This is a genomic window from Microbacterium sp. Soil_C_42 (assembly GCF_057656735.1).
Genome location: NZ_JBDGJU010000001.1, coordinates 170,736 through 342,818 on the forward strand (window position 1 = coordinate 170,736; position 172,083 = coordinate 342,818).

General features: G+C 69.5%; 167 protein-coding genes and 3 tRNA genes (1 of these 170 cut by a window edge). 80 read left to right on the forward strand and 90 right to left on the reverse strand.

Features of this window, described 5'->3' with window-relative positions; all coding sequences use genetic code 11:
- Nucleotides 1–234, reverse strand: partial view of a CitMHS family transporter gene (locus tag AC3A46_RS00745; protein WP_487663342.1) — the beginning only. The gene continues 1,299 nt to the left of window position 1, outside the view; only the first 234 of its 1,533 coding nucleotides appear in the window; its start codon is at nucleotides 232–234; its stop codon lies beyond the left edge, outside the window.
- 181 nt (nucleotides 235–415) lie between these two features.
- Between AC3A46_RS00745 and AC3A46_RS00750 the strand changes: the two genes are divergently transcribed.
- Together AC3A46_RS00750 and AC3A46_RS00755 are read left to right on the forward strand one after the other, a co-directional pair.
- A complete protein-coding gene (locus AC3A46_RS00750) occupies nucleotides 416–2,068 on the forward strand; it encodes a sensor histidine kinase (protein WP_487663343.1) in 1,653 nt (550 codons plus the stop codon).
- The gene (locus tag AC3A46_RS00755; protein ID WP_487663344.1) at nucleotides 2,065–2,721 is read left to right on the forward strand and encodes a response regulator; all 657 of its coding nucleotides are present in this window, start codon (nucleotides 2,065–2,067) and stop codon (nucleotides 2,719–2,721) included. Before AC3A46_RS00750 ends, AC3A46_RS00755 begins: the two co-directional genes overlap by 4 nt.
- Before the next feature lie 13 nt (nucleotides 2,722–2,734).
- Here AC3A46_RS00755 and AC3A46_RS00760 read toward each other — a convergent pair whose 3' ends face one another.
- The 6 genes from AC3A46_RS00760 to AC3A46_RS00785 form a co-directional block, all read right to left on the reverse strand.
- Complete coding sequence (locus AC3A46_RS00760; protein ID WP_487663345.1) at nucleotides 2,735–4,267, reverse strand: ATP-dependent DNA ligase; 1,533 nt, start codon at nucleotides 4,265–4,267, stop codon at nucleotides 2,735–2,737.
- Between the two features lie 42 nt (nucleotides 4,268–4,309).
- Nucleotides 4,310–5,281 carry an epimerase gene (locus AC3A46_RS00765; protein ID WP_487663346.1) on the reverse strand — a complete coding sequence of 324 codons (972 nt, stop codon included), beginning with the start codon at nucleotides 5,279–5,281 and terminating at the stop codon, nucleotides 4,310–4,312.
- Nucleotides 5,278–5,676, reverse strand: a complete 399-nt coding sequence (locus tag AC3A46_RS00770) for a DoxX family protein (protein WP_487663347.1) — start codon at nucleotides 5,674–5,676, stop codon at nucleotides 5,278–5,280. The genes AC3A46_RS00765 and AC3A46_RS00770 overlap by 4 nt, the downstream gene beginning before the upstream one ends.
- On the reverse strand, nucleotides 5,676–6,440 hold the full coding sequence (locus AC3A46_RS00775) for an LLM class flavin-dependent oxidoreductase (protein ID WP_487663348.1): 765 nt from the start codon (nucleotides 6,438–6,440) through the stop codon (nucleotides 5,676–5,678). Before AC3A46_RS00775 ends, AC3A46_RS00770 begins: the two co-directional genes overlap by 1 nt.
- The gene (locus tag AC3A46_RS00780; protein WP_487663349.1) at nucleotides 6,437–7,312 is read right to left on the reverse strand and encodes an LLM class flavin-dependent oxidoreductase; all 876 of its coding nucleotides are present in this window, start codon (nucleotides 7,310–7,312) and stop codon (nucleotides 6,437–6,439) included. The genes AC3A46_RS00775 and AC3A46_RS00780 overlap by 4 nt, the downstream gene beginning before the upstream one ends.
- Before the next feature lie 238 nt (nucleotides 7,313–7,550).
- A complete protein-coding gene (locus tag AC3A46_RS00785) occupies nucleotides 7,551–10,109 on the reverse strand; it encodes an ATP-dependent Clp protease ATP-binding subunit (protein WP_487663350.1) in 2,559 nt (852 codons plus the stop codon).
- A 166-nt stretch (nucleotides 10,110–10,275) separates the two neighbouring features.
- Here AC3A46_RS00785 and AC3A46_RS00790 point away from each other — a divergent pair, with 166 nt between their 5' ends.
- Nucleotides 10,276–10,647 (forward strand): VOC family protein, encoded by a 372-nt coding sequence (locus tag AC3A46_RS00790; protein ID WP_487663351.1) that lies wholly within the window; start codon nucleotides 10,276–10,278, stop codon nucleotides 10,645–10,647.
- A gap of 83 nt (nucleotides 10,648–10,730) precedes the next feature.
- Here AC3A46_RS00790 and AC3A46_RS00795 read toward each other — a convergent pair whose 3' ends face one another.
- Complete coding sequence (locus tag AC3A46_RS00795) at nucleotides 10,731–11,195, reverse strand: DUF3817 domain-containing protein (RefSeq protein ID WP_487663352.1); 465 nt, start codon at nucleotides 11,193–11,195, stop codon at nucleotides 10,731–10,733.
- Between the two features lie 60 nt (nucleotides 11,196–11,255).
- The gene (locus AC3A46_RS00800; protein WP_487663353.1) at nucleotides 11,256–11,675 is read right to left on the reverse strand and encodes a MarR family winged helix-turn-helix transcriptional regulator; all 420 of its coding nucleotides are present in this window, start codon (nucleotides 11,673–11,675) and stop codon (nucleotides 11,256–11,258) included.
- A gap of 90 nt (nucleotides 11,676–11,765) precedes the next feature.
- Between AC3A46_RS00800 and AC3A46_RS00805 the strand changes: the two genes are divergently transcribed.
- The 3 genes from AC3A46_RS00805 (at nucleotide 11,766) to AC3A46_RS00815 (ending at nucleotide 13,886) form a co-directional block, all read left to right on the forward strand.
- Nucleotides 11,766–12,869 carry a class I SAM-dependent methyltransferase gene (locus AC3A46_RS00805; RefSeq protein WP_487663354.1) on the forward strand — a complete coding sequence of 368 codons (1,104 nt, stop codon included), beginning with the start codon at nucleotides 11,766–11,768 and terminating at the stop codon, nucleotides 12,867–12,869.
- Nucleotides 12,870–13,151: 282 nt separating this feature from the next.
- Nucleotides 13,152–13,673, forward strand: a complete 522-nt coding sequence (locus AC3A46_RS00810; protein WP_487663355.1) for a phage tail protein — start codon at nucleotides 13,152–13,154, stop codon at nucleotides 13,671–13,673.
- Nucleotides 13,674–13,886, forward strand: coding sequence for a hypothetical protein (locus AC3A46_RS00815; protein WP_487663356.1), 213 nt, complete (start codon nucleotides 13,674–13,676; stop codon nucleotides 13,884–13,886). It abuts the gene before it with no gap.
- A 257-nt stretch (nucleotides 13,887–14,143) separates the two neighbouring features.
- Here AC3A46_RS00815 and nrdF read toward each other — a convergent pair whose 3' ends face one another.
- Genes nrdF through nrdH form a run of 4 tightly spaced genes read right to left on the reverse strand, consistent with a single transcriptional unit; the run spans nucleotide 14,144 to nucleotide 17,990 of the window.
- Entirely contained in the window at nucleotides 14,144–15,118 is a 975-nt protein-coding gene (gene nrdF, locus AC3A46_RS00820; RefSeq protein WP_045299980.1) for a class 1b ribonucleoside-diphosphate reductase subunit beta, read from the reverse strand.
- Nucleotides 15,119–15,169: 51 nt separating this feature from the next.
- Nucleotides 15,170–17,323, reverse strand: coding sequence for a class 1b ribonucleoside-diphosphate reductase subunit alpha (gene nrdE / locus AC3A46_RS00825; RefSeq protein WP_487663357.1), 2,154 nt, complete (start codon nucleotides 17,321–17,323; stop codon nucleotides 15,170–15,172).
- Nucleotides 17,308–17,754, reverse strand: a complete 447-nt coding sequence (gene nrdI, locus AC3A46_RS00830) for a class Ib ribonucleoside-diphosphate reductase assembly flavoprotein NrdI (protein WP_082497045.1) — start codon at nucleotides 17,752–17,754, stop codon at nucleotides 17,308–17,310. The genes nrdE and nrdI overlap by 16 nt, the downstream gene beginning before the upstream one ends.
- A 2-nt stretch (nucleotides 17,755–17,756) precedes the next feature.
- Nucleotides 17,757–17,990 (reverse strand): glutaredoxin-like protein NrdH, encoded by a 234-nt coding sequence (gene nrdH, locus AC3A46_RS00835; protein ID WP_045299982.1) that lies wholly within the window; start codon nucleotides 17,988–17,990, stop codon nucleotides 17,757–17,759.
- A 404-nt stretch (nucleotides 17,991–18,394) separates the two neighbouring features.
- Between nrdH and AC3A46_RS00840 the strand changes: the two genes are divergently transcribed.
- Nucleotides 18,395–19,603 carry an MFS transporter gene (locus AC3A46_RS00840; protein WP_487663358.1) on the forward strand — a complete coding sequence of 403 codons (1,209 nt, stop codon included), beginning with the start codon at nucleotides 18,395–18,397 and terminating at the stop codon, nucleotides 19,601–19,603.
- Between the two features lie 43 nt (nucleotides 19,604–19,646).
- On the opposite strand, the gene AC3A46_RS00845 is transcribed toward AC3A46_RS00840, so the two are convergent.
- On the reverse strand, nucleotides 19,647–20,051 hold the full coding sequence (locus AC3A46_RS00845) for a pilus assembly protein CpaE (RefSeq protein ID WP_487663359.1): 405 nt from the start codon (nucleotides 20,049–20,051) through the stop codon (nucleotides 19,647–19,649).
- A gap of 67 nt (nucleotides 20,052–20,118) precedes the next feature.
- On the opposite strand from AC3A46_RS00845, the gene AC3A46_RS00850 reads away from it, so the two are divergent.
- The 7 genes from AC3A46_RS00850 (at nucleotide 20,119) to AC3A46_RS00880 (ending at nucleotide 27,725) form a co-directional block, all read left to right on the forward strand.
- Nucleotides 20,119–20,877 carry an alpha/beta fold hydrolase gene (locus AC3A46_RS00850; protein WP_487663360.1) on the forward strand — a complete coding sequence of 253 codons (759 nt, stop codon included), beginning with the start codon at nucleotides 20,119–20,121 and terminating at the stop codon, nucleotides 20,875–20,877.
- A 42-nt stretch (nucleotides 20,878–20,919) separates the two neighbouring features.
- Complete coding sequence (locus tag AC3A46_RS00855; RefSeq protein WP_487663361.1) at nucleotides 20,920–22,092, forward strand: acyl-CoA dehydrogenase family protein; 1,173 nt, start codon at nucleotides 20,920–20,922, stop codon at nucleotides 22,090–22,092.
- A gap of 3 nt (nucleotides 22,093–22,095) precedes the next feature.
- The gene (locus AC3A46_RS00860) at nucleotides 22,096–23,364 is read left to right on the forward strand and encodes a DUF445 domain-containing protein (RefSeq protein ID WP_487663362.1); all 1,269 of its coding nucleotides are present in this window, start codon (nucleotides 22,096–22,098) and stop codon (nucleotides 23,362–23,364) included.
- Between the two features lie 74 nt (nucleotides 23,365–23,438).
- The gene (locus tag AC3A46_RS00865) at nucleotides 23,439–23,789 is read left to right on the forward strand and encodes a gamma-glutamylcyclotransferase family protein (RefSeq protein ID WP_487663363.1); all 351 of its coding nucleotides are present in this window, start codon (nucleotides 23,439–23,441) and stop codon (nucleotides 23,787–23,789) included.
- A gap of 20 nt (nucleotides 23,790–23,809) precedes the next feature.
- Entirely contained in the window at nucleotides 23,810–24,706 is an 897-nt protein-coding gene (locus AC3A46_RS00870; protein WP_487663364.1) for an agmatinase family protein, read from the forward strand.
- Nucleotides 24,703–25,173 carry a SixA phosphatase family protein gene (locus tag AC3A46_RS00875; RefSeq protein WP_487663365.1) on the forward strand — a complete coding sequence of 157 codons (471 nt, stop codon included), beginning with the start codon at nucleotides 24,703–24,705 and terminating at the stop codon, nucleotides 25,171–25,173. The genes AC3A46_RS00870 and AC3A46_RS00875 overlap by 4 nt, the downstream gene beginning before the upstream one ends.
- 173 nt (nucleotides 25,174–25,346) lie before the next feature.
- Nucleotides 25,347–27,725: a LamG-like jellyroll fold domain-containing protein gene (locus AC3A46_RS00880; RefSeq protein WP_487663366.1), complete on the forward strand. Its 2,379-nt coding sequence runs from the start codon at nucleotides 25,347–25,349 to the stop codon at nucleotides 27,723–27,725.
- A gap of 49 nt (nucleotides 27,726–27,774) precedes the next feature.
- On the opposite strand, the gene hutI is transcribed toward AC3A46_RS00880, so the two are convergent.
- The 3 genes from hutI to hutH all read right to left on the reverse strand — a co-directional run bounded on the left by hutI (nucleotide 27,775) and on the right by hutH (nucleotide 32,473).
- Complete coding sequence (gene hutI / locus AC3A46_RS00885; protein ID WP_487663367.1) at nucleotides 27,775–29,040, reverse strand: imidazolonepropionase; 1,266 nt, start codon at nucleotides 29,038–29,040, stop codon at nucleotides 27,775–27,777.
- 12 nt (nucleotides 29,041–29,052) lie between these two features.
- Nucleotides 29,053–30,786, reverse strand: a complete 1,734-nt coding sequence (hutU, locus tag AC3A46_RS00890) for a urocanate hydratase (RefSeq protein WP_487663368.1) — start codon at nucleotides 30,784–30,786, stop codon at nucleotides 29,053–29,055.
- A gap of 85 nt (nucleotides 30,787–30,871) precedes the next feature.
- Nucleotides 30,872–32,473 (reverse strand): histidine ammonia-lyase, encoded by a 1,602-nt coding sequence (gene hutH / locus AC3A46_RS00895; protein ID WP_487663369.1) that lies wholly within the window; start codon nucleotides 32,471–32,473, stop codon nucleotides 30,872–30,874.
- A 61-nt stretch (nucleotides 32,474–32,534) separates the two neighbouring features.
- Here hutH and AC3A46_RS00900 point away from each other — a divergent pair, with 61 nt between their 5' ends.
- On the forward strand, nucleotides 32,535–33,326 hold the full coding sequence (locus AC3A46_RS00900; protein WP_487663370.1) for an IclR family transcriptional regulator: 792 nt from the start codon (nucleotides 32,535–32,537) through the stop codon (nucleotides 33,324–33,326).
- A 9-nt stretch (nucleotides 33,327–33,335) separates the two neighbouring features.
- On the opposite strand, the gene AC3A46_RS00905 is transcribed toward AC3A46_RS00900, so the two are convergent.
- Together AC3A46_RS00905 and AC3A46_RS00910 are read right to left on the reverse strand one after the other, a co-directional pair.
- Nucleotides 33,336–33,812 (reverse strand): YbaK/EbsC family protein, encoded by a 477-nt coding sequence (locus tag AC3A46_RS00905; RefSeq protein WP_487663494.1) that lies wholly within the window; start codon nucleotides 33,810–33,812, stop codon nucleotides 33,336–33,338.
- Nucleotides 33,813–33,827: 15 nt separating this feature from the next.
- Complete coding sequence (locus tag AC3A46_RS00910) at nucleotides 33,828–34,625, reverse strand: methyltransferase domain-containing protein (RefSeq protein ID WP_487663371.1); 798 nt, start codon at nucleotides 34,623–34,625, stop codon at nucleotides 33,828–33,830.
- Nucleotides 34,626–34,817: 192 nt separating this feature from the next.
- On the opposite strand from AC3A46_RS00910, the gene AC3A46_RS00915 reads away from it, so the two are divergent.
- The 3 genes from AC3A46_RS00915 (at nucleotide 34,818) to AC3A46_RS00925 (ending at nucleotide 38,553) form a co-directional block, all read left to right on the forward strand.
- A complete protein-coding gene (locus tag AC3A46_RS00915; protein ID WP_311293135.1) occupies nucleotides 34,818–35,894 on the forward strand; it encodes a Glu/Leu/Phe/Val dehydrogenase family protein in 1,077 nt (358 codons plus the stop codon).
- 175 nt (nucleotides 35,895–36,069) lie between these two features.
- Nucleotides 36,070–37,662 carry an AMP-binding protein gene (locus tag AC3A46_RS00920; protein WP_487663372.1) on the forward strand — a complete coding sequence of 531 codons (1,593 nt, stop codon included), beginning with the start codon at nucleotides 36,070–36,072 and terminating at the stop codon, nucleotides 37,660–37,662.
- Between the two features lie 78 nt (nucleotides 37,663–37,740).
- The gene (locus AC3A46_RS00925; RefSeq protein ID WP_487663373.1) at nucleotides 37,741–38,553 is read left to right on the forward strand and encodes a ZIP family metal transporter; all 813 of its coding nucleotides are present in this window, start codon (nucleotides 37,741–37,743) and stop codon (nucleotides 38,551–38,553) included.
- 137 nt (nucleotides 38,554–38,690) lie between these two features.
- On the opposite strand, the gene AC3A46_RS00930 is transcribed toward AC3A46_RS00925, so the two are convergent.
- Entirely contained in the window at nucleotides 38,691–39,935 is a 1,245-nt protein-coding gene (locus tag AC3A46_RS00930; protein ID WP_487663374.1) for a glutamyl-tRNA reductase, read from the reverse strand.
- Nucleotides 39,936–39,952: 17 nt separating this feature from the next.
- Between AC3A46_RS00930 and hemE the strand changes: the two genes are divergently transcribed.
- From hemE to hemL, 6 genes are all read left to right on the forward strand, one after another.
- On the forward strand, nucleotides 39,953–41,011 hold the full coding sequence (gene hemE / locus AC3A46_RS00935; protein WP_487663375.1) for a uroporphyrinogen decarboxylase: 1,059 nt from the start codon (nucleotides 39,953–39,955) through the stop codon (nucleotides 41,009–41,011).
- Entirely contained in the window at nucleotides 41,004–42,206 is a 1,203-nt protein-coding gene (locus AC3A46_RS00940; protein WP_487663376.1) for a protoporphyrinogen/coproporphyrinogen oxidase, read from the forward strand. The genes hemE and AC3A46_RS00940 overlap by 8 nt, the downstream gene beginning before the upstream one ends.
- Nucleotides 42,207–42,570: 364 nt before the next feature.
- Nucleotides 42,571–43,254, forward strand: coding sequence for a hydrogen peroxide-dependent heme synthase (hemQ, locus tag AC3A46_RS00945; RefSeq protein WP_487663377.1), 684 nt, complete (start codon nucleotides 42,571–42,573; stop codon nucleotides 43,252–43,254).
- On the forward strand, nucleotides 43,251–44,168 hold the full coding sequence (hemC, locus tag AC3A46_RS00950; RefSeq protein ID WP_056369727.1) for a hydroxymethylbilane synthase: 918 nt from the start codon (nucleotides 43,251–43,253) through the stop codon (nucleotides 44,166–44,168). Before hemQ ends, hemC begins: the two co-directional genes overlap by 4 nt.
- Entirely contained in the window at nucleotides 44,165–45,142 is a 978-nt protein-coding gene (gene hemB / locus AC3A46_RS00955; RefSeq protein ID WP_487663378.1) for a porphobilinogen synthase, read from the forward strand. Before hemC ends, hemB begins: the two co-directional genes overlap by 4 nt.
- Entirely contained in the window at nucleotides 45,139–46,473 is a 1,335-nt protein-coding gene (hemL, locus tag AC3A46_RS00960) for a glutamate-1-semialdehyde 2,1-aminomutase (RefSeq protein ID WP_487663379.1), read from the forward strand. Before hemB ends, hemL begins: the two co-directional genes overlap by 4 nt.
- Nucleotides 46,474–46,539: 66 nt before the next feature.
- Here hemL and AC3A46_RS00965 read toward each other — a convergent pair whose 3' ends face one another.
- The 5 genes from AC3A46_RS00965 to galU all read right to left on the reverse strand — a co-directional run bounded on the left by AC3A46_RS00965 (nucleotide 46,540) and on the right by galU (nucleotide 50,793).
- Nucleotides 46,540–47,823 carry a serine hydrolase domain-containing protein gene (locus AC3A46_RS00965; protein WP_487663380.1) on the reverse strand — a complete coding sequence of 428 codons (1,284 nt, stop codon included), beginning with the start codon at nucleotides 47,821–47,823 and terminating at the stop codon, nucleotides 46,540–46,542.
- 181 nt (nucleotides 47,824–48,004) lie between these two features.
- A tRNA-Ala gene (locus AC3A46_RS00970) sits at nucleotides 48,005–48,077 on the reverse strand.
- Between the two features lie 66 nt (nucleotides 48,078–48,143).
- Nucleotides 48,144–49,115: a large exoprotein gene (locus tag AC3A46_RS00975; RefSeq protein ID WP_487663381.1), complete on the reverse strand. Its 972-nt coding sequence runs from the start codon at nucleotides 49,113–49,115 to the stop codon at nucleotides 48,144–48,146.
- Nucleotides 49,116–49,252: 137 nt separating this feature from the next.
- A complete protein-coding gene (locus AC3A46_RS00980) occupies nucleotides 49,253–49,882 on the reverse strand; it encodes a GNAT family N-acetyltransferase (RefSeq protein ID WP_056369721.1) in 630 nt (209 codons plus the stop codon).
- A 23-nt stretch (nucleotides 49,883–49,905) separates the two neighbouring features.
- The gene (gene galU / locus AC3A46_RS00985) at nucleotides 49,906–50,793 is read right to left on the reverse strand and encodes a UTP--glucose-1-phosphate uridylyltransferase GalU (RefSeq protein WP_487663382.1); all 888 of its coding nucleotides are present in this window, start codon (nucleotides 50,791–50,793) and stop codon (nucleotides 49,906–49,908) included.
- Nucleotides 50,794–50,873: 80 nt separating this feature from the next.
- Here galU and AC3A46_RS00990 point away from each other — a divergent pair, with 80 nt between their 5' ends.
- From AC3A46_RS00990 to mscL, 3 genes are read left to right on the forward strand one after another with little or no spacing between them, the layout of a single operon-like run.
- On the forward strand, nucleotides 50,874–51,470 hold the full coding sequence (locus tag AC3A46_RS00990) for a 5-formyltetrahydrofolate cyclo-ligase (RefSeq protein ID WP_487663383.1): 597 nt from the start codon (nucleotides 50,874–50,876) through the stop codon (nucleotides 51,468–51,470).
- A 19-nt stretch (nucleotides 51,471–51,489) separates the two neighbouring features.
- On the forward strand, nucleotides 51,490–51,789 hold the full coding sequence (locus AC3A46_RS00995; protein ID WP_487663384.1) for an FmdB family zinc ribbon protein: 300 nt from the start codon (nucleotides 51,490–51,492) through the stop codon (nucleotides 51,787–51,789).
- A gap of 44 nt (nucleotides 51,790–51,833) precedes the next feature.
- Nucleotides 51,834–52,259, forward strand: a complete 426-nt coding sequence (gene mscL / locus AC3A46_RS01000; protein ID WP_056369712.1) for a large conductance mechanosensitive channel protein MscL — start codon at nucleotides 51,834–51,836, stop codon at nucleotides 52,257–52,259.
- Here the strand turns inward: mscL and AC3A46_RS01005 are convergent.
- Nucleotides 52,253–52,468 (reverse strand): hypothetical protein, encoded by a 216-nt coding sequence (locus AC3A46_RS01005; protein WP_487663385.1) that lies wholly within the window; start codon nucleotides 52,466–52,468, stop codon nucleotides 52,253–52,255. The two genes, mscL and AC3A46_RS01005, sit on opposite strands and share 7 nt — an antisense overlap.
- A complete protein-coding gene (locus AC3A46_RS01010) occupies nucleotides 52,455–56,201 on the reverse strand; it encodes an AAA family ATPase (protein WP_487663495.1) in 3,747 nt (1,248 codons plus the stop codon). Before AC3A46_RS01010 ends, AC3A46_RS01005 begins: the two co-directional genes overlap by 14 nt.
- A gap of 211 nt (nucleotides 56,202–56,412) precedes the next feature.
- Here AC3A46_RS01010 and AC3A46_RS01015 point away from each other — a divergent pair, with 211 nt between their 5' ends.
- The 3 genes from AC3A46_RS01015 to AC3A46_RS01025 all read left to right on the forward strand — a co-directional run bounded on the left by AC3A46_RS01015 (nucleotide 56,413) and on the right by AC3A46_RS01025 (nucleotide 58,651).
- The gene (locus tag AC3A46_RS01015) at nucleotides 56,413–57,009 is read left to right on the forward strand and encodes a methylated-DNA--[protein]-cysteine S-methyltransferase (RefSeq protein ID WP_487663386.1); all 597 of its coding nucleotides are present in this window, start codon (nucleotides 56,413–56,415) and stop codon (nucleotides 57,007–57,009) included.
- A 253-nt stretch (nucleotides 57,010–57,262) separates the two neighbouring features.
- The gene (locus AC3A46_RS01020; protein ID WP_487663496.1) at nucleotides 57,263–58,126 is read left to right on the forward strand and encodes a LuxR C-terminal-related transcriptional regulator; all 864 of its coding nucleotides are present in this window, start codon (nucleotides 57,263–57,265) and stop codon (nucleotides 58,124–58,126) included.
- Nucleotides 58,127–58,297: 171 nt separating this feature from the next.
- Nucleotides 58,298–58,651 (forward strand): histone-like nucleoid-structuring protein Lsr2, encoded by a 354-nt coding sequence (locus AC3A46_RS01025; RefSeq protein ID WP_487663387.1) that lies wholly within the window; start codon nucleotides 58,298–58,300, stop codon nucleotides 58,649–58,651.
- Nucleotides 58,652–58,695: 44 nt separating this feature from the next.
- Here the strand turns inward: AC3A46_RS01025 and pntB are convergent, their stop codons facing one another.
- Both pntB and AC3A46_RS01035 read right to left on the reverse strand, forming a co-directional pair.
- Complete coding sequence (gene pntB, locus AC3A46_RS01030) at nucleotides 58,696–60,111, reverse strand: Re/Si-specific NAD(P)(+) transhydrogenase subunit beta (RefSeq protein WP_487663388.1); 1,416 nt, start codon at nucleotides 60,109–60,111, stop codon at nucleotides 58,696–58,698.
- Nucleotides 60,108–61,655, reverse strand: coding sequence for a Re/Si-specific NAD(P)(+) transhydrogenase subunit alpha (locus tag AC3A46_RS01035; protein WP_487663389.1), 1,548 nt, complete (start codon nucleotides 61,653–61,655; stop codon nucleotides 60,108–60,110). The genes pntB and AC3A46_RS01035 overlap by 4 nt, the downstream gene beginning before the upstream one ends.
- Before the next feature lie 283 nt (nucleotides 61,656–61,938).
- Here AC3A46_RS01035 and AC3A46_RS01040 point away from each other — a divergent pair, with 283 nt between their 5' ends.
- From AC3A46_RS01040 to AC3A46_RS01065, 6 genes are all read left to right on the forward strand, one after another.
- Nucleotides 61,939–62,931 (forward strand): phosphodiester glycosidase family protein, encoded by a 993-nt coding sequence (locus tag AC3A46_RS01040; RefSeq protein ID WP_487663390.1) that lies wholly within the window; start codon nucleotides 61,939–61,941, stop codon nucleotides 62,929–62,931.
- A gap of 4 nt (nucleotides 62,932–62,935) precedes the next feature.
- Nucleotides 62,936–64,090: a glycosyltransferase gene (locus tag AC3A46_RS01045; protein ID WP_487663391.1), complete on the forward strand. Its 1,155-nt coding sequence runs from the start codon at nucleotides 62,936–62,938 to the stop codon at nucleotides 64,088–64,090.
- Nucleotides 64,087–64,710, forward strand: a complete 624-nt coding sequence (locus tag AC3A46_RS01050) for a DUF4956 domain-containing protein (RefSeq protein ID WP_487663392.1) — start codon at nucleotides 64,087–64,089, stop codon at nucleotides 64,708–64,710. Before AC3A46_RS01045 ends, AC3A46_RS01050 begins: the two co-directional genes overlap by 4 nt.
- Nucleotides 64,707–65,564: a polyphosphate polymerase domain-containing protein gene (locus tag AC3A46_RS01055; protein ID WP_487663393.1), complete on the forward strand. Its 858-nt coding sequence runs from the start codon at nucleotides 64,707–64,709 to the stop codon at nucleotides 65,562–65,564. The genes AC3A46_RS01050 and AC3A46_RS01055 overlap by 4 nt, the downstream gene beginning before the upstream one ends.
- Entirely contained in the window at nucleotides 65,516–67,267 is a 1,752-nt protein-coding gene (locus tag AC3A46_RS01060) for a carbohydrate-binding domain-containing protein (protein WP_487663394.1), read from the forward strand. Before AC3A46_RS01055 ends, AC3A46_RS01060 begins: the two co-directional genes overlap by 49 nt.
- Before the next feature lie 152 nt (nucleotides 67,268–67,419).
- On the forward strand, nucleotides 67,420–67,701 hold the full coding sequence (locus AC3A46_RS01065) for a Fe-S cluster assembly protein HesB (protein ID WP_487663395.1): 282 nt from the start codon (nucleotides 67,420–67,422) through the stop codon (nucleotides 67,699–67,701).
- A gap of 68 nt (nucleotides 67,702–67,769) precedes the next feature.
- On the opposite strand, the gene AC3A46_RS01070 is transcribed toward AC3A46_RS01065, so the two are convergent.
- Genes AC3A46_RS01070 through AC3A46_RS01080 form a run of 3 tightly spaced genes read right to left on the reverse strand, consistent with a single transcriptional unit; the run spans nucleotide 67,770 to nucleotide 70,854 of the window.
- Nucleotides 67,770–68,813, reverse strand: a complete 1,044-nt coding sequence (locus AC3A46_RS01070) for a glutathione synthetase (protein ID WP_487663396.1) — start codon at nucleotides 68,811–68,813, stop codon at nucleotides 67,770–67,772.
- A gap of 26 nt (nucleotides 68,814–68,839) precedes the next feature.
- Complete coding sequence (locus tag AC3A46_RS01075) at nucleotides 68,840–70,054, reverse strand: peptidase MATCAP family protein (RefSeq protein ID WP_487663397.1); 1,215 nt, start codon at nucleotides 70,052–70,054, stop codon at nucleotides 68,840–68,842.
- The gene (locus tag AC3A46_RS01080; protein ID WP_487663398.1) at nucleotides 70,051–70,854 is read right to left on the reverse strand and encodes an N-formylglutamate amidohydrolase; all 804 of its coding nucleotides are present in this window, start codon (nucleotides 70,852–70,854) and stop codon (nucleotides 70,051–70,053) included. The genes AC3A46_RS01075 and AC3A46_RS01080 overlap by 4 nt, the downstream gene beginning before the upstream one ends.
- Before the next feature lie 135 nt (nucleotides 70,855–70,989).
- Here AC3A46_RS01080 and AC3A46_RS01085 point away from each other — a divergent pair.
- Nucleotides 70,990–71,061: transfer RNA gene (locus tag AC3A46_RS01085), tRNA-Arg, on the forward strand.
- A 208-nt stretch (nucleotides 71,062–71,269) separates the two neighbouring features.
- On the opposite strand, the gene AC3A46_RS01090 is transcribed toward AC3A46_RS01085, so the two are convergent.
- On the reverse strand, nucleotides 71,270–72,400 hold the full coding sequence (locus AC3A46_RS01090; protein ID WP_487663399.1) for a tyrosine-type recombinase/integrase: 1,131 nt from the start codon (nucleotides 72,398–72,400) through the stop codon (nucleotides 71,270–71,272).
- Between the two features lie 454 nt (nucleotides 72,401–72,854).
- Between AC3A46_RS01090 and AC3A46_RS01095 the strand changes: the two genes are divergently transcribed.
- From AC3A46_RS01095 to AC3A46_RS01110, 4 genes are read left to right on the forward strand one after another with little or no spacing between them, the layout of a single operon-like run.
- Nucleotides 72,855–75,575, forward strand: coding sequence for a DNA methyltransferase (locus AC3A46_RS01095; protein ID WP_487663400.1), 2,721 nt, complete (start codon nucleotides 72,855–72,857; stop codon nucleotides 75,573–75,575).
- Nucleotides 75,572–77,560, forward strand: a complete 1,989-nt coding sequence (locus AC3A46_RS01100; protein ID WP_487663401.1) for a DEAD/DEAH box helicase — start codon at nucleotides 75,572–75,574, stop codon at nucleotides 77,558–77,560. The genes AC3A46_RS01095 and AC3A46_RS01100 overlap by 4 nt, the downstream gene beginning before the upstream one ends.
- Nucleotides 77,557–78,765: a GIY-YIG nuclease family protein gene (locus tag AC3A46_RS01105; protein ID WP_487663402.1), complete on the forward strand. Its 1,209-nt coding sequence runs from the start codon at nucleotides 77,557–77,559 to the stop codon at nucleotides 78,763–78,765. The genes AC3A46_RS01100 and AC3A46_RS01105 overlap by 4 nt, the downstream gene beginning before the upstream one ends.
- Nucleotides 78,755–79,843, forward strand: a complete 1,089-nt coding sequence (locus tag AC3A46_RS01110; RefSeq protein WP_487663403.1) for a hypothetical protein — start codon at nucleotides 78,755–78,757, stop codon at nucleotides 79,841–79,843. The genes AC3A46_RS01105 and AC3A46_RS01110 overlap by 11 nt, the downstream gene beginning before the upstream one ends.
- Before the next feature lie 24 nt (nucleotides 79,844–79,867).
- Here the strand turns inward: AC3A46_RS01110 and AC3A46_RS01115 are convergent, their stop codons facing one another.
- Both AC3A46_RS01115 and AC3A46_RS01120 read right to left on the reverse strand, forming a co-directional pair.
- Nucleotides 79,868–80,323 carry a helix-turn-helix domain-containing protein gene (locus AC3A46_RS01115; RefSeq protein ID WP_487663404.1) on the reverse strand — a complete coding sequence of 152 codons (456 nt, stop codon included), beginning with the start codon at nucleotides 80,321–80,323 and terminating at the stop codon, nucleotides 79,868–79,870.
- Between the two features lie 476 nt (nucleotides 80,324–80,799).
- On the reverse strand, nucleotides 80,800–81,633 hold the full coding sequence (locus AC3A46_RS01120; protein ID WP_487663405.1) for a hypothetical protein: 834 nt from the start codon (nucleotides 81,631–81,633) through the stop codon (nucleotides 80,800–80,802).
- 181 nt (nucleotides 81,634–81,814) lie between these two features.
- Between AC3A46_RS01120 and AC3A46_RS01125 the strand changes: the two genes are divergently transcribed.
- Nucleotides 81,815–81,949, forward strand: a complete 135-nt coding sequence (locus AC3A46_RS01125; protein WP_487663406.1) for a hypothetical protein — start codon at nucleotides 81,815–81,817, stop codon at nucleotides 81,947–81,949.
- A 143-nt stretch (nucleotides 81,950–82,092) separates the two neighbouring features.
- Here the strand turns inward: AC3A46_RS01125 and AC3A46_RS01130 are convergent, their stop codons facing one another.
- Nucleotides 82,093–82,827: a hypothetical protein gene (locus tag AC3A46_RS01130; protein ID WP_487663407.1), complete on the reverse strand. Its 735-nt coding sequence runs from the start codon at nucleotides 82,825–82,827 to the stop codon at nucleotides 82,093–82,095.
- Between the two features lie 733 nt (nucleotides 82,828–83,560).
- On the opposite strand from AC3A46_RS01130, the gene AC3A46_RS01135 reads away from it, so the two are divergent.
- Nucleotides 83,561–86,302 (forward strand): AAA family ATPase, encoded by a 2,742-nt coding sequence (locus AC3A46_RS01135; RefSeq protein WP_487663408.1) that lies wholly within the window; start codon nucleotides 83,561–83,563, stop codon nucleotides 86,300–86,302.
- Nucleotides 86,303–86,871: 569 nt separating this feature from the next.
- Here AC3A46_RS01135 and AC3A46_RS01140 read toward each other — a convergent pair.
- Nucleotides 86,872–87,213, reverse strand: coding sequence for a hypothetical protein (locus AC3A46_RS01140; protein WP_487663409.1), 342 nt, complete (start codon nucleotides 87,211–87,213; stop codon nucleotides 86,872–86,874).
- A gap of 3 nt (nucleotides 87,214–87,216) precedes the next feature.
- Entirely contained in the window at nucleotides 87,217–87,681 is a 465-nt protein-coding gene (locus AC3A46_RS01145; protein ID WP_487663410.1) for a prevent-host-death protein, read from the reverse strand.
- Between the two features lie 150 nt (nucleotides 87,682–87,831).
- Between AC3A46_RS01145 and AC3A46_RS01150 the strand changes: the two genes are divergently transcribed.
- The 4 genes from AC3A46_RS01150 to AC3A46_RS01165 all read left to right on the forward strand — a co-directional run bounded on the left by AC3A46_RS01150 (nucleotide 87,832) and on the right by AC3A46_RS01165 (nucleotide 91,961).
- Nucleotides 87,832–88,440 (forward strand): hypothetical protein, encoded by a 609-nt coding sequence (locus tag AC3A46_RS01150; RefSeq protein WP_487663411.1) that lies wholly within the window; start codon nucleotides 87,832–87,834, stop codon nucleotides 88,438–88,440.
- A gap of 38 nt (nucleotides 88,441–88,478) precedes the next feature.
- On the forward strand, nucleotides 88,479–89,240 hold the full coding sequence (locus AC3A46_RS01155) for a DUF805 domain-containing protein (protein ID WP_487663412.1): 762 nt from the start codon (nucleotides 88,479–88,481) through the stop codon (nucleotides 89,238–89,240).
- A gap of 247 nt (nucleotides 89,241–89,487) precedes the next feature.
- Nucleotides 89,488–90,771, forward strand: a complete 1,284-nt coding sequence (locus tag AC3A46_RS01160; protein WP_487663413.1) for an RES family NAD+ phosphorylase — start codon at nucleotides 89,488–89,490, stop codon at nucleotides 90,769–90,771.
- 383 nt (nucleotides 90,772–91,154) lie between these two features.
- Nucleotides 91,155–91,961: a nuclease-related domain-containing protein gene (locus tag AC3A46_RS01165; protein WP_487663414.1), complete on the forward strand. Its 807-nt coding sequence runs from the start codon at nucleotides 91,155–91,157 to the stop codon at nucleotides 91,959–91,961.
- A 134-nt stretch (nucleotides 91,962–92,095) separates the two neighbouring features.
- Here AC3A46_RS01165 and AC3A46_RS01170 read toward each other — a convergent pair whose 3' ends face one another.
- The 3 genes from AC3A46_RS01170 to AC3A46_RS01180 form a co-directional block, all read right to left on the reverse strand.
- Nucleotides 92,096–92,263: a DNA-binding protein gene (locus AC3A46_RS01170; RefSeq protein ID WP_487663415.1), complete on the reverse strand. Its 168-nt coding sequence runs from the start codon at nucleotides 92,261–92,263 to the stop codon at nucleotides 92,096–92,098.
- Nucleotides 92,264–92,386: 123 nt separating this feature from the next.
- Nucleotides 92,387–93,709 carry a hypothetical protein gene (locus tag AC3A46_RS01175; RefSeq protein WP_487663416.1) on the reverse strand — a complete coding sequence of 441 codons (1,323 nt, stop codon included), beginning with the start codon at nucleotides 93,707–93,709 and terminating at the stop codon, nucleotides 92,387–92,389.
- A gap of 354 nt (nucleotides 93,710–94,063) precedes the next feature.
- Nucleotides 94,064–94,243, reverse strand: coding sequence for a MerR family transcriptional regulator (locus tag AC3A46_RS01180; protein ID WP_487663417.1), 180 nt, complete (start codon nucleotides 94,241–94,243; stop codon nucleotides 94,064–94,066).
- Nucleotides 94,244–94,362: 119 nt separating this feature from the next.
- On the opposite strand from AC3A46_RS01180, the gene AC3A46_RS01185 reads away from it, so the two are divergent.
- On the forward strand, nucleotides 94,363–95,007 hold the full coding sequence (locus AC3A46_RS01185; protein ID WP_487663418.1) for a hypothetical protein: 645 nt from the start codon (nucleotides 94,363–94,365) through the stop codon (nucleotides 95,005–95,007).
- An 872-nt stretch (nucleotides 95,008–95,879) separates the two neighbouring features.
- Here the strand turns inward: AC3A46_RS01185 and AC3A46_RS01190 are convergent.
- On the reverse strand, nucleotides 95,880–96,335 hold the full coding sequence (locus AC3A46_RS01190; RefSeq protein ID WP_487663419.1) for an SRPBCC family protein: 456 nt from the start codon (nucleotides 96,333–96,335) through the stop codon (nucleotides 95,880–95,882).
- Nucleotides 96,336–96,454: 119 nt separating this feature from the next.
- Between AC3A46_RS01190 and AC3A46_RS01195 the strand changes: the two genes are divergently transcribed.
- From AC3A46_RS01195 to AC3A46_RS01210, 4 genes are all read left to right on the forward strand, one after another.
- Nucleotides 96,455–96,661 (forward strand): hypothetical protein, encoded by a 207-nt coding sequence (locus AC3A46_RS01195; protein WP_487663420.1) that lies wholly within the window; start codon nucleotides 96,455–96,457, stop codon nucleotides 96,659–96,661.
- 229 nt (nucleotides 96,662–96,890) lie between these two features.
- Nucleotides 96,891–97,901 carry an acyl-CoA dehydrogenase family protein gene (locus tag AC3A46_RS01200; protein WP_487663421.1) on the forward strand — a complete coding sequence of 337 codons (1,011 nt, stop codon included), beginning with the start codon at nucleotides 96,891–96,893 and terminating at the stop codon, nucleotides 97,899–97,901.
- On the forward strand, nucleotides 97,898–99,280 hold the full coding sequence (locus AC3A46_RS01205; protein ID WP_487663422.1) for a bifunctional PIG-L family deacetylase/class I SAM-dependent methyltransferase: 1,383 nt from the start codon (nucleotides 97,898–97,900) through the stop codon (nucleotides 99,278–99,280). Before AC3A46_RS01200 ends, AC3A46_RS01205 begins: the two co-directional genes overlap by 4 nt.
- Nucleotides 99,277–99,999: a glycosyltransferase gene (locus AC3A46_RS01210; protein WP_487663423.1), complete on the forward strand. Its 723-nt coding sequence runs from the start codon at nucleotides 99,277–99,279 to the stop codon at nucleotides 99,997–99,999. Before AC3A46_RS01205 ends, AC3A46_RS01210 begins: the two co-directional genes overlap by 4 nt.
- Before the next feature lie 57 nt (nucleotides 100,000–100,056).
- Here AC3A46_RS01210 and AC3A46_RS01215 read toward each other — a convergent pair whose 3' ends face one another.
- Entirely contained in the window at nucleotides 100,057–100,911 is an 855-nt protein-coding gene (locus tag AC3A46_RS01215) for an ADP-dependent NAD(P)H-hydrate dehydratase (RefSeq protein WP_487663424.1), read from the reverse strand.
- Nucleotides 100,895–101,626, reverse strand: a complete 732-nt coding sequence (locus tag AC3A46_RS01220; RefSeq protein WP_487663425.1) for a histidine phosphatase family protein — start codon at nucleotides 101,624–101,626, stop codon at nucleotides 100,895–100,897. The genes AC3A46_RS01215 and AC3A46_RS01220 overlap by 17 nt, the downstream gene beginning before the upstream one ends.
- Before the next feature lie 295 nt (nucleotides 101,627–101,921).
- Between AC3A46_RS01220 and AC3A46_RS01225 the strand changes: the two genes are divergently transcribed.
- Together AC3A46_RS01225 and AC3A46_RS01230 are read left to right on the forward strand one after the other, a co-directional pair.
- On the forward strand, nucleotides 101,922–102,917 hold the full coding sequence (locus AC3A46_RS01225) for an NADP-dependent oxidoreductase (protein WP_487663426.1): 996 nt from the start codon (nucleotides 101,922–101,924) through the stop codon (nucleotides 102,915–102,917).
- A 49-nt stretch (nucleotides 102,918–102,966) separates the two neighbouring features.
- On the forward strand, nucleotides 102,967–103,683 hold the full coding sequence (locus AC3A46_RS01230) for an SDR family oxidoreductase (protein WP_487663427.1): 717 nt from the start codon (nucleotides 102,967–102,969) through the stop codon (nucleotides 103,681–103,683).
- Between the two features lie 49 nt (nucleotides 103,684–103,732).
- Here the strand turns inward: AC3A46_RS01230 and AC3A46_RS01235 are convergent, their stop codons facing one another.
- Nucleotides 103,733–104,329 (reverse strand): TetR/AcrR family transcriptional regulator, encoded by a 597-nt coding sequence (locus AC3A46_RS01235; protein ID WP_487663428.1) that lies wholly within the window; start codon nucleotides 104,327–104,329, stop codon nucleotides 103,733–103,735.
- 202 nt (nucleotides 104,330–104,531) lie between these two features.
- Nucleotides 104,532–104,810 (reverse strand): hypothetical protein, encoded by a 279-nt coding sequence (locus tag AC3A46_RS01240; protein ID WP_487663429.1) that lies wholly within the window; start codon nucleotides 104,808–104,810, stop codon nucleotides 104,532–104,534.
- Between the two features lie 249 nt (nucleotides 104,811–105,059).
- Between AC3A46_RS01240 and AC3A46_RS01245 the strand changes: the two genes are divergently transcribed.
- The 5 genes from AC3A46_RS01245 (at nucleotide 105,060) to AC3A46_RS01265 (ending at nucleotide 111,066) form a co-directional block, all read left to right on the forward strand.
- Nucleotides 105,060–106,052, forward strand: coding sequence for a glycosyltransferase family 4 protein (locus AC3A46_RS01245; RefSeq protein WP_487663430.1), 993 nt, complete (start codon nucleotides 105,060–105,062; stop codon nucleotides 106,050–106,052).
- A 173-nt stretch (nucleotides 106,053–106,225) separates the two neighbouring features.
- Nucleotides 106,226–107,356 (forward strand): glycosyltransferase, encoded by a 1,131-nt coding sequence (locus tag AC3A46_RS01250; RefSeq protein WP_487663431.1) that lies wholly within the window; start codon nucleotides 106,226–106,228, stop codon nucleotides 107,354–107,356.
- Nucleotides 107,356–108,369 (forward strand): glycosyltransferase, encoded by a 1,014-nt coding sequence (locus AC3A46_RS01255; RefSeq protein WP_487663432.1) that lies wholly within the window; start codon nucleotides 107,356–107,358, stop codon nucleotides 108,367–108,369. Before AC3A46_RS01250 ends, AC3A46_RS01255 begins: the two co-directional genes overlap by 1 nt.
- Nucleotides 108,366–109,823 carry a glycoside hydrolase family 130 protein gene (locus AC3A46_RS01260; protein ID WP_487663433.1) on the forward strand — a complete coding sequence of 486 codons (1,458 nt, stop codon included), beginning with the start codon at nucleotides 108,366–108,368 and terminating at the stop codon, nucleotides 109,821–109,823. Before AC3A46_RS01255 ends, AC3A46_RS01260 begins: the two co-directional genes overlap by 4 nt.
- 142 nt (nucleotides 109,824–109,965) lie before the next feature.
- Nucleotides 109,966–111,066, forward strand: coding sequence for a fatty acid desaturase family protein (locus tag AC3A46_RS01265; RefSeq protein WP_487663434.1), 1,101 nt, complete (start codon nucleotides 109,966–109,968; stop codon nucleotides 111,064–111,066).
- Between the two features lie 21 nt (nucleotides 111,067–111,087).
- On the opposite strand, the gene AC3A46_RS01270 is transcribed toward AC3A46_RS01265, so the two are convergent.
- Nucleotides 111,088–111,801 carry a GAF and ANTAR domain-containing protein gene (locus AC3A46_RS01270; protein ID WP_487663435.1) on the reverse strand — a complete coding sequence of 238 codons (714 nt, stop codon included), beginning with the start codon at nucleotides 111,799–111,801 and terminating at the stop codon, nucleotides 111,088–111,090.
- A gap of 22 nt (nucleotides 111,802–111,823) precedes the next feature.
- The gene (locus AC3A46_RS01275) at nucleotides 111,824–112,579 is read right to left on the reverse strand and encodes a GAF and ANTAR domain-containing protein (RefSeq protein ID WP_487663436.1); all 756 of its coding nucleotides are present in this window, start codon (nucleotides 112,577–112,579) and stop codon (nucleotides 111,824–111,826) included.
- A gap of 186 nt (nucleotides 112,580–112,765) precedes the next feature.
- Between AC3A46_RS01275 and AC3A46_RS01280 the strand changes: the two genes are divergently transcribed.
- Complete coding sequence (locus AC3A46_RS01280; protein ID WP_487663437.1) at nucleotides 112,766–112,984, forward strand: hypothetical protein; 219 nt, start codon at nucleotides 112,766–112,768, stop codon at nucleotides 112,982–112,984.
- A 95-nt stretch (nucleotides 112,985–113,079) separates the two neighbouring features.
- Here AC3A46_RS01280 and AC3A46_RS01285 read toward each other — a convergent pair whose 3' ends face one another.
- Entirely contained in the window at nucleotides 113,080–113,826 is a 747-nt protein-coding gene (locus AC3A46_RS01285; RefSeq protein WP_487663438.1) for an EAL domain-containing protein, read from the reverse strand.
- A 158-nt stretch (nucleotides 113,827–113,984) separates the two neighbouring features.
- Here AC3A46_RS01285 and AC3A46_RS01290 point away from each other — a divergent pair, with 158 nt between their 5' ends.
- Entirely contained in the window at nucleotides 113,985–114,311 is a 327-nt protein-coding gene (locus AC3A46_RS01290) for a hypothetical protein (protein ID WP_487663439.1), read from the forward strand.
- 527 nt (nucleotides 114,312–114,838) lie between these two features.
- Here the strand turns inward: AC3A46_RS01290 and AC3A46_RS01295 are convergent.
- Both AC3A46_RS01295 and AC3A46_RS01300 read right to left on the reverse strand, forming a co-directional pair.
- Entirely contained in the window at nucleotides 114,839–115,666 is an 828-nt protein-coding gene (locus AC3A46_RS01295; protein ID WP_487663440.1) for a CPBP family intramembrane glutamic endopeptidase, read from the reverse strand.
- A 10-nt stretch (nucleotides 115,667–115,676) separates the two neighbouring features.
- Nucleotides 115,677–116,444 carry a CPBP family intramembrane glutamic endopeptidase gene (locus AC3A46_RS01300; protein WP_487663441.1) on the reverse strand — a complete coding sequence of 256 codons (768 nt, stop codon included), beginning with the start codon at nucleotides 116,442–116,444 and terminating at the stop codon, nucleotides 115,677–115,679.
- 197 nt (nucleotides 116,445–116,641) lie between these two features.
- Between AC3A46_RS01300 and AC3A46_RS01305 the strand changes: the two genes are divergently transcribed.
- Nucleotides 116,642–116,968, forward strand: coding sequence for a hypothetical protein (locus AC3A46_RS01305; RefSeq protein ID WP_487663442.1), 327 nt, complete (start codon nucleotides 116,642–116,644; stop codon nucleotides 116,966–116,968).
- Between the two features lie 54 nt (nucleotides 116,969–117,022).
- On the opposite strand, the gene AC3A46_RS01310 is transcribed toward AC3A46_RS01305, so the two are convergent.
- From AC3A46_RS01310 to AC3A46_RS01325, 4 genes are all read right to left on the reverse strand, one after another.
- On the reverse strand, nucleotides 117,023–120,460 hold the full coding sequence (locus AC3A46_RS01310; protein ID WP_487663443.1) for an error-prone DNA polymerase: 3,438 nt from the start codon (nucleotides 120,458–120,460) through the stop codon (nucleotides 117,023–117,025).
- A 126-nt stretch (nucleotides 120,461–120,586) separates the two neighbouring features.
- Nucleotides 120,587–122,293, reverse strand: a complete 1,707-nt coding sequence (locus tag AC3A46_RS01315; protein WP_487663444.1) for a DNA polymerase Y family protein — start codon at nucleotides 122,291–122,293, stop codon at nucleotides 120,587–120,589.
- A gap of 1 nt (nucleotide 122,294) precedes the next feature.
- Nucleotides 122,295–123,116 (reverse strand): hypothetical protein, encoded by an 822-nt coding sequence (locus AC3A46_RS01320; protein ID WP_487663445.1) that lies wholly within the window; start codon nucleotides 123,114–123,116, stop codon nucleotides 122,295–122,297.
- Between the two features lie 70 nt (nucleotides 123,117–123,186).
- The gene (locus AC3A46_RS01325; protein ID WP_487663446.1) at nucleotides 123,187–124,086 is read right to left on the reverse strand and encodes a DMT family transporter; all 900 of its coding nucleotides are present in this window, start codon (nucleotides 124,084–124,086) and stop codon (nucleotides 123,187–123,189) included.
- 40 nt (nucleotides 124,087–124,126) lie between these two features.
- Between AC3A46_RS01325 and AC3A46_RS01330 the strand changes: the two genes are divergently transcribed.
- Nucleotides 124,127–124,648: a MarR family winged helix-turn-helix transcriptional regulator gene (locus AC3A46_RS01330; protein WP_487663447.1), complete on the forward strand. Its 522-nt coding sequence runs from the start codon at nucleotides 124,127–124,129 to the stop codon at nucleotides 124,646–124,648.
- A gap of 105 nt (nucleotides 124,649–124,753) precedes the next feature.
- A complete protein-coding gene (locus AC3A46_RS01335; protein WP_487663448.1) occupies nucleotides 124,754–125,155 on the forward strand; it encodes a hypothetical protein in 402 nt (133 codons plus the stop codon).
- A 12-nt stretch (nucleotides 125,156–125,167) separates the two neighbouring features.
- Here the strand turns inward: AC3A46_RS01335 and AC3A46_RS01340 are convergent, their stop codons facing one another.
- The 4 genes from AC3A46_RS01340 to AC3A46_RS01355 form a co-directional block, all read right to left on the reverse strand.
- Nucleotides 125,168–125,665: an HNH endonuclease gene (locus AC3A46_RS01340; protein WP_045298202.1), complete on the reverse strand. Its 498-nt coding sequence runs from the start codon at nucleotides 125,663–125,665 to the stop codon at nucleotides 125,168–125,170.
- Nucleotides 125,666–126,030: 365 nt separating this feature from the next.
- Nucleotides 126,031–126,945, reverse strand: coding sequence for a M23 family metallopeptidase (locus tag AC3A46_RS01345; protein WP_487663449.1), 915 nt, complete (start codon nucleotides 126,943–126,945; stop codon nucleotides 126,031–126,033).
- A gap of 314 nt (nucleotides 126,946–127,259) precedes the next feature.
- Complete coding sequence (locus AC3A46_RS01350; RefSeq protein WP_056369572.1) at nucleotides 127,260–127,961, reverse strand: iron-dependent transcriptional repressor DtxR; 702 nt, start codon at nucleotides 127,959–127,961, stop codon at nucleotides 127,260–127,262.
- Nucleotides 127,962–128,287: 326 nt separating this feature from the next.
- Nucleotides 128,288–129,121 (reverse strand): endonuclease domain-containing protein, encoded by an 834-nt coding sequence (locus AC3A46_RS01355; RefSeq protein ID WP_487663450.1) that lies wholly within the window; start codon nucleotides 129,119–129,121, stop codon nucleotides 128,288–128,290.
- Nucleotides 129,122–129,389: 268 nt separating this feature from the next.
- On the opposite strand from AC3A46_RS01355, the gene serC reads away from it, so the two are divergent.
- A complete protein-coding gene (gene serC / locus AC3A46_RS01360; RefSeq protein WP_487663451.1) occupies nucleotides 129,390–130,505 on the forward strand; it encodes a phosphoserine transaminase in 1,116 nt (371 codons plus the stop codon).
- Here the strand turns inward: serC and AC3A46_RS01365 are convergent.
- From AC3A46_RS01365 to AC3A46_RS01375, 3 genes are all read right to left on the reverse strand, one after another.
- A complete protein-coding gene (locus AC3A46_RS01365; RefSeq protein WP_487663452.1) occupies nucleotides 130,481–131,155 on the reverse strand; it encodes a TetR/AcrR family transcriptional regulator in 675 nt (224 codons plus the stop codon). The two genes, serC and AC3A46_RS01365, sit on opposite strands and share 25 nt — an antisense overlap.
- Nucleotides 131,156–131,304: 149 nt before the next feature.
- Nucleotides 131,305–132,228, reverse strand: coding sequence for a DUF3027 domain-containing protein (locus AC3A46_RS01370; protein WP_487663453.1), 924 nt, complete (start codon nucleotides 132,226–132,228; stop codon nucleotides 131,305–131,307).
- Complete coding sequence (locus tag AC3A46_RS01375; RefSeq protein WP_487663454.1) at nucleotides 132,212–132,595, reverse strand: cold-shock protein; 384 nt, start codon at nucleotides 132,593–132,595, stop codon at nucleotides 132,212–132,214. Before AC3A46_RS01375 ends, AC3A46_RS01370 begins: the two co-directional genes overlap by 17 nt.
- Before the next feature lie 196 nt (nucleotides 132,596–132,791).
- On the opposite strand from AC3A46_RS01375, the gene AC3A46_RS01380 reads away from it, so the two are divergent.
- Genes AC3A46_RS01380 through AC3A46_RS01390 form a run of 3 tightly spaced genes read left to right on the forward strand, consistent with a single transcriptional unit; the run spans nucleotide 132,792 to nucleotide 136,489 of the window.
- Nucleotides 132,792–133,055 (forward strand): multidrug ABC transporter ATPase, encoded by a 264-nt coding sequence (locus AC3A46_RS01380; RefSeq protein WP_310243592.1) that lies wholly within the window; start codon nucleotides 132,792–132,794, stop codon nucleotides 133,053–133,055.
- A 5-nt stretch (nucleotides 133,056–133,060) separates the two neighbouring features.
- Nucleotides 133,061–134,788: a helicase-associated domain-containing protein gene (locus tag AC3A46_RS01385; RefSeq protein ID WP_487663455.1), complete on the forward strand. Its 1,728-nt coding sequence runs from the start codon at nucleotides 133,061–133,063 to the stop codon at nucleotides 134,786–134,788.
- Between the two features lie 45 nt (nucleotides 134,789–134,833).
- Nucleotides 134,834–136,489 (forward strand): DNA repair helicase XPB, encoded by a 1,656-nt coding sequence (locus tag AC3A46_RS01390; RefSeq protein ID WP_487663456.1) that lies wholly within the window; start codon nucleotides 134,834–134,836, stop codon nucleotides 136,487–136,489.
- A 57-nt stretch (nucleotides 136,490–136,546) separates the two neighbouring features.
- Here AC3A46_RS01390 and AC3A46_RS01395 read toward each other — a convergent pair whose 3' ends face one another.
- On the reverse strand, nucleotides 136,547–138,358 hold the full coding sequence (locus tag AC3A46_RS01395) for a bifunctional metallophosphatase/5'-nucleotidase (protein WP_056369542.1): 1,812 nt from the start codon (nucleotides 138,356–138,358) through the stop codon (nucleotides 136,547–136,549).
- 203 nt (nucleotides 138,359–138,561) lie between these two features.
- Here AC3A46_RS01395 and AC3A46_RS01400 point away from each other — a divergent pair, with 203 nt between their 5' ends.
- A complete protein-coding gene (locus AC3A46_RS01400) occupies nucleotides 138,562–139,110 on the forward strand; it encodes a TetR/AcrR family transcriptional regulator (protein ID WP_487663457.1) in 549 nt (182 codons plus the stop codon).
- A 16-nt stretch (nucleotides 139,111–139,126) separates the two neighbouring features.
- Here the strand turns inward: AC3A46_RS01400 and AC3A46_RS01405 are convergent, their stop codons facing one another.
- From AC3A46_RS01405 to folE, 5 genes are all read right to left on the reverse strand, one after another.
- Nucleotides 139,127–139,597, reverse strand: a complete 471-nt coding sequence (locus tag AC3A46_RS01405; protein WP_487663458.1) for an SRPBCC family protein — start codon at nucleotides 139,595–139,597, stop codon at nucleotides 139,127–139,129.
- A gap of 81 nt (nucleotides 139,598–139,678) precedes the next feature.
- Nucleotides 139,679–140,386, reverse strand: a complete 708-nt coding sequence (locus AC3A46_RS01410) for a pyrimidine reductase family protein (protein WP_487663459.1) — start codon at nucleotides 140,384–140,386, stop codon at nucleotides 139,679–139,681.
- A complete protein-coding gene (gene folP / locus AC3A46_RS01415; protein ID WP_487663460.1) occupies nucleotides 140,386–141,294 on the reverse strand; it encodes a dihydropteroate synthase in 909 nt (302 codons plus the stop codon). Before folP ends, AC3A46_RS01410 begins: the two co-directional genes overlap by 1 nt.
- On the reverse strand, nucleotides 141,291–142,511 hold the full coding sequence (locus AC3A46_RS01420) for an NAD(P)/FAD-dependent oxidoreductase (RefSeq protein WP_487663461.1): 1,221 nt from the start codon (nucleotides 142,509–142,511) through the stop codon (nucleotides 141,291–141,293). Before AC3A46_RS01420 ends, folP begins: the two co-directional genes overlap by 4 nt.
- Before the next feature lie 28 nt (nucleotides 142,512–142,539).
- Nucleotides 142,540–143,142: a GTP cyclohydrolase I gene (gene folE, locus AC3A46_RS01425; RefSeq protein ID WP_235560224.1), complete on the reverse strand. Its 603-nt coding sequence runs from the start codon at nucleotides 143,140–143,142 to the stop codon at nucleotides 142,540–142,542.
- A 102-nt stretch (nucleotides 143,143–143,244) separates the two neighbouring features.
- Here folE and AC3A46_RS01430 point away from each other — a divergent pair, with 102 nt between their 5' ends.
- The 4 genes from AC3A46_RS01430 to AC3A46_RS01445 all read left to right on the forward strand — a co-directional run bounded on the left by AC3A46_RS01430 (nucleotide 143,245) and on the right by AC3A46_RS01445 (nucleotide 146,919).
- A complete protein-coding gene (locus tag AC3A46_RS01430; RefSeq protein ID WP_487663462.1) occupies nucleotides 143,245–143,937 on the forward strand; it encodes a helix-turn-helix transcriptional regulator in 693 nt (230 codons plus the stop codon).
- A gap of 64 nt (nucleotides 143,938–144,001) precedes the next feature.
- Entirely contained in the window at nucleotides 144,002–144,694 is a 693-nt protein-coding gene (locus tag AC3A46_RS01435) for a response regulator transcription factor (RefSeq protein WP_045298162.1), read from the forward strand.
- A 133-nt stretch (nucleotides 144,695–144,827) separates the two neighbouring features.
- Nucleotides 144,828–146,492: a sensor histidine kinase gene (locus tag AC3A46_RS01440; RefSeq protein WP_487663497.1), complete on the forward strand. Its 1,665-nt coding sequence runs from the start codon at nucleotides 144,828–144,830 to the stop codon at nucleotides 146,490–146,492.
- Between the two features lie 139 nt (nucleotides 146,493–146,631).
- Nucleotides 146,632–146,919 carry a WXG100 family type VII secretion target gene (locus AC3A46_RS01445; RefSeq protein ID WP_487663463.1) on the forward strand — a complete coding sequence of 96 codons (288 nt, stop codon included), beginning with the start codon at nucleotides 146,632–146,634 and terminating at the stop codon, nucleotides 146,917–146,919.
- Nucleotides 146,920–146,998: 79 nt separating this feature from the next.
- On the opposite strand, the gene groL is transcribed toward AC3A46_RS01445, so the two are convergent.
- The 5 genes from groL to AC3A46_RS01470 form a co-directional block, all read right to left on the reverse strand.
- On the reverse strand, nucleotides 146,999–148,618 hold the full coding sequence (gene groL / locus AC3A46_RS01450) for a chaperonin GroEL (RefSeq protein WP_045298156.1): 1,620 nt from the start codon (nucleotides 148,616–148,618) through the stop codon (nucleotides 146,999–147,001).
- Nucleotides 148,619–148,806: 188 nt separating this feature from the next.
- Entirely contained in the window at nucleotides 148,807–149,007 is a 201-nt protein-coding gene (locus AC3A46_RS01455; RefSeq protein WP_045298154.1) for a cold-shock protein, read from the reverse strand.
- Nucleotides 149,008–149,137: 130 nt separating this feature from the next.
- On the reverse strand, nucleotides 149,138–149,707 hold the full coding sequence (locus AC3A46_RS01460) for a LytR C-terminal domain-containing protein (RefSeq protein ID WP_487663464.1): 570 nt from the start codon (nucleotides 149,705–149,707) through the stop codon (nucleotides 149,138–149,140).
- A gap of 66 nt (nucleotides 149,708–149,773) precedes the next feature.
- Nucleotides 149,774–150,022, reverse strand: coding sequence for a DUF3263 domain-containing protein (locus tag AC3A46_RS01465; protein ID WP_045298149.1), 249 nt, complete (start codon nucleotides 150,020–150,022; stop codon nucleotides 149,774–149,776).
- Between the two features lie 9 nt (nucleotides 150,023–150,031).
- Complete coding sequence (locus AC3A46_RS01470; RefSeq protein WP_487663465.1) at nucleotides 150,032–151,051, reverse strand: DUF2332 family protein; 1,020 nt, start codon at nucleotides 151,049–151,051, stop codon at nucleotides 150,032–150,034.
- Nucleotides 151,052–151,252: 201 nt separating this feature from the next.
- On the opposite strand from AC3A46_RS01470, the gene msrB reads away from it, so the two are divergent.
- Nucleotides 151,253–151,663, forward strand: a complete 411-nt coding sequence (gene msrB, locus AC3A46_RS01475; RefSeq protein WP_487663466.1) for a peptide-methionine (R)-S-oxide reductase MsrB — start codon at nucleotides 151,253–151,255, stop codon at nucleotides 151,661–151,663.
- Nucleotides 151,663–152,208: a nitroreductase family protein gene (locus tag AC3A46_RS01480; RefSeq protein ID WP_487663467.1), complete on the forward strand. Its 546-nt coding sequence runs from the start codon at nucleotides 151,663–151,665 to the stop codon at nucleotides 152,206–152,208. The genes msrB and AC3A46_RS01480 overlap by 1 nt, the downstream gene beginning before the upstream one ends.
- A gap of 38 nt (nucleotides 152,209–152,246) precedes the next feature.
- On the opposite strand, the gene pucL is transcribed toward AC3A46_RS01480, so the two are convergent.
- From pucL to AC3A46_RS01535, 11 genes are all read right to left on the reverse strand, one after another.
- Nucleotides 152,247–153,146 (reverse strand): factor-independent urate hydroxylase, encoded by a 900-nt coding sequence (pucL, locus tag AC3A46_RS01485; RefSeq protein ID WP_487663468.1) that lies wholly within the window; start codon nucleotides 153,144–153,146, stop codon nucleotides 152,247–152,249.
- A gap of 1 nt (nucleotide 153,147) precedes the next feature.
- Nucleotides 153,148–153,474: a hydroxyisourate hydrolase gene (gene uraH / locus AC3A46_RS01490; RefSeq protein ID WP_487663469.1), complete on the reverse strand. Its 327-nt coding sequence runs from the start codon at nucleotides 153,472–153,474 to the stop codon at nucleotides 153,148–153,150.
- A complete protein-coding gene (gene uraD, locus AC3A46_RS01495; RefSeq protein WP_487663470.1) occupies nucleotides 153,471–153,968 on the reverse strand; it encodes a 2-oxo-4-hydroxy-4-carboxy-5-ureidoimidazoline decarboxylase in 498 nt (165 codons plus the stop codon). Before uraD ends, uraH begins: the two co-directional genes overlap by 4 nt.
- A 25-nt stretch (nucleotides 153,969–153,993) precedes the next feature.
- The gene (gene bcp / locus AC3A46_RS01500; RefSeq protein WP_487663471.1) at nucleotides 153,994–154,464 is read right to left on the reverse strand and encodes a thioredoxin-dependent thiol peroxidase; all 471 of its coding nucleotides are present in this window, start codon (nucleotides 154,462–154,464) and stop codon (nucleotides 153,994–153,996) included.
- Between the two features lie 41 nt (nucleotides 154,465–154,505).
- Nucleotides 154,506–155,420 (reverse strand): HpcH/HpaI aldolase/citrate lyase family protein, encoded by a 915-nt coding sequence (locus tag AC3A46_RS01505; protein ID WP_310292564.1) that lies wholly within the window; start codon nucleotides 155,418–155,420, stop codon nucleotides 154,506–154,508.
- A 57-nt stretch (nucleotides 155,421–155,477) separates the two neighbouring features.
- Complete coding sequence (gene allB / locus AC3A46_RS01510) at nucleotides 155,478–156,827, reverse strand: allantoinase AllB (RefSeq protein WP_487663472.1); 1,350 nt, start codon at nucleotides 156,825–156,827, stop codon at nucleotides 155,478–155,480.
- Nucleotides 156,828–156,840: 13 nt separating this feature from the next.
- The gene (locus AC3A46_RS01515) at nucleotides 156,841–157,653 is read right to left on the reverse strand and encodes a bifunctional allantoicase/(S)-ureidoglycine aminohydrolase (protein ID WP_487663473.1); all 813 of its coding nucleotides are present in this window, start codon (nucleotides 157,651–157,653) and stop codon (nucleotides 156,841–156,843) included.
- Nucleotides 157,650–158,921, reverse strand: coding sequence for a DUF6986 family protein (locus tag AC3A46_RS01520; RefSeq protein ID WP_487663498.1), 1,272 nt, complete (start codon nucleotides 158,919–158,921; stop codon nucleotides 157,650–157,652). The genes AC3A46_RS01515 and AC3A46_RS01520 overlap by 4 nt, the downstream gene beginning before the upstream one ends.
- A 129-nt stretch (nucleotides 158,922–159,050) precedes the next feature.
- The gene (locus AC3A46_RS01525) at nucleotides 159,051–160,007 is read right to left on the reverse strand and encodes a DMT family transporter (protein ID WP_487663474.1); all 957 of its coding nucleotides are present in this window, start codon (nucleotides 160,005–160,007) and stop codon (nucleotides 159,051–159,053) included.
- Between the two features lie 67 nt (nucleotides 160,008–160,074).
- Nucleotides 160,075–160,150 (reverse strand) — tRNA-Thr (locus AC3A46_RS01530).
- A gap of 38 nt (nucleotides 160,151–160,188) precedes the next feature.
- Entirely contained in the window at nucleotides 160,189–161,136 is a 948-nt protein-coding gene (locus AC3A46_RS01535; RefSeq protein ID WP_487663475.1) for a DsbA family protein, read from the reverse strand.
- Nucleotides 161,137–161,376: 240 nt separating this feature from the next.
- Here AC3A46_RS01535 and AC3A46_RS01540 point away from each other — a divergent pair, with 240 nt between their 5' ends.
- Together AC3A46_RS01540 and AC3A46_RS01545 are read left to right on the forward strand one after the other, a co-directional pair.
- A complete protein-coding gene (locus AC3A46_RS01540) occupies nucleotides 161,377–162,480 on the forward strand; it encodes an ABC transporter ATP-binding protein (protein ID WP_487663476.1) in 1,104 nt (367 codons plus the stop codon).
- Between the two features lie 73 nt (nucleotides 162,481–162,553).
- Entirely contained in the window at nucleotides 162,554–163,861 is a 1,308-nt protein-coding gene (locus tag AC3A46_RS01545; RefSeq protein WP_487663477.1) for a DUF4032 domain-containing protein, read from the forward strand.
- Between the two features lie 75 nt (nucleotides 163,862–163,936).
- On the opposite strand, the gene AC3A46_RS01550 is transcribed toward AC3A46_RS01545, so the two are convergent.
- The 3 genes from AC3A46_RS01550 to cysS form a co-directional block, all read right to left on the reverse strand.
- The gene (locus AC3A46_RS01550; protein ID WP_487663478.1) at nucleotides 163,937–164,578 is read right to left on the reverse strand and encodes an NAD(P)-dependent oxidoreductase; all 642 of its coding nucleotides are present in this window, start codon (nucleotides 164,576–164,578) and stop codon (nucleotides 163,937–163,939) included.
- Nucleotides 164,579–164,675: 97 nt separating this feature from the next.
- Nucleotides 164,676–165,668, reverse strand: a complete 993-nt coding sequence (rlmB, locus tag AC3A46_RS01555) for a 23S rRNA (guanosine(2251)-2'-O)-methyltransferase RlmB (protein ID WP_487663479.1) — start codon at nucleotides 165,666–165,668, stop codon at nucleotides 164,676–164,678.
- Between the two features lie 29 nt (nucleotides 165,669–165,697).
- Nucleotides 165,698–167,143, reverse strand: coding sequence for a cysteine--tRNA ligase (cysS, locus tag AC3A46_RS01560; protein WP_487663480.1), 1,446 nt, complete (start codon nucleotides 167,141–167,143; stop codon nucleotides 165,698–165,700).
- Between the two features lie 95 nt (nucleotides 167,144–167,238).
- Here cysS and AC3A46_RS01565 point away from each other — a divergent pair, with 95 nt between their 5' ends.
- Both AC3A46_RS01565 and AC3A46_RS01570 read left to right on the forward strand, forming a co-directional pair.
- Nucleotides 167,239–168,168 (forward strand): DMT family transporter, encoded by a 930-nt coding sequence (locus AC3A46_RS01565; protein ID WP_487663481.1) that lies wholly within the window; start codon nucleotides 167,239–167,241, stop codon nucleotides 168,166–168,168.
- 58 nt (nucleotides 168,169–168,226) lie between these two features.
- Nucleotides 168,227–168,694 carry a GNAT family N-acetyltransferase gene (locus tag AC3A46_RS01570; protein ID WP_487663482.1) on the forward strand — a complete coding sequence of 156 codons (468 nt, stop codon included), beginning with the start codon at nucleotides 168,227–168,229 and terminating at the stop codon, nucleotides 168,692–168,694.
- Between the two features lie 21 nt (nucleotides 168,695–168,715).
- Here AC3A46_RS01570 and ispD read toward each other — a convergent pair whose 3' ends face one another.
- Together ispD and AC3A46_RS01580 are read right to left on the reverse strand one after the other, a co-directional pair.
- Complete coding sequence (gene ispD, locus AC3A46_RS01575) at nucleotides 168,716–169,918, reverse strand: 2-C-methyl-D-erythritol 4-phosphate cytidylyltransferase (protein ID WP_487663483.1); 1,203 nt, start codon at nucleotides 169,916–169,918, stop codon at nucleotides 168,716–168,718.
- Between the two features lie 106 nt (nucleotides 169,919–170,024).
- A complete protein-coding gene (locus tag AC3A46_RS01580) occupies nucleotides 170,025–170,507 on the reverse strand; it encodes a CarD family transcriptional regulator (protein ID WP_045298114.1) in 483 nt (160 codons plus the stop codon).
- Between the two features lie 145 nt (nucleotides 170,508–170,652).
- Between AC3A46_RS01580 and AC3A46_RS01585 the strand changes: the two genes are divergently transcribed.
- Complete coding sequence (locus AC3A46_RS01585) at nucleotides 170,653–171,120, forward strand: DNA modification methylase (RefSeq protein ID WP_487663484.1); 468 nt, start codon at nucleotides 170,653–170,655, stop codon at nucleotides 171,118–171,120.
- Between the two features lie 63 nt (nucleotides 171,121–171,183).
- On the opposite strand, the gene AC3A46_RS01590 is transcribed toward AC3A46_RS01585, so the two are convergent.
- Nucleotides 171,184–171,867: a response regulator gene (locus AC3A46_RS01590; RefSeq protein WP_487663485.1), complete on the reverse strand. Its 684-nt coding sequence runs from the start codon at nucleotides 171,865–171,867 to the stop codon at nucleotides 171,184–171,186.
- Between the last annotated feature and the right edge of the window lie 216 nt (nucleotides 171,868–172,083).

Below are 172,083 nucleotides of genomic sequence, written 5' to 3' on the forward strand. Positions count from 1 at the left end.
GTCGATGATCATGTCGCCGAGCCCGAGCCCCGCGCCGGCGAACAGGCCGAACACCGTGGGCACGAGGATGAGCGCGACCATCGGCGTGAGCCGCCGCGTCATGATGAGCGCCATGAAGACGAGCACCATCGTGAACCCGAGGGCGACCAGCACCCATTCGGGCGGAACGAAGGCCGTCGCGTAGCCTTCGTCGGCCTCGGCGGCCTGGAGGAGGAACGGTGCTGCCGCGTTCATGTCGACTCCTTCGTCGTGGGGTGCGTCAGGTTTCGCGCACCGTTTCGCGGTGCGTCTGACAGAGATTAGGGTCGAGCGCCGGACAGGCGCGCGTTAAGTCGCATTCCCTCACGTTGTGCGCGTAGCGTGTGTTCTGCGCATTCTGCTCACGCACAGTGCGCGCACACACCCGGGAGGTGGCATGCGCTTCGCGACACGGCTGCTGCTGGTGCAGCTCGCGACGGTCACCGCCGTCGTCGCCGTGTGCGCGCTCGTCTTCGGATGGCTGGGCGTGCGCCAGCTGCGCGCAGAGTCCGAGGCCGCCGCCCTCAACATCGCCCGCACGGTCGCGGAGGACCCCGACGTCAAATCCCTCGTCGCCGGGTTCTCGGCGGATCCGGGAACGCCGGATGCCGGTGACCTTCGTGACGGTCCGCTGCAGCAGATCGCCAGCGATGTGGCCGAACGCACCGACGCGCTGTTCGTGGTCATCACCGACGATCACGGCATCCGTCTCGCCCACCCGAATCAGGACCTGCTCGGCCAGGTGGTCTCGACGCCCTTCGCCGAGGTGCTCGAGGGCAATGAGGTGGTCGACTGGGAGGTCGGCACGCTCGGCGAGTCCGCCCGCGCGAAGGTGCCGATCTACGCCGAAGCCGCAGGCGCTCCGGTGGGCGAGGTCAGCGTCGGCTTCGAGCGTGCGAGCGTGTTCGACGACCTCCCCGCGCTCCTCACGACGATCGGGGTCGCCGCGCTGGGCGGCGTGGCCCTGGCGACGCTGGCGACGCTGCTCCTGCGGCGGCGTTTCGAGCGGCTCACCCTCGGACTCCAGCCCGAGGAGCTCGTGGCCCTCGTGCAGAATCAGGCCGCGGTGCTCGAGGGCGTCGGGGACGGCGTCGTCGCCCTCGATCCCGACGGCGTCGTGCGCGTGTACAATCAGGCGGCGGAACGGATGCTGGGGCTCGACGACCCCGTCGGCCACCGGTTCGACGAGCTGGCGCTGCCGGAAGACGTGCTCCGGGCCGTGCGCGAGGGCGCGACCGCCGTGGAGGCGGTCGTGGGCGACCGCGTGCTGTACCTCGACACGCGCCCGGTGCGCCGCGACGCCCGCGCGCTCGGAGAGATCGTCGTGGTGCGCGACCGCACCGATGTCGAGGCGCTCGCAGGGCGGCTCGAGACCGTCCGCGCCATGACCGAGGCCCTGCGCGTACAGCGGCACGAGTTCGCCAATCGCCTGCACGTCGCATCCGGGCTGATCGACGCAGACCGCGTCGACGAGGCGCGCGCGTTCCTGGGCGACCTCACCGAGCGCGGCGCCGTCGACTTCGCCGTCGCCGGCCTCGAGCGCGTTCCCGACGCGTTCCTCCAGTCCCTTCTGGGCGCGACGGGCGCGGCGGCGCGTGAACGGGGCGTGAGCCTGCGGGTCTCCGACGACACCCTGCTGCTGAGCGAGGTCGCACTCCCGGAGGACGTCGCGGCGATCCTCGGCAACCTGATCGGCAACGCGGTGACCGCGGCGGTGGCCGGCGACGAACCCCGCTGGGTCGAGGTCGCGCTGCTGGGCGACGGCGACGAACTCGTGGTCACAGTCGCCGACTCGGGCCGAGGCATCCGCCCGCTCGGGAGCGACCCGTTCGCCCGCACCGGATCTCGCGAGGCCGATGCGGGTCGCAACGACGCGGTGCACGGACACGGCTACGGCCTGCCGCTCTCTCGCGACCTCGCCCGCCGGCACGGCGGCGACGTGTGGCTCATCGATGCCGGCGGCCACGGTTCGGGTGCCGTGTTCGGGGCGCGACTTCCGGGCGCGCTGCGGAGCGAGACCGCTGTCCGTGGAGAGGAGAAGAACGCATGACTCAGCCCATTCGTGTGCTCGTCGTCGACGACGACTTCCGCGTCGCCGGACTGCACCGCGACGTCGTGGCCTCTCGCACCGGCTTCGCCGCGCTGGAGCCCGTGCATTCGCTCGGGGCCGCGCGCCAGGCCGTACGCGCGCACGCCCCCGACCTGCTGCTCGTGGACGCGTTCCTCCCCGACGGGGACGGAGTCGAGTTCGTCGCGGGCGTCGACGTGGACGCGTTCGTGCTGTCGGCTGCGACGGATGCTGCGACCGTGCGTCGTGCGCTGCGCGCCGGCGCACTCGCCTACCTGACGAAGCCGTTCGAGGCCCGCGTACTGGCGGAGCGCCTCGACCGCTACGCGCGCATGCGGAACCTCCTCGCCACCGACCGCCCGCTCGAGCAGGAGCAGATCGACCGCGCCCTCACGATCCTCCACGGCAGCGCGGAACCTGCCACCGTCGCCCGATCGGCGACGGAACAGCTGATCCTCGCGGGCCTCGGCGACGACGAGGCGTCGGCGGCCGAGGTCGCCGACCGTGTGGGCATCTCGCGTGCGACCGCGCAGCGCCACCTCGCCGCGCTCGCTGCACGCGGCCAGGTCGAGGTGCAGCTGCGCTACGGCACCACGGGAAGACCCGAGCACCGGTACGTCGCTGCCCGGGGATGACGGAGCTCCGCCGTCATCCCCGCAGGAGAGTGCGCAGCGACTCGATCGTGTCGGCCTCGTCGGCGCGCTTGTCAGGGCGATAGCCCTTCACACGGGCGAAGCGCAGAGCGACCCCGCCCGGATACCGCGTCGACCGCTGCACACCGTCGATCGCGATCTCGACCACCGTCTCGGGGCGCACGTGCACCGCGTACGCCGAGCGATGGGTCTCGATGGTCGGGAAGTGCTCGGTCTGCCACCTGAGCGTCGCGTCGGTGAGGCCCTTGAAGGTCTTGCCCACCATCACGAAGCCGCCCGGTTCGCCGAAGAGTCCCTCCGGGTCGCGGGCGCCCAGGTGCAGGTTCGACAGCTGCCCGGTGCGACGGCCCGACCCCCACTCGACGGCCAGCACGACGAGGTCGTAGGTGAGCACCGGCTTGACCTTGAGCCAGCTCTTGCCGCGCCGCCCGGCGGCGTAGGGAGCGTCGAGTGCCTTGACCATGACGCCCTCGTGGCCGGCGGCGAGCGCCTGGCGCGAGAACTCCTCGGCTGTCGCCGGGTCGTCGGTGACGACGCCCGGCATGCGTGCGTCGCCCACGGCTCGATCGAGCAGCAGGAGCCGCGTCGCGAGCGGCTCGTCGATCAGGTCGCGGCCGTCGAGATGGAGGATGTCGAAGAACCACGGCCTCAGCACGGTGGCCGCCGCGTCGTCGCCCATCGACCCGAATCGCGACATCGTGTCTTGGAACGGCCGCGGGCCGCCGTCCTCGTCGAGCGACAGCGTCTCGCCGTCGAGGATCACCCGCTCGGCGGGCAGCGCCTTCACCGCTTCGACGAGCTCGGGCACGCGGTGCGTGATGTCGGCGAGGCTGCGGGTGAAGACGCGCACGTCGTCGCCGTCGCGATGCACCTGGATGCGCGCCCCGTCGAGCTTGTATTCGACGGATGCTGCGGCCCCGAGAGTCTCGAGCGCCTCCGTCGTCGAGCCCGCCGTCGCAGCGAGCATGGGCAGCACGCCGCGCCCCACCTCGAGGCCGACCGCCGCGAGCTCGCCGGCGTCGCCGGTGAGCGCGATGCGCGCCGTCGCGCCCAGGTCGCCGGACAGCATCGCGGCCCGGCGCACGACGGGCGCTTCGCGCTCGGAACCCTTCGCGATCGCGTCGAGGAGCACACCCTCCAGCGCGCCGGTGCGCAGCTCGCCGATCATGACGCGCGCCAGGAAGTCCCATTCGTCGGCTGTGGCGGCCGCGGCGAGCGCATCGAGCTCCGCGCGGCGGGCGAGAACCGAGCCCGCACCATCGGCCCCCGCCAGCCGGCTGAGGGATGCGTCGACATCGAGCACGGTGAGCGTCGGAGTGTCGGCGTGGACGGCATCGAGGCCCATGAGACTGCGCCACCCGACGCCGAGCCGCCCCTGCCGCGGGCTGGCGGTGAGCAAACCGATGGCGGGAGCGATCTCGTCGGGCTGAAGCCCGCGCAGCAACGTGGCGAGGACGCCGATCTTGGCCAAGCGCGACGAGGTCGACGCGACCTCGCCCGTCGCGGTCACCAGCTCGTTCAGCAGCACATCGGCATTCTGGCACCGGCCCCCGACACCTGTCCCGGGCTGCTAGCGCGGGACCGTCCTCAGCGCGGACTCCAGGTCGCGGTGCGCGAACTCGTAACCGGCCGACAGCAGCACCTGGGGCGAGACCCACCGGCTCTTGAGCACGAGCTCCGGCTCGGTCCGCAGCACCGCCATCGCCGGCTCCAGCATGAACCGGTAGGCCGGAAGACCGATCGGCTGCCCGACGACGCGTCGCAGCGTCGCCATGAGCGTCCGGTTGTCGGTCGCCCCGGGAGCCGCGAGGTTGACGGGCCCGTCGATCTCGGGCCGGTCGCGCATGAAGCGCACCGCGCCCACGACGTCGTCGAGGTGGATCCAGCTGAACCGCTGCCGCCCGCGCGACCGATGCCAGGGCGGCCTCCCGTTCCCCGAGGGCCGGGCGCCGATCCCGCGGTACCGGCGGTGCGCCCACCACCAGCCGTCGTACTGCGGGCCGCCGAGGCCGAGCCGCGCGAGCCGCAGGAGCACTCGCGTCGCCGGCCCGTCGCCGATGACGATGGCCATGCGCAGCGCGACGCGGCGCGTCGCCGGCAGGTCGCCCGCGAAGAACTCCTCTTCCCAGTTCCGCGCGACATCGACGGAGAACCCCACCCCGAGCTCACCCTCGGCCTCGGTCTGGGCCCGATCCATCGCGTAGCGATAGATGGTGGCGGTGCTGGCGTTCAGCCACAGCGCAGGCGGCGTCGCAGCATCCGTCACCGCCTCGCGCAGCGTCTTCGTCGTCTCGACCCGCGACCGCAGGATCTCGTCGCGATTCGCGTCGGTATAGCGGCAGTCCACCGACTTTCCGGCGAGGTTCACGAGCACCGCGGCGCCGTCGACGAGTGCACGGATGCCGGCACCGTCGTCCCATGTCGCGTCGGCGTTCGAGCGGCCGATCGTGCGCACGTCGTACCCGTCCTCGGCGAACGCCTTCCCCAGCGCCTGGCCGACGAAGCCCGATGCGCCGGCGAGGACGGCGACCGGCCGGCTCATCGGCTGCTGCCCGGGGTGCCGCTCGTGCTCCACAGGGCCCATCCGATCAGCAGCGGCTGCAGGAGCAGCCGGACGAACCGCGCCCGATCGGTGCGCAGCATGGGCGCCGACCGGCCCGTCCGCCACTGATGGACGTTGCCCGGGAAGACGGCGACGAAGAACGCGGCCACCGCCCAGCCGACGCGGCGGCGCTCGGCGGGAAGCGCCACGAGCGCGCTGCCGAGCATCAGTTCGACGACCCCCGACACGACCACGATCGTGTCTTTGTCGGTGCGCAGCAGCCGCGTCGCCCAATCGGGTACGACGATGCGGTAGCCGCGGCGCCCCCACATGAGGTGAGAGGCGCCCGCGGCGGCCAGCAGCGTCGCGAGCGCCCAGCGGGCGACGACCCGCATCACGCGACGGCCCCGGCGACCGCGTCGACGAAGCGGAGGTGTTCATCGAGACTGCCGGAGGCGGTGATGGCCCGGAGGACCACCTCGTCGGCGGCGGCGCGATAGGCGGCGATCCGATCCCGCAGCGCAGCGGGCCGGATGACGGTCTCTGCCGCCTGTACCCCCAGACGGGCGAAGTTCGCCGAGTAGGCGGGGTAGCCGGCGTAGCGCTGCGCCTCCTCATCGAGCGCCGGGATCGCGTCGGAGTCGGCCGCCGTCCGCACATACAGCGCGACGTGCGCCGTGTGGGCGAGCTCGTGAGCACGCCGCGCCTGGTCCGCCGCGATCTGCGGAGTGAGCCAGCTGAGCAGGAGCCCGTCGGATGCCTCCGCCCCGGTGCGCCGCATCCTCGGGCCGAGGGCGCCGATCACGACACGCGCCTCGGTGCCCGCGCGGAGGGCGGTGGCAGCATCCGCCACCCGATCCACGGCACCGTGGCGCAGTTGCCCGGAGCCGATGCCGAGCACGAGGCGGTCGGCGGGGAGCCTGGCGGCGCGGGCGAGGATGTCGTCGGCCGTGCGACGGTCGATCGGGAGCACCCCCGTGGCCAGCACGAGCCGCTCGGTCGCACCCGCGGCGGCCGCGAGCACGGCCAGCGCGTCGCAGCCCGGGGTGTCGTTGACCCACACGGCGTGCAGTCCCGCGGCCTCTGCCGCCACCGCGACACGCGCACCGACTTCCGCGCCGGCTGCCGCGGCGATCCCGATGGAGAGCGCCGCGCTCATGCGACGTGCGCGCCGGAGAGCCTGGAGACCTCGGCGGCCGCCCGGTAGAACTCGGCGATGTCGCCGCGGGACGAGGGCAGCAGGACCACATCGTCGACGCCCGCATCGAAGAAGCGCTGCGCCCCCGCGGCGACGTCTGCCGGGTCGCCCCACAGCGCGCGCTCGGCGGGATCGGGCTTGTCGCCCACGTCGGCGATCGCCCGCGCCTCGGCATCCGCGCCGAAGGCGGTGACGACGTAGGCCACCACGTCGTGGTCACCGGTGCGACCCGACGCGGCACGCGCCTCGCGGATGGCGGCCGTCGCGATGGCGTACTCCCCCGCCGTGTGCCCGCTGTCGAGCACGGTCCCGTCGCCCACCTCGCCGCTCAGCCGCAGCGTCTTCGGACCCTCTGCCGCCGCGTACACGAGCGGCGGCGCGACCGGCGGATAGTCCAGACGCACGTCGCGGAGGGTGACATAGCGTCCGTCGACGCTCATCTGGTCGCCGGCGAGCAGGCCGCGCAGCGCCGGCACGTACTCGCGCATCAGGGTCAGTGGCGAGGCGACACGCGCTCCGACCTGCCCCATCCAGTCGAGCACGCCGTGGCCGACCCCGGGAAGCAGCCGGCCGGGGAACAGCCGCTCGACCGTGGCGATCTCCATCGCCGTCGTGGCGACATTCCTCAGCGGCATCGGCGCGATCCCGATGCCGATGCGCAGAGCCTCGGTCCAGGCGAGGGCCGCGCCCACCGTGGCGAAGGCGGACTGGCGGAAGCAGTCCTCCCAGATCCACAGCTCCGGCAGTCCCGCGGACTCGGCGGCGAGCACCGCGTCGCGGAACTCGTCAGGGCTGTGCGTGTACGGGTTGAAGATCGCGCCGATGCGGGTCATGCATCCCACTCTGTCAGGCCGTGCCGACACGCGAGAAGCACGCGTCGGCGACGGGAGGCATCCGTGTGCCCACCGCTTCAACAGGTCAACCAGGATTCCACAGGAGATCTCGGCCCGGATCCGCCCCGCGCAGCCGTGGTTGACCAGTCGAAGCGGTGCGATGCTCGCCACACCCCCGCCCCACGCAGCGCGAGAGGCGCGGGGCCTGTCGGCCCTGCGCCTCTCGGATCCTTCGGGATCAGGCCGCGGCGGCGAAGGGAGTCCCCGAGCGCACCGACAGCGCCTCGGCCGAGGCATCCACCGTCACGGTCCCGCCGTCGACGAGGGCGCCCGTGACGAACAGGTCGGCGATGCGGTCGTCGACCTCGCGCTGGATCAGGCGACGCAGCGGCCGGGCGCCGTACTCGGGCTCGTACCCGTTGTCGGCGAGCCACGCCACCGCGGAGTCGGTCACGACGAGCTCGACCTCGCGCTTGGCGAGGCGCACATCGGATGCCTCGAGCAGCAGTCGCACGATGCTCTGCAGCTGCGGCTTCTCGAGCTTGCGGAACAGCACGATCTCGTCGATGCGGTTGAGGAACTCGGGGCGCATCGCCTCGCGCAGCTTGCCGAAGACGCGATCGCGCAGATCCTTCTCGGAACCGAATCCGGTCGACCCTCCCCCGTCGGCGAGGAACCCGATCGCACCGCCGCGCGACGCGAGGAACTCCGAGCCGAGGTTGGAGGTCATGACGACCACCGTGTTGCGGAAGTCGACGGTGCGCCCCTGGCCGTCGGTGAGACGCCCGTCGTCGAGCACCTGCAGCAGCAGGTTGAACACGTCGGGGTGCGCCTTCTCGATCTCGTCGAACAGCACGATCGAGTACGGGTTGCGCCGTACGCGCTCGGTGAGCTGCCCGGCCTCGTCGTAGCCGACGTATCCGGGAGGGGCGCCGACGAGCCGCGACACGGTGTGCCGCTCGCCGAACTCGCTCATGTCGAAGCGGATGACCGCACCCTCGTCGTCGAACAGCGACGCGGCGAGTGCCTTGGCGAGCTCGGTCTTGCCGACGCCGGTCGGGCCGAGGAAGAGGAACGACCCCACCGGGCGACGGGCGTCGCCCATGCCGGTGCGGTTGCGGCGGACCGCCTTGGCGACCGCGGTCACCGCGTCTTCCTGGCCGATCACGCGGTCGTGCAGCTCGTCCTCGAGGGACGCCAGGCGCTCGCGCTCGGTCTCGGTCAGGCGGTTCACCGGGATGCCGGTGGCCCGGCTGATCACCGCGGCGATCTCGGGCTCGTCGACGATCGCGTCGGTCCGCACGGCAGCACCGGCGGCGGTGGCGCGCTCGAGACGCCCCTGCACCTCGGCGATCTGGTCGCGGATCTGCGACGCCTCCTCGTAGTGCTCCGCCGACACCGCGGCGTTCTTGTCTGCCTCGAGCGTCGCCAGACGCTCGAGGAGACCCGACACGTCGACCTTCGAGCCCAGTCGCAGGCGCAGTCGGGCGCCGGCCTGGTCGATGAGATCGATCGCCTTGTCCGGCAGCACGCGCTCGCTCAGGTACCGGTCGCTGAGCTCGACGGCCGCACGCAGCGCCTCGTCGGTGTAGACGATGCCGTGGTGCTCCTCGTAGGCGGGCTTGAGGCCGCGCAGGATGAGCACGGCGTCCTCGATCGAGGGTTCGCCGACGCGCACCGGCTGGAACCGGCGCTCGAGAGCCGGGTCCTTCTCGATGACGCGGTACTCCTTGAGCGTCGTCGCCCCCACGAGGTGCAGCTCGCCGCGCGCGAGGCGGGGCTTGAGGATGTTGCCCGCGTCCATGCCGCCGTCGCCGGCGCCACCGGCGCCGACCACCGTGTGCACCTCGTCGATGAAGACGATCAGCTCGCGCTTGTGCGCGGCGATCTCGTCCATCGTCTTGGTGAGACGCTCCTCGAAGTCGCCGCGGTAGCGGGTGCCCGCGAGCATGGCCGGCAGATCGAGCGCGATCACGCGCTTGCCGAGCAGCTGTTCGGGCACGGAACCGTCGACGATCGCCTGGGCGAGTCCCTCGACGATCGCGGTCTTGCCGACGCCGGCCTCGCCGACCAGCACCGGGTTGTTCTTGGTGCGGCGGCTGAGGATCTCGATCGTCTGCTCGATCTCGTCGGCGCGCCCGATCACCGGGTCGAGTTCGCCCGCGACGGCGCGCGCCGTCAGGTCGGTGCCGTACGTGTCGAGCATGGGGGTGTCGGATGCTGCGTCCTCGGGCCGTACCTCCGTCTGCGTGCTCTCACCCGGCGTCACGGTTTCGCGCGCACCCTGCATGAGCGCCTCGGCCGTCACGCCGGCACGTGCCAGCACCTGGCCGGCGGGCGTGTCCTGCGCGAGCACGAGGGCGAAGAACAGGTGCTCGGGGTCGACATAGGTCGATCCCGACGAGCGGGCGACCTGGAACGCGTGGAACAGTGCGCGCTGCACGGACGAGGTCACGAGGGCCCCGTCGACGTCGGCCGCCGCGGTGGCGGCGGGAAGGCGCTCCTCGGTGGCGCGCGCGATCGCGTCGGCGTCGGCGCCGATGCGCTGCACGGCGTCGCGCGCGGGAGCCTCGGCCACGAGGATGCGCAGGACGTGCAGCGAGTCGAGCTCCTGCTGCCCGCGCTCGAGCGCGTACTTGCCGGCGCGCTGGAGCAGCTCCTGCGTACGGGCCCCGAGGTAGCGGCTCAGGTCGATCGAGCGCTCGGCACGGGCGCGCTCGCCCGCGAGGTAGCGCGCCAGGAACTCGTCGAACGAGCTCGCGTCGTCGCCGGTCTGAGGGGTGAAGTCTTCTGGCATTCCATCTCTCCTGAAACTTGAGCGGAGGAGTATCAAGTTATGAACTTGACACAGGCATTGTCAAGTTCAACCGCACCCGTCCGCGAGTATTCCCGCGCGGCGGATGTCAGACCCCCGGCGTAACGTCTCCTCCACGGGGCCTGCTTCAAAGACGAGAGGGAACACGATGGACTGGAAGATCGAGCTCATCTTCGTGCCGGTGACGGACGTCGACCGCGCGAAGGAGTTCTACGAGAGGATCGGCTGGAACATCGACCACGACCAGACGCCCGTCGAGGGCCTCCGCTTCGTTCAGGCGACCCCACCCGGCTCCGCCTGCTCGATCGCCTTCGGCACCGGTCTCGGCAACACCCTGGAGCCCGGCCATCAGAACACGGTTCAGATCGTCGTGCCGGACGCCGACGAGGCGCTCGCCCACCTGCGGGCGAAGGGCGTCGAGGGGCGCGGTGTCGACGAGCAGGACTGGGGCCGGTTCGTCCAGTTCGACGACCCCGACGGCAACACCTGGACGCTGCAGCAGCTGCCCGACTGGCGCTGAGCCGCGGGGCATCCGCCACCGGTCCACGACACGATGCGGCCACCCCGCTCCCGAGGGAGTGAGGCGGCCGGGGTGGGGTGTGGTCAGTCGCGGCCTCCGGGCGGGCCCAGGATGAGGAGCACGACGAACAGCAGCACGACCGCGAGCGCGATCAGGGCGCCGAGCACCCAGGGCCGCCGCAGGAACCACCGCATCAGCCGGTCGTACCAGGTGGCGTCGCGGGGGTCGTCGGTAGCCTCGAGACGCCAGTCCCCCGCAAGACGACCACTGCGCTGGAGCCACAGCTCCGCCGGGATCGTGGCATACGGGATGACGGCGCTCACGAGCGCGAGCACGGTCGGTCCGACGCGCCAGCGGTTGTTGAGCGCGACGAGGATCACGGTCGCGCCGTACGACAGGAAGATGAAGCCGTGGATGCCGCCGCCGATCGTGACGCCGAGAGCCCAGTCGGTGGTGGCACGGAGGATGAGGCCGGTGATGAGGAGCGTCCACGAGATCGCCTCGAGGATCGCGAGCGCACGGAACAGGGTGTGGGGGTTGCGGAACACACCTTCAGCCTAACTGAAAGCGCTTCAGGCTTTCTGAAGGTTGGCCGAGGATGGCGCGATCTACTCGGGAGCGAGACCGAACGGCTGCTCATGCAGCCCCTCGAGCGCCGTGGCGAGCGCCGGCGCCCCCGCGGCGAGTCCGGCGTCGAGAGCCGCCAGCCGCTGTTCGGCGGCGTGCAGCACCTCGCCGCCCCGGTCGGTCACGCGCAGATCCGATGCCGCGCCCGCGTGCTTCGTCGCATCCGCGACGAGCCCGTCGGCGACGAGGGTCTGCACGGCGGAGTGCGCCGACTGCACGGTGATCTGCGAACGCCGCGCAAGCTCGCTGAACGAGATTCCCGGCGTCGCCTCGATGTGGGCGAGCAGTCCGTACTTCCGCGTGGTCAGCCCGAGATCGCGCAGCTGCGCGCCGAGGTGCGCGTCCCATACGGCGGCCACGGTCAGCAGCGAGATGACGGGACTGAACGCACGGTCGGGCACCGTTGAATGCTAGTCCCGCTGCCTCGGGACGGCACGCATTCGTCCGCAGTTCCCGGAACCGGGCGCCGCCCGTCCAGCTACCGTGGGACGGTGACGTTCTCGCTCGACGACCTGCGCCGGTGGCCCGACGTCGAGGCTCCCGACCTCGTGGCGACGGATGCCGCGGACCGGCTGCTCCTCGACGAGTCCGCCCCCGTCCGAACCGACGCGGGCGACGGCGGGCTCGTGGTGATCGGCGACGGCTACGGTGCGCTCACGCTCGGCGCAGCCTCGGACGGCGGTCGCGCCATCCGTGTCCATCAGGACCCGCTCACGGGCGAGCGCGCGCTCGCGGCCAACGCCGAGCGCTTCGGGCTCCGAGACGCATTCACGTCGCTGCCCCTCTCACCCGCACTCGTGCGCGACGCGCGCGTCGTGCTGCTGCGACTGCCGCGCTCACTCGACGCTCTTCGCGACATCGCTGGGCTGATCGCCGCGCACGCGGCACCCGACGTCGTCGTCTTCGCCGGGGGCCGCGTGAAGCACATGACGCTCGCCATGAACGACGTGCTGCGCGCGAGCTTCACCCGGCTCGACGTCACGCACGCCCGACAGAAGTCGCGCGTGCTCGTCGCGCGCGGACCTCACGACGGCCGCGACCCGGTGCCGTCGCAGGCGACGCACGACGGGATCGTCGTGTGCGCTTTCGGAGGCGCCTTCGCGGGCGCATCGATCGACATCGGCACGAGGCTCTTGCTGGAGCACCTGCCCCCGCTCCCCGACGGGGCGGCCATCGACCTCGCCTGCGGAACCGGAGTGGTGGCGACGGCGCTTGCGCTGCGGCATCCATCCCTCCATGTGCTCGCCTGCGACCAATCGGCAGCGGCGGTCGCCTCCGCTCGGGTCACCGCGGACGCGAACGGCGTCGCCGACCGCGTCGAGGTCGTCCGCGACGACATGCTGGGGGCCCAGCCGGACGCGAGTGCGAGCTTCATCGCGCTGAACCCACCGTTCCACTCGGGTTCGGCGGTGCACGAAGGGATCGCGCCGCGGATGTTCGCCGAGGCCGCCCGCGTGCTGCAGCCGGGCGGTGAGCTCTGGGCGGTGTGGAACTCGGGCCTGCGCTACCGCCCGGCGCTGGAGCGAGCGGTCGGCCCGACGCGGCAGGTCGCGCGGAACACCAAGTTCACCGTGACAGCGTCCACCCGCCGCTGAGGGCTGCTCACCGGCGCCCGGCGTCCGGCCCCTGAGCACCCGCTCCACAGCCTCGACGTCGTGATTCGACTGCAGGGAGACGGATGCTCTCTGTCACCTCTCCGAGGGGAGTTCGTCCCGGCATGCCGGGCTCTTGACAGCCCCCATCGCGAGGGATTGACTCTCGAATCGAGGTCCGGGGCCCCAAGGTCGATGCATCCTCTCCGTAACAGCCATGCCGTCCCAACCGGCCTCCCCCGGGTTCGCCGGGGCGAGCGCCGTCTGAGCCGAAGGAGTCGGGACATGGCACAGTCCAGCGTCAACGCCAGCAGGTTCGACCCGTACAAGAACTTCACGTTCCGCGTGAAGTGGGATGGCACGTACGTCGCGGGCGTCAGCAAGGTGAGCGGCCTCAAACGCACCACGGAGGTCGTGGCGCACCGCGACGGCGGCGACCCGCCCCCGTCGCGCACGTCGCCCGGCCGGGTCGAGTTCGAGGCGATCACCCTCGAGCGCGGTGTCACTCACGACGTCGAGTTCGACCAGTGGGCGAACAAGGTGTCGAACTACGGGTCGGGACTCGGAGCGGAGGTCTCGCTCGAGGACTTCCGCAGAGACCTCATCGTCGAGCGCTACAACGAGGCGGGCCAGCTCCTCATCGCGTACAGGGTGTTCCGTGCGTGGGTATCGGAGTACCAGGCGCTCCCGGCCCTCGACCCCGACGCGAACGCCGTCGCCATCCAGACACTCAAGCTCGAGAACGAGGGCTGGGAGCGGGAGTACGCGGTCGTCGAGCCGTCCGAACCCGTCTTCACCGAACCTTGAGTGCCGACGACCGCCGCCGCAGCAGCCCTCCCGGTGCGGGCAGAGACGATCCTCGACCGCGCCGACCCGGCGCTGGACGAGGCGCCGATCGCGAGTACGCTCCGGGTCGCGAACATCACCTCGGCCCGCACGGAGCTCGAGAGGCAGTCCCACGCAGAGTTGCGGGAAGCGCGTGGAGCATCGCTGCAGCTCCTGCGCGATCCCGGCGCCTGAGGCGGGATTGACCGGGGGGCCGACGCGAGAATGCCGGCGCCCCCGGTAGCCGCGAGCTCGGGACCCACGGCCGGGGTGCCGGACCGGGGCTCCGGCGCTGTCCCCCACTGAAGAGACAACGCCCTAGGGAATCTATTACGCGAGTTCGGGCGGCTTTCTGGAACGGGTGCACCGGCGCGACTTCGCGCGAGAGGTGAATGGCTGATCCAGGCTGATTTCGATGGCGAACGAGAGGGTTCAGTGCGTCTGAACTTCGCTCAGAAGTCCCAGTCCTCATCCTCCGTCGCCTCGGCCTTGCCGATGACGTACGACGAACCAGACCCCGAGAAGAAGTCGTGGTTCTCGTCGGCGTTCGGAGACAGGGCCGACAGGATCGCCGGGTTCACGTTCGTGACCGTCGAGGGGAACATCGCCTCGTAGCCCAGGTTCATGAGGGCCTTGTTGGCGTTGTAGTGCAGGAACTTCTTGACGTCCTCGGTGAGGCCGACGCCGTCGTAGAGGTCCTGCGTGTACTGCACCTCGTTGTCGTAGAGCTCGTAGAGCAGCGAGAACGTGTAGTCCTTGATCTCGTCGCGCTTGGCCTGGTCGACCGTCTCGAGTCCGCGCTGGAACTTGTAGCCGATGTAGTACCCGTGCACGGCCTCGTCACGGATGATGAGGCGGATGAGGTCGGCCGTGTTGGTGAGCTTGGCGCGGCTCGACCAGTGCATCGGGAGGTAGAACCCCGAGTAGAACAGGAACGACTCGAGCAGGGTCGAGGCGACCTTGCGCTTGAGGGGCTCGTCGCCGCGGTAGTACTCCATGACGATCTGAGCCTTCTTCTGAAGGTTCTCGTTCTCGACCGACCAGCGGAACGCCTCGTCGATCTCCTTCGTCGAGCACAGCGTCGAGAAGATCGACGAGTACGACTTCGCGTGCACCGACTCCATGAACGCGATGTTCGTGTAGACGGCCTCCTCGTGCGGAGTGATGGCGTCGGGGATGAGCGACACCGCGCCCACCGTGCCCTGGATCGTGTCGAGGAGCGTGAGCCCCGTGAACACGCGCATCGTGAGGGTCTGCTCCTCGGGCGTCAACGTGTTCCACGACTGGATGTCGTTCGACAGCGGCACCTTCTCGGGCAGCCAGAAGTTGTTCACGAGGCGGTTCCACACCTCGAGGTCCTTGTCGTCCTGGATGCGGTTCCAGTTGATGGCCTGGACGTGGTCCAGGAGTTGGAGCTTCTCGCTCATCTTTCTCTCTCTTCGCGTTTCGTCTCGCTGCGCTCGCTCAACGACCGGTGATCACAGCGTGCAGCTGACGCACTCGCTCATGTCCGTGCCCTCCAGCGCCATCTGGCGGAGGCGGATGTAGTAGATCGTCTTGATGCCCTTGCGCCAGGCGTAGATCTGGGCCTTGTTGATGTCGCGCGTGGTCGCGGTGTCCTTGAAGAACAGCGTGAGCGACAGACCCTGGTCGACGTGCTGGGTGGCGGCGGCGTACGTGTCGATGACCTTCTCGTAGCCGATCTCGTACGCGTCCTGGTAGTACTCCAGGTTGTCGTTCGTCATGAACGCCGCCGGGTAGTAGACGCGACCGAGCTTGCCTTCCTTGCGGATCTCGATCTTCGCCGCGATCGGGTGGATCGACGACGTCGAGTTGTTGATGTACGAGATCGAGCCGGTCGGCGGCACCGCCTGCAGGTTCTGGTTGTAGATGCCGTGCTGCTGGATCGAGGCCTTGAGCGCGCGCCAGTCGTCCTGCGTGGGGATGTGGTGGCCGGCGAACATCTCGGCGACCTTGGCCGTTGCAGGGGCCCACTCCTGCTCGATGTACTTGTCGAAGAACTCGCCCGACGCGTACGTCGAGTCCTCGAACCCGTCGAAGGTCTCGCCACGCTCGATCGCGATCTTGTTCGACGCGGTGAGGGCGTGGAAGAGCACCGAGTAGAAGTAGATGTTCGTGAAGTCGACACCCTCTTCCGACCCGTAGTAGACGTGCTCGCGGGCGAGGTAGCCGTGCAGGTTCATCTGGCCGAGGCCGATCGCGTGCGAACGGTCGTTGCCGTCCTCGATCGAGCGGACCGAGGCGATGTGGCTCTGCTGGCTGACCGCGGTGAGCGCTCGGATGCTGGTGTCCACGGTCTTCGCGAGGTCGCCGCCGTCCATCGCCAGGGCGATGTTGAGCGAGCCCAGGTTGCACGAGATGTCCTTGCCGATCTGGGCGTAGGACAGGTCCTCGTTGTACGTGGTGGGCGTGTTCACCTGCAGGATCTCGGAGCACAGGTTGGACATGTTGATCCGGCCCTTGATCGGGTTGGCCTTGTTCACCGTGTCCTCGAACATGATGTACGGGTAGCCCGACTCGAACTGGATCTCGGCGAGCGTCTGGAAGAACTCGCGCGCGTTGATCTTCGTCTTCTTGATGCGCGGGTCGTCCACCATCTCGCGGTACTTCTCGCTGACGGAGATGTCGCCGAACGGCACGCCGTAGACGCGCTCGACGTCGTACGGGGAGAACAGGTACATGTCCTCGCCGTTCTTCGCGAGCTCGAACGTGATGTCGGGGACGACGACGCCCAGCGACAGCGTCTTGATGCGGATCTTCTCGTCGGCGTTCTCGCGCTTGGTGTCGAGGAACTTCATGATGTCGGGGTGGTGGGCGTTGAGGTACACCGCACCCGCACCCTGACGCGCGCCGAGCTGATTGGCGTAGGAGAAGGAGTCTTCGAGGAGCTTCATCACGGGGATGATGCCGCTGGACTGGTTCTCGATCTGCTTGATCGGCGCACCCGCCTCGCGGATGTTCGACAGCAGCAGCGCCACGCCGCCGCCGCGCTTGGACAGCTGCAGCGACGAGTTGATGCCGCGCGAGATCGACTCCATGTTGTCTTCGATGCGCAGCAGGAAGCACGAGACGAGCTCGCCGCGCTGCGCCTTGCCGGCGTTGAGGAACGTCGGCGTCGCAGGCTGGAAGCGCCCCGAGAGGATCTCGTCGACGAGGTTGGTGGCCAGCAGCTCGTCGCCGTCGGCGAGGGCGAGGGCGGTCATGACGACGCGGTCCTCGAAGCGCTCGAGGTAGCGCTTGCCGTCGAAGGTCTTGAGCGTGTAGCTCGTGTAGTACTTGAACGCGCCGAGGAACGTCTCGAAGCGGAACTTCTTGCCGTAAGCGAAGTCGTTGAGCTGCTGGATGAACGCGAACGAGTACCGCTCGAGCACGGCGGGCTCGTAGTACTCCTTCTCGACGAGGTAGTCGAGACGCTCCTTGAGGGAGTGGAAGAACACCGTGTTCTGGTTCACGTGCTGCAGGAAGTAATCCCGCGCGGCGCGCTTGTCGGCGTCGAACTGGATCTTGCCGTCCGCGTCGTACAGGTTGAGCATCGCGTTGAGGGCGTGGTAGTCCATGCCCTCGAATCGTGCCTGCGTCTTGAAGTCGGTCTCCGTCAGAGTTCCCACCATCGTTCCAATCCCGCGCTCACGCGCTCCACGTCTTCAGGCGTGCCGAATACCTCTAACCGGTACAAGTGCGGCACGTGACACTTGCGGCTGATGATGTCTCCGGCGACGCAGAAGTGCTCGCCGAAGTTGGTGTTCCCCGCGGAGATGACTCCGCGGATCAGGCTCCGATTGCGCTCGTCATTGAGGAAGCGGATGACCTGCTTCGGAACGGCGCCCTTCTCGACTCCCCTTCCCTGGCCTCCGCCATAGGTGGGTGTCACGAGGACGTACGGCTCGTCGACCACGAGCGCCGGATCCGTGGAATGAAGCGGGATCCGGACCGCTCGAGCTCCGAGCTTCTCGATGAAGCGCGCGGTATTGCCCGACACGCTCGAGAAGTAGACCAGCAGTGGCGCGTCCGTCGCGACGCGCTGCGTCACGACCGCCGACATGGTCAGGCCAGACGCGAGGCGAGCTCGTCGATCTTGTCGGGACGGAAGCCCGACCAGTGGTCCTCATCGGTGATGACGACCGGCGCCTGGAGGTAGCCCAGCGCCTTGACCTGCTCGAGGGCCGTGGGGTCCTCCGAGAGGTCGTGGATTTCGTACTCGATCCCCTTGGAATCGAGTGCTCGATACGTCGCCGTGCACTGCACGCACGCGGGCTTCGTGTAAACCGTGATGGCCATGTCGATTCCGTCTCCTCAGTGGTTCCCCCGGTGGCATCCGGTGCTCTTTCCCGGTAGTCCCCCCACCGGGAGTCCAATACTACATATGGGTGCCGACATTCGATAGCACCACAAGGGCTAGTAGTTACATCGGTGTGATTTTCCACCGTTCTCCCCATGTACAACACAGGTTGTCCACGGATTCATCCACAGCCGCCAGGGTCTGGAAAAGGCCGGGATGACGGGGCTTTCGAACGCCACGGCCGCATCCGTCCACAGGCTGCACGCTAGCCACGGCCTCCGACATCGGATTCGCCTGTGGACAACGCTCCCGGCGTGTCGCGGGCGTGTCGCATACGGGCGCGCTGCGAGGTCGCCGTCGGGGTCGTGCGAGGACGACGTGGAGCGTGCCGTAACGTTGTCGGGTGGCCGGCTACCGGGAACTTCTGCGCACCCCCGGGGTGGCCCGCATCATCGCGGCGCAGCTGACCGCGCGCTTCCCCAACGGGATGATCAGCCTCGTGATCCTCCTGCACATCGAGGGGATCACCGGCTCGTACGGCGCCGCCGGCATCGTGCTCGCGGCGGTGTCGATCGGCCAGGCGCTCGCGGGTCCGGTCACGAGCCGCTGGATGGGCCGCTGGGGCATGCGCCGCGTGCTGACCCTCACGACCGTCGTGGCGGCGGCCTCCCTCACCGCGATCGCGCTCCTCGTCGTCCCGGTGCCGGTCTACATCGTGCTCGGGTTCATCGCGGGCGCCGCGACCCCGCCGATCGTCGCGGCGGTGCGCACGATCTACGCCAAGATGGTCAACTCCACACAGCTGACGGCGCTCTACTCCCTGGACGCCTCGCTGCAGGAGTTCATCTGGATCCTCGCGCCGGTGCTCATCACCTTCGTGGCAACCCAGGCCGGCACCGTCGTGGGCCTCCTGCTGGTCGTGGTGATCCTGGTGGCCGGTGGTGCCTGGTTCATCCTGTCCCCCGAGGTCGGGCGCGTGCGCATCCCGCGCAGCAAGCGCTCCTTCGGGACCGTGCTCACTCGTCCGCCGATCCTGCTCGCGACCGTGATCGGCTTCCTCCTCATCGGCTCGTTCGCGGCCGTCGAGGCGAGCGTCGTGGCGACCTTCGACCACGGCGGACTCGAAGCGGGACTCGTACTCGCCGTCTTCTCGATCGGCAGCCTGGCCGGCGGGCTCACCTTCGGGCACCTGCCGATGGGCCGCTGGGCCATGGCGCGCCGCCTGACGGTCGTGGCCATCGGACTCGCGCTCACCGCGCTGTGGGTCAACGTGTGGTGGATCGGCGCCACGCTGTTCGTCGCCGGCATCGGCATCGCGCCGGCACTGGCCGTGCTGTCGGCCGTGACCACCGCGAGCGTCAAGTTCAGCGACACGGCCGAGGCCTTCGGGTGGGTCGGCACGGGTCAGCTCATCGGCGCTGCCGCGGGGTCGGCCGTCGCCGGCATCCTCATCGACGGCCCGGGCGGCGTGACGGCCGCGTACATCTCCGCCGCCGCGTTCTGCGCACTCGGACTCCTCGTCGCGATCGTGTTCGCGCGGGGCCTTCCCGACTTGCGCGTGCGCGGTGCGAGCCCGATCCCCGACACCGAGCCGGTCACGACGATCGGCTGAGCGGGAAGGCGGTTGCGGAGGTCGGCGCCCCGGCTTCCCGCCGTCACGCCAGACGCCGGAGCATCTCCAGCAGGGCGAGCGCGTAGGCGTCGGCGGGCTCGGGGTGCTCGAACACCCGCCGCTCACCGCCGAGCACGATCTCGACCTCGTGGTTGTCGGGCAGCCGCCGCAGCGACCGGAAGGCGCCGCGCAGCATCTCGCGCAGCTGATGCTCGTGCGGCAGCCACAGCGCGTCCTCGAGGGCGACGGAATCCAGCGCCCACTCGGTGGTGCCGTTGAAAGCCAGGATGCGTCCGGTCGGGTACTCGCGCGGCTCGACGGTCATCTCGCTGACGGTGAAGACGTCGGCATCGAACTCCGGCTCGTCGAGCTGGAAGCGGTCGCCCGAGTGCGGGTGCCACACCAGCCCCGCCTCCCGCAGTGCCAGCGCAAGTTCCGTCGAGATCATGCCAACCTCCGTTCCCATCCTGCCGGAGCGCCCGGGCGCACCGGGCCGCTCTCCTAGGCTTGAGCGTATGCCCACTGCCGTCACCCTCCCCCGTCTGTCGTGGGGCTCGGCCTCGGCCGGTCGTCGCGCTCTCCTCATCCACGGCCTCGGGTCCAACGGTGCGCTGATGTGGCGTTACGGCTCGGCTCTCGCGGATGCCGGATGGCGGGCGGATGCCGTCGACCTGCGCGGGCACGGCACGGCCCCGCGCACGCTCGACTACACGCTGGCCGCCTATGCGGCGGACGTCGCGGCGACCCGTCCGGTGGACGCCGGCCCGTGGGACCTCGTGATCGGCCACTCGCTCGGGGGCGCAGCATCCGTCCTCGCCGCCGCGGCCGACTCCTCGTGGACGCACCGTCTCGTCCTGGTCGACCCCGCGCTCCTGCTCACCGACCATGACCGCGACATCGTGCGCGACAGCCAGAACCGCTCGTTCGAGGACCCGTCGCAGGCTGCCGTGCGCGCGGAGCACCCGCACTGGCACCCTCAGGACGTCGAGCTGAAGGCGCTGTCGGCGCAGCAGGCGAGCCGATGGGCGGTGGAGCAGACGAGCTCTCAGAACGCGGACTGGGACGTCACGGATGCTGCGCTTCGCATCGCGGTGCCGACCCGCGTGATCGCGTCCGATCCGGGCGTGTACTCCATCTTCCGCGGCAAGCCGGCGGAAGCCGCCGTGGCGCCCAACCCGAACGTCACGGTGTCGGTCGTCGCCGATGCCGGCCACTCCCCGCACCGCGATCGGCCGGAGGCGACGATCGACGCACTGTTCGCCGCACTCGCCTGACGATGCCGCGCCGTTCGGCCGGGCCGGGGTGAGAATGGCGGGGTGGCCTCCTTCGATCCGAGCGACATCCTGAACGACCGCTTGCTGGAGCGCTTCCGCGCGCGGGCGGCCGTGCACGACCGGGAGAACACCTTCCCCGACGACGACCTCGCCGACCTGAAGGCCGCGGGGTACCTTGCGATCCTCGTGCCGGAAGAGCTCGGCGGATCCGGTCTGGGGCTGGCCGAGGCATCCGTCCTCCAGCAGCGACTGGCGGGCGCGGCCCCTGCGACGGCCCTCGCGATCAACATGCACCTGGTGTGGACGGGCGTCGCGAAGGTGCTCGCCGACCGCGGGATCGACGCGCTGCGGTTCGTGCAGGAGGGCGCGGTCGCCGGCGAGGTCTTCGCGTTCGGGATCAGCGAGGCCGGCAACGACCTCGTGCTGTTCGGGAGCGGAACGGATGCTGCACCCCTCCCCGACGGCGGGTACTCGTTCACCGGCACCAAGATCTTCACGTCCCTCGCGCCGGTGTGGACGCAGCTCGGCCTGCACGGGCTCGACACCTCGTCAGAGGACGCCCCGCAGATGGTCTACGCGTTCGTGCCGCGCTCGGAGGTGCAGGCGGGCCGCGTCGGCGTCCGCGACGACTGGGACACCCTCGGCATGCGGGGCACGCAATCGCGCACGACGCAGCTGCAGGGCGCCGTCGCGCCCGCCGACCGGATCGTGCGGCGACTCGCCCCGGGCCCCAACCCCGACCCGCTGGTGTTCGGCATCTTCAGCGTGTTCGAGATCCTCTTGGCGTCCGTGTACACCGGCATCGCCCGGCGAGCGCTCGACCTCGCGGTCGCGGCGGCCGGCACACGCACGTCGAAGCGCACCGGCAAGGCATACAGCCAGGATCCCGACATCCGCTGGCGCATCGCCGGCATGGCGCTCGCCTACGATGCCCTTCCGCCGCAGATCGACACGCTCGCCCGCGACGTCGACGACCTCGCCGACCACGGCGCGAGGTGGTTCTCGCTGCTCGCAGGACTCAAGCACCGGGCTGTGACGGCTGCGAAGCAGATCGTCGACGAGGCCGTGCTCGTCGCCGGCGGATCCTCGTACTTCTCGTCCAGCGAGCTGAGCCGCCTCTACCGTGACGTGCTGGCCGGCCTGTTCCACCCGTCCGACCCGGAATCGGCGCACTCGACGGTCGCGACCGCCTGGCTCGGGCCGATCGAGGACTGAGACATGTCCACGCCGACACGCCTCCTCAGCCCCGCCGATCAGGAGCGCCGCAGAGGGCTCCGCACGATGAAGGGTGTCGCCCTCGGCGCGCTGATATTCATGGCGGTGCTGTTCGCCTTCTCGTTCGCGTTCCAGCAGGAGATCCCTGCGCTCGCCTACCTGCGGGCGGCAGCCGAGGGAGGCATGGTCGGCGCGCTCGCCGACTGGTTCGCGGTCACCGCGCTGTTCCGCCATCCGCTGGGGATCCCGATCCCGCACACCGCGATCATCCCGAGCCGCAAGGACGAGATCGGGCGCAACCTCGGCGAGTTCGTCGAGACCGAGTTCCTGCGCGCCGACGTCGTGCGCACGAAGCTCGACCAGACGGCGATCGCCGCCCGCCTCGGCGAATGGCTGAGCACGCCGGTGCATGCCGAGCGGGTCGCCGCCGAGGCATCCGTGATGGCGGCAAGTGTACTGCGGGCGCTCAGCGACGACGACGTCCGCGACGTGATCGAGGAGCTCGCCCGCGAGCACCTCATCGCACCGGAGTGGGGACCGCCGCTGGGCGAATGGCTCGAGCGCATCATCGACGCCGGCGCGCACCACGGCGCCGTCGACCTCGCCGCCGACACCATCGCAGCGTGGCTCGCCGCCAACAAAGTCGCCTTCACCGGCGTCGTCTCACGCCGGCTGCCCGCGTGGGTGCCGTCGGTCGCCCACCGCTTCGTCGACGACACCGTCTACAACGAGGCGGTCAAGTTCGTCGCCGCCGTGCAGGCCGACCCGCGGCATCCGGCCCGCGTCGCGATCGACGGCTACCTCGCGCGTCTCGCCGGCAACCTGCAGCACGACCCTGCGACGATCGGACGCTTCGAAGACGCGAAGCTCGCCGTGTTCGACAGCCCCCGCGTGCGCGAGCTGGCGGGCGAAGCCTGGGCGACCGCCAAGGCCGGTCTGCTGCGCTCGCTCGCCGACCCCGACAGCGGACTGCGGCGACGGGGCGTGGAGGCGCTGGTCGAGATCGGCGAGCGATTGACGACGGATGCTGCGCTCCAGCGCCGCGTCGACACCTGGGTGACGGACGCCGCCGTGTTCCTCGTCGATCGCTACCGCCACGACATCGCGTCGATCATCACCGACACGGTCGAGCGGTGGGACCCCGTCGAGACGACGGAGAAGATTGAGCTCATGGTCGGGCGCGATCTGCAGTACATCCGCCTCAACGGCACGATCGTGGGCGCGCTCGCAGGACTCGCGATCTTCTCGATCGCCCACGCCCTGCTCGGGTGACGCGTGGCGGCGAGCCGTGTTAAGAGTGCGTGAAGTCCGGGTGGATCGAGGCCGCCGGGAGTTACCCTGATGCCGTGTCCGCGGACGAGCCCACCCACTACCTCTTCAGCTACGGCACGCTGCAGAACGCCGACGTGCAGCTCGACACGTTCGGGCGCCTGGTCGAGAGCGAGCCCGATGCGCTGCCCGGGTACACCGTCGACTACGCCGAGATCGAAGACACACGCGTCGTCGACCTGTCGGGCCTGACCGTTCACCCGATCGTGCGCGAGACGGGGAACCCCCTCGACAAGGTCGTGGGCAAGGCCCTGCTCGTGACCGAGGACGAGATCGACGCGGCCGACGAGTACGAAGTGGCCTTGTACAGACGCTGCGCCGTGGTGCTCGCGAGCGGTCGCTCCGCGTGGGTCTACGTCGCGGCGTGAGCGCCCGGTAGCGTCGACACGTGACGCTTTCCCACGATCCCTCGTGGCCACGCGCAGGTGCGTGGCCCCCGCTCGAAGACGGGAGCTGGGATGCCGCGATCCTCGGCGTTCCCGCATTCCGCACCTCCCTCTCCCCCACCGGCGCACACGCGACGCCCGCCGCGATCCGCGAAGCGCTGCGTCGCTACAGCCCGACGCTCCTGGGCCCTGCGCCGGTCGACCTGCACGACGTGCTGCGCATCGCGGATGCGGGCGACGTCGCCGAGCCTGACGGACCGGAAGGCGAGGCATCCGTCCGTTCCACGGTGTCGGAGGTGCGCGAGCGCGCGGATCTCGTGATCGCGCTCGGCGGCGACAACTCGCTGACCTACGCCGTGGCGCAGGGCGCCCAGGCGACGGGGCTCATCACCATCGACGCGCACCTCGATCTGCGCGACGGCGTCTCGAACGGCTCTCCGGTGCGGCGGCTGGTCGAGGACGGCCTCGACGGGCGGCGGATCGTCCAGCTCGGCATCGCCGATTTCGCCAACTCCGTCGCCTACGCCCAGCGCGCGGCGGACTACGGCATCACCGTCGTGACGATGGACGACCTGCGCCGCCGCGGCGCCACCGACGTCGCAGCCGAGGCGCTCGAGATCGCCGGGGCCGGCGGCGGCCCGGTGCACCTCGACATCGATGTGGACGTGTGCGACCGGTCCGTGGCGCCCGGGTGCCCGGCATCCGTCCCGGGCGGGCTCGCCGCCTGGGAGCTGCGGGCGCTCGTGCGGGCCCTCGCCGCCGGCTCCCGCCTGCACAGCGCCGACATCGCCGAGGTGGATGCCACGGCGGATGCCCCCGATGGACGCACGGTGCGCCTCGCGGCGCTCTGCGTACTCGAACTCCTCGCCGCCAAGGCCACAGGAAAGGTGACGTCATGATCCGTCTCGCACTGGTGCGGCACGCCAAGTCCGAGTGGGGCGACCCCCGCCTCGACGACCACGACCGCCCGCTGAACGACCGCGGTATGCGCGATGCGCCCCGCATGGCGGCGCGGCTCGCGGCGACCGGGTTCCGCCCGGACGTCATCCTCTCGAGCACCGCCGTGCGTGCGCGGACGACGGCCGAAGCCTTCGCCGCCGAGCTCGGCGTCGCCGTCTCGCTCGACCCCGAGCTCTACGGCGCCCCGGCGCGCACCCTGCTCGCCGCGGCCGCGGCCACGCGTGCGGCGACGGCCATGGTCGTCGCGCACGATCCCGGAATGAGCGCCCTCGCGGCGAGCCTGTCGGACGGCGACATCGACCACATGCCGACGTGCGCCGTCGCGACGTTCATCTGGGCGCAGGACGACTGGGACGTCGCCAGCGCCCTCGACCCCGACAACTGGACGTTCGACACGCCCCGCTGACCCGCCCGCGCACGCCAGGCACCGGCGCGTGCATTCCGCCCTCGTGGAGAAATCTCCGTCTACATCGTTGTACTAAGGCTCTACATCGTTGTAGATTGCGTTTCGGCGGCCCTTCGACTCGGCGCCGAGTCGAGGCATCCGTCCATCCCGTCCACTGTCGAACTGGAGACCCCATGACGCGCCGCGCACGCCCTCGCACCGCGCTCGCCCTGACCACTGCCGGACTGCTCGTCGCGGGCGCGCTCAGCGCGAGCCCCGCCTGGGCGCACCCGCCGGCTCCCCTGCCCGCCCCAGTGTTCGACGACGTCACCGTGCACGATCCGTCGATCGTCACCTCCGGCGAGGACATCTGGGCGTTCGGCTCGCACGGCGCTTCGGCGCACACGTCCGACCTCATGTCGTGGCAGCAGAACACGACCGATCTGTCGCAAGAGCCCGACAACGCGCTCTTCGACGACATCTACACCGAACTCGCCGAGACCTTCGAGTGGGCGCAGACCTCCACCCTGTGGGCCGCGGACGTCATCCAGCTGCCCGATGGGCGCTATGCGATGTACTACAACGCGTGCGAGGGGTCGTCGCCGCGCTCGGCACTCGGGCTCGCCACCTCCGACACCGTCGACGGTCCGTACGAGAACCAGGGCATCCTGCTCAAGAGCGGCATGCAGGGAGAGTCCGAGAACCCCGGCGAGGTGTACGACGCGCGCCGGCACCCCAACGCGGTCGACCCGGATGCGTTCTACGACGCCGACGGCAAGCTGTGGATGGTCTACGGCTCGTACTCGGGCGGAATCTTCCTGCTCGAGATGGATGCCGCAACCGGCGCGCCCCTGCCCGGGCAGGGTTACGGCACGCACCTCGTCGGCGGAAACCACAGCCGCATCGAGGCCCCGACCATCCAGTATGACGCCGATACCGGCTACTACTACCTGTACCTGTCGTTCGGCGGCCTGGGGGTGACCGGCGGGTATGACGTGCGCGTGGCGCGCTCGAAGTCCGTGACCGGTCCGTACCTCGATGCGCAGGGCAACGACATGCGCGAGGTGAAGGCGGACCCGTCCCTGCCGCTGTTCGACGACGTCACGATCGAGCCGTACGGCGTCAAGCTGATGGGCGGCCACCTCTTCGGCCGCGAGCTCGGCGACCCGGGCGCCGGCGCCGGCACCGGCTACGTCTCCCCCGGTCACACGTCGTGGTACCGCGACCCCGGCACAGGACGCATGTTCATGGTCCTGCACGCACGCTTCCCCGGCACGGGAGAGCTGCACGAGGTGCGCGTGCACCAGATGTGGATGAACGCCGACGGCTGGCCGGTGGTCTCACCGATGCGCTACGCGGGTGAGACAGCGGGCAAGGTGAAGCGCGACGACGTGGTGGGCACGTGGCAGCTGGTCGACATGGGCAAGGACATCACGGCGACGGCGGCCGAGGCGTCCGACGTCTCCTTCGGCAAGACCGGCCGCATCACGGGGTCCGTCGACGGCGGTTGGAAGCTCACCGGGCAGCACACCGCGACCCTCACCGTCGACGGCGTGGTCTACCGGGGCGTGTTCGCGCCCGTCTGGGATCCCGACCTGGAGGCATGGTCGACGGGCTTCACCGCGGTCTCGGAGGGAGGCGTCACACTGTGGGGACGCAGGTCCGTCGAGCTGGCCGGTGCCGCGGCGGTGGACGCCGTCGCCGCCGACCTCTCGCTCGGCGACACGTCGGGGGTGACGGTCGACCTGGCGCTGCCGACGTCGGGCACGGGCGGTACGACCATCACGTGGGCGACCTCCGACGCCGGCACCGTCGACGTCGACGGGACCGTGACGCGGCCCGGCATCGGCGAGCCCGACGCACACGCCACGCTCACCGCGACCATCGAGAACGGCGGGGCCGAGGCATCCGTCGCCTTCGACGTCGTCGTCCTCGCGCGCACTCCCGGCGTGCTCGCGGGCGCCTGGGCGCTCGACGGCTCGCTGGCCGACGCGGCAGGGGCTTTCGCCGACGCGGTGCCCACCGGAGCGCGCATCGACGCGCCCGCGGCCGGCCCGGCGACGTTCGTCGCCGACGGCATCGACGGCGGCGCGCTGCACCTCGACGGCACCGCGGGTGTGCGGCTGCCCGATGGCCTCGTGCAGGGCTCCTCGTACTCGGTGAGCCTCTGGCTGCGGCCCGAGGCGCTCACGCCCTACACCACCGCGTTCTTCGGGGCGGCGAGTCCGACGTCGTGGGTGAGCCTCGTCCCGCGCGGGCACGACGGTGTCGGCGGTTCGACCATGCTGTGGTCGGGAGCGCAGTGGTACGACGCGGGCACCGGACGCAGCCTGCCGCTCGGCGAGTGGTCGCACGTCGCGTTCGTCGTCGACTCGGGCGCGGCCTCCGTGTACATCGACGGAGAGCTGCGCTTCCAGGGCACTGGCTTCCCCGATGCGCTCTCTGGACCGGGCAGCGTCTTCGCCGTCGGCGTGAACTGGTGGGACACCCCGTTCCGCGGCGACGTCGACGAGCTGAGCGTGTGGAGCTCGGCGCTCGCGGCCGACGACATCGCGCAGCTCGCCGCGCCCTGACGCGGCCGTCGACAAGGAGCCGCCCGGCCTCGTGCCGGGCGGCTCCTCTTCATGCAGACGCGGCGCCGCCGATCCACACCGTGTGCACGAGAGGCACACCGGGCCGGTAAGCCAGGTGCACGCGGGTCGGCGCGTCGAGCATCACGAGATCGGCACGCATCCCGGGGGCCAGCGCACCCACGTCGTCGCGGCGCAGCGCCTTCGCTCCGCCGGCGGTCGCGGCCCACACCGCCTCGGCGGGCGTCATCCCCATCTCGCGCACCGCGAGCGCGATCATGAGCGGCATCGAGCTCGTGAAGCTCGACCCCGGGTTGCAGTCGCTCGCGAGGGCGACGGTCGCGCCTGCGTCGATGAGCCGCCGCGCGTCGGGGTACGGCTGCCGGGTCGAGAATTCGACGCCCGGCAGCAGCGTGGCGACCGTGGTCGATCCCGCGAGCGCGGCGACATCGTCGTCGGAGAGATACGTGCAGTGGTCGACGGATGCTGCGCCCAGCTCCACTGCCAGACGCACGCCCTCGCCCGGCCCGAGCTGGTTGCCGTGCACGCGCGGCTCGAGGCCGTGCGCGACGCCCGCGGCGAGGATGCGCCGCGACTCGTCGGGCGTGAAGGCGCCGCGCTCGCAGAACACATCGATCCACCGGCTGTGTGGAGCACAGGCGCGGAGCATCGCGTCGCAGACGAGCTCGACGTACTCCTCGCGCCGCTCGCTGTACTCGGCGGGAACGACGTGGGCTCCGAGGAACGTGACCTCGGGCGTGACCTCTGCGGCGAGGCGAGCGAGCCGCTCCTCGTCGGCGACGGTGAGCCCGTAGCCCGTCTTGATCTCGAACGTCGTCGTCCCCTGGCCGCCGAGCTCCGCGACGAAGCCGGCGAGGCGCGCGCGCAGCTCCTCGTCGCTCGCGGAACGCGTCGCCGCGACGGTACGCCGTATGCCCCCTGCGGCATACGGCGTACCGGTCATGCGCGCCTCGAACTCGTCGGCGCGGTCGCCCCCGAACACCAGGTGCGTGTGGCTGTCGACGAATCCGGGGATGACAGCGCGGCCCCCGGCGTCGACGACCTCGACCCCCTCTTCCCGCGAGAGAACAGCTGGTCGCCGAGATGCGGGTTGGTTCCCCACCTCTCGTCCACCAGAAGCACTCTCGCGGTCGACGGCGGCGGGAGCGGCGGCCCCGGCGGCGGACGTGGGACCGATCCACGCGATCCGGTCGCCCACGAGCAGCACGGCGGCGTCGCGGAGCGTGCCCAGCGCATCGCCGTCGGCGGCGACGTTGGTGGTCAGCTCGCCGATGTTCGTGATGAGCGTCGTGGTCACAGCATCCGTCCGTCAGTCACCGAGCATGGGCACGTTCAGGCCGCGCTCGCGCGCGACCTCCTTCGCGCGGTCATAGCCCGCGTCGACGTGGCGCATCACACCGGTGCCGGGATCGTTGGTGAGCACGCGCTCGAGCTTCTCCGCGGCGAGCGGGGTGCCGTCGGCGACGGTGACCTGACCGGCATGGATGCTGCGGCCGATGCCGACGCCGCCGCCGTGGTGGATCGACACCCAGGCCGCACCCGACGCCGTGTTGAGCAGCGCGTTGAGGAGCGGCCAGTCGGCGATCGCGTCGGACCCGTCGGCCATGGCCTCCGTCTCGCGGTACGGGCTCGCGACCGAGCCGGCGTCGAGGTGGTCGCGGCCGATCACGATCGGTCCCGACAGCTCGCCCGAGGCGACCATCTCGTTGAACTTCAGTCCCGCGAGGTGGCGCTCCTGGTAGCCGAGCCAGCAGATGCGCGCCGGGAGGCCCTCGAAGTGCACTGTGTCACCGGCCTTGTCGAGCCAGCGCACCAGTCCCGCGTTCTCGGGGAACAGTGCCTTGACGGCCTCGTCCGTCTTGCGGATGTCCTCGGGGTCTCCCGAGAGTGCGACCCAGCGGAACGGTCCACGCCCCTCCGCGAACTGCGGGCGGATGTAGGCGGGAACGAAACCCGGGAAGGCGAACGCCCGATCGAAGCCGCCGAGCTGCGCCTCGGCGCGGATCGAGTTGCCGTAGTCGAAGACCTCCGCCCCCGCGTCCTGGAATCCCACCATCGCCGCGACGTGCGTGGCCATCGAGCCGCGCGCACGGGCGGTGAAGCCCTCGGGGTCACGGGCCGCCTCGGCCTTCCAGTCCTCGAACGCGATGCCCACCGGCAGGTACGCCAGCGGATCGTGGGCGCTGGTCTGGTCGGTGACGATGTCGACGGTGAGCTCGCCCGCGCGGTGGCGCAGCAGCACATCGCCGAACACCTCGGCGGCGTTGCCCACGACACCGACCGACAGCGCCTCGCCGGCCTCCTTCGCCGCGACGACGCGCGCGAGAGCGGCGTCGAGGTCGGTCGTGTACTCGTCGAGGTAGCCGTGCTGGACGCGGCGGGCCAGGCGCGACTCGTCGACGTCGACGATGAGCACCGCTCCCCCGTTGAGCGTCACGGCGAGCGGCTGCGCGCCGCCCATGCCGCCCGCGCCCCCGGTGAGCGTGAGGGTGCCGGCGAGGCTCGCGGTCGCAGCATCCGTGCCGTTCCTCTCCGCGAGGGCGCGCGCGACCGCGGCGAACGTCTCGTACGTGCCCTGGAGGATGCCCTGCGTTCCGATGTAGATCCACGATCCCGCGGTCATCTGGCCGTACATCGTGAGGCCGAGCTCTTCGAGGCGGCGGAACTCGGGCCACGTCGCCCAGTCCCCCACGAGGTTCGAGTTGGCGATCAGCACGCGCGGCGCCCACTCGTGCGTGCGGAAGACGCCGACCGGCTTTCCCGACTGCACCAGCAGCGTCTCGTCGGGTTCGAGCTCGTCGAGCGTGCGGACGATGGCGTCGAACGCCTCCCACGAGCGGGCGGCGCGCCCGGTGCCGCCGTAGACGACGAGGTCCTCGGGGTGCTCGGCGACCTCGGGATCGAGGTTGTTCATGAGCATGCGCTTGGCGGCTTCGGCGCCCCAGCTCTTGGCGGTGCGCTCGGGGCCACGGGGGGCGCGCACGGCGTGCTCGCCGAGCCCGCGGATCGTGGTGTCGGGCATCGAGTGCGTCGAGGTGGTCATGTCAGCGCTCCTTCGCGTCGAGGGATTGCCAGATCAGGAGATCCGGCGAGACCAGGTTCATTCGGGTGAATCCGTCCTGCATGCGTCAGATCTCCTGGTCTCGAGAAGAGGAGACCCTCGACGCCGCGTCGCCGAGTCCGGCGGCGCCCGCGACGGCGCCGGACTGCACGAGCACGGTCACGGCCTCCATCTCGGGCGACAGGTGGCGGTCGGGGCCGGGGCCCCCGGCGACGGTGCGCACGAGATCGCGCACGGCGCCCGTGGCGGCGGCCGGCTCGAGCGGCGCCCGCAGGTCGAGGGCACGCGAGGCGGTGAGCACCTCGATCGCGAGCACGCGCGAGAGCCCGTCGATCGCCCGACGCAGCTTGCGCGCGGCGGCCCACCCCATCGACACGTGATCCTCCTGCATCGCCGACGACGGGATCGAGTCGACGGATGCCGGAACCGCCAACCGCTTCAGCTCCGAGACGATCCCCGCCGCGGCGTACTGGGCGATCATGAAGCCCGAGTCGACACCGACCTCGTCGGCGAGGAAGGGCGGCAGGCCGTTGCTGCGCGCGCGGTCGAGGGCGCGGTCGGTGCGGCGCTCCGAGATCGATGCCACGTCGGCCACCGCGATCGCGAGGAAGTCCAGCACGTACGCGACCGGCGCGCCGTGGAAGTTGCCGTTCGACTCGACGCGCCCGTCGTCGGTGATCACGGGGTTGTCGACGGCCGCGGCGAGCTCGCGCGAGGCGATGAGCAGCGCGTGGTCGGCGGTGTCGCGGGCGGCGCCGTGCACCTGCGGCGAGCAGCGCAGCGAGTACGCGTCCTGCACGCGAGTGCAGACGGCGGGGTCGCGGTGCGACGCCATGATCCCCGAGCCCGCCAGCACCGCCCGAAGGTTCGCCGCCGAGACGGCCTGCCCCACCTGCGGCCGGAGCGCCTGCAGATCGGCGGCGAACACCGCGTCCGTGCCGAGCTGCGACTCCACCGACATGCCCGCGGCGACATCGGCCGTGTCGAGCAGCACCGAGAGGTCGTGGAGTGCGAGCAGCAGCATCCCGAGCATGCCGTCGGTGCCGTTGATGAGCGCGAGCCCCTCCTTCTCGCGCAGCACGAGGGGGGACACGGATGCTGCCGCCAGCGCCTCGGCCGCGTCGACCTCGTCGCCGGTCGCGGTGCGCACACGCCCCTCGCCCATCGCGGCGAGCGCGACGTGCGACAGCGGTGCGAGGTCGCCCGAGCAGCCGAGCGAGCCGTACTCGCGCACGATCGGCGTGATGCCGGCGTTGAGCATCGCGGCGTAGGTCTCCACGACGACGGGCCGGACACCCGTGTGACCCGTCGCCAGCGTCTGCAGGCGCAGCAGCATGAGGGCGCGCACGACCTCGCGCTCGACCTCGGCGCCGGTGCCCGCCGCGTGCGAGCGGATCAGGCTGGCCTGCAGCTGCATGCGCCGCTCGGGGGCGATGAACGTGGTGGCGAGGGCGCCGAAGCCGGTCGAGATGCCGTAGTGCGGCTCGGGGTCGTCAGCGAGGCCCTCCACGAGGGCGCGGGTCGCCGCGACGCGCGCGATGGCCTCGGGGGCGAGCTCGACGGGGGCACCGTGACGGGCGACGGCGACGACCTCGTCGGGCCGCAGCGGCGCCGCGCCGACGGTGACGCCGGCGACGTAGGTGGCGGAGGGGGGCGTGACGGTGGTCATGCTCCGATTCCACACCTCGGCCGTGGCGCGCGACAGCGGGTCGTGGCATCCTCTGTCTGTGATGCCAGACAGCAGCCCGAGGCCCCAGGTGCCCGCCGCGGACCAGACGCTGCGGATCCTGTCGTACCTCGCACGCCAGCGCGGGCCGGTCCCGGCGCGCACGATCGCGACCGCGCTGGAGCTCCCGCGCTCCACCGTGTACCACCTGCTGGCGGCGCTGCAGGAGCACCAGTTCGTCGTGCACCTGCCCGAGGAGCGGCGCTGGGGTCTGGGCATCGCCGCGTTCGAGCTCGCCGGCGGGTACTCGCGCCAGGAGCCGCTCGCGCGGCTCGGCCGCCCGGTGCTCGCCGACCTCGTCGATCGCGCCGGCGAGAGTGCGCACCTCGCGATCATGCACGGGCGCGACGTGCTGTACATCGTCGAGGAGCGCGCGCCGCGCCGGCCCGCGCTGGTGACGGATGTCGGCGTCCGCCTGCCGTCGCATCTCACCGCGACGGGCCGGGCGATGCTCGCGGCGCTGCCGCGCGAGCAGGTGCGGGCGCTGTTCCCGGATGCTGCGGCGTTCGCGGACCGCACGGGCCGGGGCCCGCAGCGGCCGGGAGAGCTGCGGGAGCTCCTCCGCGGGGTACGGGAGCGCGGGTGGGCGTCCGAGGACGGCGAGGTCACCCTCGGGCTCGGGTCGGTCGGCGTCGCGGTGCTCGACCACGTCGGCTGGCCGATCGCCGCGATCGCGGTGACCTTCCCGGCCGACGGCGCGCGCGAGGCCGAGGACTTCGCGCAGCTCGTCGCCCCCGCGGCGACCGAGCTCGGCCGACGCATCGGCGGCGCGCGCCCGGCCACATCGAAACTCTGACGCGCGCGCTCAGTCGACCTTCATGACGGTGCCGCCCGTCAGGCGCACCAGCTCGTCGTAGGTCATGGGGAAGACCGTGTGCGGCGTACCGCCGGCGGCCCAGATCTCGGGGTAGCGGGCGAGGTCCTCGTCGACGATCGTGCGGAGCGCCGACGGATGCCCCGTCGGGGCGACACCGCCGATGGCCTGGCCGGTGGCCTCTCGCACCTGCTCGGGCGTCGCGCGCTGAATCTTCTCGTGGCCGAGGCGCTCGGCGAGCGCCGCCGTGTCGACGCGGTGCGCGCCGCTCGTCATCACGAGCAGTGGTGCGCCATCGCTGGAGAACACCAGGCTGTTGGCGATCGCACCGACCTCGACCCCGAGCGCCTGGGCGGCGAGGACCGCGGTGGAGGCGGCATCCGGAAGCACCACGATGTCGCCCAGGATGCCGGCGGCGCGGATCGCATCGTGGACGAGGCGACTGCGGGCGGGCAGCGAGTCGGGGATGGTCACCGGCTCAGCCTAACGACGCGGTCCGCGCGCGAGGATCTCGCCGTGGGGCATGAGGAGCCAGCCGTCGTCGGATGCCGCCCACTCGCGCCAGCCGTCCGAGATGCGCTGCAGCAGCGCGTCGTCGGCGCCGCTCGCGCGCGCCGACTCGGCGAACGCCGACTGCAGCACGCGGTCCGCCCACATCCCGCCCCACCACGCGCGGTCGGCCTCGTCCTCGAAGAGCCACAGCGAGGCCGTGGCACGGATGTCGGCGAGACCGGCCTCCTGCGCCCACGCCTTCAGCCGGCGTCCGGCCGCCGGCTCGCCCGCGACGCTGCGGTGCGTCGCCAGGTACAGCGCCAGCCACTCGTCGAGCGCGGGGATCAGCGGGTACCAGATCACGCCTTCGTAGTCGACGTCGCGCGCGGCGACCACGCCGTCGGGGCCGGCGACGCGCCCGAGCTCCCGCAGCATGTCGACCGGTCGATCCACGTGCTGCAGCACCTGGTGCGCGTGCACGACGTCGAAGCCGCCGTCGTCGAACGGCAGCGCGTACGCGTCGCCCACCTCGAACGACAGGTTCGGCGCCGCGTGGTCGGCCGCGGCCTGGGCGACGACGCCGGCCGAGGCATCCGTCCCGACCACCCGAGCGGGTGCGACGCGGGCCGCGAGGTCCGCGGTGATCGTGCCGGGACCGCTGCCCACATCGAGGACCGAGACGCCCGGCCCGAGGTGGGGCAGCAGATATGCCGCGGAGTTCTCGACAGTGCGCCAGCGGTGCGACCGCAGAACGCTCTCGTGGTGGCCGTGGGTGTAGGCGTCTGGCATTCGTCGATGCTATCGACGGCGCACACACTGATGAGGCGTGCGCAGAGCTCACACCGAAGATCACGCAATGTGCCCACTCGCCGTCGACACGGTTGAACAATTCGCAGAACCGGTGTGCAATGAGAACGGATGCCGCAACGCCGCGGCGTCCGCAGCGCACTGCCCACGAGGCCCGCCGAAGGAAGAACCGCGATGACGCACACCCTGCCCCTGCCCGATTTCGCACACGAGCGGGTGGAGGTGATCACCGGCCGCCGCAGCGGCCTGTTCATCGCCGTCGCGCTGCACTCGTCCGTGCTCGGCTCCGCTCTCGGCGGCGCGCGCCTGTGGACGTACCCGCACTGGAGCGACGCCCTCGGCGACGCGCTGCGCCTGTCGGCCGCCATGACCCTCAAGAACGCCGCGGCCGGCCTCGACGCCGGCGGCGGCAAGTCCGTCATCGCCCTGCCTCCCGGCACCACGCTCGACACCGACCGGCGCCGCGCCGCGTTCCTCGACCTCGGCGACGCGGTCGAGTCGCTGCACGGCCTCTACCGCACCGCCGAGGACGTCGGCTCGACGACCGAGGACATGCTCGTCGTCAGCGAGCGCACGGAGCACGTCGTGGGCCTGCCCGACGCCGTGGGCGGCTCGGGCGAGCCCGCCGGCCCCACGAGCCTCGGCGTGTACGAGTCGCTGCGCGCGACGCTCGAGCGCGTCGCCGGCACCGCCGACGTCGAGGGACGCCGCATCACGATCTCCGGCCTCGGCCAGGTCGGCAGCCGTCTCGCGGTGCGCCTCTCGGCCGAGGGCGCGCGCCTCACCGTGACCGATGTGAACCCCGCCAAGCGCGACCTCGCCACCGAACTCGGTGCCGAGTGGATCGCGCCGGGCGAGGAGCACCTCGTCCCCGCTGACGTGTTCGTGCCGGCCGGCATCGGCGGACTCCTCACCGACGAGGTCATCGACGCCCTCGACGCGAAGGCCGTGTGCGGCCCCGCGAACAACCCCCTCGCCGACCACAGTGGCGCGGCCCGCCTCGCCGGTCGCGGCATCCTGTACGCCCCCGACTTCGTCGTCAACGCGGGCGGCGTGATCTACCTCGACCTCGAGGCGAAGCACCTCGGCACGCGCACCGAGATCATGGAGCGCGTGGGCCAGATCGGCGACACCGTCCGCCGCATCTTCGACGAGGCCTCTTCGCGCGGCGTCACGCCGCTCGAGGCCGCCGAGGGGCTCGCCGCGGAGCGCCTGGCCGCCGGAGGCCGCCAGCCCGCACTCGCGCACTGAACCGGCACGCGCCCGGCCAACGGACGGCATGGCCGGGCGCGGCAGGCTTGAGACTGCGTCCCACCGATTGCGGAATCGCGTTCCACAATCCTCGATGCGGATGGCATGATGGTCGCACGGCCGGGCCTGGGCCCGCCGACGACGACCGTCATGCCGCCCGATCGAAGGAGATCCGGTGTTCACCAGTCCCGAAGCCGATATCGAGATTCCCGAACTCGACGTCTACGACTACCTCTTCGCGAGCCTGACCGACGAGGAGCTGGGGCGCGTCGCGCTCATCGATCCCGCGACGGGGGCCGAGACCACGTACGGCGCGCTGCGTGCGCAGATCGACCTGTTCGCGGGCGCGCTCGCCGCTCGCGGCGTCGGCGTCGGGACCGTGCTGGGCCTGCTCTGCCCGAACGTTCCCGCCTTCGCGACGGTGTTCCACGGCATCCTGCGCGCGGGAGCCACCGTGACCACCGTCAACTCGCTCTACACGGCAGGCGAGATCGAGAAGCAGCTGCGCGATGCCGGGGCCACCTGGCTCGTCACCGTGAGCCCGCTCCTCCCCCAGGCCCAGGCCGCCGCCGAGGCCGTCGGCATCCCCCACGAACGCGTCATCGTGCTCGATGGCGCTTCAGGCCACCCGAACCTCCGGCAGCTGCTCACCGAGGGCGCGCCCGCACCCGACGTCTCGTTCGACCCGGCGACGCACGTCGCGGTGCTGCCCTACTCATCGGGCACGACCGGCATCCCCAAGGGCGTGATGCTCACGCACCGCAACCTCGTCGCGAACGTCGCACAGTGCCGTGTCGCGCTCGACCTCGCCGAGACCGACCGCGTGCTGGCGGTGCTGCCCTTCTTCCACATCTACGGCATGACGGTGCTGCTCAACCTCGCGCTGCGTCAGCGCGCGAGCCTCGTGACGATGCCGAAGTTCGACCTCGTCGAGTTCCTCACGAACATCCAGAAGTTCCAGTGCACGTACCTGTACATCGCGCCACCGATCGCGGTCGCGCTGGCCAAGCACCCGATCGTCGACCAGTTCGACATCTCGAGCGTCCGCACGGTGTTCTCGGGAGCGGCTCCGCTCGACGGCGAGACCGCCGAGACGGCGGGGCGCCGCATCAACGCGCGCATGATGCAGGGATACGGCATGAGCGAGCTGAGCCCTGTCTCGCACGCGATGCCGGTGGACCGCGACGACATCCCGGTGAGCTCGGTCGGCGTGATGCTGCCCAACACGCTCAACAAGCTCATCGACACCGAGACGGGCGAGGAGATCACCGAGCTCGGCGCGGACGGCGTCACGAAGGCGGGCGAGCTCTGGGTCAAGGGACCCAACGTCATGCTCGGCTACCTCAACCAGCCGCAGGCGACGTCCGAGACGCTCGATGCGGACGGATTCCTCCACACCGGCGACATCGCCGTCTATCACGAGGGCGGCTACTTCTCGATCGTCGACCGGGTCAAGGAGCTCATCAAGTACAAGGGCTACCAGATCGCTCCCGCAGAGCTCGAGGCGCTTCTGCTCGGCCATCCGAAGGTGATGGATGCCGCGGTCATCGGCGTGCTCGACGACGACAAGCAGGAGATCCCCAAGGCCTTCATCGTCGCCGCCCCCGACTCCGGGCTCACCGAAGACGAGGTCATGTCGTTCGTCGCGGAGCAGGTCGCGCCGCACAAGAAGGTGCGCCGCGTCGAGTTCATCGCGGCGATCCCGAAGTCCACCTCTGGCAAGATCCTCCGCAAGGAACTGCGCGCCCGCGAGGCCGCCCCGGTCTGAGCTCCGCCTGGTCGCACGGATGCCGCGGCGAACGCGTTTCGCCGCGGCATCCGTGCGACAGGCCACTAGTTTGGCGCCATGGACGGACTCTGGCTCGCCGCGCTGAGCGGACTCATCGGCGGCGGCACGCTGCTCGTCGGAGCCGCGGTCGCGTGGTACGTCGACATCCCGCAGCGCATCGTCGCCGGGATCATGGCCGTCGGCGCGGGCGTGCTCATCTCGACGCTGGCGTTCGAGCTCGTGGAGGAAGCCGCGGAAGACGGCGGTCTCGTGCCGACGACCGTCGGGTTCCTGGGCGGCGCGATCCTCTACATCGTGGCGGACCAGCTGATCTCTCGACGCAGCAAGCGGGCGGTCACCGGTCCGCCTCCGCTCGATGCCTCCTCGGTGACCGAGTACTCCGGCGCAGACGCGCTCTCCGCGAGCATCGTCGCCCGCCGCGCCGGAGCACAGGCGGTGAGCGGGGCGGGTCTGGTGATCGCGGTCGGCGCGCTGATCGACGGCATCCCGGAGTCCATCGTCATGGGTCTGTCGGTGCTGCAGGGCGGGATCAGCATCCCCATCGTCGCGGCCATCGCGATCAGCAACTTCCCCGAGGGACTCGGCTCGACCGCCGCCCTCAAGCGCGGCGGCTCGAGCGGGCGGTACATCGCCCTGCTGTGGAGCGGGATCGCGCTGATCACGGTCGTCGCCTCAGTGCTGGGCTACGTCGCGTTCCAGTCGGCGTCGCCGGACCTGATCGCGCTCATCACCACGATCGCCGCGGGCGGCCTGCTCGCGATGGTCTGCAACACGATGATCCCGGAGGCGTTCGACGAACAGCACGCGCTCACCGGCCTGTGGGCGACGATCGGCTTCCTCGGCGCGTTCCTCCTGCACGAGCTCGCCTGAGTACCCCGAACACTCGAGGCGTTTCGTCTTCCGGCGGGGCAACGGCACCGCCCCTGACCACCGGTCGTTGAGCGAGCGAGGAACGAGCGAGACGAAACGCCCCGGACTGATGGGCGGCGCGTGGTCGAATGACGCCCTTACGCGGAGGCCCAGAGGTCGTCGTCTGCGGCGCCGGGCGCCTCGACCGACAGGCCGTGCAGCAGTTCGAGGGCGGCACGCGCCTCGTCGATGCGGCCTTCGACGGCCAGCTCGCGGATGCGCACCGACGGCTGATGCAGCAGCACGCCCGCCAGGTGGCGCAGCGCCGCCTCGACGTCGTCGCCCGCGCCGCGCGAGCGCGCACGGGCGATCTCGGCGTCGACGATCCGCAGCACGTCGCCGCGGAGAGCCGTGATCGCCGGGCCGGCCTCGCGGTCGGCGTGGAACTCGGTGGCGGCGTCGCCCACGATCGCGCGCGCGTCGGCGTGCGCGCTGAACTCGGCGAGCGGCGCGTGCAGGCGGATGGTCTCGAGGTCGAGCAGTTCGACCGCCTCGACCGCGCCGACGGCCGGATCGACGTTGCGCGGGAGCCCGAGGTCGATCACGAGCACGCGTCGTCCGGGGGTGAACGCGTCCGCATGCACGACGGCGTCCGCCGTGCAGGTGATGACGACGTCGGCCTCGGCGACGGCGGCCGCGAAATCCGCCACGGGGATCAGCCCGTGCTGCGCGGCGAACGCCTCGGCGCGGCCCGACGGGGAGAAGACGTGGATGTCGCCGGCACCGCGGGCGCGCAGCGCCTCGACCGTGCGGACGGCGTACTTTCCGGTGCCCACGACCACGATCTTCGCAGCGGCCCACTCGGCGACGCGGCTCGACGCCAGTTCGAGGGCGAGGCGCACGAGCGAACGGTGCGCTCCGCGCAGCTGGGTGCGGTTGCGCACGCCGCGGCTGGTGTGGGTGGCCTTCTGGAACAGGCGCTCCAGCTCGCTCGATGTCATGCCGTCGGCGCGGGCGGCGTCGAGGGCGCGACGCACCTGACCCGAGATCTCGTCTTCGCCGACCGACATCGATTCGAGGCCGCTGGTGACGGCGAAGAGGTGGGCCGCAGCATCCGCCCCCTGATGGACCGCGACCGACGCGCGCAGCAGATCGACGGGGACGCCGGATGCGTCGGCCATCGCCTCGATGACGGACTCGGCCGCGACCGCCTCGCCGCCCGTGAGCGGCTCGTCGATGTCGAGATACGCCTCGAACCGGTTGCACGTCGCGAGCACGACGGCGCCCGAGACGAAGAACTCGTCCTCGACGAGAGCGCGCGTCGCCGTGGGCGCTCCCACAGAGAGACGCTCCAGGATGTCGAGGCTCGCGTTCCGATGGTTCGCGGTCAGACAGAGGAGCACAGACCTAATCTTAACGTGTGTCGTTGCATGACTCTCACCCTTCCGTCCTTCAGAGAAACGATCCCCCTGCGCTGATACGCGCGTATCGAGGTGATCGTCCGCCGCGGACGCCGGTGTGGTTCATGCGCCAGGCGGGTCGCTCGCTGCCCGAGTACCGCGAGCTGCGGGTGGGCACCGACATGCTCGACGCCTGCCTGAATCCCGAGCTGGCCAGCGAGATCACGCTCCAGCCGGTGCGTCGGCACGGCGTCGACGCGGGCATCTTCTTCAGCGACATCGTGATCCCGGTGCGCCTGTCGGGCGTCGACGTGCGCATCGTCGCGGGTCGCGGACCGGTGCTGGAGAACCCGGTGCGGACGGCGTCGGATGTCGCGTCCCTCCCTCCGCTCGACCCTGCGGCGCTCGCCCCGATCCGCGATGCGGTCGCGCTCACCGTCGCAGAACTCGGCACGACGCCGCTCATCGGCTTCGCGGGCGCTCCGTACACGCTCGCGTCGTACCTCGTCGAGGGCGGCCCGTCGAAGGAGCAGCTGAAGACGCGCGCGCTCATGCACTCCGACCCCGACACCTGGGCGGCGCTGCTGACGTGGTGCGCCGGGATCACCGGGCAGTTCCTCGCCGCGCAGATCGAGGCGGGGGCCTCGGCCGGGCAGCTCTTCGACTCGTGGGCGGGCTCGCTCAGCCTCGCCGACTACACGCAGCACGTCGCGCCGTTCTCCGCTCTGGCCCTCGACGCCGTGCGACACCTCGACGTGCCCCTGGTGCACTTCGGCGTCGGCACCGGCGAACTGCTCGCCGCGATGCGCGACGTCGGCGTCGACACCGTGGGCGTCGACTGGCGTCTGCCGCTCGACGAGGCCGTGCGCCGGCTCGGCCCCGGCGTCTCGGTGCAGGGCAACATCGACCCGGCGCTGCTGCGCGCGCCGTGGCCGGTGCTCGAGGCGCACATCCTCGACGTGCTCGAGCGCGGCCGCGCCGCCCGGGCGCATGTCGTGAACCTCGGGCACGGCGTCCCGCCCGACACCGACCCGACCGTGCTCACGCGCATCGTGGAGTTCGTCCACGAGAATGGCTGACTTCAGCGTCGTCGGCGGCGGCGTCGCCGGACTCGTCGTCGCCCGCCGCCTGGCTGCCGCGGGTGCCTCGGTGAGGGTGTGGGAGGCATCCGATCACCTCGGCGGCACGGTCACGCGACACGAGGTCGGAGGACTCGCACTCGACGCCGGGGCCGAGAGCTTCGCGGTCCGCGGCGGCGCGGTCCAGGCACTGCTCGTGGAGCTGGGCCTCGCCGGCGACATCGTCGCTCCCGTTCCGGCACCGGCGTGGCTGCAGCCCGTCACGGGCGACGCCGTCCCCCTGCCCGCGACCGCACTGCTCGGCATTCCGGCGGACCCCCTCGCCGACGACGTCGTGCGCGTGGTCGGACTCGCGGCTGCGGAGCGGGCCGTCGCGCTCGACGCGCGGCCGGTCGGCGAGGTGCCCGCGATGCTCGGCCCGCTCGTGCGGGAGCGCCTCGGCGCCGAGCTGCTCGATCGGCTCGTCGCACCCGTCGTGCACGGCGTGCACTCTCAGCACCCCGACGAACTCCCGGTCGCACGCGCCCACCCCGGGCTCGCTGACGCCGTCGCGAATGCGGGTTCGCTCGGCGGAGCCGTCGCGCGGCTGCGTGCTGCCGCTCCCCCGGGCGCGGCGGTCGCGGGGATCCGCGGCGGCATCAACCGGCTCGTCCCCGCCCTCGCCGACGACCTCGCGCGGCGCGGGGGCGACATCCGCCTCGGAACGCGGGTCGGCCACCTCGGCGCTCTCGATGGCACCGTGGTCGTGGCCGCCCCGGGCGTGGCCGCCCCTGCCGCACCGGGTCGTCGCATCGACCTCGTGACGCTCGTGGTGGAGCAGGACGAGTTGGATGCCGCACCCCGCGGCACCGGACTGCTCGTCGCCGCCGGAGCACCGGTGGGCGCCCGCGCCCTCACGCACGCCACGGCCAAGTGGGAGTGGCTCCGCGAGACCGCCGCCGGGAGGCACGTCGTGCGGCTCTCCTACGACGAAACGCCCGCCGACCCTGTCGCCGCCGCACGTGCCGACGCGGAGACGCTGCTGGGCGTGCGCCTGCCGGTCCTGGTCGACGTGGCCCAGGTGTTCTGGGTTCGGCCGGCCGCAGCATCCGTCCCCTCCGACATGGTCGTCGTCGGCGAGACCGTGGCGGGATCCGGCCTCGCCGGCATCGTCGCCCACGCGGAGCGCACGGCGACGGAGCTGCTGGCGCGCTGACCGGCGTTCCCGCTGAACTCGCGCGGTCCGGACTTCGCGTCCCCTCCGGCCCCCGACCCTGCGAAGTCCGGACTTCGCATCCTCTCCGGGCCCCACCTCGCTCGGTCCGGACTTCGCATCCCCACCGGGCCCCGACCCCGTGAAGTCCGGACTTCGCAGGAGGAGCACGCCGGGGACCCACCCGCACGGTCCGGACAACGCGGGCCCCCCGACGCCGAACCCTGCGAAGTCCGGACTTCGCGGGGGAGCGGCGGCGGATGGGCCCCGGCCTGCGGGCGCGGCGGATGGGCCCCGGCCTGCGGGCGGGGCGGATTGACACGGCGCTCCCGGGAACCGCCCGTGTCAGGGATGGAAAGATGGACGCATGACCGAACCCGCGGCGAACTCCCCCACTGAAACCCTCGGCTACACCCTGTGGGCCGTCTTCCGCCGCGACGCCGCTGCGCCCGCCCCCGCCGGCGATCTGACCGCGGCGGTCGCCGAGGTCGAGGCATCCGGAGTCACCGTCCGCGGGTTCTACGACGTGTCGGGCCTGCGCGCCGACGCCGACCTCATGATCTGGCTCACCGGCGTGGGCATCGCGCCCGAGGTGCTGCAGTCGGCACTGCGTACGCTCCGCCGCGCCGAGCCGCTTTCATCGCTCGTGCCGGTCTGGAACGCCATGGGCGTGCACCGCGACGCGGAGTTCACCGCCAGCCACCTGCCCGCGTTCATGCGCGACAAGGATCCCGAGGCGTGGCTCACGGTCTACCCGTTCGTGCGGTCGTACGACTGGTACATCCTCCCCGACGACGAGCGCCGCCAGATGCTCGCCGACCACGGTCGCAAGGGCGCCGCGCACCGCAGCGTGCTGAGCAACACCGTCGCGTCGTTCGCGCTCGGCGACTACGAGTGGATCCTCGCCCTCGAGGCGCCCGAACTCGTCGAGCTCGTGGACCTCATGCGTGATCTTCGACAGACCGAGGCGCGTCGCCACGTGCGCGAGGAAGTGCCGTTCTACACCGGACGCCGCATCGGTCTCGACGAGATCGCCGAGGTGCTGGCGTGACCACGCTGCGCATCGGCACACGCGGCAGCACGCTCGCGCTGACACAGACCGGCATGGTCGCCGACGATCTCGCCGACGCGTACGGCGTCACGACCGAGCTCGTCACGATCACCACCGACGGCGACCGCTCCAACGAGCCGCTGTCGCGCGCCGGCGGCACCGGGCTCTTCACCGGGGCGCTTCGCGACGCACTGCTCGCCGGCGAATGCGACGTCATCGTCCACTCGCTCAAGGACCTTCCGACCGCTCCCCACGAGCACCTCGTCGTCGCCGCCACGCCCGCGCGCGAGGACCCGCGCGACGCGCTCATCGCCCGCGACGGCCTCACCCTCGACGAGCTTCCGGCCGGCGCGCGCGTCGGCACCGGCTCCCCTCGCCGTATGGCGCAGCTGCGCTCCCGTCGCCCCGACCTCGAGGTCGTCGACATCCGGGGCAACGTCGACACGCGCCTCGGCAAGGTGACCAGCGGAGAGCTGGATGCCGTCATCCTGGCCGCCGCCGGCCTCACGCGCATCGGCCGCACCGACGTCGTGACCGAGTTCCTCGACGCGGACCGCTGGCCGACGGCCCCCGGCCAGGGCGCACTCGCGGTCGAGGTGCGCCGCGGCGAGGAGCACCTCGTCGACCGGCTCGACCACGCCGAGACCCGCGCAGCGGTCGAGGCCGAGCGCGAAGTGCTCGCCCTCCTCGAGGCCGGCTGCTCCGCGCCGGTCGGCGCGCGCGCCGTCGTCGACGCCGGGCTGCTCCTGCTCTCGGCGAGCGTGTACAGCCTCGACGGCACGACGACCCTCACCTCGTCGCATGCCACCGTGTGGCCCGAAGACGAGGGCGATCCGTCGCGCGAGGTCGCCGCATCCGTCGCCCGTGAACTGCTCGATGCCGGCGCCGCCGGCCTGACGGGAGAACGCCCATGAGTTACGCACCAGCGGACCGGCCCCGGCGGCTGCGCGCGACGCCCGCGATGCGTCGCCTCGTCGCCGAGACGCGCCTGCACCCGGCCGAGCTGATCCTGCCGCTCTTCGTCCGCGAGGGCGCGAGCGAGCCGGTGCCGATCTCGTCCATGCCAGGTGTCGTGCAGCACTCGACCGAGAGCCTCAAGCGTGTGGTGGCGGATGCCGCGGCCGCCGGCATCGGCGGCATCATGCTGTTCGGCGTGCCCGAGCACAAGGACGCTGTGGGCTCCGGCGCGACGGATCCTGACGGCATCCTCAACGTCGCGACGCGCATCGCCGTCGCCGAGGCGGGCGACGCGCTCGTCGTGCAGACCGACCTGTGCCTCGACGAGTTCACCGACCACGGTCACTGCGGCGTGCTCGACGCGAAGGGGTACGTCGACAACGACGAGACCCTGGAGCGCTACCGCGACATGGGTGTGGCCCAGGCAGAGGCGGGCTCGCAGCTGCTGGGGCTGTCGGGCATGATGGACGGCCAGGTCGCCGCCGTGCGCGACGCGCTCGACGACGCCGGCTACGGCAGCACCCCGATCCTCGCCTACGCGGCGAAGTATGCTTCGGCGTTCTACGGACCGTTCCGCGAGGCCGTGCAGTCCTCACTCGAGGGCGACCGCCGCACCTACCAGCAGGACCCGGCGAACCGCCGCGAAGGCGCCCGCGAGCTCGACCTCGACATCGCGGAGGGCGCCGACATCGTGATGGTCAAGCCCGCGATGAGCTACCTCGACGTGCTGGCGGACGCCGCGGCGACCAGCCCCGTCCCCGTCTGGGCCTACCAGGTGTCGGGCGAGTACGCCATGATCGAGGCGGCAGCCGCCCACGGGTGGATCGACCGCCGCCGCGCGATCGAGGAGTCGGTGATCGGCATCCGCCGCGCCGGCGCCGACGCCGTGCTGACCTACTGGGCCCTGGAGCTTGCGGAGTGGATCCGATGACGACGAACGCACAGGAATTCGCCCGCGCCCGCGGCGCCATGCCGGGCGGCGTGAACTCGCCGGTGCGCGCCTTCGGCTCGGTCCACGAGACGCCGCGCTTCTTCGTGTCGGCGTCCGGCCCGTACGTGACCGACGTCGAGGGGCGCGAGTACGTCGACCTCGTCGGCTCGTGGGGTCCCGCGATCCTCGGGCACGCCCACCCCGCGGTCGTGAAGGCGGTTCAGGATGCCGCGGCCCACGGCCTCGGCTTCGGTGCGAGCACGCCGGGCGAGACGGAGCTGGCGGAGCTGATCGCCGCTCGCGTTTCGCGCCCCTCCTCGGTCGTCGATCCCGTCGGAACGCCCCCGGTGGAGCGGGTGCGCCTCGTCTCCACGGGCACCGAGGCGACGATGACCGCGATCCGGCTCGCGCGCGGCGCGACCGGGCGCGACCTCATCGTGAAGTTCGCCGGGCACTACCACGGGCACTCCGACGGCCTGCTCGCCGAGGCGGGGTCGGGAGTCGCCACGCTCGCGATGCCGGGCTCCGCGGGCGTTCCCGCCCCGATCGCCGCGCAGACGCTGGTCATCGCGTACAACGACCTCGACGCCGTGCGCGAGGTATTCGAGGCGCGCGGCGACGACATCGCCGCCGTCATCGTGGAGGCGGCGCCCGCGAACATGGGCATCGTCCCGCCCGCGCACGGCTTCAACGCCGCGCTCGCGGAGATCGCACACGCGCACGGGGCGCTGCTGATCCTCGACGAGGTGCTCACCGGCTTCCGCGTCGGTCCCGCCGGGTGGTACGGCATCGACCCGGTGCCGTTCTCGCCCGACCTCATCACGTTCGGCAAGGTCGTGGGCGGCGGGCTCCCGCTCGCCGCGCTCGGCGGCTCCGCCGCGCTCATGGAGCTGCTCGCGCCGCTCGGACCCGTGTACCAGGCCGGCACGCTGAGCGGGAACCCGCTCGCCGTCGCGGCGGGGCGCACGACGCTCGACCACCTCGACGACGCCGCGTATGCCCGCATCGACGGCGCGGCGGCGACCATCGCCGATGCCGCAGCATCCGCCCTGTCCGAAGCCGGTGTCACGCACGTCGTGCAGCGCTCGGGCAGCCTGTTCTCGATCCAGTTCGCGGCGGAGGCGCCGACGGACTACGAGACGGTGAAGGCGCAGGAGGCGTTCCGCTACCCGCCGTTCTTCCGCGCGATGCTCGCGCAGGGCGTCTCGCTGCCGCCGTCGGTGTTCGAGGCCTGGTTCGTGTCCGCCGCGCACGACGACACCGCCGTGTCGCGCATCGTCGAGGCCCTCCCGGCCGCCGCGCGCGCCGCTGCCGAAGCCACTCCCGACTGAGGCTCCCGGGCCTCGAGAATCGGCGGTGACGGCGTCGGCGGTCCCCCCGCCGGCGCCGTGCCGGCTTCAGCTGCCGGACTCGACCAGCGGGTGGCCCGCGGCGTCGGCGAGCGCGTTGGCGATGTGGACGGCCGGGTCCTCGCAGGGGCCGGCCGTGCGGCCCCCGGGCGTGGTCGGCGCCTCAGCCGGGCACTCGCCTGACTTGATGTCGCTGTCGACCATGACGATCAGCGTGGTCCCCGACTCGACGTGGTGCTGCACGACGGTGTGGTATCCCATCAGCTCGCCGGTGTGGCCGTACCAGCCGAGCGCGAGTCCGAGCCCGAGCCCGTAAGCCCGCGCCTCGGACTGCGGGGCGTCCTCGTCGGGCGCGAGGTAGACCGGGATGTCGAAGTCGAACGAGTCGAGGCGCGTCGCCTGCCACTGCGGCGACAGGATGCCCTCCCCCGTGGCCAGTGCCTCGCCCCACGTCAGGAGGTCGTCGAGGTCGGAGATCATCGCGCCCGCCGACCAGCCCCACGACGGGTTCCAGTCCGTGGCCTCGACCGGCAGGTCGTCGTCGGTCCCCTGGGTCGTGTACCCGTGTGCGTGCGGGTCGGGGAACGAGGCGTCCGTCGGGAAGAAGGTGGCCGACAGCCCGAGCGGCTCGGTGATCTGCTCGCGCATGACGTCCTGGATGGGCGCGCCGGTGACCTGCTCGATGACCATGCCCAGGAGCACGGTGTTCGTGTTCGAGTAGAACGTCATCGACCCCGGCGGGTACATCGGCTCGGCCCCCTTGACCAGGTCGACCAGCTCCTGCGGCGTCCACACGTGGTTCGGGTCGCTGAACAGCGTGTCTTGGAACGACGGGTCGAAGGTGTACGACGGGATGCCGCTGCGCATGGAGGCGAGGTCGTACAACGTCGCGTCGCCGTTGGGCATGCCGGGGATGTACATCTCGATGGGGTCCTCGAGCGAGAGCTCTCCCCGCTCGGCGAGCTGCAGCAACGCGGTGATCGTGAAGGTCTTGGTGACGCTGCCGACCCGCTGGTTGACGTCGGCGGTCATCGGGATCGTCTCGTCCCAGTCCTGGTAGCCGATCGTCGCCGCCCACGTGCCCTCGGCGGTGCGGATCGCCATGACGGCGCCCGGAGCGCTGACACCGGCGAACGCCTCTGTGGCGGCCGCGCCGAGCGCGTCGCCGACGTCGTCGCCGAGCCCGTCCTCGACGACAGCCAGGGCGCCCGGCTCGGTCGTCGCCGAGGGGGCGGCGTCGGGCTCCGGGCTCCCGCACGCGGCCAGCCCCGCGGTCAGCGCGACCACGAGCGAGGGGGCGAGCACGGTCGGGCGAGCAGCGGATTCCGGCACGGCATGGCCCCCATCGATCGAGCAGCGGACGCCGCCTTCCCCCGGCGGGCGCCTGTCCCACCTTGGCGCACGTCTCGCGGCTGTCGCAACAGGACTCTGGTCGCCGAACGACTCGGCGCGCACGCTGCCCGCAGTGGAGGGAAAAGCCGAAGGCCCCCACACTGTGGGGGCCTTCTTTCGGTGGACCTGAGGGGAATCGAACCCCTGACCTCCTCGATGCGAACGAGGCGCGCTACCAACTGCGCTACAGGCCCGTGAACCTCGAAAACACTATCACGGTTCGAGAGTCGCTCCGAATCGGCAGAGCCCCCGCGGGGCCCCTATTCGCCGACCGCACGGCGGGTCAGCAGCTGCCGCACGTGCGCCTCGATCTCGACGTCGTCGACGTACCCCATGCGGGTGTACTCGGACTCGACGGAGGCCGTCCGCGCGGTCCGCGCGACGTCGATCGAGGGTGGCTGCTGCGCCGCGGCACGGGCCGCCATGGCCTCTTCGAGGGCGGCCTGACGCAGCGCTGCCCGGGCGGCTTCGCCATCCAGCACCGCGGCCGCCCGCGAGCCTGCCGACGCCGTGAGAGGACGGGGAAGATCGCGCGGCGCCCACTCGCGCTGCTCGCGCTCGAGGGCGACGTCCTGCAATTCCGCGGTGCGGCGGGGCGCGGCATCCGTCGCCCGCGACACGGCGCGCTCGGCGACGCGGGAGAGACGGTGAAGGATCAGACCGGATGCTGCCGCCAGGCCGGCTCCGGCCCACATCAGTGTCTGCGCGCCGAAGGTGATCGTCTCGAACACGCCCCACACGGCGATCCCGAGGCCGACGACGCCCGCGAGCGTCGCTGCGAGTCGGAACCGGCGCCGTGCGCGCGCGCGACGCGCCGCCGGGAGGGAACGGACCGAGGCGAGGTCGGAACGTGCAGCTGCCGCAGCCTGCGCACGTTCGGCTCGCGCCCGCTCGAGATCGGCGCGCGCGGCGGCCTCGGCGGCCTCGCGCTCGCCCCGGGCGATCTCGAGATCGACGCGGGCACCCTCGAGAGCCGCATGCTCGCGCTCGGCCAGGGCCCGCTTCGCGAGCTTCTGCTGCGCGGCGGCGGTGCGGGCGTTGAGCTCGAGCCGCACCTCTTCGGGTGTCTCGCTCGTCTCGGCGAGCACGCGGAGAGCCTGGTTGAGGCGGACGGCGTTGCGTTCAGCGGCGTCGAACTGGCGACGACTGTGCCACGAGGGCAGCAGATACACCAGCCAGAGGGCGACCGCGACGAGAACGATGACTCCCCCACCCCACACCTGCCCGCCCATGGTCACCACGGTAAGCGACCGGACGGCGGTGTCCCGAACATCCGCGCGCGTGTCACGCAAGACGGATTTCTCGCGTGGTCAGGCACGGTGATGCGCGGCGGCCGACCGGCGGGCCTGGAAACCGGCAACCGGACGACTTATGCGTGCAGCCGGTCCGCGGGCGGAACCGTGGCCGCGTCCTGCGGCACACGACCCGACACCCAGCGCTGGAGCACGCCCTCGGGGACGTCCTCACGGACCAGGGCGAACGCGTAGTGGTCGCGCCAGTCGCCGTCGATGTGGATGAAGCGGCGGCGCAGCCCCTCGTAGCGGAAGCCGAGCTTCTCGACCACGCGCAGGCTGGCCCGGTTCTCGGGACGGATGCAGATCTCCATGCGGTGCAGCCGCAGTTCCGAGAAGCAGATGTCGGTCGCGAGGGCCACCGCCGTCGGAGTGATGCCCCGCCCCGCGAACCGCTCGCTCACCCAGTACCCGATCGTCGCGGACGCGAGCGAGCCACGGGCCACCCCCCAGACGTTCAGCTGCCCCGCGACCTCACCGTCGGACTCCATCACGAACGGCACGCCCGCGCCGTCGCGGTACTGCTGCAGCAGCCGGCGGATGCCGACGCGCATGTCGAACGACACCGGCCCGTCAGGACTGGTCGCCTCCCAGGGGCGCAGCCAGCCGCGGTTCGACAGCAGCTCGTTCTGCAGCACGCGCGCGTCGCGCTGGCGGACGAGGCGGATCGCCACCGACCCGTGCCTGCGGGGAGCCGACAGATCCACGAGACCCCCTCGAACGGGCGGCGTCAGAGGTTCGCCGCGAAATCCTTGAACCAGGGACGCAGTGCGGGACCGAGATCTTCGCGATCGGCCGCCAACTGCACGATGGCCTTGATGTAATCCACCCTATCGCCGGTGTCGTAGCGGCGGCCACGGAAAACCACGCCGTAGACGCCGGGGCCATCGGGGTCGCTCGCGAGCTCCTGGAGCGCGTCGGTGAGCTGGATCTCGCCCCCCTTGCCGGGCTCCGTGCGCTCGAGGATCTCGAACACGTTCGGCGACAGCACGTAACGGCCGATCACGGCCAGGTTCGACGGCGCGTCCTCCGCCTTGGGCTTCTCGACGAGACCGTTGACCTTGACGACGCCGTTGCCGTCGGTCGACTCCACCGATGCGACGCCGTACAGGTGGATCTGCTCGGGGTCGACCTCCATGAGGGCGATGATCGCCGCTCCGGTGCGCTCGTGCTCCTCGATCATGGTGGTGAGCAGCTCGTCGCGCTCGTCGATGAGGTCGTCACCGAGCATGACGGCGAACGACGAGCCGCCGACGTGGGCCTTCGCCCGCAGCACCGCGTGCCCCAGGCCCTTGGGCTCGCCCTGGCGCACGAAGTGGATGTCGGCGAGATCGCTCGACTCCAGCACGCGATGCAGGCGGTCGGTGTCGCCCTTGTCCTTCAGCTTCTCCTCGAGCTCGGGAACCGAGTCGAAGTGGTTCGAGATCGCGTTCTTGTTGCGCCCGATGATCACCAGGATGTCGTCGATGCCCGCCTGCGCCGCCTCTTCGACGACGTACTGGATCGCCGGCTTGTCGACGACGGGAAGCATCTCTTTCGGCATCGCCTTCGTCGCGGGGAGGAAGCGGGTGCCGAGGCCCGCAGCGGGGATGACTGCCTTGATGGAGGTGTTCGCCATGGTGAGAGTCTAGGTGCGACGACGAGGCCCTCTCGCCCGAACGGACGGTGTGCGATACTGCGCGCCGTACAATCGACACCATGTCCGACGCCATCGCCGATGCCAAGCGCGCCCTGCGCGCCGAGCTCCGCGAGCGACGCCAGCTCATCTCGCCGCAGGCGCGGGAGGCTGCCGAGGCGGGCATCCACGCCCAGCTCGACTCCCTCGTCGCCGAGCACGGCGCCCGCTCCATCTCCTGCTTCCTGTCGACCACGGCCGAGCCGGGCACCCGCTCTTTCGTGGCGGATGCCGTGAGCCGCGGCATCCGTGTCCTCCTGCCCGTGACACGGGCGGACGGCCTGCTGGACTGGGCGGTCGCCACCGACGAGGGCGACATCGCCGAGGGCATGTACGGACTCCCCGAGCCCGTCGGCGAGCTGCTCGGCCCGATCGCGGTCAACGACGTCGACCTCCTCGTCATCCCCGCCGCCTCCGTCGACCGCACCGGGATGCGGCTCGGCTGGGGACGCGGCTTCTACGACAAGACCCTCGGGTCGATGGAGCGCTGCCCGCCCGTCTACGCGGTCGTCTTCGACTCCGAGTTCGTGGACGAGCTGCCGAGCGACGAACTCGACGAGCGCGTCACGGGCGTCGTCACCCCCACACGCACCATCACCCTCGCGCCCACGCGGCGCTGACAGCCGAACCGAGAGAACCATGCCCACCTACGCCTACGCCTGCAAGCAGTGCGGTCACCGCTTCGACGCCGTGCAGTCCTTCGCCGACCCGACCCTGACCGAGTGCCCGGAGTGCGGCGGGGCGCTGCGCAAGGAGTACGGCTCGATCGGCGTGACCTTCAACGGGTCCGGCTTCTACCGCACCGATTCCCGCGCGGGCGCGAAGCCCTCGGGCTCGGGATCGGGCGGCGCAGCGGATGCCTCGGGTGGCGCGTCCTCGTCGACTTCGACATCATCGAAGACCGAGGCGAAGGCCTCTCCCGCGTCGTCCGGAGCCTGATCCTCCGGCGCCCCAGACGCGGATCGACACCCAGGGGGGTACACGTGATCAAGGGCTTCAAGGAGTTCATTCTCCGCGGAAACGTCATCGACCTGGCGGTAGCGGTCGTCATCGGCGCCGCGTTCACGGCCGTCGTCAACGCGATCGTCGCGAGCATCATCAACCCGCTCATCGAACTCGTGTGGAAGCCGGCTGAGGACGGCACGATCGGCATCACCGTGCAGGGTCTGTGGGGTCCGGTGACCTTCCCGATCAACGACCTCATCAACGCAGTGATCGCTTTCCTCGCCGTCGCGATCGTCGTCTACTTCGTCTTCGTGCACCCGATGAACGTGCTGAAGGAGCGCGCCGCCGCGAAGGCCGGCATCACCCCCGCCGACGAGGAGCCGAAGCTCCCGACCGAGCAGGAGATCCTGGTGCAGATCCGCGACATCCTGGAGAAGCAGGGCACCGCGCCTCGCGCTCAGTAGTGCGGCGGGACGTCGCGCCGCAGACGCTCGTCGTTCGGACCTGCGGAGTCGGATGCCGCGTTCCCCTGACCCTTGCGGTCGGTCGGGGACGCGGCATCCGTCCTCTCGTCAGCCGGGATCGGCTCCGCCGTGGTTCCCGGCGCGGGCGTCAGCTTGGCGCGGCGGGAGCCTGTGACGCGTTCGATCCGCTGCCGGTCACTCGATGACATCGAGGGGCTGGGTCTCGTTGTCGACCCGGGGCGCGTCGGGCGGCACGCCCAGCATCGCGGCGATGCGCTGCGCGACGTCGGCCGGGTCGCGATACAGATCGAACGAGTGCACGCGCACGTAGTGCCAGCCGAGGCGCCGCAGGATCTGCGGGCGCAGCCGCAGCGACTCGCGCAGCGACTCGCCGATCGTCTCGGGGTCGCTCTCGACCACGACCGCCTTGCCGTCGTACTGCGCGACGAGCGGCAGCAGGCCGCGGTAGTGCACGTCGACGGAGAGGCCCGCGCGGCGGAGCTCCCGGGCGAGCGCGCGGGTGAGCGGATCGGCGAGATCTTCCAGACGCGCCTCGCGGGATCGGGCGGCGATGCCGCCCAGGATCGACATCAGCGTCGCGGCTCCGTACTCGAGGCGCCCGTCGTCGAAGGCCGACGGACGGATCGACGACACGATGACCATGGACCGCCGCGCGCGCGTCATGCCGACCGTGAGCAGCCGCTCGCCGTCGGGCGACGACAGGTCGCCGAAGTCGCTCAGCACGCGGCCGTGCTTGGTGAGGCCGAAGCCCAGCGAGAAGATCACGCGGTCGCGGCTCTCGGCCACAGACTCCTCGAGCGTCAGCACCGCGAACGGCTCCGCGGTGTCGCGAGAGACGAAGTCGGCCACGTCGGAGCGTCCGGCGAACGCCGCCTCGACGGCCGCGCGGATGCGCTCGGCGTGCCGCACGCTCGCGGTGACGACCATGAGCGATTCGGTGCCCCGGTTGACGGCGTGCTCGACGACCAGGGTCACGACGCGGGCGACCTCGGAGTCGGGGCTCTCGACGGCCCCGGTGATCGGGTCGGGGGTGCCGTGGCCGCCTTCGACGTAGTCGACCGCGAGGCTCCCACGGCCCAGGTACGACCCCGCCCACGGCAGCGACACGATCTCGCCGCCGTAGAACGCGTCGTTCACGAGCGCCGCGAGATCCTCTCCGCCGGCCCGGTAGCTGCGGGTGAGCGTCTCGACGGGCAGCAGCTCGGCGAGCCGCTCGAAGACGCTCGTCGCGTCGAACGGCGCCTCGTCGTCATCGTCGTCGGCCGGCGCGCCATCGCCGTCGGTCGAGAGCGGCGGCACGGCGGCCGACATCGCGGAGCCTGCCGAGACGCGGAACGGCGTGGGCTTCTGCGTCACGGGGTCACCGAACGCCACCACCTGACCCCCGCGGCGCAGCGCCGGCGAGGCCTCGGCGAGACACAGGGCCCCCGCATCCGCCAGCACGACGACATCGAACTCGACCGTCTCGGGGATGCGGGGCACCTCGTAGGGAGAGGCCAGCCAGACGGGCGCCACCGTGCGCGAGAGCGTGGGCGCCACCGCTGCGAGCTCGGCGGGCGTGATGGCGCCGCGCTTCAGCGCCTGCTTCAGCCCGTCGGCCTCGGAGCGGTGGTCGACGATCCCGATCCGCCACTGCGTGGCGAGATGGGCGGCGAGGAGCGGACCGGATGCTGCGGCATGGGCCTCGTCGACGAGCCGGAAGTCGCGCTCCAGCCGGTCGACGACGGCGGTGTTCGCGCCGAGCACGGCACGATCGGTGCGCAGCAGCAGCTCGAGCGCCGACTGCCACCACGCGTACTCCAGTTCGGCGGCCACATCCTCTTCGGGCACGTGCCGCACCGACAGCTCGAGGAGGAGGGGTTCGAGGCCCATCGCGGCGAGCTCGGAGCGCAGCGTCGCGCGCTCCTTGAGGTTGTCGAACACGTCGGACTCCGCGGCGAGGCCGGCGAGCGTGCGCACGAGCTGCTTCACGGGGAGGATCGAGAGCCGGTCGGCGCCGGTGCGGCCGAGCACGGCGTCCACCTCGCCGAGTTCGGCGTCGACGCGCTGCCAGGCGACCTGGACGTCGCCGAGACCCAGCGGCACCTCGGGGGTCACACCGGCGTCGACGTAGCGCTGCCACTCGGTGCGCTGCTGCTGGATGCGCACCAGCGCCTCGTACATGTCGGGCACGTGCACGCCGGGGCGCAGATACTCACGGGACAGGCGGCGCAGCCGGCGCCGGTTCGCGCCGTTCATCTCCGGAGCGTCGCGACGCGGCGCGTGCGCCTGGATGAGCTCGGCCAGCGGCCGCTCGAACACGGTGAGGCTGAACTTGTCGAGCGAGTCGCGGATGCCGCGCAGCAGACGCAGGTACACACCGAGCTCGGCGACGGTCTGGAACGGCCGCATGCGCGTCTGCGCGATGAGCTCGTAGCCGCGCTCCAGCAGCGTCGGCACGTCGCTGCGGTGCAGCTTGCCGGCGAGCGCGTGCGCCGCGCGGGCCTCCTCCACTGTCGCGAACGTGACGCCGTACCACGGCGAGTCGTCGGGGCCGAAGCGGAACTCTCCCAGTCGCGCGGCGGCGGAGAGTTTCGCCGCCGCCTCCTTCCGCGTCGAAGCGAGGCTCGCGAGGGCGTCCGCGTCGAAGCGGGCCTCGGTCGCCGGTGCGACGCCCCGCTCGGCGAGTTCGGCGAGCTCGCGGAGGATGTCGAGCACCGACACGTCGAAATCGGGGTGCTTGGCGGTCACGGCCGAGCGGTAGTCGCGGAGCACGCCCCGCAGCCGCACCAGCGCGTCGTCGATGTCGGAGACCTTCGGCGTCTCGGCCTTCTCGTTCCGGCCGATCGCGCGGATGAGATCGCGCTGGAGGCGGTCGGGCGAGACCGCCAGGCCGGGCAGCCCGATGCCCGCGAGGCGATGCCGCACGCCGTCGAGCGTCGAACGGCGCGCGCTCACCACGAGGACGCGCTTGCCGTCTCGCACGAGCGCGCCCACGGCGTTGATGACGGTCTGCGTGCCGCCGGTGCCGGGCAGCGTGTGGATGACGAGGGACTGGCCGTCGGCGATCCGGGCGAGCACGCGCTCCTGCTCGGAGTCGGCGTCGAGGAGGAGCATGTCGGCGGCGGGGGCACGGTCGTCGGGGCTCGTCGGCACGGGCCCGTCGCGGCGGATCGTGAGCGACTCGCGGTCGGCGACGTGACCGGCGAGCGCATTGAGCACGCGATGGTCGAGATCCGACGCGTCGAAGGCCATGTCGCCGCCGACATCGGCGAAGGTCGACACGAGCAGACGCGGCTTCACCGCGTAGCTGTCGATCGACGCGGTGAGCGCACGGATGTGGTCGATCACCGGCTGCGGCTTGAAGACGCCGCCCTCGTACGCGAGAGCGGCGAGGCCGCCGGCGTCGATCATGATGCCGAAGTGCGTGCGCATCGCGCGGATCAGCTCGGGGTTGACCACGAACGTCCCGTGCAGCTTGAGCTCGAAATCGCCGTGGTGGCGCCGGATCGCGAGAGGGCGGAGCAGCACGGGTGCACTCCACGTGATCCCGGCGACGCGCCAGGTCGCCAGACCGACCGCGAGCCGCACGGTGTCGAGACCACGGGTCGTGCGCAGCTCCTGGTCCTTCGCGGTGATGCTCTGGGCCGCAAGCCGGGCGTTGCGCAGCGCGACCTCGTCGCGGAACAGGTTCGACAGCAGCGTCGATCGCCCGGTGATGAACTGGGGCAGGCTTCCCGGGTGCGCCTTCGTGATCTCGATCGCGGCATCCTGCCCGTCGACGAAGTGCAGCAGAGTCGAGCGGCCGCCCAGGGCGGCGGACTGCAGCCGGAGCCGGTCGCGCTCGGTCTCGGCGACGTGCACGACGGTGACGTCGGGTTCGGCGAGACCCAGATCACCCGGGGTCACGTCGTACCCGCGCTCGGCATCTCCTGAGCCCAACACGGCGCTGCGTTCTGCTCGCCACACACGTGCCACCCTAAAGGCGACGGGTGCCTCGCTCTTGCAATGGACCTGAGTTTCGCGGTATCGGGCCCTCAGGGGACAGCCCCGGGTCACGCCCTCTCCTCCCCCGCCCACGTTCGGCGCGTTGTTCCCACAGATCCCGCCGTCGACCGGCGACCGCGTCCCCGACCCGCGCCAGGATGGTCGCATGCCCCCCGAGGATCCGCCCCGCTACCGCGTCCACCCGTCGCCCATCGGCGACATCCTGATCGTCACGACCGACGACGGCATCGTGACCCTGCACCCCTTCGCCGGCCCCCTGCACGCCGAGATCGAGCGCGTCGCCCTGCAGCTGCGCGCCCTCCCGGTGCCCGACGACGACACGGATGACGCCGGGCCTGGAGCCGCCGACGCGTTCGAGAACGCGGTGACGCAGCTCGACGAATACTTCGACGGCGACCGCGCCGAGTTCGACCTGCCGCTGGACTGGCGACTCGTCCGCGGCTTCACACGCGCCGCGCTGGAGACCGTGTGCGACATCCCGTACGGCGAGACCGCCAGCTACGGAGAGGTCGCGATCGCGGCCGGCGTCCCCCGCGCCGCACGCGCTGTCGGGACCGCGTGCGCCACCACGCCGTTCTCCGTCGTCGTGCCGGTGCATCGCGTCGTCCGTGCCGACGGCTCACTCGGCGAATACGGTGGGCGACCCGAGGTGAAGCGGTTCCTCATCGACCTCGAGCAGGGGCCCACCATTCCGGCCGCGCCGAACGCCGCCGGTGCCATCGAGACTCCGGCTCCGCACTGAGGCCGAGCCGGTCGAGGCTGCGGGCGTGTAGGCCGCCCGCATGCCGCGAGGCCCGCGCGGCGCGGCGACGCGCGCGGGCCTCGCGATCCGCCTCGACGAGAGCCCCGCTCACCCGGCGGCGATCGCCCTGACTGGTAAAGTCGACGCTACGAAAGAGGCGGCGAGGACGCCGTCACGCCGGAAGCAGGTAGCCGTGGGCGCGTCTCTGCCACATCGCGCACCGGCCCCCGATCGCACAGGCGCGGGGGTCCGCATCGTCGTGGACGCGCTCGACGGGGATCCCGGCGACGCGCAGGCGCTCGATCATGCGGTGGCCGAACTCGTCCGTCGCACGCGCTTCCCGGTCGCCTTCGGCGGACTCGCGCTCGGCGACGCGATCCACGTCACGTCCATCCACGGTGCCCGCACCCGCAACCTCCAGGGGCTCGTCGTGGAGGCCTCTCGCGGTCTCGGCGGGAGGGCGCTCGTCGAGAAGCGGCCGCGGCTTGCGCTGGACTACGGCTCGTCACGCAGCATCACGCACGACTACGACCGCGCCGTCCTCGGTGAGGGCATCGCGACGCTGTTCGCCGTCCCCGTCATGGTCGGCGGGCGGGCCCGCGGCGTCATCTACTGCGGATCATGGGCCGAATCCCCCGTCGGCGACGTGGTCGCCCGCCCGGCATTCGCGGTCGCGGAGGAGCTGTCGAGCGAGCTGCGCATCCGCGAAGAGGTGCAACGGCGACTGACCCTCTCTCCCACGCGCACCGCACCGGCCGCCATTCCGGCGACCACGCGCGAGGAATTGCGCGAGACGTACGCCGAGCTGCGCAGCATCGCGGCGATCATCGACGACCCCGCGCTGCGTGCGCGCCTGGACCGACTCGAGCAGCGGCTGGCGGCGCTCTCGCACGACGCATCGGAGCCGTCGGTCGAACTCGACGTCCGGTTGTCGCCGCGCGAGATCGACGTGCTCGCGTGCGCTGCTCTCGGCTCGACGAATGCCGAGATCGCGGCGACCCTCGACCTCAAGGAAGGCACGGTCAAGTCGTATCTGCAGTCCGCGATGGCGAAGCTGGATGCCTCGACCCGGCACGCCGCGGTCGTCACCGCGCGTCGCGCCGGCATCCTTCCCTGACCTCCGCCGGCGGACGCCGCGGCAGGATCCGCCATATCGCCGCCCGGGACCATTCCGGACAGTGGCGTCCGAATTCTCGCGATTCCGAATTCTCCTCGTCGGATCGCGGTTATCCACCGCTACGGAATTCATGAATAGGCTGCCGCGACAATTCAGCGTATTGTTCCCCTCATGGCCCGCAGAATCGTTCACCAGCTCGTCGACGACATCGACGGAACCCTTTTGGAAGCCGGCGAAGGCGAGACCGTGCTGTTCTCGCTCGACGGCGTCGCATACGAGATCGACCTCACCGACGAGAATGCCGCCGCACTGCGCGGCGCTCTCGAGCGCTACACGAAGGCAGCCCGCGCCGTCTCGTCCGCCCGCGCGGCCTCGAGCGCCGCCTCTGCCGGCCGCAAGCGTCGCCGCAGCGGACAGCAGGATTACAGCGGAGTCCGCGAATGGGCGAAGCAGAACGGCTATCAGGTCTCCGAGCGGGGCCGGGTGCCGGCATCCGTCCTCGAAGCTTACGAAGCGGCGCACTGACGCACGCCGCCTCGCGGCTTTTCACGACGATTCTCTTCCCGCTCTCACGAGCGTGAGAGCTGGAAGAGAATCTCGTCGACTTTCTCTTTGGCGTCGCCGAAGAGCATCTGAGCGTTGTCGCGGTAGAACAGCGGATTCTGCACGCCCGCGTATCCGGATGCCATTGAGCGCTTGAACACGATGACGTTGTCGGCTTCCCACACACGCAGCACCGGCATTCCGGCGATCGGGCTCGAGGGATCCTCCGCGGCGGCGGGATTGACGGTGTCATTCGCGCCGATCACCAGCACGACGTCGACGCCCGACAGGTCGTCGTTGATCTCGTCCATCTCGAGCACGATGTCGTAGGGGACCTTCGCCTCGGCGAGGAGCACGTTCATGTGACCGGGAAGGCGTCCCGCCACGGGATGGATGCCGAACCGCACGTCGACCCCGCGCTCGCGCAGCTTCTGCACGAGGTCGGCGACGCCATGCTGGGCCTGCGCGACGGCCATCCCGTAGCCGGGCGTGATCACGACGGTGGAAGCGCCGGCGAGCAGGTCGGCAGCGGCCTCGGCGTCGATCTCGCGATGTTCGCCGTACTCCTCGTCGCCGCCCTTCGGCGCCTCGATGCCGAAGCCGCCGGCGATCACCGACAGGAACGACCGGTTCATCGCCTTGCACATGATGTAGCTCAGGTACGCACCCGACGAGCCGACCAGCGCACCGGTGACGATGAGGAGGTCGTTGTTCAGCAGGAAGCCCGCCGCGGCGGCCGCCCACCCCGAGTAGCTGTTGAGCATCGACACGACGACGGGCATGTCACCGCCGCCGATAGAGGCGACCAGGTGCCAGCCGAGGGCCAGCGCGAGCAGGGTCACGGCGATCAGGAGCCACAGCTCCGGGGTGATCACGTACCAGACCGTGAGGGCGAGGAACGCGGCGAGCGCGCCGATGTTGAGCGCGTTCTTACCCGGCAGCATGAGCGGCTTGGACGAGATGCGCGCCGAGAGCTTGAGGAACGCGACGATCGAGCCGGTGAAGGTCACGCCGCCGATGAAGACGCCGATGAACACCTCGGCGTGGTGGATGTCGGCGAGTGCCCCGGTGAGTCCGGTGTCGTAGAGAGCGCCGTTCCACCCGACCAGCACCGCGGCAAGGCCGACGAAGGAGTGCAGCAGCGCGATGAGCTCCGGCATCCCGGTCATCTGGACGATCCGCGCGCGCCAGAGCCCGATCGCGGCGCCCACGAGCACGGCGACCACGAGCAGCGTCAACCCGAGCGCGCCCGACGACTCGCCCCAGGCGCCCGCCGCCACCAGGACGACCGTCGCGATGAGCGCGATCGCCATGCCGACGATCCCGAACACCACGCCACGACGGCTGGTCTCGTGCTTGCTGAGCCCCGCGAGGCTCAGGATGAACAGCAGCGCCGCGACGATGTAGGCGGCGCCGGCGAGCTGGCCGGCGACCGCGATCATCGGGTCTCACCCTTCTGGAACATCGCGAGCATGCGCCGCGTCACGGCGAAGCCGCCGAAGATGTTGATGGACGCGAGCAGCACTGCGACCGCGGCGAGGATCTGCACGGTGAGGTCGGGAACCGTGATCTGCACCATGGCGCCGACCACGATGATGCCCGAGATCGCGTTCGTGACGCTCATCAGGGGCGTGTGCAGCGCGTGCGCCACGTGGCCGATGACGTAGAAGCCGACGACGATCGCGAGCGTCAGCACCAGGAAGTGCTGCGGCAGCGGCGGCGGCGCGAACGCGCAGATCGCGAAGAGCGCCGCGATACCCGCGACGACGAGGCCGGTGCGGGCGCCTGCCGACATCGTCTTCTTCGGCGCCACGACCGCCGGGGCGGCGGCCGCTGCCTTCGCCGGCGCGGCCGACACCTGCACGGGCGGCGGCGGCCACGTGACCGCGCCGTCCTGCACGACGGTGACCGTGCGCTGCACGACGTCGTCGAAGTCCAGGGTGAGCTCACCGTCCTTGCCCGGGGTGAGGAGCTTCAGCAGGTTGACGAGGTTGGTCGCGAACAGCTGCGACGCCTGCTGGGGAAGCCGACCGGGCAGGTCGGTGTAGCCGAGGATCACGACGCCGTTGTCGGTGACGACCTTCTCGCCGGCGACCGAGCCCTCGACGTTGCCGCCCTGCCCCGCCGCCATGTCGACGATGACGCTGCCCGAGCGCATCGAGGCCACGTCTGCGGCCGTGATCAGGCGTGGCGCCTGACGACCCGGGATGAGCGCCGTCGTGATGATGATGTCGACGTCGGCCGCCTGCTCCGAGTAGATCTCGGCCGCGCGTCTGTCGTACGCCTCGCTGGTCGCCTTCGCGTACCCGTCGGACGAGACCTGCTTCGCCTCCTCCGGCACGACGACCTCGAGGTACTCGCCACCGATCGACGCGACCTGGTCGGCCACCTCCGGCCGCGGGTCGGTGGCCCGCACGATCGCACCGAGGCTGGAGGCCGCACCGATCGCCGCAAGCCCCGCCACACCCGCACCCGCGACCAGCACCTTCGCCGGCGGCACCTTGCCCGCCGCCGTCACCTGCCCCGTGAAGAACCGCCCGAACTCGTGCGCCGCCTCCACCACCGCGCGGTACCCGGCGATGTTCGCCATCGAGCTCAGCACGTCCATCGACTGCGCGCGAGAGATGCGCGGCACCGCATCCAGCGCGATCGCGGTGATCCCCCGCGTCGCGAGCGACTCGACGAGGTCCGGCCGCAGCGCGGGGCTCAGCGTCGCGATGATCGTCGCCCCGTCGGCGAGCCGGCCGATCTCGGCCGGCGTGGGCGCGTCGACCTTCAGCACCACGGGCGCCGACCACGCCGTGGCCGCGTCGACGACGACCGCGCCCGCCTGGGCGTACGCGGCGTCCGGGAACGACGAGGCGGACCCGGCCCCGGCTTCGACGACGACGTCGTAGCCCAGGGCGATGAGTTTCGGGACGGTGGTCGGAGTCGCGGCGACCCGGGTCTCTCCGGGCGCCTCGGCGACGATGCCAATGCGGGTCATGCGTTCCTCTGGGTCGGGTGCGACAGCGTCGGCTGCGGCGACGGGGAGGTCCGCGAGACCCTCTTCGGTGCTCGCGGCGACGCCTCCACCATGTCAGACCGCGACACCGATACCCCGCGCGTTGCGCCCCGACACGTGACAAGAATCACAGAATTTGCGCGCCGCGCACCACTTTCCCCCTTCTTCCGTCGCGCTCCGGTCTGGCCGAACGCACATGCTCACGCCAGGCGGTTCATAGCGCACGGCGAAGGTCGTCGTAAGTCGGACTCATATCCATGGAGGCATGGACAAGAAGAGCAGAGCGAACAAGGGCACCCGCACGCGTCGGGTCCGAAACGCCGCCATCGCCTCCGGCCTCGTCGTCGCCCTCTCGGGCGGCGCAGGCGCCGTCTGGGCGACCGACCGCTTCCTCGTCGAGCACGTCGAGATCGCCGACGTGTCGGCGTACGAGGCGCAGAACTCCACGGTCGACTCCACGGCGGAACCGACGGCGGATGCCGGCACGACCGTCACCGACACGGCGTACGCGGACGGCGCGACATCGATCACGATCTCGACCGTCACCGAAGGTTCGGGCTCCGACACCGTGACCTACTACGTCGCCGACGTCACGCTGTCCGACGCGACCACGCTGCAGAGCGCCTTCGCGAAGGACCAGTTCGGGGAGAACATCACCGAACTCACCAGCAGCATCGCCTCCGACAACGGCGCGGTCTTCGCGATCAACGGCGACTACTACGGGTTCCGCGACACCGGCATCGTGATCCGCAACGGCGTGGTCTTCCGCGACGAGCCCGCCCGCGAGGGGCTCGTGTTCTACACCGACGGCCGCGTCGAGGTGTACGACGAGACGACGACGACCGCCGACGAGCTGCTGGCCGACGGCGCGTGGAACACGCTGAGCTTCGGCCCCGCGATCGTCGAGGACGGCACCGTCGTCGACGGCATCGAGAGCGTCGAGATCGACACGAACTTCGGCAACCACTCCATCCAGGGCGACCAGCCGCGCACCGCCGTCGGGGTCATCGACGAGAACCACCTCGTCTTCGTCGTCGTCGACGGACGCCAGTCCGGGTACAGCGCCGGCGTCACCCTCACCGAGCTCGCCGACATCATGATCGACCTCGGCGCCACCACCGCGTACAACCTCGACGGCGGCGGCTCGTCGACGATGTACTTCAACGGCGAGGTGGTCAACTCGCCCTCCAACGGCGGCGAGCGCGGCACGAGCGACATCCTGTACATCGCCGACGCGTCCGCGGCCGACGCGGAGTGACGCCGTGATCGTCCTCATCCCGGCCTACGAGCCGGGTCCGCGCCTCGAGCCGGTCGTCGCGGGCCTGGTCGCCGCCGACCCCGACATCGAGGTGGTCGTCGTCGACGACGGGAGCGGTCCGGCGTTCGCGCCGATCTTCGCCGGCGTCGAGGCACAGGGAGCAACGGTGCTGCACCACGACACGAACCGCGGCAAGGCGGCCGCGCTGCGTACCGGTTTCGACCACGTGATGGCTGCGCATCCCGGTCACGACGTCGTCACCGCCGATGCAGACGGGCAGCACACCGTGCACGACATCCAGCGGGTCTCCGTCGCCCTCCGCGCGGACGCCGCCGACGGCGCCCCGACGCTGATCCTCGGCTGCCGGGCGTTCACCGGGCGGGTTCCGCTGCGATCCCGTGCGGGAAACGCGGTGGCCCGCGGCGTGTTCCGCCTCGCTGCCGGCTGGACGCTGAGCGACACGCAGACAGGGCTGCGCGGCATCCCCTCGCAACTGCTCGCGTGGGTGCGCGACCAGCCGGGCGAGCGCTTCGCGTACGAGCAGAACGTGCTGCTGCGCTGCCGACGCGACGGGGTCGCGACGCGCGAGGTGCCGATCGAGACGGTGTACCTCGACGGCAACGCGTCGAGCCACTTCCGCCCGATCGTGGATTCGCTGCGCGTCATGCTTCCGCTGCTGCTCTTCGCGGGGTCGTCACTGCTGGCGTTCGCCGTCGACACCGTGATGCTGCTGGTTCTCCACGCGCTCACCGGCCTGCTCGTGCCGTCCATCGTGGCGGCGCGCGTCGTGAGCGCGTCCGTGAACTTCGCCGTCAACCGACGCGTGGTCTTCCGCGGTGGTTCGACCGGCTCCCCCTGGGAACGGGGACGGATGCTGCGCCAGGCCGCCCGCTACGCCGTGCTGGCCGTCGCGCTGCTGGCCTCGAACGTCGTGTGGCTCGATGCGCTCACGCGCTACGGGGTGCCCCTCGTCGTGGCCAAGGTCGCCACCGAGGCTGTGCTGTTCGTGACGAGCTACGGGGTGCAGCGCACCTTCGTGTTCGGCGCTCAGCAGCCCCGTGACGAACTCGTAAGCCGGTCTGATGCCCGTCATAGGAACCCCATAGCGGCCGCGGCTCGAATGGATCAGAGCGAACACCCCATCGGGAGGAACCCATGACCACCAGCGCGCTGATCCTCATCGGCATCGACCTGGCTGCCGCCCTCGTGCTGAGCCTCGGCCTGTACTACCGCCGGCACCACCGCCGCGACCTCGTGGTCGCCTTCCTGGGGGTGAACGTGGGGGTGATGGTGGTCGCCGCCGTCCTCGGCACCGCCGAAGTCGCGCTGGGACTCGGGCTCGGCCTGTTCGGCGTGCTGTCGATCATCCGGCTGCGCTCGTCCGAGATCTCGCAGCGCGAGGTGGCGTACTACTTCGCTGCGCTCGCGATCGGTCTCGTCACCGGACTCCCCCAGACCGACCCGTGGCCGGTCGCGGCGCTCGTCGCCCTGATCCTCGCGGTGCTGTGGGGCGCAGACCACCCGCTGCTGCTCTCGCGCGCGCGCCACCAGGTCGTCCGCCTCGACCGCGCCGTCTCCGACGAGCGCGAGCTGCGCGCCGAACTCGAAGCGCGCCTCGGCGGCACAGTCGCCTCGACCACTGTCCAGGAGCTCGACCTCGTGAACGACACGACGCTGGTCGACGTCCGCTACCGGATCCCGCGGGCCGCCACGCGCCCCACCACGACGAGCCGAACCACCGCGTCGAGCGCGCCCGCGATGCAGGGAGCGGCGCGATGACCGCGTTCGGCCGCTTCGACCCGGTCTCGCTCGACGCGCTCGTGGCCGAGGCATCCCTCCTCACTCGCGTCGACAGGAAGTACGTCGTGCCGCGCGCGGGCCTCGACCCGGTGCTCGCCGCACTCGACCCCGGCACTCGCGTGCTCGAGATCGACGGCGCGCGCGACTTCGCCTACGAGTCCGTGTACTTCGACACCCCCGACCTGCTGAGCTTCCGCATGGCCGCGCAGCCCCGGCGGCGGCGCTTCAAGCTGCGCACGCGCAGCTACCTCGATACGGGCACGTCGTACCTCGAGATCAAGACGCGCGGGGCGCGCGGCACGACCGTCAAAGACCGTGACGAGTACGACCCAGGGCAGCGCGACCGGCTCACCGACGACGCCCGCGACGATGTGGCGAACGCGTTCGCGACCATCGGGGTCGCCTCCGACCGGGCCGATGAACTCGACGCGACGCTGCTGACCCGGTACCGGCGGGCCACCTTGCTCGCCGCCGACAGCACCGGCCGCGCCACCGTCGACACCGCGCTCGAGTGGATCGAGCCCGACGGACGGGGCTTCGCCCTTCCGGGGCTCACCATCGTCGAGACGAAGTCGGGCGCCCGGCCGTCCGACGTCGACCGTGCGCTGTGGCGGGCCGGCCATCGGCCCGCGACGGTGAGCAAGTACGCCACCGGGCTCGCGGCGCTTCACCCCGCCCTCCCCCGCAACCGGTGGGCGCGGCTGCTGCGCGGCCCGTTCGATTCCTCGCAGCGCACCGCGCCCACGACCCACCCGACCATCGCCACCCCCAAGGAGGACGCATCATGCGCCGACACCCCCACCACCGCCCTCTCGAGCGCCGCAGCCGCCTGATCCTCGCGGCCGCGCCCCTGGCCGTCGCCGCGCTGGTGCTCGCCGGGTGCGCGACGCAGACCGCCGCATCGACGAACACCGCGACCGCCGACGACACAACCACCGAGACCGCGGCCGTCGTCGACTCCGACCTCAGCGCGGCGGCCGTGCTCTCCGCGAACGCCGATGTGACGGTCGTGAAGGACGACGAGTGGAGCGAGACGGATGCTGCGGACATCACGCTCTCGGGCAGCACCGCGTCGAGCGACTCCGACGCCGTGACCGTCGACGGCTCCACGGTCACCATCACGGAGGCGGGTGTGTTCCGGCTCTCCGGGTCGCTCGACGGCCAGGTGGTGGTCGCCGCACCCGAGGATGCGCAGGTCGTGCTGATCCTCGACGACGCCGAGATCGCAGCATCCGACTCCCCCGCCATCACCGTGACGAGTGCGGACGACGTCGCCCTCTCGCTGGCGGCCGGGAGCGACAACAGTGTCTCGGACGCGTCGTCGTACGCCGACGGCGCGGACGCGAACGCCGCGATCTACGCCGACACCGACCTGACGATCTCGGGCACCGGCGCGCTCTCGGTCTCGGGCAACGGGAACGACGGCATCACGAGCACCGACGACCTGGTGATCCTGTCGGGCGAGATCGCCGTCGACGCGGCTGACGACGCGCTGCGCGGCAAGGACTCGCTCACCGTCGAAGGCGGCACGCTCGAACTCACCGCCGGCGGCGACGCCCTCAAGAGCGACCAGGCCGACGACGCCACGCAGGGCTTCGTCGCGATCACCGGCGGCACGGTGACGGCGACGAGCGGTGACGACGGCATCGCCGCGGCGACGGATGCCGTCGTCGCGGGCGGCACCGTATCGCTGGCCGCGGGCACGAGCGCCTCGGCCTCGGACGACTCCCCCAAGGGCGTGACCGCGGGCGTCGTCGTCGCGATCGACGGCGGCGACATCGAGATCGAGGCGGCGGACGACGCCGTCCACTCCGACGGTTCGGTCGGCATCGGCGGCGGCACCGTCACCGTCTCTGCGGGCGACGACGGCATCCACGCCGAACAGCGCCTCGAGATCCGTGACGGCGTCGTGACGATCACGGAGTCGTACGAAGGCCTCGAAGCGACGGATGTCGCGATCTCGGGCGGCACGGTCGACATCGCGTCGAGCGACGACGGTGTGAACGCTGCCGGCGGGACCGCATCCGATGCCCAGGGCGGCGGCATGGGCGGCGGCGAGCAGGACACCGGCGAGACCATCACGATCTCCGGCGGCAGCGTGCGCGTGGCCGCGGTGGGCGACGGCCTCGACTCCAACGGAACGATCTCGATCACCGGTGGCACCACGGTCGTCAGCGGTCCGAGCTCGGCCGGCGGCCAGGGCGCGCTCGACTCCAACGGCACGACCACGATCGACGGCGGCGAGGTGTTCGTCGCGGGATCCATCCTGGTGACGCCGACGGGTTCGCAGCAGTGGATCGCCGCGACCGCGAGCGGTTCGGCCGGCGACACCGTGGCGGTGACGGATGCCTCGGGCGCCGTGATCGCGAGTTTCGAGGCCGACCAGAGCTTCGGCGCCGTGTTCTACAGCGGGCCGGGGGTCGCCGACGGCGGGTCGTTCACGATCACGGTGAACGGCGTGACGGCGGCGACGGTGTCGGAGGGGGTCAATGTGTCAGGTGGTGGCATGGGCGGTGGCGGCGGTCGCCGTCCCTGACCCGCGCCTCGGTCGCCGCACTGGCCGGCTGCGGGCGGCGACCGAACGTGGGAAGTCCCTCCTAATGCGGGCTGCACGGCGCGCAGAGGTTGCGTTCCGCCATGGATCTCGGAATCGTGGCCGGTCCGGAACCGCAAACGGAAAGGAAAAGCATGCTTACGCTGACCCAGACCGCCGCCGAGGCCGTCGAAGAACTCGTCGCCCGGGTGCCCCTTGCTGAAGAGGGCGGTGTGCGAATCCGCGACACCGGAGGCTCGGAAGGATTCGAGCTGAGTGTCGCTCCGGCCCCGGCACCCGCCGACACGGTCGTCACCGAAGGAGGCGCCCGCGTCTTCCTCGACGAGAGGGCTGCGGCCGCCCTCGACGACCGGGTGCTGGACGCCGAGCTGTCGAACGACGGCGCGGTTCGCTTCGCCCTCGCAGCCCAGGGCTGATCGCAGAGCTTCGGGCCCCGGCATCCGTCATCGGATGCCGGGGCCCTCGTCGTCTGCGCGTGCGACCGTCACGCGGTCGCGAGCTGGACGTTGGGGAATTCGCTGCCGTAGTGCGCACGCATCCCCGTCTTGCGCTCGAGGTCGTCGATGACGGCCGCGGCGAAGTCGATGCCGTACAGCGCGGCACACGACCCGAGGCCGCCGGGCGAGAACACGTTGACCTCCATCAGCTTGTCGCCCGCGATGTCCAGCCCGACGAGGAACATGCCGTCGGACAGGAGCTTCGGGCGGACGGCATCCACCAGCTGCAGCATCTCCTCGGTCACTTTCACGGCCTCGGCCTTCCCGCCGACCGACATGTTCGAGCGCACATCCTTCTCCCCCGGCCGCCGGCGGAACGCGGCGTGCACACCATCGATTTCGAGTGCTCGGCCGTTCATGACGAACATCCGCACGTCGCCGTTCTTGGCGGCGGGAAGGTACTCCTGCGCCACCACATAGCCGTCACGCGCGATCGCTTCGACGATCTGGGCGATGTTCCGCTCCCGCTTCAGGTCGACGAGGAACACCCCCGAACCACCCGAGCCCTGGAGGGGCTTGAGCACGGCACGGCCCCCGAGCTCGTCGATGAACTCGCGGACCCTGTCCTCGTCGCGGGTGATCAGTGTGCGCGGACGCACCACCTCGGGGAAGTGCTGGAAGTACGCCTTCGACATGGCGTCCGCCAGGGAGCGGGGGTCGTTGACGACGAGGACGCCGGTCTCGGCGACCATGCGCCCGAACGCCAGTTCGGCCGTGCTCGCCCACGCCGAGTCTGCGGCTTCGGCCGCCGGGTCGGCGCGGAGCATGAGCACATCGAAGTCGTCGAGCTCGGTGCGCGCCCGGGTCGCGGACTGCACGTCCTCGAGATAGCGCTCGAGGGACCGGTATCGCTTGCCCGCGGTCGAGGTCGCAGTGATTGCCGAGAGCGATCCATCGGGTTCATAGCCGAAGTCCCGAAGACCCATGAGGTGCACGTCGTGCCCTCGCGCGGCAGCGCTCATGGCGAGGCGGGTCGTCGAGTAGATGGGCTGTTCCGTGGCGATGTCGTTTACGACGAATCCGATTCTCATCTGGTGGGCTCCTCAAGCGTGGATTGCTAGGCGTTGACCAGCGACACAAGGTCGCTGGTGCGGGCGGCGTGGTGGATCCTGTCGGCGGACTCCGCCTCCGACAGGTAGCGCGGGATGAGGCGCGCGGGTGCGAGGAGCCCGCGGTCGGCGAGGTCCTGCACGAGGGGCAGGTCCTCGAGCGAGAACTTGCCGAGGAAGAGGAGGTCGAGCGCACCACCGTGGGCCACGTGCTCCAGCAGCGCCAGCAGCCCGCGCAGATAGATGGCGTCCTTCGTGAGTCCGCCGGCGCGGTACACCCGCATGGCGACACTGTAGGCGCTGCCCGCGGGCAGGCCGTGGCCGGTGAGCAGACGGTGCGTCTCGACGAAGCTCGCGCCGCCCACCAGTGCGTGCACGGCCACCACCCGCGCCGCGAGCTGACGCAGCCGAGAAGCCGTGAGCCCGCCGCACGCGATCTCTGCGAGCACCGCGAGGCCCTCCTGCGTCTCGTCGTAGTGAGCGAGCCCGGCGCCGAGCATGCGGATGGGCTGCGCCAGGCCGTTGACCTGTGTCACGAGATGCGTACCCACTTCGTGCTGCAGCAGCGCATTGACGCGCGGACCGGCCACCGCGGCGTTGCGCGAGATCAGGAGCGTATTGCCCTCGACCAGGACACCAGACACGTCGTCGCGGATCTCGGCGTGCAGCTGCGCATCGGGGTCGATCGACCGGTAGTGGGCGATCTCGGCCTTCGCAGCCGCGAGGAACGTCTCCGCGCCCACGGATTCCTGTTCGAGTTTCCCGTACGGGAGCCGGCTGAGCAGATCGTCGGCGATGTCCACGAGCGCCGGCAGCACCGGCCCGTACTGCGCGATCGACAGCTGCAGGAAGTCGGGCGTGTTCCGCGCCCGCAGCATCTCCACCCGCAGCGTCATCTCGCGCTGCCGGTTGCGCAGCAGCGCCGCAAGGGTGGTGTCGCTGACGGCGTCGAGCGGCAGTGCAGCCACCTGGGCATCGAGCACCGCGGGGTCGACATCCAGCGCGCGATACTCGAACACGGGGTCGACCTCGGGGTCGGCAAGGAACTGCGCACGGATGTCGTCCGCGTTCACCGGTGTCATCTCGAGCAGGAATCGCACCGTCCCGGCGAGCGACGCCATCGCATGGTCCGCGGCGAGGTCGGCGGCCGAGAACGCGCCCTTCTCGATGACGTCGGTCTCGGGTCCGCCGGCGACGGGGGCATTCGCCGGGTCCGTCGTCACGGAGTCGCCACCTCGACGAGCGCTTCCTGGAGCGCAGGGATCGTCGACGCCACGGCGCGTGCGAGCTCGTCGAGGCGAGCGAGATCCGCCTCGCCGGTCCACTCGTCCATGAACGTCTTCTTGAACTCCAGCGCGAGCACGGCAGCCCTGCCGGGATAGCGAGCGTGCGTCCAGGCGGCGAGCTGCTGCCCGCGGAAGCGGATGTTCTCGCGCACATCGAGCGGCCCCGCGGACGTTCCCGCCTGCGTGAGCGACTCGATGAAGGCGTCCGCGACGGATCCGAAGCGGCCCCGGTCGAGGGATCCCGTACCGACGTTCACCTCGGGGTTCTCGGCCCAGGGGGCCTCGGGCGCCTCCGCCCCGTCGCGGCGGTGGTTGTAGGAGTGGATGTCGAACACCACGAACGGGCCGCGCTCGGCGACCACGTCCAGTCGTCGGCCGAGCTCCGCGTAGAACGCGTCGTACACCTCGAGAGAGCCCGCGACGATGCCCGGTTCAAGCGGTGGATCGCGGACGACCTCCAGCCCCCACGCCTCCTCCGCCGAGCGGTAGACGGCCTTCTCGCGCGAGCGATTCAGGTCGACCTCGAAGCGCGACCGATTCACCACCACGCGGGCCGGCACGAGTGCGCCGATCACGTCGGTGTGGGGGTCTTCCTCCCGCAGCCGATCCTCGTCGGGCAGGACCAACTCGGCCGCGACCTCCGGCCGGACGTCGTGCCCGTTGTGGATCGCCGTGGCGATGAACTGCCCGCTCCAGTCGCCCAGGAATTCGAACGCGGGGCGCTCCGTAGTGACCATCACCCCATTGTTTTCCCGGGCGGAGACGGGCCTCAAGGGCTTGACAGGGTCCGCGAGCCCCCGTATCCCGCGCGCCATCGGAGTCTCGGCAGGGAGACGTCACAGACCTCGCGGCTGGGTAGACTCGTCGGGCCAGCCTCTGTAGCTCAATGGAAGAGCAGTTCCGTCCTAAGGAAACGGTTGGGGGTTCGAGTCCCTCCAGGGGCACAGTCTCTTTTTACCTCTGAACAGGTATTTCTTCTGTGGTCAGACCACTCAGAATGCGTTTTTGCCCGCTTTTTGCCCGCATTTTCAAAATTTCGGCAGGCCGAAAACGACGTGTGCAACGGCCTGCAGACGACGTCTGAGAGCGCCGAAATCGAGCGTTTCGGTCGAAATCTGCCTCGTCGAAAAACTGAGCAATCTGCTCTCTGGGTCACTGGGGTCGGGCGTAGCGGGTCTGCGGACCCGAGGGCAGCGCCACGAGCGGCATCTGGTCGTTCAGTCGGGTCGCGACGGCATCCAGATCGTCGTCGAAGAGATCGGCGTAGGTGTCCAGTGTCATCGCCGCCGACGCGTGCCCGAGCATGCGCTGCACCGCCTTCACGTTCGCGCCCGAACTGATCGCGAGGGACGCGGCGGTGTGCCGAAGGTCGTGTGGAGTGAGTCGAGGGATCGATGGATCGAACTCCTGCGCACGCCGGACCGCGTTCGCGAACCAGCCCTTGCTGCCCGAGTTGCGCATGTGATTGACGCCGTCGCCGAACAGCAGCCCCTCGGGCCCCTTGTCGGCGCACGCCTGCTCGATCATCGGCGCGAGCCGCTCCGGGTACGGGACCGATCGCTTCTCGTGCGTCTTGGGCGTGCCGACGTGGATCTCGTACGCGATCATCACCGCGTTCTCCTCGATGACGAATCGCCGGCGCAGCTTGTTCACGCTGCGCACCCGCAGCCCCGTCGCCTCGCCCCAGCGGAGTCCTGTGTAGGCGAGCGTCAGCACGAGCGTCGGATACGCGGAGCACGCCGCCAGCGTCGCGACCTGGTCGTGCGTGAGGTAGACGCGCCGCTTGCCAGGCCCACGTCGAGGAAGACTACGCACGTGACGGGCCGGGTTGCTCGCGAGGCGCCGATCGTCGATCGCGACGTCGAGGATGCCGGCAAGTACTCCCAGGGCGCGAATCACGACGGTCCGTGACTTCTGCGTCGCGAGGTCGGAGACCCAGTCCTGGACTTCAGAGCGACGGATCGACGAGATCTCTCTGTCGGCCCACACCGGCGCGACGTGGTTCTTCCACGCGCGCTCGAGCGTCATGTAGTACGAGGGCTTCGACATCGGCGGCTGCTTGGATCGCAGCCAGCTGTCGGCGAACATCCGAACCGGAACTCGCGACGTGGACGGGTCGATGTACTCCCCCTTCGACTTCGACACCGTGACCATCGAGAGGTACAGCTTCGCTTCGCGCATCGTCGTGAAGCCGCGCTTCTCGGCCTCAGTGCGATCGGGCTTGCGATACCGCACGCGGTAGCGGCGGCCCTTCGCCGATTCGTAGGGCGTGATGCTACCCATCTCGACCTCCGCTCGTGCCGGCTCGATGGTCAGTATCGGGCCAGTGTCGGACACTGGTCGGGCGCCGTCAACGTGGCCGATGAAAGATGTGGATAGATGACGGAAGACGTCGTCAACTGGGGTTGAGTCGAGGGGCAGCTCCCTCCGACCCCGAGAGTGTAGCGATCGGTTGTCGGCCGCGCCTCCGTTCTCGCCGCTCACGCCTTGCAGACTCCGCGCCGGCGCGCGTCACTTAGCATCCGTTCGACGACGAGCACTGCGCCGCGTCCGATCGCTGGGCGGCTGATTGTCGAAGTAGGGCACCGGCTTGGCGTGTTTATGCGCCATGGCAACTTGCTGGCGGCGCCATCGATACGCTGGGGCGAGGGATGCCGGGCCGGTCTCCAGGGCCACACCCGCCCCGTAGGAGTGCCTCGATCACGGCGAGTTGGCAAACTCAAGAAAGGGAGGCTTGATGGCGAGGCTGAACCTTAAGGCCGTCGAGGAGCGCGTCGCGCCGCTGGCCGGTCGCGAGACCTATGACCGCGAGTTCGTCTTCGACCTTCTGCTCGCCTATGGGAAGCCCCAAAGCAGCATCACGCGCCTCCGCAACGGCGACCTCAACGTAGCTGCAGACCCCTCGAGGGAGGTCGCTCAGAAGAAGGTCGTCTACTTCAAAGCGACCAGTGGCGACCCCCTTGAGGCGCTCGAGAAGCTGAAGGCCTCACCCGACGTTGTGCGCTTCAGCACGCGGTTCGTGATCGTTACCGACTACGTCGAGCTGGTCGCGCATGACACTCAGACCGGCGAGATCATCGGTTTCCCCATCCGCGAGATCGACCAACATTTCACGTTCTTCCTGCCGTGGGCCGGGATGGAAAAGGCGCAATACGTCGCCGAGGCGCACGCTGACGTCAAGGCGGCCGAGCGTATGGGCAAGCTCTTCGATGAGCTGCTGCACGCTAACCCGCGATTCCTGGACGACTCGCGCGGCCGTCACGCCCTCAACATCTTCTTCACGCGTCTGCTGTTCTGTTACTTCGCCGAGGACACCGGAATATTCGCCGAGAACCAGTTCACGAACGCCGTCGCTTCGCTCACGCTCGACGACGGCTCGGACATGGAGCCGTTCCTTCGCAGCTTATTCGCCGCGCTAGACACCCCGCGGGTCGAGGATAAGCCGAAGCACCTCGCTGCATTCCCCTACGTGAATGGTCGCCTGTTCACCAGCTCGCCCGAGTATGTTGTCCCGACTTTCACGAAGAAGGCGCGCCAGGAGCTTATCGACGCCGGCAAGCTCATCTGGCGAGAGATCAACCCCGATATCTTCGGCTCCATGTTCCAGGCGATTGTCACGCCGGGCAAGCGCAGCGATCTCGGCCAGCACTACACGTCGGTGCCGAACATCTTGAAGACAATTGAGCCGCTGTTCCTGAACGCACTGAAGGACGAGCTCGATGAAGCCTTCGACAGCGAGCGCCGGCTCGCCCGCCTACTCGAACGGATCAGTGCAATCAAGGTATTCGATCCGGCGTGTGGCTCCGGCAACTTCCTGGTCATCGCCTACAAGGAGCTTCGCAAGCTCGAACACGCAATCCTCGAGCGGCTGAGTGAACTTCGCGGAGACCACCAAGGTCAGTTGCTGGGCTCACGAATCAACGTCGAGAACTTTTTCGGCATCGAGATCGACCATTTCGCGGTCGAGGTAGCGATCCTGTCGCTGTGGATCGCCAAGCATCAGATGAACGTCGAGTTCCGTGAGAAGTTCGGCATCGACCTCCCGCTGATCCCGCTGAAAGAGACTGGGCAGGTGGTGCGGGGGAATGCGACGCGTATGGAATGGAATTCGGTTTGCCCGAACGACGGCCACGCGGAGATCTATCTCATCGGGAATCCACCTTATAAAGGTGGGAAGTCTACTTCCAAAGAGATGAAGCTGGATTACCCGCACGCCTTTGGGCCACGTGCGTACTCGAAGGACCTTGACTACATCTCACTTTGGTTTATCAAGGGTGCCGACTACATCCGCGACAGTCGTGCCGAGCTTGCCTTTGTGTCGACTAATTCAGTGACCCAAGGTGAGCAAGTCGGGCTTCTCTTCCCGATGATCTTTTCGATGGGGATCGAGATAGGCTATGCCTACACGACCTTCAAGTGGGAAAACAACGCAAAGCGTAATGCTGGCGTATCCGTCGTTGTGATCAACCTTCGGGTAGCCTCATCTGGGCCGAAGTATATATTCACTGACGGGCTTCAAATCGAAGCCTCGAATATCAACGGATACCTCGCCGACGCGCCCACGGTGTTCATCTATCGCCGGACGACCCCGCTCACGACATGGCTGCCGCGCATGGTATTAGGTTCTATGCCGAAAGACGGTGGATTCCTGATACTTGAAGAGGCGGAGAGGGCCGCTCTCCTCCTCGAGAATCCAGAGTCTGCTCGGTATCTTCGTCGGTACATCGGGTCCGCGGAGTTCTTGAATGACACGCCCCGATATTGCATCTGGGTATCCGATAGCGAGCTTGCTGAAGCGAAGAGGATCGGACCGCTTGCGAAACGATTAGATTCGGTCACGCAGTGGCGCGCTGGTCGCGAGGAAGCAGGGGTTAAGTCATTCGCGGCGCATCCAAATCGCTTTAGGCAAAATGCATACAGACCCACCGAATCGATAATCGTTCCGCGGGTATCGTCTGAGAATCGACAGTACCTACCGGTGGGATATCTTGCCGAGACGACTGTGATCTCGGATGCTGCGAACGCGGCGTACGACGCCGAACCGTGGATGTTTTCCCTGCTCACGTCACGAATCCACAACGTTTGGTTGCGAGCTGTCTCCGGTCAGTTAGAGTCCCGCATTCGCTACGGCGCGTACATCGTCTACAACAACTTTCCGGTTCCGGCGCTGACCGATGCACTGAAGGAGAAGCTAACGCTTGCTGCCCTGCGGGTACTGGATGTCCGTGAGTATCACTGCGAGAAGACGCTCGCTGAGCTATACGACCCCGACAGGATGCCCGACGACCTGCGCGAGGCGCATGCCGCGGTGGATGCGCTGGTGGACTCGATCTACTCCAAGAGACCGTATACAACCGACGAGCAGCGCCTCTCTGACCTGTTCGCGCTGTACGAGCGTATGACCGCCGCGGAGGCCGCGAAGGCCCCGGCCAAGAAGACCCGGAGGGCCGCTAAGTGAACGCAATCAAGACGCCCATCAACATCGTAAACGTCACCTATGCCCAGACGAAGGCGTCGGTCAACACGGACGAGCTGGGCATGCGCGAGATGCAGCAGCGGGTCTTCGCCAAGCGCGATGCGCAGCATCTCCTGGTAAAGGCCCCGCCAGCCTCCGGCAAGTCCCGCGCGCTGATGTTCGTGGCGCTGGACAAGCTCTACAACCAGGGGCGCAAGAAGGTCATCGTGGCGGTGCCGGAGCGTTCGATCGGCGCGTCGTTCGCGCCAACGAGGCTGACGAATTTCGGCTTCTTCGCCGACTGGGAGATCAAGGACGAACACAACCTCTGCGACGCTGGATCTTCGGCCGGCAAGGTCGACGCGTTCATCAAGTTTCTCGAGGGCTCCGACGCGACGCTGGTGTGCACGCACGCCACGCTGCGTTTCGCATTCGACAAGCTGGCCGCCGAGGCGTTCGACGGCACAGTGCTGGCGATCGACGAGTTCCACCACGTCTCGGCCGACACCGAGTCGAGCCGCCTGGGCGCGCTGCTCCGCGACGTGATGAACGGCTCCGATGCGCACATCGTCGCGATGACAGGCTCGTACTTCCGCGGTGATTCGGTACCGGTGCTTTCGCCTGAAGACGAGGCGAAGTTCACCCCCGTAACCTTCAATTACTACGACCAACTCAACGGCTACGAACACCTGCGCTCGCTCGGCATCGGCCACCACTTCTATCAAGGCCGCTACACGGACGCGATCGGTGAAGTTCTCGACCTCGACAAGAAGACGATCGTGCACATCCCGAACGTCAACTCGGGCGAGTCCACCAAGGACAAGCTGGAGGAGGTTGGATACATCCTCGACGTCCTCGGGCACGTCGAAGGAGAAGCCGACCCCGAGACGGGCATCATCAGTGTGCGTCGAAAGGACAACAGTGAGCTTCTACGCGTCGCGGACCTCGTCGACGACACCGATCTGAAAAAGCGCGGCGACACTCTTCACTACCTGGCACACACAGCGTCCAGAGACCGCGACGCCGTCGACATCATCATCGCCCTTGGCATGGCGAAGGAGGGCTTCGACTGGCCCTTCGCAGAGCACGCGCTCACCGTCGGCTACCGGGCATCACTCACCGAGGTCATCCAGATCATCGGGCGTGTTACTCGCGATTCCGAAGGCAAGTCCCACGCTCAGTTCACGAACCTCATCGCCGAGCCGGATGCCTCTCAGGGCGAGGTCAAGGTGTCGGTGAACAACATGCTCAAGGCGATCACCGCTTCGCTGCTCATGGAGCAGGTGCTGGCGCAGAACTTCCAGTTCAAGACGAAGAAGTTCGATGACGACGACGCAAAGAAGCCCGGCGAGCTAAAAGTCAAGGGCTTCAAGGAGCCGTCGACAGCTCGGGTGAAGCAGATCGTCGAGACGGACCTGAACGATCTGAAGGCCACCATCCTGCAGGACGACACCTTCGCGAAGGCAGCGGCCGGCTCGGTGGACCCCGAGACGACCAACAAGGTGCTGATTCCGAAGATCATCCGTGAGAAGTACCCGGACCTGACGGAGGCAGAGATCGAGGAGGTTCGCCAGCAGGTCGTGGTGGACTCCGTCGTCAAGACCGGCGAGGTGCGCGAGGTCGGTGACAAGCGCTTCATCAAGCTCGCCGAGAAGTTCGTAAACATCGACGAGCTCAGCATCAACCTCATCGACTCGGTGAACCCCTTCCAGCGAGCGTTTGAAATCATGTCCAAGTCGGTCACACCCTCGGTACTGAAGATCATTCAGGACCAGATCGCGGCGACGAGGATCGAGTTCACTGAACAGGAGGCACTGGCGCTATTCCCGAAGATCCAGAACTGGGTCAGAGTCAACGGACGCCGACCAGACGTACGCGCCGAAGAACCGAACGAGAAGCACCTCGCGGCGGCATTGCTCTTCCTGCAAAAGCTCAAGCAGCAGCGAGAGGCTGAGAAGCGCGCAACCGAGATGATGACTGACCTATGAGCACGAACGATGCCATCGGTCCGATCGACTTCGTTCTCACGGACTTCCAGGCGGTTCTCGACGCCGATGTCGACGGCCTGCTCGATGCACCGGAGAAGGCTCAGAAGGTCACGTCGTCCCATCGCCTCGAGCGGGCGTTCCTCGAGATCGTGGAGTTCTACCGGGTACACGGCCGGGTGCCGAGTTCGTCGACCCAGGAGATCGCGGAGCGCAAGCTTGGCGCCAGGCTCGATGGCTTGCGGGCCAGCGACGAGCGAGCGGCTGCCGTCAAGCACCTGGACGAATTCGGACTACTGGAGGCGCCCGAAGCACCGGCATCGATCGACGAGCTTCTCGAAGGTGACGGGCTTGACGACCTTCTTGGCGAAGACGGCGGCATTCTCGACGTCTCGGATCTCCCGGTCGTCAAGCGTCCGGAGTCCCCGGACTCGGTTGCCCAGCGCATAAAGTCCGAGGACTTCGAGCTCTACGAGCCGCTGTTCAAGGCGAAGCATGAAGAATTGGCCGCTGGCACATTCCAGCTGATGCCGTTCACCGGCTTGGACCTCATCCGTGAAGGTGTCTTCTTCGTCCTGAACGGTGTCATGTGCTTCGTCGCCGAGGTCGGCGAAGATGTGGACCTCGTCGTTGGCGGCAAACCCAGACAGAAGCAACGGCTGAAGGTCGTGTTCGAGAACGGTACCGAGTCAGCGATGTACAAGCAGAGCCTGATGACGCGCATGTACGAGGCCCAGGGCCAGGTCGTCGCGCGCACCGGACACGACGTCGGCGACATCCTCGATGCGGACGTTGAAAGCGGTCACATCTACGTGTTGGAGTCGCTGAGCACCGATCCACTGGTCGCGAACATGACAGACCTGCACAAGATCGGCTTCTCGACCACGAGCGTTGAGCAGCGCATCAAGAACGCGGAGAAGTCACCGACGTACCTCATGGCACCGGTCAAGGTACTGGCGGATTACAGGCTCTACAACATCAAGGCCTCGTGGCTGGAGCATCTGGTGCACAGAGTCTTCGCCGAGGTCCGCCTCGACCTCACACAGGTCGATAAGACGGGGCGTGACTACGACCCGTCGGAATGGTTCGTGGTGCCGCTTGCGACCATCAACAAGGCCATCGCCATGATCATGTCCGGTGAGATCACACGTTACGTCTACGACAAGGCGCAGCAGGACCTAGTTGAACGGAGCAGTAATGGCGGTTGAGATGGGCCTCTGGCGCGCAGAGGGCGGCAGACTCAATCGGATCGTTCCGACCTCAATCGGCTTGGAGTCGCAACTCGAGAGCTACATCGAGTCCGATCCATCAATGCTCGGGGAGGTGTTGCTAATCATCGGACGTCAGGTGCCAACCGCCTTCGGTGGATTCATCGACCTCCTCGCTCTCGACGAGACCGCCGCAGTACACGTCATCGAGCTGAAGCGCGACAAGACTCCGCGCGACGTCACGGCCCAAGCGCTCGACTACGGCTCCTGGGTAGCAGGGCTCGGGCGAGCCGACATCCAGGCGATCTTCGAGGCCTACAAGCCTGGCATTGCACTGGAGGAGGCGTTCGCCGAGTGCTTCAATGAGACGCTGCCGGAAGAGGTCAATAGCTCGCAGACCCTCACGATCGTGGCCGCGAACGTCGATGCGGCCACCGAGCGGATCGTACGGTTCCTTAACGAGGGCTTTGCGGTACCGATCAACGTCATCTTCTTCCGTCACTTCGAGGATAACGGTGCGAAGTACCTGGCCCGCACCTGGCTCGTCGAGCACGAAGGCCAGCAGGCTGCGACGAGCGCGCCAGGTCGTCAAACCAAGACCCGTGAGCCCTGGAACGGCAGCGACTGGTACGTCTCGTTCGGCGAGGACAGCGGCATACGCCAGTGGGCAGACGGGCTCAAGTACGGCTTCATATCAGGTGGCGGCGGGAAGTGGTTCTCCCAGACACTCAAGAACCTGCCGATCGGTGCTCGAGTCTTCGTCCACATCCCGAAGGCCGGCTACGTCGGTGTCGGCACTGTCATCGGCGAAGCTCAGCGATTCGACCAGACCATGGTCGAGGTCGGCGGCGTCGCCACCCTTCTGAACACGCTGCCGCTTGAGGGCACTTACCGTCACGATGGCGATGTGGCGGACGAGAAGGCCGAATGGGCTGTCCCTATCGCCTGGACGCGCGCAGTCCCCCGTGCGGAGGCCGTATGGCGAAACGGCATGTTCGCGAACCAGAACACTGCCGCGAAGCTACGTCAGAAGTTCACGATCGAACAGGTGACCGAGGCATTCGGCCTTGACGACTGAAGGAGACCGCATGTACTCCCACGATCAGGAAGTGGCTGAGTAATGCGGGCCGAAGTTCGACACCGAACGGAGGTATGCCACGACAGCGTCCCGCTCGATGCTCCCGTTGGGACGAACGTCTAGCCCGAGTCCGGGCAGCCTTGCGACGTCGACGCGCAGCACATCGGCCACAGCACTCTTGGAGAGGTGTTCTGGCAGATGGACGAGCGCGCCCCCGACGTCACCACTAAACTCCGGCGCAGGATCGACAACGAGGCGTAGGTCGGACTTCATCGCACGCGCATCTGCGGCAGCGAAGCCGCGCAGGTCGATCCGTGCGATCAGCCATCTCCCGGACACCTTGTACGCACCAATCTCATGCTTCCGTGCAAGCGCCACAACAGTCGCCTCAGTCCGGTTCAAAAAGCGAGCGACTTCACTCGCCGACATGAGCGTCGGTCGCGTCGCCCAGAACACATCGGCTGCGGCGGTGGCGGACATGACTAGATCCTTCCAGAACGCAGCATCAACGATGATCGTTCGCCGAAGCCTGTTATCGCTGGGTTAGCGCGGACCCTTCCCGGATGTGACAAACGCTCCAATGTCATTGTCAGCCCGGGGCTACGGAAACTGAGCAACTGCAGCGACAGCAAGAGCGCCAGTTCGCTTCCGTCGATGAGTACTATCCCTATCCCTAGCGTCGACGTTCGCGAGCCGGTCGAGTATCGGGGGCCGATGCGCAGAGCGTTGATCGCGTGCGGGGATGGGCGCGATCGATTGCGGGTACCGTCGCGCGCGGAGGCGGGTAAGGGACGGCCAGCGCACAATCGACTCGCGTCGTGGTCTACGAGACGCGAACTTGGTGCCGACACTCCATCTCGGATGGCGGTGCGGGTCGCGCCCGGAGCCAATCTCCTCGAACGGGTTCGATAGAGTCCGAGTCCGTTTGCGTGGGACATTCGGGTGCCCATAACGCCTTAGGCGGCTGGTTCGTCCACTTCAGGGTCGTCGTCCACCTCGCGCAAGACGACCACGTCGTGGACCGTCCCGTCGCCCGGCTCGCTGGGCTTCGTCAGCTCCAGCGACGCAAGGTGCTTCTTCAGTCGCATAGACATCGGGAGGAATGTCGCGAGCGTCAGCGCACCGGACGCGACACCGCCCAGCACGGGCAGGATCTTCGCAACGCCTCCAGCGAAGACCTGCTTCGTCATCCGAATCCCGAGATAGCCAGCGACCGTCTTCACGATCGGATAGATGGCACCCTTCGTCAGAGCCATCTGCGGCAGCTTCTTGAGCGCCTGCTTCGACAGGAGTTCGGCGACCTTCGCGAGGCCGGCATTGGCGGCACTCGCCCCAAACATCACCCCGATGAAAATCGTCAGGATGCCCATGGTGGCATCGTCAGGTTCTTCATCGTCGTCAGAGAAGAGATCGGGCCAGCTGTACAGGTACGCGAGCTTCTGAGCGATCCGGATGACGTGGGCGAAGTACTGTGTGATGTCGGCCGGGATGGTTGCCATAACCGCCCAGCCGCCGGGCATACCCGTAGCCGTCGAGAGAGTCGTGACCTTACTCGTCTCCCAGCGAATCGAGTCGTCAGCGGCTTTGCCGAGCACGTCGAGCGAGATCCCAGCCACTGCGGGAGACTGCTCGATCGCTGCGCTGATCTGCTCCGCCGAGCAGTACCTCGCCAGCGCCTTCGAGAGATATGCCGCTCGATCGATCCGCACGCCAGGCATCTTTGCCGCCGCGACCATCACCCCGGCGAAACGCGATTCCGGGTCCGCGATCTTGTTGCCACCTTTAGCCATTCACGCAACCTATCGGATGGTGCCGACACGCGTCACGGTTGATTCTGAGCTTCTGCTGCGTGTCTCGACGGAAGGATCAGCGGGAGCCCTATTGATGTCGGGAAGCGGAATGGAACGCCCGGTTGGCCCACCTACTGGATCGGCCCAACCGAGTAGCCGCGTAGCTGTCGACACGTACGCCGTGAACGGCACGGCAATGGACCACACGGAGCTGCCGGAACTTGACCCGATCTGGGCTCCTGACCCGCAATTCCCGAAAGACGCAAAGATCAACATCAGCCCAGTCATCGAGCGCGGCGTCGCACTCTGCGGCTGAAGGTGCGTCCGCGAGTCAGTCCGTCGGCGTGCGGTATCCCGCGACGGATGTATTGGCCGACAAGCCGATCCACTCGCGACGGGCTGCCCTAGCACATCGATCGGTGTAGCCGGAACCTAGCTTCGGCCGCAGCTGTGTCTCATCTACGAAATCCATCCGATGACTGTTGGGTACAGCGAACTGAGTGCGACGAGGAACAAGAAGACCGCGACGAAGATGGATCCGCGAACGGGCGCTGGCGTCAGCACGCGGACGAGGCGCTCCGTCGCGGGGATGGCGGCGAGGCGCGGCATCGGCTCCTGATCGGTGTCGTCTAGCCAGATTCGGTCGCGGAGCGGCAACGCTGCGCGCGACCGTTCCGAAGTAAGTGCGCGAACAGCGGCACGCCCGAAGCTTGCGTGATCGACAGAGAAACAGAGCCATGCGCTCTTCACGACAACACCCACCAACGCGATGAGCGAAACGGACACCACGATCAGCGCCAAGAACCCGTAGAAGTACTGATTTGCCGACGACGCCGTGCCGACGCGGTCGAGGTCGAACGCCAGGAGAGTCGCCATGTACGCGCCTAAGGCGAACGTGGCTCCGGTCCAGATGAGGCGCCCTGCCCATCTACCCGTGCCAGCGAGCGCCGAACTGGGCCGTCCAGCCCTCACCGGCATGCGGGAGGCGATCCAGACCACCAGTACGACCGGAGGTGCCGCGGCGAGCACGCCGGCGAAGGAGACGAGATCCGGCGGTGGCAGGCTCGGTAGCGGAGAGAGCATCACGGCCAGAACACCAGCGCCAACGAGCACGAGGTAGAAGCAATACCACAGCGCAGCGTTTTGCAAGTGATCACGGATGCCTTTAGCTGATGCGCTCCTGAATGCCGCCATGACACAACAATGTCGAACACCGCCGACAATCGCGGTTCCACAGGCGTCGCTGAGCGCCCGGTCGCGTTTCTCGTGAGAGGGCTTGCCCCGGTGGGCGGCAAATGTTGCGCTCTCCTGAACTAGAGGGTGTTCGGCTGAGTACCACGGCGTACAACCGTCATGACCACTCTGACGCCTGGCCAATGGATCGCACTCGGGAGCCTGATGTTGACCTTCCTCACATTGCAGGGTCAATGACGATCGCGATCGATGAACGGTCGTTGCAGGGGGTGAACGTGTACCGACCGCCGACGGGCAGGAGGCTCTTCGCCGTGACTGGGGCGCCCACCCCGGTACGGCCACCAAGACCAGGGCGGACCACGAGGCCGCACGTCCTCGGTCCCGCAGCGTGCACGTACGGGCGACCAGATCGACCCCGTATCGTCTGGTGGCCGAACACGTCCGCGAAGCCGGCGCGATTGTCTCGGCCGATCGGGCGCCTCTATCGACGACTCCGGACGGCGCTGATCACACGAGCGATTAGGGACGAGTAGACGTCGACGAAGGAGACGAAGCCGACGATGACTACGACGACGACGACGACGACGACGACGACGAGATAACCAGCGAGAACCAACAGCGATGCACGCAGGCACCCTGGGTGAGTGACACCGTTTAGAAGCACTCCCCTACACGCACCTGCACGCCGGAAAAATCCCTGGATAATAGGCAAAATGCGTCCTATCCTGACGGCATGCGCGGAGGCCTCGAACGATGGAAGCGAGGTGCCGAATCCAGAGGGGTTCGGCAGGCGATCTCCTACGCGCTCGAGGGCACGTGCGATGCTCACCGGCAGCACTCCCCCGGCGTTGACGCGCTCGAAGCGTACAGTGGCGCATCCGGTTCGACCGTCTCACGGTTCATCGTCGAGAACGGCGTCATCACCTCCGACGAGCTGACCGCCGGCGGCCTTCGTGTCTGGCTCACCGGACACGACCCGGTGACCGGAGAGGAGCGCGGCCATCAGCGGCTGAGCCCCGACGCCGATCTGCTGCTCGACGGAACGCTCAACCACCCGAAGTCGTACAGCATCGCCGCGCTGGTGCATCCCGAACTCGCCGCCGAGTTCGAGGCGCTCCAGGACCGGCTGCGTGACCGCATCCTGCTCACGTGGCAGACCGAGCTCAACGCGCGGCGCGGGCACGGAGGACTCATCCGCGAGGAGATCACCCGCATCGAGGTCGTCGAGTTGCAGCATCGGCGCTCGCGCGCGCTCGACCCGCACATCCACCGTCACCTGTGGCTCAACATCAAGGTGCTAGGCGCGGACGGCAAGTGGTCGAACCTCGACTCGCGCGTCGCGATGAAACTCCACACCGTCGTCAACGCGGAGGGCGAGCTCGCCGCCCGCACGGATCCCGCCTGGATCGCCGCGCTCGCACGGCACGGTTACACGCTCGGCGAGACGGGCGAGATCGCCGAACTCGCCGGCGCCGTCCGACCCTTCTCGCGTCGGTCGGCGCAAATCGAAGGCAACCGCGCGCGCCTGATCGCGGAGTGGTCGGCGGCGCATGGAGGGTCTGTGCCGAGCGTGGAGGTGCTGCAGCAGATTGATCGGCGCGCGTGGGCGGTGTCGCGTCCGAACAAGCCGGCAGATCTCGACGAGGCGTCTTGGGAGGCGCGCGTCCACGACGAGATCGCAGCAATCGATCCGAATGTGACCACCCCGCGCGTGCCTGTTCCAGTCGCTGCGACAGACCCGCATGTCATCGACCTGGATCTGCTCGCTGCACAGGCCGTCGTCGACGCGGACGAACGGTCCACCTCATGCGGCGGGAGGTTCAGCATCTTTGACATCCGCGCGGGGGCAATACGCGCGCTCTCGCGCACGGGAGTCGTTGCGGAGCGCGACCAGCTCGACTGCGTCATCGCCGAGATCACCGAGCGTTCCACGGGCGCCGTCTACCGGCTCGTTGCCGATGATCCACCGGCGCATGTGAAGGCGTTCATGGCGACCGAGACAGTACGCGCCAAGGTGCGTCTTGCCGGTCGCCTGGACGTGCTCGCCCAACCGGGCCGCTCGCTCCTACCCAGGGAGTTGCATCGGTTCGCTGCGCACGAGGATCTCTCGGCACTGGATGGGTCACAGCGCGTTGCAGCGTGCGCCGTCGCCGGCACGGACGGGCTCGTGACGGTGACCGGTCCCGCCGGCGCGGGCAAGACGACGATGCTGCGCGCTGCGTTCGCAGCGCTCACACCGCAGCGGCGGCGGATGCTCGTTGTTGCTCCCACGCGAAAAGCGGCGTCGGTGGCGTCTCGCGAGGTCGGGGCCGCGGCATCCAGTATTCATGCCCTTCTCTTGGACCACGGCTACCGATGGGCCACCGACGAGACCGGCGCGACGGTGTGGACCAGGCTTCGCGTGGGAGAAGTCGATCCCAGCACGGGCGCCGCATACGGCGGACCAGCCCAGTACGTGTTGCGTTCTCGCGATCGGATCGTGGTCGACGAAGCCGGCATGGTCGACCTGCAGACTGCGAACGTCCTCGTCGACCTCGCGATCGAGCAGGGTGTCGGGCTGGCGTTTGTGGGTGACACGCATCAGGCGTTGCCGGTCGGGCATGCGGGGGCGATGGGCTCTGCGATCCGACACGCGAATGCCGCGATCGAGCTAGACACGGTGCACCGGTTCCGCGATCCCGACTACGCGGCGCTCACGCTGCGGCTCAGGGATGCGGGTGATCGCGAGCGTGCTCTGGTGGTTGCGGGCGAGCTTGCCGAACACGGTCACGTCGACCGGGTAGAACATCACGACGCGGCGCGAGAGCGGATGATCGACGCCTACTTCGACTGGCACGCACGCGGCAAGCGGGTGACGCTGGTATCTGGCACGAATGCTGAGGCGGATGCGATCAACGACGCCATCCAGCAGCGGCGGGTCGATCGGGGCGAGCTCGACGTCCGCATCGCCACGTGGGGAATCGGGCAGCAGCGCGTCCTCGTCGGCGACACCGTGCAGACCCGTCGCAACGACCGGCTCACGGGAGTCGAGAATCGCGCGCAGTGGATTGTGCGCGGCATCCGCGACGAGTACGTGTCTCTCGTCTCCGTGAGCGACAGCGGCGAAGTGGCGCGCGTGTCCACCGAGTACGCGCGCGAGCACCTGCAACTCGCCTACGCGTCCACCGTGCACGGAGTGCAGGGCGACACCGCCGACGCGTCAGTGGTCGGGCCGGATGTCGATGCAGCGGGACTCTACGTGGGCCTCACGCGCGGGCGGGTGCACAATGTCGCAATCGTCATCGCGCGGACGGATGCTGTGGCCCGCGAGCGTCTCGCCGAGTCGATGCAGCGCGGCACTCCGGAGCTGACGATGCAGGATGCTGTGCGCGCGGCCCAGGCCGAGATGCGGCGCGCGGCGAGGAACCGTGAGGCGGCCATCGCCATGGGGCCGGTGGTTGCGGCGTCGAGTGCGGGACGCGGCATGGGGATGTAGATGTAGAGGCGCCCGATCGGAGGGCGCTTAGCGAGAGGGTTCGGGCGGGCCCTACGGTCGCTGTGAGCGGGGCACAGCTTGGCTGATGGAATCTCCTCGCCTATTTGCTCTGAGGTCCCGCAGCGGTTCGAGATCGCGGCGACCTCGGCAACCGTCGACTTCACGACCGGTCGGTGCGGTTCCTCGAGTGCCCGCAAGCGCCCCACGATCGCGAACATCGCCATCGCGAGGGAACTCGCTGGCTGGTGCTGGTCGCTGGCGGTCATCGACACCTGACCCCGAGCTGCTTCGCGAACCCGACAGCCAGTGGCAGCGCGAGGGGCGACCCGCAATACAACTATGAGCAGCCAGCCCCGAGCTGGTGACGCTCGTTCCTAGACACGCGGTCCCGCTCCTGCCGAAGAACCGTCCTGCGGTAACCAACCCGCGAATATCAGACTGACCGCGCGTCCAGAAGACGCGCTCCCGACCTCCGATCCGCGAAGCAAGAGGGGCCGCCCGGGAACTACCCGGGCGGCCCCTCGCTATGCCCTCTTGACAGAGCACGCCTATATATCAGAGTGTGACGGCTACTTGGTCTCGTTCGGGTGCTGGGTGTGGACGTCTTCCAAGTAGACCACCTGGTCGATGACGAAGAACCAGATCCGCGCGTCGCCCTGCCTGGTCGGCTTGTGCTGCCAGCGGGTGTGCTGCTTGCCCCCGTAGGTGACCGTGCCGAGCTCGCCTCTCAGCGGGTGGTTCAAAGGCCCCTCGACCAACGGCGTGCGCGTCAGGAAGTCCCAGCTGTCGACGAGCGCGTTGCGCGTCGTGGCCTTCAGGTCCGTCCAGCCCTTCTCTGCCTGCCGCGATGCGAAGACGATGTCGTACTCGATCTTCTTGGTCGGCCGTTCGACCTTGTCTCTCCGCGCCACGGCTCAGGGACGCTCGACCGCAACCGGCTCGTCGAGCCACTCGACGGGCGACGACCCCAGGCCGGCAGCAAGGGCGACCGCGGTCTCCCGCCAAGCCGTCATCTCGGCGATCGCCCGGTGCGACTGGCCGGTCGCGAACGAGGCCCGCGCTGAGTCCAGCAGATCCTTGGCACAGGTGCGTCGATCCTCCTCGCTGAGCGCGAGCATCCAGGGGAAGCGGTCTGACATCCGCTCGGCGAGGGAGCCCTTGTCGTCGGTAGCCACAGCGATGAGTTGCGCGGCGATCTGCAGCAACTGGTCCCGCGCGGCTGCCTCCCGCTTGGTCATCAGCACCATGTCCTCGCCGTCGCGGCGCGTCACGTCAACCGGGTTCTCCTCGGCGGCCGCGAACACGCGCGGCGCACGGCGGCTCAAATCCGAGGATGGGAACGTCCGGGAGGACGACTGGGGGGCAGCGGCGGTAAGCATGCCCCCATCCTACTTCAGAATATGTTCTGAAGTCACCGAGCAGCGGAGAGTTCCGCCGACGTATTTCTGCGAAGCTGACACGACGGCGGCCACATCATGCTCAGACGTTAGCGAGCAGCGCCGACTGACCAACCGGTGCGCCGAGCCGCGATGTCGGTGCCCGTCGATATGGTGATCGAGGCCAAGCGGGCCACCGAAAGGACTGGGGCATTGACCGACGAAACGACCGCGAGACAGCCTAACGACGGGGTCACACCCGCGAAGAAGTGGGACCCGAGCACCGACCCTGACGGGTATACGCAGGATGACATCAACCCCAAGGACTGGTACTTCGATACAGTTCTCGATTTCATCCTCGGGTTCAACGACGAGCACGACGGCAATGCACTGGGGCTCACCGTTCAGTCCAACGGCGCAACTGTCTCGGGTCTCGCAATCACTCGCGCCGACTGGATCGCCGGAATCGTCGACCAATACACGCAGGCCGGAGCTGGCGAAACCGCCAAGTACATCGGGCAGGTGTTCCAGACGATGAACTCGAAGGTGCGCGAGAAGGCCAAGGAGCGTGACGACGCCGACCTGCCGACCGCTGCTCGCGGGTTCCTCCACATGAAGGACGTTCGGATCGGCCACGGTGACCAGTACACGCAGCTCCCGCTTTGGCGGGGCAAGCTCTCCGACATCACCGGGTGGTCGCTCGGGTCCTGGAACCCGCCGCGCTCGGCGGAGGAACCGAGCGAAGAATGGGGCGTCGAGTGAGGTCCGGTTGCTCAGCTGTCGGTCGTTAGTGTGAGCCCATGGTTTTGGGGATTCTTGAAGCAGCGGCGAATAGCCGTGGTGGCGGAGATGCGGGGTTGGTGTGGACTATCGTCGCCGCTGTCGTCGGAGCGCTCGCGTTAGTTGGAGTGGTCTACGCAGTCGTTGGGTACTATCGCGACCACCCGAAGCGCCAACTTGAGTACACGCTCACCAGTCGGCGCTTGGTGCAGACTACCCCGAAGGCGAAACTCGAAATCAAGGTCGGTGGGATCGAGGTTCCAGACCCATACTTTGTCGAGTTCCGGCTTCTGTCGAATAGCCGCGCTGACATCCCTAGCAGCTACTTTGATGGCGGACGGAAGCTGACATTCCACGTGGAGCCCGGCGGTGCTCTGCCGCTTGAAGTCACCTCTGAGGGGATCGTGACCGGGAATGGCAACAGCGACGGCTGGAAGAGCGCCGAGTTCCACCTCCCCGCGCAACTCATCCGCAAGCGGGCCTTCATGAACCTCGACTTCATCTCGAACGGAGAGCCTCAGGTAAAGGTGGACTCGCCCCTAATCGACGTGTCTGTGGTCAACGTTACGAAGCGTCCGAGCAGTCGTGATGTCTTCTGGGCCTGGTTCTTGGTCGCCCTCGTGGCCCTCATCCTCGCGTCCATCGTTGCGCCGCTTGCGACAGGCCAACCCAATGACCTGCCCGGTCTCTCGATAATCCTCGCAATCCTCTACGTGATCTTGCTGGCTGGGACTATTGCTCACCTCGTTTACCGGCTTCGGTGGCGCAAGCGGACAAAGTAGCGCGGGAATGTAGGAATCATTCCGCCTGCCTACTTCGCACGAATGGCCCCTGATTGAGCAACGATCCTCCGAGGCCTCCGATGGCCCGCTCCGGCGGGAACGCCCCATCGGGGTGCGGGTGCTCGCAGAAGGATCCCGCGGAGTAGGCAGCTCTGCGGTTCGATCGGCACACTGTCAGCACAAAGTTCCGCTATGAAGGGATATGCCTTGGTCGCGGGGGCCGAGTCGCTGGCGGAAGGACTCACCATTGGACCACCACTTCGATCCCGAACTCGAGCAGATCCAAGGCGCGATGTGTCTGGCCCATGTTGTGGACCCCATACTCCGACAGCACCTCGACCACCTCGTGAGCGAGAGGGAATGCCGGCTCTGCGGCCGCAGAACCGGCGTGCGGGCTCGTCCGTTCGCTGTCCCTATCGACGCCGTAGCCGAGCGGATGTTTCGACTCGTGCTTGATTCCTGGATCGACGCGACAGACTATTCCGGGACCCAGGAGGCGCACATCGAGGACAGTCGGTTGGTGCTGTACGAGAGCGTTGGATCCACGATCGAGGCCGCGTTCGAGGAGGAGCTCCACGAACTCATCGCCCAGGCAATGTCTACGAATGAATGGGTGCGAAGTGGCGCAGACGAGTTTGGCTACCTGGACGCCGACGAGTGGGACTACACGTGGCAGGCCTTCGCGGAGACCGTGAAGACCCGGTCAAGGTTCGTACTTCTCTCTTCCCGATCCGAAGAACTCGGCCGGCCCGCTCCCCCTGAGCAACTCGCCTCATTTCTCACCATTCTGCTCCACTACATGGACGCCGAGGCGGGAATGGTGACCACTGTCCAGACGGGCCACGAGTTCTTCCGAGGTCGGATGACCGACGATGTCTTCTCATTGCTCAGGTCGGCCCGAGCGGCTCCCGCGAAGGAACTGGGCTCAGCGCCTTCCGAGAGGGCTGCGGTCAGCCGGATGAGCGGTAGAGGAATCTCAATGTTCTACGGCGCAGACACGAGTCCTCTGGCTCTTACTGAGATCGCCTCGCACAGCGTGTATGACCGAGCTGTCATCGGAAAGTTCCTCGCACTCAGACCGCTTCGGGTTCTGGATTTCACCCGAACTCCGACCTATCCCAGCCCTTTTGACGACACGGCCGACGAGCGACGGCACGCCCTCGGATTCATCCGAGACTTCGTACGGGCGATCACCAGCCCCATCCTGCTCGACGGGCGAGAACATCTCGAGTACTTGCCGACCCAGATAATCACGGAGTACTTGCGGTGGGCTCCAGACGAACGCATCGACGGAATCGCATACCCGCCAGCAGGCGATGACGAAGACGACCTGTTCTCCGGCAAGCCGAGCGCGAAGAACTACGCGCTCTTCTTCACCGGCGATGACATCGTGGATCTACCTCGGGTCGAAGCGCCACTGGCGAAGTGGGGACTTGGCCACGCGCCGTCACTCGGAATCGAATCGGGCTCCGTGCAAGGGCATCGAGTAACGCGCACCGTTTCCTCAACGCTAATCAGCTCGATTTGGTAGCCACGTTTGTCCATCACGCTGGACGACATCTGCCCGCTGATGGCCCCCACTCGACCGCTCAATTCGTGGCGGGCCGATGCAGCTGGCTCGACCACGTCCTCCCTGACATCACGAGCTGACACCACGCGAGAACGTACCCGCGACGCTCGTCGTCCGGGTACGGCCCGTGTACGGATTCGAGGTCCCGAGCTGGTGAGCCCATGGGAAGGTCGAGGAGATTGTCGCCCATGAGGATCCACATGGGAGGTTCATCGTCATCACGAATGCGCGCGGCGGCACCGAGCGCTATGCGATGGACGACCCGATGACGAGGGCGAACTTAGAAGCGCGCGGCTTCGACTGGCGATAGGGCTCTTTGGCGACCGGACTGGTACGTTCGCGTCGTGACGCTGGAACTGGGACCAGACGACAAACGCATGCGGCTGCGGTACACCGGAACATGCCGGCTCTGCACGCAGCCGATCTCCGCCGGCGAGGAAGCGGTCTACGAGCGCGGCTCGAAGACCGTCCGCTGTGTCGATTGCGCGGTCGAGGTTACGGCTGGGGACCGAGGCGAGGCGGGTGCGTCCGCGCGACGCGAGTACGAGCGCCGCCGAGACAACCGGGAACAGCGGATCCGTACCGACCACCCGAAGCTCGGCGGACTGATCCTCGCGCTCACCGGTGACCCGCAGAGGACGAAAGCCTGGGAACGCGGCGCCGTCGGTGAAGAGCTCCTGGCGCGGCGTCTCACCGACCTGCCCGACACCTTCCGTGTGCTGCATGACCGCCGCATCCGAGGCACCCGAGCGAACATCGACCACATTGTGATCGGCCCGACTGGGATCTGGGTAATCGACGCGAAGCGGTATGTGGGCAAGCGTCCCGCACTGCGGGAGGAGGGAGGCATCATCCGGCCGCGGGTCGAGTCTCTTCGTATCGGCGGACGGGACGGCACCAAGCTGGTGCAAGGAGTGCAGTCCCAGGTCGAACGAGTGACTGCGGCGCTCGGAGAAGCGGTGCCGCCGGTGACCGGCGTGCTGTGCTTTCTCGAAGCCGACTGGCCACTGATTGGCGGCTCCTTCAGCGTCGACGGTGTCCACGTTGTGTGGCCGCGCCTGCTGGTCCAGCGCATGATGGACGCGGCGCCGCAGCCCATCGATGTCGACCGCATACATACCCAGGTCGCCCACGCGTTGCCGAGGACATAGCGCGACCACCGGGGTGGAGCCAGCGCCTTGAGGAAAGTCCGACGAGGGAGCGACTCCCGCTCGTCGCGCGCTTGCGCATCACGCCGGCCTGTCGGCCGGTTACACGCGGCGAGCTCCGCCCGTCGGCACCGCTATCAGATGTCGACGCCGAAGGCGCAGCAGCGGAACGCGGGGATCATCCGGCGCGGGCCGAGTTGAACGGTGGGGATTGTCCCGCTTTCGATGCCGAGCTTGATCGTGCGGTAGTCGACGCCGACGAGCTTCGCGGCATCCTCTATTTCGGTGCCAGACAGTCCGGTCACCGGTTCATGGTCCCGCGCTTCTGAAACCAGTGTCACTCTCCCTTCGTCGCCAGGTACCACCTTGGCTGCCAGGTGACACTCGCGCACTCCGGTGCCTGTTCTGAGAGGCTTCGCTTTCGGACCCTAAAGTACTGAGCTGCTACCGATGATGACTGCTTCCGAAACGAACCGGATCAACGGGATCTCGCGACGAAGCGCGTGGTCGTCTTTAAACGGTGTGTAACGGGACTTGTCGCCATCCTTGCGATGAACGAGGGCATTCCTAGTCTTATAGATGCGTTGAGCAAGGCGCTTGTAGCGCTCATCGTGCGGTGACCTGAGGTCGACGGTGTCTCCGGATGAAAAACCGACCGGTGTGTGCGCGTAGTACTCAAGCAACGAAGCATCGAACGTCGATATCGAGTCGGCGAGCGACGCTAGGTCTACGTACTTCTCGAGAGTCAGCTGGAGAGCCGTGGCCTCGTTGATCACTACGCTCTCGTCTCTCGCACGAAGAGACTTGCTCACAGTACGGATGACGCCGCGGATGTCCTTCTTTCGCCTCGCTGAGAAGTCTGGCGAAGTAATGGCGAGCTGGACGCGAGTTGCCACATCGTCGAGAAAGACGTCTTCGAACCAATGCTCAGCGACGTGATAGAAGGACAAGTACGACAGCATAGGGCTCTCAGAGCCTAGCGCCACTTGATAGCTGCGAACTATCTCGGGGATATACGTCCGCCGCGGCGCATCAAGCTCGTCTGTCATAGTGCGCCGCAGTCTCTGAATCCGACTCGAGCGGGACAATTCTGTCGCGGACTGTCGCGGGGTGAGTGCCAGGTCGAGGTTGAAACCAAGGTGGAAGAAGAGGGACTCCGAAAGAACGCGCCAGTCGGCTTCGCTTCGCTTCTTCGTGCTCTCGATGCGCAACGTCGAAAGCCGGACCCAATCGGCGATTAAGACGAACGGATCAACAATTTCTGCCTGACCGGAAGGTGACCGACCATAGCGCCATAGCGATGGCATCATCGGTCGATCTCGCCTTGGGATGTCAGTCATCAACTTTGCACACGCGATGCTGAAGGCAGTGCTGGGTCGCCCAAGCCGATAGAGGAGCCCTTCCGCGGCATTTTCAAGGATCAGGTCGTCGCGCGCCCGCAAAGGCCTTCCGAGAGAGGATTCGTCCACGGCGACCTCGAACGTCGTGTCTGTGATGAATGCCAGCCCGAGTGACTCAGATGACCGAAGTCGTTCAATCTCAGCGAGCACCTTCAGAACGTCGGTCCGCGACTTCTTCTCCAAGACCAGATCTGCTGATGGTCCAGGTTGCCTACCTCGAAACTCGACTTCATCGCCGTTCAAGCTCACCTCGAGGCGAAAGACATCGCCGAGGACGCGGGAGAGAGCACCGATCTCGTCAGGCTCCACGTCATCGGTCGAGTCGACGTCCCCGATCACATCACCACTCATCTGCTCACCATATCGGCGCGCAGCGCGCCGATATGGGACTACAGAAACCTACTCGTGAACGCGACGCCGCTCGTTGTCTGGCCGCGCGGGAGAGGCGTGCATCAGTCGCAGATGCGAGCGCGACGCGGGCGCCTTCAGTTGGTGGCTCTGAGCCATCCACCGCACCGGCGGGGTTGGCAACGTGCGATCCGGCTCGCGTGGGTTTCACTTGCGCAGACGAAGAGTCAGAACGGAGTTCCGCCCGAGACCCGAGCCTGGAATCAGGATGGAGCATCGAGCCGCGAACAACGGGTCAGGGGCAACGCGTCCTCAGCCTCGAAAGGCCAACCCGAAGCTCCAGCTATTAGCCACCGGTCAAGCGTCGACGCCGAAGGCCCGTAGCAGCGGGACGCGAGGGATCATCCGGCGCGGGCCGAGTTGGATCGTGGGGATGGTCCCATTCTCGATGCCGAGCTTGATCGTGCGGTAGTCGACGCCAACGAGCTTCGCGGCATCCTTCATCGTCAGAGCCAGGCAGTCCTGTGACCGGTTCATCGCCCTTCCTTCCTGTGAGCCAGCAGTGTCAGTCTCCCTTCGTGGCAAAGTACCACATCCGTGAGCCAAGATCGACAGTCTTCTTCGCGATTCTTCGATGACCTGGAATAGTGGGCTCCATGGCAGACGTCGAGACGTACGACTTCAGCGACGAGCGCATAGATCTCGGCAGCGGGGTGACGCTTCCGAAGTCCTGGCGCGCGCGCGTGTCGGGTGAGCAGGACGTGCCCGGCACGATTACTGTCCGCGTGGAGTGGGATGACAGGCTCGGACGCACCGCCGTCGTCTTCGCTGCCCTCGAGCGCGAAGCAGAGGGCGTAGACATCACCAGCCAGGTGCTCCGCGAGGTGCGAACGCACTGGATCATGACGAGGTCAGCTCTCGATGTCGTCACCGTCGACGTCGGCCCTGAGGATGGCGGCGAACGCGACCGCATTCCGGTGCGCGAGTTTCTCAGTCGTGTGCGGGCGCAGGAGGAGCGCGAGCCCTTGGAGTCCCTCCATGCCGCGATCTCTGTCTATCGCGTCGCCACGGCAATCAGCTATCCGCCGCTCAAGCTCGTCGCCGACACACTGCAGATCAGTCAGAGCACCGCGACGCGCCTCATGAGTCGCGCGCGCGACTCGGGCCTGGCGCCGGAGGTCCGGATCCAGGAGCCGCGGCGGGCGCCGGCGGTCGACCCATACAACCCGGGCCAGGCATTCGACCCTGCGGCGCCACACCGCGGGTCAGCTCAGCCCGGCGGACCGTCGATCGGACGATGAGCAGCCAGTCGGTGCTACCGCAGGGAGATCCGATCAGGGTTATCGACCCTATGGCGCGGTTTGAGCAGATTGCTCAACATTGCGGTCTCTAGCGCTTTGCTGCTTCGCAATGTGCTCATTTGACATTTCTTGCCACTGAGCGAGTTCCGAGGCCGGGACGCCTTGCGCCACGGGGTGTCGAGCAGCTCTGATTTTTCGGGGTTTTCTGCCCGCGTTTTGCCCGCAAACCGTTTCCCACGACGTGTATTGGACGGTCGCGCGATGTCGCTGGCAATCACGGGGATCCGCGTAATTCCACGGTTCTTGCCAGTTTGCGTCGGATTGAGCATTATGCTCAGTCGTGTTCGAGTCCCTCCAGGGTACTTGTATTGCTTTACGCTGTCTGACCTGGGATTTCTCTCGACAGCAAGCGGCTCGAACCGGCTCTTTGCCCGTCACGTTGTGGATGCCTCGTCGGGAGCGCATCCACCCGGGCACTCGTTCCAGGAAGTCGCGCATCCGGTCGTCGTCGCACGGTAGCGTCGGCGGCAGCCGGACCAGCACCACACCCCGCTCGTCGCCGAGCTCATGCCAGCCCTCCGGCATCCGCTGCACCCACAACTCGGGAGAGCGGAGATTCTTCGCGTGGGTGAGGCCACGGGCGCCTTGGCCGACGCCGCGAGACCGTCAGCAAGCCGTCGGCGTCAGCTGCGGAAGCCGCCGGCTGGCGGCCAGTTGGAAACTCGCGTTGAGCTCCGCGGTGTCGAACGCCTACGTGGAGAGCCGCGCTCCGGAAGCAAGACCCACCGGATAGAGCACGGTCCCCCGTGAGCGAGCGCCGGCCGGACGCGCCGATCCGCATCGTCATCGCCCGCCCGCCCTCTCCAGAGCGTCTACGCGTCGACGTCGCCGCGCCACGCACCGCTTGCGGTGCCCTGCGCCTCGATGAACTCCTTGAAGTTCTTCAGATCCTTCTTCACAGCATGGCTCCCCGCGCCCACCAGAGCACCCAGCTTCTCGGCCAGACCCTCGGGCTCCCAGTCAAGCTGCACGGTGACCCTGCTGGTCGTGTCGGTGAGCTTGTGGAAGGTGACGACTCCGGCGTGTTCGGTGTCTCCGCCGGTGCTGGTCCATGCGACCCGCTCATCCGGGTGCTGCTCGGTGATCTCTGCGTCGAACTCGCGCGTAAACCCGCCCACCTTCACCGTCCAATGGGTCGAAGTGTCACTGGTCTGCGTGATCGACTCGACCTCGTCAAGGAACTGCGGGAAGGTCTCGAACTGGGTCCACTGGTTGTAGGCGATGCGGACGGGAACGTCTACGTCGATGGTCTCGATGATCTGAACCATGGGGGTACTCCTCACTGGATGTCGGATCCTTTTCTCCTATTAGGCAGGACCTTGCTCGGCCGTGCTCAGGGGTTGACAAGGGGCGTCGTGGGGCACCCCCTCATCCGAAGGCCGGCGACGTGCCGACACGCAAGGGAGGCTGGTGCATCTCGAATTCGTGGCGGGACACGGGACAGCGCGTCGTCGGCGCCCTTCGGGTTGTCGCGGACGACGTCCTCCTGCTGATCGGTCGGAATGCGATCGATCCCGACCAGCAGGGCGAAGGAATCGGCGGGATGCTGCTCGACCCGGTCGAAGAGCGCAGGCCGACGAGGTTCACGAACTGACATGCAACGCCCCGCGGTGTCAAGGCCAGCGACGCCGTGCTCAGGGCCACCTACGCTCGCCCGAGAAGAGAGCGCCATCGGTGATCAGGAGGACGCGCGTGACACGAGTGACAGGACGGGCCTGTGCTTGCTGCCAGCTGGAGGTCGGATCATGATCACGAGTGCCCAACGGACACAGCCTTCACTGCTTTCTCCCGAAGCTTCTCGCGATGCCGGCTTCGCTGGTGCCGTGGCCGATACCGAGTCGGTGGCGTCGCTCCGCGATGACATTCCCGCCACCATCGGATGGTCCGTCGCCCTCGCGAAGACGCTGCCCACGGTCGGCAACGGCGACACGATAAGGCTGTGGGATAGCCTCACGGCGACCGCGTACCGCGATGTCGCCGCAGCGCGTGTGCTCGAGCCGCACCTGGATGCGCTCGGCATCCTCGAGCAGGCGGGCACGAACCTCGCATCCGGCGTCGATCCGTGGAATCTGTCCACGATCGGGGTGACCGAGAACTCTTCGTGGGGTGTCTTCGCGGCGGAAGGGCCGGGCCTGCGGGTCGACGCGCACGAGAGCGGCTCAGGCTGGACCCTCTCCGGCACCAAACCGTGGTGCTCACTCGCCGCCCACCTCTCCCACGCGCTGGTGACGGCGTTCATCGGCGACGAGCGCCGGCTCTTTGCGGTGGCGTTGAAGGGACCAGGAGTGCGCCCGCACGACGGACCGTGGGTGGCGCGGGGACTGCCCGAGATCGTCAGTGCCCCGGTCGATTTCGACGGCGCACCGGCTGTCCCGGTCGGTGATGTCGGGTGGTATCTCTCGCGTCCGGGGTTCGCCTGGGGCGCGATGTCCGTCGCTGCCTGCTGGTGGGGAGGAGCGCTGGGCATCCGTGACGCCCTCCTCGCCTCGGCATCCTCGGAGCGCGCCGATCAGCTCGCGTTCGTGCACTTCGGTCGGGCGGATGCTGCGCTCTGGGCGGCGCGCGCAGCGTTGCGCGAGGCCGCGCAGCTCGTGGACACGCAGGCGGACGTCGACTCGAGGCTGCTCGCCGAACGTGTGCGTGCCGTCACGGTCGGCGCCGCGACCACGACTCTGGCCGAAGCGGACGCCGCCCTCGGTCCCGCGCAACTGGTCACGGACGTGTCGTACGCACGCCGAGTCGCCGATCTTCACCTCTATCTGCGACAGCACCACGGTCTCCGCGACGCTGCCCGGCTCGGCCGGCTTGCGGTCGAAAGCGAGACATCGAGATGAGTGCCGCATTCAGTCACCTCGATGCGGGCACGCCGGAATCGGCGTGGCGCGACGAGTTCGCCGGGCGTTCGCTCCGGCCGCTGGACGCCCAGTTCTCGGTGCTCGTCGTCGTCGCGGCGCACCCCGACGATGAGACCCTCGGCGCCGGCGGGCTGCTTCACCGGGCTGCTCGCATCGGGGCGCGTGTGGTGGTCGTGATCGCCACCGACGGTGAAGCCTCCCACCCTGCCTCTCCGACGCACGACCGGGAGACGCTCGCCCGGCTGCGCCGCAACGAAGTCGCCCGGGCCATCGCGATCCTCGCACCGGACGCCGACGTGCACTTCCTCGGTCTTCCCGACGGACTCCTCGCCGAACGCAAGGGCCACCTGCGGGAGCGACTCTGCGCGATCTTCGACGTCCACCGCACCGCCAACCCGAGAGGTGTGCTCGTCGCCGCACCGTGGTCCCAGGACCGGCACCGCGACCACCGCATCATCGCGGAAGTCACGAACACCATCGCACGCCACCGGCGATTCATCTTCCTCGAGTACCCGGTGTGGGCCTGGCACTGGGGAACCCCTGACGACCTTCCCTGGGACCGGGTCGTCGCCCTCCCTCTCACAGACGACGAACTGCACGCGAAACGAGACGCCCTCGCCTGCCACGTCAGCCAGATCTCGCCGCTGTCGGATCAGCCGGGCGACGAAGCGCTGCTGCACCTCGGCATGCAGGACCACTTCCACCGCGACATCGAGGTCTTCCTCACCGCAGAACCGGACGACGCGCAGGCGCAGAGCATGGACGCCGACTGGTTCGATGAGTTCTACCGCCGCAACAGCGACGACCCGTGGGGATTCGAGTCGCGGTGGTACGAGCAGCGCAAACGCGCACTCCTGCTCGCGACGCTGCCCGCGCGCGAGCTCGGCGACGTGTTCGAGATCGGCTGCGCGACGGGACTGCTCACCGCCCAGCTGGCCCCCCGCGCGCGCGAAGTGATCGCGATGGATGCCGCCACCGCCGCTGTCGAAACAGCCCGGGCCCGCCTCGCCCCCGAGGCTCGGGTATCGGTCCGGCAGGGCCGCGTCCCCGAAGACTGGCCGACCGGCCGATTCGACACCATCATCTTCTCCGAGATCGGCTACTACCTCTCACCGACCGACCTGCAGCACACGCTTCTCCGGATCGAAGCCTCGCTCGGAGACGACGGCCACGTCGTCGCCTGCCATTGGCGTCACGCCGTCGCGGAGTACCCGCAGACCGGCGATCAGGTGCATGAGGCTCTCCGATCCGTCCCGGGGTGGGAGACCGTCAGTCTGCACGTCGAGAAGGACTTCGTGCTCGAGGTGTTCGCGCGCCGCCCCGCGAGATCCGTCGCCGAAAGGGAAGGGCTCGCATGAGACGCGAGCAGACGGACGTCATGGTCGTCGTCGTTCCCGTCCGCGACGAAGAACTGCTGCTCCACGCGTCGCTGTCGGCGTTGACGGCGGCCGTTGAGACGGCGTCGCGTGCGGGCATCCGCTCCGAGGTGCGGATCGTGCTCGACGCGTGCACGGATGCGTCCGCTGAGGTCGTATCCCGGTTCGGCTTCACGACGCTCACCTCGACCGCGGGGCGTGTCGGAGCGGCGCGTGCGGTGGGCGTCTCCCACGCCATCGACGCACTCGCAGAGGTACCCGTCGGGCGCCTCTGGATCGCGAACACCGACGCCGACTCCCGCGTCCCTCCGGGATGGCTCACCAACTTCCGCGCAATCTCCCGCATCGCGGACGTGTGTGCCGGTACGGTGCGGCCGGACTTCGATGACTTGTCGATCGCTCAGCGGTCGCTCTGGCTGCGCACACATATCCGCGGCCGACCGAACGGCAACATCCACGGCGCCAACCTCGGTGTGAGAGCCACCACGTACCTTGCCGCAGGTGGATTCGCGCCCATCGGCGAACACGAGGACGTCGACCTGATCTCACGATGCCGGAGCAACGGCGCTGTCGTCGCCGCCAGCGACGACGCCGAGGTCATCACGTCAGGCCGCCTCGTCGGACGCACCGCCGGTGGCTACGCGGGGTTCTTGCGACGCCAGGCCTCCGACCTTGCCGCCGGGGCGACGGACCAGTTGTGAAACTGACGAGGCACGCAAGCGACTGTTCAACGGGCAAGGTTCGACCGCGGCTGACGGTCAGCCGGCTCGTGAGCCGACCACTTCCCCGATCGCTGCGGTGAGTTCCGTTCCGATATCACGGGCGAGGAATCCGAGCCCGACCCGCTCGGTCAGCCGGTCACCCGCACGTGCATGCGCCCAGCTCCCCCACACGGCGGCTCGCGCCGGTGGGACGCCGCGGGCCGCGATGCCGGCGATGGCGCCCGCGAGCACGTCGCCGCTGCCGGACGTGCCCAGGCCCGACCCTCCTGCCGTCACCCTCCAGAATTCCCCGGTAGGTGTGGCGATGTCGCCGTAGCAGCTCACGGCTGCGTCGTAGCGTCGACTGATCTCGAGCAGGTCGGCAATGGGCTCGTCGCCGAGATCACGGCCGAGCAGGATGGCTGCCTCCTCCGTGTTCGGCGTCAGCACGAGATTCTCGGGCAGTTCTTCGCGTGGCACCTGGTCGAGCACGCCGAGGGCGAAGGCATCGAGCACGAGGCACCGGATGCGGGATGCTGCGACAGCTCGGAGCGTGTCACGGGTCTGCTCGGGATCGTCGAATCCGGGACCGAACAGCACGGCATCAGCTGTCTCCAGAGGCTCGCGCAGCCCGTCGGGAAGGCCAGCTCGGGAGGAGGACGGCAGCGCCAGCACAGCTGCCTCAGGCACAGCGACGCCGAGGGCGCTCTGCACTGGTTCGGGAACGATGAGGGCGAGTCGGCCGGCGCCGACGCGCAGCGACGCCTCGCCTGCCAGGGCGACCGCACCCGGCGTGCGCATCGAACCGCCGACGACAACCACCTGACCCCGGGTCTTCTTCGAATCGCCCGGGTCGGGCAGCCCCCACTCGCGGAGGAGCTCGACTGTGACAGAGCTACGTGGGCTGGACATCCGGGCTCCCCGGGTGCACGGTGACCGGCGCACCATCGATGTGCAGGTGAGTCACATCCGCGAACGCGTCGAGCTGCCATGAGTCCCCCGCACGAGTCAGGTGGGTGACCGAGGCGTTGAGTACGGTTCGGGATGCCGCGAACTCGAGAAGGCTGGCCTCGTCCAGGGGCAGCAGCAGGTAGAGCAGAACCATGACGACAGCGTCGTGCGCGACGATCAGCACCGACCCTGCACGAGGATCCGCGTCGAGGTCACGGAGGAAGGACCGCAGCCGCAGGGCGACGTCTGCCCATGACTCGCCCCCGGGAGGACGGTGATAGAACTTGCCGAGATGACGGCGTCGCTGTGCTTCCGCCGGCTGCAGCCGGGCCACGCCCGCACGCGTGAGCAGATCCAGCACGCCGAGTTCGCGATCGCGTAGCCGCTCGTCGATGAGGATTCGCGGTGCCGCCTGTTCCACGGAGTCCAATGCGACGGTGAGCGTCTGTCTGGCCCGCAGGTAGGGCGACGCATAGAACGTGTCGATGGATCCGCGGCGACCGTCCATCCATGTCCGTAGAGCCAGCGCCTGCTCCTCGCCCGTCGGAGACAGCGGAACATCGGCGTCGCGGATGTCGATCGGAATCACATCGAGGCCTTCGACCTCCGCTCGTGTAGCCGCGACGTTCGCCACGCTCTCGCCATGCCGCACGAGCCACAGTTCTTTGGGCGCCATCTGGTTCAGGGTAAGCGCTCGAGCAGGGCGTCGAAAGCGGCTTGACTTTCGCGATCGCGATCGCGATCGCGATCGCGCCAGCGCCGACCGCGAGGCCTACGCGCGCCTGCACTCGCCTCGCCGGCGCACGAATTGACATCTTTACTGAGTCCGCTCATACTTGAGTACACTCCGTAAACCGGAAAGACACCCGGATTCGGGAGAGACGACGGGTGGGCGCTGAGCTTGTCCCGGCGACGCCGAGCGCATGACACGCCCGCGAACCCCGAGACACGCCGCTCACAGGAGAACCGACATGCGCGCATTCGCCATCGACCGCTACAAAAGCCCGCTTCGAGAGGTCGATGCGCCCGAACCCGTCGTGGGCGACACCGACGTCCTCGTCCGCGTCGCCGCGGCGGGACTCAACCAGCTGGACGAGAAGGTGCGGCTCGGCGAGTTCAAGGCCTTTCTGCCCTACAAGATGCCCCTCGTGCTCGGTCACGATGTCGCCGGCATGGTGTTGCAGGTCGGCGCGAAGGTGACCCGCTTCGCGCCGGGCGACGCGGTGTACGCCCGCGCACGCGACGGGAGGATCGGCACGTTCGCGGAGCGCGTCGCGATCGACGAGAGCGACGTCGCGCGTGCGCCACGGACCATCACCGAGATCGAGGCGGCCTCCCTGCCTCTCGTGGCATTGACGGCGTGGCAGGCGCTCGTCGAACGGGGCAACGTCTCCGCCGGACAGAAGGTACTCATCCACGCCGGGGCCGGCGGCGTGGGCACGATCGCCATCCAGCTCGCCAAGCACCTGGGTGCGCACGTCGCGACCACCGTGTCGGGAAAGAACGCCGAGTTCGTGCGCGAGCTGGGCGCCGACATCGTGATCGATTACCGAACCCAAGACTTTGCAGCCGAGCTGTCGGGCTACGACTTCGTGCTCGACAGCCTGGGCGGCGACAACCTGTCCACGTCGCTGCGAGTGCTGCGCCCCGGGGGCAGAGCAATCGGCATCGCGGGCCCACCGACTCCCGCTTTCGCCAGGACATTGGGACTGAACCCGCTGCTGAGACTGGCCATGGGGGCACTCAGCCGCACGGTGCGCACACAGGCGGCCTCCCTCGGCGTGACCTACGAGTTCCTCTTCATGAGATCCGATGGCGCACAGCTGCGCAAGATCGCCGCGCTCGTCGACGCGGGCGTGCTGCGACCCTTCGTCGGGGCAACCTTCCCCTTCGACCAGACAGCCGCCGCCCTGGCGAGCCTCGAGCGCGGTGGCATCCGCGGCAAGGCGGTCATCGTCGGCGCGTGACTGCGCCAGACACACCACCTCCCCTCACCCGATCGAAAGGATGAAGCACATGCCTTCATTGCAGGATGCCGTCGTTGTCGTCACCGGAGCCAATGGCGGGATCGGCCGAGAGCTGGTCTCGCAGGCGCTGGCGCGCGGGGCGACCAAGGTCTACGCGAGCGCCCGCGTACCTCAGCGCTGGGACGACCCGCGGGTGGTGCCGCTGGTGCTGGATGTCACCGATCCCGCCTCGGTGTCCGCCGCGGTCGCCGCCGCCGCCGACGCGACCGTCGTGTTCAACAATGCCGGAGCGAATCCGCCCACCGCGAGCCTCATCGATATCGACGACGCCGCCATCGCGGCCAACGTCGACGTCAACTTCCTCGGACCCGTGCGCGTCGCCCGAGCATTCGCCCCCGTGATCGCCGGCCGTCCCGGCGCTGCGCTCATCGACGTGCACTCGGTCGCGTCGTGGTACGCGTTCGGGGGAATCTACTCGGCGGCCAAGGCTGCGCTGTGGTCCGCGACCAACTCGTTCCGCCTCGAGCTCGCGCCGCGCGGCATCCATGTCATGGGCGTGCACATGGGGTACGTCGACACGGCGATGGCTGCGCATGCGTCCGGCCCCAAGCTGACCACGGAGGACCTCGTCGCTCAGGTGCTCGCCGGCCTCGAGGCGGGCGAGTACGAAGTGCTCGCCGACGACCTCACCCGCCACGTGCGGGCGAAGCTGTCCGAGCCGCTCGCGGCGCTCTACTCCGAGCTCACGCCGACGCCCGCCGCCTGACCTCGCTCCGAACGCGACGGGGCATCCGGGCTCACGCTCGGGTGCCCCGTCAGCGTATGACTGCTTCGATCTGCGTCCGCACGGCGGTCATGACCTCGGCGACCGACCACGCACGATCCGCCGCGGCCATCGTGACCAGCAGCGCCGAGGAGATCACCCGCGCCAGCACGAGCGCGTGGGTCTGCGTCGCGCCGGCACGCGCGACCAGGATCGCGGCGATGTCCTGCTCGTTCTGCTCGACGATCTCGAGCGCCTCAGCGTGGTGCGGCTCCGAGGCATCCCCGAACAGGATCTCCCGCAGGTAGATGCGACCGTTGTCGACGTGCACCCGATTGCAGGCCACGATCGGCTCCATCTGCGCGATGAGGCCGTCGACGACACCATCGGTGGATGCCGCGGCCTGGCGTCCGTGCTCGAGAGCCGTGGCGTAATGGGCGTTCTGCACCATGAGCAGCAGCTCACTCTTGCTCTTGGCGTACAAGAACAGCGTGCCGGCGCCGATGTCGGCCGCCTCGGCGATCTGCTGCGTCGTGACCTCGTCGATGCCGTGACTCGCGAACAGAGTGCTGGCGGCGCGGACGATGCGGTCGAGCTTGTCCTGCTTGTTGCGCTCGCGCCGGCCGAGAGCCGGAGACACCGTCGACATCACGACCCCCTTCACTTCGCGAGCCCCGGACGAATGCGGTGCGCGCCGGTCGATTCTCCCACGAGGCGGGTCCACAGCAGCGAGTGAGCGCGGCCGCGTTCGACACCTCCACCCTGGCGGGGATCCCGAGCCCCCTCCCGGGCAGTGTGCGCTCGCCGTCGGGATCGCGAGGTCGGTGCGAGCTATCTCGGCAGGATGCCGTTCAGTTTGCGAACGGGTTCCGAAGGTCCTGCATCGGTTGTCCCACCTCGATCAGATATGTCAAGGGCAGCGGACCGAACACGTCCGCGACCTCGCCGCCGAGCTGTCGCGGAAAGGCGACCACGAGTTCGATGCCTGGGCGACGCATGTTGCCGATCAGATAGTCCACGCCGCGGATGCGCTTCAGGCGACCGCTCACACGAGGTCGTGAACTGCCGTGGTTCGGAGGACGCGCGAACGAAACACGATGGTTGATGTCGAAGTCGTCGAGATCTCCCACGGCGCACGAGCGGGCGCGTGATGACTGTTCCATGCCTCATCGTCCCACGCGGCGGTTGCGAGTGTGGGCCCAGGATGCGAGCAGCCTGGACCACTCGCGCAGCGGTGCGCTGGGCGCGCGAGCAGGCCCGCGCTGTGAACCGTCCAGGATGGGGGCGTAACGTCCGATCATGAGCGCACAGTCACAGACGAACGGCAGCGACGTGCCCGCGACCGCGACGAACCGACGAGTGCCCGAGTGAGGGTCGCGATGCTCGGTCCCATCGCCTGGCGGACACCGCCGATCAGTTATGGACCGTGGGAGCGCGTGACGAGCCTGCTGACGGAAGGGCTGGTGCGCCGCGGGGTGGACGTGACGCTGTTCGCGACGGCCGACTCGATCACGGGCGGCGACCTCGATGCCGTCGCGCCGCACGGCTACGCGGAGGATCCGACGATGGACGGCCGGGTGTGGGAGGCGCTCCACGTCGCACACGCACTGGAGAGGTCGAGCGAATACGATCTCGTGCACAACCAGCTCGACTGGCTCCCGCTCGCCTTCACCGCCCAATGGGGCGCACCGATGATCACGACAATCCACGGCTTCTCCGGTCCCGCGATCATGCCCGCCTACCTCGCCTCGGCTTCGACGTACGTCTCCATCTCCGACGCGGATCGCTCCCCCGGCTTGGAGTACCTCGCCACGATCCACCACGGCATCGATCCCGAGGAACTCCCGTATGTGGCCGAGCCGGACGACTACCTGGTGTCGTTCGGACGCATCCACCCCGACAAGGGCACCGCGACGGCGATCGAGATCGCGCGGCGCGCCGGCCGCCGGCTGGTGATCTGCGGCCTCGTCCAGGACGCCGACTACTTCCACGACGAAGTGGAGCCCCACATCGACGGGGAACGCGTCGTCTTCCTCGGCGCCGTGGGATCCGAGGGTCGCGCCCGCGTCCTCGGCCATGCCGTCGCGCTGCTGCACCCGATCGACTTCGACGAACCGTTCGGGCTCTCGGTGGCCGAATCGATGATGTGCGGCACTCCGGCTCTCGCGTACCGCCGCGGCTCGATGGCGGAGGTCGTCGACGAGGGTGTGACCGGCAGCACCGTGGCCTCGATCGACGAGGCGATCTCGGCACTCCCAGCCGTCGTGGCACTGAGCCGCCGTGGCGTGCACGGTCGCGCGGTCGCACGATTCGGCGTGGAGCGGATGGTCGACCAGTACCTGAGCGTCTACGAGGCCGTGCTGGCTCGCTGATCCTGTGACGACGTCCAGGTCGGACGTGTAACTTGCAACCACAGCGTCCGGATGCGAACCGGACGTGGACCGGACCACGGCGATGAAGGCGCGGTTCCACGAGGGATGCCGCCGGCAGACGTCTCGCCATCGCCCGGAGCGATTCCGCACGGGCATCATCAGAGAGCGTCGCCGTGACCCACTACGGATTCCTCAGCACTTTTCCGCCGACTCGCTGCGGGCTGGCCACATTCACCAAGTCGCTCTCCGATGCTCTCGTCGGCCACGACGACGAAGGCACCGTCGTGCGGGCGCTCGATCAGCCGGAGGATCGCGGTCGGCCCGATCCCCGTGCGCGGTCGCGTGTGCGCACCGATCTGATCGCCGGTGACAGCCTCAGCACGTCGCGCGCGACCATGGCGCTCGATGCGTGCGATGTCGCGATCGTGCAGCACGAGTACGGGATCTACGGCGGACGCGACGGGGACCAGGTTCTCGACGTGCTCGCCGCGCTCAGCGTCCCCGCGATCGTCGTGCTCCACACCGTTCTCGTGGCGCCTACCCCGCATCAGCGTGAAGTGCTCACCGAAGTGTGTCGACTCGCGTCCGTGGTCGTCGTGATGACGACCCATGCCCGCGACAACCTCGCCGCGATCTACGCGGTCGATCTCGCTCGCGTTCACGTCGTCCCGCATGGCGTGCAGCACGTGGCTCTCCGCGACACGAAGCCGCACAATGGCCGCCGTGTCGTCACGTGGGGCCTCCTCTCCCCCGGCAAGGGCATCGAATGGGGTATCCGCGCCATGGCGCAGCTCGCGGACATCACTCCGAACGTCGAGTACATCGTCGCCGGGCAGACACACCCCAAGGTGCTCGCGCATGCCGGGGAGAGCTACCGCACCATGCTCGCCGGTCTCGCCGGCGACCTCGGCATCGAGTCCTCCGTGCGCATGGACGGACGCTATCTCGAGGCGCCACAGCTCGCCGCGCTCATCGCGTCGGCGGACGTCGTCCTCCTGCCGTACGACTCCGTCGATCAGGCGACCTCCGGCGTCCTCGCCGAAGCGGTGGCAGCCGGCGTCCCCGTCGTCGCCACGGCGTTCCCCCACGCGGTGGAGCTGCTCTCGAGCGGAGCCGGGATCGTCGTCCCGCACCAGGACCCTGACGCCACGGCGCAGGCGCTGCGTGAGATCATCACCGGCACGTCCGTCGCCGATCGCATGCGCGAAGCCGCGCTCCGCGAGACGAACGAGACGACGTGGTCTGCGGTCGCCGACCGCTACCGCGCAGTCACCGCGAGGCTCGCCCCCGGCAAGGCGGCGTGATGGAGCCCTCTCCGCCATACGAGCACCTGCGCGCGCTGACGGACCACAACGGCATCTTCGAACACGCTCTGCTCGCCACGCCGCGCCGCGAACACGGATACTGCGTCGACGACGTGGCGCGGGCGCTGATCGTCGTCGCGCGCGAGCGGCAGCAGACTGTCGAGCTCCGCAAGCTGGCCGCGATCTACCTGCGCTTCCTGGAGTCGGCGGTACGCGCAGACGGGCTCGCGCACAATCGGATGAGCGCCGACGGCGACTGGTCCGACGACCCGGCGATGGGCGACTGGTGGGGACGGCTTCTGTGGGCACTCGGCACGATCGCCGCGCGACGGGGCGACCCGTGGACCCGCGCTCGCGCGCTGCGCACCTTCCGGATCGCCGCGCGCGAGCGGTCGACGAGTCTGCGCACTCTCGCCTTTGCGGCGCTCGGCGCCGCTGAGATCGTACGCGTGCGTGCGGACGACCACATCGCCCGGACGCTGCTCCGGGAGTACATCGCGGCCATGCCCGGGCTACCGGATCCGACCTGGCTGTGGCCGGAGCGCCGCCTCTCCTACGGGAACGCCTCCATCGCAGAAGCGCTGATCGCCGCAGGGAGTGCCGTCGATGATCCGGATGCCTCGGAAAAGGGTCTGCGGATGCTCGGGTTCCTGCTCTCCGTGGAGACGTCGGACGAGCGGTTCTCCGTGACGGGGACGGCAGGGCGCGGCCCTGGCGAGAGGGGGCCGTCGTTCGACCAGCAGCCACTGGAGCTCGCCGCACTCGCGGACGCGTGTGCCACGGCGTACGACGTCACCGGCGACCCGGTGTGGCTTCCCCCGATCTCGCTCGCCTGGCAATGGTTCACCGGTCTCAACGACAGCGGGACCGTCATGTTCGACGACCAGACCGGCGCCGGCTTCGACGGGCTCGAACGCGACGGCAGAAACGAGAACCGTGGCGCCGAATCGACCCTGGCCGCACTGAGCACGTACCAGCAAGCACTCCGACACGGTGGGTTGACCGCGCCATGACGACACGCGTCCACACGGCAGAACTGAGCGCGCAGCCGGACCGCGTCATCGCCCAGTTGTTCCTGCCGGGCGAGGAATGGTCCGCCGAGCATTCGCGCGCGGGCGAGATCATCGCGAGAGTCATGGCGATGCCCGCCGATCGGGCCGACGAACTCGCGGCCGAGCTGACCCGCGACTTCGGCGCGCGGCATCCCGATGCCCGCGCTCTGTTCCTGGAGAACGCCGACGTCGTGAGTTCTCGTCTTGCCGATCCGGTCGACGTCAGCGTCGCGCGTCGTCTGGTGCTCGGCGCGAGTTTCACGGCGGAGTACGCCGTCGAGGGGGCAGCGCTGTGCAACCCCAGCGCGATAGAGCATCCCGACCAGACGGGATTGGCGCCCGGGCAGCGTCGCGTCGCCGTCGCCCTCCGCTCCATCGGGGAAGGTCACCGCTCCTGCATCGAGTTCGCCGAGGCGATCATCGGTCCCGGCCGGCGCTGGACGTTCGTGGACCGCGCGCTCCCGCTGTGGCGAGCGCGCATCGACGAAGGCGACTGGAGCATCGTCCACTTCCGCGCTGCGGTCGAGGAGGCGGGGATCGTCAATGAGATCTCCCACAGCGTGCTGCAAGGACTTCCCGACCGGTTCACCGCGTCGGACGTCGAGGCCTCGGTGACCGGGCTGCCGCGCGCGCTGTCGCGGCGCGCCGACAGCGCACGCCACATCGAGGCGCTGCGCGAGCTGACGAACTCCGTCTACCGCGCCGTGTTCTCCGCCGAGACCTCCCTCAGCCAGCGTGTGCTCACCCCGGTGGCGGCAGAGGAACGGCACGGAATGGAGGACGCGCGTTTCGTACGATTCACCGACCTCGCCGGCGCCACCCACTACCGCGGGACATACACGGCCTACGACGGTCGCAACATCGCACCACGTCTGATCATCACCTCGGATCTGCGCGAGTTCGACATCCATCGGCTGACCGGCGATGCCGCTCAGGACAAGGGGATGGCACTGTTCCCTCGCCCCGTGGACGGCAGGTATCTCGCACTGAGCCGCACCGGCGGCGAGAACATCTCGCTGGCGGAGTCCCACGACGGCGTGATCTGGAACCAGGCCGGGATCATCCACGCACCGGCGGAGCCCTGGGAGATCGTCCAGACCGGCAACTGCGGCCCGCCGCTCGAGACGCCGCACGGCTGGATCGTGCTCGTTCACGGCGTCGGCCCGATGCGCAGATACTCCCTGGGAGCGTTGCTGCTCGATCTCGACGACCCGACGATCGTTCTCGGGCGGACGGCGACCCCGATCCTGCAGCCGGTCGACGACCGACGCGACGGCTACGTGCCGAACGTCGTGTACTCGTGCGGCGGACTGATCGTGGACGACGTGATCTGGATCCCGATCGGCATCGCGGACTCGCGAATCGGCGTGTGCTCGATGGAGGTCGACGAACTGCTCGCCCGTCTGGTTCCTTGACCTGACTGCGGAGTGAGGAAGCAGCCTCCGTGTTTCCTGCATACAGACGCGCACACCCGATAACGGGCGTAACCTGAGACCAGATGGCCCGGACCCTGTCATTGGCGCACGCTCTGTGCGCTTCCTCTGACAGGAGCACAAGATGGCCGTCACCGCTGCCGGGTCGATCGCCTCGAGCGTGCGATCCACGACGCCGAAGGCGCCGAATCTCTACACCGAGCTGTCGCAGCGGGTGACCGGAAGCGGCCTCATGCGGCGCCGCTACGGGTACTACTGGACCAAGCTCATCGCGGCGCCGGTCGTGATCGCGAGCGTGCTCACCGTCTTCGTCCTCCTCGGCGACTCGTGGTGGCAGCTGGTCACCGGCGCCGTCCTCGCCGTCGTTCTCACCCAGGTCGCGATGCTCGGCCATGACGCCGCGCATCGCCAGATCTTCCGCTCCGGTCGGTGGAACGACTGGACCAGCATGCTGCTGGGAAACCTTCTTGTGGGCATGAGCTACGGATGGTGGCAGCACAAGCACACGCGCCATCATGCCAACCCCAACAAGATCGGCAGCGACCCCGATATCGAGCTCCCGGTCATCGCGTTCACTCCGGAACAGGCGGACCGCCGACGCGCGAGCCGAAGCGGGCCACTGCGCTGGCTCATCGCACATCAGGGAGTGCTGTTCTTCCCGATCCTGCTGTTCGAAGGGCTCTCCCTGCACGCATCGAGCGTGCGCCGCGTCTTCTCACGTGAGCAGCTGCGACGCCGTCCGATCGAGATCGCCTTCCTCTCGGTGCGGATCATCGGGTTCGTCGTGCTCGTCTTCCTCGTGCTGTCCCCGGGGATCGCATTCGCCTTCCTCGGCGTCCAGCTGGGGCTGTTCGGCGTCTACATGGGGATGGCGTTCGCCCCGAATCACAAGGGGATGCCGCTCGTGCCGGCTGACGCGAAGGTCGATTTCCTCCACCGCCAGGTGCTGATGAGCCGCGATATCCGTGGCAGCCGACTGCTCGACACCATCATGGGCGGGCTCAATTACCAGATCGAGCATCATCTGTTCCCGTCCATGCCCCGACCGCACCTCCGCCAGGCGTCGGGGATGATCCGCGCATTCTGCGTGGATCACGGCGTGCCGTACACCGAGACCGGCCTCTGGCAGTCCTACGGGATCGTCGTCCGCTACATCAACAGGGTCGGACTCGGCGAGCGCGATCCCTTCGAGTGTCCGTTGCTCCAGCAGCGGCAGACCGTCTAGCTCTCCGCACCGGGCACCGAGTCAGAGCGACAGACGCCCGGCGATGACATCGCGCGCGACGACGCCGATACGCGTCTGCGTGGAGCGGGCGTGGCTGCGGATTCGCGCGAACGCCTCATCCATATCGATGCCCAGCATCTGGGCGAGGTATCCCTTGGCCTGCTCGATCACCACCCGGCTGTCCAGCGCGCGCTGAAGCTGAGCCTGTGCGAGCTCGGACTCCTCGACCAGCCGCTGCTGCAGAATGCTGATGGTGGCGATGTCCGCCAGCGCCTGCGCGGCGGCGGCATCGGCCGCGTTCAGCGCCCCGGCCTCTTCCCGGAAGAGGTTCAGCGATCCCAGTGTCGAGTCGCGCAGCCGCAGCGGAATCGCATGGATCGACGAGAACCCGGAGGCGCGTGCATCGGCGGCGAACGCAGGCCAGCGATGGGCGATCTGGTCGATGTCGTCGACAGAGACGACCTCACCCGCCGTCGCAGCCTCTACGCACGGGCCGGCACCGACGCGCAACTGCATCAGCTCGACGAGTTCGGTGCGCTCGCTCGTGGAGGCGATCACCTCGAGCCGCTTCGACGGACTCAGGAGCAGGATGCCGGCAGCCGACGCGTCGAACAGCGAGATGCAGTCGTCGACGAGTCGCTGGAGCACATCGACGACGTCGAAGTCGTCGACCAGGGAGTCCGCCAGCGTGACGAAGGTTCCCAGCAGCTGATGCTCGCGGGTGAGCGCCGTCATGCCGTCATCCTAAGCCTTGGGCTCACCGGCTCAGGTCGAGCCGCCGTGCGATGACATCCGCCGCGACATCGCGCACCGAACGACCCGCGGCGTACGCGTGTCCGCGCAGGAGCAGGAGGGCATCGTCCACGCCGATCCTGTTCCTCGCTGCGACCATTCCGGTGGCCTGGTGCACCTCACGACGGGAGTACGGTTCGTCCTCCGCTCCGTCGTCCGGCGTGCCGAGCCGGCTCAGCGCCCTCCTGAGCAGAGTGCCGGAGACGATGGCGGCCAGGCGGCTCATCCGCTCGATGTCGGCATCCGACAGCTCACGGGCGGTCAGCGAATAGAGGGCGATGGACCCGATTCCGAGCGTGCTGACGAACAGCGGGAATGCGAACAGCGCTCCCACGTCGAGCTCTCGCAGGGCGGCCCACGTGCCGGGCCAGAGCGCCCCGCCGTCGACCTGCAGGTCGGATGCCGTGACGGGAAGCCTTGTGCGCAGGGCTTCCCAGGACGGCCCCTCGCCGAGGTCGATCTGGATCTCGTCGATCCGTGCGCCGAGCTTCGTGCTGGCGCACACCGTTTCGGAGCCCATCGGCGCGCCCAGCGTGGACACCACCGCACCGTGCATCGAGACAGCGGCTCGCAGGGGCGAGCACAGATCGTCGTCGCCGGCGGTGAGCGCGGCCGCGGCGATCGCGAAGGCATCGCCCGGCTGATCGTCGGGAGTCGTGGGCATCACCTGCGCCACCGTCCATCTCAGAATGACCAGGCGCGGGGTCTCGGTGCCCTTCATCCGAGCGTACACGCGCCGCAGGCGCGACGGTGGTGCGGGACCCCGGAGCATCGGCGACTCGGGGTTCGCTGAAGCCGCTCTCGGCGGATCTCCGGTCGGATCGGGAAGATTGCGCCCCGATCCCGGAGTGCGCTGGGTGCCCGTGCGCCTGGGAAGGCACACATGTGCCGGGCGTAAAGTCCGAAGATGGACAGACATCACCCACCCAACGACCCGACGCCCGACCAGCAGCGCGCTGCACGGGACAAGAAGTGGGCGAAAGCCACCAGCATGCACTGGCACCGCTACGTGCCCTCCGCCGACACCCACGACCGTGCCGTCGAGCAGGAGCGGGCGCGAAACACGAAGCCGAACGACATTCCGTCGCAACCCCCCGGAGGCCGCGGCGACCAGCTGCCGGCCTGATCCTCCCCGGGCCGGCGACTTCGGGGACGTTCATCACGGATGCGCAGTAGCCGCCGAATCGTCCACGACCTTCGACGCGTGCGGCTCGAAACTGACTACCCCGCCAAGAGCGCCGCCATCTGGGCCCGCGGCATGGGGCGTGCGAACAGGTAGCCCTGGCCGCGGTCGCATCCCATCGTCTTGACCTTCTCGAGTTGCTGCGGAGTCTCGATACCCTCCGCGACGACGCGGATGCCGGACTCGTGGGCGACCGCGATCGCCGCACCCATCGTGCGTTCAGCCGACGGGGAATCGTCGATCACCAGAGCGCGGTCGATCTTCAGTTCGGTGGCGTGAAGCCGCTTCAGCTGCGTGAGGGACGCTTGTCCGGCGCCGTAGTCATCGATCGCGATGCCCAGCCCCAGCGCTCGCAGCCCATCGAGCCGCGCGACGACCGCCGACACGTTGCCGATCTGGAGCCCCTCGGTGATCTCGAGCGTAAGTCGCCGCGCAGGACGGCTGATCCCCTCGACGAGTTGCCCGAGCCACGTGGCGAACACGGAATCCTGCAGCTGTGCGGGTGACACATTGACCGAGACCTCGATGCCCCATTTGGCCATCACGGCGATCGCCTGCGTGACCATGAAGCGACCGATCTCCGCGATCATCCCGTCTTCTTCGGCGACCGGGATGAACTCGTTGGGTCCCACGAGCCCCCACTCCGCATGATTCCACCGGCAGAGCGCCTCGACGGCGACCACCCGATTGCTCACCAGATCGATCTGCGGCTGGAACCACGCGGTGATCTCCGAGCGCTCGAGCGCATGCGTCAGCGCTCTCGATATCTCACTTCTCACAGCCACGGCTTCTCGCTTCGGTGCTGGTCGGTGTCCCCGACCTCTGCTCCCCGTCGGCAATTGTCGCACCGGGCGCAGTTCGAAACGGTGTCTTGACGCCCGCCGACGTGTCGGGTACACGGCCGACGCACCGCGGTCGCGATTCGACGTGCTGTGATGGACGGGTGACGACGCCCGAGAACGCACTCTCGCTCACCATCGACGGAACCCCCGACTTCGGCAGTGAGGTGCTGAAGTCGCTGTACCGCCTCACGGGACGCTCCACCGTGGAGCTGCGACGTGCCATCCGCGCCGGCGAGCCCGTCTACACGGCAGCGCTGTTCGGCAACGACCACATCCAGGTCGTTCCGCGGCTCGAGAAGACCGCCGACTACCTCGACAGCCTGGGGATCTCGTTCATCGTCCACGAGTGGGCCGACGGCGCGCGCGAGGAGGTCTCGATCGACGTCATGCGGCGGATCATCCAGTCCGCCGACGGCGAGTTCCACTGACGCTCGCCATATCGCGCAGAGTCCTGCGTGTGGCTCGTGGAGCCTCCGAGGCGACGCGCTAGTGTGACTGCAGGCCGGGTTCCGCACCTTTCGGCCGTGTCGCACAGGTATCCCCAGTGCCGAGCCCTCCCCCAAAGGGCGCGCGACGCGCGCGGGACAGGCTGAGGTCCCTCGGACGCTACAGGCTCTAGCTGCAACGTCCGAGGGACCGTCCTTGCGCGGGGGCGCGCAGGGGAAATCAGCGGCCCAGCCCCAGAGATCCCCAGTCCGGACGCCCGCGCTGTGATCGGTTCCCAGGATCACGGCGAGTCGCCCGTCGCCTCACCATATCGCTTACACGCTGCGGGGAACAGGATCGGGCGACCTCATTTCGCAACGTGCGTGCGACGGCCTTCCTGATCGTCGGGTTCCGGGATCACAGCCGAGGTGCCGCGTGGGCGCAAGTGGCCGCGGATCGCGCGAGACGTGCCCTCAGAGCCCCTCTCCGTCACCAGGTATCGGGTGTCCTCGCGTGGGTGGGCTGCACCTCAGCCCGCTGATGCAGATGCGGCAGCTGCGCGTGTGCTGCGCCGGTCTTCTCGGAAGACGCTGACGATGCTGATCGTGGTCGCGATGAGGAGCAGTACCTGGACGGTCACCGGGAACGGTTCTGGACTTGCGGAGTGGCCCTGCGGCATGGACGACGCGGGAGTGCCGGCGCCGGACGCGAGATAGAGGACCCAATCGGTGAGGGCGTGCGCGAGCATGGCGGCCCAGAGCCGCCCGGTCACGCGTCGTACCCAGTAGTAGGACGCTCCGGCCGCTGCCAGGAACGAGACCTGGAAGGCGATGGCGGCGATCGGGACGCCGGCGATGATGCTTCCGGGAATGTGCGCGAGCGCGAACACAGCGCTGGTTGCGAGAAGGGCGACGAGCTCGCCGTGTCGGGCCCGGACGGCGGTGAGCAGGACACCGCGCATGACGAGCTCTTCCCCGAAACCGACCATGAGTGTTCCTGCCGCGATGACGAGGATGAAGCCGATCGAGCGCGACGCCCAGGGGATGTCGCTCAGCTGACTGATGGGCAACAGCACGACGAGCACGGGAATCGAGATGAGCCACCAACGCCGTGGAGTCAGCGTCGGGGTCGGCCGCTCCCGCCAGACGTCCGGGCCCCACCCCACCCAACGCAGGAACAGCAGCAGCCCGACGATCGCAATCGCGAGCGGGATGAAATGCCCCAGAGCGAACTGGGCAAGCTCCTGGTCGTCGCTCGCCAGTCCACTCAACAAGTCGCCGAGACCGGCGGCCAGGAGAACGTAGAGGACGACAACGGCGAGAGCAAGCCACACGCTCCGTGGACGGCCCTCCGTCACGGGCGAAGCGTCACGCACGAGCGTCGATCCGCTCGTGCGCGCCGCGGATCACGAAAGCGACTGACGCGAGGGCGAGAACACCGGCGACCAGGTACACGATCGACCCGACGCCTGCGAAGGCTCCCGGCGTGCCATGTCCGACGGCGAACACCGAGAAGTCCCACAGCCCGTGCAGCACCATCGACCAGATCAGAGTGCCGGTCGTACGCCGCAGGATGTAGAAGATCGTGCCGCCCAGGAACGCGGCGCCGACCTGCTGCAACGTCGAGAGAAGATCCTGGCCGGACGCGGCATTGATCAGATGCATGAGAGCGAACAGCGCCGTGGTGAGGAACCACACCCAGCCCTCGCCCAGCCTGCTGCGCAGCGCCGTGAGGAGCAGCCCGCGAGTCGTGAGCTCCTCAGTGAAGCCGACGATGATGAGCACGATCGACGCAGCGAAGAACGCGCCGTCGTACGATCCCCAATCGGTCGCGGCGAGATTGATCAGCAATGCGAGCGCCATGAGAATCGGCGCGATGATCGGCCAGCGCACGCTGCGCTTTCGCTCGTACAGTGCAGGACGCCACCAGCCGAGAAGGGTTGTCGTGATCGCGAGCAGGATCGCGGCGATGATGAGGGAGAGCCCAACGCCGAGGAAGAGATTGCCCCCGCTGTCACCGAGATCGGTGTAAGGAACCCCGCTCAGCCGTTGCACCAGGAACACAACCGCCACATATCCGATGTAGATCGCCAGACCGATCCACACCCGAGGTCGCACTTTGAGGATCTCAGTCATGGCGCCCATCCTTGCAGGGCCGCGTTTCGCGCAGATCACTCTTGCGCTCAGACGGGGATGTCCTGCGCGATCAGCCGGAGCGAAAGCCCTCGTGTCCGCCGGTCGGCTCGCCGGGTCGGCGGCGTCGGGGTCTACCCCGTTCGGCCGCGGGCTGCAACCCCGAGGGCGAACGCGGGTGCACGAGGTAGAAAGGGCTCGTGAAGAGGGTCATCTATGCGGGAAGCGAATTCGTGACAGGGGACGACATCGCTGCCGCCCTCCTCGGCTGCGGCCAGGCGCTGGCCGAAGCCGGTGAGGCGGAGGCGGTGACGGTTCCGATCCGGGAGTTGGACGGATCCGTGGGCGAGGTGACGGTTCTCATCGGCCCGGCGAGCCAGATGGTCGCGCGCGATGCCCACAGCGACGACGACGAACTCGTCGACGATGGCGCTGTCGCCCGCCTGAAGTCGATCCAGCGACGCCTGCGCCCGGTCGCGGTGATCGATCTTCCCCCTTCGCACGACGAGTGGGACGACGAGATCTGACCGACTCACTCGATCATCCACTGCCGAAGGAGCATGCCGGCGTGGCGGCATCCGTCAGCGGAAGTCTCTCGCGCGATGCTGGACGCCGACGCGGAGATCCTCGAACGCGTCGGCGATGAGGTTCGTCACGCCCTCGGACGAGCGCTCGAGAATGCCGCGCGCGATGAGCGCCGGGGAGTCGCGCACGATGCGGCGGTAGCGGTTCCAGACGCCGAGAGAGCACACGATGTTGACGAGGCCGTGCTCGTCCTCGAGATTCAGGAACGTGATCCCGGATGCTGTCGCCGGCCGTTGCCGGTGGGTCACGAGCCCCGCGACCTCGACGCGGCGGCCGACCTCGTGGCTGCGCAGCTCCCGGGAAGTCAGGACGCCTCGCGCATCGAGCCCGGAGCGGTAGTGGGTGATCGGATGATCGTCGGTCGAGATGCCCGTCGCCCACAGGTCGGCGGCGAGGCGCTCGTAGCTGGTGGGGTCTGCGAACAGCGGCGGCTGCACCGCGATGAGCGAGTCCGGCAGGAACTCGGGGCGGTCCTGCGCCGCCGACCCGGCGAGCCAGATCGCCTCGCGACGGCCGAGACCGAGGCATTCGAACGCGCCCGCTGTGGCGAGCGCCTCGACCTGCACCGCGGTGATGCTGGTGCGCCGCACGAGATCGCGAAGATCGCGGAACAGCCCACCCGTCTCGCGCGCGGTGACGATGCGCCGCGCGACCGTCGCCCCGATCCCCTTCACCCCGGCCAGGCCCAGCCGCACCGCGAACCTCCCGTCGCGGCGGTGCGCTGCGGACTCGTCAGGCGCGTCGAGGTCGAAGAGCCCGACCGGCGGCTGCTTCCGCTCGGCGCAGGAGTCGAGGCCGGTCGGCCCTTCGGCCGGCTCAGGGAACGAAGCCCCACCGATCGCTGAGCCTGTCGAAGCGCCGGCGACGGCCTCGAGCACCGCCTCGCTGCCCGAGAGGTGCAGGTCGGGACGGCGCACCTCGACGCCGTGGTGGCGCGCGTCGCCCACGAGGGTCGCCGGTGAGTAGAACCCCATCGGCTGCGCCCGCAGCAGCCCCGCGAGGAACGCGGCCGGATAGTGCAGCTTGATCCACGAGCTGGCGTACACGAGCAGCGCGAACGACAGGGAGTGCGACTCCGCGAAGCCGAAGTTCGCGAACGCCTGGATCTTGGCGTAGATCGCGTCGGCCGCCTCGCCTACGAGGTCGTTCTCGGCCATGCCGGCGTACAGCTTCTTCTTCAGCGAGTCGATGCGCTCGATCCCCCGCTTGGAGCCCATGGCACGCCGCAGCAGGTCGGCATCCTCGCCGGTGAGCCCGCCGACGGCCATGCCCATCTGCATGAGCTGCTCCTGGAACACCGGGATGCCGAGCGTGCGCTCGAGCACCGGCACGAGCTTGGGGTGCGGGTAGGTCACCTTCTCCTGTCCGAGCTTGCGCTTGACGAAGGGATGAACCGCCCCGCCCTGAATGGGACCGGGGCGGATGAGCGCGATCTCGATCACGAGGTCGTAGAACCGGCGCGGCTGCAGGCGCGGGAGAAGCCCCATCTGCGCGCGCGACTCGACCTGGAACACCCCGATCGAGTCGGCCCGGCACAGCATGTCGTAGACCGCCTTCTCCTCCTTCGGAATCGTCGACAGCTCCCAGTCCTCCCCCGTCGAGGCGCGGATCATGTCGAAGCAGTACTGCAGGGCGGCCAGCATCCCGAGGCCCAGCAGGTCGAACTTCACAAGACCCATCCAGGCGGCGTCGTCCTTGTCCCACTGGATCACCGTGCGGTTCTCCATGCGCGCGTGCTCGATCGGCACGACCTCGCCCACCGGGCGGTCGGTGAGCACCATTCCGCCGGAGTGGATGCCGAGGTGCCGCGGCGCCTTGAGCAGCTCGGACGCGAACTCCAGTACCTGATCGGGGATGTCGTGGCCGGCGCCGGTCTCGAGGAGGGCTCCCCATCCCTCGATCTGCTTCGACCAGGCGTCCTGCTGCCCCGGCGAATGCCCCAGCGCTTTGGCCATGTCGCGCACGGCGTTCTTGGGGCGGTACTGGATGACGTTCGCGACCTGCGCCGCGCGGTCGCGCCCGTACTCCCGGTACACCCACTGGATGACCTCTTCCCGACGGTCGGAGTCGAAGTCGACGTCGATGTCGGGCTCCTCCTCGCGCAGGCTCGACAGGAAACGCTCGAACGGCAGGTCGTACGCGATCGCGTCGACGGCGGTGATGTCGAGCAGGTAGCAGATGGCACTGTTGGCGGCTGACCCGCGCCCCTGACAGAGGATGCCCTGGCTCCGCGCGAACTGCACGATGCCGTGGACGATCAGGAAGTAGCCCGGGAAGTCCTTCATCTCGATGACTCCGAGCTCCTTCTCGATGCGCGCCCGGTTCTCCTCCGTCAGGTCGGGGTACTTGCGCGGCACCGCCTCCCACACCAGGTGCCGCAGCCACGACATCGGCGTATGCCCTTCGGGCACCTCCTGCTTCGGAAGCGCGGGCTTGGCCTTGCGCAGCGGGAAGGCGAGCTCGTCGGCGAGCGTCACGGTGCGGGCGACAGCGTCGGGGAATCGCACGAAACGCTCCGCCATCTCGGCTCCCGACCGCAGATGAGCGCCGGCGTGCGCGGGCAGCCAGCCGTCGAGCTCGTCGAGACCGCGGTTCGCGCGCACGGCGGCGACCGCCGCGGCGAGCAGCTGCCGCTTCGGCACGGCGTAGTGGACGTTGTTGGTCGCGAGGAGCGGGAGGCCTCGCTCCCGCGCGAGTCCGACGAGCACGTCGTTGTCGCGGGTGTCGAGCGGGTTGCCGTGGTCGATGAGCTCGACGTGCACGTTGTCCTTCCCGAACAGCGTCACGAGGCGGTCCAGTTCGCCGGCTGCCGCGTCGGGACTCTCGGCGAGCCCGCGGCGCACGGCGCCTTTGCGGCACCCGGTGAGCACCGCCCACTCCCCCGCCGCGTGCGCGGCGAGCTCCTCGAGGTCGTAGACCGGCCGGCCCTTCTCCGCCCCTTGCAGCTGCGCGTGCGTGATCGCACCCGCCAGCCGGTGGTACCCCTCCTCACCCCGGGCGAGCACCAGCAGGTGCGCGCCGACCGGATCGGCCTCGCCGTTCTGCGGTTTCGGCAGCTCGAGCGACAGCTCGGCGCCGAACACGGTCTTGAGCTGCAGCGACTCCGCAGCCTCCGCGAACCGGACGATGCCGTAGAACCCGTCGTGGTCGGTGACCGCGAGGGCATGCAGCCCCAGACGCTCCGCCTCCTCGGCGAGCTCCTCGGGCGAGGAGGCTCCGTCGAGGAACGAGTACGACGAGTGCGCGTGCAGCTCGGCGTATGGGATCGCATCGGCCGGACGCTCGATCTCGGGCGCGACGTACGGCCCGCGCTTGTGCGACCACGCCGGGCTGTCGCCCCCGTCCGCGCCGACCGGCGGCGCGTCGGGCCGGCGGCGGCCGCTCAGCACGCGCTCCATCTCGGACCATGGCACGCCCGGGTTGTTGAAGCCCATCAGGCGCCCCTGGTTCCGGTCGTTGAGCGAGCTTCCGAGACGAAACGCGACGCTCCGACGTCGTTCCTCGATCCGGGGCGTTTCGTCTCGCTCGTTCCTCGCTCGCTCAACGACCGGTGGTAGGCCTCAGTCATAGGTGGCCTCCGCGGTCCAGGCGTCGCCGTCGCATACCAGCAGCCACGCCGACCCGTCGGCATCGACGACCTGGAACCGGTGCGCACGGCGGGAGCGCGCCGCATCCCATCCGCGCTCCACCACAGGCCAGGGTCCTGCCCACGCCTCGATCGCGCGACGGCGACCGCTCTCGATGAAGAGCGCGGGCACGGCCGAGACGTTGCCCCTCTCGTCGACGTCGACCAGCTCGCCGCCGAGCGCCCGCACGTCGACCGGCACCGGGTCGGCGAACACCGTCGTGGGCAGCGGGTCGGGCAGGCTCCCCGGCCAGGGTCGCGCGCGCTGCGCCGCGAGACCCCCGGCGCCGATCGCCTTCCGGTCGCGTTCGTCCTTGTCTCCCCAGGGCACGAGCACCTGGCGCTCGGCCAGCCATCTCCCGCCGCCGATCGCGGGAGTCAGCACGCCGCGGTGCCCGAGCATCGCCTGCACGCGCGACAGCGCGTGGTGCACCCGCTCCTCGGGTCCGCCGCCGAACAGCGCCGGAGCGTGATGGGATGCCGCATCCACCGCTTCCGGCGAGATCCGCACGAGCGTCACCCCGCTGCGCAGCCCGCCTCCGGCTGCGTCGCCCGTCCCGACGTCCTCCGCGAGCTGCCACCGCACGCGGTCGACGACCGCCGCGGCGTCGAAGGATCCAGGGTGCAGCCACACCCTCTCGCTGCGCTCCCCGCGGTCTCCGACGAGTTCGACCCGCAGTTCGGTGCAGACGAGGTCGACGGCGCCGAGACCCGCGACGAACTCGTCGGCGGTGACGCGCATGGCGAACGCCACCTGATCGGCGATCTCGAGGGGCGGCTCGAACGCGATCTCCCGCTGCAGCTCTGGCGGCGGCGTGCGCGGCTGCACCGGTCGCGAGTCGCGCCCCGCGGCGAGGGCGTGAAGCCGGACGCCCCGCTCGCCGAACCGCTCGCGCACGCGATCGGTCGGCATCTCGGCGAACCCGCCGAGGGTCTGCACGCCGAGCCGGGCGAGCAGGCCGACGAGGTCCGTCGCCTCCTTCGCCCCCGCCGCGCCGGTGCCGAGCAGTGCGGAGGCGTCGAGCACCGAGACCGGCAGCGGGGCGAGGAAGCCTGCCGCACCGCCGGCGGGCACGACGAAGACCGGATCTGCGGCGTTCGTGCCACCGCGTGCCGCCTGCTCCGCGGTGAACGGCCCGTCGGCGATGCCCACCCGCACTCCGTCGAGCCCTGATTCGCGGAGGGTGCCGATCAGCATGCGTGCGGCCTCGACCTCGCCGCCGTAGTACCGCGCCGGACCCCGCGCGCGCAGCGCGCACAGCCCCGGACGCACCAGCTGCACCCCGGGCGCCCTCTCTTCGATCAGCGACACGACCGGGGCGAATGCGCGGTGATCGCGGGCGGCGTCCGCGGTGACCAGCGTCAGCCCGGGACACCGCGCCTGGGCATCGCGCCGGCGCTGCCCGCGGCGCACTCCCTCCGCACGCGCGGACGCGGAGCACGCGACCACGAGGTTGCGCTCGACGACGGCGACCGGGGGCTTCGCCTCGACCTTCTCCTGTGCCGCATCCGTGCGAGTACCCGGTCGCGGTCCGACCGCGTCCTCGGCAGCCGCAGCCGTACCCACCTCCCGCTCGAGAGCAGTGACCGGCCAGTCGGGGAACCACAGGACGAGGCTCCGCACCGGCGCGCCCGCGGTCATGTCACCCCACCGCCCTGATCCGCTGCGGGAAAGACTCCGCGGGCTCGGCCGAGGGCAGCGCCTCGACGGAGCGCATGCGCTCGGGTGCGGCGGAGACGTGCCCCGCAGCATCCGGAAGCATCACGCGCGCCCGTCGCGAACGCGGCCAGCGCCGACTGGACGACATGAGCGTCACCGCCCGGCCCGCGAGGTACCCGTGCCCGCGGCCGACGCCCTCCCACGCCGGCTCGCCCACCTCGATCACGGCCTCGGCCTGCGGCCAGGGCCCCTGCACGAGCAGGACCGCACCGCGATCGCGCAGCCGCGCCGCCAGGCGGGCGATCTCGCCGTCGGCCGCGCGCCCCGACGGACGTACCGCGACCACCGGCAGCACTTCGGCGACGGTCGAGGTCACCGCGAGCCAGCGCGCACCCGGGTCGGGGATGAGCACGAGCCGCGACAGATCGACACCGAGCCCCTCGGCCGCCTCGGCGCCGAGCCGCGGCATGCCCAGCACCGCGCACCACGACCCGGCCTGCGACGGCTGCGCCAGCAGCGCCAGCAGCACCGACGTCGAACGCGGCAGGGAGTATGCGGACCCCGGGCGAAGACCGCCCCCGGGAAGCAGCGAGGCGAGCGCGGGATGCACCGGCAGCACCGGCGCGTCGAGCCGGCGGCCCTGCACCCGCTCGACCTGGGCGCGCAGCTGCGCGACGGTGCTGGGAGAGGACGCTCCCGAAGGCGGTGTGCCCACCGCCCCGAGGGCAGTGGGTTGGGCGCCCGTCGGCGTCTGGCCGACGGTCTCGTGCACGTACTGTGCCGTGAGTTGCACGATCGCCCCCATTCCCACATTCTAGAACAGATGTTCTAGTCTTTCAACCGGTGAGAATGAGCGTAGTACGAGCTTCCGACAGTTATGTTCGAGACTGCAAGGCCAGCCGTGTCGCACCCACACGCGACGCCCGCCGCGCAGGTGCCGCGCCCAGCACGATCCCGACGAGCACGAGGCCGACCCCTGCCGCCTGCGGCACCCCGAACGCCTCCCCCGCGACCGCCACCCCCAGCACGACGCCCGTGACCGGATTGAGCAGGCCGACCACCCCGACCACGCCTGGAGACAGGCGCCGAAGCCCCGCGAACCACGCGACGTACGCGAGCGCGGTCGCGACGAGCGTGAGGTACGCGAAGCCGAGCGCCGACGGCACGGTGAGCGTCGGCGGCGCGCCCTCGACGAGGAGCGCGGCAGGCAGCAGCACGATCGAGCCGGCGACGAGCTGCCACGCCGTCATCGACAGCGCGGGAACGTCGGAGCCCCATCGCGACGTGAGCACGAACCCGATCGACGAGGCGACCATCGCACCGAGCGACGCGGCGATGCCTCCGGGATCTGCGCCCTCCCCGTCGAAGCCCAGCATCGCCGCCACGCCGACGAGCCCCACGGTCGCGCCCACGACGGCGGCGAGTCGCGGTCGGCGACGCAGCAGCAGCCACGCGAACAGCAGCATGCACGCGGCGGACGCCGACATCAGCGTCGCGGCCAGACTCGACGGCAGCCGCTGTCCGGCGACGTACACGAGCACGAAGAAGCCGCCGACATTCAAGGTGCCGAGCACGAGCGAGCGCCACCACCACGATCCGCGCGGAAGCCGGCGTGCGAGGAGCAGCACGATGAGCCCGGCCGGAAGCGCCCGCAGCACACCTCCCCACAGCGGCGACTCCGCCGGCAGCAGGCTGTGCGTGACGATGTACCCACTCCCCCACGCGACCGGGGCGATCGCGGTCACGAGGATCCACATCCATCGTTTATCTTCCATGGAAGATACTTTATCTTACCGGGAAGATAAGATAGGCCGCATGGCCGCCGACGATCCCTCCCCGCACGAACCGCTCGACCGCGTCGGTGAGATCCAGCGGGAGTGGCGCCGCGAGCGTCCCGATCTCGACCCGTCGCCGCAGGGCGTGATCGGGCGCCTGCACCTCGTCGCGCTCGAGCTCACGGAACGCCTCGGCGCGGTATACGGGGGGTTCGGACTCAGCGAGGGCGAGTTCGACGTGCTGGCCACGCTCCGCCGCGCCGGTGCGCCGTTCGAGCGCGCCGCCGGCGAGCTCGCCGACCACACCCTCGTCACCACGGGCGGCCTCACCAAGCGCGTCGACCGCCTCGAAGCCCGAGGGCTCGTCGAGCGGCGGACCGAGGCATCCGATGCCCGCAAACGCCTGGTGCGGCTCACGCCCGAGGGGCAGGACCTCATCGATCGCGCCATCGCCGCCCACCTCGCCAACGAGCGCCGCATCCTCGACGAGCTCGGGACGACGGATGCTGCGGCCCTCGAGCCGATCCTCACCCGCTGGCTGCGCATCCTCGACGGCGGCTGACGCCCCAGCATCGACGGACGCGTCTTCCCGTCGCGCCTCCGGCCCGCTAGCGTGAGGCCGACCGTAGGCTCGCTCCACGAGTCCTGCGAGGAGGAGCCCAGCCCCATGGACGGTGCCGTTCACCCCAGCCTGCTCGAGTCGGTGTCGGCGTGGCTGCTGATCGTGTCATTCGCGCTGTCGCTGATCTACGAGTTCTGGCGGGCGATCGCCAAAGCGGGCACATCTCCGTATGACTCGATGCGGGCCTTCGTCCAGGGGCTGTGGCTGTACGTGCTCTCCGCCATCGTGATCGTGCTGCTCTTCGCCGGCGTGCCCTTCGCCGCCTGGATCGGGCTCGTCTTCTCCGTGCTCGTGATCCTGGTGTCGATCTTCTACTACAACCCGAAGATGATGCCCGCACGCAGACCCGGGCTGTTCGACTGGTTCGAAGACCTCGTCTACACCGGGCTCGCATTCGTGACCGCGACGCTGCTCGCCCTCGAAGTCGCGGGGCTCACGCTCTCCTGACGCGGTGGGCGATCACGCCGCGAGGGCGAGGTACGGCTCCCACCGCGGGTCGGTGCGCTCGGTGCCGCGGACGGTCCACTGCGCGCCCCGGGGCGGGCGCGGCGTGAACCGCAGCTCCCAGTGCATCTCCTGCGGAGTGCGATCGCTCTTGATGTTGTTGCAGCGCAGGCAGCACGCGACGAGGTTCTCCCACGAATCGGCGCCGCCGCGCGAGCGCGGCAGCACGTGGTCGATCGTCGACGCCGCCTTCCCGCAATACGCGCAGTGGTGATTGTCGCGACGGAGCACCCCCCGGCGGGTCACCGGCACGTGGCGACCGCCCGGCACCCGCACGTAGCGGGTGAGGATGATCACCGCCGGGCGTTCGTACGATCGTCGGGTGCCCCACACCGGATCGGTCTCGGTGTGTTCCACCACGGTGGCCTTCTCGTTCATCACGAGCACGAGGGCCCGCTTGAACGACACGACCGCGAGGGGCTCGTAGCCCGCATTCAGCACCAGAGTGCGCATTGATCATCCTCTCGAATGGCCGGGACGGCTTCTCGGTTATTCGACTTGCGCGACGATCAAGGGCGCAGGGGCATGAAAAAAGGCGCTGTCTTACAGACAGCGCCCTGGCGCCACGGCAATGCCGCGGCATCCGCTCGTGCAATGCCGAAGGACGAGGCGTCCAAGCGCATCCATGGTTCGGATGCGTGGTGTGCAGCCCATCGGCTCCCTCCGCTCTCTCAGCGTCGAGTCCCAGGGTAACCCACCGCGACACGCCCGGGGCGCGCGGCGACTGAACGGCTGATGGCGTGTCGGGTAACGAAGAAGAGAACGGATGCCTCGGCTCGAGGCATCCGTTCTCTGATGTGATTGCAGAAGGTCTGTGATCAGCCTGCGTTGGCCTGCAGCCATGCCCACGGATCGACGACCGAGCCGTTGATGTGGACCTCGAAGTGCACGTGGCACGCGGTCGAGCTGCCGGTGCTGCCGACGAGGCCGATGAGCTGGCCCGCCGAGACGGTCTGGCCGACCGACACCTGGCGGCTGCCGTACGTCATGTGGCCGTAGAGCGTGTTGACCTGCTGGCCGCCGAGCACGTGGTCGATCGAGATGCCGACGCCGTAGCCGCCGTAGCTCTCCTGCGAGACCTTGACCACGCCCGCCGCGGCCGCATAGATCGGCGTCCCGCACGAGGTGAGCAGGTCGACGCCCTGGTGGTAGCCGGAGTCCCAGAGGCCGCGGCCCTTGGTGAAGTTGAGGAGGGGCCAGCGCACCTCGCCGGTTCCGGGCGAGGTCAGGGCGATGTTCTGCGGAACCGTGCCGCGCGACTTCGCCGCCGATGCGGCAGCGGCCGCGACCTGGCGCGCACGCTCCGCGGCGGCTTCTTCGGCCTTCTTCTTCTCGATCTCTTCCGCAGTGGTGGCCGCGTAGCTCTCGCGCGACAGCTCACTGGCGTTCGCGTCGGAGGCCGCGACGAACGTCTGCGCGTTGTCGACGGCCATCTGCTGGATCGTCTTGGAATCCTCGGTCACGGCGGTAGCCCCGGCGGCGAACGCCGGGATCGCCACCGTGGCGACGAGACCGCCCACCATCGTCAGCACGACGAGGCTGCGCAGCGGCTTGACCACTCGCCCCTTCTTCGACGACGCGGCGGGGCGGGCTGCCGCCGGGGTCACGGTCGGCTTCGCAGGCGCGACGGCGCGGGATCGTCGCACCGGGTTCTTCCGAATGCGCGCACGACGGTTCTGGTCCGCCGCGGCGTGCTCGGGCACGTTCGCGTGCGACTCGATCTCTTCAGCCAAACTTGTCCTCCGGCGCCTCTGCGCCAGGGCGCCTGGCTCGTCAGCACTCGGTGTCGGGGCACGATGTGCGGGCTTCACCACATGTGGACGACGAGCCGTTGAGGCAATCCACGCGGGGTCCGGACGGCGGGCTTCTCGCCTGTTGGACTTTTCGAGGCTACCCGAAGGTCACGGTTATGTCACGCTCCGCGCCTGGCAATCTCCGCACAGTGCATCGTCGACGCCCGTGGAATACGGCATCCGGCGTCGGCGCGCAGCGTTACAGGCTCCGAAACGCGGTCAGGACTGCCGGCATTCCGTGGAATGCGCCCACCTCAGCGGACGTCGTCGACGAGGAAGATGTGCGAGGCGATCTCGACCGGGAGCTCCAGGCCCTCGTCGCTGCCCTGCATCTGCACGAGCACGTAGCCCTCGTTGTAGCGGTAGTCGCCGACGGCGCCCGGAACGACGCCGGCGCCCTTCAGCTGCTGCAGCAGCTCGGGGTCGACCTGCGCGGGCTCGGCGAGCCGGCGGACGGTGCCGGTGATGGGCTCGCCGGCGTCGTTGAGGCGACGCACGAGACCCACGACGCCCTGCTCGAAGCCGTTGGTCGGCACGTCGCCGAGCTGGTCGAGACCGGGGATCGGGTTGCCGTACGGGGACTCGGTCGGGTGGCCCAGCAGCTCGACGAGGCGACGCTCGACCTGTTCGCTCATCACGTGCTCCCACCGGCAGGCCTCTTCGTGCACGTAGGCCCAGTCCAGGCCGATGACATCGGACAGCAGGCGCTCGGCGAGCCGGTGCTTGCGCATGACGTCGACGGCCTTCTGCCGGCCGGCGTCGGTGAGCTCGAGAGTGCGGTCCTCCGAGACGACGACGAGTCCGTCGCGCTCCATCCGGCCGATCGTCTGCGACACCGTCGGGCCCGAGTGCCCGAGGCGCTCCGAGATGCGAGCCCGCAGCGGCACGATGTTCTCCTCCTCGAGCTCGAGGATCGTGCGCAGGTACATCTCAGTGGTGTCGATCAGATCGGTCATCGCGGTGTCCTCAGTGTTGTCAAGGGGCTGAGGACAGCCTATCCTCTGCTCCCGACGCCGGGGCCTGCCTCCGCCTGCCGCCACACCTCGACCCACGCCTGCCACGGCCCCCGCGCCCGCGTGCGTCTCCGCTCCCGCCGCGCCCGCGCCCATCCCCGCGCCCGCGCCCGTCCCCGCGCCCGCGCCCGTCCCCGCGCCCGTGGCGTGCCAGGCCCCCACAGGTCAACCAGGCTTTCACAGGACCATCCGGCACTGAATGGCCCTGCAAAGACCCGGTTGACCTGTGGAAGGGAAGACGGAGGAGACCTCGCCCGCGGCGCGCGACATCAATGGGCGCGATGCAGTCCCTGGGCCACAGCCCGCATGATGAGGTCCTGCACCTCGTGCCAGCGCTCGATCACCTGCACGTACGTCACCCGAATCACGCGGTAGCCGAGCAGCATGAGAGCGGCATCGTGCGCGACATCCTCGGCGCGCTGCATCCCGACGTGGTGTCCGCCGTCGATCTGCACCACCAGCCGATCGCCGATGAGGAAGTCCGCCCGATGCCCATGGAGCCAGATCTGCGCGCGTACCGGAATCTGCAGCCACCGCAATCGTGTGCGGAAGATCGTCTCCAGCCCCGAGTCCGCGAACGGGGTCGCCTCTGCCAGCACGCGACGCGCGGCGACTCCCAGCGGAAGGCGGGCGAGTTCTGCCCTCTCGACCAGCCGCAGATCGAGCGCGGACTCCCACACGGCGAGCGCGCTCTCATGCGGCTGACACCGCGCGACAATGAGCAGCGTGTTCAGGATGCTGTCCTCCAGCGTTCCCGGCGCGCGCGGCTCGACCGGCCGAGCCCAGTGCACGGTCGCCTTCTGGTTCTGCAGCTTCAGCCTCGACGCGCTCGGTGGGGCACCGATGTGCGGGCCGTCCTCGGCGAGGACCCACAGCCCTAAGCGCTTCGCCCGCGTGATGCACGTGAGCACCACGCCCGCCCGCGCCGCCGCCATGAGGTGGGGATCAGCGTCCGGAACTGCCACCCATCCCCGCCGCGGCCTGGTCACGAGGCCCGCGGCCATCGCGCGCTCGATCGTGTAGCCGCTGACCCCTGCCTTCATGAGCGCCGCTCTGAGCGCGACGCCGCCACGTGCGTGCAGCTCAACCATGAGATCCGCCATCCCCGCATGCTCACGGCTCCGCCACGCCCCACACCGCCGTACTGGGCACGATCAGAACAACTCTCGTGCGCAGCATCCATCCCCTCCCCTGTGGAGGAGGCTCGACAGGTCAACCGGGGCTCTGCACGAGCCGATCCTCGGATCGCATCCTGCCCATGCCCGGTTGACCTGTCGAAGAGGAGGACGGATGCTGCGACGTGAGCAAGCCGGAGCGTCACGAGGTGTCACGCGGGCGGGGCGGCGCTGCGGGCCTCTCTAGAATCGACGCATGGCACACGTCCTCCTGCCCCGTGAGATCCTGCCCACCGACGGACGATTCGGCTGCGGCCCGTCGAAGATCGCGCCCGCGCACATCGAGGCGCTCGCGGGCCCCGGATCGGCGCTCCTGGGCACCTCGCACCGCCAGGCTCCGGTCAAGGAGCTCGTCGGCCAGGTGCGCGCCGAGCTGAGCCAGCTGTTCCGCCTGCCGCAGGGGTATGAGGTCATCCTCGGTAACGGGGGGTCGACGGCGTTCTGGGATGCCGCGGCCTTCGGCCTCATCGAGAAGCGCAGCCAGAACCTCGTGTTCGGCGAGTTCGGCGGCAAGTTCGCCGCTGCCGCGAAGACCCCCTGGCTCGACGCTCCCGACGTCCGCACGGTGGACGCGGGCACGAGCACCGTCGCCGAGGCCGTCGACGGCATCGATGTGTACGCGTGGCCGCACAACGAGACCTCAACCGGCGTGTCGACCTCGATCACGCGGGTGAACGGCGACGAGGGCGCGCTCACCGTCATCGACGCGACCAGCGCGGCGGGCGGCATCGACTTCTCGGTGCACCAGGCCGACGTCTACTACTTCGCCCCCCAGAAGAACCTCGGCTCTGACGGCGGCCTGTGGTTCGCCCTGGTGTCGCCGGCCGCGATCGAGCGGATCGAGCGCATCGCGGCGTCAGGCCGCTACATCCCCGAGTTCCTGAGCCTGAAGAACGCGCTCGACAACTCGCGACTCAACCAGACCCTCAACACCCCCGCGCTCGCGACGCTGTTCCTCCTCGACAAGCAGCTCGACTGGATCCTCTCCTCGGGCGGCCTCCAGTGGGCCGACTCCCGCACGCGCGAGTCGTCGCAGGCACTCTACGACTGGGCCGAGGCATCCGATTTCGCGACGCCCTTCGTCGCCGACGCGGCCGACCGCTCCCCCGTGGTCGTGACGATCGACTTCGACGAGTCGGTGGATGCTGCGGCCGTGGCGAAGAGCCTCCGCGCCAACGGCATCGTCGACACCGAGCCGTACCGCAAGCTCGGACGCAACCAGCTGCGCATCGCGACGTTCGTGTCGATCGATCCGGACGACGTGCGTCAGCTCATCCGCTGCATCGACTACACGGTCGAGCGACTGGGCTGAGCCTGTTCGTCGGCCCCGTCCGCAAGCGGTGACGGGATCGGCGACAGCACGGCCGACACGATCGCCTCGATGGCGAACTCCGACGCGCGCGCGAGCTCGACCGCGGTCGGGTCGAGCAGCCACTGCACCTGCAGGCCGTCCATGACGGCGAGGATGCTCGTCGACGCGTCGGCGATGGTGTCGGGGGCTGTGATTCCGCGCTCGGCGCACACGACCTCGAACGCGTGGGCGACCTCCGACCGCAGCGTCCGGTAGCGCTTCTCGAAGAAGTCGCGGCCCGGGTGGTCGTCGGTGACAGACTCGGCCGAGAGCACCGCGTACGCCTGGACGATCCCCGCGCGATGCTCGTTGACGAACGCCGTGCGAACGAGGTGACGGAACAGGGGCATCCCGTCGGGGATGTGCTGCTCCTCCAGTTCGGCCACGTCGGTCTCGTCGCGGTGCCGGAGGACTTCGATGAGCAGCTGGTCCTTCGAGCCGAAGTGATGCAGGATCCCCGCGTGGGTCATGCCCACCTGGTCGGCGATCTCCTGAAGCGTGCCCCCCGCGAACCCCTTGCTGCCGAAGATCTCGACCGCGGCGTCGAGGATGTCGCGCCTGCGGGCGAGCGTCTCGGGCCGCGAACGCGGCTGCCGACGCTGTGCCGTCATCGGTCGGCGCCCCCTCTTCGTCGGCGGATCGGATGGGTCTTCCCCGGCGCCTGTGAGTCTACGCACGACCTGGCCGCACGCACCGGAACACCCAGCTTGCCCCGGCTGCGGGTGAGGGGACTACAGCCTTTCGTCGAGTCCAGACGAGGTCAGGCGCCTTCGGGGTCGAAGTCCTCGTCGTCCTCGTCGGAATCGTCCTCGTCGGAATCGTCCTCGTCGAACCCGTCGTCGTCGAAGTCGTCGTCGTCCGACTCGTCGTCGTCGAAATCGTCATCGGCCGAGCCATCGACGTCAGAGTCGTCGTCGTCGAAGTCGTCGTCCGACTCGTCGTCCTCGTCCGCGTCGTCCTCGGCAGGGACATCGGCGAGCTCGTCGATGTCGACGCCGTCGACATCGCCGGCGTGGAGGATGGGCGAGCCGTCCTCGTCGAAGTCGGACGCGTCGAGGTCGTCGACGTCTTCGAGCTCGCCGCGGTCGTCGTCTTCGCCGTCCGCGTGCGCGGCCTCCGCGAGAGCGGCCTGGGCGGCGTGGTAGTCGGCGAGGCGCACAGCCCACGGCACCCAGTCCGGAGCGAGCAGCGCGCCGTCGCCCGGGAGCAGCTCGACTTCGAGCACGGTGGGATCGGCGTCGTCGAGGCGTGCGAGGCTGACGGTCCAGAACCAGCCGGGGTAGCCCGCCAGGCGATTCGCGAAGCGCAGCGACACGACGCCGTCGGCCTCGGCGCGGTAGCCCGCGGGGTCGCCGATCGTGGCCTCGGGCGTGATCTCGCGGAGCGCGGCGAGCGCCAGGTCGTGGGCGGCCAGCAGCTGGGGGTCGGGGTCGACGGGCTCGACGGCCTCGACCACTTCGACGGCCTCGGCGGTCTCCGCAGCGTCGTCGGCCGGCGCACCATCGATGGCCTCGGCCTCGGCAGACTCGACCTCGACCACGTCAGCCTCGACGGACTCGACCTCGACGGCCGGTGCTTCGTCCGCGACGGCGGGTGCAGCATCCGTCACCGCTTCGTCCGCAGCCGGGCCGGCGTCGAGGACGACGTCGACGACGGGGTCGGCCGGATCAGGCGTCGAGTTCATCGGCGACCTTGCGCAGGACCGCGGCGACCTTCTTGGCGTGCGCGCCGCTCGGGTAACGGCCGTGGCGGAGGTCTCCGCCGATGCCGTCCAGCAGCTTCACGAGGTCCTCGATGATGATCGCCATGTCGTCGGCGGGCTTGCGGGAGCGCTTGGCGAGGCTCACCGGAGCCTCGAGGACGCGCACCGACAGTGCCTGCGGGCCGCGCTTGCCGTCGGCGATGCCGTACTCGAGGCGGGTCCCCGCCTTGGGCGCGGGCGCGCCGGGCGGAAGGGCAGTGGCGTGCAGGAAGACGTCCTGACCGTCTTCGGAGGAGATGAAGCCGAACCCCTTCTCCTCGTCGTAGAACCTGACCTTGCCGGTGGGCATCGAGACCTCGCTGGATCGGCGCCCGCGACACGTCGCGGGCGAGAGAGAGCATGACGAAAGCGGGGTCGTACAACCCCGCCTCCCAGCCTAACGGCATGACGTCCGCCGAAACCCCACGGCGAAGCATCCATCCCCAGCGATCTCGGAGGCGTCCCGTCGCACCGCGGCGCGGGCGTCAGCGAGTAGGCTGGTGCGGATGAGCACGAACCCCTCCGGCGACGTCCCCGTCCGCCGCATCGACCGCGTCCTGGCCTTCATGTCGCTGGGCCTGCTCGTGCTCTCGATCGTGAGCTTCTTCGCGATCATGATCGCGTCGGCCTCCGGGGCCGACATGAGTACAGGCATCTGGCCGATCGTCGGCGTGCTGGTGTACATCGCCCCCATCGTCGCGTTCGCGCTGCTGCTCGCAGTCCTCATCATGAGCTTCGTGCGGAGGGCCCGGGCGAATCGAGGGGGCTGACCGGGTTGGCCTCCGACGCGCGCGCCCTCGCGACGCGGCTCGCCGAGCTCGGTGACGCCGCGCTCGCCGCGACGCTCGCCGCGCGCGGGGTCTCGCCGCAGGCGGCCTGGCACGACTTCTTCGATGCCGCCGAGGGCCTCCTCGACCCCGCATCCGTCGACCGTGCGCTGAGCCGCCTCGACCGCCACGACCTTCTCGCCCTCGACCAGGGCGAAGCGGGCGTCGACGGCGAACCCGCGCGGCTCGCCCTCACCGACGCCGACGGCTCTGTCTACGCCGCCGTCTCGGAACGCGTGGCGGCCGCAGCCGCAGCCGCACCGCACGCCTTCACGCCGACGCCGGCGCCCATCGCCCCGGACCCCGCCGACGCGCGCGTTGCGGCCGCCGCCGCCGAGCGCGCGTTCACCACCGCGGGCTCGCTCGCCGACGTCCTCCTCCTGTGCTCGCATACACCGCTCGCGCGCACCGGCGCGGGACCGGTGAGCGCCGTGGACCGGCGACGGCTGTTGGATGCGGGTGCCCTCGAGTTCGCCGACGACCTCGAAGATCTGCTCGCCTCCGCGGCGGCTTCCGGCCTTGCGACGGCGTATGAACGCGAGTGGACCGTCACCGAAGCCGGCGAGCGCTGGCTGAAGGCCGCGACCGCGGATCGCTGGGAGGCGATCGCCGAGGGCTTCCGCACCAGTCTTCCTCGGGGGCTGCGCACCTCATCGCACGGCTTCCTGACACCGGACGCGTGGCCCGGCATGTACCCGCTCGACCCCGAGTGGCCCGCCCGGGCGGAGCGACTGCACCGCATCGGCGTGCGCTGGGGGCTGTTCCCCTCGGACGGCTCCCCTGCCGAGTTCCCCTGGACGGCTGCCCTTCGGGCGGGCGAGCGGGCGGATGCCGCCACCATGGCGCCGTACCTCCCCACCGAGATCGACCGGGTCTACCTGCAGGCCGACCTCACCGCGATCGCGCCGGGTCCCCTCGCGCCCGCCCTCGATCTGCGCTTGCGGTCGATCGCCCTGCGGGAGTCGCGAGCACAGGCATCGACGTATCGCTTCACCGCGGAGTCGATCGGCGCCGGCATGACCGAGGGCGAGACGGCCGAGTCGATGCGCGACTTCCTCGCGGGCCTGTCGCTCACCGGCATCCCGCAGCCGCTGGCCTACCTCATCGAGAGCACGGCCAGCCGGCACGGCCTGGTGCGCGTGCGCGCCGACGGCGACACCGGGCGCACCCGCGTCGAGAGCCCCGACGCGGGCCTGCTCGACGCAATCTCCGTCGACCAGGCGCTGCGGCCCCTCGGGCTGCTCGTGCTCGAGGGCGACGACGCGCTCTCGTCCCGCGTCGCGCGCGACGCCGTCTACTGGACCCTCGCCGATGCCCGTTACCCCGTCGTCGCCCTCGACGCGCGCGGGGTTCCCGAGTCGATCCACCGGCGCACCACGGCGACCGCATCCACGCCGGCCGGGACTGCGCAGGAGACGTACGCGCGCCTCATCGCCACGCTCCGCGGCGGGCACGGCACCCAGGGCGATTCCGGGTGGCTCGAACGCGAGCTCGAGCAGGCGGTACGCGCCCGCGCCGAGATCGTGGTGGTCGTGCGCATGCCCGACGGCTCCGAGCGCTCCTTCACCCTCGAGGCGGCCGGCCTCGGCGGCGGACGCCTGCGCGGCCGCGACCGCGCCGCCGACATCGAACGGACGCTCCCCGTGTCGAGCATCGTGAGCGTCCACGCGGCCTGAGCGCGCAGCATCCCACCGCCGTCCGTCCCGGTAGACTGGTCCGTTATGGCTGACGGCCCCCTCATCGTCCAGAGCGACCGCACCGTGCTTCTCGAGGTCGCGCACCCCGATGCCGAGAGCGCGCGGCACGAACTCGCGATCTTCGCGGAGCTCGAGCGCGCGCCCGAGCACATCCACACCTACCGCATCACGCGGCTCGGGCTGTGGAACGCACGCGCCGCCGGCCACGACGCCGAAGACATGCTGGCGACCCTCGACCGCTGGTCGCGCTTCCCCGTGCCCCCGTCGGTGTCGATCGACATCGCCGAGACCGTGGGCCGGTACGGCCGCCTCGTCATCGAGCGCAACAGCGTCGATGAGGGCGGCGACGGCGAGTTGGTCCTCAGATCCACGGATGCTGCGGTCCTCGCCGAGGTGTCGAAGAACAAGCGCATCCAGCCGCTGCTGCTCGGGCACCCCTCCCCCGACACGTACGTCATCGACGCGTGGGCGCGCGGCCAGATCAAGCAGGAGCTGCTGAAGATCGGCTGGCCCGCCGAGGACCTCGCCGGCTACACGCCGGGAACCCCGCACCCGATCGACCTCGCTGAGGACGGGTGGCACCTGCGGCCGTACCAGCGACAGGCCGTCGACATCTTCACGCAGGGCGGGTCCGGTGTCGTCGTGCTCCCCTGTGGCGCAGGAAAGACGCTCGTCGGCGCCGCCGCGATGGCCGACACCAAGACCACCACGCTCATCCTCGTGACCAACACCGTCAGCGCCCGTCAGTGGCGAGACGAGCTCCTCAAGCGCACGTCGCTCACGCCCGAGGAGATCGGCGAGTACTCCGGGCAGACCAAGGAGATCAAGCCGGTCACGATCGCGACGTACCAGATCCTCACCGCGAAGCGGAAGGGAGAGTACGCGCACCTCGCCCTGCTCGACGCCCTCGACTGGGGCCTCATCGTGTACGACGAGGTGCACCTCCTCCCCGCGCCCGTATTCAAACTGACGGCCGACCTGCAGGCGCGGCGCCGCCTCGGCCTCACCGCCACCCTCGTGCGCGAGGACGGCCGCGAGGGCGACGTGTTCAGCCTCATCGGTCCCAAGCGGTTCGACGCTCCGTGGAAGGAGATCGAGGCACAGGGCTTCATCTCCCCCGCCGTCTGCTACGAGGTGCGCGTCGACCTGCCCGCCGGCGACCGCCTCGAGTACGCGGCGGCGGCCGACGACGAGCGCTACCGCCTCGCCGCGACCGCTCCCGCGAAGATCGGGGTCGTCCGCGACCTGGTCGCGCGGCACGAGGGCGAGCGCATCCTGATCATCGGCCAGTACCTCGACCAGATCGACGTCCTCGCCGAAGCGCTCAACGCTCCGAAGATCACCGGCCAGACCCCGATCGACGAACGCGAAGAGCTGTACCAGGCGTTCCGCGTCGGCGAGATCTCCGTGCTGGTGGTGTCGAAGGTCGCGAACTTCTCGATCGATCTGCCCGAGGCATCCGTCGCCATCCAGGTGTCGGGGTCGTTCGGCTCGCGTCAGGAGGAGGCCCAGCGCCTCGGACGCCTGCTGCGGCCGAAGCAGTCCAACCACACCGCGAGCTTCTACACGCTCATCGCGCGCGACACCGTCGACCAGGACTTCGCGCAGAACCGCCAGCGCTTCCTCGCCGAGCAGGGCTACGCGTACACGATCCTCGACGCGCACTCGCTCGCGGCCTGAGCGGCACATGAGGAGAGCCCGGCGCTGAGTCAGCGCCGGGCTCTCCTGTGGTCGGGCTTACGGAGCCCCGATGATGCGGTCGAGCGGTCCCGGCGTGTACGGGCTGTTCGCCGTCAGGTACGCGGAGAACGCGTCGATGTCGAGCCCGCCGTAGTACACGTTCCCCGCCTCGAGGAACGTCGGGAAGCCATCCCCGCCGCCGGCGAGGAAGTTGTTCGTCACGACGCGGTAGGTCGTCGTGTCGACGAGCGGCTGCCCGTTGAGCGTGACCGTCCCGAGCGTGGTGCCCGAGTAGGTGTACGAGAAGCCCTCGCTCACCTGGAGGATCTTCCTGTTGGATCCCGTGTTCGGGGCCGTCCACTGCTCGTTCAGGATCTCCTTGATCTGCGCGCCGGTGAGGTCGAGCGAGACCAGGTAGTTGTTGAACGGCTGGACCGTGAACGCCTCCGCGAAGGTGATCGAGCCATCCGGCTCGCCGTACGGCGACGTCGGCGACGAGAACGGCAGATCCGCCCGGATCCCGCCCGGGTTCATCAGCGCGATGACGGGGGCGGAGTAAGGTCCGATGACGCTCGGATCGGCCAGCTGCGCGTCGGCGATCAGATCACCCAGCGGAGACTCGCCGGCCACGTTGGCCGTCCTCGTCACGGTCGTCGAGATCTGGCCGACCACCTTGCTCGCGATCGGCGCCACGAGCGCCTGGTACTTGGCGATCAGCGCCGTCTCCGTCGGATCCTTGGGCACGTTGCGCGTCACCAGCATGTTCGCGCTCGTGATCGACGTGCGCACGATGTCCTGGGTCCGCTTGTCGTACGTCAGGTTGGTCTCGGTGTACAGCCGGCCGAACGAGGACGCCGACGTGACCAGGCGGTCGTTGCCCGCGGGGTCAGGGATGTTGCAGACGTACGGCTGGTGGGTGTGCCCCGAGACGATGAGGTCGATCGCGGGGTCGAGGTTCTGCGCGATCGGGATGATCGGGCTGTCGGCCGCGATCTCGGCACCGTTGCCGCACGCCGCGTTGTACGCCGCGCTCGACGGAGGTGTGCCGCCCTGGTGGATCAGCACCACGATCGCGTTCACGCCCTTCGCCTTGAGCACGGGGACGAGCGCGTTCGCCGTCTCGACCTCGTCCTTAAAGTCGAGGCCCGCGATCCCGGAGGCGGTCACGATGTCGGGGGTGTCCTCGAGCGTCATGCCGATGAAGCCGATCTTGGCGCCCTTGATGTTCTCGATCGAGTAGGCGGGCAGGATCGTGTCGTTCGTGCCTTCGTAGACGACGTTCGCGGCGAGGTAGTCGAAGTCGGCGCCGGCGAAGCTGCCGGTCGGGCACGAGTTCTGGTTGTTCTCGCCGTCGCCGTCGTCGAGGCATCCGCCGTCCGCCATGCGCTGCAGCTCGACATAGCCCTCGTCGAACTCGTGGTTGCCGACAGCCGAGACGTCGAGGTGGAGCGCGTTCAGCGCCTCGATGGACGGCTCGTCGTGGAAGGCGCCAGACAGCAGGGGGGATGCGCCGATCAGGTCGCCGGCCGCGACGGTGAGCGAGTACCGGTGACCCTCGCGCGCCTGCGCGAGGTGGGTCGCCAGGTATTCGACACCGCCGACTCCGGGAGGAGTGAGACTGTCGGTCGTGCCACCCCCCGGAAGGTTGAGGCGGCCGCTGGAACCGGTGGGCGGCTCCAGATTGCCGTGGAAGTCGTTGAACGACAGCAGCTGGATGTCGAGCGTCGGGCCGTTCGGCGTGTTGCCGCCGTTGTTGGGCCCCTTCGGCGGGGCCGCCGACGCGGTTCCCGATCCGACCAGGGCGAGCGCGACCGCGGTGGCGGCGATGACCGCGCCTCCCGCAAGCCGGGCCGTCGATGTCTTGCGCATGTGCACAGAACCCTCCCGTTTTCTGGCGAGCGGCTCTGCCCGCCGAGATGCACGCGTCCTCGTGGGCGCGATCACGAGAAACCTAATACAGGCCCTGCGGATGCGACAGGGGCGATCGGCGAACTTCACGAAACCGGAACGAGGAGGCGACGCCGAGTGTTACTACTTTTGCAGTAGGAGTTGTTCCGCCTAGTGTCGTGGACATGGCATCCACCCGCGATCGCGCGCTCGAAGCCGCGCTCGAGCTCGTGGGCGAGCAGGGCATCCGGGCGCTCACCCACGCCAGGGTCGACGAGCGCGCCGGCCTGCCGAAGGGATCGACCTCGAACTGGTTCCGCACCCGGGACGCGCTCGTCGCCGGCGTCGTGGCCTGGCTCGCCGAAACCGAGCGGGCCGAGTTCGCGGCGGCCGAAGCGCCTCCGGTCGAGACGCGCGAGCAGTTCGTCGAGGCGCTCAGCAGCATGATCGCATTTCAGACCGGACCACGCGCTTCGCGCACGAGAGCCCGCTATGCGCTCTTCCTCGAGGGTGCCGGCGACCCCGACCTGCTGGAACCGCTTCTCACCCAGCGACGGCTCTTCGTCGAGTGGACCACCGCGCTCCTGGCGCGCATCGGTGCTCGCTCGCCCGATGAGTCCGTCCGCACGCTCATGGCCGCGGGCGATGGGCTGGTGCTGCATCGTGTGACCGTGGACCCGGAGGCCGAGATCCGGCCCGTCATCGAGCGCGCGGTCCGCGCGGCCCTGGACTGATCGCCGGTGCCGGCCTTCAGCGCCCGGTGAGGAACGACTCGATGCGGTCGAACCCGCCCGGCCACACGACGGACTCGAAGAAGTCGCGCACGTCGACACTCGGGAAGCCGGTCTGCTCGACCGTCATGAGCGTGCCCCACACCGTGGGCTCGAGCGTGATATCGACACGGGAGTGCAGTGTCGGCATCGGCTTTCCGCCCCTCGTCGACTGAGATACCAGATCGGTGACGAGGCGATGCGGGCGATCGATCACGAGGTAGGTCTGCACGTCGTGCACGGCGGTCAGGTGGTCCGGATGGAAGCGCGCCTCCCAGGCGCCCCCGACGCGCAGGTCGACGGTCGTCTGGACCGCACCGGCACCCGGCGGCGCCAGCCAGACCTCCTGCTTCCCGGGATTCACGAGCGCGTCGAAGACGGCCTCTTCCGTGGCGTGCAGTTCACGTCGCAGCTGAAGGCGCAGCTCTTCTCGCGATTCGGTGAGGCTCATGATGACTCTCCTCTCCTTCGGATTCGGAGGTCATACTACGCTTATAGTGCTGTCGGCACTAGGTATGTAGTAGACAAGGGATCAGTCGAGCGCGTAGCGTAAGAAGACGAAGCCCTCGTCGTCGGTCACGACGCTCTCGAGGGTGGACCGCCGGTCCGCCTCGGCGGCGGCCTGCACGATGCGCCCGGCCTCTCCGCCGACGAACCGCGGCGCGAGCGTGACGCACACCTCGTCGACGAGGTCGGACTCCAGCAGCGCACCGAAGAGGTGCGGACCGCCCTCGCACAGCACCTGCGTCCAGCCGCGACGCGCGAACGCGTCCAGCATCGCCGCGAGATCGATGCCGTCCTCCCCGCACGCCATCACCGATGCCACCGACTCGAAGCGCTCACCGTCCGCAGCGGCGGCAGCATCCGTCGTCACGATCATCGGGCGCCGCACCGCCTCGGCGAAGACCGCGTCGCCCGGATCGAGGTGCAGGCCGCCGCTCACCACGGCGAGCGCGGGCTGGTCGTCGAGTCTGCGGGCGCGGCGCCACTCGACGTCGTGCCGATCGACCTTCAGGCCCCCGTAGCCTTCGGCGCGCACGGTGCCGGCACCGACGAGCACGACGTCGGCCATCGCGCGCAGCACCTGCATGAGCTCGCGGTCGGTGTCGCCGCCGAGCGCGCCGCTGCGACCATCGAGGGTGACCGCCCCGTCGGCGCTCGAGACGAAGTTCATGCGCACACGCGTGCCGTCGCGGCCGTGGAGCGCATAGGCCTCGAAGAGCTCGGAGCGGGTGGGCATCAGTCGTTCCCCTCGGGTCGGGTGTTGTGCAGCTCGTAAGCCGGCCGGCGCCAGCCGAGGATCGCCTCCACCATGCGCATCGCGTCGACGGTCTCGCGCACGTTGTGGGCACGCACGATGCGCGCGCCGTTCAGCGCGCAGAACACGGCCGCGGCCAGCGACCCGGGAAGGCGGTCGCCCTTCTCCCGATCGAGGGCTTCGCCGACGAAGTCCTTGTTCGAGAGCGCCACCAGCAGCGGCGCTCCGAGCCCGGCGAGCTCGCCCAGGCGCCGGGTGAGCTCGAGGGTCTGCCGCGTGTTCTTGTTGAGGTCGTGGCCCGGATCGAGCACGATGCGCGAATCAGGGACGCCGCGCTCTCTCGCCAGCTCGCGTCGCGCGACGAGGAACTCGGCGACGTCGCCGATCACGTCGTCGTAGTGCGGGAGCGGATGCTGCGTGCGAGGTGCGGCGAGACTGTGGGCGATCACCACCCCGGCGCCGCCCCGTGCGACCACCTCGGCCATCTGCGGATCGTGCAGGCCCGTCGTGTCGTTGATGATCGCGGCGCCCGCGTCGATCGCCGCCCGCGCGACATCGGGGTGGAACGTGTCGACGCTCACGCGTGCGACCGGCGCCAGCTCGCGCACGACGGGCACGATGCGAGCGATCTCCTCGTCGACCGGCACCGGCGGGCCGGGCGCGAACTTCACGCCTCCGACGTCCACGATCTCGGCGCCGGCCTCCACAGCGGCGAAGCCCGCCGAGACCGCAGCATCGAGCGCGAACGTCGCCCCGCGGTCGTAGAAGGAGTCCGGCGTGCGGTTCACGATCGCCATCACCGCGATGTGCCGCGACAGGTCGAGCGCACCGCCCGGCAGGTCGAGCACCGGAGCGAGCAGGGCCGAGGCGGTGTCGGGCGCGAGTGTCACGGGATCAGGTCCTCCAGCGGAACCTCGGGGTCACGCAGCCGGTCGGGGTCGATCCTCGCGCCGGAGCGGATGAGGTCCTGCACCTTGTCGTTCACGTCCCACACGTTGACGTTCATGCCCGCGACGATACGGCCGTCATCCACCCAGAAGGCGATGAACTCGCGCGCGTCGAGATCGCCGCGCACCACGATCTCGGCATCCGTCATCAAGGGCGCGTACCCCGACAGCTCCATGCCGAGGTCGTACTGGTCCGTGTAGAAGTACGGGATGTCGTCGAAGGATGCCGGCTGCCCGAGCATCGACCGCGCCGCGACCTTGCCGGCGTTCAGCGCATTCGCCCAGTGCTCGCTCCGCAGATGCCGCTGCAGCACGGGGTGGAAGGCGTTGGCGATGTCTCCCGCGGCGTACACGTCGGCCGCGCTGGTGCGCAGCGCCTCGTCGGTCAGGACCCCGTTCAGGATGTCGAGCCCCGCCTCCTCGGCGAGCACCGTGTTCGGGGAGGCACCGACTCCGACGAGTACGAGGTCTGCGGGAAGGGTCTCGCCGTCGACGACGACACCTTCGGCACGCCCGTCGCCGACGATGCGATCCACGTCGACCGACGTGCGCAGGTCGACACCGTGCTCGAGGTGGAGCGTGCGGAAGACCTCCCCCATCTCGGCGCCGAGCGCCATCGCAAGCGGCACCGCGTCGCGCTCGAGGATCGCGACCTCGTTGCCGAATCCGCGCGCCGTCGCTGCGACCTCCATGCCGATCCAGCCCGCGCCGATCACCACGAGCCGCTTGCCGCCGTCGCGCAGCTGCGCCCTGAGCTCGTCGGAGTCGTCCAGACGCCGCAGCGTCGTGACCCCGGGCAAGTCGTGGCCGGCCAGCGGGATCATCCGCGGTGTCGCGCCCGTCGCGAGCAGAACGGCATCGTATGTCAGCCGCTCACCGTCCTCGAGTTCCACCGCGTGCGCGGCGGGCTCGAGGGAGGTGACCGCGACGCCGGTGATCAGGCGGATCCCGCGCTCCTCGTACCACTCGGCGGGATGCAGGACGACGGCATCCAGGTCCTCGGTCCCCGCGAGATACCCCTTGGACAGCGGAGGGCGCTGGTAGGGCGGATGCGCCTCGGCGGTGACGACGGTGATGTCGCCGTCGAACCCCTCGTCGCGCAGGGCCTCGGCGGCCGTTCCGCCGGCAAGTCCTCCCCCGATGATCAGCATGTGGCTCATGACGACTCCTCTCGCCCGTGTCGACGCGTCAGACGGGGCGCGCTCCGATGAATCGTGCCTGCAGCGCCGGGTCGGCGGCGAGCGCTCCGCGGAACGCCGTGGTCGTGGTGAGGGCGGTGTCGGTCCGGACTCCGCGCGCGGACATGCACAGGTGCTCCGCCTCGACGACGACGCCGACCCCGCGCGGGTCCAGTGCGGTCTCCAGCGTGCGCGCGATCTGCACCGTCAGCGACTCCTGCACCTGAAGCCCGCGTGCGTGGTGCGCGACGACGCGCGCGAGCTTCGAGAGGCCTACCAGGCGATCGCCGGGCACGTAGCCCACCGTGGCGGTGCCGCGGAACGGCAGCAGATGGTGCCGGCAGAGCGACACGAACGGGATGCCGCGTACGACGACCGGCTCGTCGTACGCATCCTCGTTCGCGAACGTGGTCATCTCGAACGGCTCGGGCGTGGTCATCTCGATGAACGCGTCGGCGACGCGCCGCGGCGTCTCGGCCAGGTCGCCCTCGTCCGGATCGAAGCCCAGCGCCGCGAGCAGATCGCCGACGGCGATCATCGCCGCGTCGCGATCGATCGGAGCCTCGTCAGGCAGGGCGTGCAGCGCCGTCGCGTGCGCCGGGGTCGACATCATCCCCACTCCTTCGTGTTGAGCACGGTCGGCTCGTCTGATCCCGACGGTAGAACTCCCCGATTCTTTTGTCAAGATTCCTGGTTTTAGAGGTAGACTCACGCCGTGAGCATCCTCACCCCCAACCGCGCCGAGGCGGTCGCGGCACTCGCCGATCCGCAGCGTCGCGAGCTGTACCGCCTCGCGACCGAGCGTCCGATCGGCCGCGACGAGGCCGCGGCCGCATTGGGGATGCCGCGGAGCACGGCGGCGGTGAACCTCGATCGACTGGCGGAGGCCGGCCTCCTGACGGTGTCGTACGAGCGGCGTTCGGGTCGCACCGGCCCGGGCGCGGGGCGCCCGGCGAAGCTCTACCGCGCCGCCGACGCCGAACTCGCCGCCACCATCCCGGAACGCCACTACGAGCTGGCCGGGGAGCTGCTCGCCGCCGCGGCCGCGGAGGCCGACGAACGAGGGGTGCCGGTGCGCGATGCGCTCGACGCCGAGGCATTCGCCGCAGGCGCTGCGATCGGCGCCGGATGCGCCGACCTCGAGGCGGCGCTCACCCTGTGCGGCTACGCGCCGCGCGCGAAGGACACGCTCCCCGCGGGCGGCGGGGAGGACGCAGCATCCGCCGCCGATCTCGTGCTCGAGAACTGCCCCTTCCATGCCCTCGCGAGCCGGCACACCGCCCTCATCTGCGGAGCGAACCTCGCGCTCGTCCGGGGCCTCGCGACCGCCACCGGCGATGAACGGACGCCTGCGCTGGCACCCGCGGCGGGCCGTTGCTGCGTCGAGATCCGGCAGAGCGCCGGCTGACGGATTCTCGGCCGCGTCGCCGGATATCCAGGCGCCGCATCGGTTCCGCCGACATAATGAGGGCATGACCGCACCGCGCATCCTCGTCGTGGACGACGAACCGAACATCCGCGACCTGCTGATCACGAGCCTGCGATTCGCCGGATTCCAGGTACGGGCCGTCTCGAACGGCGCCCAGACGATCTCGGCGGTGCTCGAGGAGGAGCCGGATCTCATCATCCTCGACGTGATGCTGCCCGACATGAACGGGTTCAGCGTCACCAAGCGCCTCCGCGGCGCCGGCTACACCGCGCCGATCCTCTTCCTCACCGCCAAGGACGAGACCGAAGACAAGATCACCGGCCTCAACGCCGGCGGCGACGACTACGTCACCAAGCCCTTCAGCCTCGACGAGATCGTCGCCCGCATCCAGGCGATCCTGCGCCGCACGATGCAGGCCGACGAGGAGTCCGTGATCCGCGCCGGCGAGATCACGATGGACCAGGACACCCACGACGTGCAGGTGGGCGACGCGTCCATCGACCTCAGTCCCACCGAGTTCAAGCTGCTGCGCTACCTCATGCTCAATCCCAACCGCGTGCTGTCGAAGGCCCAGATCCTCGACCACGTCTGGGAATACGACTTCAACGGCGACGCGGGGATCGTCGAGAGCTACATCTCTTACCTGCGCCGCAAGATCGATCCGCACTCGTCCGAGCCGCTCATCCAGACCAAGCGCGGCTTCGGCTACATGCTGAAGGCCGGCAAGACCGCTTAGCCTGGAAGCGCCGCCCGGCGCGGCAGCGAGCGAGGGGGACGATCTGGCGCACAAGCCCGACGCGATCACCCGGTGGTGGCGGGGCACGAGTCTGCGCGCGAAGGTCACCGGGGTCACCGTCGCGCTCCTCGGGATCGGACTCATCGCCGCCGGCGTCGGCACCGCGCTCTTCCTGCGCAACTCGCTGATCGACGGCGTCGAGGCCCAGCTCCTCACCCTCGGAGGCAGCGAGGCGGCGGCCCCGCTGCTCGAGTTCTCCTCGGTGGACGGCCGCCTCACCGTGGAGGAGAAGGACAACACAGGCTCGGACTACTTCGTCGCCGTCTACGAGCCGACGCAACCGGAGGACAACCTCCTCGCCCTCGCCGGCGGGCGGGGCGGCCCCGCTCCGGACGTGCCCAGCACTCTGACGCCCGAGACCGCGGTCACGGACGACGGCACTATCGAACCGCTCACGTCGCGCGACGGCGAAGTCGAGTTCCTGTCGACCGTGTCGATCCAGCAGTCCGAAGACACCGGCATCCTCTACCCGCAACTGGTCGCCCTCCCGCTGGGCACCGTCAACCGCACGATCGCGCAGTACATCGGCATCTACTCGATCCTCGCGCTCGTGGTCCTCATCGCCGGCGCGGTGGCGACGCGCTTCCTCGTCACCCTGACCTTCCGCAGCCTCGGCCAGGTCGAGTCGACCGCCGACGCCATCGCGGGCGGCGACTTCAGCCTGCGCATGACCGACATCGAGCCCACGACGACCGAGGTCGGCCGCCTCAAGACCGCGATCAACGCGATGCTCGACCGCGTCGACGCGGCGCTCTCGCAGCGTGACTCGACGGTGCGGCAGATGCGTCGGTTCGTCGGCGACGCGAGCCACGAGCTGCGCACCCCGCTGGTCACGGTGCGCGGCTACGCCGAGCTCTACCGCATGGGGGCCATCCGCGGCGACGAAGACATCGCCCAGTCGATGGAGCGCATCGAGAAGGAGGCCATCCGCATGGGTGTCCTCGTCGAGGATCTGCTCGCACTGGCCCGGCTCGACGAGCGCCGCGATGTCGTGATCGGCCCCGTCGACCTGCGCCCCATCGCCCGGGACGCCGCCCTCGACGTGCGCGCCGCCTCGCCGATGCGCCCGGTCACCGTCATCGACACCACGATCGGCGAGCCCGCGCTGCCGCCCGAGGACGAGGCATCCGTCCCGCCCGAGACGAAGCGCCGTGCCGGCGGGCCGTCCGCCATGTCGCGCGCAGGTGCGACGCTGTCGCTGCTGCGCCGCCGCCCGAAGCCGGTGCCGGCGGCGGGCGCCGCGGCGAGTGCGGCGCTGCCGACGATCCTTCCCGACGCCGAGCCGGGGCCGGCCGTCGACGGGCTCCTTCCGGTGGTGCTCGGCGACGAGAACCGCATCCGCCAGGTCGTGACGAACCTGCTGGGCAACGCGCGGCGCTACTCGTCGGAAGAGTCCCCGGTCGAGCTGCGCGTCGGAGTCGACGTGCGCGACCGCATGGGCTGGATCGAGGTGATCGACCACGGCGAGGGCGTGCCCGACCAGATCAAGGACAAGATCTTCCAGCGCTTCTGGCGCGCCGACACGTCCCGCACGCGCGAGACGGGCGGGTCCGGTCTGGGCCTGTCGATCGTCGCGTCGATCGTCGAGGCGCTGCACGGTTCGGTCGGGGTCGTCGACACGCCGGGCGGCGGCGCGACGTTCCGCGTGGCGTTCCCGCTCGCCGACGCCCGCGACGCGGCCGAGCACGTCGACCTCGCGACCCAGCCGATGGCGAGGCTCACCGACGCTCCAGAATGAGCGTCTCCTCCCCAGCCGCGGCCCGCGACGCATCGTGCACAGCTGACGACGGATGCCTCGGCCAAGCCTCGTCCGACCCCTAACGTGGCCTCACCGCGGCTCGGCATCCGGCCCGCCGCACGTTGATCAGGAGCCCCGAATGGCCGTCTTCACCGTCGACAGCGACAGCATCCTCACCTCGACCGCCACAGTGCGCGGCACGATCGACCGGCTGCAGGCGGAGTCGAACGCGATGCTCGCGCAGCTCACGCAGCTGCAGTCCTCGTGGACCGGGGCGGCCTCGGCCGCCTTCGCCGGAGTGGTCGAGCAGTGGCGCGCCACGCAGCGTCAGGTCGAGGAGTCGCTGACGAGCATCAACGCCGCGCTGTCTACGGCGGGCCGCCAGTACGCCGACACCGAGCTCGCCACCACGAGCCTGTTCCGCTGACCCCCACCGGAACGCAGAACGGCCCCTCCGCGAGGAGGGGCCGTTCTGTGAACGCGTTACGCGGTCGTGGAATTCTGGATCAGAAGTCCATGCCACCGGTCGGGTCGCCGACGGGAGCGGCAGCCTTCTCGGGCTTGTCGGCGACGACGGCCTCGGTCGTGAGGAACAGGCCGGCGATCGACGCGGCGTTCTGCAGCGCCGAGCGGGTCACCTTGGCGGGGTCGATGATGCCCTGCGCGAACAGGTCACCGTACTCGCCCGTCGCGGCGTTGAGGCCGTGGCCGAGCGGGAGCTCCGACACCTTGTTCGCCACGACACCGGGCTCGAGACCCGCGTTGAGGGCGATCTGCTTGAGCGGAGCCTCGATCGCGACGCGCACGATGTTGGCACCGGTCGCCTCGTCACCGGTGAGCTCGAGCGAGTCGAGAGCCTTGCGGCCCGACTGGATGAGCGCGACGCCACCACCGGCGACGATGCCCTCCTCGACGGCAGCCTTCGCGTTGCGGACGGCGTCCTCGATGCGGTGCTTGCGCTCCTTGAGCTCGACCTCGGTGGCCGCGCCCGCCTTGATGACGGCCACGCCGCCGGCGAGCTTGGCGAGGCGCTCCTGGAGCTTCTCGCGGTCGTAGTCGCTGTCGGTGTTGTCGATCTCGCGGCGGATCTGGGTCACGCGACCCTCGATCTGGCCCGCCTCGCCGGCACCCTCGACGATCGTGGTCTCGTCCTTCGTGACGATGACCTTGCGCGCACGGCCGAGCAGGTCGAGGGTGGCGTTCTCGAGCTTGAGACCGACCTCCTCGGTGATGACCTGGCCGCCGGTGAGGATCGCGATGTCCTGCAGCTGCGCCTTGCGACGGTCGCCGAAGCCGGGAGCCTTGACGGCGACCGACTTGAAGATGCCGCGGATCTTGTTGAGCACGAGGGTCGCGAGAGCCTCACCCTCGACGTCCTCGGCGATGATGACGAGCTCCTTGCCGTCCTGGATCACCTTGTCGACGACGGGCAGAAGGTCCTTGATGTTCGAGATCTTCTGGTTCGCGATGAGGATGTACGGGTCCTCGAAGACCGCCTCCTGGCGCTCCGGGTCCGTGACGAAGTAGGGGTTGATGTAACCCTTGTCGAAGCGCATGCCCTCGGTGAGCTCGAGCTCGGTGCCGAAGGTCTGCGACTCCTCGACGGTGACGACGCCTTCCTTGCCGACCTTGTCGATCGCCTCAGCGATGAGCTGGCCGATCTCCGGGTCAGCGGCCGAGATGGACGCGGTCGCGGCGATCTGGTCCTTGGACTCGACCTCCTTGGCCGACTCGAGCAGCTCAGCGGTGATGGCCGCGACAGCCTTCTCGATGCCCTTCTTGAGCGAGATGGGGTCGGCGCCGGCCGCGACGTTGCGCAGGCCCTCGCGGACGAGTGCCTGGGCGAGGACCGTGGCGGTCGTGGTGCCGTCGCCGGCGACGTCGTCGGTCTTCTTGGCGACCTCCTTGACGAGCTCCGCGCCGATCTTCTCGTACGGGTCGTCCAGCTCGATCTCCTTGGCGATGGAGACACCGTCGTTCGTGATCGTGGGGGCGCCCCACTTCTTCTCGAGCACGACGTTGCGACCGCGCGGGCCGAGCGTCACCTTGACGGCGTCGGCCAGGATGTTGAGGCCGCGCTCGAGGCCGCGACGGGCCTCCTCGTCGAAAGCGATGATCTTTGCCATGTGTGTGTCGTCCCTCCGGAACGTTGGCTTTGGGTATTAGCACTCAATGAAGACGAGTGCTAAATCATTCTGGCACTCGACCCTATCGAGTGCAAGCCGCGGGGACGGATGCTGAAACGCAAGGAGACGGGACGCCTTTCGGCATCCCGTCTCCGGTGTCGGTTCAGCGTGGGGCGCTGAGCCGGGCGTCAGACGACGCGCACGGACTCGGCCTGCGGCCCCTTCTGGCCGGAGCCGACCGTGAACTCCACGGTCTGCCCCTCCTCCAGCACGCGGAAGCCCGACATGTCGATGTTCGAGTAGTGGACGAAGACGTCCTGGCCGTCGGCGACGGTGATGAAGCCGAATCCCTTCTCGGCGTTGAACCATTTGACGGTGCCCTGGGTCATGCGTTTCTCCTGTTGCCGGCGGTGCAGGGCTTCATCGTATGCAGGCGAAATCGCGGCATCCGCGCGTTTCGTCACTTGTTGACATGCAGGCACACAAGTGTTTACCGGCGCGAAACACGCACGGGACGGGTCAGGGCGTAGGGGCCGGGGTCTGCCCCGCAGCCGTGCGGTCGACACCGATCACGACGGTGAGCTGCGGCACGCCCTCCGTGGTCGCGGGGTACGCCTCGCTCTGCTCGATCTCGGCGCCTCCGATGACGTCGGCGAGGCCCGCCGCCGCGGCTTCATCAGCAGGATCGACGTAGAACACGGTGGTCGTCGGGAAGTCCTGCGACCCCGCCTCGCCCGCGGTCACCTTGTCATCCGCCCAGCCCGCACCGACGACGACGTCCTTCATCTGCGTCGCGAGCCCCTGCTCGGGGGTCGCGTTGAGGATCATCACGTCGTAGTTCACGTCGACGACCGGCGTCACATCGGGGATCGGTTCGACAGTCGGGGTGGGAGCCGGGACCAGCTCGATGCGTCCGGACGCGAGCAGCGTGCCGAAGATGCCCACGGCGATGAGCACGACGGTCGCCAGTGCGGCCCACAGCAGGACGACCCATCCCCGCATCCGCGGGTTCTCCGCCCGGTGGGCGCCGACGCGGTCCGTCTCCGGCACATCGTCGAAACGATCCCGGGGGAAGCTGGTGGTCGGCACCCGTCGATGCTACCTGCCGAACCCCGGGCGCCCTGCGCGGCCCCGCCCGCGTGGCGCGGCGTGCACTCAGCGCGCGTCTGCGGCGCGGCCGGCGCGCTCGTGCAGACGCGCCTCGCGCAGCCGGCGGAGCCGCTTCACGAGCATGGGGTCGTGCTCCTGCGCGTCGGTCGTGTCGATGAGGCGGCCGAGCAGCTGGTAGTACCGCGCCGGCGACAGGCCGAGGTCGGAGCGGATGGCCTCCTCCTTGGCCCCCGCGTGCCGGCGCCATTCGGCCTCGAAATCGAGGATGGCGCGGTCGCGGTCGGTCAGGGGCACGCGTCCACGCTAGCCCGCGGCATCCGTTCCCCCCGTGCGCCACGCGCGCCAGTGCACGAACGAGCCGAGCGGGTCGACCGCGGCGAGCGCTTCGCCGTCCCGGCCGAGCACGAAGCCGCCCCACGAGGCGGCATCGACGGGAGGGTGCCACCGGTCGTGCAGCGCGGGAGGGTCGATCGTGATCCAGACCGCGTCGAGGGTGCGCACGGCATCGAGGAGGCGTTCGCGTCCGGCACGCGGGATGTGCGGCAGGACCCCCGGCGTCGTGACGACGAGCGTCGCGCCGGCGGGTGCGAGCGCGGCGGCCGCGCGCAGCACCTCCGGGTCGGAGGCGTCGCCGGCGACCACATGCGGCGGGTCCGCGGCGGCGATGTCGAGGGCGGCGGCGATCCGCTCCGTCCTTCCGCTCTCCCCCGGCCACACGAGGCTCGTGAGGAATCGCCGGTCGCCCTCGTCGGAGGCGTCGAGCGGCTCGAGGTCGATCCCGGCGCGCCAGACGACCTGCGGCAGCCGCAGCGGCGGTGCGCCGGTGACCTCGCACTCGAGCACCACCGCCGAAGTGCCGGCATCGGGGTCGAGCGCGAGGACGCCACCGCTCCCCCGATAACGGTACGAATAGCGGTCGGGGTACAGGCACAGCCCGCCGCTCGCGCCGACTTCGAGCAGCGCGACCGGCCCGTCGATCGTCGCGAGGGCCGGGAGCAGGGCCGCGCACCGCTGCGGCTCGTTGGTCTGCAGACGGCGGACGGATGCCTCGGCCACGACCTCGTCGCCGTGCTCGGCGAGCCACGCCGCCCACGCCGGGAACGCGCTCTCGGGCGCGCCGAGCATGCGGGTCACCGCGAACACCAGCGGCGGCTGCCGCCGCGTGGCGGGGATGCGCGCGAGGACGGCCGCGAGCTCCGGAGCGGAGGCGACGCCGTCCGCCCACTCGGCGTACAGCGCCGACCGGCCTGGCGCCTCGTCGCGCGCGAAGCGCGCGTACCGCTCGACGACCGCCGCCTGCTCGCCCGCGTCCGCCCCGCCCATGCCCTCATCCTCCCCCATGCTGTCCTGTCGCATCGTGTCCTCCGGTGAGACGACACTCCGGGGCCGGGACCGTGGGGGAACCCCGAGGTCTCGTCCGCCCCGTGGGGTTTCACGACGCAGGGGGGACGCGGAGCCGCCCCACCGCATCGGTCGCTGGGGTTGAATGGAGGGTGGCCGTTTGTGCGCGGCCGAGGAGGAACCATGACCTACGCCGTCGACAAGAGCGACGCCCAGTGGCGCGAAGACCTGACCGCCGAGCAGTACGCAGTGCTCCGCCAGGCGGGCACCGAGCGGCCCTGGACCGGTGAGCTGCTCGACGAGAGCCGCGCCGGCCTCTACACGTGCGCGGCATGCGGCGCCGAGCTGTTCCAGAGCGGCACGAAGTTCGACTCCCACTGCGGCTGGCCGAGCTTCTACGAGTCCATCCGCCCGGAGGCCGTCGAGCTCATCGAGGACAACAGCCACGGCATGGTGCGCACCGAGGTGCGCTGCGCGAACTGCGGCTCGCACCTGGGCCACGTGTTCCCCGACGGATTCGGCACCCCGACCGGCGACCGCTACTGCATGAACTCGATCTCGCTGCAGTTCACTCCCGGCGAGGGCGCGGCGTGATGTCCGGCGCGCTCGACGCCGCGCTCGCACGGCGGTCGTGGTCGAAGGTGACGGATGAGGCGCCCTCGCACGAGGAGCTCCTCGACTTCGTCGCTGCCGCCGGGCGCGTCGCCGACCACAAGTCCCTGCACCCGTGGCGGCTCATCGAGCTGCGCGGCGCCGATCGACAGCGTCTGGGCAAGGCGCTCAACAAGGCCGAGGGTCACAAGGGCTCGTCGTCGAAGCCGATGCGCGCGCCGCTGATCATCGCGGTGGTGGCGAGCTACAGCAAGACGCACAAGGTGCCGCGGTGGGAGCAGGAGGCCGTCGCCTCCGGCGTCGCGCACGTCTTGAGCCTGGTGCTCGATGAGGCCGGCTGGGGCGTCTTCTGGCGGACGGCGGGCGAGCACACCCGGTCGAAGGTCGTCGCGAAGGCCCACGGCCTGAAGAAGAACGAGGAGCTCCTCGGCTGGCTGTACGTCGGCGGCAAGCCGAAGCGCTCGCGTCCGACCCGCCGCAAGGGCGTCGACGCCACCCGCTTCGTGAGCCGCATGCCGAAGGGCTGACACCGCGCCGCGGCCCTGACGCGCGCGTGGATCCGGCGTCAGCAGAAGCCGGCGATCCCGTGCCACGCGGGGTGGTCACCCGGCACGCCGTCGCGCAGCACCGCCGCCTCGATCAGCCCGTACGGGCGGTCGGCGGCGTAGAAGACCTCGTTGGGGTTGTCGAGCCCGAACGGCGTCAGGTCCACCGCGATGTGGTGCAGGTTCGGCATCGAGAAGCGGATCTCGTCGATCTCGGCGCGGGCCTCGAGCACCCGCCGGCCCATCTCATACAGGGTGTGCTGGAGCGCGAGCGAGTGCGTCCCGGCGAACGCCTCGAGCAGCAGCCGGCGCACCTCGGCGAACGACTCGTCGAACCCGGCGTCGAGGCGGTTGTAACGCCACCTCGCGGTGACGGACGTCGCGAGGATGCGGTCGTCGGTCTCGGCGAGGGTCGTGTACCGGTCGCGCACGAAACCGTGGAACTCCGACCCGGCGGACTTCAGCACCGCGAGGTCGCGCAGCCCCGAGATGACCGTCGCCTCGGCTCCGGCGAACGTGACCACGGCCGTGCGGGTCTCGGTGCCGCCTCGCACGAACGAGTGGTCGTGCCCCTCGCCGTCGACGGGGATGCGGTTCCAGGTGTACTGCTCGGCCTCCCAGCGTCCGCCGGTGACCCCGTCGAACTCCCCGGTGAAGTGTCGCCCCAGCCGGAGCAGGAACTCCTCGGGCGTGCCGACGCCGTCGCGGGCGAAGGCGAACACCGTGTTCTTCTGCGTCTCGGTGGCGACGATCCGCGCGTTGTCCCCCTCGACGTGGGCGGCGGTGAAGTCGCCGCGCAGCTGCGAGGTCACGTCGAGGTCGGTGATCGTGTGCCGCCGACCGTCCCGGTCGACCCGGACGAGCCGCACCTCGGCCTTGCCGTACTGGTTGGGGCCGAGGACGATCGCGGGCTCGGACATGTCAGTTCCCCCGATAGGTCGAGTACGCGAACGGGCTGAGCAGCAGGGGCACGTGGTAGTGCTGCGCGGAGTCGGCGACCGCGAAGTCGATCGACACGACCGGGTAGAGCGTCGCACGCCCCGTCGCGGCGAAGAAGTCCCCGGTCGCGAACGTGAGCCGGTACGTGCCGGCGTCGAGGCGCTCCGGTCCGAGGTCCGAGATCCGGCCGGACTCGTCGGTCACGCCGGATGCGATCTCGGCCCCGTCGGCGGCGGTGAGCACGACGCCGACGCCGCACGCAGGGCCTCCGAGCGCAGCATCCAGCACGTGCGTCGTGATCTGGCTCATGAACCGATGATCCCTTCGAGTCGGAGGACGGCGATCTGCCGCAGCTGTTCCGCCACGACCGGGATCTCCTCCTCCTCAGTGTGGGCCAGCCGCTCCCTCAGCGCACCGAGGATCTCGTCGGCGCTGCGCCCGGCGGCGCGGATGAGGAAGACCCGCGAGAACTTCTCCTCGTAGGCGCGGTTGCCGGCGGCGAGCGCGGCGGCGACGTCGGCGGTCGACTTCCCGATCCCCGCCTGCTCGGATCGCGAGAGGGATGCCTCGGCCCCGCCTCCGCTCGCGCGCTCGCCGATGCGGGGGTGGTGGGCGAGGGCGCCGTCGATCTCGGCCGGCGTCCACCGCGGGGCGCTCGTGCGGGCCGCCGCGAGCATCTCCGCCGTCGTCGCATAGGGTCGCCCTGCGACGACGGCATCGACCCACCGGTCGATGTCGACGCACGGGCGCACCACGGCTCGCGCGGCTTCGGCGTCGAGGCGGTTGAACGCGTCCAGCTCCATCGCTGCGGCGTGCCTGGGTGGGGGCTCAGGCGGCGAGCTGGGCGCGGAGGCGGTCCACATGGCCGTGGGGATCGACCCGGTACTCGGCGGACTGCACCGTGCCCTCGGCATCCAGCACGAAGGTCGATCGGATGAGACCCACGCGCTCCTCACCGTTCACCACCTTGGTCCCCCATGCGCCCCACGCCTCGGCGACGGCGTGATCCGCGTCGGAGAGGAGTGGGAACTGCAGCTGCTCGGCCTCGGCCCACTCCGCGAGCCTCTCGACCGAGTCGGGCGAGATCCCCACGACGGCGACCCCCGCCGCCTGCAGCGAGGCGAGGTTGTCGCGGAAATCGCACGCCTCGGTGGTGCAGCCGGGTGTGAACGCGGCCGGGTAGAAATAGACGACGAGCCGGCGGCCGGCGAAGTCTTCCGGTCGCACCACCGTGCCGGTGGAGTCGGGCAGCGCGAATCCGGGATTCGCGTCGCCCTCGTTCAGGCGGATGTCGGCCATGTCGTCGGTCCCTTCGATGGTTCGTCGCCCGGGGTCGCCGGTCACGAGGTCGGGTGCACCCCGAACGCGAGAGCCAGCTTCTCGATCTTCTGCGCCCGGCCGAGCCTGGGCAAGTCGCTGCCGTCGCGGATCACCCGACCGCGCCCCTCGAAGTCGGCGAGGAAGTCCAGTGCCCACAGCACCTCGCTGGGCGTGGGGCAGATGACCTCGTTGATGACGGGCGCCTGCTCGGCCGCGAGGCAGAGCTTGCCGGTCATGCCCATCGACACCGTGATCGCGGAGTGCTCGCGCAGCGTCGGCATGCTGTTGCCCACGGTCGGACCGTCGATCGGCCCGGGCAGGTTGCCCACGCGGCTGGCGACGACCAGGCGCGCCCGCGGGTACGCCATCGCCTCGGCGTCCGCACTCATGCCGGTGTCGCGGCGGAAGTCGCCGCTGCCGAACGCGAGGCGGAAGGCGCCGCGGGCGCGGGCGATGTGCGCGGCATCCTCCATCCCCAGAGCCGACTCGACGAGGGCGACCACGGGCACCGTGCCGCCGAGGCGGTCGAACGAGCTCGTCACCTGGTCGGCCGACTCGGTCTTGGCGAGCATGATGCCCAGGAGACCGGGCAGGCCTGCGAGGGTCGCGAGGTCGTCTGCCCAGAACGGGCTCAGCGCGTCGTTGACGCGCACCCACGCACGACCGCCGCCCCGGAGCCAGTCGGCGACGTCCTGCCGGGCCTGCGGCTTGTTGCTCGGGTCGACCGCATCCTCGATGTCGAGCACGACCGCGTCGGCGCGCGACGCCGCCATGTCGTCGAACGACTCGGGGCGCGTCCCCGGGACGAGCAGCCACGAGCGCGCGATCGCCGGGTCCACGGCGCGGTGCCGCGCCGGACGCGTGGTGATCAGCGACCGCAGGTCGTCCTCCGCCTCGAGGACTTCTGCACCGCTGCCATAGGGATCTGCCGACATCTCACTCTTCTTCCGTATCGTCACGTCTCACCCGGCCGGAGCGGCCGGTGGCGGCGCTCAGGCCGCGTCGCGACGCAGCAGGCGACCGCGGGGCTCGGCGAAGTCGACCCGCTCGCCCCGCAGGAAGGTCTCGCGCACGACGCCCGACAGGGCGCGGCCGTCGTACGGCGAGACGGGGTTCTTGTGGTGCAGGCGGGCGACGTCGACGACGAACCCGTCATCGGGTGCGAACACCGACAGGTCGGCGTCGACGCCGAGCGCGATCCTGCCCTTGCGGGCGAGGCCCGCCAGGGCCGCCGGACGCGCCGACATCCATTCCACCACCTTCTCGAGCGGGATGCGTCGCCGGCGGGCCTCGGTCCACACGACGGACAGCCCCAGTTGCAACGACGCGACGCCGCCCCAGGCGACGGCGAAATCGCCGTCGCCGGGGTGTTTGAGCTCGAGCGTGGCGGGCGAATGGTCGCTGACGATGCTGTCGATCGTCCCCTCGATCAGCCCCTCCCAGAGCCGGTCGCGGTTGGCCGCCTCGCGGATCGGCGGACAGCACTTGAAGGCGGTCGCCCCGTCCGTCACGTCCTCCGCGGTCAGGGTCAGATAGTGCGGGCACGTCTCGACGGTGAGGCGCACGCCTTCGCGCTTGGCGGCCGCGATGAGAGGGAGCGCGTCCGCGGACGACAGGTGCAGGATGTGTGCGCGGGCGCCGGTGCGGCGGGCGCGGCCGATGACCTCGGCGATCGCGACGACCTCGGCCGAGTGCGGGCGCGACGCGAGGAATCGGTCGTAACGCGCCCCGTTCGCGTGCGGGGCGTGCTCGATCGTCGCCGCGTCCTCCGCGTGCACGATGAGCAGTCCGCCGAACCCGGCGAGTTCGGCCATGTCGCGCTCCATCTCCGCGGCGTCGAGGGGAGGGAACTCGTCCACGCCCGAGGGCAGCAGGAAGCACTTGAACCCGAAGACGCCGGCGTCATGCAGAGGGCGCAGCTCCCGCGTGTTGCCGGGGATCGCGCCACCCCAGAACCCGACGTCGACGAACACCTGGTCGCGCGCGGTCAGGCGTTTGACCTCCAGGGCCTGCACCGAGACGGTGGGCGGGATGCTGTTGAGGGGCATGTCGATGATCGTGGTCACGCCGCCGGCCGCCGCGGCCTTCGTGGCCGAGGCGAACCCCTCCCACTCGGTGCGCCCCGGCTCATCGACGTGCACGTGGGTGTCGACCAGGCCCGGCAGCAGCGCCTCGTCGTCCTGCAGCTCGACCTCGTCGTGTCCGCGCAAGCCCGTGCCGAGCGGCTCGATCGCGACGATGAGTCCGTCCGCGACCGCGACCTCGCACGGCAGGAATCCGCCGTCGGTGAGCACGCGCCGGCCGCGCACGACCAGGTCGTGCGGCAGCATCCGTTCCGTCATGAATTCTCCGCTGTCAGGTGAGCCGGATCTGGCGGTTGACGTCCTTGTACAGCAGGTACCGGAAGGGCTCGGGGCCGCCGGCGTAGCAGGCCTGCGGACAGAAGGCCCTGAGCAGCATGTAGTCGCCGGCCTCGCACTCGACCCAGTCGTCGTTGAGCCGGTACACCGCCTTGCCCTGCAGGACGTAGAGCCCGTGCTCCATGACATGGGTCTCGGCGAACGGGATCGTGCCACCGGGCCGGAACGTGACGATGTTGACGTGCATGTCGTGCGAGAGGTCGTCGGGATCGACGAAGCGGGTCGTCGCCCATGCGCCGTCGGTGTCGGGCATGGCGCGCGGCTCGACGTCCTGGTCGCGCGCGATGAACGACGTGGGCACCGGGACCGACTCGACCGGCTCGTAGGCCTTGCGGATCCAGTGGAAGCTCGCCGGCTCCTCACCCTCGTTGGCCAGTGACCACGCCGCGCCCGGCGCGAGGAACGCGTAGCCGCCCGGGTCGAGCACATGCCGCTCCCCCTCGAGGACGAGCGTGAGCGCGCCTGCGGTGACGAACACGACGCCCTCGACACCGCGCTCGGCCTCGGGCCTGTCGGCTCCCCCGCCGGGTGCGATCTCGACGATCAGCTGCGCGAACGTCGTCGCCGAACCCGCGACGGGCCGCGCCAGGATCCACGACCGCGTGTGCGTGAACCCCGGGAGGTTGCTCGTGACGATGTCGCGCAGCACGCCCTTCGGGATGAACGTGTACGCGGGCTTCACCACGGCGCGATCGGTGAGGAGCGCGGTCTGCGGCGGCAGTCCCCCCTGCGGCGTGTAGTAGCTCATGCGTGCCCCTCGGTCGTGGTGTGCGGCGGATCGGCGAGCGCGGCGAGTGCGGCGAGATCGAGGCCCGCGGCATCCGTCAGCTCGTCCTCGGCGATGGCCCCGCAGGCGACGCCGCGGGACACGAACGCCGCCAGCGCGCGGGCGGTCGCCGGTTCGTCGAGGATCCCGCCCTCGACCCGGTCGACGTACGCTCGCAGGCGCTCCACGGCCGGAGCGAAGCCCTCCCGGTAGAACAGGGCGTTGGCGACGAACCGCGGGACGAGCTGCGCGGGATGCAGGTCCCAGCCCTGGAAGAAGCCCCGCTCGAGCGAACGGCGGGTGAGCCGTGCGCTCAGGCGCCACGCTGCGCGCACCGCGTCCGCGTCGCCCACCGGGAGGATGTTCGTCGACCCGTCCGACAGCCGCACCCCGGTCTGCGCCGCGGCGACCTGCATCACGTTCTTGGCGTGGTCGGCCGCCGGGTGGTCCATCGATTGGTACGCCGGGGCGACGCCGAGGGCGGCGCTGTAGTCGTACGTGCCGTAGTGCAGCCCGCTCACGCGGCCGTGCGCCGCGTGGATGGCCGCCGCCAGCGGCGAGGTCCCGTCCGCGGCGAGCACGATCTGCGGGGTCTCGACCTGCATCTCGAACCGCAGGCGACCGGCTGCGAGCCCGTGGTGCTGCTCGAGGCGGTCGCACAGCCGCGCCATCGCCTCGACCTGCGCGACGGTGGTGACCTTCGGCAAGGTCACCCGGAGGCCGTCCGGCAGATCGCCGGCGGCGAGCAGCGTCGACAGGAACAGATCGAGAGAACGGATGCCGCGTCCTCGCGTCGCTCGTTCGAGACCCTTGATGCGGATCCCGAAGAAGGGCGGCGCCTCCCCGCCGGCGACCGCCGCGAGCAGCCGCTCCGCGGCGCGTCGGACGTCGGCGTCCTCGGTCTCGTCGCCCCGGTCTCCGTACCCGTCCTCGAGGTCGAGGCGAAGGTCCTCGATCGGCTCGGACGCGAGCTTCGCCGTGACGCGCGTCGCGACCTGGGCGGCGAACGCCTCCGGCACTCCGAGGTCGAGGGCGACGGCCTCCATGCCCCCGTGGTCCTCGACGGCCTCCCGTGCCGCGGCGCCCCACTCCCGGGGCAGTGCCGGCGCGTATCGATCGGCGGCGACGTAGACGGTGTGCACAGGCTGGCGCGTGTCGTCGTCGCCGGGGTAGCCGTCCGCGAGGAGCCGGTCGGTGGGCGCGAGGAGTCGATCGATGCCGAGAAGCTCCTCGGGCGTCAGCGCGAGCACGGCACGATCGGGCGGTCGTGCGCCGAGGGCGCGCGACGGGAGGGTGCGGCGCGGATGCAACCCCTTCGGCACGGTCTCAGCATGCCACCCCGCGGTGCGGCCCGGGGTGAGGCGACGATGTGCGCGATGTCAGTGGCCGCGGCGCGGCATCCTTCTCCACGGCACGGCGGCGACGACCACCGACAGGATTGCCAGCGTCGACATGAGGAGGGAGGCGCCGATCGTCGGCGCGGCCCGCGTCGGCCAGAGCGCGTCGATGAGGACCGAGGTGACGACCTGCCCGACGACGGTGCCGAGGCCGAGCAGCAGGACACCGGTGTACGGCACGAGGGCCGCCGCGAGGAAGATGTAGGTCACGCCGATGACCCCGCCGAAGTACAGCCACGGATCGGACGGGAACGTGGTCGGGGGTCCCGCGATCGCGGTGTGGATGAGCTCGGCCGCACCGAGCACCGCCGTGCCGCCGATGAAGTTGACGAGGGTCGCCGTCAGCGGTGTGCCGACGCGCTGACGCAGCCGGCCGTTGACCGCCGACTGCCACGCGATGCCCGCGCCGACGAGGAACGGCAGCACCAGGAGCACCAGCGGCGCGTGCACGCCTCCGGCGAGCGACACCGCGGCGGCCAGCACCGCGAGCGCGCCGCCGACCAGGCGCGCCGGCGTCACCGCGACGACACCGGCCGGCCCGACGCCGGCGCGGTCCAGCAGCAGCCCGCTCACCGTCTGCCCGGCGACGACCCCCACGGTGAACAGCGCCACCCCGATGATGCCGACCGCGAGCGACTGCGTGGCGACCGAGAGCGCCCCGGCGACGCCACCGCACAGCATCCAGATCGGGATCCTCCGCTCGCGCAGCCCCGTCGCCAAGGCGCCGAATCCGCGCCGTCCCTGCGGCAGCACGGCCGACAGCACGACGAGGACGATCAGCCCCGAGCCGAACGAGATCACGGCGGCGGCGAACCCGTCGCCGATGCGAACGCCGAGCTGGCCGTTGATGCGCGCCTGCACGGCGGTGAGGATGCCGATGAGTGCGGCGCCGCCGAGGCCGATCCATGCAGGCAGGCGGCGTGCGGTCACCCGATCCATCCTCTCCTGCCCGCGGGACGGGAGCCCGCCACGGGGCGCGCACCCGCGGCGACGAGTCGCCGGAAACTGGAGCCGACTACGGGACTTGAACCCGTAACCCCCGTATTACAAGTACGGTGCGCTACCAATTGCGCCAAGTCGGCAGAGCGCCCAGTCTAGCGGCGCCCGCGCGAGGATCCGATCAGGGAGCCGTCGGCGTCGGCGTCGGCGTGGGGGTCGGCGTCGCCTTGTAGTACGCGTCGCTGGCGACCGTCAGCACGAACTGCGCGAACTCCTTGGGGTCGTCGAGCTTGCCCACGTACTGCGTGCCGTTGACCAGCACCATCGGAGTGCCGGTGAGGGCGACGCCGTCCGTTCCCGGGAGCTCCTTCAGCGCCTGCTCGGTCGCCGACTTCGCCCACGACGCGTAGGACTGGTCCTCGATGCATGCGCGGACGACCTTGCCGCCGTCGAGACCGGTCGCCTGCGCGAGCGTCGCGAGCTCCTCGTCGCTGAGGCCGTCGGAGTCGACCTCCGGCTGCTGGCGCAGCAGGGCGTCGTTGAACGCGAAGAAGTAGTCGGGCGAGTTCTGGGCGACGCAGGCCGCGGCGCCGGCGGCGCGCAGCGAGTACTTGGTGCCGTTCGACTTCGCGGTGAGCATGGCCACCGGGTAGTACGTCAAAGTGGCGGCGCCGTCATCGATCCACTGCGAGAGCTGCTTCATGTTCGCGAGCTGGAACTCGCGCGAACCCGTCGAGAGGTAGTCGACGTACACGCGGATGTCGACCGCCGGCGCGTCCGTCGGGGTCGCGGTGGGAGTCGGCTCGGTCTCGGGAGTCGTGCTCGCCTCGCCTTCGACGAGGCCGCCGGCGCTGGGGTCGTCGGCGACGCCCGCTCCGGTGACGTCGGTGACGACGAAGCCGCCGTCGACGCCCTTGGCGGGGCTCATGGTCGGCTTCGATGCGCTCGACGAGACGGTCCACGTCACCACGACGGCGATGACGGCCACGAACGCGAGGGCGACGACGAGCAGCGACGTGCGTCGGATCAGACGCGCTCGCGACTGGCGCGCCTTCACCTGCTGCGCCTTCTCGCGCACGGCGTCGCGGCGCTCGCTGGGCGCGGCGTTCTGTGACTCGTCGCTCGACATGGAACCTCTCGGGGCGGAAGGGGGGCAGCGAATCGGCGTGACCATGGATTCGCACTGGCCAGGCGGGAAAGCGGCCGTCCACGATGCTAGTCAGCCACCCTGGGAAATGCCCAGACGCAAGCTCCGCGCGCGCCGTGTCATACTGTTCCTTGCGCCCGATGGCGGGCGTGCGGGTAAGCCCCCGCTCATTCCTCACTACGGATCGTCCGGCACGTACCTGCCGGTGAAGGAGAAGAGAACATGGCGTCCGTCACGTTTGACAACGCAACTCGTCTGTACCCCGGGGGCACTCGCCCCGCTGTGGACAAGCTCAACCTCGAGGTCGCCGATGGCGAGTTCCTGGTTCTCGTCGGCCCGTCGGGCTGCGGCAAGTCCACGTCGCTGCGCATGCTGGCCGGCCTCGAAGAGGTCAACTCGGGCCGCATCCTCATCGGCGACCGTGACGTCACCGACGTCCCCCCGAAGGACCGCGACATCGCGATGGTCTTCCAGAACTACGCGCTGTACCCGCACATGACGGTCGCCGAGAACATGGGCTTCGCGCTCAAGATCGCCGGCGTCGGCAAGGAGGAGCGCGCCGCTCGCGTCCTCGAGGCCGCGAAGCTCCTCGACCTCGAGGAGTACCTGACCCGCAAGCCGAAGGCCCTCTCGGGTGGTCAGCGTCAGCGCGTCGCCATGGGCCGCGCGATCGTCCGCCAGCCCCAGGTGTTCCTCATGGACGAGCCGCTGTCGAACCTCGACGCCAAGCTCCGCGTCCAGACCCGTACGCAGATCGCGTCGCTGCAGCGCCGCCTCGGCGTCACCACGGTCTACGTCACGCACGACCAGACCGAGGCGCTCACCATGGGCGACCGTATCGCGGTCCTCAAGGACGGCCTCCTGCAGCAGGTCGGCACCCCGCGCGACCTCTACGAGAAGCCGAACAACGTGTTCGTCGCCGGCTTCATCGGCTCGCCCGCCATGAACCTGTTCCCGGCGCACATCGCCGAGGGCGGCGTGCAGTTCGGCGACCGGGTCGTGGGCGTCGAGGCTGACACGCTCGGCAAGGCGCACGGCTCGGAGGTCACCATCGGGGTCCGTCCCGAGGACATCCAGGTCGCTCCCGAGGACGGCAAGGGCCTCACGGTCACCGTCGACCTCGTCGAGGAGCTCGGCGCCGACGGCTACCTCTACGGTCACGCCGACGTCGCCGGCAAGCGCACCGACATCGTCGCGCGCGTCGACGGCCGCCGTCACCCGATCGCGGGCGACAAGGTCACGCTGGCTCCGGTCCCCGGACACGTCCACGTGTTCGACATCGAGTCGGGCGAGCGCCTCACCGACAAGGCGATCGCCGCGGCGTAACCGCTGATTCGTTCGCGACGGCGCGGGTGGGAGCTTCTTCCCCCCGCGCCGTCGCCCTTTTCCAGGAGGGTATGTGCCTGACGCCCTGAGCATCACCGCCTCGAGCGTCGATCCGGGGCTGCTGACGCTGCCGTGGTCGACACCGCTCGGAGAGTGGCCGTCGAGCCACATCGTGTTCCTGCCCAAGGGCATCTCGCGCCACCTGGTGCGGTTCGCCAATCTCTCGGGCCGGGTGGTCGCCATCAAGGAGACGACCCAGGCCATGGCGCAGCGCGAGTACGACATGCTCGGCAACCTCGCCCGCCTGGACGTGCCGTGCGTCGAGCGCGTGGCCGTGATCGCCGGACGAAAGGATTCTGCGGGCGAGCCGCTTCCCGCGGCCCTGGTGACGGCGCACCTGAAGTTCTCGCTCCCCTACCGCGCCCTGTTCACGCAGGTGCTGCGCCCCGACACCGCGACGCGCCTCGTCGATGCGCTCGCGCTGCTGCTGGTCCGCCTCCACAACGTCGGCTTCTTCTGGGGCGACGTGTCGCTGTCGAACACGCTGTTCCGCCGCGACGCGGGCGCGTTCGCCGCCTACCTCGTCGACGCCGAGACCGGCGAGCTGCACGAGAGCGGCCTGACCCCGGGCCAGCGCGCGCACGACCTCGACGTCGCCCGCACGAACATCGCCGGCGAGATCATGGACCTCGAGGCCGGTGGGCGCCTCGAAGGCGGCGTCGACGCGATCGCGATCGCCGACGGCATCGTGTCGGCGTATCACTCGCTGTGGGCGGCGCTCACCGACGAGGAGACGTTCCGGGCCGACGAGGCGTACCGGCTCACCGAGCGGGTGCAGCGGCTGAACGACCTCGGATTCGACATCGGCGAGATGTCGATCCAGGCCACGACCGACGGCACCCGGGTGTCGATCCAGCCGAAGGTCGTCGACGCCGGCCACCACCAGCGGCGTCTGCTGCGTCTGACCGGCCTCGACGTCGAGGAGAACCAGGCCCGGCGCCTGCTCAACGACCTCGACGAGTTCCGCGTGCGGATCTCACGCCTCGGCGACGACGAGGAGATGGTCGCCCACGAGTGGCTCACCCGGGTGTTCGAGCCGGTCGTCAAGGCGATCCCCTGGGACCTGCGCTCGAAGCTCGAACCCGCCGAAGTGTTCCACCAGCTGCTCGAGCACCGCTGGTACCTGTCCCAGGCCAAGGGCAAGTCGGTGCCGCTCGCCGAGTCCCTGACGAGCTACATCGACAACGTGCTGCGCCACCGCCGCGACGAGGCGACCCTGATGGGTCCGCCGACCGAGACCGTGTCGCTGTCCGTCATCACATCGTCCAACCCCGTGATCGACGACGACGAGGACGACATCGACTGGCGCGACCTGGTCTGAGACCGTCTCGCCTCGCCCGACGACGAAAGGGTGCATCTCCGCCGGCGGAGATGCACCCTTTCGCGATTGCCGCTGTCAGTACCCGACGGTGAACCGCTTGCGGGGGTGCTGCGGGTGCTCGATCTCGTCGACGATCGCGACGGCGAGGTCCTCGCCCGAGATGTACGACTCGCCCTCGGCGTCGGTGACGATGACGTCGCCGCCGGTGCGGTACTCACCGGTCCGCTCTCCCGGGTTGTACGCACCGAAGCCGCCCGCGGGGTGGATGTAGAACCAGTCCACCGACTCGGGCGCTTCCTTGAGGTCGTCGAGGATGCCGATGGCCTCGAGCGCCTCCGCCTTGTAGTCCTCGGAGAACGAGGGAAGGTCGACGACCCGCTCGCCGCCCTCGGTGACGAGGCTGCCGCCGGCCCCGCCGATCACGCCGAGGCGAACGCCCTCGGGCAGAAGCGAGGCGAGGGCCGCGATGTTCGGGCGCACGAGCCCCTGCATGTCGCCGCGCGGCGCGACCGCCGATACGACCACATCGACGCCCTCGATCTGCGCGAGCAGGTCGGGCACGTCCGTCAGCGAGCCCTCGATGTAGATCGCCCCCGCATGGCGCTCGGCGGGGATGCGGCGCGCGATCGAGAGGACGCTGTGGCCCCGGCTCACCGCCTCGGCGACGATGTGACGGCCGGCGTATCCCGAGCCTCCGATGACGGCGATGCGTGCCATGTGCTGCCTTTCGACGAGTGGTGTGCCGGCTGTCGCCGGCTCTGCAGAGGAGAACGTGCGCCGCGTGGGGATCTTCCCGCGCGCGTCACACGCGGACTCAGGCGGGAGCGGTGCCCCGGAGCGTCGAGACCTGGTAGAGCGCGACGGATGCCGCGATCCCGGCGTTGAGCGACTCCGTGGCCGACGAGATCGGGATCGACACGATCTGGTCGCAGGTCTCCGTGACCAGGCGCGAGAGGCCCTTGCCCTCGGAACCCACCACGATCACGACCGGCCGGTCCGCGAGCTCGAGGGCCGGAAGGGAGACGTCTCCTCCGCCGTCGAGTCCGAGGACGAACACGCCCTGCTTCTTGAAGTCCTTGAGCATCGCGGTGAGGTTCGAGGCGAGGGCGACCGGCACACGAGCCGCGGCGCCGGCGCTCGTCTTCCACGCGGCCGAGTTGACGCTGGCCGAGCGGCGCTGCGGGACGATGACCGCCTGCCCGCCGAAGGCCGCGGTCGAGCGGAGGATCGCGCCGAGGTTGCGCGGGTCGGTGATGCCGTCGAGCGCGACGAACAGCGGCGTCTGGCCCGCGTCGATCACCTTCTCGAGCAGGTCCTGCGGGTGGGCGTACTCGTACGGCGGCACCTTGAGCGCGACGCCCTGGTGCACGCCGTCGAAGCCCGCCATGCGGTCGAGCTCGGGGCGCGTGACCTCGAGCACCGGGATGTCGCGATGCGTGGCGATCGCGAGCATCTCCTTGACCCTGTCGTCCATCTCGACGCGCTGCGCGATGTAGAACGCGGTGGCGGGGATCTTGGCGCGCAGCGCCTCGAGCACGGAGTTGCGGCCGGTCACCGTCTCGGTGTCGTCGTCCTTCTTCGCGGGGCGCGACGACCGCGGCGCGGACTGCCCGGGCCTGCCCGTGCCGCCCGCAGCGGCGTACCGCTCAGCGGCGGCCTTGCGCTTGCCTGCCGGGTGCCATGCGCGGTCCTCGGCCTTGGGTGTCGGCCCGCGGCCCTCGAGGGACCGCTTGTTCTTGCCGCCGGTGCCCTTGGTGGGGCCCTTCTTGTTGCCCTTGCTGGCGCCGGGGCGTCCTGGCTTTGCCATCAGTTCTCCTTCGTGCGGGCCGCAGCCCGTCAGTTGCTCTCCGCCGGGCGAGGAGCATCGGCGACACTCCAATGCGTCCCGTCGGGACCGTCTTCGAGGGCGATGCCGGCCGCCGCGATCGCGTCGCGGATGCGGTCGGCGGCCGCCCAGTCCTTCGCCGCGCGCGCGTCGGCGCGCTGGGCGATCATCGTCTCGACGAGGGCGTCGAGAGCGGATGCCTCGGCCGAGGCGTTCGTCGACCGCCAGTGCGGGTCGAGGGGGTCGATGCCGAGCACGCCCGCCATCACGGCGACGTCGGCGAACGCGCGCAGCGCCGCGTCGCGGTCACCGGCATCGAGCGCGGAGTTGCCGTCACGCACCCTCTCGTGCAGCACGGCGAGCGCCTGGGGCACCCCGAGGTCGTCATCGAGGGCGGTTGCGAACGCGGCCGGGACCGCAGCATCCACTCGCACGTCCTCGGTTCCCCGCAGCGAGCGCAGCGCGCGCTCGAGGAAGGTGCGGATGCGATCGAGCGCCGCCTCGGCCTCGTCGAATGTCGAGGTCGTGATGTCGAGGCTCGATCGGTAGTGCGCCGCCGCGAGCGCGTAGCGCACGACGAGCGGGTCGCGCTCGCGCAGCAGGTCCTCGGCGAGGACGAAGTTGAACAGCGACTTCGACATCTTCTGGGCGCCGACCGTCACGAGGCCGTTGTGCACCCAGTACCGCGCGAAGCCGTCGCCGGCCGCCGTCGACTGCGCGAGCTCGTTCTCGTGGTGGGGGAAGCGCAGGTCGAGCCCGCCGCCGTGGATGTCGAACTCCGCGCCGAGGTAGCGGCGCGCCATCGCGGAGCACTCGATGTGCCAGCCGGGCCTGCCGAGTCCCCAGGGCGAGGCCCAGGTCGCCGATGCCGGTTCGCCGGCCTTGGCGCCCTTCCAGAGGGCGAAGTCGCGCGGGTCGCGCTTGCCCCGCGGATCCGCGTCGGCCGCCGGCTCCATCGCGTCGATCGACTGGTTCGTGAGCGACCCGTAGTCCACCCACGACCGGACGTCGAAGTAGACGTCGCCCGCTGCCTCCGTGTCCGCCGCCGCGGCGTAGGCGTGCCCGGCCTCGATGAGTCGCTGGATGAGCTCCTGCATCTGCGGGATCGATGCCGTCGCTCGGGGCTCGTAGGTCGGCGGGAGAATGCCGATCGCGGTGTACGCGCGCGTGAACTCGAGCTCCATGCGGTACGCGAGAGCCCACCACGGCTCACCGTCCGACGCGTTCGAGAGCACCTTGTCGTCGATGTCGGTGACGTTGCGGACGAAGGTGACACGGCCGTACCGGTGGGTGAGCCAGCGGCGCAGGATGTCGAAGCTCAGCGCGCCGCGCAGATGCCCGATGTGAGGGCCGGACTGCACCGTCGGACCGCAGACGTAGATCGTGACGTTTCCGGGGTCGAGGGGCACGAAATCGCGCAGGGTCTGCGCCTTGGTGTCGTACAGCTGAACCGTCACCGCACCAGCCTACCGGCGGGTACCCCACCGACCCTGAGTGAGTGCGGCGGCGAGGGCATTCCGACGGAGGGCGCCGTTTCGGATATAAACGGGAGGTGCATGTGCTCGCCGTCCTCGCCGCCGCGCTCCTGTTCGGCACGACCGGCACCTCGCAGGCGCTCGGCCCCGCCGGCACCACTCCCCTGTCGATCGGCGTCATGCGCATGGTGATCGGCGGCACCGGACTCGCGATCATCGCGTTCTCGCTCGCCGCGCGGCACTCCCGACGTCTGCCGGCGGGTGCGGTCCGGCCGCGCTGGGGCGTCCGCCCCGTCCTGCTCATGGTGCTGACGGGCGCATGCCTCGCGCTGTACCAGCCCTTGTTCTTCCTCGGCACCGCACGCAACGGCGTCGCGGTGGGCACGGTCGTCGCCCTCGGCTCGGCGCCGATCCTCGCCGGCCTCCTGGAATGGGCGTTGACGCGACGGATGCCGACACCGACGTGGATGGGTGCGACCGCGCTCGCGACGATCGGCGTCGTGCTGCTCGGCTTCGGCGGCGAAGCCGGCGCGACCGGCGGCACGGATCCCCTGGGACTGCTCGGATCCATCGGCGCGGGCGCCTCGTTCGCCGTCATCGCCAACGCGCAGCGACGCCTGCTCGACGACGGCTGGGATCCCTTCACGGTCGTCGGCGCCATGGGCGCCAGCTCGGCGATCATCTGCGCCTTCGCACTCCCCTTCGTCGACCTCTCGTGGCTCGGCACGACGTCAGGTGTGGTGATGGCCCTGTGGCTGGGCCTGGCGACCATCTCCATCGCGTACGTGCTGTTCACGTGGGGCCTGAGCGGCCTCACTGCGGCCACCGCCGCGACGCTGACGCTCGGCGAGCCACTGACCGCGAGCGTGCTCGGCATCGTGGTGCTCGGCGAGCGGCTGTCGGCACTCGCGATCGTGGGGCTCGTGGTGCTCGCCGCGGGGCTCGCTCTCCTTGCATGGGGATCCCGGTCGCCGCGCGACCCCGCTCCCTACGCCGTCGAAGCGTGAAGCAGGTCCGACGGCGGGAAACACGGCCGAAACCGGCGCGTGGCACACTGGGCGCGACATGCAGCGCACCATCGAGATCCGCACCGACGACCTGAGCGGCGACGCCACCCGGCGCCTCATCGCCCGGCACCTGGCGGGGATGCACGACACCTCTCCGCCCGAGAGCGTGCACGCGCTCGGCATCGATGCGCTGCGGCATCCGTCGCTCTCGGTCTGGACGGCGTGGATCGACGGCGAGCTCGCGGGCGTCGGCGCACTGAAGGCGCTGGACGCCGACCGCGGCGAGATCAAGTCGATGCGCGCGGATGACAGGTTCCGCGGCACCGGCGTCGGCCGCGCGCTGCTGCGCCACATCATCGAGGACGCCCGACGGCGCGGAATGTCGAGTCTGTGGCTCGAGACGGGCGCCACCGAGGACTTCGCGCCCGCGCAGCGCCTCTACGAGAGCGAGGGCTTCGTCGTCTGCGGTCCTTTCGAGGATTACGCGCTCGACCCGTTCTCCGTGTTCATGACGCGCACGCTCTGACGCCCGACGGCAGCGGAGCGATCAGGCCGGGACGACGAGGGCGACCGCGAAGGCCGAGACCCCCTCGCCCTGCCCGGTGAACCCGAGACCGTCGGTCGTCGTCGCAGAGACCGACACGGGCGCGCCGCCGAGCGCGGCCGACAGGGCTCTCTCGGCCTCGGCGCGGCGTGCGGACATTCGCGGGCGGTTCGCCTGCACCTGCACCGAGACGTTGCCGACGCGCCAGCCCGCTTCCCCGAGCAGCGCGACGGTGCGCGTCAGGAAGGCGCCCGCGTGCGCGCCGGCGTACTCGGGATGATCGGTGCCGAAGTGCGTGCCGATGTCACCGAGGCCCGCGGCTGCCAGCACGGCGTCGACGATCGCGTGCGCGACGGCGTCGCCGTCGGAGTGCCCGGACAGCGGCGCTTCACCCGGCCATTCGAGTCCCGCGAGCCACAGCGTCCCCTCGCCGCCGAACGCATGCACATCCGTGCCGACGCCGACGCGCGCAAGCGCCGGCGCGCCGCCGAGGTGTGCTGCGGCGTGCGGCGCGGGCTCGGCGATCAGGTGGCGGGCGCGATCGAGGTCCGCCGCGGTCGTGATCTTGAAGGCGAGCGGATGCCCCGGCACGGCCGCGACGGCATGCCCGGCCTCCGCGACCAGAGCGGCGTCGTCGGTGAAGTCCGTCGTGGCGGCGTCGTATGCCGCGTCGAGCACGTCTCGCCGGAAGCCCTGCGGCGTCTGCGCCGCGGCGAGCTCGGCGCGGTCGACCGCGGCGAGGATCTCGTCACCCGCGACGCGCTTGATCGTGTCGACGACCGGGAGCACGGGGATCGCGCCGACCGCGCCGCCGTCGAGCGCCGCGATGACGCGCTCGAAGACCTCGGCCGGGGTGAGGGCGCGCGCCGCGTCGTGGACCAGCACGACCTCGACATCGGCCCACAGGGCTGCGAGACCGGCGGCCACGGAGGCCTGGCGGGTGTCGCCGCCCGCGACCACCGAGACCAGCTCCCGCCGGTTCCCCGCGGCGGCCAGCGCCTCGCTCAGCGCGTCGCCCTCGCGCCCGGCGGGAGCGACGATCACGACCTGCGCGAGCGGGGCGGCGAAGACGCCCTCCAGGGCGTGACGCAGGATGCTGCTCCCGTCGATGCCGACGAACGCTTTCGGCGCTCCGGCGCCCAGTCGGGTACCGGATCCGGCGGCCACGACGATGACGCCGACGCGCGGCACGGGAGTGATGCTCACCCGTTCACGCTATCGCGATCGGCGGGCGGCGCCGTGCGCGTCCGGCCGGCCGGAATCGGGTGCGCACAGCAGAACGGCGCCCCATCGGGGCGCCGTTCCAGGAGTCTCAGCTCGCGAGGACCTCGTCGAGAAGAACGCTGGCCTTCTCCTCGTCGGTCTTCTCCGCCAGGGCAAGCTCGGAGATCAGAATCTGCTTCGCCTTGGCGAGCATGCGCTTCTCCCCGGCCGACAGGCCGCGGTCCTGATCGCGGCGCCAGAGGTCGCGCACGACCTCGCTGACCTTGATGACGTCACCGGAGGCGAGCTTCTCGAGGTTCGCCTTGTAGCGGCGCGACCAGTTGGTCGGCTCCTCCGTGAAGGGAGCGCGCAGCACCTCGAAGACCTTGTCGAGGCCCTCCTTGCCGATGACGTCTCGGACGCCGACCAGGTCGACGTTCTCTGCGGGGACTTCGATGATGAGATCACCCTGCGTGACGTTGAGCTTCAGGTACTTCTTCGTCTCGCCCTTGATGATCCGGTCTTTGACCTCGATGATCGTAGCCGCCCCGTGGTGGGGGTAGACGACCGTCTCGCCAACCTCAAAAAGCATGGAGTTATGTCCTTTCGGCAACCTCCAGGATACCACAGGCGAAATACGCTAAGGTTCTCCGCCCTCCGGCCGAGGTGGTGCTCCGCGCCGTGCATCGCGAGCCCCTAGAATGCTGAAGAACCGTCATCCGTCTTATGGAGGATCCGTGAACCGCCGCCTCATCGCGTCGCTGGCCATCGGGGGCGCACTCGTCCTCACGACGACCGGGTGCAGCATGATCTCGCCGCAGGCGACCACGATCCCGTACTCCGCGGCCGAGGGCACGAACGTCCACGAGGCCGGGCCCGTCGAGGTGCGCAACGCCCAGATCGTCGCCGACGAGGACGGGTCCGAGGGCAACTTCGTCGCCGCGCTGATCAACCAGACCGACGACTCGCAGACCCTCAACATCGAGTTCGGCGAGGGCGGCCCGACGCTCACCGTGCGCGTGCCCGCGAACACGACCGTGAGCCTCGGCTCCGAGGAGGACGAGCCGCTGCTCGTCGAGGACCTCGACGCCGTTCCCGGCACCGACATCACCACGTTCTTCCAGTCCGGCGACTCGGAGGGCGCGCTCGTCTCGGTGCCCGTGCTGGACGGGACGCTCGACTACCTCGCACCGCTCGCTCCCTGAGCGACGCTCGCGCACACGAAAGAGGGCGCCCCATCAGGGGCGCCCTCTTTCGCGTGCGGCGGCTCAGCCCTCGAAGCGGTAGCCGAGGCCGCGCACGGTCACCAGCATCTCCGGCGAGCCGGGGTTCTTCTCGATGCGGGAGCGGATCCGCTTGATGTGCACATCGAGGGTCTTCGTGTCGCCGAAGTAGTCGCTTCCCCACACGCGGTCGATGAGCTGGCCCCGCGTGAGCACGCGGCCCGCGTTGCGCATGAGCACCTCGAGCAGCTCGAATTCCTTGAGCGGCATGTTGATCTCGCCACCCTCGACGGCGACGGTGTGACGGTCGATGTCGAGCACGACGCGACCGCCTTCGAGCACGCGGTCCTCGAGGTCGGCGTCGATCTGCGAGAACCGTCGCAGCACGGCGCGCATGCGGGCGAGCAGCTCGCGTGCGGAGTACGGCTTGGTGACGTAGTCGTCGGCGCCGAGCTCGAGGCCCACCACGATGTCGACCTCGGAGTCCTTGGCGGTCAGCATGATGATCGGCACGGCCGAGCTGACCCGGATCTGGCGGCACACCTCGGTGCCCGGCATTCCGGGCAGCATGAGGTCGAGGAGCACGATGTCGGCGCCCCGCTCGCGGAACGCGGTCAGGGCGGTCGGGCCGTCTTCGGCGATCTCGACCTCGTAGCCCTCGCGGCGAAGGAGGTAGGCGAGCGGGTCGGCGAGGTCGGGCTCGTCCTCGACGATCAGGACGCGGGTCATGCGGGGTCTCCATTCGCGACGGATGCGGGATTCTGACCGCCGGCAGGACCGACGGGAGTCTGGGGTGCAGCCGATGTGGCCGCACGGGCAGGTGCCGCAGGTGCCGCCGGCTTGGCCGTGCGGGCTGAAGCGGCCCGTTTCGCCGCGGGCGCGGCCGGAGCGTTCTCCGCGATCGGCGCGCTCGTCGCGGCCGGAGCGGCCTGGGGCGGTGCCGCG

Coding starts and splice junctions, on each gene's coding strand:
- AC3A46_RS01105 (WP_487663402.1), top strand. CDS start 77,557: ATGAGCACGAACGATGCCATCGGTCCGATCGACTTCGTTCTCACGGAC.
- AC3A46_RS01590 (WP_487663485.1), bottom strand. CDS start 171,867: ATGACCCGCGTCCTGATCGTCGAGGACGAGCCCGACCTCGCCGACCCG.
- AC3A46_RS01550 (WP_487663478.1), bottom strand. CDS start 164,578: ATGGCACGCATCGCCGTCATCGGAGGCTCGGGATACGCCGGCCGTCAC.
- AC3A46_RS00990 (WP_487663383.1), top strand. CDS start 50,874: ATGTCCGACGCCATCGCCGATGCCAAGCGCGCCCTGCGCGCCGAGCTC.
- AC3A46_RS01190 (WP_487663419.1), bottom strand. CDS start 96,335: ATGGTTCAGATCATCGAGACCATCGACGTAGACGTTCCCGTCCGCATC.
- AC3A46_RS01435 (WP_045298162.1), top strand. CDS start 144,002: ATGACCGCACCGCGCATCCTCGTCGTGGACGACGAACCGAACATCCGC.
- AC3A46_RS01135 (WP_487663408.1), top strand. CDS start 83,561: ATGCGCGGAGGCCTCGAACGATGGAAGCGAGGTGCCGAATCCAGAGGG.
- AC3A46_RS01540 (WP_487663476.1), top strand. CDS start 161,377: ATGGCGTCCGTCACGTTTGACAACGCAACTCGTCTGTACCCCGGGGGC.
- AC3A46_RS00975 (WP_487663381.1), bottom strand. CDS start 49,115: ATGGGCGGGCAGGTGTGGGGTGGGGGAGTCATCGTTCTCGTCGCGGTC.
- AC3A46_RS00880 (WP_487663366.1), top strand. CDS start 25,347: ATGACGCGCCGCGCACGCCCTCGCACCGCGCTCGCCCTGACCACTGCC.
- AC3A46_RS01330 (WP_487663447.1), top strand. CDS start 124,127: ATGGCCGCCGACGATCCCTCCCCGCACGAACCGCTCGACCGCGTCGGT.
- AC3A46_RS01205 (WP_487663422.1), top strand. CDS start 97,898: ATGAGTGCCGCATTCAGTCACCTCGATGCGGGCACGCCGGAATCGGCG.
- AC3A46_RS01260 (WP_487663433.1), top strand. CDS start 108,366: ATGACGACACGCGTCCACACGGCAGAACTGAGCGCGCAGCCGGACCGC.
- AC3A46_RS01225 (WP_487663426.1), top strand. CDS start 101,922: ATGCGCGCATTCGCCATCGACCGCTACAAAAGCCCGCTTCGAGAGGTC.
- nrdF (WP_045299980.1), bottom strand. CDS start 15,118: ATGAGCGAGAAGCTCCAACTCCTGGACCACGTCCAGGCCATCAACTGG.
- AC3A46_RS01005 (WP_487663385.1), bottom strand. CDS start 52,468: ATGTCATCGAGTGACCGGCAGCGGATCGAACGCGTCACAGGCTCCCGC.
- AC3A46_RS01300 (WP_487663441.1), bottom strand. CDS start 116,444: ATGACTGAGATCCTCAAAGTGCGACCTCGGGTGTGGATCGGTCTGGCG.
- AC3A46_RS01015 (WP_487663386.1), top strand. CDS start 56,413: ATGCCCCCCGAGGATCCGCCCCGCTACCGCGTCCACCCGTCGCCCATC.
- AC3A46_RS01150 (WP_487663411.1), top strand. CDS start 87,832: ATGTCGGTGCCCGTCGATATGGTGATCGAGGCCAAGCGGGCCACCGAA.
- hutH (WP_487663369.1), bottom strand. CDS start 32,473: ATGACCACCGTCACGCCCCCCTCCGCCACCTACGTCGCCGGCGTCACC.
- AC3A46_RS00875 (WP_487663365.1), top strand. CDS start 24,703: ATGATCCGTCTCGCACTGGTGCGGCACGCCAAGTCCGAGTGGGGCGAC.
- AC3A46_RS01275 (WP_487663436.1), bottom strand. CDS start 112,579: ATGAAGGGCACCGAGACCCCGCGCCTGGTCATTCTGAGATGGACGGTG.
- AC3A46_RS01215 (WP_487663424.1), bottom strand. CDS start 100,911: ATGTCCAGCCCACGTAGCTCTGTCACAGTCGAGCTCCTCCGCGAGTGG.
- AC3A46_RS01470 (WP_487663465.1), bottom strand. CDS start 151,051: ATGGGCGGGGCGGACGCGGGCGAGCAGGCGGCGGTCGTCGAGCGGTAC.
- AC3A46_RS01060 (WP_487663394.1), top strand. CDS start 65,516: ATGCGCCGACACCCCCACCACCGCCCTCTCGAGCGCCGCAGCCGCCTG.
- AC3A46_RS01175 (WP_487663416.1), bottom strand. CDS start 93,709: ATGAGTGGTGATGTGATCGGGGACGTCGACTCGACCGATGACGTGGAG.
- AC3A46_RS00850 (WP_487663360.1), top strand. CDS start 20,119: ATGCCCACTGCCGTCACCCTCCCCCGTCTGTCGTGGGGCTCGGCCTCG.
- AC3A46_RS01280 (WP_487663437.1), top strand. CDS start 112,766: ATGGACAGACATCACCCACCCAACGACCCGACGCCCGACCAGCAGCGC.
- AC3A46_RS01395 (WP_056369542.1), bottom strand. CDS start 138,358: ATGCGCAAGACATCGACGGCCCGGCTTGCGGGAGGCGCGGTCATCGCC.
- uraD (WP_487663470.1), bottom strand. CDS start 153,968: ATGGAGCTGGACGCGTTCAACCGCCTCGACGCCGAAGCCGCGCGAGCC.
- AC3A46_RS01525 (WP_487663474.1), bottom strand. CDS start 160,007: ATGGATCGGGTGACCGCACGCCGCCTGCCTGCATGGATCGGCCTCGGC.
- AC3A46_RS00925 (WP_487663373.1), top strand. CDS start 37,741: ATGGACGGACTCTGGCTCGCCGCGCTGAGCGGACTCATCGGCGGCGGC.
- AC3A46_RS01245 (WP_487663430.1), top strand. CDS start 105,060: ATGCTCGGTCCCATCGCCTGGCGGACACCGCCGATCAGTTATGGACCG.
- AC3A46_RS00785 (WP_487663350.1), bottom strand. CDS start 10,109: ATGCCAGAAGACTTCACCCCTCAGACCGGCGACGACGCGAGCTCGTTC.
- AC3A46_RS01090 (WP_487663399.1), bottom strand. CDS start 72,400: ATGGGTAGCATCACGCCCTACGAATCGGCGAAGGGCCGCCGCTACCGC.
- AC3A46_RS01115 (WP_487663404.1), bottom strand. CDS start 80,323: ATGTCCGCCACCGCCGCAGCCGATGTGTTCTGGGCGACGCGACCGACG.
- AC3A46_RS01130 (WP_487663407.1), bottom strand. CDS start 82,827: ATGGCGGCATTCAGGAGCGCATCAGCTAAAGGCATCCGTGATCACTTG.
- AC3A46_RS01445 (WP_487663463.1), top strand. CDS start 146,632: ATGGCCGTCTTCACCGTCGACAGCGACAGCATCCTCACCTCGACCGCC.
- hemB (WP_487663378.1), top strand. CDS start 44,165: ATGAGTTACGCACCAGCGGACCGGCCCCGGCGGCTGCGCGCGACGCCC.
- AC3A46_RS01230 (WP_487663427.1), top strand. CDS start 102,967: ATGCCTTCATTGCAGGATGCCGTCGTTGTCGTCACCGGAGCCAATGGC.
- AC3A46_RS01535 (WP_487663475.1), bottom strand. CDS start 161,136: ATGTCGAGCGACGAGTCACAGAACGCCGCGCCCAGCGAGCGCCGCGAC.
- AC3A46_RS01570 (WP_487663482.1), top strand. CDS start 168,227: ATGCAGCGCACCATCGAGATCCGCACCGACGACCTGAGCGGCGACGCC.
- AC3A46_RS01035 (WP_487663389.1), bottom strand. CDS start 61,655: ATGACCCGCATTGGCATCGTCGCCGAGGCGCCCGGAGAGACCCGGGTC.
- AC3A46_RS00900 (WP_487663370.1), top strand. CDS start 32,535: ATGCCAGACAGCAGCCCGAGGCCCCAGGTGCCCGCCGCGGACCAGACG.
- rlmB (WP_487663479.1), bottom strand. CDS start 165,668: ATGGCAAAGCCAGGACGCCCCGGCGCCAGCAAGGGCAACAAGAAGGGC.
- AC3A46_RS01335 (WP_487663448.1), top strand. CDS start 124,754: ATGGACGGTGCCGTTCACCCCAGCCTGCTCGAGTCGGTGTCGGCGTGG.
- AC3A46_RS01210 (WP_487663423.1), top strand. CDS start 99,277: ATGAGACGCGAGCAGACGGACGTCATGGTCGTCGTCGTTCCCGTCCGC.
- AC3A46_RS00860 (WP_487663362.1), top strand. CDS start 22,096: ATGTCCACGCCGACACGCCTCCTCAGCCCCGCCGATCAGGAGCGCCGC.
- AC3A46_RS01315 (WP_487663444.1), bottom strand. CDS start 122,293: ATGACCGCGGGCGCGCCGGTGCGGAGCCTCGTCCTGTGGTTCCCCGAC.
- AC3A46_RS01390 (WP_487663456.1), top strand. CDS start 134,834: ATGGCTGACGGCCCCCTCATCGTCCAGAGCGACCGCACCGTGCTTCTC.
- AC3A46_RS01400 (WP_487663457.1), top strand. CDS start 138,562: ATGGCATCCACCCGCGATCGCGCGCTCGAAGCCGCGCTCGAGCTCGTG.
- uraH (WP_487663469.1), bottom strand. CDS start 153,474: ATGAGCCAGATCACGACGCACGTGCTGGATGCTGCGCTCGGAGGCCCT.
- AC3A46_RS01025 (WP_487663387.1), top strand. CDS start 58,298: ATGGCCCGCAGAATCGTTCACCAGCTCGTCGACGACATCGACGGAACC.
- AC3A46_RS01405 (WP_487663458.1), bottom strand. CDS start 139,597: ATGAGCCTCACCGAATCGCGAGAAGAGCTGCGCCTTCAGCTGCGACGT.
- AC3A46_RS00775 (WP_487663348.1), bottom strand. CDS start 6,440: ATGAGCGCGGCGCTCTCCATCGGGATCGCCGCGGCAGCCGGCGCGGAA.
- AC3A46_RS00765 (WP_487663346.1), bottom strand. CDS start 5,281: ATGAGCCGGCCGGTCGCCGTCCTCGCCGGCGCATCGGGCTTCGTCGGC.
- AC3A46_RS00910 (WP_487663371.1), bottom strand. CDS start 34,625: ATGCCAGACGCCTACACCCACGGCCACCACGAGAGCGTTCTGCGGTCG.
- AC3A46_RS00770 (WP_487663347.1), bottom strand. CDS start 5,676: ATGCGGGTCGTCGCCCGCTGGGCGCTCGCGACGCTGCTGGCCGCCGCG.
- AC3A46_RS01055 (WP_487663393.1), top strand. CDS start 64,707: ATGACCGCGTTCGGCCGCTTCGACCCGGTCTCGCTCGACGCGCTCGTG.
- AC3A46_RS01235 (WP_487663428.1), bottom strand. CDS start 104,329: ATGTCGACGGTGTCTCCGGCTCTCGGCCGGCGCGAGCGCAACAAGCAG.
- galU (WP_487663382.1), bottom strand. CDS start 50,793: ATGGCGAACACCTCCATCAAGGCAGTCATCCCCGCTGCGGGCCTCGGC.
- AC3A46_RS00780 (WP_487663349.1), bottom strand. CDS start 7,312: ATGACCCGCATCGGCGCGATCTTCAACCCGTACACGCACAGCCCTGAC.
- AC3A46_RS01070 (WP_487663396.1), bottom strand. CDS start 68,813: ATGAGAATCGGATTCGTCGTAAACGACATCGCCACGGAACAGCCCATC.
- AC3A46_RS01480 (WP_487663467.1), top strand. CDS start 151,663: ATGTCCGGCGCGCTCGACGCCGCGCTCGCACGGCGGTCGTGGTCGAAG.
- AC3A46_RS00915 (WP_311293135.1), top strand. CDS start 34,818: ATGACGCACACCCTGCCCCTGCCCGATTTCGCACACGAGCGGGTGGAG.
- AC3A46_RS01505 (WP_310292564.1), bottom strand. CDS start 155,420: ATGTCGGCAGATCCCTATGGCAGCGGTGCAGAAGTCCTCGAGGCGGAG.
- AC3A46_RS00995 (WP_487663384.1), top strand. CDS start 51,490: ATGCCCACCTACGCCTACGCCTGCAAGCAGTGCGGTCACCGCTTCGAC.
- AC3A46_RS01310 (WP_487663443.1), bottom strand. CDS start 120,460: ATGGGCTTCAACAACCCGGGCGTGCCATGGTCCGAGATGGAGCGCGTG.
- AC3A46_RS01155 (WP_487663412.1), top strand. CDS start 88,479: ATGGTTTTGGGGATTCTTGAAGCAGCGGCGAATAGCCGTGGTGGCGGA.
- AC3A46_RS01325 (WP_487663446.1), bottom strand. CDS start 124,086: ATGGAAGATAAACGATGGATGTGGATCCTCGTGACCGCGATCGCCCCG.
- nrdE (WP_487663357.1), bottom strand. CDS start 17,323: ATGGTGGGAACTCTGACGGAGACCGACTTCAAGACGCAGGCACGATTC.
- AC3A46_RS01180 (WP_487663417.1), bottom strand. CDS start 94,243: ATGAACCGGTCACAGGACTGCCTGGCTCTGACGATGAAGGATGCCGCG.
- AC3A46_RS01080 (WP_487663398.1), bottom strand. CDS start 70,854: ATGGTCACTACGGAGCGCCCCGCGTTCGAATTCCTGGGCGACTGGAGC.
- nrdI (WP_082497045.1), bottom strand. CDS start 17,754: ATGTCGGCGGTCGTGACGCAGCGCGTCGCGACGGACGCGCCACTGCTG.
- folE (WP_235560224.1), bottom strand. CDS start 143,142: ATGATGTCGACCCCGGCGCACGCGACGGCGCTGCACGCCCTGCCTGAC.
- AC3A46_RS01040 (WP_487663390.1), top strand. CDS start 61,939: ATGGACAAGAAGAGCAGAGCGAACAAGGGCACCCGCACGCGTCGGGTC.
- AC3A46_RS01120 (WP_487663405.1), bottom strand. CDS start 81,633: ATGGCTAAAGGTGGCAACAAGATCGCGGACCCGGAATCGCGTTTCGCC.
- AC3A46_RS01095 (WP_487663400.1), top strand. CDS start 72,855: ATGGCGAGGCTGAACCTTAAGGCCGTCGAGGAGCGCGTCGCGCCGCTG.
- pntB (WP_487663388.1), bottom strand. CDS start 60,111: ATGATCGCGGTCGCCGGCCAGCTCGCCGGCGCCGCCTACATCGTCGCG.
- allB (WP_487663472.1), bottom strand. CDS start 156,827: ATGACGGAACGGATGCTGCCGCACGACCTGGTCGTGCGCGGCCGGCGC.
- AC3A46_RS01185 (WP_487663418.1), top strand. CDS start 94,363: ATGGCAGACGTCGAGACGTACGACTTCAGCGACGAGCGCATAGATCTC.
- AC3A46_RS01270 (WP_487663435.1), bottom strand. CDS start 111,801: ATGACGGCGCTCACCCGCGAGCATCAGCTGCTGGGAACCTTCGTCACG.
- nrdH (WP_045299982.1), bottom strand. CDS start 17,990: ATGGCCATCACGGTTTACACGAAGCCCGCGTGCGTGCAGTGCACGGCG.
- AC3A46_RS01375 (WP_487663454.1), bottom strand. CDS start 132,595: ATGCCCACCGGCAAGGTCAGGTTCTACGACGAGGAGAAGGGGTTCGGC.
- AC3A46_RS01355 (WP_487663450.1), bottom strand. CDS start 129,121: ATGGCGGATCTCATGGTTGAGCTGCACGCACGTGGCGGCGTCGCGCTC.
- AC3A46_RS01255 (WP_487663432.1), top strand. CDS start 107,356: ATGGAGCCCTCTCCGCCATACGAGCACCTGCGCGCGCTGACGGACCAC.
- AC3A46_RS01350 (WP_056369572.1), bottom strand. CDS start 127,961: ATGACCGATCTGATCGACACCACTGAGATGTACCTGCGCACGATCCTC.
- AC3A46_RS01110 (WP_487663403.1), top strand. CDS start 78,755: ATGGCGGTTGAGATGGGCCTCTGGCGCGCAGAGGGCGGCAGACTCAAT.
- AC3A46_RS01320 (WP_487663445.1), bottom strand. CDS start 123,116: ATGGGGGCGATCGTGCAACTCACGGCACAGTACGTGCACGAGACCGTC.
- AC3A46_RS01370 (WP_487663453.1), bottom strand. CDS start 132,228: ATGAACTCGACGCCTGATCCGGCCGACCCCGTCGTCGACGTCGTCCTC.
- AC3A46_RS01420 (WP_487663461.1), bottom strand. CDS start 142,511: ATGAGCCACATGCTGATCATCGGGGGAGGACTTGCCGGCGGAACGGCC.
- AC3A46_RS01220 (WP_487663425.1), bottom strand. CDS start 101,626: ATGGCGCCCAAAGAACTGTGGCTCGTGCGGCATGGCGAGAGCGTGGCG.
- AC3A46_RS01265 (WP_487663434.1), top strand. CDS start 109,966: ATGGCCGTCACCGCTGCCGGGTCGATCGCCTCGAGCGTGCGATCCACG.
- AC3A46_RS01365 (WP_487663452.1), bottom strand. CDS start 131,155: ATGACGGCACAGCGTCGGCAGCCGCGTTCGCGGCCCGAGACGCTCGCC.
- AC3A46_RS01515 (WP_487663473.1), bottom strand. CDS start 157,653: ATGAGCTACTACACGCCGCAGGGGGGACTGCCGCCGCAGACCGCGCTC.
- pucL (WP_487663468.1), bottom strand. CDS start 153,146: ATGTCCGAGCCCGCGATCGTCCTCGGCCCCAACCAGTACGGCAAGGCC.
- AC3A46_RS00750 (WP_487663343.1), top strand. CDS start 416: ATGCGCTTCGCGACACGGCTGCTGCTGGTGCAGCTCGCGACGGTCACC.
- AC3A46_RS00810 (WP_487663355.1), top strand. CDS start 13,152: ATGGCACAGTCCAGCGTCAACGCCAGCAGGTTCGACCCGTACAAGAAC.
- hutU (WP_487663368.1), bottom strand. CDS start 30,786: ATGACCACCTCGACGCACTCGATGCCCGACACCACGATCCGCGGGCTC.
- hemL (WP_487663379.1), top strand. CDS start 45,139: ATGACGACGAACGCACAGGAATTCGCCCGCGCCCGCGGCGCCATGCCG.
- AC3A46_RS00940 (WP_487663376.1), top strand. CDS start 41,004: ATGGCTGACTTCAGCGTCGTCGGCGGCGGCGTCGCCGGACTCGTCGTC.
- bcp (WP_487663471.1), bottom strand. CDS start 154,464: ATGGCCGACATCCGCCTGAACGAGGGCGACGCGAATCCCGGATTCGCG.
- AC3A46_RS01065 (WP_487663395.1), top strand. CDS start 67,420: ATGCTTACGCTGACCCAGACCGCCGCCGAGGCCGTCGAAGAACTCGTC.
- msrB (WP_487663466.1), top strand. CDS start 151,253: ATGACCTACGCCGTCGACAAGAGCGACGCCCAGTGGCGCGAAGACCTG.
- AC3A46_RS01050 (WP_487663392.1), top strand. CDS start 64,087: ATGACCACCAGCGCGCTGATCCTCATCGGCATCGACCTGGCTGCCGCC.
- hemQ (WP_487663377.1), top strand. CDS start 42,571: ATGACCGAACCCGCGGCGAACTCCCCCACTGAAACCCTCGGCTACACC.
- AC3A46_RS01455 (WP_045298154.1), bottom strand. CDS start 149,007: ATGACCCAGGGCACCGTCAAATGGTTCAACGCCGAGAAGGGATTCGGC.
- AC3A46_RS01340 (WP_045298202.1), bottom strand. CDS start 125,665: ATGCGCACTCTGGTGCTGAATGCGGGCTACGAGCCCCTCGCGGTCGTG.
- serC (WP_487663451.1), top strand. CDS start 129,390: ATGGCACACGTCCTCCTGCCCCGTGAGATCCTGCCCACCGACGGACGA.
- AC3A46_RS01410 (WP_487663459.1), bottom strand. CDS start 140,386: ATGCCCACCCGCTCCGAGCTCTTCGAGGCCTATGCGCTCCACGGCCGC.
- AC3A46_RS01145 (WP_487663410.1), bottom strand. CDS start 87,681: ATGCTTACCGCCGCTGCCCCCCAGTCGTCCTCCCGGACGTTCCCATCC.
- AC3A46_RS01580 (WP_045298114.1), bottom strand. CDS start 170,507: ATGCTTTTTGAGGTTGGCGAGACGGTCGTCTACCCCCACCACGGGGCG.
- AC3A46_RS00755 (WP_487663344.1), top strand. CDS start 2,065: ATGACTCAGCCCATTCGTGTGCTCGTCGTCGACGACGACTTCCGCGTC.
- groL (WP_045298156.1), bottom strand. CDS start 148,618: ATGGCAAAGATCATCGCTTTCGACGAGGAGGCCCGTCGCGGCCTCGAG.
- AC3A46_RS01380 (WP_310243592.1), top strand. CDS start 132,792: ATGAGCACGAACCCCTCCGGCGACGTCCCCGTCCGCCGCATCGACCGC.
- AC3A46_RS00845 (WP_487663359.1), bottom strand. CDS start 20,051: ATGATCTCGACGGAACTTGCGCTGGCACTGCGGGAGGCGGGGCTGGTG.
- AC3A46_RS00790 (WP_487663351.1), top strand. CDS start 10,276: ATGGACTGGAAGATCGAGCTCATCTTCGTGCCGGTGACGGACGTCGAC.